This window comes from Burkholderia sp. 22088 (assembly GCF_052045915.1).
In the GTDB taxonomy this organism is placed as follows: Bacteria; Pseudomonadota; Gammaproteobacteria; order Burkholderiales; family Burkholderiaceae; genus Burkholderia; species Burkholderia cepacia.
This window is the reverse complement of record NZ_JBQEPY010000001.1, coordinates 57,170-278,842: the sequence shown is the minus strand read 5'-3', so window position 1 is coordinate 278,842 and position 221,673 is coordinate 57,170. Positions and strand designations below refer to the sequence as shown.

The window sequence follows — 221,673 nt, the reverse complement described above, 5'->3', positions numbered from 1 at the left end:
CGATCGCTTCCACGACAATCCACTCGTCACCGGCGCGCCCGGCATCCGCTTCTACGCCGGCCGGCCGCTCGCGGCGCCGAACGGCGCGCCCATCGGTACGCTGTGCCTGATCGACACGCGGCCGCGCTCGCTCGAACCCGACGAGCTCGCGCTGCTCGGCGATCTCGCCCACATGACCGAACGCGAGATCGCCGCGCTGCATTTCGCGACCACCGACGAGCTCACCCAGCTGACGAACCGCCGCGGCTTCGAGATCCTGGCCCGCCACGTGCTGAGCCTGTGCGATCGCCTGGGTCGTCACGCGGTGCTGCTGTTCTTCGACCTGAACGATTTCAAGGCGATCAACGACCGCTTCGGCCATGCCGAGGGCGACCGCGCGCTCAAGGCATTTGCCGACACGCTGACGGGCGCACTGCGCGACAGCGACGTGATCGCACGGCTTGGCGGCGACGAGTTCGTCGTGCTGCTGAGTGCCACCGATCCGGCCGACGTCGCCGAGCCGGTCGACCGCGTGACGCAGGCGCTTGCGCTGCGCAACACGGCCGACGCGCGCGGCTATGACATCCGGTTCAGCGTCGGGCACGTCGACTACGACCCCGCGCACCATCACGACGTGGCCGGCCTGCTCGCATCGGCCGACCAGCGGATGTACGAGCACAAGCAGCGCGGCAGGACGGCCGGCGCGTGAGCGCGGGCACATGCCGCCGCCCTGCCGTTCAACTGCGGTGGCGCGGCTGTGTCAGCTGCCGCACGGCGGCGCGCTGGCCATCGCCTCCGCGATCTGCTCGGGCGTCAGGTCGCGCTGGTGCGTTGCGAGCGACCAGCGATGTCCGAACGGATCCTCGACCTGTCCGTAGCGGTCGCCCCAGAACATGTCTGCGGCAGGAATCGTCACCGTCGCGCCGACCGCGACCGCCTTCGCGATCGCCGCGTCCGTATCAGGCACGTACAGGTGCAGGCAGACCGGCGTGCCTTTCAGGGCCTTCGGCCCGAGCGCGCCGTGTTCGGGCATTTCATCCACCAGCATCAGTGTCGAATCGCCAATCACGAGGCACGCGTGCGCGAGCCGGCCGTCAGGCATCGCCAGGCGAAACTGTTCGCTCGCATTGAACGCGCGCTTGTAGAAGTCGATGGCTGCGGCTGCGCCGGCGCAGATCAGGTGCGGCGTCAGCGTACGCATCCCTTCCGGGATCGGTTTGACGGACGTGGACATGGGTGTCGCTCCTTCGGTCGGTTGTCGTATCGGGATCGGGACGGACGCGCGATGCGCACGCCTCCGATGCTACGACGGACGACCCCGGCGGAAATCGACACGGCGCCCTGCATTTTTTTCTCGAGTATCAGGGCGCCCGGAGTCGCCGCATCGGGCGTCACCCGCCCGTTCGGTCGACCTCGTTGTCCGGCATGCCGAACTGCCGCCGACATGCCTCGAGCAGTCCTGCCACCGCATCGAGCGGAAGATCGGCAAACCGGGCAATCGGCAGCATCACGCCGCCCGGCACCCTGGTGCGCGACGAATGCGCCGAGAACTGGTAGGCGATGTAGCGATTGCCTGCGACGCTGATGATCCGGAATTCGGTGACATCACGCCATGGCGTGGCGGGTTGTTCGCGTACGCCTCCGATCAGCCTGAAACCCGTCTCGTCGACATGCAGCACCATCCTGCGTCGCGACGACACGAAGAAGGCGGCCCCCGCCAGCGCCAGCAATCCGGCCAGCGCCGCTACCGGCCAGAGTGCCGGAGCGGCCGCATAACCGCACAGGCTTGCCGCGGCCAGCACCATGCACGCGATCGCCCTTCTGTTCAGGCTCCGGCTGTCAACCGCCAGCGTCACCGGCAACTGGCCGATGATCGTTCCCGCGACCGGATCGACGTGCCAGCCGGAATCGATGGATTCAAGTGCGTCTTTCATTGTGCGATCGCTCACCTCGACGGCCGCCGGGTGAGCGAAGTTGGACACCCCGTCGATGCGCTGAAACGGTCGGCGTGCCGACGGGAAATGATCGTGATCGAAAAAGGTACGCATCGACGCACGGCAGCACGCACTCGTCCACGCGCAACGGGCAGTACCCGGCCGGCACCGGTCATATTCAGTTGCACACCTTGACGGTGCCGTTGGTCGTGCATTGACCGGTGGCCCAGTGACTCTGCCCTGCCAGATGAGGCGCCAGGCCGATGCCACGGATCGGCGCGGCTGGCGACGATGCCGGAACGGCTGCGGCCGCCGACGCGGTGTCGGGCGACGGCAGCGGAGGCGGCTCGGACGCCGTCTGGCAAGCCGACAGCGCCAGACAAAGCGCGGATGCCCACGGAGCGATGAGGGATCTGGACATGATCTCGTACGCGTTTGCGAAGTTCGCTTCCGGTAACGGCTCGCCGAAGATCGCGTGACCCGTCAAACCGTTCGGCACAACCGGCCATGCGGCACGACGATCGTCCAATACTACTCCTCGCGATCGACGTCGTGCGAGCTACCGTTCGGCCAGGTGCCGCCATTCATGCGACGGCGCATGCCGCTTCGGTCAGATTTGCGGCAGATCGCGCAACGTGCGCGATTCGTTCGTTGCATCGATGTCGAGCTCGATGCCTTCCGATGCATCGCGATACAGCACGCGTTTGAGCCGGGGCCCGATCGCGGTGGCGTCCGATGCCGAAAAGATTGCGCGGACATCGTTGCCGGACGCGAGCGCGCGCGCCACGTCCGCCACCGGCGCTTCGCTCGGCGTCGCCGCCCACGACCGGTCGGACGGATTCACGGCCGCCCAGCGCACGTGCGTCACGCGCGCGCTGAGCGGATCGATTCGCACACCATTCACCGCAAACATCGACATCGGCATCTCCTTCGAATATTTTTGCGGCCCGCCGCACCGATGCACGGTCACGGACGGCCCCAGATCTCGCAGACGTTTCCCGCCGGGTCCGCCACGGAAATCGCAACCGTGCCGTCGCCGTAGTCCCACTCGTTCAGGATGCCGACGCGGCACGACTCGAGCCGTGCGACGGCTTCCGACACATGCGCGACTTCGACGGCCAGCGCAATGCCGTGGCCGGTCGGTCGAAACTCCGGATACGGAAACCTGCCGCCGCTGCCGGTGTGAACGGTCAGCGTTGCTCCGCCCATCACGAAGCGGTGCCACGGATTCCCCGCGGCCGACACGCCTTCGGAGTGAACCGGCAGCGCAAGCGCCAGACGGTAGAAATCCACCACCGCCCGAAAGCGATCGTCTTCGACCGGCACCAGGATGCCCAGACTCGCGATCATGTGCGCCCCTCCGGTCAACGCGATTTTCGATGATACATTGGGACGCTTTACAACCGTCAACAGACAATCGTGCACGGGAGAAACACATGACCGACGCCTGGGGAACCTTCCCTGCCAGAATGGGCGACCATCAGGCTTTCATCAGCTTCAACCACGACTTTGCGGAAATCGCGGAAGGCGATCCGCGCACGTCGCTGCTCAGCGTGCGCGTCCCCTTTGCGCATCCGACGCCGGAAGGCCTGCCGACCGGCGACGAATTCGCCGACCTCGCGAAGATCGAGGACCTGCTGGACGCCACGATCACGGCGAAAGGTGGTGTGCAGGTCGGCCGCATCACCGTCGACGGCCATCGGGATTTCCTTTTCTACGTATCGCTCGACGAAGAGGCCGCGGCGGAGATCATCGACGCGCTGGCCGATCAGACGACCTACGCGTTGCAGTACGCGCACCAGGACGATCCGGACAAGGAAGCGTACTGGCAGACGCTCTACCCGACCGACGACGACCGGCAGATCATGCGCGACATGCGCGTGCTGGACGAATTGCGGAAGAAAGGCGACGCCGGCGATGTAAGCCGGCGCGTGATGCACTGGGCGTACTTCCCCGACCAGAGCGACGCGCATCAGTTCGCGGACTGGGCCGAAGCGAAAGGCTATCCGGTCGAATCGGTCGCCCCCACCGAGGACGGCAAGTCGGCCGTACGGTTCTCGCACGAGGGCACCATGGCACTGGCCGACATCACGCGCCATACGGTCGCGATCAATCGCGACGTACATTCGTTCGGAGGGGAATACGACGGATGGGAAACCAGCGTCGAACAGGCTGGCCGAGCGGGTTGACCTGCCCGCCGCAAGCGACGTGATGCAACGCATCCGGCGCAAAAAACATCCCGGCGGCATTGATGCGCGCCGCCGGGACCAAGGCATCACCGGCCGAAACCGGCGATGGGCCTGAGGGTTCGCTCAGGCACGAGGAAAGCGATACGTGCGGACCAGGCGATCGGATGCAGGAACACGCAACCGGTGCGATTGCGCTGCCCGCCGAACGCCTGTCCGGTTCCGCCGACGCGGCCTTGCGGCGTCGGACGGGCAAAAAGCCCCCGCTCCTGCGCGAGCGAGCGGGGAAATGGTTGACCGGGCCGGGGAAGAACGGTCAACCGGCCAGATTGTGAGCGCCGGCCGCGCAACGATCTGTGCGGCAACTCACCATTTGGTGACAATGCCGCGGCAACCGGCACGCTCGCGTGCCGCGCGGATCGCGTCACGGCCCGAGCGCGACGCCCGCGACCGGCGCGAGCAACACCACGATGACAGGCGACAGCACCACCGCCCCGATCATCATCACGCCGTCGGCCGCGAGCGTGACCGGGGTCGCGAGTACGCGCACGGCCTTGCCCGCCGTGGTGATGCGATCGGTGACGTCGATCTTGTACGAATGCGCAAACGACGACCACGTCTTGCCCTGTGCAAAATCATCGGCCAGATAACGCGAACCGGCCAGTTCCCCCTTCATCTCCAGATCCCTGCTCCCGCGCATCGTGAAGCCGTCCTCCAGCGCGCGGTCCCAGCCCTCGTCGGTCATATCGGCGCGACGGAGCCGGAGCCGGAACTTGCCCGAGATCTTGCTGCCCTGCGCGACGAATTCATAGAGCGACGCGTTGATCGACTTGCGGTAGGGCGATGCCAGCACGGCACCGAGGTGCTCGGGCATATCGAAGATGTAGTGATATTTCTCGCCGAGCACGACGAATTTCTTGCCGTCCTCGCTGACGAGAAATCGGTCGACCGTCTCTTCATATCGGCCATCTTCGAACAGCATTGCCGTGCAGCCTGTCAGGCCGGCGGCGACAACGATCGCGCCCGCCGTCAGCAGCGCTCTTCTTTTCATGTCTGGAATTTGATCTTGTTTTAATGCAAGCGGATATCTTCAGGCCCGGCGCAAGTCTCCGTTAAGTCGCGGCTGCTGTCAAAGCAGGTTTATTCTATTTTTCCGATCGACACGATTCAGGCTTCATTTTTTCTGCATCTTTTTTTAAACCATGTTTCGCGAACACAAGGGCCCGCGTCATGACAGCCGGGTTTCGTCCTCATACCGGTCAGCTGAAAAGCCATTCGGCAACCATCTCGATCCAGTCGAGATCGCTGGCGATGTCGATGACGGTTTCGCCGACGATTTCGGCAGTCGATGTGGTCGATGTGGTCGATGTCGTTGACGCGTTCGATGCAGTCGATGCGCCCGTCACCAACGCGCCGGCAACGACCACATTCGCCTTCGCCATTTCCGCGGAAGCACCCAATCCCGGAGCGGCCAGCCGCTCCAGCCAGTCGACGATATTGGCACGCGCATCCTCTTCATCCGCGAAATCATTCCGCTCGAGATAGCGGTCGAATACGGTCCACGCAAGTGTCTTGCTTCGCGAAGCGGATTCGAGATGCCAATCGACAACGCCCGTCCGACCGGACTCCCTGACTTCGAGCGTCGCGGTGAAACAGTAATCGAGATATTCGATCTCAAGTTTCGACGACATGGTTTTCTCCGGTCAATCCACCCTCTCTGTTCTTGTGATCATCCGCGCTTGCCGGGATTCGCGACACAGTGTGAATTCTGCATGAAATTCGCGCGACGGATCATTCCCGCTGGCGGGATCACGATATTCTCATAACCTGTCGATAACGATCGCCGACACATGACTGTACTTGATTTGCCCACCACTCCCCTCGGCGCTTTCCTGTACCGGGTATTGCCCTGCTTCGCCATCGCAATCGCACTGCTAAAATCCGGCCAAGACGGCCGCTTGCAATACCAGAGGAAAAAATGGCACTCGCCCGCGCACAACAAAATGGCGTAGAGGTCTGGATTGTCCAGCTTCCCGGGCACACTCCGTATGCCCATACGCACCTCAAGCGGGTATTCTCGTGCGACGATACACCGGGTCGTGACGATCGACCTGCCGAAACTGCTGGCATGTGCCGACCGGGACACGACGGACTACGTGTTGCCGCCTGTTCTTTACTGGGCCCCAGGAAAAGCCGCGGGCATTCGCGAATTCCTCGATCCTGAACAGGACAGGATTCCGGACATGCCGTACATCACGTTTCGCGAGACGAGAACGCGAACGCTGCTCGGCATCCCCGGGCTGTCGAAGGTCGGCGTCGCGTCGTTCCGGAACGGCCAGCATCGCGCGCGCTATCTTGCCTATGCAGGTGCAACGACCCTGCCCGTCGAAGTGCACGAGACGGAAGCCGATTTGCTCGTGCAGTACTGCGGCGTGTCACCGTGAAGTACGTTCGGCTTTCGCCCGGCGATGGCCGCGCATCATGCGGCCATTCGCTCGAATGTGGCCAGGTGGCTAGGCCTGTATCGCATAGATCCGGTCGGTGACTTCCGTCTGGCCGATGCGGCTCGTTTCGGTACCCGCCAGTTGCCATCCGTTGTGCTCGTAGAAACCGATCGCGCGCTCGTTGCCCGCCAATACCTTCAGATGGACCTGGTGCACGCCGAGCGTTCGCGCCCATGCACGGACGGCTTCGATCATGTGCTTGCCCGTGCCGCCTCCGTGATGCGAAGGATGGACGTGCAGGCAGTCGAGCAGCACGCCCAGCGCCGGATCGACGGGGCGCTCGGCACTGACGAACCCCACGGGCTCGCCGTCCGCCTCGGCGATCAGCACCAGGCCCCGCTCGTTTTCGTTGCGATCGAAATATTGCCGCCACCGAGTCGCATGTTCCGTCGGCACCTCGTCGGACAGGTAGGTCGCCGGCAAGATATGGCTGTATGCAGTTTGCCAGCTCAGCGTGTGCAGGCGGGCGATGTGCCGTGCGTCTTGCGCTGTCGCGGCACGCAGCGTGGCACGGGTTTCCGGCATCGGTGGTTACTCCTTCCACTTGTTCTCTTGATCGGGACGTCTCGCCGCGAAATATACCGCGTGGAGGCGCGCAAGGCTCAATGTCGCCACGCGCAGGTTATCGTCGCGTATCTTGCAAGTGCCGTCGCCGCACGTTGGCTCGTGATGTTTGCAGGCGCTCGCCTCCGTCACGCCTGACGCGATCGCGTCAGCAGTTGTCTGCCGGACGCCATGCAGGGTTCGTGCACCACTGCAGTTCGTTGCCAAAACAACGAGGCACAGGCAAAAAAAATCCCGACACTGTCATTGGCTGTCGGGATCGAACGGCCCTGCAAAGCATGAGGGCACGAGGAAGTCGATACGTTACACCAATGTAAGACTGTTGCGCGCTGTCGGCTCGCGCCAAGTCCCTGTCTCATTCCGCCATAAACGAAAAAAGCCTGCTCACGCGAAACGCGAGCAGGCAAGAAAGCGGATCAGCATTCGAGGCACGAGGGCTGTCCAGAAAAGATAACGGCACCGGGAGCGAGAACCTTAGTCGAAAAAGGAAATTGCGCAACATCACGTCGACTGAATACGGCCATACAATCTCGCGTCGACGATGGATTGCCGAATACCGGCGGCACTGTGGCGATATCCTGTCCAATCGGCCATGTATGGCAAACTTCGGCTCCGAATCGACGCAGCGCGCACTCTTTACCGCAGGGGAATCATGTACGTCTTGATCTATATCGCAGCGGTCGCCGTCGCCAACCTGATGGTCGCTCATTTCGGGCCGGCTGCTACACCGATCATCGCGTTCCTGCTGATCGGCCTCGATCTCGCGATTCGAGACCGGCTACACCTCGATTGGCGAGGCCGCGCGCTTTGGTCGCGAATGTTTGCGTTGATCGCGGCCGCCGGTGTCGTCAGTTATGCACTCAATCCCGCCGCCAAGGAAATCGCCGTCGCGTCCCTGGTGGCGTTCGGTTCGGCAGCCGTGGCGAGCGCAGTCGTGTTTCAACTCGCACGTCGCTTTCCGATACTGGCGCGCGCAAACGGCGCGAACGTCGCGGGTGCCGCTGTCGACTCCATCATCTTTCCGCTTATTGCGTTCGGGGCCGTGTTTCCGACGATCGCCGCGCTGCAGTTCGTCGCCAAGGTGGCTGGCGGCGCCTTGTGGTCGTGGGTGGTATTTCGAAACACTCGATCGGCTCAGGCGGGAATCGCGAGCAATGTGGTCGATCGTTGAGGACGGGTTTGCTTTTCGCGGCATTCGCTACGTTCGAATGCGCGTCTGACCGGACGCGCAAAAACAACAATCCCACTCGGTCGCACCATACCCCATCGCCATGCGCTTGCCGTCCGAATAGCGGCGACGACGTTTTGATAGATGAAGGCCGGAGCGCATCCAGCATCTTGCGCCAGCTTCAGCGCCTGACTCACCTGCTCAAGAAAGGGAAACAGCGCGGTGACGTTGCGAGGAGGACGCGGATCGGAACCTATCGGGCGGGAACCCTGGCCAAGCGTCTTACAAGCAGTGCTGCAAACACCTCCAGCTGATACACGATCGCCACGACGTTGCACGCGATGAGGGCAAAGTCACCAAAATCCACCGGATGCATGTGATAACCGATTCGGTGGTTATCGATGATTTTTTCGAACGAGGCAATGGCCGACGGCAAGCTGACGACGCTCCCGCAGATCAATAGAACGCTGACTCCCGCAACGTGTTTGATTCGCGCCTTTTGCGGCAAAACGCAAGTTGCGAGAAGCAAGCCGATGCCGCCTGCGGTGGAAAAAAGAAAAGACCATGCTATAGGCCAATCCACGGTCCAATCCAGCAAAAAATGGATAAACACAAGCCACGACAAGATCAGCAGGGGCATCGCCGGCGCGACTCCAGCGAGCAGATAAAACGACGCCCTCACCACCCCGAGAGTCGTCATGACCGTAATCTTTGGCCTTGAATCGGTTTGCCGTTCCGTTGTCTGGGCAACGGGTTTACTCTTTGACCGCATGGATTCCCCGAGAAGCCTCGAATTCCAAATCCTGTGGAGCCCATCAATTTACCGTAGAACGCCGCTCCGCCAATAGCGCGCGCAAAACGCAACCGGAAATTTGACCGCCCGCTCCTTTCGGCGCATTGGCGCGGCTGCGTTCATTCACTCGGATTCCCGGCACCGCAATTTTCGACTGCACGAAGTACGACACTCGGCATGTCTACGCGATCGCGATACCGTTGGCCGGAATGACCCGCTCGTGTGAGCGATACAGCTCAAGCACGACACCGAGTTGTTCCCGACTGGATGCGCAAAATGGATGGATGGCGAGCAGAACGCTCTGGAGGGAGACGACGAGGCTCGAATCGACGCTATTGCGCCTGATTGCCTCCCGCAAAGCAAAACAGGCGCCTAGGCGCCTGTTTTGTTAATGCATTCGGTGGGGTGGCTGATGGGACTCGAACCCACGACGACAGGAATCACAATCCTTATACAATTTCCTTATATTTCATGGCGTTAGGCAAGAACATTGGAATATATGGTGTCGCGAGAGCCTTGTTTGGCGCGGCGAAAATCCCTCATCTTCCAGAGAAATCCGCCTCATCCCGCTGCCGTCGACTCAGTCGCGGTGTTTTCCCCTGGGTTAAAGCCGAGGCACAGCATGCGCGGTCTCGACGTTTGACGGCGCCGCCCGCATCGCCCCCTATCTTCAAAGCAATGCTGGGACCCAGAAAAACAAAGAAGCCCGCTCAAAGCGGGCCTCAGTCCAGCAACCTATTTCGAACGTTCCCAAGCGCTGTACACGTCGCCATCGTTTCGCTTACCGACGACAAGAACCTCGACACTATTGTCATCGAACGAATAAATGACGCGATATTCCCCGACATCGAGTCGCCGTTCACCGCGGGGGGCACCCCGAAGCTTCTGACTGTCGTGTGGCTCGGGATTCGACAAAAGCGCGAGAATCGCCGAGACAACTTGACGATACTGCTTTGCGTCAAGTTTGCTGATGGCCTTGAGGGCCTGTTTTGTTGGTTTCAGGTTCATCTATGGTGTTCCTATGTACCGCAAGGAACGCCTTGACCTCTTCATCACTCGCGAAACCTTCCGCGCGAGCAGCGTCAGCTCGTAGCAGCCAGAGTTGATCCTCGAGCTCTTGGAGTCGCTCGCGCATTCCATCGAAATCCCTTTTCGACACAACATACGCAGTCAAGCGGTCGTGACGAGTGATGCCAACAGGATGCCCGAGTGCTTCATCCAAGACCTCGCCGAAGCGAGTCTTAGCGTCCCTCGCGCTGAAAGTCACGAGGGATTCATACGACATTGCCTTCTCCTTGTTTACCTATCGGTTCGGCTATTGACTGATAGGGTGGCCGCGAAGCGAGTTGTCGCTTCTTTAACAGCCCCGTTCGCCTGGTTCATTCCCCGCAATGAGCGACGGTGATCACATCATAGCACATTAACCATAAAAGTTCAAAGTGGTCATTTTGATCTAAATTAGTCCAGTCGGACCATCGGAGTAAGGCTCCGCCGCCATGTCCTCCGCCGGATACGGTTGCAGCATCGCGCGCGCGGCCTCGATGTTCGACGTCGTCAGCCATTCCTCCCAGTCGTCCGGGTGCAGGATCACGACAGCCCGCTTCTCGTCGTCTGGCTTGTGCATCCGAGAAAAAATCGGGTGCCCATCCCCGTTGACCGTGATCATCGACATCGTGTGATGCTCAGCCCCGTCCGGGCTCGTCAGCGTCCGCCAGATGCCGGCGACGCACATCGTTCGCCAGTCGGTCAACCCGATCCGGTGCCACACGTTCTTCCCCGTCTCGTAGCACGGCTCGTAGATCCAGTCGGCCGGGATCAGGCAGCGGCGCCCGGCGCGCCAGGCCGGCCCGTACAACGGTGACTTCCCAAGGTTGTCGTCGCGCACGTTCATGGTGCTGCGCATGATCGGCGGTTTCCGGCCCTGCTCCTTCGCCTTTTCGATGTTGGCCTTCTGCAGCGCTCGCGGCCAGAAGCCGAAGCCGGCCGCCAATGGTCTGAGCTTTCCGTCGACATTCGCGACGATCGGCGCGAGGTAGTCCTGGTAGATCTCCGGCTTCCACGGGAAGTCGCGGTACAGGTCGCTGAACGGCTCGATCCTCAGTTCGCGGATCTCGTAGTCCTCGTGCGGCGCTCGGTAGTTTGTACACATCGCCCGTCCCCATTTTTCCGGCCTTGACTAGGGTAGCTTATCGCGAAATATACTGTGTTTTTATACAGTGGTGATGACGTGATCAAGCCGGAGTGGGCTTACATCTGGGAGTACGGGTTCCAAGGCGACAAGACGCGCCGGAGGACGCCTATCGAGCTCACGAAGCAGGAATTTGAACTGTGGATCGATCAGGACGAGAGGTCGACGTTCTTGAGCTCGTGCACGCCGATCGAGGCCACCCGGATTGATCGCAACCGCGTGCCGCTCACGGATCCGCGCTTCAAGTTGAAGCCCAAGATGCCGGAATTTGATGCGCCGACCGATGCCGAGCTGCGAGCCCTATGGCGCGAGTACACGGACCTTCAGGTACGCTGGCTCATCCTCGAGATTCTTGCTCTTCGAAAATCGCTGGACAGGGTTCAGGAGTGGTTCGATTACGTCGACAAGAACGTCGCGGATCGCGGAGAGCTCGGCGGTGGGAATGGAAAATTTCAGGAGCTGCGCCACCTTCTCAGGAAGGAAAAGGGACGCGCCGGGATGATGTGACGCGCAGCAACCATGGCTGCGAGCGCGTCGACACCAATACGCGGAAAGAATCAGTGCGATGGCGCCGTCAAGACGTCGCGATCGCGCACACGGTAAGATGCGATCGTTACTTTGACCGTCCTTCTATCGATGCGCGAGTTCGCTTTCCAGTTGGGATCGTTTGTGCTCTACGCCGCAATTCTGGCCGGTGCCGCATACCTCGGTGTGAAGATAAGCAAAATGACCGGACGCGGCTGGCTTGGGATCCTCTCTGGCGTTCTGATCTTCGGCACAGTCGGTACCCTTCTGGCGCTGCATGGCTTGCCCGCACCAGGCGGTTACGGCGCCGACTGATTGTTCAACGCGTCGTAGTCGCGCTCGCACTGCTGGCCGGCGATACGGGCGCGGTCAGCGTACTCTGCCAAGTCGCCCGCGCGCTGGTCAGCGCGGCCGAGCACGTCGGCAAGCAGATCGAGGGCGTCGCCGGCTGCCGGGCTTCCGGTGGTAGCGGCGGGATGGCGGGCGGCTGCGACGAGCTGGTCGACGCGCTGCTGCAGGCTGCCAGCGGCAGCACGAGCAGCAAAAGCATCCGCCAGCGCGGCCGTGCGTTGTTGGTTCGCATCGTTTGCGATCTCCTGTTGTGCCGCGGTGCGGCGTTGTTCCTCGGCGCGCGCGGCCGCGACGGCGTCGAGCTGTGCCTTCTGCGCGGCCACGACCGTCGCGCGCGCACCGTCGGCGTGGCCCTTGAAGTAGCCGCCGGCGAGGCCGACGACAGCCACCACAATGACGGCCAGCCAAACACGTGGATCGAACCAGGTCATTTCGGCTCCTTCGCGTGCAGTTGCTTCAGCTCGTCCGGCGAGTAGACGAAGCCCGGCAGCAGGAACGCCTGCACGCTCCAGACGGGATCGCTTTCCTCGTGCCGGCCGTGATCCTTGCCCCGGTGATGGAGCGCGCACAGCAGCAGTTGGTTGTAGGTCGAGTCGACGAACGCCTCCGGCCGCGCCGGATCGAACGCCTCCCAGTCAAAGCCCTGCGTCAGCCGGGTCACGTCCCAGACCGGATGCTGGCGCGGGATGGGCACGATGCGCTGCAGCTTGTGGCTGAACATCGTGTCGACCTGGTTCAGTGCGACGCCGCGGATCCACTTCCAGTCGATCGCATGCGAGAACGCCCACTCGAAGAACCGGTGGTGCGACTCGACGGCCTGGTCGTCACCGCAGACTGCGCAAACGTAGCCGCCCGCCGCCTTCATCGCGCGCTTGCTCGCGCGGAACGTCGGCGACTCGGCGCGCGGCTCGTGATCGGGATAGAAGACGTCCTCGGCAAGCGTGCGCCGCGTCTCGTGAGTTTTCGTGGTCGTCATAGATCGCGCTCGCACAGTGCACGCTCTTCAGCGCGCCGTTTAACCAGACCCGGGAGTACGCGGCCGCCGGCCGTCACCCACTGCGGCCGCCCGTTGTCCGCCTCGTTCATCGCGCGGCACGCGCCCTTCCAGTCCCCGGCGTTGAATCGCTTCGCCGTCGTGCTGCCGCAGTACGCACCGGCGCCCACGTTGTAGGCAAAGCTCACGGCAGCCGCGAGCTGGTTCGTGTGCCCCTTCAGGCCCGGCGTGCACTTCAGCACCGGCTCGGCATGCTCGATGAGCCGCTGCTCCAGGCGCGCGTGGCACTCCGCCGGCGTGAATCGCTGCCCGGCGTGCACATCCTTCGTGTCGCCGTTGCACGCCGTGATGATCCCGATCGGATCGGGCCGCGCGACGAGCTCGAGCCCCTCGAATTTCGGGACCATGAAAAAAAGAAGGGCTGCCGCAGCAGCCCCTACAACGCTGGCAAGCGTCTTCTTCGGAACGTTAACCATCGAGCAATGCCCTCTTCCCTTTGTTCTTGACCAGGTAGTACGCCTGCAGCCCTATGTACGCGATGGTCGCGACGGCTACCCACCAGTTGATGTCGTGGCTCGTAAGCCATAACCAGAGATTGCCGCCAACCGCCGGCACAGCCTTTGCTGCGCTCGCAACGACCTCGCTCTTCATCAAGCCCCCGTAATGAAAAAGCCGCCCCGAAGGCGGCTGGTAATAACTCGTTACGCCCATTGTTGGCCTTTACATGCGCCAGTTCCAACGGAGAAAAACCATGTCAGGTATTATTTCGTCGTTAAAAAATAGCGACTTGAGGGAATTAATGGCACGCGGCTTTGTTGGCTCAATACTTTCTGCACTGCTCCTGTCTTGCGCAGCTTGCGGCGGCGGTGATGGATCGTCGGCCTATGCCGCAACCCCTGCTACGCAAGAGCAGAAGTCTGTACTGATCGAAGCATATGGCGACAGCACTACGCTCGGCGCCCAAACAGTCGACGGAGTTTTGACGACTACGCAAAACAGCGAGCCTGCGCAGCTGCAAGCCCTTCTTCAGCAGCGCTTCGGAACGTCTGTCACCGTAAAAAACGAAGGCGTCGGCGGAACGCAAGCATTTCAGCTCCTCTCGGGAACTGACGGGAAACATCCGGAATGGAAAATCCAGATGGAGCAATCGAAGGCCCAGGTAGTATTGTTGAACTTCGCGCTCAACGACTTCTACTACTGGAAAGCTCCACAGCCTGGGGCTTATGAGGCATCGCCGAGCGAGTACGCGAAGATTCTCGGATACCTCATCCAGACCGCCCGAGACGCAGGGAAGATCGTGGTACTACAGGAACCCAACCCCACCTGCAAGCAGCCCGATCCCGGCACGATTATTCAGTATGTTGAAGCACTTCGATCAGAAGCTGCACTTCAAAATGCCCCGCTCGTCGCTCAATTCGAGTTCGATCAGACAACCCCGGATTGGAAAAGCATGATGACCGATTGCGCGCATCCCGACGATCAGCTCTACGGAATCAAAGCCAAACAGACATTCTCCGTTGTCGAGCCGATCGTGGAATCGATCATTGGTCGCTAACCAATTCGATTACTCCCGATGGAAACTGAGCAGCATACGAGATCCATCGGGAGTCCGTTTCATCAACGAGCCCTTGATGAGGCCACACCTCAATATCCTGTGCGCATCCGAAAGAAGCGACGATCGTCGTTTCGGCTTCGTCAGAGAAAGCGACATTGATTTTCATATGTTCCTCAGAATGAGTATGCGCAGATATTGACCACGAAGTTCAATGTCCCGGCGGACACGCCCGCGCGATAGTAAAGCGTTTGAGGAGTCACAATCGGGATCTTCGGAAATGAGGTTGTCAAGGAGCCACTTGCTGTTGGACTCGTCGTGCCAATGGCCACACGACCGACTTCAATAGAGCTTCCACATACGACACCATTTGTTCCCGCACCTGCCGATGACGACGAGATCGTATAGTCCCCTCGGCAAAATCGTGCATTGGGGGGCAGCGCAGCTGCCGCCGAAAAAGACGTCAACGATGCCTGAGCCGTCGATGTTGAGAGGACAGTGTTATTCCCTATCCCGACTTCACGATCGAGCTGCAGGCCAGGGACGAACTGCCCGTTCCCGTTCGTCGGCCAAACGCTGACGAGCGCCGTTGCTGCGATACCAGCCGGTGCATTGGAGCCGCCATATACGCTTCCAAGAACGGTTGAGGTGGCATTGCTTGCGAACAATTTGCGAGCGCCAGTGGACGGGTTGTAACCTGCATATAGACCGACATATCCCGACACAGGGGCCGATCCGGTATCCATCCCCGTCGTCGCGAGGTTGATCGCCTCGTTGAAGTTCGCGAGCTTGTAGGCCACGCCACCGAGCGCTGTTTCGACGACAACCTCATCGGCGGTGAACGTCGCCGATGTGCTTGCCACAGGGACGCCCATTGCGGCGTTGCGCATCGAGCCGACAACGGCGCCACTTGCTCGCTGCACGAAAGCCGTAGTCGCAAGCCTCGTGCTGTTGTCTCCAGCAGCAGCAGTCGTTCCAAACTGGTTGAACAACTCCCCAGCTACGTCCCACTTCATGCTGCTTTCGTTAATCAGCTCGAAGAAGCCGTACACACCAACAGCGAATGTGTAAGTGTCGGCCCCGCTAGTAGGCACGTTCATTTGCCCGGTTTTGTTCGCCGCAAGAACGGAAGCAATCGGCCCTGCGTACTTGAACACACGGATTACGGATCCGCCAGGAAAGGCGGTGGCATCCGGCAAAGTCAACGTGCCGTTGCCGTCCCAAGTAATCATCGCCCCGATGTCAATGGCACTTAGGGTAGCGTTGCCGACATATCCTCTCGCAGACCGATAATTACCGAGGGCCTGCTGAACAAACGCGGTCGTCGCAAGCTTGTTCGAATTATCGAACTGCGGCGACGTCGTTCCGAGAACCGTCGTGTAGCTTGACAGGTACCACGCGCCAGTATTGCTGACGAACTGAGCTTGCTCGCCCGCGTTCAGAGCGAACGTGTTCGACAAGCCTCCGACCTGGCTGTTGATGTTCTCGGTTCCGTTCCCCTTAACGGTCATGCCGACCGGAGTGCCGATGGTGATTGTTGCCCCATTGGGAACGCCAGCGACAGGCGGCAACGTCAAAGTTATACCTGCGCCGTATGCCCAAATGAATGCTCCGACGTGGCCGCCGTTCAACGATGCCGTGGCATTGATACCTTGAATACCCGAAAACGCCGCGCCGGATTGCTTCACGAACGCTGTCGTAGCAATGCGCGAGCTGTTGTCGTACTGCGCCGGTGTTTGCGCAATGGGGCTGCGCGTATAGTGGCTGACGATGGTCCAGTTCGATCCATCGGAAACGAGTTCAACCGTCGCTCCGACGTCAATTAAAAACGTCGATGCTCCCATCGCTTGGTTGTAGATGTTCGCCGAGGGCGTCGCGATGGTGACCGACGTGCTGTTATTTGTGACGTTTGTGATCGTGTACGTGAGATTGATAGTCGTCGGCGCAGGCAACGTGATTGTGGATGGCCCGCTTCCACCAGCCTGTATCCACGATCCCGTGTCGGAAGCCGCAAGGGTGCCGGACCCTACGACGTACTTTCGAGTTTGAAAATTCCCGCCGGCCCGCTGAACAAATGCAGTAGTCGCAAGTTTCGCGGTGTTGTCGAACTGCGGAGCCGTGATCCCAGCCGCGTTGATCGCTGCTTGCAAGTTCGCCAGGAGCGTCGCGATCGTGCCATCGTCGACCGAGTTCTGGCCGGAAAAGTTAGCGGTGAACTGCGCCAGCACCGCCGCCATGATCGAGCTCTGGCGCCACACCTTGTTGAGCTGCGCCGACAGCGCGGTGCCGGACTGAAATCCCGACAGACGGGCCGCCAGCGCCGCGTACGTCGCCTGGTCGATAACGTTCGGGGAGCTGCCCCCACCGAACACTAGAAAGTCGTTCGTTGCCATCAATGCTCCGAGCATAAAAAAAGCCACCCGAAGGTGGCTTGCAGACAATGCGATAGGCGATTAAACGGGCCTGCTCCAGGCTCCGACATCGAACCCGGCCACAAGCTGATTGCTCATGTCGAATCCGAACAGGGGTGATCCATCGACGGTCGTGACGACCGTGTAGTTGACCCGAACACCTTCGGGCTTCAGGGGGATGTATCCGCCGGAAAGCAGCGCGAGGAACGTCGCCGGCGGGACCTTCCCAGCAATGCCGATCGTCATCGACATGTCCTGGTGATCCTCGATAAACACGTGCGTGTCCGCGTCAAAGATGCTGTTCAGGATCGCCGCGCTTTGCTCGAGCGTTCCGTCCCAGTGGTTCGCTCCGATCTTGGCGCGGATGACCAGTCTGTACGTGTCATCGTCGAGCACCGTGAGCCCCGTATCGGGATCGAATGGCCCTTTCCAAGTGCCTTGATCGAAGCCAAGGCCCGCGATGTCGAACGAGAAATAAACGCCTGTCAGCGGTGTACGGATCTTCCGCGACACTCCAACCCAGAGCCCGACGTCGTCCAGCTGGACGCCTACCGCGTTATCGAGGTCGAACCTGCCGGGCATGCTCTGCAGCACGCCCATCTGGTCTACGAGCGGCTGTACGAGCGCTTCGACGGTCGCCATGAACCGCGGCTTGTCGCTGTGCTCTGACGTGATCAGCGCGGTGTATTCGGTCAGGTCAGCCATCAGGTCACCACCAGCGTCACGTTCGCCGGCGTGCACGACGCCGCTTCGTTGAACAGCAGCGCGACATCCGGCGTGCCGCCGCCACGCGGACCAGAGAGCGTCAACCCGGACAGCTTGAACGTGACGCCGCCGCCGACGCTGTTCGCCGCGGTCAGCGCGTCTCCCCATTCGACGCTCCCGGACAGGCCGCCGCCGATCTGCACGCCGTTGATGTAGTCCGACACCGCCTGCTGTATCTGCTGACCCGCCTGCGTCGTATATCCGCCGAGCGCCTTGATCGTCACGGTCGCCCCGATCGGTGCGCCTGTCGGTCGGAAGAAGCTGATCGTGATCGGCCGGCCATAGATGTCCGCGACGACGATCGACGTCGTGCCGAACGTGCCAGCTCCTGGCGTCTTCTTCTCCGCGATCGCATTCGCAATCGCCGTCGCGTCGCCACCCTCGACGACGAGCGAAATCGAGTGCGACGGGATGCCGTTGGCGTCGGTCGAACTCGTGTCATTCTCGTAGGCGACGTACCGCGTGACGCCGGGCACGTTCGCCACCGCGCCGATGATGCCGTCGAGCACGGTGAGCGACGGGAGCGCCGTCGACACCGTCTGCCGCTGGCGCAGCGCTGCGTCGGATTCGACTGGCGCCCCCTCAGCCGCATCCGCTGGGTTCGTCACCGACTGCCAGCCGAGCGCCGGCGTCGCAATCTGGTTGATTGTGCCGGCACGCGCGGACACGTCGCCGATCGTCGCGCACGTGGCCGTCACCGTGATCGTGCCGCTCGGCGGGATCGTCACCGTCGCCGGCAGCATCCACTGCACGCCGTTGGTGTCCTTCGCCGCGCCGTTCGTGATCGTCTTGCCAGCCTGGCCAATCAGCACGAGGTCCGCGCTCGAGTACGACGCGATCTTCCGCGCTATGCCGTTGATCTTGACGTTGCTCGACAGCGCATCGCCCTGCGCGGTGGCGGGGCTGAACGACCGGTAGATCGCGATCGAGACCGAGTTGACGTCGCTGATCGCCTTCGCGAACACACCGAGTAGTTGACCGTCCTGGCTGTCCGGCTCCAGGTACGTGTCGGCGCCGTAGATCGATCTGTACTGGTCCTGCAGAAACGCGAGCACGTCCGCGTACGTCGGCGCGGTGATACCGTTCGCGTCGATGGTGGGTGCGAGGGTCGTGAGAGTCACAATGTCGCCTGTACCGTGGTGTTGCCGTAGATGGTGTTGATCGTCGCGGTAACCGTCAGCACGCGCGTCTCGGGATCAGCCGTACTCGAGTAGCTCGTGAGTTCGGTTACACCCTGTGTGCCGAGGATGCACATGCGGATCGCCGCGTCGTACTTGCCGCTGGTGTACTTCCCGAGTACGTCGGTGTCCCACGGCATGCCGGCCGTCGTGTCGAGGAACCATTCGCCGCGCAGCAAGCGCAGGCGCGTCAGCACGGCCTGCGCGACCGCCTCGGGTGTGTTCACGAGGAAGTCGGCCGGGCCTCCGCCGAAGACGTAGTCGCCGTCAGCGTCAAGTTTTCGGTATCGCATGGGAGTCTCAGTTGACCGGGCCGGTGTTGCCGCCCTGCGGATCGGAGTGCGTGTGCGTGTCGTCGACGCGCTTGCCGTTCGCCGTGATCTGGCCGATCACGTTGAGGATGCCGTTGAACACCGCAGCAGCGCCGCTCGCGGCGCTGCCGACCATGCCGCCGACGAACGTCAGCAGCCCGGTGATCGTCACGGCCGCCGAGAACGTCGACAGCGGCGCGACGACGTCGAAGCCACCCGGCGCGACGATCTTGACCTTCTGAAGCGTTGGGTTCAGGTCGATATACGTCGCGCCGTCGTCGCTGCGCAGCTGCGTCGAGGTGCCGCTGACACCGACGAGAGCGCGCGGCCGCGAACGAAAGCCGAGCAGCGCGAACCCGTCCGACAGGTCGTGCATGCGGAGCTCGGCTTGCTCCTGCACCCCGCCCGACTGCCACCACGCATCGATGCATCGCGAGGCAAACACGACAAGGCACTCATCGCCCTGCTTGACTGGGAACGTCAGCGTACAATTTCCGCCAGCTGGAAACTGGACCGGGCAGTCGACCAACAGCGGCAGCGCAACGCTCTGGATCGTGCCGTCGATGCCGCGCACCTGCGCTTTGATCGCCGGCTGCACGCTGCACGTCGGCGGCCGATCGGCGGCACTTTCGAACGACTGGATGATGCCGGGCAATGCTGTCCAGATGCCCGCGCGCACGCCGTCGAACGCTTCACGCAGTGCGACCTCCGGGTCGCCTACCCTTTCACGTCGATCCATGGGATGAAAATGAAAAAACTGCTGTTGACCGCCGCGCTGCTCGCGCCGCTCGCCGCTGTAGCTGACGACGCCTACGTCTACCCGTTCGCCGGCATGAAGGTGGGCGTGACCGTCGAGAACGAGTTCCCAACCATCCTCTACACGGCAAAGAAGTGCGACCTGCCGCTTTCCAACGCGAAGAATATGCGGCGCTACGAGTCCTACCGCGGTGTGTGGGACATCGGCTGCTGGGGTGAGACGATCGACGGCAATGCCGTGATCATCGTGCCGAAGATGCCGACCAAGTCGATGCCGCTCAACGTGCTCGCCCGCGCGGACGTGAAGCGCAACGGCGAGAACACGACGATGACCATCAAGGCGCTGCCGACGTATGGCCGCTAGCCGAACCTCTTGATCACGTCGGCGGATGGCACCGCCGCCTTGTCTTTGAACGAGTCAGGTAGCACCGTGACGTCGGCCGCGAGGCATACCACGCTCGTGTACCACTCTTCGCCGCGCGTATCGCCGCTCACCTCTGCGAGCATCACGTAGTAGAAGCCGTCGTCCTGCAGCTTCGCCTGCATCTCGATCCGCTCGTTCTCGGCCTGCTGGCCCACATTCAAGCTGTACTCGTACTGCTGGATGCTCGCGTTGTCGAGCCAGATCAGACGGCCGATCTTTACGCTCGGATTCAGCAGCATCTTCACCTCGATGCCGTTCGCCGTCTGCTGCGGCAGGCCAACCATGCCAGTCGCGGAAGTAATCACCGGGATCTCGCCAGGCATGTATGCCGTCTCGGGCACCATCACCACCTTGCCGTCTTGGATGCTCCAGACGGTCTGCGTGGTGCGCGCGGTCCATCGCATGAAGTCCCGCGCCATGCCAAACATCACCTTGCCTCTCGGCAGCGGGTTCGACGGCAATTCCGGTAGATAGCCCTGCTGCACGCCATACTGGCCCATCGCAGTGCATACGGCCGCCACATGGTCGGCCGGCGTCGACCCGGCCGCGAGCGTCGTGTTCACCACGGCGAAGTTGTACGCCGAGTCGCCGTCCGCCGCAGTGATATCGATGAATGTATCCGTCTGGCTCTCGCGCCCGCGCCGTACCTGCTTGATCTGTCCATCGAAGATGATCCCGTAGTTGCCCTCGTAGCCGGCCTGCAGCACGACGCGCGTGAATTCCTTACTTTGGGCTCGTCGTGCCGTATTCGCGGACACGTTGTAGACGCGGATCCGCGCCGAGTTCGGCGTCTGCAGGTCGCCGCGCTGTACGCGGAACACGATCCGCAGCTCGGACAGGTCGAGTGCTTCTCCGCTGTCGAAGCCGATGATCAGCGATACCTTCCGGCCGAACTGCTGAACGCTCATTGATCCGTCACCCAGAAAACATGCGATCCGATGCCGAGATCCTCGTACGTCGGAACGTCGTCAGGATCAGCGGCGCCCTGCACCCACAGCCGCCCTTGGAACCCAAGGTGCTTGTACTGGCCGAGCAGGTCCATGCCGGTCACCAGCGGAATGCCCGATACCAGGGGGTTATCCGATGCGTCAGCGATGTCGAGCACCCACCCCGCGCCGCCGGCCTTGCGGTACTGGACGGTCAGGCGATAGTCAGTCCCGCTCAGCGTCACTGTGAAGCGCTCCGGGCGCGGAGAAAACGGAATCTCGAAGAAGCTCGGCATCACATACTCCCCGGCGGCACCGCGCCGCCCGGAGCGGGCGTCGCGGGCATTGCTGCTTTCGTGCCGCCATTGCCTGTTTCAGCCGTCGAAGCCGGATCGGCCTGGTTCTCTTTCGGAGGCAGTTTCGTAACCTGCGTCGACACGATCCGAATCTGCTTGAGCGTCGCCGTCAGGATCAGCGCGCTCGACGTCTTGGCGTCAGTCGTGAGCCGCAGCCCCTGCAGAAGCATGTTCTGGTAGAAGCGGCGGCTCGTCGTTACATCGAACGGCGTGCGTGCCTGCTGTAACGCAAGCAGCTGCGAGTAGATCGCATTCACGTACTGCGCCGATGGCAGGCCACCGCCATCGAACGTCGCTTCTGCGGCGCCGAGCAGCGCCTCGTAGTCGGCATTGCTCCAGCCGCAACGTATCGCGACATCCGGCTGCCGCTTGAAGGCGTGATCGGTGATCTGCGCCCCTTGCTCGACCGGATGCTCCGTGATCGTGAGCTCGTCGTTGTAAACCTCCTCGATCGCGACCTGCACCGTAATGCTGCCGATCTTCTTCGGCGAGATCATGATCATGTCGAGGATCATGCGACTACCCCCTGAAGGTTTCGAACCAAGTCGGAATTCACCGCACGCTGCTCACGCTCAACTGCCCGGCCCGCTGCGGCGGGATCACCAGCGCCGTTCACGTGAATCTGCGTGGTTTGGTTCACCTCGACCTTCGTCGCAGCCGCCGACGTGGCCGCGGCTTGAGCCGTCGCGGCAACCGGCTGCTGATAAGTCGCGCGCGTATTGCGCAGCGCCGCCTCCATCTCGGCAGCCGAGATGCTCGCGCGGTTGTTCCCCTTGCCAGCGTAGTAGCTGCGACCGGTATCCGGATCTGCCACGCTCGCCCACTCGCGCGATGCTGCCCGCAATGCCGCACGCAGGTCACCGCTTCGCCCTTCCACGTAGTCGGCGATCGCGCGCCGCTTGTTGCGCACCAGGTACTGCTCGAAGATCCGATCCTGAAGCCGTCGATCGAACATCTCGTTGCCTTTCAGCTTCAACCCACGCGCAGCTTCGGCCAACGTGCTGCCGATGATCTGGTAGCGTCCGGCCGCGTTGAATTGCCCAGCACGCTGCGCGGCCATGACCTGCGCCAGCGTCATGCCCTCGAGGTTCTCAGTGCCGGCACGGTAACCGCCGCGCGCGCCGCGATTCACGCTGTTGTAATCGCCTTCACCGCGTGCGATCAGCTTGCCGAACGCCGTGTCCGCGAGCTGGCCTAGACGGCCGGCGAGACCGCTGTCGTCGGGAATGGAAATTCGCTCGACCTGCGGTGCCGGCAGCTGCGGCTGCCGAGTCAGATCTTTCGGACCGGACGTTACCGAAGTCGGTACAGATGCCTTTTCGCCAGGCTGCGCCGGTGCTGAAGCCGGAACAGACGCACCTGATTGAGCCGGCGCCGCCGCCGGTGCCGGTGCCGCTGCCGGCGCAGGAGCCGGTGTCCCCGACGACTCGCGAACGGGAGTCGGTTCCGGCGCACTGGACGGCGCCTGAGTTGTTGGCTGATCCGAGCGCGGCGGAGTCAGCTTCGCGCCGCCTCCATCCTTCACGCTGTCGATTTCCTCCTGCGTGTAGCCGCCGGTCGCGTCGAGGCCGCGGCGATCTTTCAGCGTGAGGATGTCCCACAACGAGCGGAAGCGGCCGCCCGACAGCTGAGCGATCAGCCCGTCGACTTTATCGCGCAGCGCATCGCCGATCTTCCAACCTGCGAACGCAGCACCGACGGCAGCCACTGCCGTCGCGAGACTGCCGAGCACCGAAAGCAGACCGCCACTCGCGGCAGTAGCACTTGTCGTCGCCGCACCCGCTGCGCGCAAGGCCCCTGCCATCTTCAGGATGCCGCCAGCGATCCGAAACACACCCAGCGCCTTCAATGCCACGCCGAGTAGCAGAATCTTCGTCGACCACCCGTCGGTGCCACGATCGAGCTCGACAAACTTGTCGGCCAGCCAGGCTAGCGGCGGCCCCATTGCTGCGGCCGCCTTCACGACAGCGTTCGCGACGTCGGTGATCCGATTCGCGATCTCATCGCCGTGCTCATCCATCCACCGTTGAAAACGATCGAGGCTGGGCCCGATCTTCTGCAGCATCGCGCCCTCGACACGGATGCCGAGATTCTCGAACGACGTGCCGAGGCCGCGCAGCTGCGTCATGAACCGGTGCGAGTCGTCCGCAGCCTTGTCCAGACCCGTCGTCTGCGACATCTCGCGATACTGCTTCAGGAGCTTCTCGAAGTCCCCGTTGCGCATCGCGAGCATCAGGTTCTCGTCAATGCCGAGAATGTTGCCGTATTGGCTGGCAAGCCAGGTCGGCTTGTTCGCCAGCGACTTCCCGAGGTCCGACATGATGTCGACCGTGTCGCGCAGCTCGCCGTTTGCGTTGCGCGTCTGCACGCCCAGCGTCGCGAGGTATCCCTCGCCCGCCGGGTTGTTGCGCAGGAAGCGCGCAAGGTTCTCGATCGTGCCGGTGGCCGCCTCGGCGGAGACGCCCATGTTGCGCGCGGCGAACTCGAAGCCGCGCAGGTTGGTTGCCGACGCGCCCGTGCGCTGCGACACGAAATACAGGCGCTCGAGCTTCGACGCGAATGCCGCGACGCCGGCGCTCACCGTGAGCGCGGCGCCGGATACGGTGGCGATCAGCTGCTTGACGCCCCTCGTCGTGCCTTCGACGCCTTCCTTGAAGTTCTTCAGGCCCTTCTCGTCGACCTTGAAGCCCAAAGCCACGAGAAATTCACGGATGACTACGCTATCGGCCATTTTTTAATCCGATGATGGGTATCATTTCAGGTCGATACCGTCTGACATCTAAACCGCGTATGTCACGAACAAAAGCACTCACGCAGGATCGTCTCAAACAGCTACTTCACTATGATCCTGGAACTGGCGAATTCACGTGGCGCGTATCTCGCGGAACCGTGAAAGCTGGATCGAAGGCCGGCAGCAACAACCAAGGGTACGTTGACATTAGCATCGACGGAGTAATGCACAAGGCGCATCGCCTCGCGTGGCTGTACATTCACGGGAAATGGCCGGACGACGAACTCGACCATCGAGTCGGTCGCCGATCTGACAATCGAATCACTCAGATCCGCGAAGCTACGCATGCCGAAAACATGCGCAACCGAGGTGCATACGCGTGCAACAAGTCTGGCTATGCCGGAGTCGACTGGCGACCCAGTAGAGGCGTATGGCGCGCTCGCATTGGTCTCGACGGGAAGCAAATCCATGTCGGGAACTTCGCCACAGCGGAGGAAGCGCACAAAGCGAGAATTGCACGGCTGAAGGAGATGCAGGACGAGTTTAGGCGCCTGCCTCTTGAATCCTACTCAGATGCTCCTGAATAAGCGCTTGATTCTCGCCCTGAACCGCTAGCATGTCATTCATCAGCGCAATGTCGGCGAGGTCCAACGTGCCATCCTTCAAGCTCTCGTAGCTACACATGCCGCGCATGACCGGATACAACAGCCAGTCCTCTCCTCCCGGAAGGCTCCGTAACTCTAACGAGCCGAGGTCTCGCTCGCCCCGGGGCTGGAAAGGAGACCTTGAATAAAATTGCCCAGGTTCGCCACCACGACGCGCACGACGAGCGGCAGCATCACGTCGATGCCGATGTCGTCGAACATCGACGTCTTGTGAGCGATGTTCCAGACCTTCGCCCAACCGGCGCCCTGCCAGCGCTCGACGACAGACAGGCACGTGCCGAAGACGTATTCGGCGTCCTCGTCCTTCAGGCCGGCCAGCGCATCAGCGAACGGCTGCAGCACCGGCGCGATTGCGTCGACGAGCGTCAGCAGCTCGCGCGGCTGGTCGACTACAGGCGCCGCCTCCTCGCCGCCGGTGAGCGCCGCAAGCGCGGCGTTCGCGCGGGCCTGCTCGCGCGCGACATCGGCCTGCTCGAGTTCGGCGTAGAACTTCATCAGCACCGGAATCATCGGCGGGATGATCGGCGCGATGCGCCGCGACACATGGAACTGCTGTATCGCGCTCAGCTTGCCGATCGCGTATCGCACGCTGTTCAGTTGGACTTCGGTCGTCATGCTCAGTACGTCCCGAGGATGTTGTCGATCTTGATCGAGTCGAAGACCCATTCGACGATGTCGCCGTCCTTCGCGTACTTCAGGTCCGGCGCCTTCTTGAACGCGCAGCTGCGCGCGGTCATCACGTCGCCGGCCGCCGTCTGCCGAACCTCGATCAGGTTCTTGCCCCACAGGCGACTGTCGAGCGACTGTGCGTCGTACAGCGCCATCAGCTTCGCGTTGATTTGCGCGGTCTTCAGATAGCGCAGCGTGATCTGACCAGACTTGTCGGCATGCAGACTGTGCATGCCCTCGCCATCCGAGCCGATCGTCATCGTGTTCTTGTCGCCCGCGCGCACGATCGTGATTCCTTCTTCCGCGGTCGCCTCACCGTAGCCGAGCGAAAACGCGCCGCCCGGGCCCACGATCGTCGCCGCGACGTCCTGAAAGCTGTAAGTCGTCATGTTGAGATGCCCCTGTTACCTATTGACCGTGACTAGCACGTCGACGCTATGAATCGCTCCGGCTTCCTTCGCGGCGATCTGAAACGGCATCGCCTTCCGTGCCTCGCGATCTGCTTGAGACTGCGTTGCGATCGGTGCCACGTAGATGTAGTAGCCCGTCGCGAGCGTGTCGCCCTTCGAGATGGCCCCGAAGCCATCGGAATTCCATACGCCAGGTGCCAGATATCCATTGGTCACTGCAGCCTCGCAACCGGTCGCGAGCACTGCCGCCAGGCGTGCGTTGCCGGGATCCGTTTGAGGGATCTTCGTCGGGCTCTGATAGAGGTCGTTGTACAGGTCCGTTTGCAGGCGATTGCGGAACCAGATCGCGTTGTAGACCGAATCGGCGAAAATTCCGCTCGGCGTAACGCCGTACTGGATGATCGAAGTGTCGTTGCTGTAGTTCACGAACACATTGCAGTTCTTTGCCTGCAGCGCGTTCGCTTGCGAGGTGCCCAGATCTTCGGCAGCGACGCTCGGCTCCTGCTTGAACATGAGCGTGATCGTCGTGTTGTTCCCGTCGAAATTGACCGTCAGAAGACGGCCCAGCAACGACGAAACAGCGTACGGAGTCGCGCTCGAGTACTGCAGGATCGTGTACTTCAGCTTCAGCGCCTTCAGCTTGCTCGCGATGTCCGTCGACACCGTCGAGTCCAGTACCTGGGGATTCTGCGTCGTGATCCCGTAGATGTGCCCCTGATCGGCTTCGATGAGGTTCGCGACCGCGATGTGCTGATCGTCGGTGATCGACGCGTCGGCAAAGTCGAGGCCGAGGAACTTGTTCGCAAAGCGATCGAGGAACAGCGTGGCCGCATCGACGGGCTGCTCGGGCGCGATGCCGTCCGCCGGCACGCCGGCGAGGCTGCTGGTCAGACCGAGCATCATCGAGATGTCGGTACCGCTGCCCGGGGCGGTCGCATAACCGACCTTCGAGCTCGAGCCGGTCGTGCTCGACGTCACGACGAACTGCGAGCCGGTCCACGCGATCGTCGCGCCGGTCAGCTTCGCGTTAATGACGGTGGCGACGCCGTTGAGGTTCGTCTGTGCCGAGAAATCGAGGGCAGTGACCGACTTCGCCACGCCATCGATCGTGATGCTGAACGCGCCCGTCGTGACGGCCTTCCACAGGGTGATGTCCTGCTGCGCGGCCGACAGCACACCACCGCGCATCGAGCCGGACGTCGCCGTCTTCGCCCAGCGACCGATCATCAGTTGCTGCGGCTGCGGCACCTGATTGAAGTACAACGCGGCCGCGAAGTACTCCGGCGTGTTTGTGCCGAAGTCGGCCGTCACTTCATCGATGCCGCCGTACGAGCGCGCACGCTCGTTGGTATCGATAATGGCCGACGGGCCAAGAATCAGCCCAGTGTTCAGATTCGCGCCCTGCGCCGCGAGTGCGGCGAGGTTGATCGTCACGTTGATCAGACGCGACACAGGGAGACCAGTTGCCATAAGTAGCCCCAAAAAGAAAAGCCGCATTTAAGCGGCCAAGTAAAAACAAATGCGGAAATCCCAGACTGATAATCGACGGCGAACGCGTAGGGGTTTCTTCACCCAACATCCCCAATTTTGGAGATGCCTACGATCACATTTCTCTGACAAGATCGCCTTCGCGCACACCAACAGGTATGCGTCGACCATAAGGAGACCGTGATGGGCAACTCTGCCGCAGCAAAGGAACATGTGTTCTGGGCAATCTGGCACGAAGGCGTAGAGATTTATTACACGCCTTCCGAGCATTGGCGTAAAAAGGACGCCGATCCGCTAATGCAGGTCGTTCGCCCTATTGCGCGTTTGCGTGAAGAAATCATGTACAAGCAAACGCACAATGAGACTGCACGAAATTTGATCGCCGGTCTGAATGACGACGAATTAACGTCGATCATTGAGAAAGCGGCTCAAGAAATTCCTACACTCCGACTTGGCGGAGATACATTGCCCGGCCACTTCCAATGGGTATGCTTCCACGAGGGCTGGCTGCCCGAATTCCGGCAATGGAACGCCGATCGGCTTTATCGATCGATTCGAAGCAAATACCGTGAAGTAGAAGATCACAATTCCGACGCCCGCAACCTCCTGGCCGCGGTCGACAACAGGTACATCAAAGCAATGATCGACAACCTATAAAGAGTTCCCGGAGAGATTGATACATCACGATTCGACTCTCTCACCGTCGTGTGAATTCAGCCGACACGATGTTCAGAACGGCATACGTCCGGGTGATCTTGCGGCGCAGCGTCACGGTCATGTCGTAGCGCCGCACCCACTGCTGGTTGACGAAGTCGGGCGCCGCCCGAATCGCGCCGACGCCGACGAACGCCATGTCCTGCAGCTGGAGCTGCTCGCGGTTCTGCGGGATCGCGAGCCCGTCGGCGAGCCGCTGCGCGTAACCCTTCGCGCGCGGCCCGTAGAACGTGCACATCACGTCGACGTCCTGGTGCCGGATGTACGTGTCGTGCCCGTCACCCGTGCCGTCGTGCTGAATCGCCGGGCCCGCGTCCGGCTCCTGCTCCTGCACGCCGAACGCGCACCAGTCGACGGACGGCTCAGGCTGCTTCGGCACGGTCGGCTGCCAGCGCGGCCGCACGAAGTCAGGCGGCAGCGCCGTGACGCCCGCAATCAGGTCGTGCACCAGATCGTCAAGGGCATCGTCCTCGGCCGGCGGCGCATCGACGGCTGGCGCCAGGTATCCGCCGGTCGAGCTGTCGTTCATGGGGTCATCCCGAAAGAGGCTTCAGGTCGCACGTCGCGCAGACGAAGCCGCGGCCGAAGTGCGAATAGTCGTTCACGTTCACGACAGTGTAGGTACGCCCCGCCCACACGACTTCGTCGGCGTCATGGCCGGCACTGCCGTCCATCAGCCGGAACATCGTGTGCAGGGTGATCGAGCCGACGATCCGGCTGCCGTCGGCGTTGCGGTGCAGGATGTCGCCCTTGTCGCTCGTCACGACGGCGGCGAACGGCGTCGATGCCGCGGTGTTCTGTGCGCGGCCATGGCCGTCGACCGTCTGCGTCATGCGATTGCAGATCAGGCCCGCATCCATGAAATCGGGATCGAGCAGGACCTCGGTTACGTCGAGGAAGGCCATACAGCGCTCCAAAAAGAAAGGCCCCGACGACAAGTCGTCAGGGCCTTAGATGGTGTCCGGCGCTGATCTCCGGAATGCGTTTTTCACGTCCACCGGACGCCTAAGCGCCCACGTTTCCGAGTTTCACGGCTCTGCAGGATCGCAGCTGTCGGCCAATGGCCTGCACGCTAACTTGCTCCCGCTTCGGTTGGACTGTTCTTTGCGCATCAGCCTGCGCGCTCACCACGCATACAGCCTACACCACCTTCCGACGAACCACGTACGTGATTGCGTTCCGATACTGGCCTGTGTCAACCAGCGTGTTTTCTCGCGTCACGCCGCGGCGCCGGCGCGCTGCCAGCGTCGATTCGGCCAGTTCGGGGGCGATGTTACTGTTGACCTTCGCGCGCACGGAATTCTGGCCCGCGAGGCCCGCCAACTTGAGCCGACGCTCAACCTGTTCGAGGTCGCCGTCGAGCGCCGCCTCGACGCCCTTCTGAAGCTGCGGCTCGAACTTCGGCCGCGCGTCCTGCACGCCGGGCACCAGGTGCGGGCGCGCCGGGATATTGTTCGCCGGCGAGCCGTTTTCCATGATGTAGCCGATTTCGGCGTTGCTGAGCGGCTCGCCCTCATCCTTCCGGCCGGCCGTGCTGTCCGGCACGCCGACCAGCACCTCCTTCTGCACGAGCCCGCTGATCGACTTCAGCACCTCGTCGAGGCGGTCGATTTTCATGCCGTCCATGGGATTCTCCCGATGGGCGGCGACAGCATTACAGCTGAATGCCGCCCGAGCCCATCATCAGCGCCATGCTGAGATAACGAACGCCGTACATCGTGGCGTTCCAGAAGCCGCCGTCCTTGATGGCGACGGCCTCGGTGTTGTAGCTGGCGCTGACCTTGTCGACGGCCTTCGACGACTGCGGCCCGGTCACCTGCCCGGGCACGCCGCCGACTGCCGCCGTCTTCTGATCCTTCAACGCCAGCGCGAGATGATGCGCAGTGACCAGCGCGACGCCCAGATCAGTCAGCTCGCCCCAGCGATCGGCATTGACGAGCGAGACCGCGACCGTCATCCAGAATTGAACGAGCGAGTCGGGGTACGTCGTCGTGTCGTTGAACTCGGGAAACGACTGTCGGAACTGGGCGATATCCACGTGTCACCTTGCCAATATGCGGATGCCCGGCGCGCGCCAGCATGGCGCAGCGCCGGGAGGCCATTATGCCTTCTTCCCGCTGCCGGACTTCTGCGCCGCGCCGTCGGCTGCGCCATCCTTCGCGGCCGCCGCGGCGTCCTTCTGGGCTGCGTCGAAGGCGGCAACCCGCGCGGCGAGATCCTGCTCGCTCGCCGCAACCGCAGCTTCGCGCGTGTCGAGCGCCGCCGCGCGGTCGTCCAGGCCCTTGCCGAACGTATCGAGTTCGGCACGCAGCTTGTCGAGACGATCGGACTCGGCTTGGAGGCTCGCCTTCGCCGCTGCGGCTGCCGCCGCCTGATCGGTCGCGTCGCTCTGCGATCCAGCCGAATCGCCGGAAGTCTCCGGCAGAGGGCCGGTGTGCGCCTTCGCGTACCAGTGCTCGGCGATGAAGTCCTCGACTTCCTGCACACCAGCCTCGACGCGGCGAATGACTTCCTCGCCCTCGCGGGCAAGCCGGATCGTGAACGCCGTCAGAACGTTGATCTTCGCCATGTCAGATACCGTCCCGGTAAGCGGCCGTCGTGCCGTAGCGCCATTCGACGCGGCCGATACGCGACCAGTAGGTCGTGATCTGGAACAGCGAGCGGTACTCGAGCGGCGTGCGCTGCAGGTCCGTCATCGGGAACTGGACGTACTTCTTGTCGCTGTTGTACGCGACCATCCGATCCACGGTGCCGAGCTGGCCCTGCGTGCCACCGGCGCCGGCGCCGATCAGCCACTTGAGCTCGAGGATTTCCAGCGGCGTGCCCTGCTGCGTGCAGATGTTGTTCTCGAGCAGGTACGTCAGGATCGACTTGTTGCCGGCGTCGCTCGCGATCTGCGATGCAACCCAACCGAGTTTCGCGGGCGGCAGCATGAGGCGGTTCGGCTTCACCTTCCAGCCGGACGCCTGCCATGCCGAGGTCAGGATCTCGTTGACGTCTTTGAGGATCTCTTTCGGCGTCTTCGTCTCCCACTGCGGGGTACCGGCCGCGCCGTTCGCGACGTTCGAAACGCTCCCGACAGCACCGATCGAGTTCACCAGGCCGGTGAAGCTCATCTGCGGATCGCCGTAGTACACGATCTGGTCGAGGTCCATGTTGCGCTTCATGTTCATCGCCTCGACCTTCTGCGAGTCGATGGGCATGCCAAGCGCTTGCGATTTGATCAGCTCGGGCACCGTGTACTTGACCTCGGCACCCCAGAGCAGCATCGGCTGCGCGGTCTTGCCGATGTCGACCGACGGGCCCGCCAGCGCGTTACCCTCGTTCGAGATCCAGTTCAGGCCGTTCGGGTTGATACCGCCGCTCATCCCGAACGCCGAGTTCGTGAACGACGCGACTTCGTCGGCCGCCGACACGTCACTGCGGATGTAGATGTCGCGCGACCACGTGTACTCGACGAGCGGCTCGTTGAGCGTCTGGTCGAGACGTTCGAGCTGACCGTTCAGGAATACGCCGGTCGAGTCGATCGTCGCACGATCGTAGGTGTACTGCTGGTCCTGCGTACGCGCGCGGATCAGCCGGCGCGTCGCGTCCGCGACGGCCGCCGACATCGGGATCGAGGCCCCGGCCCGGCGCAGGTGCTTCAGTTCGGACATGTCCATGTAATGGCTCCAGAAATGCAAAAGCCCCACGATTGCGGGGCTTCGGGTGAAGCGCTGTTCAGCGCCGGATCAGATGTTGACGGCGATTTCGGCGATGCCGTACGCGTCGGCCGGACCGTTGAAATACCAGTTCGAGGGCATCGCGACCGTGTTCGTGCCGTCAGCGGCCGCTTCGAAACCACCGAGCGGCTTGCCGGCAGCGGCCGCCGCGACGCGCACATAAACAGTGCCGTTCTTCGTGGCCGGCGCGGTTCCGCCCAGCGCGGCATTGAAATAGCCGCGCTTCAGGATGTCGGTCGGGCCGCTGGTCGGCGGCGTCGACGTGCCGAGTGGATCGTTGCCGTTGCCCTGGATCGGGTACGCGCGCAGGTTCACGCCGTAGACGAGCGCGGCGGTGTCGGCCGCGTTGTTGATCGGCTGGATCTTGCCGTTCACCATCTTCACCGGCACACCGAAAGCCGTCGGCGGCGCCGCCGGATCGATCAGTTGCGTCTCGATCGTGGCGACTTCGGCGCGCTGAAGGTCACCGGCAAAGCCTGCCGGCATGCGATATTGATAAGCTTGCAACGAAGGCATGTCGGCTCCTTTACTTGCGGACCTTCCAGAATTCCGCGTGAATTGCGTTGATGTCTTTCCGCTCGGCCTGAGTGGAATCGTTCGTCCGGCGCTGCGTCATGCCGGAGTTCTTGCCGCGCACGACCTCCGAAGCTGCATTGAAGAACGCCGTCACGGAATCGCAGGTCATGCTGGCCACGTTCGCGCCGCCGACCACCGGCTTGACCAGTTCGGCGTTCTCGTTTTCCAGCGCAGCGCGCAGCGCGCGGCGGCGCAGCACGCAGATGGCGTCGACCGTCTTCTTGCGTGCGACCTTCGCGTCGAAGGTCGGCAGCCGCACGCCCGGCGCAAGGATCTCGGCGCGCGAGAGCGCGTCCTGGAACTGGTCGCGCAGCGCGGTGCTGTCGCCAGTACGCGTGCCGGTCTTGTCGTCGTCGCCCTCGCCGGCACCGTCGTTGTCCATCGTGCCGGTACCGTCCAGATCGTCGTCATCGCCGTCACCGTCGCCGGTCTGGGTGCCCCCGTCTTCGAGCTTCGTCACGCGATCGGCGAGCGCGTCGATCTTGCCGTTGGTGGCTTGGATCGCGTCGAGCACCTGCTTGAGCGGATCGCCTTCGCCACCGCCCGCACCATCGTCGCCCGTCGCGGATACCGCCGCCTTCGGATCAGTGCCGGTACCGGGCATGTGGATGTGAATCTGGGGTTGGCCGTCGCCACCCTCGCCGCCTTCGTCGCCGGTCATCTCGCTCGCGACCTTCTCGAACGCTTCGGAATCGCGCGTCATGAACGCCTTGCGCAACGCGTCGACGAACTTGGAGCCTTTCTTGGTTGCCATGCTTGCATCTCCTGTCGGGAGTAGGTTGGAACTGCTATCCCCGATCGAACACACGGGGCCACAGCGGGCGCTTTTCACGAGGGCGACGTGGTTGCCCACGATCACCACCTGTCGCGCCCGCCCAGGCGCAATCTGTTCGTAGTCGGCGTCGTAGCCGTTGCTGACCTGTGTGAGCGCGTCCGCACCCTTGCTCTGGACGCGTCGGATCGCCTCGGCGTCGGTGATCAGCAGGTCGGCGAGCATCAGCTCGGCCTGGTCACCCTCACCTTGCCGGACGTTGCGGACCGTGCCGCGCGCCACCGACATGTAGTTCGCCGGCGTCACAAAATCCGACGGGTGGTCGATCGTGATCGGCTTCCCTTCGAAGCTGGCGAGCGTCTCGGGGCTGAACAGCACGTCGGCCGTGCGCTCGGCGACGATGACGCCGTCCTTCGCCTCGATCTCGGGCAGCTCGAAATAGGCGTAGTCCTGCGCGCCGACGCGCGCGATCGGCACGGCCTCGCAGAGCAGGAAACCTTCCGGCGTGATCGACTGCCGCTCGCCGAGTTGCTCGGTCGCATACACGCCCGACGCGGTGATGCCGTCGCGCGTATGCGCGCGTGCGCGCGCGCCGCCGGCGCCGCAACCACAAGCGTGGTCCGCCGTTGGAATTCGAATGGTCCGCATCTGGATCGAAATTGGAGGTACGTCGTTGATTCAGCAGGGAATCTGCAAGTCGCGAGGACTTGGCTATAATGCGAACTGGGACGGTCGCCGGAGGTGAGCCGACTGCCGAAAGGCAGGGGGTGCCTTATTTAAACGACGGCCGGCCCTATTCCCCTTCCCGCACCAGGCCCTGGTTGTAGTACCGATGGCCGTCGTAGAACACCTTCACCGTGATCACCGCCCGATAGTTCTTGCCGTCCAGCTTGAGCGGAGCTGAGTAAGTCTCGACCGCCTTGACGTTCGGGTCGCCGCGCTTGTCGGGCTGCGAGTCGATCAACCGAGCCTTCGTCAACAGGTCCGGCAACGCGGGGATGGAACGCAGCACCTCATCGTGACCGGTCGCCACGGTGTGTCGGATCCCACCGTTCGTCACCTCGATCTGGTTGCCCGTCGCCACGTTCTTGAACTTCTTCCCAGCGAACTGCTTGCCGTAGGCGATCGCCTTCTGGCGTAGTTCCTTCATGCTGGTGAAGTCGCCAAGCTCATTGCCCTTCAGCGTCGTCGGCGCGGCCGCCGCCGGCCCAGTGGCGCCGCCTGCTCCGAACTGGCCGTTCGCGGCTCGCGGATGCTTCGATTCCTCCCACGACGCGTCATACGTATGGAAGTAGATGTGCAGATGCTTGGGCATTGATCAGTCGGGTCTAACGGGCTTGGCCCGGCTGCTACGCAGTGCGCGCGATTGCTGAACGTTCAGTGTTCGATGCTGGTTCGGACGCCGCGCGCGATGACGCTGCGGACTCGCTCGTAGTTGGGTTCGGTCCGGGTGAGACGACACCAGGCGGCCAGTAGTCGGGCATACAGCGGCAGCCACCATGCAGTGCGCACGCATACGCGCAAAGTGATTCGATTCGCCATTTCAGTCCTTCGGAAGCACAACTTCCGCCCAGCACCGGCAGTTGTAGATGCAGCCCGGATGCGCCCGCGCGCCGGACCGCTTATCCGCGACCGGCGGCTTGTCCCACGTGAAAAACTTGCCTTCCAGCTCGCGATGGTCCTCGCGCACGTCCGAGTCTCCCGACGTCCGCCAGAAGTAACCGGGGCTGCCCACGTCGAGTGCGCGCGCCTCGGTGAGGGTCGCTGCCGTGCGGCTAACCTCGGTTCTCGCGATGGTGTCGGCCCGGCTTTTCGCGACCTGCCCGGACTCCTGAATCGCCTTCGAGATCTGCGCGGCGCGCGTGCCGTCGACGATTCCCTCCAGCGTCAGCCGGTGCACGCGCTCGGCTGCGTCGAGCGGAATGGACTTGATCAGCCGCACCTGCTCGGACAGGAGCGCACGCATCGTCTCGCCGGTGGCCGCGCCGCGCATCTCTTCGCGCAGCGCGCGCGACATGTCGGCGGCCTGCTTCATCCACATCTGCTCGTCGCGACGATTCAGGTCGGCGATCATGCGCGCCGCGGTCGCCTCGGCCCAAGGCGCGAGCGCCTCGGCGTACCGCCGCAACAGCTCCTCGATCGTCGGCGCATACGACGCGTCATCGGCTGGAAAGCCGTTCACGAGCACGCCGACCTGATGGGCGATCTTTCGCAGCTGGCTGCCGTACTGCCGCTCGGCACCGCTCAGCCGGACAGGGTTCTTGCGCCGGTCGCGCTTTCGATCGAGGGTGAGAATCATCGACGTCGGAAAAGCCTGCGAAGCAGAGAATCGTTCGTACGTGAGGCCGCGCCCGGCGCCGGGCCGACCGGAAGCGTTGGATCAATTCCCGGCGGATCCTCGCCCTGTTCGTCACGTTCGGCCTGCTCGATCGCATCGTCTGGGATGTCGCCGAACATGCCGGTATCGGGCGACGACGCCTTCAGCTCGCGCATGCCCTGGCTGCGCGGAATCAGGTCGGCGTCGACGGCCTTCGTCACCGAATCGACCGTCTTGTTGCCGATCTCTGCCTTCTCCGCGGCCGACATCTCCTGCAGCGGGTTGAACTCGTACGAGAAGTCCTCGGGCAACGGCTGCCCGATCTCCGACCGGCACATCACGTCGAGCAGCCCGTGTAGCGGGTTGCGCAGCCGCCGCTCCTGCCGCGTGTGCACTTTCTCGTGATACAGCAGGCGCGAACCTTCGCCGGTGTCGCTCAGGCCGGCCGGCTGCTGGCCGAACAGGCGATCGAGCGGAATGCCCGTCGCGCCGCTGAGCTGCATCGCGAACTGCAACATCACGTCGGACAGCCCGCTGAACGTGTACTGGTGCGTCTCGAACTTGTCGGTCGCGTCGATGAGGGTGATGCCCTCGTTCGACTGCCCGAGCCGGATCATTTCGACCTGCTTCAGCAGGCCGTTGAGCGCCGGGCCGCCGGCCGCGATGATCTCGCGCAGCTTCTCGACGCTCAGCGTACGCAGATGCGCCTTGTAGACGAGCTGACCGGCACCCACCGTCGCACTGTCGAACGCGATGAGCCGGTCCCACATCGGCTCGAGGATCGACAGACCCCAGCCGTTTTCGCTGATGCGCTGGTAGAACGGCAGTGCTTCGCCGTCCATCCGCAGCACGCGCGAATGGTGAATGCGCCCCTGCGGCAAGCCGATCGCCGTCGGCAGCACGTCGTAGTACTTCGGCATGCCGAGATCGGGGCCGAACTCGGTCACGACCTCGCCGACCGGCGGCGCAACCATCCAGCGGTCGAGCACGAGCAAGCCCTTGAACTGACCTTTCCCGATGGTCTCGCGCCGCAGCGGCTGCGACATGTCCTGGCCGTCGATCAGCATCACCGCGATCGCACCGCCGTACAGCTGCGCCCACTTGCCGGTGTCGCAAAGCTGATCCCAGATTGCCTTGCGCGTAAGCGCCGTCTCCATCTTCGACACGTCGGTCGGATCGAGGCCGGACATCTCGATGCCCTTGCGGGTCATGTCCTCCGGGATCGCGTCCACTGCGGCGCGCACGATCCACGAACCGCGATACGCCGCCTCCAACCAGACGCGGTTGCGGCTCTGGTACGTCAGCGTGTACTGCGCCGCCGACGCCTGGTTGTCGGCGCCCCATCCGAGCCGCGCTTCGAAGTTGGCGAACGAATCGACCGTGCGATGGCCGTGCGTTGCCGCCGGCGCGCGCGGCGGCCGCGTCTGTTGCTTCCGTTTCGACATTCCGGGAAATCCTGTCGTGCTCAACCGGCAAGCCGCTCCCAGACCGACAGGTCCTTCGCGCCTCCCAGCATGTCGTTGATTGCGTCGACCATCGGATCGATCTGGTCGTCGTGCATGTGCGTGTCGTCAGCAGTGAACGAGTCGCACTCGGTCAAGAAATCGCTGACCCATGGGGCATCCAGCGGGACGCCGACGTTGCCCGAGTCGATATGGCTCACGACATCCATCACGCGCGTCAGCTTGTCCTTCACGCGCTCGATGCCCTCGATCGGGATGCCGCCCTCGGCCTGAATGTCCTGGATCAGCCCGGTGCCGCTGGACTTGTCCTCGACCTTCATCTGGCGCAGCACCGGTGCGCCCGGATCGTCGGCGCCGATGGCCGCATGCTTGTTCCAGAAGTCGATCGCGCGACGCTTCAGCTCGGGTGCCTTCCACTTCCCGCGCACCAGGTCGATCAGGTACAGGCGGTTGTCGTACCCGAGGCCCCAGCACTCGAACACGCTGTAGTCGTTTCGCTCGGCGGTCTTCTGCGCCGTGTCCGCGAAGATCTTCCGGTACTGGAGCTGCGGCAGCGCGCCGTAGCGCAGGAACTTGCCGCTCTGGATGATGCCGCCGCCCAGCGGCGACGGCCGCTGCATGTACTGGCCGTTGAAGACGTACGCATCGGCCTTCTCGGACGCGAGCAGTTCCGGCAGCGGTTCCTTGTACGGCCAGTAGCTGTAACGGCCGTCCTCGTCGCGCTCGTCGCGCTCGACGCGATCGCGGATGTGCGCCGGCAGCTTCGCGACGTATTCGTCCGTGATCAGCGCCGGGATCTCGATGAACTCCCACTCGCCCGGCAGCTTGCGCGCCTTGATGAAGCCCGTCGGGTCTTCCTCGGCGAGCCGCTGCATGATCACGATGATCGGCGTGTCCGGATTCGCCTTCCGGCTCTTCACGGTCGACTGCAGCTTGCGGTTGGCTTTGTCCCGGTTCGTCTTGCTGTACGCGTCCTCGACCTTCAGCGGGTCGTCGATGATGATCGCGCCCTGCCAGCCCTCGGCCATGTGCCCGGCCCGGAAGCCGGTGATCTGACCGCCGAGCGAAACGGCGTACACGCCGCCGGCCTTCTTCCCGTCGACGAGCACGTTCCAGCGCTTCTTCGACTTCGCGTCGTCAGCTACCTTCAGTGGCCAGAGCGCCTGATACTCGTCGGATGCGACGATGTCGCGCGCCGTCTCGCTGTTCAACAGCGCGAGGTCGTCCGAGTAGCTGATGTGCAGGAACCGCGCGCGCGGGTTCAGCGCGAGGCCGCGCGCGATCAGGTTGATCGCGACCAGCTCAGTCTTCGACGAACCCGGGGGCACGTTGATGACGACGTTCTTCAGCGTGCCGTCGATCACACGCTGCACCGTGTCGGCGATCAGCACGTGGTGCCAGTTGACGCGGAACTTGATCGCCTGGCGGTGCTTGAAAAAGTACCGACTGAAGAACAGGTGGTCCCGCTCGCACTTCGCCTTCAGGACGGCCCGCTCGATGGCGGGGTCAATACTCGTCTTCGAGCTTGGCGACGGCGGCTGCGACCTGGCTTTCATCGACGACGACCGTCCTGTTCTCGATCGGGCCGCCGTTCTCCCCAGTGTGTTCGAGGCGGCGCCGGTTCGTGTAGGCGTCGCCGGATTCCTTCGCAGCCTGCTCGAGCAGCTGCGCCATCAGCGGCAGGTTGTTGCGTCGCTCCGCTTCCGCGACGGCACGGTCGAGCGCGCGCAGGCGCACGGCACGGTGCGACACGCCGATGCGCGATGTGTCGTTGAGGAACTCCTCGCGCGTGCGCTCGAAGATCTCGCGGTATTTCTTGCTGAGCGTCGCTCCCGCGCGCTTCGTCGGGTCGTAGCGCTCGCACTGCTGCGGCGACACCTCGACGCCGAACTCCTCCCGCACGGCTTTGGCCGTACGCGAGATCGTGTCGAAGCACGCCAGCGACTGCACGATGAACACCTTGATCGCGTCGGAAAGTGCTGCCATAGCGGGAAACGTTCGGATAGGCTACGCGGCGCCGCGCGTCAGATGTGCGTCCAAGTGCGACGCGCTCGGACATCGCGGATAGTACGGATGGAGACGTCGAATTTCTGCGCCAGCCCGATTTCGCTGCGATCGAGCTGGCGGATCTCACGCACCGCGCACTCGGTCAGCTTCGAGTACCCGTTCTGCTCGCCGACAGCCGAAAGACCGCCGGCTCGGTACGCGTGAAGCCGATTGCCGCTCGCGGTTACCCACTCCAGATTCGAGATGTGGTTGTTGGCACGGTCGGCATCGATGTGATTCACCTCCGACGCGCCGGCCGGCCGCTCGAGGAACGCTTCGGCGACGATCCGATGAATACGAACCGACTGGCGCTTTCCAGGACGAGATAGATTCACCGACGGGTAGCCGCAAACCAGGAAGGTCGCGAGCACTCTGCCGGCGATACCGCTGTTCCGGTTCGTGAGCCGCTTGATCCGCCCATGATCGCTGACCGCATAGTTCGGCCACTGGAGAATGACACGCCACTGTTCTTCGTTCATGCCGACCCCAACATACATGTCCCGCATGCGCGCGCGATTGATACCGACGAAACGGTCGGGCCTGCGTTCGCGGCTCTGACCATCTTGGCGATGGATCCGTCGCGATCACCAACGCCGTATCTCTCCACGATCCCGACGAACTCTTCAACGTCATGCGCCCGGATTCCCAGCTTGGGAAACCCATCCTTCGTGAAGGCTGGGGCGCCGAACTCATCCGTCTTCTGAGCGATGTGCATCAATTCGTGCTCGACGAGCGCGCACCACTGCAGGTCACTGCAATCGCGTGCGTAGTGCGCGTCGAGCGTGATCAGGAAGGCCGGCACGCGGCCGAACCATTCGAGGAACTGCTGCTCCTGCCTGGCGCGCTGCCAGCCGCCGGCGCGGATCGTCACCTCTTCGCACTGGCCGACGACGCGGCGCATCTGACGGACGTTCTCGACGGCAGCCCAGAGATAGGCGACGTCAGCGTCGACCAGGTGCGCGTGGTCGGGATTGTGCAGCGACGCGCCCGCTCGCAGGAGCGTCTCGTTCACCCACTCGGCGACGCCGTCGGCCGGCACGATTCTCCGTATCCAGTTCAAGTCGTCAAACAAGCCGTCAGGCGGCGATGGGCGAGATATTGGCAACATATTCGCTTTCGCAGCAGATCTGATCATCTTGTGATATCTGCAGTTTGATTCAAATAATTAAACAATCAAGCCAATTCCGCCAATTTTATTAAAAAAAGAAACTATTAAAATAATTCAACAACATTGACTGAAATCACTTAATTAACGCAATATCTCCATGGCCGCGAACGCAGCTGCGGACACCCGTCTAATAAGCGCTAACAGGAGAGCATTAATGACCACAGCACGAGCAACAGAGCAGGCCGTCGAACTCGTCAAAACAGCACTCGCATCCGGTTTAATCGCGCCCGCCACCGGCGACCGATGGTTTGTGGACCCAACCAAAAATGGCGAGGAGCTTGGAAAATTTGTAGGTGCATTTGTCGCCAAGATCGCCAAGGAAATAGACGCCCTGTAGCAAATCAGGTGTGACTTATTAAAAGCCGAGAAAGTGACAAAGCCCGCTGGCTTTCGCTCAGCGGGCTCGGAAATTCTGGTGCCAGCAGGGCGGCGGAAACCCGTCTGCACCTTTCGGCGCGCTGGCTGATCACCTCGCTGCGTCTTTCCCGCCGGCACCGCTAAGGCCGGGTTGAGTATAGCGCGGCGCGAAGGCAACAAAAAAGCCCGCTTTCGCGGGCTTGCTTGCTTCGGACGCACCTATGACGTGTATCGAATATGGCGGATTATTGTGTGCCAAACACACATTGTCAAGCAGTCGATCGTTCCTGCAGCAATCCGAGCTCGCTGAACCGTCGCTCGATAACGGACCAAGCGAGCCCCTCGACGCCCGCCTCGCCGGTTTTCTTGTCGCCCTCGATCCACTTCCGCACCGCGGAGTTCTGCTTGCTGACGGTGTTCACGTGAGCTTCGCAGTCTTGCGCGATGTCGACCAGGTCGCACTTCACCCCGAACAAGCGCTCGATGATCGCTCGACGCACGCGGTAGTGCGAGAACCCCGAGCAATACGCGGCGGACGCCCGAATCAGCCAGCCGATCGCAGCCTGCCATTCGATATTCGGTGTGCGGCCACTGCAGCACGCCGCACCGCACGAGCACGGCAGGTCGTGCGGTGCCGCCCGCGCGACGATCACAGACAGGTGCAGCTCCGGCAGCTCCCAGAGATGCCGGCGAATCTCCCCCGCCTGCCCGGCACCGTCGAGCCCAACCAGGCCCATGCCGGTGCCAATCGATTCGCCACGCAACCGCTTCGCCAGCATCGTCTCGCCGTACTGCTGCGACGAGTAGCAGAGCGCGAAGCGGACCGCGTCGAACGCGGACTTGAACTCGACGATGTCGCTCATCGTGCACCCCGCGTCATCATCGCTAGCGCCTGGCGCGTGTTGAGCTCGGCCATGTAGCCCGAGAGGTTGCTGGTGAAGTCAGGTCGGATGCGAGTGTCTACGTGCGTGCCCGGCGAGCGGCTCGTGCCCGCGAGCGAGTACATCCGGCCGCGACTCTCCGAATGGCAGTCCAGCCGCGCGAGCGCAACGTCGAGCGCGAGCAGCTGGCGCACCGACGAAACGGGATGCTTCATGCGGCGCGCGAGGTCATGCGCCGAATACCGAACACCGGGCTTCATGGCCGCGATGATGGCGTTGATCGTGAGTTTTCCGTTTGCTTTCAAGGCCCCGCTCCTTATGCTGACTTCAGATTCAATTCGATCGCCTCGATCCGCACGCCCGGCGTGCGCGCGTAGCGCTTCGACACCCAGAGGTCGACGACCTGGCCGTCGTCGACGTACACCACCCCGTTCATGCCGTCCTTCAACGCCTTGACAACGTTGTCCGCGTCCGGCTTCTTCGTCGCGCCGATGGCGCCGGCGGCCGCCTCGCCCTGCCGCTTGTTCGACCAGCTCGCCGGGATCGGCAGACCGATGTGCACGATCAACCGAATCGGGCCGGCGTACGGCGCGGTGCTGCGCATCGCCGCGCGGGCGGCCATCTTCACGAGGTTCTCGTACCGCTCGGTTTTCTCGGGCGTGTAGGTCGTGACGTGCGCGCCGCGGCGTGCGAACTTCGGGCGCCCCTTCGCCGCCGGGTTTCCCGGAACGACGAATTCGACGCGCTGTGCGACCGGCGATGCCGCGATGAGCGACTGCTGGGTCATGCCGTCACCTCACCGGCCACGTCGTCGGTCACCAGCACGCCGCTGATCGGGCGCAGCCACGCATCCGGAATCCATCCGGTCTTCAGCTCGCACGGGCGGAACGTGACAACGTCCGTCGCCGGGATAGGCGTGGGCGCCTCGACGAACCAGCAGAAGCCGAGGTGCAGGTAATCGCCGTAAGGCGCCTTCACCTCGACGATGCGGTCGCGGGCTTTGCCACGCGTGATCACGGCCATGTCGCCGACTTTGCAGTTCATCGCCCTTCCCCCATCAAAGCGCCGGCCGCGACGGGCCCGGCAGTGTTGCGAAACGCGCGGTTGTGGTCGTCCCACCACGGGCCGTCGCCGGCCGCTTCGAACACGCGCAGCTTGAAATCGAACGGAGGTTCGTCGCGGCCCTGCTCGATGCCGAGCGTGCTGCCGTGATCGACGATGCCGGTCCACGATCGCCACCAATCGCCGACGGTGCGCGTGCCTGTCGCCGGCGTCGCGGCGCGCGCGGCGAGGAGATCGCCGAGGATCGTGTCGAGGAATCCGACGTTGAGCGGCTGCTCGGAGCGCTCTCGCTCTCGGCGCTTGCGCCCCGTGGCGACGGCCGCACGCAGGTCGTCGACCGTCACGCCGCGCGCGGGCCAACCGGCCAACCGCGCGTCATCGGCGGCGAAGCCGACGCCCGACGAGCGAAGGATTTCGACGAAAGCGGCGGCGGCGATCGGCGGTTCTTCCCCACCTCCCTGTGCTGTGCCGCCGCCGCTTGCTGTGTTTACATCTCCCTCTCCTTCTCTCTTGCGATCGGGGGGCGAATCGGGGGGCGATTGCGTTGGTGATCGGGGGGCGATCGGGTTGGGATCGCGACTCGAATCGGCCACGATGTCTTTCACCTGCCTTTTCCGCAGCCATTCCGATTGGGGGGCGACGCCCTTCAGCAGGTGCGCTGCCTCGACAACCTGCTTGCGAACGGCAACCGTGTCGATTTCGATCCCCCACCGCTTGGCATTGCCGACTGAGCCCGACAGGCTGCTCGTGAGCTTCGACAACCACGCCTCCAGCACCTTCTCAGCGGCGACCGGGTGATAGAGCCGACCGTCGGCGCACTTCACCCATCCACGCAGTGCGTGATCCTTTACGCGCTTCCAGTTCTTCGCCTGGGACAGATGGCCGAGCATCCGGTCATCCGCCGGCAAACTGGCGGCCGGAATCTGATGCCAACTCTCGAGCCACAACGTGATCGCGGCCGCGCGCTCGTCGCCGGTGCCGAGGATCCACGTTTCGGACGTCAACAGACGCTTCACCTCGAGCGGCATGAACGGGAAATCGCGGAGGTTGCAGTCCGCTGGGGTGAGAGGATTCGGGAGCTGATTCATGCAGATTCCAGCATCAGGCTCGGCTGCCGCAGGCGATCGCGCTGCAGCGGCGTGTATTCAGGATTCAGTTCGCAGCCGAGAAAGCGCCGGCCGAGCCGTTGCGCGACCTGACCGACGGTACCGCTGCCGAAGAACGGATCAAATGCGACGTCGCCCGGGCGGCTGCCGGCGAGCACGCAGGGCTCGACGAGTGCCTCGGGGAACGTCGCGAAGTGCGCGCCGCTGTACGACTGCGTCGGGATCGTCCAGACGGAACGACGGTTGCGCTCGGGCGGCATGATCGCCATCGCCTCGTCGAAGCTGGCGTTGTTCTTCGTGCCTCCCCCATCGTCCGCCAGTTTTCGCTTCACGCGGCCGCGCGAACGCTCGTCGGCGTCGGTACCGTGCCCCCAGCCAACACCGCGGCCGACGGCCTTCATATTCCCGTTCGTCTTCGCACCGCCATTCGCACGCTCGCTGCCGATCTGCGCCTGCACGTTTTGCGACAGGCGCGCGTGCGTGTTCAGGCTGACCGGTTCGAGGATCGCGGCCTGGTCGAAGTGGTACCGCTCGTTCTTGCTGAGCAGGAACAGGTATTCGTGCGCCTTCGTGCAGCGGTCGCGCACACTCTCCGGCATCGGGTTCGGCTTGTGCCAGATGATGTCCTGGCGCAGATACCAGCCGGCATCCTGCAGCGCGAACGCGAGGCGCCACGGCTGGCCGACAAGGTCTTTCGGCTTCAGGCCGTCGACGCGCATATCGGAGCGAGGTATCGGTGCATCGTCACGCCGGCGGCTCGCCGTCATGGCGCGGTTCGCCTCAGTCTGGTTGCGGCGAGTGCCGTTCAGCGTCGATGCCGTTTCCGGCCCGCTGCGCGATCCCGCGTAGCTGTCGCCCATATTCAGCCAGAGCGTGCCGTCGTCGGCGAGCAGCTCGCGCGCGAGGTCGAACACACCGACGAGCGTGTCGATGAACTCGCGCAGCGTCGACTCCTGACCGATCTCGCGGTGCTTGTCCGGGTGGCCTTCGGGCAGGTACGAGCGCAAGCCCCAATACGGCGGCGAGGTGACTATCGTCTGCACGCGCACACCATCGGCGATCATCGCGCGCATCAGGTCGCGGCAGTCGCCGCGGTGTGATTGGTCGAGCCAGTTCACGCAACCTCCCGCGCGATATGCGGCAGCGGCTCGGCAGCCGATTCGATGGCTACCTGGATGCGCTCGAGCTGCTGACGGAGTCGCTTGACCTCCGGATCGACGCTGACCCGGCGCGCGGCCTGTTTGCAGGCGCTGGCGATCTCCCATGCTCCGGCGCTCGCTGGCAGCCCAAGCACACGCGCGAGCTCGATGCGTGCGCCGTCGACTTGCGCCGCGTCGCGCTGCGCATGCTCTTTCGCTCGATCGAGGATCAGTCGTCGTTCGTTTTCCGCCTCCTCGGCCAGGTTCTCGAGCCGCTCGGTGGCCGTCTTCAGTCGGCGCTCCGCATGCAGCTGGTCCCGTACGGCATCCGCGACAACGTCGCCGAGGCGCGCACGAAGCTTCTTTTCGAGCGTCCATTCGTTGCACAGACCCGCGCGCAACTGCTCGTGGTTTTGATCCGCGAGCCGCGCCATGCCGTCGATGATCAGCTTGATCCATGCGTCGCGCGGCAGGTTCTCCATGTTCTTCAGCGTCGGGCCCTTCAGCGACCGCCAACCGTCCGGGCCACGCACGATCAAGCCGCAGCCGGCGGGGATGTCTTCTTTCTTCAGCAGCCCGGCGGGCGCGGCGAAGATCACGCCGGCGGCGAAGCGCAGGTACGACGTCCACTTGCCGGCCGTCACGTCTCGCCGGAAGTCGGCGACGCTGATCTTGCATTCGTAGGCGACTGGCTGGAATCGCGCGAAGGAGCACGGCACCGTGTAGACGTCAGGCCGCGGAGAGCCCGCCGGCCCGAGCTGCATGTCGGTCCATACGAGGCGATCGGAGGTACCGCGAAGATGCGCGGCGAGATCCTTGGCGAGGTCATCGTGCGCCCAGGTCATGCCGCCTCCAACGCCAATTCAGCGGATGTCGGGCGAATCCCTGCCTCCCAATCGAAAACGCTGTACCAACGCGGGCAGCCGTTCGCCGCAGCCCAGCCGCGCCCCCACTGCCGCGCGAAGCTTGCGAGCGGGCCGCGCAGCGGGTTCTCATGGAACGCGACGCCGGCGCGCGCTGCGCGCCAGCCTGCGCGGAACGCCGCGCGCTCGAACAAGTCGGTCAGCACGAGCCGCCCTCCTTCTTGTTGCTGTCGATCGGCGCCGCCTCGGGACGCACGCGCTCGAGCATCCAGAGCTGGTCGGCCCGGAACGCGAGGTAGTCCTGCGGGGGATCGCGGAAGATGAAAAGGTGCTTTTCCTCGATGAGGCCGAGGTAGGTCATGGGGCGCCCGAGCTTGCGGGCGAAATGCTTGCCGACGTCGCGGTGGCTGAGCGTCAAGGTCATGCCGCCGCCTGCCGCTGGGCGAATGCCTGCTGAACGAACTCACCGATCGCCTGCTGGCTGAGCCGACGGTATTCCTCGATCGCCTTGCGCTCCTGGATGGCGAGCCACTGCCGCGGGTAGTCGCAGCCGCTGAACATGCAGAACAGGTGCAACTTCGTCGCTGGAAACGGCCGGCGCCCGGCGATCAGATCGCCGAGGTGCGGATAGTGGATCTTCGACTTCTTTGCGAGCGTCTTGCGATCGAAGCGCGTGACGCCGATTTCGAGCGCCTTCGCCAGGCACTCCTCGAACGTCATAGCTTCGATCTCGCTCTCGGGCAGCGTGGCGGCCGGCGTCCACAGCGCGAACATCCTGATTTCTGGCTGGTTCATACGAAAAATCAATCGTTACCCAGTTGATTACCCACTTGCTTACCCAGTTGGCGCCGGGGCGAAATAAAGGCCAGGACAACACCTGGCCAGCTTTCAACTAATGCGAACCACTTCGATCAGCCGATGCCCGCATGAAGCACGTCGTGCCGCTCCCCTTCTGACATACATGCGCCCGTGTGCCCCGGCGCGGCGGCTTCCGCGGGATGAGGCCAGATCAGGTGCCAATCGGTCGGACGGAAGTCCCTGTACGGGATGCCGACGGCATTTCCGACGAGGACACAGTTCTCGGGTCTCATTGGATTGGGGGAATGCAGCCACTTGTGGATGTGTGGCTGCTTTTTGCCGATCAGGCGGGCAAGTGCGGACTGCGACCCAGCTTTTTGGATCGCTGCCTCCAGAGCCGGCACGGAGCAATTGGTCGGTTTCATGCGGCAATACTATAACCAAAGTTATTCATCCGCAAGAACTTTGGTTATTTGCCGCCCTACAACCAAGGTTATACGATGCCCGCTATGGAAAATCCTGAATTCGGGCGTCGGGCAAAGGAGCGTCGCGAAGCACTGGGCCTGTCCCAGAAGCACGTCGCGGAACTTGTCGGCGTATCTCAGCCGGCGATAGCAAAGGTTGAACGAGGCGGCAGCACCACGACCACGAACGGGTTCGCGCTCGCGCGGGCCCTTCTGACGACGTTGGAGTGGCTCGAATTCGGCGACGAAGTGGGCCCGCAGATCCCAGCTGGATACGATCAGCTCGACGACCTCGGCCGCGCCAAGGTCGAGGCGTACATCAGTGGCTTGCTAGCTCAAACGCTTCCCACCCCTCGCTCGACTCCGGACGAAGATAGGCCGCGCGGCGACTAACAGACCGGGCGCTCTCCGGCAACGGTTCTAGCGACGCATCCCAGAACGAAAACTCCCGCGTCACGACCGGCCGCTTCATCAGCCCCGTGAAGCCGAACGCCGGCTTTTCGAGCAGCACATCCCACCGGCCGTCAGAACGCAGCCTCTGAATTGTCACGATCGTGCCGATCAGCGCTGGGTTCGTGCTCGCCACGACCCTTGCCAAGTCTCCCGGCCTGCAGCGCAGGCGCGTCTTCATTTCTTCTTCCACTGGCCGCCCTCGTCTTCCGTTCGCCACACTACTGTATGTATGTACAGTAGTGTGGCGCAAAAAACAGGGGCTTTCAACTGTGTTATGCGGATACTGAATTGGGGGCGCGACGCCAAGCTCCCGGATATAATCACGCGACCGTGGGTTGCACAGCTGCAGTCCCTGGGGAGAGCCGAGGACTTGACCGGCCAATTGAATGCCTTGGGCATCGCAGGCGCTGCTCGCCAGCTATAATGATGGCTTCGCAGGGAGGATCTCCATATGGATCAAGACTTTATCTCAAGCGTCCAGAAGGTCTTGGAAGCCGATTCGAGATTCAGCAAGAGCGTCACCGAGGGAATCCATATGGCCTTGGACTCCCTCCGTGAGCGGCAACGCACGTTCGAGGAAAAGAAAAAATCAATCCAAGAGGAAATCGACCGTGGATCAAGGCTCACCAAGCATCGAATATCTCTATGACTTCGCATACCTCGATAGAGGGCGGGTCGATTTCTATTTTGCGCAACTGTTCGAAGACGGAGTCCTGACGCAGACAAAGCGAACCGCGAAAGACTCGTCGTCGGACACGTCCAAGATGGGCGGGTCGATCAAGGTGCTGTCTGGCGAAATGGGGGGCACCGACGTGGTCGAACGAGGGCTCGAACGTTTGTTTGACCCCAGTTGGCTTGCTCCAATCGAGGTACTCGATCGCCTCGATGAATTTCAGTTTGTGCATCGCGAGATCGCCAACACGCCTATCGGTGGGCTTTTCTTGGCGAGCGGCACAATGAGCGTGATCGATATTCGAATGCTGAAGGAGATGTGGTCAGATTTCGCGGACGTTTTCCTGCATAACGAGCTGGAGGGGCTCACTCTCCCCCCAAAACAAAAGCAGAAAGTTATGGCGGAGGGAAAAAAATCCTATGATCGCCTCGCGAAAATTCTTCAGAAGCTGCCGCATTCGATCCAGGCTTCGTTCAGGATCGGCGAAGATACTCTTTGGTCGACCTTGCGGGCCGAAAGCATGCTGATCAATCCGGATGACTTGGCTCTGAAGCATGGCACGCAAGTGCCTGGCCAATGGTTTGTTTTGGGAATCGTCGATGCGCAGCCCGGAGTCGTTGAGCCCAGTCCGGATGTCAGTTCATCCGGTCTCGATTCTGCGATGTCGCAAATGCTGGGGGGATTGCGTGAAATGATGGGGCGCCCAACTGATGCGTACGGAGTCACTCCCATCGCTATTTTCCGCGCGGTCCGCCGAAAATCGGCATAGCCTTCCCTAGAAATACCGTAGTCTGCGCAAGCCCGCCCTGAGCGGGCTTTTTTGCGCGCAGCGTCCCGCGTGATCGCCTCCCGTTCCGCCTTCTGTTACAAATTTTCCATCTGCACGATAACTTTGGTTGTTGACATGTCGATAACCTTAGTTATAATTTTCCTCAACGCGGCACCGACGTCGCGCCACCGCCCAGGCGGATCGCTCATTAGACGGATCGGCAGCAGTAATGCCGGCATCGTGAAAACAATCTGGACAGCCGGGACCGCAGTATTGGGAGCAACCGGCCGGGGCGATCCGCCTCGTGAGTCAGGACAGGCGCAGCGCGCTAGGCCGATGTTTGGCTACCGCTTGCAGGCTTGAACGAACCTGATGCAAGACAGCCAGCACCACGTGACCGATGGCTTCGTAATCGGCACAAACCTCGCGCGGCCCGGAGCCGGCACGGCCGGGAGTAGTCGGGCGCGCGAGTGATGCAGTTCTGACCGGTGGCGGTTCTTCTTCTGAGGCGTCACCAGTGAGGGCTGCGCACGCAGCGTTTCAGTTCAAGACAGAAATTCAATTAGTAATCCTATTTTCATTTGGAGGATGCGATGCATAGTCCTCGAACCCATCAGCACAATCTCCGCGTTCTCCCGGCCCGCGCCGAGCAGCACGCCGACCAGCTGCAAGCCGCGGCAGACGATGCCGCGCTGGCGCGCGACGAGCGCAATGAGGCAATCGCCGATGCCGTCACGTTCGACGTGCTGCCGTTCTCGACTGAGCAGATCGCCGTGCTCGACGCTGCACTGCGTCGCGGCTACATCGAGGACGTGTACGAGGTCTGGAACACCTGCCAAGACGTTCTCAAGGCCGAAATCGCGAGTCGTATCGCGACCGCCGACCTCGCAGCCGTCTCTCCGCGGCACGCAATGACGTACTGCTCGTCGTGCGGCGCGGAACTCGGGCCCGGAAACGCAGGAGTGAGCAGTTGCAGCGATCACCGCATCGCCCCGCGGCGCTCGCTCCACAGCATTCATCCGAGGGAGTCATGAGCCAAATTGCCCGCGACCTGCTCGAACTTCTATCCATGCCGCGCAATGACGACGGCAAGCTCGGCGGCCTTGTGGAACTGCTGCTGCGCGAGTATGCGCTGAACATCATCGCGCCGGGCGTCGCTGACGCGCGGCGCGGCTGCTGAAAAACACACCACACCGAGGGACCACATGAACGAGATCAAGCACACGCCGGGGCCATGGATCTGGGCGCCCGACTACAAGGGCCTGTATGGCGCCGGACCGAGCAACGCAGTTCTTGATCACGAGTTCTGTGAAGGGATGTGGCTGGCCCACGTCGAGCAGCGAGAAGCGAATGCGAAGTTGATCGAGACCGCGCCCGACATGGCCGCCGCCCTCGAAATGATCGCCGCAGAGGACGACGCAGCGCGGCACAACGGCACGCCCCTGCTCACGTCCGGCGTTCGCATGACGCTCGACGCCGCCCTGATCAAAGCCGGCCGCAAGGCTGCGCCGGAGCCGGTGCGGATCGTGACGATCGCGGGACGGGGGCTGTGATGCGCTTCGACACCGAAGAAGCTTTCTTCCGCGCGACCTACAACATGGCGGGCATATCGCCGGCACAGATGGGTGAAAACGCGGAGATATCCGTGCGTACCGGTGAGGACGTCCGCTATGCGGTAACTAGCGACGCAGTGAAGCTCGTGCGCGCTGCGTTCGGCGTTCACCAGCGTTGCATCGCTCAGGTCGACGGAAACTCGACGCTTCTCGAATACCGCCTTGTCGGCGCTTCGCGCGATCTCCCGGAGGGTTGGAAGGTCGTGGTGATGGCTGAGCGCGGTGCACTGCGCATCGACCTCTACAGCCCCGACGATGAGCGTGTCGAGTTCCCGGGCATCCACCGCGACGAACTCGCCGGGCAAGTCTACGACGCAATTCAAGCCGCGCTCGCTGGCGCACGGGAGGCATGATGCGCGCCCCTCTCAACAGCCTATCGCCTGTATCGCGCGTGCGCTACGTGATCGAAGGCGCGGCATGGGCATTCGCGTACGGCGTCGCGATCGGCTTGCTGTGGTACGGCGCGCTTATCGCCGGCCCGTACCTGCGGAGCCTCGGATGAGGGCCCTACTTCGCAAGATCGCCGAGCTGTTCGCCCTCTGGATCGTCATTACGACAGGACTGTTCCTGTTCGTATGGCTCGTCGTGCCGCAGTTGATTGGCGCGCCGGATGACTCGATCCCCGCCTCTGCATCCGTTCCGACGAGGTCCACATGAGCAAGCGTCTCAACGCATTTTTCATTATCTGGTGCCCTACGGGCCCGTATCCGCCGAAGCATCGACATGAATCACGCGATGCCGCCGTGCAGGAGGCTGAACGTCTTGCGCGCGTCCATCCGGGCAACGAATTCTATGTGATGCAGGCCGATACGATGCGCGCGGTCGACGACATGAAGCGCGTCGACTTCGAGCCCCCGGATATCCCATTCTGATGGCCGCCATGAGCCGCTTCACCGATCACGCCGAACGCTTCGAAATTCATCACCCGCGCGCTGCCCGGGTGCTGGTGCTCGCGATATTCGTGGCCGTCGCACTCCTCGCCATAGCCATCGACAGCATCACGAAGCACTTCGGAATTTTCTAAGAGGCACCGCCTCGCGCTCCCCGGAGCGTATTCCCCTGCACTTCCCGAATCTCGCTCGCGCCTCACCCGAGCGCAGTCGGCGCGCGCGCCCACCATTCACTCGGAGCACCACCAGATGAAAACCATCGACACCCTGCCCGTCGAGTCGTCGCAGATCCACAGCATCGGCTACGACGCCGAAACCGAAACGCTTGCGGTCCGTTTCAAGGATCGCAAGACGAATGCGCCGACGTCGCTGTACCACTACACCGGCTTCACGCAGGCGAACTTCGACGCGCTCAAGGGCGCCGACTCGCTGGGCTCGCATTTCTACAAGCACATCAAGCCGTTCCCCGAGCGCTTCCCGTACGTGTGCATCGAAAAGATGCCGGCGCCGGCCGCGGAGGCCACCGCCGAAACTGCAGGTGCGGCATGACTCCCTCGGTCTACACCGTGCGCGCGTCGAGCTGGGCCGGCCTGTTCGATTGCGCGTATCGCTGGGAAGGCATCCACCTCCTGAAGATGCGCAACGTCGTCGGCCTGCGCGCGGCGCTCGGCACCGCGATCCACGCCGGCACGGCCGTCTTCGACCAGGCACGCCTCGACGGCTCCGGTCTGACGGTCGACGACGCGGCAGGTGCCTTCGTCGACAAGCTGCATGATCCGGAGAACGAATTCGACCCGGCGCGCGACGACTTGAGCTTGTCGGAAGCCGAACGCATCGGCCTCTCGCTCACCACGAAATACTGCCTCGAGGTCGCGCCGCGCTACGACTTCATCGCCGTCGAAATGGAGACGAAGCCGCTCGACATTGAATGCGGCGGCGGCATCACGATTCGCCTGACCGGCACGATGGACCGGGCACGCGTGCGCCGCACAGCGCTCGGCCCGGGCATCGCCGACCTGAAGAGCGGCTCAGCCGCGGTGCAGAAAGGTGTGGCGGTCACGAAGGGACACGGCCCGCAGATCGGCACCTACGAGATGCTCTACGAGCACACGACTGGCGAGCTGATCGCCGACACCGCCGAGATCATCGGCCTGAAGACCAAGGGCACGCCCGAGGTGGCCACCGCATCGGTGAAGGACGCCAAGCGCGTGATGATCGGCACCGAGGACGAGCCCGGCCTCATCGAATTCGCGGCCGACATGTTCCGCACCGGCCGTTTCTTCCCCAACCCGAAATCGCTGCTCTGCGACGCGAAGTACTGCCCGCGGCACGGCATCTGCAAATTCCACGAGTAACGAGGCACCCATGAATGCACCCGCACAACTGAGCGAAGTGAAGGCAGCCGGCGGCGTGCCGGCGCTGATGCCGGACCAAGCCGTCGACATGTTCACCGAGCGCGGCTTTGTCCTGGCCAACCGCATCGCCAAGGCTTACGCGAGCAGCGATGCTGTTCCGGCACAGTTCCGGTCACACAACCTGAAGAAGGCGAACGGCGAGGAAATCTGGGTCGAGAACCCGTCTGCGATCGGCAACTGTCTCGTCGCGATCGAGGTCGCGCGCGCCGTCCGCATGTCGATTACCGCAGTGATGCAGAACGCCGACATGATCGAAGGCAAGCTGCGGTGGTCGGGCAAGTTCGTGATCGCCGCCATCAACGCGTCGGGCCGCTTCACGCCGCTGCGCTTCCAGATGATCAGCCGCGGCAAGATCACGGCCAAGTACAAGGAAAAGACCGGCTGGAATCAGCAGGCTCGGAAGCCGATCTTCGAAGAGCGCGAGGTCGAGGTCGATGACATCGAGTGCATCGCCTGGGCACTTCCGCGGGGCACACCGGAACCGCGTCTCGCGCCCGAACAGGTTCGCCAATACGCGGGCCGCATGCTCGACCTTTACCGTGACATCGGCATGCCCGTGATCGAATCGGCGCCGGTCAGCATGCGAATGGTCGTCGAGGAAGGCTGGTACGGGAAGGCCGGATCGAAGTGGCAGACCGGCCTGCGCACGCTGATGTTCCAGTACCGCGCCGGCAGTTTCTTCGGCAACATCCACGCGCCCGACATCGTCATGGGCATGGGTCGCACTTCCGAGGAAGAAGCCGACATCGTGGACGTCTACCCCGACGGCTCCTTCACCGTGCAGACCACGACGCTCGACACCCTGCGAGCGGGCCCGGCACATCCGGCCGAAGAGGTACGCCGCACCACCGTAGCGGCCCCCTCCACGCCGACCGACGAGCAACCTCCTGAATACGAAGGCGACAACGCAGGCCAGAGGGAAGCCCGGGCGTCGGATGAGGTACCGGGCGACGCTGATCACGCACCGCAAGGCGGCTTCGACTTCGACGTGAGCGGCCTGGTGCTCGGCATCCGCGAGGACATCGAGTCGGCCAAAACCCCCGAGGATCTCGACCTCGCGCGCAGCGCAATCAGCGGCGTGCCTGACGAAACCGCCAAGGCCGAACTGAACGCCCTTGCCTCGGCGCGCATGCGCGCCATCACGGCGGCGGCTGATCAGGCGGCCACCGGCAAAGCGTCGTCTCAAACGACCGCACCGGCCGGCCGCCGGGCACGCAGCCCGATCAGCGCCGATTAACCCCCTCTATCGCCGCCAAGGATTTCGACATGACCGACAAGAACGTTCTCCAGATGACCGCCGACAGCATCGGCAAAGACCTGCTTTCCGCGTTGGTGACCGAAATGAAGCTGATGCCCGACATCTGGGTAAAGCTCTCCGAGAAAAAGCAGAACGACGTCATCGACAGGCTGAAGGCACGCGTCGACCATAACGTGAAGATGGCAACGCACCTCATCGCCAGCAACGGTCGCATCGTCGTGCAGGGTGACCTCGACCAGATCACGATCAAGGACGGCGTCAAGGCGGTCGTGAAATTCGGCGGCTCTCAGCCGAACCTGCATGAGCTCTACGAAGCGAGCGGCAAAGCCGTCCTGGTCGTTGTCGCGAACCCCGACGAGCACACCGGCGGCATGGACGAGATCCGCGGCGAATCGGATCAGCGCGGTTTGGACCTCGGCCGCGAGTACACCGACCAGGACGGCGACGGCATGGACGGCGACAAGCCCGATAGCGACGTCGTCGATGCCGATTTCCGCGAGGTGCCGAAGCCCGGCGACGGCCCGACCCAGGCGCAGCTCGACGAACAGCATCAGGCAGGCCGGCAGGCGGCCGCCGAAGGCAAGCCCGAGAGCGAATGCCCCGTGATGGCCGGCGAGCTGTGCATCGCCTGGGTGAAGGGCTGGAAGGAGTGGCACGAGGAACAAGCCGCGTCCGGCAACGAGGATCCGCTGTACGCCCAAGTCGAAGCGTTCGTGATCGAGCATCAGAAGGTGACGATTTCGAGCGTGCAGCGCCAGTTCAAGATCGGCTACAACCGCGCCGCGCGGCTGATCGAGCTGCTCGAAGCCAAGGGCGTCGTCAGTGCGATGGATTCGGACGGCGGCCGCACGGTGCTGCGGCCGCGCGAAACGCAGGGAGAGGAATCGTGAAAATCACCGACATCTACGTGGCGAACGTGCTCGGCATCCGCACAGCGGATATTCGGCTCGCGAAACCGGTCACCCTCTTCACCGGCCCGAACGGTGCTGGGAAGAGCAGCCTGCAGGAAGCGGTTCGCATGGCGCTCACTGGCGACACCGTGCGCGTCGCGCTGAAGAAGGAATACGGCTCGCTCGTCACCGAGGGTGCGGACGGTGGCCAGATCGTGGTCGCGTGCGGCGAGCAGGCGAACAGCGTCACGCTGCCGTCCGGGAAGCTCAAGCGCGAGCTCGCCGAGGATCCTCGCCTTCCTCTGGTGCTCGACGCGCAGCGGTTTGCTCACCTCGGCGCGGCCGAGCGCCGGGCGTTCCTGTACGACCTGATGGGCGTGAAGATCGGCGTCGACGAAATGCGCGCCCGGCTGCTCGACAAGCTCGGGTTTCGCACCGACGCGGTACCGGCACCGGCCGCCGCGCGGCTCGCGGCCATCACGCCGATGCTGCGCGCCGGATTCGAAGCGGCGCAGAAGGAAGCGGCCGACCGGGCGCGCGGCGCGAAGCAGTCGTGGCGCAACGCGACCGGCGAGACGTACGGCAGCCAGAAGGGAGCGACCTGGCGCCCGGCACCGGTCGAGTTCGACGAGGCAGCATTGCGGAAGCTCACGGGCGACCGGGCGACGCTCGACGATCGGATCGGTGAACTGCAGCAGCAGATCGGCGCTGCCGACGCGGCGGACACCGCAGCACGTGCGCGTGCATCGAAAATCGCCGATCTGCGCACGCGCGCCGCCGGTTACGCGAAGGCGGTCGAGCTCGCGCAGCTCGCCGACGAACAGGTCGCCGAATTCCTGCCCAAGGTCGAAGCGCTTCGTGTGCGCGCCGGCGCGGCACCGGCCGGCACCGAATGTTCGTGCCCCGAGTGCGGCGCGCTTCTGCGCTACCTCAACGGCGCGCTGTCGGCGGCGGCCGCAGCCGGCGCGCGCGACGCCGACGCGGCTGCGAAGCTACCCGAGTACGAGCAGGGCCTGAAGACGCTGCAAAACGCAGCCGCAAACCGCAAACGCGATCTCGAAGCCGCAGACGCGGCCGCGACGCAGTTGCGCGCGCTCGAAGACGATGCGGCGGACAGTGGCGCGGCCGCCGCACGCGAGAGCGGAGACGCCGCGCGCTCGGAGCTGGCCGACCTCCAGCGCCGCCGCAAGCAGCTCGACACCGACATCGCGACGCTTCGCGAGATCGAACGTCGCGCCGCCGGCGCCGCCGACCTGGCAAAGCAGGCTGCGGCGCTGCACGAAGATGTCGCAGCGTACGAAGCGATCGCCGACGCGCTCGCACCGAATGGGATCCCGGCCGATCTGCTCAAAGAGGCGCTCACGCCGATGAACGAGCGCCTGACGGACCTCGCCGAGATGTCCGAATGGGAATGGGCCGACGTGACGATCACGCCGGAGATGGAGATCTTCGCCGACGGGCGCGCTTACGCCATGCTGTCCGAATCGGAGCGCTGGCGCGTTGACGCGCACATCGCCGCGGCGATCAGCCACTTCTCGGGCCTGAAGCTGCTCGTGCTCGATCGCGCCGATGTCCTGGTCGGGCCGGAGCGCGACCGGCTGCTCTACTGGCTCGACGATCTCGCCTATGGAAACCAGATCGACACGGCGCTCGTGTTCATGAGCCTGAAAGCGCCGCCCGGCGGGCTGCCTGAAGCCATCGAGGCATTCTGGGTTGAAGGCGGTCAGGTCGCGCCGGCCGCGCAGCATGCAATACGGGAGGCAGCATGAGAGAGGACATCGAGAAGTATCTCGCCGCCACATCGGAAGCCACGGCGAAGGCCGTGGCGACCGGAACCGGGCTCCCCCATCTCGACGTGACGAAGGAGCTGAACCGGATGCTCGGCGAGGCGGTCGTCGAGCGCGAAAAGCGCGCGGGCGGCGGCAACGAATACGTCTACTGGCTCGCGCGCAGCGCCGCGCCGATACCGCCGGCCAACGCCGCGCCGCCGGTCGTCGCTCTGTCGCTGGCCGAGGCCGTTGCGGGCCTGCCGCCGTCGGCTGTAGCAGCCGACACCACCTCACGCGTCATCGCAGAGCTGCGAGCCGAAGTCGAACGCCTCACCGCCGAGCGCGACGCCGCGCAGCAAAGAGCCGACACCTGGCGCGCGAATACCGCGGCGCTTGAGGCGCGCATCGACGAGCTGACACTCGGCCCGGTCGGCGCACGCGCGCCGCTGTTCGTGACGGTCGGTAGGTATTGCAAGCCGAAACGTCACACGTCGCTCGAGAAAGCCCAGCGACGCGGCAGCGCGCTCGTGCGCAGCGAGAAGGAGTCCGAGGTGCTCGTGCTCGAACCGGTCGGCCGGATCGTGCGCGGCACGCAGTGGATGGCGCGATAACGCCATCCCTCTCCCCCAAAATTCACTATTGAAAACACCATGAGCCACTTTTCAGTACTCGTCATCGGCAATGATGTCGAGACGCAACTCTGGCCGTATCACGAGTTCGAATGTACCGGTGAGAACGATGAATTCGTGCAGGACGTCGACAAAACCGACGAGGCACGCGCCGAGTTCGGCGCGCAGACCGAGACCCGCCTGAAAGCTCCGGACGGCTCCCTGCATAGCTTCTTCGACGACAACAGCAACTGGCGCCCGGAGTTTTCGCAGCCCGACCCCGACGCGCCGTCCTTTGCTCCTGGTCGACGGATGCGATTCGTGCCGCCGGGATACGAGCTTGTCGAGGTGCCTGCAGCACAACTGAGAACATTCAGCGACTGGCTCACCGGCTGGTACGGCATGGCGCTCGTTCCGTTCGGAGAAGCGCCGGACACGGACGGCGTGCACAAGTTCGGATACGCCATGCTCGACGAGAGCGGGAACGTTACGAAAGTCGTCAAACGCACCAATCCGCGGAAACAGTGGGACTGGTGGGTCGTCGGCGGCCGATGGTCAGGGTTCCTGCAGCTGAAAGATGGCGCAACTGGCGCACGCGGTCGCCCTGGGCTCATGGGTGCATGCGCCGACGACGGCCCCGGCCGAGCAGACGTCGCTCGCAAAGGTGACATCGATTTCAACGGTATGCGCGACGCAGCCGGCAAGAATGCCGGCGAACGCTGGGACAAGGCGGCCGCTGCGCGCGGCGATGCAACGTGGCACGTCTGGGAGCACGTACGTGAGGTTCTGCATGCAGGCGACATCGACGCCGCACGCAAGGCATACCACGCGCAACCGGCCATGAAGGCAGTGGCTGCCGCGCTCGATAACCCATGGGATGGCGTCGACGAGTACCTGACGCCGCGCGACCGATACGTGCAGCAGGCCCGCGACAGCTCGACGGTGACCTACGCTCTCGTAAAGGACGGTCAGTGGGCCGGGCGCGGCACGATGGGATGGTTCGGCGTTTCGCATGACGAACGCGACTGCGACGACTGGAACCGGAAGGTCAATGATCTGCTCGACAGCCTGCCCGACGACACGATCATCACGGTCGTCGACTGCCATATCTGACCCACCATGAGCGCTGCCGACAAAAAGACGCCGTGGAACCCGTCGCGCCGCGCGACGGCCCGCGTCAAGAACCCGCTTCCGGCTCCGACAAGTTGCCCTTACGACGGCGGCCCCGTCGAGATCGTGAACAACTCGGCGATCTATGGGCGCGAGTACGGCGACTGGCCGTGGGCGTTCCTCTGCCGCACGTGCCGTGCATACGTCGGCCTGCACCCCTTCACCGCCATTCCACTCGGCACGCTGGCCGACGGGCCGACCCGCGAGGCGCGGAAACGCGCCAAAGCTGCCTTCAATCCGATCTGGCAGTCGGGCGCGATGACCCGCACTGATGCGTACGTCTGGTTGGCCAGACAGCTCGGCATCGCGAACCACGAGGAATGTCATATCGGCTGGTTCGACGTCGCGACGTGCGATCGCGTCGTGGCTGTCATTCAACAGGAGTACCCCCTATGACCGATACGCAAGACCCGCTCTGGCGTGCGCTCGCGCGCCTCGAGCACACCGAGCTGAGCGAAGACGATCGCAATCTGTTGCGGCCGGCGTTCGCTGCGATGCACGGCAGCCACGCCATGCGCATCCCCGAGGATATCGTCAAGCTGATCCGACGCCTCGACGCAACGCTGCCGAATGAAATGGGGACCTGACATGCTCCGCGCCCTCCTCTTCTGCGTCAGCGGCCGCCTGCCGTGCCGAATCATCAGCGACGCCGGCCGCCCCTACCTCGAGCGCTACTACCTGGTCACGCTCTTCGGCGTGCGCGTGTACCTGCACCGCTTCGTCGACAGCGATCCCGATCGCGGGTTGCATGATCACCCGTGGCCGTGGGCCTTCTCCCTGATCCTCACCGGCTGGTACTACGAGCAGACGCGCGCCGGCACGAAGATCGTGCGCTGGTTCAACGCACTGATCGGCGATTCGTTCCATCGCGTGATCCTGCCGCGCGACCACGGCGTGCACGAGTGCTGGACGATCTTCGCGCACCGCGCGCGTCGCACGAAAGAATGGGGCTTCCTGCGCGACAAGGGACAACTGGGCCGCGTGTACGCCGCACACAAGCCCGGTGCAGACGACCAATGGTGGAAGCGCGCCGCTCGCGGCCGCGCCGAACCGCAGCGAATGCCTCGCTGAACAGACAGAGCATCACCGCGTGGTTTACCTCGGTCCGCGCGGCATTCGAAGGGCGCCGAATTTATCGGCGCCCTTCTTTTTTCGACTTCCCGTGATTCCCATGAACATTCGTCGCGAATACAAGGTCTTCGGCTTCTGCTCCGGCCTCGGAGCAGGCATGAAAGGTTTCAAGAAAGCTGTCTCGCACGTAGGGACAATGACCGGCACGTGGCGCGTGCTTGGGGGTATCGACAACGATCCCGCCGCGTGCCGCGACTTCCGCACGATTGTCGGTGTCCCGTGCACGCTCCAGGACCTCTTCACGCGCACGCAGTACACCGCGTTCCACAGTGCTGAGCCGCCGGCAGGCTGGCGAGAAGCGACGCCGGAAGACGTGCGCCGCGCCGCCGGTTACGAGCACCCGCATTGCGTGTTCATCTCGTCGCCGTGCAAGGGCGCGTCCGGGTTGCTGTCGGAAACGCTCAGCCGCACGCCGAAGTACCAGGCACTCAACGAGTTGACGCTGCGCTGCGTCTGGCTGATGTGCGAGGCATGGAAAGACGATCCGGTCGAGCTGATCGTGTTCGAGAACGTGCCGCGGCTCGCGACGCGCGGCCGTCACCTGCTCGATCAGATCGGCAAGATCCTCCAGCACTACGGCTACGCCGTGAACGAGACGACGCATGACTGCGGCGAGATCGGCGGTCTCGCGCAGAGCCGCAAGCGATTCCTGCTCGTCGCGCGGCACATGGAGAAAGTGCCGGCGTGCTTGTACGAGCCGCCCGTCAAGCGCCTGCAGGGCGTCGGGACGTTGCTCGGCCGCATGCCGTTGCCGGGCGACATTGGCGCGGCCGGCCCGATGCATCGCGTGCCGTCACTGCAGTGGAAAACGTGGGTGCGCCTCGCGTTCGTCGAAGCAGGCAGCGATTGGCGCAGCCTGAACAAGCTCGCGATCGAGAACGGTCACCTGCGCGACTACCTGATCGTGCCGGACATGCACAACGGTGTGCTCGGCGTGAACCGCTGGGAGGAACCGTGCGGCGTGGTGGCCGGCGCGAGCCGCCCGGGCAACGGCACCTTTTCGGTCGCCGACCCGCGCGGGCCGGCCGACGCCGCGCAATACCAGCAGTACGGCGTACTCGACTGGAACGACCACGCCGGCACGATCACCGGCCAGAAGTCGCCCGGGCAAGGCACCTTCAGCGTCGCAGACCCGCGCACTGGAGTGAAGCACAACAACTGCTTCCGCATCGTGCCGTTCGACCACCCGGCGGGCGTCGTCACCGGCGGTACCGGGCCGAGCGCAGGCGGACAGGGCGTCGCCGACCCGCGGCCGCCGGCCGGCCCGCTGTTCAGCAAGTACAAGGTGACCGAATGGGACGGCCATGCCGGCACGGTCATCGGCGGCGACGACCAGGGCGCGTATGCAGTCGCTGATCCGCGCGCGAGCACCGGCTTCGAAGGCGCCGGCAAGTACCGCGTCACCGGCTTCGACGAACCTGCCGGCACCGTGATCGCTCGCAGCGACAGCGGTCAAGGCGCGTTTGCTGTTGCCGATCCTCGCCCGGGCATGCGCCGCGAGCGCGGCGACGCGTATCTGACTGGCGGCCACTACGGCGTCGTCGGCTGGGAACAGCACAGCGGCGCAGTGTCGGCCGCCGCCGGCCACGACAACGGACGCTGGTCCGTTGCCGATCCGCGCATGCCCGCGGCGAACGAGAAGACTGTCGCCGTCATACGCGCGCTCGACGGCACATGGCACCGACCGTTCACCACGCTCGAGCTGGCAGTCCTGCAATCGCTCGTGGAACCGGAGGAGCAGCTCGAGCTCGACGGCCTTTCCGACCAGGCGTGGCGCGAGCGGATTGGCAACGCGGTGCCGCCGGACGCCGCGCAGGCGATCGCCGAAGCGATGGGCACGACGTTGCTACTTGCGGAGTCCGGGGAAACGTTCCTGCTTTCGTCGACGCCGGTCTGGGTTCGGCCGATCGCGATCGCGCTGACCGTCGCCCCGCAGACCTTCTAAGTCAGAGGTCCCTTATGCCCTGCACCCCGTTTCGCCTTCCCGGCGGCATCTCCGGAATCATGTGCACACGCAGTCGTAAGCGCGCTCATCGCTGCTCGGTCGACGGCTGCAACGCGCCGAGCGGCTTCCAGTGCGATTTCCAGACGAAGCCGGGTAAGACATGCGACCGGCACCTGTGCGCGGTGCATGCGCATCAGGCCGGCCCGGACGTCCACTTCTGCCCTACGCATCTCTCGGAGTCGAGCGGCAAAAAGCAGCGCGACCTATTCGCATAAGTGACACTCAATCGGCCGGCCCAAGCAGGACGTCAATCGCAGCCTGCCCCGCGATCTCGGCGACGAGATATGCCCAGCGTCGGGTGAACGGGCCGTTTCGAATCAGTATGCGGTGTCCGCGCGCCCCAAGGATACCGAGATTGTCATGCCCCTTTATCTGGAACGTGACGTCGTACATGTCCTGTGCGGCTGAGGTCAGTTGAACATCAATTTCAAAACCACGGTACTCGATTGTTCGTTGCATGACTACCTCCGCTATTCGAGTTAGAGGCTAGCACGAATGCACAACAAGCGTTCCGGCGTCCAAAGGACTACACCATGACCACCCAAAACGAAAAAAGCCCGCTCATGCGGAACGCGAGCGGGCAAGAAAACGGAACAGCAATCGAGGCACGAGGACTGTCCTCAGCAGATAACGGCATGCCGGCCGAAAACCTTAGCCAACGAAAGATCCTCGCTCCCAAACAGGCGAGCGAGGCGGCAAATCAGCGGCCGAGTAAGGAGAACGCGACCGCCAAAAGCATTGTCGGCGTGCGAGCAGCCGGCGGCAATGAGACGAGTTCGAAAGTTGGCCGCGCGGAGGCGCTGACGTATCGCCTGACCGAGTTCGACGTCCTGTTGGACGGGTATCAGGAATCCCTGCAAGACGGCCCGCTGAAAGAACGCGTCGATGCTCGCAATGAATTGCGGCTCGCCTACAGAACGGCATTGCTCGCCTCATTCCCTGTCGAGCAGCCCGCAGCAGCGCCGAACGACTCGGGCACGGTATCAGTCGCGTGTTTTTCGGGACGCTACCCGCACGGTACGATCACCTACAGTCAGCTTGCACCCTCGCCAGCGGACGAGCGGGCGGCGTTCCCGCGCTATACCGAATGGCTGCACCTGCGCACGCACGGGGAATGGTCGAGCGGCGTGCCCGCGTGGGCGCGCGACCATACCGGCCGGATGAACGACTTCACTGCCGCAAGCGCAGTAATCGAAGAACTCGCCGCTGCCCGCGCCTCCTCTGCCAACGGGATAGGAGCGGATGGTGTACGCGCATGGGAAACCGACGACGGCCGCGTGATCAGCGACGAGCAGAAGCAACAGGCGCTTCGCGATGGGGGCGCATCGGCATCGTCTGTGCGTCCGTTCTCGATCGCGCTCGGCCGGATCGGCGCGGTGCCCGCTATGGCGGCGGAAGCGGTGGCGATCCCGGCCGGCTGGCTCAAGCTCGCGGAATCGGCGCGCTCGCTCCGTAGCCTTTACCACAACACGCATTGCAATCCGGAAGGCTTCCGTCTCTCTGTCGAAGCGCTGGCCGACGAGGCCGCGAAATTGCTGGCCGCCCCGCAGCCCGCGCAGGCAGACGCTCTGGTCGGGCTGACCGATGCAGTCGTGGACGCCGCGAAGGCGGTCGTGCGCGAAGCGCTCGACTCGGTTTCGGTGCATCCCTGCGACGAGCACGACGACGAAGTGCGGGCGCGCCAGCTCCCTGACTACATGCAAAAGCTGTACCGCGCCCTTCTCCAAGGAGCCAACCATGTCGAATGACAACGTGCTGACGGACGAGTGTGCCGCCGTTTTGCGCCTCTGCGTGAGCGAACTGCGCGCATGGATGAAAGACCACGGCAAGGACATCCGGAGTCAAGATCCCATCGCGCGGGCAAACGCCCTTCTCGCCGCCCATCCGGACCAGCCGGAGCCACGCGCCGAGGTGACGGAATGCTGCAATCACACATGGGAGTCATGCCACAAAGGCGACGGATGCGAATTTCGCATTTGGCTAGGCGCCCGCACCGGAGCCTCATCATGAGCAAATTCCAGAAACTCGACGCGCTGATCCTCGCGTCGATCGACGACACCCCGAAAAAATTCGCAGCCGTCAACACTGGCGCAGTGCGTGAAGAAAGCGAGCGGCTCGCGCGCGAAGAATGCCGGCCGACCACCTTCGGTGACGTCGTGAGCTGGCGCATCGTTGACCGGCGTCTCCAGTCCGTGCGCAAGACTGGGAAGATCCGATCAACGTCGAAAGGATGGGTGCGAGCATGAAGATCACCGACGACATGCTGACCGAGATGGAGCCGATCGTATCGCAGTGGATTCGCGAGCGCGGCACCTGCATGGATGGCGCAAGTTACGCGGCTGCGCTGGAGCTGGCGGCATACGTTGCCGCCCTTCGCACGACACTCATCAGAGAGACGTGGATCAGAATTGACGAGAAGCTACCGACCTGCAACCGGAAGGCCGGATCGCTGGGCGTCGAGGTGCTGATATACCCCGCTATGGAGACAGGCGAGCGCACTGCGTTCTTCGGTAGACGAATCAGCCAGAAGCCGACGTTCTATCGCTATGGTGCTCCGGTGCACGGCGTAACGCATTGGATGCCGCTGCCCGATGCCCCGGCGGACGCCGCCCGCGCCCAAGGAGGCGAATCGTGCTGATCGACTGCTACCAGTTCAATGGCACACCCGGCCGACTAGAAACCAAATGCGTGCCTCTGGTGCGGCGGCAACGGCCCGGGCCAGCGACGCGCCGCAACACGGACACTCATAGTGCTCCTCAAATGGACTGCCGTTCCGCATAACAATCCCGACCAGTTCGAGATGTTGCGGTTGCATGCCAGCAGGTTCTCCATGAACCGCGATGCAGGCGCCGCATGGGGTTTGCGTCGTCATGCGTACCGCGTCAACCACTCTTCGGAAAACTGCTTCGCATAGGCGACCGCTTCGGCTTCTGTGTCGAATTCGCCAAGTTTCCGAAAGGCCGCCTCGCGGCTGAATCCCACCTTCGTCACTTCGACCTGCGCGGCGAACTTGCCGTCGTCGGTCGGGCGTGGCGTGCAGTTCATCTCATACCCACGCATCAGGAAAACAGTCTTCATCTGGTGCTCGCTGAAAAATACCGGAGGAATCGTAGCATGTCGACGTCGACACGGAACCCGTGGACGACCGGCGAGATACGTCTGCTCGCCCGCCTCTATCCGTCCCACATCCCATCCAAAGCGCTCTACGCGGCATTTCCTCGACATCCACGGAAGTCGGTGCAGACCTATGCGCGGACGGTGCTGAAGATCTCGCGGCCGCCGCGCGACCACAAGTCGGTCGCGGCGCCGGCATGGAATCACATGCGCGCCATTCTCAAAACGGAACAGCTGTCGGTTCGCGAGCTGGTGAAGCGCTGCGGAGTCTCGCAGCAGCGCGTCAGCGAACTGCTGACGATCCACCGCACCGAGGTGCACATCGTCGATTGGATTCCGCCCGTCGGTCGAGCGCAGTGGCGCCCTGTTTGGGCTATCGGAAATGCGCCGGACGTGCCGTGCCCGGCAGCGATCAAATCGAAGGCAGCGCGCGCCGCCCGAAGCGCCATGCAGCGCAATCCGTTTCTCACTGCGGCCGGCCTCGTGACGATCCCCGTCGGCGAGCCCGGCCGAATCTTTCAACAATCCATGGACGACACCGACGAGGAGCTGGCGGCATGAGCACCCGAACCATCATCGAGATCAACCACGACTTCCTGCTTCGGCTGCTGGCCGCCCCCCTCGCCCTCGCCGACACACTTCGCTCGGTTTGCTGCGACCACCAGGCCGAGTTGAACGACGACAACGGCCGCGGTCGGCCGCTCGACCTCGGTGGCGGCATTCGTATCGTCTACCGCCGCCACCACTCCGAGGAAGCGCGGTTCGTCACCAAATACATGGACATCGAGCTATGAGCGCTCTTTTCTATGTTCAGGACAGCCGCTCGTTCGTAGGCAACGATGTTCTGTGGTGGGCTGAAGGCGGCAGCGGATACACGACCGATCTGCGCAAAGCGCACGTGTACACGCAAGAAGAGGCGCAGGCACGCCACAACGAGCGCGCGACTGACATCCCGTGGCCGAAGGATTACATCGACTCGAAGTGGCGGCCGGCCGTCGACTTCCAGCATATCAAGCGCGATCAGGCGCTCGCTGGCACCGGAATCAGGCTGACCAAGCCTCGGAAGCAGCGCGCCGATCTCGTGAACTGCGTCGGATGCGGCCGGTTCCTGCGAGACGCTGACCGATATTCACTCGACTGCCCACACTGCGGCGCGGACAACAGACCATGAGCGAGAACAGCAAAATCGAGTGGTGCGACCACACATTCAACCCCTGGGAAGGCTGCCAGAAGGTAGGCCCAGGCTGCGACCACTGCTACGCCGAGTCGCGCAACGCGCGCTTCGCTGGCGGCACTGCCATCAACTGGGGCCCCGGCGCGCCACGCCGCCGCACGTCGGCCGCGAACTGGCGCAAGCCGCTCGCTTGGAATGCTGCGCACGCCGACTTCTTCGCCGAGCACGGCCGTCGCCAGCGCGTGTTCTGCGCGTCGCTTGCGGACGTATTCGACAACGCCGTTCCGGAAGTCTGGCGCGCGGACCTGTTCGACCTGATCTTGAATACCCCGCACCTCGACTGGCTGCTGCTGACGAAGCGCATTGGGAACTGGATGAATCTCCTGCGGGAAGCATCCGACTATGCGTTCAACCATCGCCGCGACGACTTGTATGCATGGATCGACGGCTGGCTCGAGGGCAATGCCCCAGCAAACGTCTGGCTCGGCGCGACGATCGTCAACCAGGCCGAGGCCGACCGCGACATCGAAAAGCTGCTCATGACGCCGGCGCGCCGCCGATTTCTGTCGATGGAGCCGCTACTTGGTCCGGTCGATCTTCGAGCCTGGTTCGATCCGACTGGAGTTTGCCGCATGCGGGAAATGCAGTCGTGCGAAGACTGTCCTGCCGACGCCCCGTGGATTCATGGCCCCACCACCGAATATGCGGAGGACGGTTCGGGGTACAGCTCGCCCGAAATCGATTGGGTGATCGTCGGAGGCGAAAGCGGCCACGGCGCGCGGCCGATGCATCCCGGATGGGTCCGCTCGCTGCGGGATCAGTGCGCAGTCGCCGGCGTGCCGTTCCTGTTCAAGCAATGGGGGGAATGGCTACCTGTCGAGCCGAACGGGGTGGCGATCTGCGGATGCGGGGTAACGCCCGTTCGTGAAACTGCCTTTCGCTTCGCGGCGAACCACCACTTCACCAAGGTCGGCAAGCGCGCCGCCGGCCGCCACCTCGACGGCCGCACGCACGACGAATTTCCGCAGGCCAGTAACTTTCAACTCAATCCGCTGCCGATGTGCCGTTGAGTGCAGCCCGACCAATCGTCACACCCTCCAGGACGCCATCGTCTCTAGTTGCACATTGCTGACCAACTCCAACTCTCGCGAAGTCGCCGAGATTGCCCGAGGCGTCAGCGCGGGCAATCCAAACATGGAAGATCCACTCTTCCTTCGGAATGAAGCTCCGCGCAACGGAAACACGAATTCGATGTGGCCCGTGTTCGTCTTCGAACACTTCAGGATGGCCAAATTCAATTTGTTGGATCGCCACGGTCTCCTCCTCAAAATTGAGCAGAAATCCTAGCATGACTGAACGCCCTATCCTTTTCAGCGGCCCGATGGTGCGCGCCATCGTCGAAGGCCGCAAGACGCAGACGCGGCGCATCATCAAGCTGCCTCACGACAATCCGCTCGGCATGTGGGAGCCGACGACGGCCGGCGGCGGATCCGTGAAGTATGTCGGCGGGACGCCCGCACCCGAAATTGCCGCGATCTGGCACACGCGCACCGGTGACTGCTACGTATGCCCGCACGGAGACGTCGGCGATCGGCTGTGGGTGCGCGAAACGCACGAAGTACGCCGCATTGGTACCGAGACATTCGAAGGCAGCCGCCCGGCGCGCCGCTATGCAGGCATCGCATACCAGGCCGACGACGGTCGCGCCGAGGTCGACATCGACCACAACACGTTCCAGGCGCTCAATGCCAAGGAATCACGTGGCTGGTCGCCATCCATCCACATGCCGCGCTGGGCGTCGCGCATCAGGCTCGAGATCACCGGCGTGCGCGCCGAGCGCCTGCAGAGCATCAGCGAATCGGATGCTCGCGACGAAGGGGTGACGATCGAGGACCATCACATGCGGGGGTACTGCGCCGGCGCCTTCCGTCCGCCGAGCATCCGCGCTTTTCACGATCTCTGGGACAGCCTGAACGCCTCGCGCGGGTACGGCTGGGACACGAACCCATGGGTATGGGTCGTAGCATTTCGAAGGATTGCATCATGAGTCTCTACCTCACCACCCCGGAGCTGGCCGAGCTGGTCGGTTGCAAGCCACGCAGCCACGCGTGCATGAAGCGCTGGCTTGAGCGCAATCACTGGCCGTTCGCGGTCAACATCGCCGGCGTACCGCTCGTCGCGCGCGAGTACTATGACGCCCGCATGAACGGCACCACCCCCTCGACACCCGCGCGCCGGCACCGCACCTCCGCATCAGAAGAACCGAACTTCGCCGCACTGTAATCATGATCGGACGACGAAAACGGCCGGACGGGTTGCCCTTCCGGCTCTACGCCCATTACGGGAAACACAAGGTCAGCTTCGGCTACAAGCTGCCCAATGGCAGATGGGCATTCCGCCTGTCGGCCCCGGCCCACAACAAGGAAGCCCTCGCCGAGATCCGCAAGCAGGCGATCGAGCGCGCGGAGGCGCTCAACGGGAACGCGATCGAACCTGGCACGGTCGAGGCGCTCGTCGCCCGCTACTTCGAATGGCAGGATGGTTTGCCGCACACCGACGAGCGCCGCAAGGCCCAGTCCACGTTGGACGAGAACCGCGTCGAGGCGAAACGGCTGGTCAAGGTCTTCGGGAAGATGGCGCCGGCCGCGATCAAGCCGAAGCACGTGTACGGCTACCTCGACAAGCGCGCGCAGCTCGGCGCGCCGGCGAAGGCGAACAAGGAGATCGCCCTCCTGTCCGCGGTCCTCGAATACGGCCGGCGCCGCGGCGAGCTCGAAACGAACCCATGCCGCGGCATCGAGTACAACCCGACGCGGCCGCGCCAGAGGTATGTGCGTCAGGACGAGATTGATCTGGCAGTGGAAGTCGCGCGGTCGCGCAGAAGCGTTGGTGACCAGCACCCGAGTTCCGCGTACCTCATCCTCGCGCTATGCGTGAAGGCCGCATACTTGACCGTGAGTCGACCGACCGAGATGCGGGAGCTACACCGCCAGAGCATCAAGCCGGAAGGCGTCGAGGTGCCGATTGGCAAACGCAAGGCCGGCGAGCAACAACGCGTGAAGCTCGTGCTGTGGTCGCCCGAGCTGAAGGCTGTGATTGACGAAGCGCTCGAGCTGCAGCGCACGTCGAGCGTGCACGTGTTCGGAAATACCGCCGGCCAGGTGTACACGCGCAGCGGTTGGAACACGAACTGGTCGCGATTGATGGGCTACTGCGAGAAGGAAGCGCAGGGGCGCGGCGTGCCGTTCGAACGGTTCGCGCTACGCGATATGCGGCCGGCCGCCGTGACCGATCGTCAGGAGGAAGGCGACGACCGGATTATCGACGCGACGGGACATGCCGACGAACGCATGGTGCGAAAAACATATGACCGACGCAGGCAAAGAAAAGTACGCGCAACAAAATAGATTCTAAGCGGATTACACAGCTGCGTCGGCTGACCTACGTCTAATACGCTCCGCCTCCTGCAGTCGGATCATGACATTCGTCGATTTAGTCAAGACAGTGTAGCCGGTAATTATGCAGCTAGCGACACACAACCCGCATACGGCGTTAACAATGAATATTTCCCAAGGCCCAATCGAAGTCGCAGTCCCGTCGAACGACGGAAACTTGCCTCCCGCCAACGCCAGGACCATAGCCCAAGCCGCCATAAAGAAAGTGCCCATCACAAAGCTCATGATTGCCAGAAATGAGTAACGTATTTCTAGGCGATAGTATCGCGCTCTCATTTCACTATCGCTGGCCAACATCAGCGCCGTTCGCTCGAGCTTATCCTTGGCCACTTTGGATCGCTGGTTCCAAGTTCGGAAAACACTTGAAACCAGTTTCTCAAGGCCCTGACGGACATAATCGCTAGTAATTTTCAAGGCAATCGCCCCGATCACCGCAGTTACCCACCAAGAGGGAGAAGTCAGGTTATCGAGTGTCATTTTCCAGCCTCGCGCGTTGGACGCAAAAAAGCCCGCTCGATGGCGGGCCTTCTGCTCTATCTTCCAGGTTTTGGAATCTCATCTTCCAAAACCTGTAACACGTCAGCTTGAATCTGCTGCAAGTGCTTGAATTTGTTGGGGTGGCTGATGGGACTCGAACCCACGACGACAGGAATCACAATCCTGGACTCTACCAACTGAGCTACAGCCACCACTGTTACTGCTTTTTGTTCTTCGCTGTTTTTGTGTTTCAGCAGCGAAGAACAAGATTATACGAACACTTTTGAATCTTGCAAAGCTTTTTTTTCAAAAACTTCTTCGGCCTCGTTCAGATGCGCGCGCGCCTCGTCGAACACGGCCAGATCGCCGCGTGCGAGCTTCTTGTTGTCCGACAGCACACGACGCCAGCCACGTGCACCGGGCATGCCGCGATACAGTCCGAGCGCATGCCGCACGATCGCGCCGAGGTAGGTGCCGCGCTTCAGTTCGGCCGCGCAGTATTCGATCAGCTTCGCCTCGGCCTCTTCGCGCGTCGGCGTCGCTGCCGTCGATCCGTAGAAGCGTGCATCGACCTCCGCGAGCACGTACGGGTTGTGATACGCCTCGCGGCCGAGCATCACGCCGTCGACATGCTCGAGATGCTGCGCAACCTCGTCGAGCGTCGTGATGCCGCCGTTGATGACGATCTCGAGCGAAGGAAAATCGCGCTTCAACCGATACGCATAGTCGTACTTGAGCGGCGGGATCTCGCGGTTCTCTTTCGGCGACAACCCTTTCAGGATCGCATTGCGTGCATGCACGACGAACGTTTCGCAGCCAGCCTCGGCCACCGCGCCGACGAAGTCGCGCACGAATGCGTAGTCCTCGACCGCGTCGACACCGATCCGGTGCTTGACCGTAACCGGCACCGACACCGCATCGCGCATCGCCTTCACGCAGTCCGCGACGAGCTGCGGCTCGTTCATCAGGCACGCGCCGAACGCGCCGCGCTGCACACGCTCGGACGGACATCCGCAATTCAGGTTGATTTCGTCGTAGCCCCACTGCTCGCCGAGCTTCGCCGCGCGCGCCAGATCGTCGCGCTCGCTGCCGCCCAACTGCAGCGCGACCGGCGATTCGTTCGGCGTGAACGCAAGATGCCGCTGGGCATCGCCGAACAACAGCGCGCCCGTCGTGATCATCTCCGTATACAGCCACGTATCGCGCGTCAGCGTCCGGTGGAACGAACGGCAGTGACGGTCGGTCCAGTCGAGCATGGGCGCGACGGATACGCGGCGAGGAGGAAGCGAGGACGGTACGGACATGGATTTCGGGCAACAGGCCAGACGGCGCGGAAACAACCCGGCATTTTACCGCAACAGCGGGCAGGCCTGCCCGGCATGCACGCTACCCCTCGCCCAGCTCCGCATCGACCGCCCGCCGCGCCTCGTCCAGCACGCGCTCGATCACGCGTCGTTCGGTCAGCAGGATCCCGTCCACCTTGACGAGCCGCCAGTCGATCCGCACGGCATCGCCCTGCAGCACGCGGTAATGCGCATGCTCGCCGTCCCAGACCTGCTCAGTCTTCACCTCGATCTCGTAGCCGCGGTACGGCTCGCTGAAATCGCCGAGGTCGCTGCCTCTCGGTTCCATCGCACGCTCCGTGGCGACGCAGCGCCGGCCGCCCGCGCGGCCAGCGCCGTGCGCTCAATCGTATTCGTCGGACAAAAAGGATTTGCCATCGGCCGTCAGGTCGACCCGGTCGGCCGCCGCCTGATAGATCAGCCCCTCGTTCAGCAACGCGTAGACGACGTCGTCGAACGCAGCGGGAACCGGCCGGCTTTCACCGAACTGGTCGATCCACTTCAGCGCCTCGATGGCTTCGGGGGAAAGGATGGGGGTCATGCGTGGCCTCCGGCATCGGTGTCGCTCCATCCTAGCACTTCGTCCGGACGTCGAATACCAAGGCAAACGCGCTGCGCAAATGCCGGGCGGCGCCAACGGGCAGGTTGCCCGCGGCACCGCACCGGCGCGGGACACGCGCTCAGAGGCGTGCGATCGATACTTCGGTCGATTTCACGAGCGCGACGACTTCCGCGCCGACCTTCAGTTCGAGTTCGTCGACCGAACGGGTCGTGATCACCGACGTGACGATGCCGAACGGCGTCTCGACGTCGACCTCGGAGACCACGGATCCGCGAATGATCTCCTTCACCTTGCCCTTGAACTGGTTACGTACGTTGATTGCAGTGATGCTCATCAGGTTGATCGCTCCGAAGAAAAAGATCTCAGAACGGGCGGCCGCTGCCGCCCGGATTTAAACGGCCCAGCGGATCTGCCCGACCGGTCGAACGTTGTCTGCCTCGCGCACCTCGCCCTGTGCGTCCGTACCGGGCCCGCCGGCGAGCACGCGTTTCAGCACGCGGTCCTCCAGCGCCGCAAACGCGGCCGATGCGCGGGCGCGCGGCCGGTCGAGCGGCACCGGCTGATCCAGCGCCACGCGCCCCTGCTCGATGAGCAGGATGCGGTCGCCGAGCGCGACGGCTTCCTGCACGTCGTGCGTGACGAGCAGCGCGGTGAACCGATGCTCACGCCACAACCGCTCGATCAGTGCATGCATCTCGATGCGGGTCAGCGCGTCGAGCGCGCCGAGCGGCTCATCGAGCAACAGCAGTTGCGGCCGGTGAACAAGCGCGCGGGCCAGTGCCACACGCTGCCGCTGGCCGCCCGACAGTTGCGCGGGCCAGTCGTTCGCACGCTCCAGCAGGCCGACTTCGTCGAGCACCGCGCGCGCTTTGTCGCGCGCGCCGCGTCCGAGGCCCAGCATCACGTTCTGCAGCACGGTCTTCCATGGCAGCAGGCGCGCATCCTGGTACATGATCCGCGTGTCGAGCACGCCGCCGCCTTCGCCACGCGTCACGAGCGCGCCGCTGCTCGGCTGCTCGAGCCCGGCGACGAGACGCAGCAGGGTCGACTTGCCGCAGCCGCTGCGGCCGACAATCGCGACGAAGCTGCCGCGTGCGATGCCGAGCTCGACGTCGTCGAGCACCGTGCGTGCGCCGAAGCGCTTGCTGACACCCGACAGCGTCACCGCGTCGTCGGGTGCCGGGCTTCCTGCCCGCCGCCGCGCGAGCGGAACGATGGACGCACTGCCGTCACGGTCGAGGATCGCCGCATCCCGCGCGTCGCCGTCCGTGACACGCGCCTGCGCCAGTTCGACCTCGAGGTCTGCGCCGGCAAGCGGGCCGTAGGCGGCCGCCGAAGTCGTCGCATTCATGCCTTTGCTCCTGATTGATAAGCCGGGTGCCAGCGCAGCGTCACGCGCTCGAGCCATTTCGCCAGCACGTCGGCCAGCTTGCCGAGCACCGCGTACAGCAGGATGCCGACCACCACCACGTCGGTTTGCAGGAATTCACGCGCATTCATCGTCATGTAGCCGATGCCCGACTGCGCCGAGATCGTTTCCGCGACGATCAGCATCACCCACATCAGCCCGAGCGCGAAGCGCACGCCGACGAGAATCGACGGCAGCGCACCGGGCAGGATCACGTCGCGGTACAGCGCAAAGCCGCGCACGCCGTAGCTCTTCGCCATCTCGATCAGGTTGGCGTCGACCGAGCGGATCCCGTGGTACGTGTTGATGTAGACCGGAAAGAACACCCCGAGCGCGACGAGGAACAGCTTCGCCTTCTCGTCGATGCCGAACCACAGGATCACGAGCGGAATCATCGCGAGCGCCGGAATGTTGCGGATCATCTGGATCGTCGAATCGAGCGCGACCTCGGCCGCCTTCGACAAGCCGGTCGCGAGCCCCAGCGCGAGGCCGACACCGCCGCCGATCGCGAAACCGAACAGTGCGCGCCATGTGCTGACTTTCACGTTCGCCCACATTTCCCCCGACGTCACGAGCGACCAGGCCGCTCGCACGACCGCCACGGGTTCGGGCAGCACGCGGGTCGACAGCCAGCCGATGCGGGCGCCGACTTCCCATGCCACCAGCAGCGCGAGCGGCACGAGCCACGGCGCGACGCCGCGCCATGCGCGGGCGGCCAGGGCCGCGCCCGTCGCCGACGTTTTCGTTGTCATCGCAGGCCTCCTGTCACTCAGCTCTGGGCTGCCTTCGGCAGATAGCTGTTGCCGACGATCTCGCCGAACGGGCCGGACAGCGGGCCGGTCGCCTTCGCCGCGCCGTTGCCCTTGATCAGCGGGAACACGAGTTCCGCGAAACGGTACGACTCCTCCAGGTGCGGATAACCGGACAGGATGAAGGTTTCGATGCCGAGATCCGCGTATTCGCGCATGCGCTCCGCGACCTGCTCCGGATTGCCGACGAGCGCGGTACCCGCGCCGCCGCGCACGAGGCCGACGCCGGCCCACAGGTTCGGATACACCTCGAGTGCCTCGCGGCCGCCGCGCTTGCCGCCGTGCAGCGCGGCCATCCGGCGCTGACCTTCCGAATCCATGTTCGCGAACGCCTTCTGCGCGCGGGCGATGGTTTCGTCGTCGAGGCGGCTGATCAGGCGCTCCGCGTCGCGCCATGCTTCGTCCTCGGTCTCGCGCACGATCACGTGCAGACGAATCCCGAACTTGATCTTGCGGCCGCGGGCTTCCGCGCGGGCCCGAATATCGGCGATCTTCTTCGCAACGGCCTCGGGCGGCTCGCCCCAGGTCAGGTAGGTGTCGATGTGATCGGCCGCGATCTGATGCGCGGCCGGCGACGAACCGCCGAACCACAACGGCGGATGCGGACGCTGCACGGGCGGATACAGCGCCTTGCCGCCCTTCGACTGCAGGTGCTTGCCGATGTAGTCGAACCCGCCGTTGTCGTGCGACGCGGACAGCAGCCCGCGCCAGATGTTCAGGAAGTCGTCGGTGATTTCGTAGCGCGTGTCGTGATCGGCGAACAGGCCGTCACCCTCGAGTTCGGCGGCATCGCCGCCCGTCACGACGTTGATCAGCAGGCGGCCGCCCGACAGACGGTCGAACGTCGCGGCCATCCGCGCCGACAGCCCGGGCGACGCGATACCGGGACGGATCGCGACCAGGAACTTCAGGCGCTGCGTCGCCGGGATCAGGCTCGACGCAACGACCCACGCATCCTCGCAGGAACGGCCGGTCGGCAGCAGTACGCCCTCGTAGCCGAGCGTGTCGGCCGCAACCGCGACCTGCTTGAAGTAATCGTAATCCGCGGCGCGTGCACCTTCGGCCGTACCGAGATAGCGGCTGTCGCCGTGCGTGGGGATAAACCAGAACACATTCATCTGCTGCTCCTGCTTGACTGTCCTTGCCGGAATTTGAAAAAACACCGCCCTGCTCGCGTCGCGGATCAGCGGCGCATGCATGGTGTGCGTTCGAATCGGGATGGTTCGCCGGTCAGGCCGTGCAGCGGGCGAGGACGCGATTGCACGGCTGTTTCTGGGAAATCAGTCTAGGGATCGGTACAGGGCTTTGGAACGATTTTTTTGAGCTTAGGTTTTCCGCTTTCGTGATTAGCACGACGCTGGAGCGAATATCACCGCGGGCGGGCCCTATAATGGCGCACCTATCCGAATAACTCCGCGCGTACAGCCCCGGCCGTGCGCGCCTGCGGTGCACTCATCGATGCAGAAAGTCATCCTGCCATTCCTGTCCGGCTTCCTGGCCGCCCTGTTCTTCCGCGAAGCCACGCTCGCACTCCTTCACACGGCCGACCTGATCGCCGCAACCGGCTTCTCCACGCAGCCGTTCGCGCCGCTCGGCATTCCTGAATTTGTCGCGAATGCGCTGATCAGCGCGTGCTGCGCGATCCCGATGGCGTGGCTGCTGCGCGTCTCGCCGGAACGCGAGGCATCGTGGATCGGCGCGCTGGTGTTCGGCGGCATCGTGCTGACGGCCGCCCGCGTGTTCGCGATCGATCCGCTGCGCGGGATCTGGCCGTCGGGCAACATGATGCCCGTGCTCGCCGCCGGCTTCGCGGCAAACGCGGTATGGGGCTTCGGCGCGCTCGTGTTCATGCGCGCGTTCATGTCGGACGACGCCGGCGACGAGTAACGCGGGCGCAAGCGCTACGCCCTTCGGCCGCCGGGCGGTCGACATCCATGCAAAAGGCCGCCTGCACCTGCAGGCGGCCTTTTCGTTTCCGGCTCGCGCGTCGGTCGGCCCGACGTCAGTCCTGCAGATTCCGCAGCGGATGCGTGTCAGGTGTCCACGGGCTGTCGAACATCGCGAGCACGTCTGCACGATCGATATCGGCGGACGACTTGAAGCGCCAGACCGGCTGGTGGTCCTTGTCGACGATCAGCGCGCGCACGCCTTCGATCACGTCGCCGCGCGCGAACGTCGACCGTGTGAGGTCGAGATCGCGCCGCAGGCAATCGGCCATCGTCGCGCCGCGTGCACGTTCGACGACTTCCAGCGACACGGCCATCGACAGCGGCGACAACTGTTCGCGCATCGCATGGGTCGCCTTCTCGACCCATCCGTCGACGGCCGCGCAATCCTGCTCGGCGTCGAGCGACGCGAGAATCGCGCCGATGTCCGGCTGCGCGAAATGCCGGTCGATCCCCGCGCGCGCGTCGGCCAGCGCCGACGTGTCGGGCGTCGGCACGACCTTGTGTGCGGCGGCCGCCTCGGCTACGCACGCGACGGCCTGCTCGCCGCTGTCGATGCGCGCGTGACGCAGCGTGTCGAGCAGCGCCGGCAGCGCGGCATCGGGCAGATAAACGTCGGCGAGCTGCGCGTACAGCGCGCCGGCCGCATCGAGCGTCGCGCCGGTCACGGCGAGATAGCGGCCGATCGCCCCGGGTGTGCGCGCGAGGAACCAGCTCATCCCGACGTCCGGGAACAGGCCGATACGCGTTTCCGGCATCGCCATCTTCGTCGAGTCGGTCACGACACGCAGGCCGCCCGTATGCCGCGCCGCCTGCGAAATGCCCATGCCGCCGCCCATCACGACGCCGTGCATCAGCGCGATGTAAGGCTTCGGATAGGTGAAGATCGCGTGGTTCAACGTGTATTCGTCGATGAAGAACGTATCGACCGCATCGCGGTCCCCGCGCTGCCATGCGTCATGGAAGAAGCGCACGTCGCCGCCCGCGCAGAACGCGCGCGGATGCGGGCTGTGCACGACGATCGCGACGACCTCGGGATCGTCGCGCCACGCGTCGAGCGCCTGCTGCATCAGCCGGATCATGCCGACCGACAGCGCGTTCAGCGCCTTCGGGCGGTTCAGTTCGAGAAAGCCGATGCGGTTCGCGACATACGCGCGTACGTCGGGCTGGGCGGATTCGGCGGAAACGGCAGCGGAAGTGGGAGTGGAATCGGTCATGAGGGCCATCCGGCAAATGGCAGTCGCACGCTCAGTGCGCCTGCATCTTCGAAAACAGGTTCAGCACCACGACGCCCGCGATGATCAGGCCGAGGCCGATCACGGCCGGCAGGTCCGGCACCTGGCGATAGAGCAGCATCGCGACGAGCGTGATCAGCACGATGCCGGCACCCGACCAGACGGCATAGATGATGCCGACGGGCATCGTGCGTAACGTAAGCGACAGACAGTAGAACGCGATGCCGTAGCCGGCGACGACGAGCGCCGACGGCCAGAAGCGCGTGAAGCCGTCCGCCGCGCGCAGCGCGGACGTGCCGACCACTTCCGCGACGATCGCGATCGCGAGCCATGCGTAACCGGGAAGCTGCATCGCTCAGTTCCTTGCAAGGGCCAGCACGGCGTAGTCGTGGCCGAGCTCGGCACACAGCACCTCGACGACGAATTCGTGATCCGCGCGCTGCGGCAGCCCGGACGCGGTGATCGAGCCGATCACGCCGGCGCCGGCGACGGTCAGCGGAAACGATCCACCGTGCGCCGAATATTCGGCGATCGGCAGCCCGTGCTTGTCCGCCAGCGTCGCGCCCGCCTGCTGCATGCGCAGGCCGATGGCGTACGAACTGCGGCGGAAATGGGCGACGACGTTGCGCTTGCGGCGCACCCAGTCGGCGTTGTCGGGCGTGGCTCCGGCGAGCGCCGCGTAGAACAGCGGCTGGCCGAACGTGACGATGTCGAGCGCGACCGCATGGCCGCGAGACGCCGCGAGCGCATGCATCCGGTTGCCGAGCGCCCACGCGCGGACCGGGTCGAAATGGGGAAACACGAGCGCCTGTTCCTGCGCGCCGATCGATTGCAGATCGTGAGCGATGTCCATGAATCCGTCGATGCAGTAATGAGAGTTGCAACGGCGCCGATGCGATCGCGCACGGCGTCGCTGGCGAAGAGGCGAAACAAACCGTTCGATTCTAGCGCACGCGCCCGACGTACCGTCCCTACAAGACACGACACGCGATTGTCAGAAAGTGCTTGCACACGTTCGGGTAACTCCTTATAATTCATTTCTTCGACAGACGCGGGGTGGAGCAGTCTGGCAGCTCGTCGGGCTCATAACCCGAAGGTCGTAGGTTCAAATCCTACCCCCGCAACCAACGTCCCGATTCATGCAAAAAGCCCGGCTCAGTGCCGGGCTTTTTGTTTTTCCGTCGCATTTCTCGCCCCTCTTCGCGCATCGGCACCTTCCGCTTCGCGCGACACGCGGCCGGCATGCGCAGGCGTTCAAGAATGCCGCGACCCGGTGATACACTCGCATCACCTCGTCCCTTCCACTCGACATGAAATTCTGCTCCGTCTGCGGTCACGAAGTCATCGCGCGCATTCCTCCGGGCGACAACCGCGAGCGCTTCGTCTGCGATCACTGCGGCACGATCCATTACCAGAATCCGCGCAACGTCGTCGGAACGGTCCCGGTCTGGGGCGATCAGATCCTGCTGTGCCGCCGCGCGATCGAACCGCGCTACGGGTTCTGGACGCTGCCCGCGGGCTTCATGGAAATGGGCGAGACAACGGCCGAAGCCGCCGCGCGCGAAACGCTCGAGGAAGCCGGTGCGCGCGTCGAGGTGCAGAACCTGTTCACGCTGCTCAACGTGCCGCACGTGCACCAGGTCCACCTGTTCTACCTCGCGCGGCTCACCGATCCGGGATTCGAAGCCGGCGAGGAAAGCCTCGAAGTGAAGCTGTTCGACGAAGCCGATATCCCGTGGGACGAAATCGCGTTCCCGACCGTCAGCCAGACCCTGCGATTCTTCTTCGCCGATCGCGCCGCCGGCGACTACGGGGTGCACACCGGCGATATCTTCCGCTCGCTGCGCAACGGCTGAGCCCTCGCCCCATGGTCCCCTGGCTCGGCCCGGACGATCCGTTTCCGCCCATCGAACGCGCGCTCGGCCCCGCAACCGGCGCGCCGGGGCTGCTCGCCGCGAGCGCCGACCTGCTGCCGTCGCGCCTCATCGACGCATACCTGCGCGGCATCTTCCCGTGGTATTCGGACGGCCAGCCCGTGCTGTGGTGGAGCCCCGACCCGCGCATGATCCTCGTGCCGGCCGAGTTCAAGGTGTCGCCTTCGCTGCGCAAGACGCTGAAGCGCGTGCTGCGCGAGCCCGAATGGGAAGTGCGCGTCGACCACGACTTTCCGGGCGTGATGCGCGCCTGCGCGCAGGCGCCGCGCCGCGGCCAGCGCGGCACATGGATCACGGCCGAGATCATCGATGCATACACGTCGCTCTACCGTTCCGGCAACGCGCACAGCATCGAGACCTGGCACGACGGGCGACGCGTCGGCGGCCTGTACGGCGTGTCGTTCGGGCGGATGTTTTTCGGCGAGTCGATGTATGCGGACGCGACCGACGCATCGAAAATCGCGCTGGCCACGCTCGTCGCGCACCTTCGCGAGCAGGGGCTGGAAATGATAGACTGCCAGCAGAATACGTCGCATCTAGCGTCGCTCGGCGGCCGCGAGATCGCACGCAAGGCCTTTGTCGCTCACGTGCGCAGCGCGGTAGCCGAACCGCCGATTCCGTGGCAGTTCGACAAGCGCGTGCTCGCCGCGCTGACGGGCCGCGCCGAAACGGTGCCCCCCTCCGGGATCGAGCGCTAGCGCGGCACTCCCTCCCTGCAACGAGAGCTGCCCATGACTCATCCGACTGAGCTGCCGCTTTCACCGCTTTCGGCGCTGCAATTCTATGCAACGGCGCCCTATCCGTGCAGCTATCTGGACGGCCGCGTCGCGCGCTCGCAAGTCGCGACGCCGAGCCACCTGATCAATTCCGACATCTATACCGAGCTCGTGAAGGCCGGCTTCCGGCGCTCGGGCGTCTTCACATACCGCCCGTACTGCGACGGCTGCCGTGCCTGCGTGCCGGTGCGCGTGCCCGTCGACGCGTTCGCGCCGTCGCGTACGCAGCGCCGGATGTGGAAGCGGCACCGCACGCTCGTCGCGACAGTTTCGCCGCTGCACTACGACGAAGAGCACTACGCGCTCTACATGCGCTACCAGTCCGCGCGCCACGCGGGCGGCGGCATGGATCGCGACAGCCGCGACCAGTACGAGCAATTCCTGCTGCAGAGCCGGATCAATTCGCGCCTCGTCGAATTCCGCGACCTCGACACACCGGGCGGCGAGCCCGGCAGGCTGCGCATGGTCAGCATGATCGACATCCTCGGCGACGGGCTGTCGTCCGTTTACACGTTCTTCGAGCCCGACGACCAGCACACGAGTTACGGCACCTACAACATCCTGTGGCAGATCGAACAAGCCAAGAGCCTCGGCCTCCCCTACGTGTATCTCGGATACTGGATCCGCGAGAGCCCGAAGATGGCCTACAAGGCGAACTTCCACCCGCTCGAAGGGCTGATCGACGGCCGCTGGAAGATACTCGATCCGGATCGGATCGACCTGCCGCCCGTCGACGCGGCACTGGCCCGCGCGCCATTGCCGGGCGGACATTCCGGCTCGGGCTGACGCGCGCTGCGGGGGCGAGGTCGCGAAGCGCGCCCCTGCCGCTCAACTCCCGGTAAAATAGCGGGTTGTCATCCATTCCGGCTGTCCGCCCTATTCCCGTGTTCAGTTCCCTTTATCCGCTGGCCCGCGCATCCCTGTTCAAGATGGATGCGGAAGACGCTCACCACCTCACGCTGCGCGCGCTCGGCGCGGCCGGCCGCACGGGCCTTGCCTGCGCGCTGTCGGCCCGCGTGCCCGACGCGCCGCGCACCGTGATGGGGCTCACGTTCCGCAACCCGGTCGGCCTCGCGGCAGGCCTCGACAAGGACGGCGCGGCCATCGACGGCCTTGCAGCACTCGGCTTCGGCTTCATCGAGGTCGGTACGGTCACGCCGCGCCCGCAGCCCGGCAACCCGCGCCCGCGGATGTTCCGCCTGCCGCAGGCCGAGGCGCTGATCAACCGGATGGGCTTCAACAATCACGGTGTCGACCAGTTCGTGAAGAACGTCCAGGCCGCCCGCTATCGGGGCATCCTCGGCCTGAACATCGGCAAGAACGCCGATACGCCGATCGAGCGTGCCGCAGAGGATTACCTGTACTGCCTCGAGCGCGTGTACCCGTTCGCGAGCTACGTAACGATCAACATCTCGTCGCCGAACACGAAGAACCTGCGCCAGCTGCAGGGCGCGGGCGAGCTCGACGCGCTGCTCGCGGCGCTGAAGGACAAGCAGCAGCGCCTCGCCGACCTGCACGGCAAGCTCGTGCCGCTCGCGCTGAAGATCGCCCCCGATCTCGACGACGAACAGGTCAAGGAAATCGGCGACACGTTGCTGCGCCACAAGATCGAGGCGGTCATCGCCACCAACACGACGCTGTCGCGCGCGGCCGTCCAGGGCCTGCCGCATGCGGACGAAGCTGGCGGCCTGTCGGGCCGCCCCGTGTTCGACGCGTCGAACGAAGTGATCCGCAAGCTGCACGCCGAAGTCGGCAGCGAAGTGCCCATCATCGGCGTCGGCGGCATCTTCTCGGGCGAGGACGCCCGTGCGAAGCTCGCGGCCGGCGCAGCGCTCGTGCAGCTCTATACGGGCTTCATCTACCGCGGCCCCGCGCTCGTCGCGGAGTGCGTGAAGGCCGTCGCCAGCGAACGCGCCGCGTAATATAGGCATAAACAAACAGTATTTAGAGGTCGATTGCATTTTTGCTATCATCGGCCCTCATTACCAGAATCAATGACCCGGACAGGGCAAGGAAACACACGATGAAGATTGCGCTGCTGAAGAAGCTGCTGGTTGCCGGCCTGATCGGCACGTCGCTCGCTGCCGCCACCGCGCATGCGGCCGACCTCCTCGACCAGGTGAAACAACGCGGCACGCTGCGGGTCGGCCTCGAAGGCACGTTCCCGCCGTTCAACTCGAAAAACCCGCAAGGCGAACTCGTCGGCTTCGACGTCGACATCGCGAAAGCCGTGGCCGCGAAGCTCGGCGTGAAGGCGGAATTCGTGACGACCGAATGGAGCGGCATCATCGCGGGCCTGCAAGCCGGCAAGTTCGACGTGATCTCCAACCAGGTCGGCATCACCGACAAGCGCAAGGAAACGCTCGACTTCTCGCCGCCTTACACGTTTTCGTCCGCGCAGCTGATCCAGCGCAAGGACGACACGCGCGAGTTCAAGTCGCTGGATGACCTGAAGGGCAAGAGGCTCGGCGTCGCGCTCGGCACGAACTACATGGACATGGCGAAGTCGGTGCCCGGCATCGACGTGAAGACGTACCCGGGTGCGCCCGAGTACCTGCGCGATCTCGCGGCCGGCCGACTCGACGCCGCGCTCAACGACCGCCTGATGCTCGCGTACCTGACGAAGAATTCGCAACTGCCGCTGCGCCCGGGCGCGAACGTCGGCTCGGCGAACCCGTCGGGCATCCCGTTCAAGAAGGGCAACCCGAAGTTCCAGAAGGCGATCGACGACGCGATGGCGCAACTTCAGGCCGACGGCACGTTCACGAAGATCTCGGACAAATGGTTCGGCATCGACGTGACGAAACCGATCAAGTAAGCACGCCTGCATTTCCCGCCTGACGGCGGGCCGGAAAGGGCGGCATCCGCGACGATGCCGCCCTTTGTTTTATTCGTCCGGTTTATGATTGCGCTTTCGCGCACGCATTCGATTCGTATTCCATGTCGACAACGTCCCTGCTCGTCCAATCGCTGCCGGTGCTCGCCCAGGGTGCCGTGCTGACCGTCAAGTTCGCCGTGCTGTCGATGGTGTTCGGCCTGCTTGGCGCCGTCGTGCTCGCGATGATGGGCATCCGGCAAAGCGAAGCGCTCGACGGCTTCGAACGCATCTGGGTCAACGCGCTCGCGTGGCTGGCACGCGCGTACGTGAGCCTGATGCGCGGCACGCCGCTGCTCGTGCAGATCTTCGTCATCTATTACGGGCTGCCGAGCCTCGGTATCTCGCTCGACCCGACGCCCGCCGGCGTCATCGCGCTGTCCGCGAACGTCGCGGCTTACATGTCGGAAAGCATGCGCGGCGCGATCAACGGGATCGCGCGCGGTCAATGGCTGGCTGCGTACAGCCTCGGGCTGTCGTGGGGGCAAACGCTGCGCTACGTGATCGGTCCGCAGGCGCTGCGCATCGCGGTGCCGAGCCTGTCGAACAGCCTGATCAGCCTGATCAAGGATACGTCGCTCGTGTCCGTGATCACCGTGACCGAACTGCTGCGCAGCGCGCAGGAAGTGATCGCGGCGACCTATCAGCCGCTGCCGCTTTATCTCGCCGCAGCGGCCGTGTACTGGATCCTGTGCCAGATCCTCGAATGGGTGCAGCGCTGGTACGAAAAACGCCTGTCGCTGCCGTCGCGGCACTGAGCACCGGCCGTTCGCCGGGCCGCCCGCGTGCGCCCGGCGCCTTCCTTCCCGCTTACTCGCCCGAATAGCGCACGCCGAGCGCTGCTCGCGCGGCGTCGGTCATCGCGATCATCTGCCGCGAATGATCGTGCGTCATGATCGGGCTTTCGGTCTTGCCCGCGCGCAGCAGGTCGCAGAAGTGCGCGGTCTCGTAGTTCAATCCGCCGCCTTCAGCCGGCGCGTCGAGTTCGACGGTGCGCCCGTCCGCATAGCTGATCGTCGCGCGCACCGGGTTCCACCACTTCTCGTGAATCGTCACGTGGCCGCCGGCTGCGGCGATCAGCGCGTCGCCACGCCCCATCACGTCGAGCCCGCAAAAAAGCTGTGCGATCCCGCCGTGCGCATGCACGCTGTTCAGGCTCGCGAACAGGTCGACACCCGTCGAGCCGACGCGGCCGAGCGTCTGTACGTCGAACGCCGCACCGAGCCAGTCGACCGCGAGAAAGGCCTCGTAGATCCCGATATCGAGCAGCGCACCGCCCGCGCGATCGAGGCGATAGACGGAATGATCGCCGGGTACCGACGACGACGCGCACCCTGCCCGCACGAGCCGGATCTCGCCGATCGGATCGTCCTGCAGGTGCGCGCGCAACTGACGGTACAGCGGGAAGAACGGCGGCTTCATCGCCTCCATGAAAAGCTGCCCGGCGTCGCGTGCCGCCTGCAGCACGGTGTCGAGCTGCGCCGCGTTCAGCGTCGCGGGTTTTTCACACAGCACGGCCTTGCCAGCGGCGAGCGCGGCCAGCGTGTACTGCGCGTGACTGTCATGGAGCGTCGCGATGTAGACCGCGTCGATATCGCTCGCGAGGAGTGCTTCGAGGCTTGCGGCAGGCGAACCGCCGTGCGCGCCGCAAAAGGCTGCCGTGGCGTCTGCGCGGCGGGCCCAGGCACCGGCGAGCGTGGCGCCCGGCACATGTGCGAGGCTTTGCGCGAAGCGGCGCGCAATGCTGCCTGCGCCGATGATGCCGAAGCGCACCGGGCGATGGTCGTTGTCGTTCATCCTGATCTTCCGTGTCGGTCGTATGACGGTGGCCGGCACGCTGCCGGCCGGACGTCATGATAAACGGCCCGGCGGCACACGGATGAGCGAAACGCGCCGCGTCAGGCGCGCATGGGCACGTCGACGGAGAAGTCGCGCGAGATCTCGTCGGCGCTGAAATCGATCAGCGCGAGCGAAGCGGCTTCGGCTTCGCGCGGATCGCGCCGCTCGATTGCGTCGACCACACGCGCGTGCGCCTTCACCACGACGTCGTGCGCGCCCTCCTTCTGCACGACACGCGGATTCACGAGGCGCACCGCGCCGCGTACGATCGCCGCCATCTGCTGGAAGAACTGGTTGCCGCTCGCCTGAACGATCCGCGTGTGCAGCAACTCGTCCGCCGTGTCGTAGCCGGAATCGCCCGGTTGCAGCACCTTGAATGCATCGAACGCTTCACGGATGCCGGCGATGTCCGCTGCCGTTGCGCGCACCGCCGCCTGCGCGGTCGCGCGCGGTTCGATCAGCATCCGGAATTCGATGACGTCGCGCATGAACTGCGGATCGGGTTTCGCCCGGAAGCGCCAGCTCACCACGTCTTCATCGATCATGCGCCAGTCGCGCATCGGCCGCACGCGCGTGCCGACTTTCGGACGCACGTCGAGCATGTCGCGCGCAAGCAACATCGACAACGCTTCCCGCATCACGGTGCGACTCACATCGAACTCTTTCGACAGCACGTCCTGCGGCGGCAAGATGCCGCCGTACTTGTCTTCGACGATACCCGAGACAAGCCCATCCATCACTTTGGCGACCAGTGACCGGTCTTTGCCCTGCTCCATGACACCTCCCCGTGCGTCGATTTGCGAACACCTGCTCCGCAGTTCCGCCGGCCCTGGTTACGACTGTTCTTATGATCTATAAGTTGATGAGTTCGAGGACATTTCGCTATCTGGTAAACACCTGACAGGGTTATCCCTCTTTTTGACGGGGTGATTTATACGGCTAAAAATAAGGCCCGGGAAGCGCATTGCGCCTACCGGGCCCCGAATTCCACAAGATTTAAACATTCAGTTCATTACGGCACATGGCGCACCGTTACGGACTGCTTTCTATATCTTTCAATTAGCCGAATAAACGATCGTTTCAACGCCGTTTTCCGTGCCGAGCAAGCACAGATTCGCGCCGCGCTCGGCGAACAGGCCGACCGTCACGACGCCCGGCCATGCGTTCACCTGCGCTTCGAAGCCGCGCGGGTCGGCGATCTGCAGCCCCTTCACGTCGATGATCTCGTTACCGTTGTCGGTGATGTACGGCGCACCGTCCTTCGTCACGCGCAGCACGGGCACGCCGCCGAGTGCGGTCACACGCCGGCCGATCGCCGTGCGCGCCATCGGCACGACTTCGATCGGCAGCGGGAACGCGCCGAGCACCGGCACGCGCTTGCTGGCATCAGCGATGCAGACGAACGTGTCGGCCACCGATGCGACGATCTTCTCGCGCGTGAGCGCACCGCCGCCACCCTTGATCATCGCGCCGCCCGCGTCGATCTCGTCGGCGCCATCGACGTACACCTGCAGCGAGTCGACCTCGTTCAGGTCGAACACCTTGATGCCGTGCGATTTCAGGCGTTCGGTCGTGGCGACGGAGCTCGACACGGCGCCGCGATAGCGTGCCTTGACGACGGCGAGCGCGTCGATGAAGCAGTTGGCGGTCGAGCCGGTGCCGACGCCGATCACGGCGCCTTCCGGCACGTTCTGGATCACGTAATCGGCGGCTGCCTGGCCGACGAGGCGTTTGAGTTCGTCTTGAGTCATGGAGTGGTAAAGCTGCGGGATTGCGGAAAACCGCCAGTTTACCGGAGTCGGATGGCGGCCCGCGTTTTTCGGCGTGCGGTGCGGGTTCAGGGCTCACCTGCCGCGGGCGCATAGTCCGCGGGTTGCGTGCCGGCGAAGTACTTGTCGAGCAACGCCTGCGCGATCGCATCGGTTTCGGCGTCCGGATCACCTGCGTAGTCGGCCGGCCTGAAATGCATCTGAAACGCCGCGAACACGCGTCGCGTACGTGCGTCGAGCACGCCGTCGGTGGCCACGTCGTAGCCGTAGCGCGCGAGCTTGAGCTGCAGTTCGCGCACGTCGACCGGCGCATGCGGATCACGACCGGCGAGCCGCGCCGCCACGGTCGGGGCGTCCGGCCACGCACCGACGCCGGCCTGCGCCAACGCGTGCCACGGGAACAGCGGCCCCGGATCGATCTTGCGTTGTGGCGCGATGTCGCTGTGCCCGACCACACGCGTCGGCGGAATCGCGTAGCGCGTGACGATGTCCTTCGACAGCCGGGTCAGTGCGCCGACCTGCTCGGGCGGATACGGCTGCCAGGTGCGGTTCTGCGGATCGAGCGGGCCGCGGTTCACGTTCTCGATGCCGATCGACACCGCGTTCAGCTCGGTCGTGCCCTGCCACTCGCTGACGCCCGCGTGCCATGCGCGCTCCGATTCCGGAACGAGCTGGTAGACGACGGGCAGCCCGCGCTCGATGCGCGGCTGCGGCGGGATCACGTAATGCACGCTGACGGAATCGCCCGTCAGCGTGCGCAGCGATTTCGCCTCGTCGCTTTCGGTGTAATGCATCACGAGAAAGCGGATCCGCGAATCGGCACCGCGCGCGTGCAGGCTCGTGTCGGCATAGTAGGTGCCGCGTTCGACGAGCGTCGGCGACGTGCAGGCAGCCAGCAGGCACAGCACGGCGCAGGACGCGCCTATGCGGAACAGGGTCATCGGTCGCGTGCTCCGGAGGGCCGCGTGCCGCACCGGATCGCAGCACGCGTCGTTCGGGTCATTCGAGGCCCGCGCCAGCCGCGCGGGACGGGCTGCGTCAGCCCTTCACGCGCCGCTGGCGCACGGCTTCGTACAGGCACACGCCGCTTGCGACCGACACGTTCAGGCTTTCGACGCTGCCGGCCATCGGAATGCTCATCACTTCGTCGCAGGTGTCGCGCGTGAGCCGGCGCATGCCTTCGCCTTCCGCGCCCATCACGAGCGCGACGGGGCCGTCGAGCTTCGTTTCGTAGAGCGTTGCCGAGGCTTCGTCCGACGTGCCGATGACCCACACGCCGGCGTCCTTCAGCTCGCGCAGCGCACGGGCGAGGTTCGTCACCGTGATGTACGGCACCGTATCGGCCGCGCCGCTCGCCACCTTGGCGGCGGTCGCGTTCAGGCCGACCGCACGGTCGCGCGGCGCGATCACCGCGTGCGCACCGGCCGAATCGGCGACACGCAGGCATGCGCCGAGGTTGTGCGGATCGGTGACGCCGTCGAGCACCAGCAGCAGCGCGGGGCCCTGGATGCCGTCGAGCAGCTCGGACAGGTTCTGCGCGAGCGGGATGTCCTCGACACGCGCGACGACGCCCTGGTGGCGCTCGGTATGCGCGAGGCCCCACAGGCGCGTTTCGTCGGCCGCGATCAGCCGCACGCCCGCTTCCTTCGCGGCGTGCAGGAAGTCCTGCATGCGGCGGTCGCGGCGCGTCTGGTCGTACAGCACCTCCGCAACCGTCGATGCATCGTGCCGCAAACGTGCGGTCACCGCATGAAAACCGTAAAGAACCTTCAGACGTGACATGACTGGAACAACCTTCGATCAAACGTGCGGCCGCGCGACGCGCGCAGCCGCGATCCATGGAAAAGGAAAGCGCCGCGTTGCCGGCCGATGACCGGTGACGCGGCGTCTCTCGATACTGCAGGGCGTGCACATGGCGCCGCCCCGAACGCTCAATACTTCTTGCGGGCGCGGGTCTTCTTCGCGGTCGGCTTCGCCGCCGCACCGCCGCCGCCGTTGCCGGCACTACCGCCCTTCTTCTTCGCGGCGGCACGCGCGGCGCGCGCGTCGTTCACCGCGACGCTCGGCGCGCTCGCGGCCTTCTTGCGGCGCGGCGCGGGTTCTTCCGCCTGCGGCAGAGCACGGACACGCGGGCCGTTACGGTCGATACCGCCGCCAGCCGAAGCCGGCGCGGGCGACGGGCGCGGCGCCTTCACCGGCGTATCGCGCACGAGGCGGAAGTCGATCTTGCGCGCGTCGAGATCGACACGGCTCACCTGTACGCGCACGCGATCCGACAGGCGATAGCGGATACCCGTCCGTTCGCCGCGCAGCTCGTTCTTGATTTCGTCGTACTGGAAGTAGTCCGAGCCGAGTTCGGTGACGTGCACAAGCCCTTCGATGAAAAGCGTGTCGAGCTGCACGAAGATGCCGAACGACGTGACGCCGTTCACCATCCCGCCGTACTCCTCGCCGAGCTTGTCGCGCATGAAGTAGCACTTGAGCCAGGCCTCGACGTCGCGCGATGCTTCGTCCGCGCGGCGCTCGTTCGCCGAGCAGTGCAGGCCGAGTTCTTCCCAGATCGCCGTATTCGGGCGCGAGCGGCCGCGCGTTTCGTCGTCGGCCTGCTGCATCGCACGGGCGCGCGGCGACAGCGCGGTGTTCAGCTCGAAGCCGTCCGGCGCCTTCGGCACGTATTTCCTGCCGGACAGGATCGCGTAGATCGCGCGGTGCGTGAGCAGGTCCGGATAACGGCGGATCGGGCTCGTGAAGTGCGCGTACGCCTCATAGGCCAGGCCGAAGTGACCGATGTTGTCCGGGCTGTAGACGGCCTGCTGCATCGAGCGCAGCAGCATCGGCTGCAGCATCTGCGCATCGGGCCGGTCGCGGATCTGCGCCATCAGCGCCGCGTAGTCGCTCGCATGCGGCTTGTCGCCGCCGCCGAGCGACAGGCCCATGCCGCGCAGGAACGCACGCAGGTTCTCGAGCTTCTCCGGCGTCGGCCCCGCGTGCACGCGGTACAGGCCCGGATGCTTGTTGCGCTTCAGGAAATCGGCCGCGCAGACGTTTGCGGCCAGCATGCATTCCTCGATCAGCTTGTGCGCGTCGTTACGCTGGCGCGGCACGATCTGCTCGATCTTGCCCTGCGAGTTGCAGACGATGTAGGTCTCGGTCGTGTCGAAGTCGATCGCGCCGCGCTTCTGCCGTGCGGCGAACAGCGACTTGTAGACGCCGTACAGATCCTGCAGGTGCGGCAGCAGGTCCGCGCGGCGCGCGGCCTCCGGCCCCTTCGTGTTCGACAGCACGGCCGCGACTTCGGTGTACGTGAGGCGCGCAGCCGAATGGATGACGGCCGGGTAGAACTGGTACGCCTTGATCTCGCCGCGCCCGGTGATCACCATGTCGCACGCGAGCACGCAACGGTCGACCTGCGGATTCAACGAGCACAGGCCGTTCGACAGCTTCTCCGGCAGCATCGGAATCACGCGGCGCGGGAAATAGACCGACGTGCTGCGCTCGAGCGCGTCGGCATCGAGCGCGCTTCCAGGTTGAACGTAATGCGACACGTCGGCGATCGCGACGATCAGCCGGTAGCCGTCGCCGCGACCGACCTTCACCGGCTCGCAGTAGACGGCATCGTCGAAGTCGCGTGCGTCCTCGCCGTCGATCGTCACGAGCGGCACGTCGCGCAGGTCGACGCGGAAACGCAGGTCGGTCGGCCGCACCTTGTCGGGCAGCGCGGCGGCTTCGTCGAGCGCCGGCTGACTGAATTCGTGCGGCACGCCGTACTTGCGCACCGCGATTTCGATTTCCATGCCCGGATCGTCGATGTCGCCGAGCACCTCGACGACACGGCCGAGCGGCTGCGAATGGCGGCTCGGGAAATCGGTCAGCTCGACGACGACGACCTGCCCGACCTTCGCCTTCTTCACGTTCTGCGTGATCAGGATGTCGTGGCCGATGCGCTTGTCTTCCGGTGCGACGATCAGCGCGCCGTTCTCGTTGAGCAGGCGGCCGATCACGCGCTTGTTCGCGCGCTCGGTGACTTCGACGACGTGCCCTTCCGGGCGGCCGCGGCGATCGTAGCCGACGATCCGCGCGAGCACGCGATCGTTGTGCATCACCTTCTGCATTTCGCCGTTCGGCAGGAACAGGTCGTCCTGGCCGTCGTCGCGGATCACGAACCCGTAGCCGTCGCGATGCCCTTGCACGCGCCCGGCGACGAAGTTCGACGGATGGGTCAACTGGTAGTGACCGCGCTTGTCGAGGCGGATCTGGCCGTCGCGCTCCATCGCGGCGACACGCCGGAAGAACCCCTCGCGCTCCTGACGCTTGATCGACAGTGCTTCGGCGATGTCGTTGGCGGCCAGCGGCGCGTCGCTCGTACGCAGCACGCCGAGAATTTCTTCACGGCTCGGAATGGGGTACGGATATTTGCTCAAGGGTTTGTCGATGATTGTTCTCGTTGCGTTGACTGATGGTGCACGGCATCAACATAGAGGTGTCCTTCAGACAGTTCTATATTGACGGCGGCGGGTCATTCTATCACCCGCCTGTGTCGCCAAATGACGGGGAATGCCGCCGGCAGGCGCGGCGGAGCCCGGTTTGCGGTGCATCGCAAAAAAGTGTTGACACGATTAATTGGGGCGCTATAATTTCGCTTCTTTGCAGCAAGCAGCTACTGCAAAACGTGCCCAGGTGGCGGAATTGGTAGACGCACTAGGTTCAGGTCCTAGCGGTGGCAACATCGTGGAGGTTCGAGTCCTCTCCTGGGCACCATCTGTTTTTTTAAAAAGGTCGGCTTCTAGCCGGCCTTTTTTCATTTCAAGCCCAGGAAGCAAAGCGCCTGCGCGCTTTGCGCGAGGACTCGAAAGGCTGCGCTTGCAAGCGCAGCCGGGGTCGCGCATGTGTGACCGAGTCCTCTCCTGGGCACCATCTGTTTTTTGAAAAGGTCGGCTTCCAGCCGGCCTTTTTTCATTCTCAGCGCCAGGAAACAGGCGCCCGGCTTACTCGCCGATGAACTTGCGCAACAGCCGGGTCAGCTCGTCGAACTCGGACTTCGAAAATTTCCGCAAGCGGGCATTGAGCACCTTCGGCGCAATCTCCGGAATCTGCGCGGCAACCGCCTGCCCCGCTTCGGTCAGCGCGAGGTTCACCACCCGCCGATCGCTCACGCTGCGCGAACGCTCGACGAGCCCCTTGTCCTCCAGCTTGTCGAGCACGCGCGTCATCAACCCGGTATCGACGCCGAGCAGCTTCGACAATTCGAACGGCGTCGCCGCGCTGCCGGTCCGCAAGGACAGCAGGATGCCCATCTGCTGCGCCGTGATATCGAGATCCTTCAACGCCGCATCCATCTCGGACGTGATCAGGTTGCGCGCTTTCACGAGCACAAACCCCACGCTTTCGGTGTGCAGGAAATTCTTCGGCGTGTAGTGTTCCATCGTGCTCGCTGAGTCGCATATTGTTGACCCACACAATAATTGCGACATCACGATTTTTCAAGACACGCGGCATCCCGCATACGCGCCGCCCGCGCCGGCTCAGTGCCCGCCGGCCGCCGCGGCTCCGGCTGCCACCCCCTTGCCCGGCTTCGTCACCCAGACCAGCGGGATGATCAGCACGAAGATCACCGACGACAGCCAGAAAACGTCGTTCAGCCCCAGCATCGTCGCCTGCGCATTCAACGTCGTCTCGAGGAACGTCAGTGCCTTCGGCGCACCGGCATCGAGCGCGCTCTGCACGCCGGCAACCGCGCTCGCGAAGATCGGATTGTTCACACTGCCCTGCTCGGCGAGTTGCGCGTGATGCAGGATCGTGCGGTCGTTCCAGGCGGTGCTCGCGAGCGACGTGCCGACCGCACCCATGAAGACGCGCGCGAAATTGGACAGGCCGGCCGCCGCCGGGATGCGCTCGGGCGGCAGCCCCGACAGGATGATCGACGTGAGCGGCGTCATGAAGAACGCCGTCGGAATGCCCTGCAGCAGCGTGGGCACCACGAGCGTCCATGTATCGACGCCCGTCGTATAGCGCGAGCGCATGAAAAACACGCCGGCAAACCCGAGAAACGCCAACGTGACGAGCACACGCATGTCCGATTTCGGCATCACCTTGCCGACCATCGGCGCGAGGATCACCGCGAAGATACCGAGCGGCGCGGTGACGAGGCCCGCATTGACCACCGGATAACCGAGCGAGCCCTGTATCCATTGCGGCAGGATCACGAGGTTGGCGAAAAATACCGCGAACGCAATCGAAATCGCCACCGTTCCGCCGAGGAAATTTCGTTGTGCAAACAGCCTGAGATCGACGATCGGACGCGCCTCGGTCAACTCCCAGATCAGGAAGAACACGAAGCCGACCACCGCCACGATGGTCAGGATCCAGATCGTCGACGAATTGAACCAGTCGAGATCCTTGCCCTTGTCGAGCATGACCTGTAGCGCGGCGACCCACACGACCAGCGCGATCAGCCCGACCTTGTCGATCGGCAGCTTGCGGGCCGGCGTTTCCCGGTTGCGATAGAGCGCCCAGATCACGACGGCCGCGAACAACCCCACGGGCACGTTGATGTAGAAGATCCACGACCAGCTGTAGTTGTCCGTAATCCAGCCGCCGAGCGCGGGGCCGGCAATCGGCCCGACGGTCGCCGTCATCCCCCACAGGGACAGCGCGCTCGAACTCTTCTCCTTCGGGAACGACGCCAGCAGCAACGCCTGCGACAACGGCACGAGCGGCCCGGCCACAGCACCCTGAACGATCCGGGCGGCGAGGAGCACGGTCAGGTTGGGCGCGAGCCCGCACGCAGCCGACGACAGCACGAACAGCAGGATCGCGCAGACGAACAGCCTGACCTGCCCGACCCGCTGCGTCAGCCAGCCGGTCAGCGGGATCGACACCGCGTTGGCCGCCGAGAACAGCGTGATGACCCACGTGCCCTCGTCGATGGACACGCCCAGATTGCCGGAAATGGTTGGAATCGCGACATTGGCGATCGACGAATCGAGAACGTTCATGAACGTGGCGAGCGCCACTGCCAGCGTTCCCAGCATAAAGCGGGCGCCGGTCAGGGGCGCCGGCGTACCCGGACTTTCGGACGGCTTCATCGGATGCCCTTCTGATCGGGCGCCACGCGAACAGCCCCGGCGCCGAGCAAAATTAACTGACAAGTCAGATAAGTGATTGAAAAAAAGCGATCGACGTGCCGCGCGGGTGTTGCTCACGCTTACGTCAATCGCTGACTTTGATATTTCTGCGCTGACTATATTTGACTATGCAATCAAATGCAACCCGAAGGCATCGATCGACCGCGCATGCATGGACGCGCCGCGATCACGCGCGGCCCCGCCCTTATGCCCGCCAGCAGGATCGATAGCAGAATTTATCGGTTATCGTCCGCTCGCCCTGTTGGTACGTTAGCCGGCTCGCTTCAATGCAACGAACCAGACAAGGAGCACGATCCATGACGCCGATGAACCGCCGCGCATTCGCGCGCGCGATGCTGGCCGCAGGCCTCACTGCCGCCGGCGTCCGAGTGCGCGCCGAGAACGCACCCGATGTGCTGCGCATCGGCTACCAGAAGTCGTCGACACTCATCACGCTGCTCAAGACGCGCGGCGCGCTCGAGCAGGCGCTGGCGCCGCTCGGCTTGCGCGTGTCGTGGCATGAATTCGCGAGCGGATTGCCGCTGACCGAAGCGCTCAACATCGGCGCCGTCGATTTCAGCGCCGACGTGGCCGATACGGTCCCGGTCTTCGCACAAGCGGCCCATGCGCGCTTCGTGTACGTCGCACAGGAAGCGCCTTCGCCGAAAGCGCAGGCGATCATCGTCAAGCAGGACAGCACACTGCGTGCGCTCGCCGATCTCAAGGGCAGGCGCATTGCGGTCACGAAGGCGGCCGGCAGCCATTACCTGTTGCTTGCCGCACTCGCACGCGCGAAGCTCGGGCCGGCCGATGAGACGATCCACTACCTGACGCCCGCGGACGGCCGCGCGGCATTCGAGCGTGGCAGCGTGGATGCATGGATCACGTGGGATCCCTATGTCGCATCGGTCGACCGCAATCCCGACGTACGGATTCTCGCCGACGGCAACGGACTCGCGTCATACCAGCGCTACTACCTTGCGTCGACCAGCTTCGCCACTGCGCGGCCCGACGTCGTCCAGATCCTGTTCGACCAGTTGTCGCAGGCCGGCACGTGGCTGCGCGACCACCCGCAGGACGCAGCGAATACGCTTGCGCCGATCTGGGGGCTCGACGCGGCGACGATCGCGCGTGCAAACGCGCGGCGCAGTTATCTCGTTCGCGCCGTGGTCGCGCAAAACTTCGGCGAACAGCAGAAGATCGCCGACACGTTCCTCGCGGCCGGACTGCTGCCGGCGCGAGTCGACACGAGTCAGGCGCAGCGCTGGAACTTCGACGCGAAACGCGCGATTCCGGTCGGCGCGTGAGAATCCGTCGCACGAGGGGCAATATTTTTATCGCTTTGAATGAAATTGTGTTGACAGGCTGCGCCGACACGCTAGAATAGCGGTCTTCGCATCGCAGCAAGCGAAACGTGCCCAGGTGGCGGAATTGGTAGACGCACTAGGTTCAGGTCCTAGCGGTGGCAACATCGTGGAGGTTCGAGTCCTCTCCTGGGCACCATCTGTTTTCTAAAAAGGTCGGCTTCTAGCCGGCCTTTTTTCATTTCAAGCCCTGGAAGCAATGCGCTTGCTTGCTCCGAGCGGGGCGTCGAAGGGCTGCACTTGCAAGCGCGACTCGGGTTACACATGTGCGACCCAGCCCCTCCCGCCTGACCTTCCACTTCCCAAAAAAGCTCGTTCCAGTCGGCCCGCCTGCATTCCCGGCATCCGGAAGGGATCAGCCCGCGCGCATCCGCCCATCACAAGTTCGATGATGCACGTCGGTCGACCGCCGCGATGTTTGCGCACCTTGCTCGATGCCCAAACAAATCCGTCAAATTATTTTCGTTCGCGACCTCAAATCCTGTTGACAGCCGCCAAAGACGCGCTATAATTTCGCTTCTTTGCAGCAAGCAGCTACTGCAAAACGTGCCCAGGTGGCGGAATTGGTAGACGCACTAGGTTCAGGTCCTAGCGGTGGCAACATCGTGGAGGTTCGAGTCCTCTCCTGGGCACCATCTGTTTTCTAAAAAGGTCGGCTTTTAGCCGACCTTTTTTCATTTCCGGCTCCGGAAAAACCTCCCCCTCATCTTCGCGAGCAGACCCAGCCGCTTCGATTTGCGCCGCCAGCGCAAGCAAACCGCGACGGCATGCTGCGAATCCGGCGACAACCCACTACCCCGGGTTCATGCCACCACCCACGCCACCTTCCGCCTGAATGACCGGGCTTCCGCGATCCATCCTCGATTCCGGACGCCCCGCATTACCATCCCCACTCCCACCTCAAACCGGGATTTCCCTAGGCTGACATGTCGGCGTTCACGCGGTTAAATAAATCAACGTGATTTATTTAATGCGCCGCTGCACGGCGCGCCATGGAAGGAGACGCCATGAGAAGCCCGCACTTCGGCCAGGGCAGCAATTCGGCCAACGTGCGCCGTTACAACGAGCGCCTGCTGCTGAAGACGCTGCGCCGCGCAGGCAGCGCGTCAAAGGCCGACCTCGCCCGCCTCGCGAACATGACGGGCACGGCGGTCGGCAGCATCATCACATCGCTCGCCGACGCGAAGCTGATCGAATTCGCGGGCCGCACCGAAGGCCAGCGCGGTCAGCCGGCTTCGCTGATTCGCCTCGACCCGCGCGGCGCGTTCGGCATCGGCGTCCATCTCGACCGCATGCGCATCGAAACGGCGCTCGTCAACTTCGCGGGCGACGTGCTCGGCCGCCGCTCGCACGACACGCTGCTGCCCCCGCCCGCCGACGTGCTCGAGATCGTCCGCCACGACATCGAAGCGATGCAGGCCCTGCTCCCCGACCACGAGCGTGCCCGCCTGACCGGCATCGGTGTCGCGCAGCCCTACAACCTCGGCGCGTGGATGCGTGAACTCGGTCTCGCACCCGACACATTCCGCGCGTGGGAAGACGTCGATTTCGCCAGCGACCTCGGTCGCATGCTGTCGCTTCCGGTATTCGGCGAAAACGACGGCAATGCGGCCGCGATCGCCGAGCTCTTCTACGGATACGGCCGGCAGTGCGACGATTTCGTCTATCTGTTCATCGGGCCGGCGATCGGCGGCGGCATCGCGATCGACGGCGACTGCCTGCGCGGCGTGACCGGCAACGCGGGCGACATCGCCGTGATTCCCGTGCAGCCGAGCCGGCTCGCTTCCGCGCCGCCGCCGCGTGGCCCGTGGGACATCCTGCTCGCGCGCGCATCGCTGCATGCGCTCGTGCGCCATCTGCGCCATCACGGCGAGACGGTCGACAACCGGGCCGATCTCGAAGCCTGCATCGCTCGCGGCCTGCCCGCCGTCGACGAATGGATCGACGATTGCGTCGACGCGCTCGCACCTGCGTTGCGCGCGGTGCTGTGTGTGGTCGATGCGCCGGTGGTCGTGCTCGACGCCGATACCGACGCAGGCCTGCTCGACGCGGTGACAACGCGCCTGCGTGCCGCGCTCGTGGCCACCGCGCCCGAAGCGCGCGGCACGCCGGTGCTCGTACGCGGCACGTTCGGCGCCGACGCCGGCGCGATCGGCGCAGCCACGCTGCCGATGTATTTCAACTTCTCCCCGCGGGCCGGCATCCTCAAGGGCGCCCGCACCGACTCGCAGGAGGTCAACCATGTCGCGATCTGAGTCGCCCCGTCCGCTGCTCGAGATGCGCGGGATCAGCAAGACGTTCCCGGCCGTGCGCGCGCTCGACAACGTGAGCCTGACCGTCTATCCCGGCGAGATCCACTCGCTGATGGGCGAAAACGGCGCGGGCAAATCGACGCTGATGAAAATCCTGTCGGGCGCATACCGCGCCGACGCCGGCGGCGAGATCCTGATCGACGGCGAACGCATCGACATCGACGGCCCGCTTGCCGCGCGCGATGCGGGCGTCGCGGTGATCTACCAGGAGCTGTGCCTGTCCCCGAACCTGAGCGTCGCGGAAAACATCTACATCGGCCGCGAATTGCGGCGCGGCAACCGGCGCTGGGGCACGATCGACCGCGCGGCAATGGCACGCGGCTGCGAGGACGTGCTCGCGCGCCTGGGCGCATCGTTCGGGCCCGACACGCTCGTCGGCACGCTGTCGATCGCGGAACAGCAGCTCGTCGAGATCGCGCGCGCCGTGCACACCCGCGCACGCATCCTCGTGATGGACGAGCCGACCACGCCGCTGTCGTCGCGCGAGACCGAACACCTGTTCCGCCTGATCCGCCAGTTGCGCGAGGAAGGTCTCGCGATCATCTACATCAGCCACCGGATGGCGGAGATCTACGAATTGTCCGACCGTGTGTCGGTGCTGCGCGACGGCACGTATGTCGGCACGCTCGAGCGCGCATCGCTGTCGGCCGAGCGTCTTGTCGCGATGATGGTCGGCCGCGACATCTCCGGCTTTTACAAGAAGGAACACGCGCCGTACGACCCCGGCCACCTGCTGCTGTCGGTACGCGACATCGCCGACGGCGCGCGCGTGCGCGGCTGCAGCCTCGACCTGCACGCCGGCGAAGTGCTCGGCATCGCGGGGCTCGTCGGCGCAGGCCGCACCGAGCTCGCGCGGCTGATCTTCGGCGCCGAACCGCGCGTGCGCGGCAGCGTGAAGGTGGGCGAACGCACGTTCGGCGCGCACTCGCCGCGCGACGCGATCGACGCCGGCCTCGTCTACCTGACCGAAGACCGCAAGCGCCAGGGCCTGTTCCTCGACATGAGCGTACGCGACAACATCAACATCTCGGTCTGCAACCGCGATGCGCGGCTCGGTGCGCTCGACCTCGCGCGCGGCGCCGAACGTGCACGCGACGCAATTGCATCGCTGTCGATCCGCGTCCCCCACGCGAACGTCAACGTCGGCGCGCTGTCAGGCGGCAACCAGCAGAAAGTGCTGCTGTCGCGCCTGCTCGAAACGAAGCCGCGCGTGCTGATCCTCGACGAACCGACGCGCGGCGTCGATATCGGCGCGAAATCCGAGATCTACCGGATCATCAACGAACTGGCCCGCGCCGGCGTGGGTGTGATCGTGATCTCGAGCGAACTGCCGGAGATCATCGGCGTCGCCGACCGGGTGCTCGTGATGCGCGAAGGCGAGATCGCGGGCGAGCTCGGCGGCCACACGCATACGCCCATCACGCAGGAAGCCATCATCGCGCTCGCCACCGGCTCGCAGGCCGAACTCGCCGACGCGCACTGAGCCCGCCCTTTCAGTCCATTCTTACATTCAGGTTACCGACATGATCAACCCGACCAAGCAGCGGAACCTCGCTTCCGCGACGGCCCATCCGGTGGGCAACCGTACGCCGCTGTTGCGCGGCGCCGATCACCGCGCCCGCATGCAGTCGCTGATCCGCACCGCCGGCATGCTGCCGGTGCTGCTGGTTCTGTGCATCGGCTTCGGCTTCCTGACCGACGGCTTCTTCACGCTGCAGAACCTGTCGATCGTCACGCAGCAGGCGTCGATCAACATCGTGCTCGCCGCCGGCATGACCTTCGTGATCCTGACGGGCGGCATCGACCTGTCGGTCGGCTCGGTGCTCGCCGCTGCGGCCGTCGCGGCGCTGCTCGCGTCGACCATTCCGGGCTGGGGCTGGCTCGGCGTACCGGTCGCGCTCGTCGTCGGCCTCGTGTTCGGCGCGATCAACGGCGGCCTGATCTCGTTCCTGCGCCTGCCGCCGTTCATCGTCACGCTCGGCGCGATGACGGCCGTGCGCGGCGTCGCGCGCCTGATCGGCAACGACACCACCGTGTTCAATCCTCAGTTGCCGTTCGCGTTCATCGGCAACGGCACGATCCTCGGTGTGCCCTGGCTCGTCGTCATCGCGTGCGCGGTCATCGCGATCTCGTGGTTCATCCTGCGCCGCACGGTGCTCGGGATGCGCATCTATTCGGTGGGCGGCAATCCGGAAGCCGCGCGCCTGTCGGGCATCAACGTGCGGGCGATCCAGATGTTCGTCTATGCGGCGTCGGGCCTGCTCGCCGGGCTCGGCGCGGTGATGTCGGCCGCGCGGCTTTATGCGGCGAACGGCCTGCAGCTCGGCCAGTCGTACGAACTCGACGCGATCGCCGCGGTGATCCTCGGCGGCACGAGCTTCGTCGGCGGCGTCGGCTCGATCGTCGGCACGCTGATCGGTGCGCTGATCATCGCGGTACTGACGAACGGCCTCGTCCTGCTCGGCGTGTCCGACATCTGGCAGTACATCATCAAGGGCCTCGTGATCATCGGCGCCGTTGCGCTCGATCGCTATCGCCAGCGCGACTCGGCGCGCACCTGACCCTTCCCGTCGATTCAACCTTGCGGCGCTGGCCGGTTCGCCTGCGCCCGTTCACCAACAAACTTCTCGGAGACACAACGACATGCTCAAGCACAAAGCCGCCCTGACCGCCGTCGCCTGCGCACTCGCCTTCGGCGCTTCCGCCGCACACGCGGCCGACAAGCCGCTCAAATCGATCGGCGTCACGGTCGGGTCGCTCGGCAATCCGTACTTCGTCACGATCGTCAAGGGTGCCGAAGCACGCGCCAAGCAGCTCAATCCGAACGCGAAGGTCACGGCCGTCTCGGCCGACTACGACCTGAACAAGCAGTTCACGCAGATCGACAACTTCATCTCCGCGCACGTCGACATGATCCTGCTCAACGCGACGGATCCGAAGGCGATCGAGCCGGCGGTGAAGAAAGCGCAGGCGGCCGGCATCACGGTCGTCGCGGTCGACGTCGCCGCGGCGGGCGCAAACGCGACCGTGCAGACCAACAACGTGAAGGCCGGCGAACTCGCGTGCGACTACATCGTGAAGAAACTCAACGGCAAGGGCAACGTGATCATCGAGAACGGCCCGCAGGTATCGGCCGTGATCGATCGCGTCAACGGCTGCAAGGCCGTGCTCGCGAAAAACGCCGGCATCAAGGTGCTGTCGAGCGACCAGGACGGCAAGGGTTCGCGCGAAGGCGGGATGAATGCGATGCAAGGCTACCTGACGCGCTTTCCGAAGCTCGACGCGGTGTTCACGATCAACGACCCGCAGGCGATCGGTAGCGACCTCGCCGCGAAGCAGCTGAACCGTCCGGGCATCGTGATCACGTCGGTCGACGGCGCACCCGACATCGAGGTCGCGCTCAAGTCCAACACGCTCGTGCAGGCGTCGTCGAGCCAGGATCCCTGGGCCATGGCGCAGCAGGCGGTCAACGTCGGCTACGGGATCATGAACGGCCAGAAGCCGGCCAATCCGATGATCCTGATCGAGCCGACGCTCATCACGCGCGACAACGTGAAAACCTACAAGGGCTGGAGCTCGCCGCGCTGATCGCGCCGCCTGTCCGCCCACGCAACCGGGCGGTGCCGGGCCGTGTCGCCATGCGCGACGGCCCCGCACTGCCCGCCTTTTCGGATCAACCGCTGTACGGCCGTGCGCAACGCCACGGCACAAGGTTTCGACATGACGACGACGTTCCCCCGCCTGATCGTATTCGGCGAAGCGCTGACCGATTTCATCCGCGACGACGCGCAGCACTGGCACAGCATCGCCGGCGGCTCATGCTGGAACGTCGCGCGCGTCGGCGCGCGACTCGGCGTGCCGACGGCCTTCGCCGGCACGGTCAGCCGCGACATCTTCGGCGATGAACTGATGCGCAAGAGTGCCGACGCCGGGCTCGACCTGCGCTTCATCCGACAGGTCGATCGTGCGCCGCTGCTCGCGATGGTCGTGTCGAAGCAGCCGCCCCACTATTTCTTCATCGGCGAGAACAGCGCCGATCTCGCGTTCGATCCGGCGGACCTGCCCGCCGGTGCGCTCGATGCGGCCGAGATCGTGCACGTCGGCTCGCTCGGCGTCGTGCGCGAGCCGCTCGCGGCGCGCCTGATCGAAGTCGCGCAGGCCGCGCGAACGGCCGGCAAGCGAATCTCGTTCGACCCGAACTTCCGTGCGCCGATGGCCGCGCCGTCGTATCGCGACACGCTGCGCCGGCTGGCCGGGCTCGCCGACTGGATCAAGGTGTCCGACGAGGATCTGCGCGGGCTGTTTCCCGAACTCGATGAAGCCGCCGCGCTCGCGCAACTGCGCACGTGGGCGCCCGACGCAACGATGCTCGTCACGCGCGGCGCATCGGGCATGCAGCTCCTGCATCGCGACACCGTGCTGTTCCAGCCTGCGTTCCCGACCGAGGTGGCCGACACCGTCGGCTGCGGCGACGCGAGCATCGGCGGCTGGCTCGCAAGCCAGCTGGCGCGTCCCGACGCGTCAGCCGCCGAGCATCTGCGCTACGCGGCCGCGTGCGCGGCGGTCGCCTGTGCACATGCAGGCGCCTATGCGCCGACCGCGGCCGAGGTGAACGACATGATCGATCGCACTACCGACACTGCAGTTTCGCAATAGCACCTACCGGCGCACCGCACCGTCACGAGGCGGTCGTTCCGCCGCTGCCATCCGGCGCCGTCCCGGCCTGCAACAGCTGCAGGCTCTCGTCGACGCTCAGTTCGGACATCGCATCGTCGTGAAGCGTATCGTCGGCCGCGCGGCGCAATGCATGCAGCGTGTGCACCTTGAGCCGCACGAGCGCGAGCCGCAACCCGCGCGCCGCGCATTCGGCCGCAAAGGTGCGCAACGATTCGATCGTCGTGCCGTCGACATCCGGCGTTTCCTCGAGGCTCAGCATCACGGTATGCGTGTCCGGCGCTGCCTTCATCAACGCACGCACACGGTTCAACATCCGGTCCGCATTCGCGAAGAACAGCTGCGCCTCGGGCCGCACGATCAGCACGCCCGGCACCGGCTTCGCGTCGGCGTGGCTCGCGACGTCGACGAAATCATGGCTGTCGCGCAGCCTGCCGAGCACGCTGACGTTCGGCTCGGACAACTTGCGCAGCGTCAACAGCAGGCTCACGCCGATGGCCGCGAGCAGCGCGGCGATCACGACGAGCCGGTCGCGATGCCAGGCCCAGTACGGCCGGAACACCGACGGATGCAGCGAGTGGCTGACCGCGAAGATCACGATCGCCGCGAGCACGGGCTCCGGCGTGCGCGCGAGCTGCGGCAGCAGCAGCCACACGATCAGCGCGACCACGCACGCCGCCCACAGGCCCGCGAAGCGCGACTGCGCGCCGGCCGCTTCGTTCGCCGAGGTCGCCGAATAACCGGCACCGACCGGCATCCCGTGCAGCAAGCCGGACACGAGATTCGCGCAGCCGAGCGCGACGAGGTCGCGGTTCGGCGACACGCTGTCGCCATGCTTCAGTGCGAAGTTGCGGATCGATCCGTACGACTCCGCATACAGGATCAGCATCAGCGCGAACGCAAGCTCGACGGTCTGCATCCACGCGTTGCGGTCGAGGGTCGGCAGGCCGAACTCGATATGCCGGAAGTCGATGTGGCCGACGATCGCAATGCCGTATCGCTGCCAGTCGACCGCGTAACCGGCCGCGATCGACAGCACGATCACGACGAGCGTCGCGGGCACCCGCGTGCTCCGTCCGAGTGCGAACAGCAACGCCAGCGCGGTCGCACCGAGCACGACGCTCGCGAGATTCGCGTGCGGCGCACCGCTGATCAGGTCGAGCGCGACATGCGGCGCATCGCTGTGCTGCACGGAAATCGCGAGAATCTTCGGCAACTGCTTGATGACGATCGTCAGCGCGAGGCCGAACGTAAAGCCGCGCAGGACCGGCCGCGCGACGAAATCCGACATGCCGCCGAGCCGCGCGGCACCCGCCAGGATGAACAGCACGCCCGTCATCGCGACGAGCGCCGCCGCCAGCGCGAGCTGCGCGGCAAGCGCCATTCCCGACTCCGCGAGCACGGTCGCCGCGAGCACGGCAGCCGACGACGACGTCGACGACACGATCGCGAAACGGCTGCTGCCGGTGAGCGCATAGACGACGAGCCCCGACAGCAACGCGATGAGCCCGGCCTGCGGCGGCAAGTTGGCCAGCCCCGCGTACGCGACCGCCTCGGGGATCAGCAAGCCCGCGATCGACAGGCCGGCCAGCGCGTCGAGGCCGATGCGCCGCGTCGGCGGCGGCGAGGCCGCGTCGAGCGCGGAGAAATGCTCCGCATGCTGCGGGCCGGCATCGGGGCGGATCGGGGCAGTCGTCATGAGGTGCTCAGGGCCTGACGGCGATGACGCCCGACCAGCCGGGCAGATAGCGTGCATCCTGCTCGTGTGCGCGATGCAGCGCGATATCGAGCGCCTTCGCGAAGTTCTTGCGGATCTGGTCGAGCGACACGTGCTGGCGCAGGTAGTCGGCCCACAGGAATTCGCTGAACGGCGTCGCGTCCTTCGCGTAGCCGCCGGCGGTGCGCAGCTCGCCGGCAAGGCTGCGGTACGGATCGTCCACGAGCCCCGTCAGCACCTTCGGCAGATTCGCGTAGTCGCGGCGCGTGCCGTCCGCGCCGAACGGATGCACCCACTGGTTGTGTTCCATCATCCGCCAGAAGATCGTGTCGTCGAGCCACGACAGGTCCTTCAGCAGCATCGCGTTCACGCGCGCCTCGCCTTCCTCGATCAGTGCGAGGCCGAGATGATGATGATCGGTGATGTAGTGCAACCCGCCCGGGCCGAGCACGGCCGGGAACCAGTGCGATTCGATCGCGGTCTTGCGCGCGCGCTTGCTGAGCCCCTTCCAGTGCTTGCGCTTCGCCTTGACTTCGCGATAGCCGACCGTCATCTGCGTGGGACGCAGTTCTTCCAGCTTGACGGGAATCAGGTGAACATCGGTGCCGAGTGCCATGGTCGTACCCCATGTTGCGAAATTCCGGCAACGATACTCCTGAACGCACGAGCCGTTAATACGTCATGACCTCGATACGCATCCGGTTGACGATCCACGACAACTGCCCGTGTACGCGCGCGCCGCGCTACACGCGCAGGTCGTTGCGTTCGAGACGATGTCGAATGTAGGGAATGCCATCGTGCACGACGCTCACCCGGCGCATCCCGAGCTTGCGCGCGACGTTCAACGAGCCGCCGTTGGCCTCCGCGATATCGGCGATCACGCGCGGCAGGCGCACGGTGTCGAAGGCGTGGCGCACGACGGCCAACGCGGCCTCGCTCGCGATGCCGCGCCCCCATGTTGCACGCACCAGCCGCCAGCCGATCTCGACATCGCGCGCGCCATCCGCATAGTCCGGAATCAGCAGGATCCAGCCGACGAACGCATCGGGCGCGGCCTTCTCGAAGATCGACCAGTAGCCGAGGCCCGGCGGATAGTCGCGCGTGATCCGGTGCGTGACGAAGCGCCGATGCTCGACGGGATCGTGCCACGGGCCCGCGATGTGCCGCGTGACCTCGGGATCGCGATCCATCGCGATGCAGGCATCGAGATCGGCCAGTACGCGCGGACGCAGCCACAGCCGCGCAGTTTCGAGCACGGGCAGCGTGGCGGCGGAAGGTTCAGTCATCTGGACTCCTGATTCGGTGACGATGCTCACCGGACGCATTACAAAACAGATACAAACAGCCTTCCGGAATGATACAGAGGCCTGCCGCCGGTTTCGCGCAGCGCCGTTGCCGAATCCGAAACAGTTCATTTCCTAGGGATTATTCCCGATTCGGCGTTATCGCGCCCCACATCGCCAAGCGCCGCGGCCTACACTCGATCCATGCCCCCGCACCGCGCGCAAGCCGGGCCGGCATCCGCATGCACATCGTAAGCGCGCAAGCCAACGAGGAGACTTCGGACATGAGCTGGACCCGCGAACAACGCAACGTGACGATCGCCGCCTACCTGGGCTGGACACTCGATGCGTTCGATTTCTTCCTAATGGTCTTCGTGCTGAAGGACATCGCCGCCGAATTCGGATCGACGATTCCCGCCGTCGCGTTCGCGCTCACGCTGACACTCGCGATGCGTCCGCTAGGCGCGCTGATCTTCGGCCGGCTCGCCGACCGCTTCGGCCGCCGCCCGACGCTGATGGTCAACATCGCGTGCTACTCGCTGCTCGAACTCGCATCGGGTTTCGCGCCGAGCCTGACCGCGCTGCTCGTGCTGCGCGCGCTGTTCGGCGTCGCGATGGGCGGCGAATGGGGTGTCGGCTCCGCGCTGACGATGGAAACCGTGCCGACCCATGCACGCGGCTTCGTGTCGGGGCTGCTGCAGGCCGGCTATCCGAGCGGCTACCTGCTCGCGTCCGTCGTGTTCGGCCTGTTCTACCAGTACATCGGCTGGCGCGGGATGTTCATGGTCGGCGTGCTGCCCGCGCTGCTCGTGCTGTACGTGCGCGCCCACGTGCCCGAATCGCCGGCGTGGAAGCAGATGGAGAAACGCCCGCGCCCGAGCCTCGGGGCCACGCTGCAGCAGAACTGGAAGCTCACGATCTACGCGATCGTGCTGATGACCGCGTTCAACTTCTTCTCGCACGGCACGCAGGATCTCTATCCGACGTTCCTGCGCGAACAGCATCATTTCGATCCGCATACCGTGTCGTGGATCACGATCGTGCTGAACATCGGCGCCATCGTCGGCGGCCTGTCGTTCGGCTCGATCTCGGAGCGGATCGGCCGGCGTCGTGCCATCTTCATCGCTGCGTTGATCGCCCTGCCCGTGCTGCCGCTGTGGGCATTCTCGAGCGGCCCGGTTGCCCTCGCCGCGGGGGCGTTCCTGATGCAGATCTCGGTGCAGGGTGCGTGGGGCGTGATCCCGGTTCACCTGAACGAGATCTCGCCCGACGAGATCCGCGCGACCTTCCCCGGCGTCGTCTACCAGCTCGGCAACCTGCTCGCGTCGGGCAACGCGACGATGCAGGCCTCGCTCGCCGTTTCGCACAACAACAACTACAGCTTCGCGCTCGCGCTCGTGGCCGGCATCGTCGCCGTCGTGATCGCCGTGCTGATCCTGTTCAGCCGCGAGCGGCGCGGCATCGACATGACGCAATCGGTCAATACGCGTAGCACGGTCGCCTGATTCTGCGCATTGCCGCATTGCACCATCGCGCGTGCCCCGCCCTGTCGAAGGCGCGCGCGATACTTTCCGCATTCGCACATCGAACTAGAGGAATTTGTCCAGATTCCCCGCTTGCCCGCTCCGCTCGCCCTTTTTTATCTTAATAAAAACGACTGTTTGAATCAGATAATCAAATCACCAGTTCGCGGCCGGGCGACCGGCATGGGAGGCGGGACATGGCAGTAAGTCAGGAGGGGCGGCCATCCGCGGGACGGCCGTCCGGGGCACGGTCATCCGGCACTCGGCAGACCGGCGGGACGAAAGCGCGCATCCTCGATGCGGCCGAGGACCTGTTCATCGAGCATGGCTTCGAGGCGATGTCGATGCGCCAGATCACCTCGCGCGCGGCGGTCAACCTCGCCGCGGTCAACTACCACTTCGGCAGCAAGGAAGCGCTGATCCACGCGATGCTGTCGCGCCGCCTCGACCAGCTCAACCAGGAACGCCTCGGTATCCTCGACCGCTTCGATGCGCAACTCGGCACGCACATCACCTGCGAGCACGTGCTCGGCGCGATGTTCATTCCCGCGCTGAAGGCATCGCGCAATCCCGAACGCGGCGGGCCCGGGTTCCTGCGGCTGATCGGCCGCGCGTACACCGATCCGTCGCCGTTCGTGCGCAACTTCCTGACCGCGCACTACGCAAGCGTCGCGGGCCGCTTCTTCGACGCATTCCAGCGCGCGTTGCCGCACCTGCCGCGCACGGAGCTCGGCTGGCGGCTGCACTTCGCGATCGGTGCACTCTCCGGCGCGCTCGCCGGCGCCGAAACGGAAAGCCTGATCGACGAGTTCTCGCAAGGCCGCACGATGAACGACGTGCAGATGATCGCGCGGCTGTCGTCGCTGATCGTCGCCGCGCTGAAAGCGCCGATGCCCGACAGCGCGCAACTGTCGATCTTCGCGGCCGTGCTCGACGATGCAGGCGCAAGCGAGGCGTTCGGGCTGCCGTCGTCGGGCGCGGCCACCGCCGATACGGCGACGCTGCATTCCACGAACTGAGCGCGCGAGGCCGCGCGCGGCTTCCTGTTCACGATTTGATTGAAACGCGCGGTCATGCGGAGCGCCGAGGCGCCCCGTCGATCGACCGTGCGGCACGGGGCACGGGCCGGCGCTGAAGCGCCGGCCTTCGCCGAGAGCAAAGACCGGAGACATGTCATGTCATCTTCCGCAGCAACCGCAGCGGCCCAGGTTCCGCCGAACACCGACGGCATCTGGTACGCGTCATATCCGCCCGGCGTCCCGCACGACATCGACGTCACGCAATACGCATCGCTCGTGCAGTTCTTCGACGAATGCACGAGCCGCTTCGCCGAGCGCGTCGCCTATGTGAGCGCGGGCGCATCGATGACCTATCGCACGCTCGCGCAGAAAGTCGACGCGTTCGCGTCGTATCTGCAAAGCCTCGGCGTCAAACCCGGCGACCGCGTCGCGATCATGCTGCCGAACACGTTCCAGTACCCGGTCGCGCTGTTCGGCACGCTGAAAGCCGGTGCGATCGTCGTCAACGTCAATCCGCTCTATACCGCGCGCGAACTCGCGCACCAGCTGAAGGACAGCGGCGCGCAGACGATCGTCGTGTTCGAGAATTTCGCGCGCACGCTGCAGGATGCGCTGCCGGAAACGCAGGTGAAGAACATCGTCGTCACCGCGCTCGGCGACCTCCTCGCCGACGGCTTCAATGCGAAAGGACGCCTGATCAATTTCGTGCTGAAGCACGTGAAGAAGCTCGTGCCGGCCTACCACCTGCCGCAGGCCATCCGGTTGCGCTCCGCCCTCGCGCTCGGTGAGCGAAGCAAGCCGCAGCCCGTGCAGACGACGCGCGACGACCTCGCATTCCTGCAATACACGGGCGGCACGACGGGCGTCGCGAAAGGCGCGATGCTCACGCACGGCAACCTGATCGCGAACCTGCTGCAGGCGAAGGCCTGGATCGCCGACCAGGTATCGGGCGACGTCGAAACCGTGCTCACGCCGCTGCCGCTGTATCACATCTATTCGCTGACGGTGAACGCATTCATCTTCATGGGGCTCGGCGGGCGCAACATCCTGATCGCGAACCCGCGCGACATGACGATGGTGATGAAGATCATCCGCAACGAGACGTTCACCGGGATCACCGGCATCAACACGCTGTACAACGCATTCCTCGACAACGAGGAATTCCGCAAGCGCGATTTCTCGAAGCTGAAGCTCGCGATGGCGGGCGGGATGGCGATGCAGCGTGCGGTCGCGGAACGCTTCCAGCAGGTGACGGGCCGGCCGGTCGTCGAAGGCTACGGCCTGACCGAATGCTCGCCGATCGTCACGATGAACCCCGTCAACCTGAACGACATGGCCGCGTTCAGCGGTTCGATCGGCCTGCCCGCGCCGTCCACCGTCGTGCGCTTTCGCCGTGAGGACGGCACCTGGGCGCCCGTCGGCGAGCCGGGCGAGCTGTGCGTGCGCGGCCCGCAGGTGATGCGCGGCTACTGGCAGCGCCCCGACGAGACGGCCAAGGTGATCGACGCCGACGGCTGGCTCGGTACCGGCGACATCGGCGTGATGGACGAACGCGGCTTCATCCGCCTGATCGACCGCAAGAAGGACATGATCCTCGTGTCGGGCTTCAACGTGTACCCGAACGAGATCGAGGAAGTGCTGGTGATGCATCCGGGCATCAGCGAAGCCGCGGCGATCGGCATTCCGGACGAGGTACAGGGCGAACGGATCAAGGTGTTCGTCGTGCGCCGCGACCCGTCGCTGACGACCGACGATGTGCTCGCGCACTGCCGCAAGAACCTCACCGGCTACAAGATGCCGAAATTCGTCGAGTTCCGCGACGCGCTGCCGCAGACGAACGTCGGCAAGATCCTGCGCCGCGCGCTGCGCGACGAAGAACTCGCCAAAATCAAGGCCGCGAAGCAAGGTTGAACGATCCGTCGCCCAGGGAGACGCCGTCGATGAACGAAGGAAAGAAGCACCACGCGCGGCATGCCGCCGCCGTGGCAGTCGCCTGCCTGCTGTCGCTCGGACAGGCGGCCCTGCATGCACAGGAAACGGCCGACGCCGCAAGCGCGGCCGCGGGCGTCGCGCTGCCGGCGGACCTCGCGAAAGTCGCGCGCGAGCCGGTCGCGCAGCAGGCGCGCTGGCTGCGCACGGCCGCACAGCGCGGCACGCTCGCGCAACTCGACGACGCGACGCTCACGGCGCTCTTCAAGGCACTCGATCCGCTCGCCGTGCCGCTCTATATCCGTAACGGCCCCAACGGCTATCCGTCGTACCAGTTCACGATGGTGCGTCAGGAGCGCATCAGCGGAAAGTGGTCCGATACGCCCGACCGCATGCTCGTGAAGACCACCCGCGAGCCGCTGCGCGTCTATGCGAAATGGCTGCCGGGCGGTGCGCATGCCGGACAGGAGACCATTTACGACACGACGCAGCGCAAGGACGAGATGTACGGGCACCTCGGCGGCCTGCTCGGCAAGATTCCGCTGTGGACGGCACTCGACGGCGCACTCGCACGCGCGCAGTCGAATCACCAGGTGAAGGATCTCGGTACCGAGTTCATCACGAACCTGTACCTGACCGAAGGGAAGAAATACGTGGAAGCCGGCGTGCAGCGGCCGACCGATGTGGAAGCCAGGACGATCGGCGGCGTGCGCGTGGTCGCGCTCACCTACGAAACACCGACCGGCCGGCCGCAGTTCTACGCGAAGAAGGAAGTCCTCGGGCTCGATCTGCACGCGCCCTATTTCCGGACCGTCGAGTCCTATGACAACGACGGCAAGATCTTCGAGCGGATCGTCATCGAGAAAATCGCGCCGGCGACGCTCGACGACACCGCATTCGACCCGAAAAACCCCGACTACGCGTTCTGATGCGCGCCGGCGGGGCTGGCCTCGGGCTCAATCGTCATCGTCGCCGCCATGGTGCCGGTGCCAATGCTTGTAATAGTGCTTGCGCCACTTGCGATAGCGATCGTCGTCCTCGTCGCCGTAGTAGCCGTATCCATAGCCCGGATAGGCGACCACGGCCGGCTGCGGCGCCACATAGACCGGCGCCGGCTCGACATAGACCGGCGCGACCGGTACGCCGATGCCGACCGACAGGTCGACATGCCCCGCCATCGCACTGCCGGAAGCCAGCAACGCCATGACCCCGACCCACCCTGCCCATCGTCTCTTGTCCATGTTCTCAATCCCTGATATACCGGCCCGCCCGGCTCGCGCAGCCAATGTACGCGTCGGGCGGGAACCAAGGTGATACGGCGCTGCGAGAGTCGTAACGCGGCGTAACGAAATGGCATTGGCCGTTCGGCCGAATCGCGAAAATGCGCTGGAACGTCTATAGTGGGTTACGGTTCGACACAATCACGACTGCGCGTTTCCCGATTGAACAGGGTAGAATCCCGCCAAACACCTTGTGGACGAACACGCCACACACACGCACAACATATTCTCTGACGCAGGCTCCTGCCGCACCTCAATGGCCAATCCCGCAGAATCCCATCCGCAAAACGACTTCATCAATTCGGCGCGCAAGGAACGTAAGCGCGTTGAAATCTATCTCGTCAACGGCATTCGTCTGACGGGGTGTATCGAGTCGTTCGACCAGTACCTGGTGATGCTGCGCACCCCCGTGGGTCTGCAAGGCATCTACAAGCGCGCGATTTCCACGATCCAGCTCGACACGGGCGGCTCGCGCCCGGGCGGCAGCGGCGGCCCCCGCGGGCCGCGCACCGGCGGGCGCCCGGGCGGCCGTGAAGGCGGCGGTCACAGCCCGTACGGCTCGCACGGCGGCCCGCGTGAATCGCGCGGCGACGGCGGCTACGGCTCCCGCGAACCGCGTGAAGGCTATGGCTCGCGCGAACCGCGCGAGGGTTACGGCTCGCGTGAGCCGCGTGAGGGCTACGGCGCCCCGCGCGAACCCCGTGAGCCGCGCGAAAGCTACGGCGCACCGCGCGATGCCGGCGATGCGTCCGGCAACGCTTCGCCGTCGGATTCCCGCGGCGGCAACGGGCCGGTGATCGTGACGCGCCGCCGGCGAATCGTGCCGGACGGCCAGTAAAACAAAAGGGCAAGCCAACCGGCTTGCCCTTTTTACTTGTGCGGCCGGCGCGGCATGTCGCCGCACCGCTGCCGGGTTCAGCGTGCCGTCGTCGGCAAACCGGCGTCGGCCTCCCGCTGCAACGAACGCACCTGCTGCTGCAACGCCCGCAGTTGCGACTGAAGCTCGGCCTGCTGCGCCTGCAATGCGGCCGTCTCGTTACGTACGCTCTTCTGACGATCCGCGACTGCCGCCTGCTGCTGGCGTGCGATCGAGATATCCGCCTGCAGACGCCGCGCGCGATCCTGCGTGACTTCGATCTGCTTGTCCATCTGCGCCTTCTGCGATTCCAGCTTCGCTGCCCGCAGTTCGTTTACGGCCAGCCGCTCCGCCTGGTGCGAGAAATCGCGGTAGATCGCTTCCGCACGCGATTCGTCGTAAGTCTTGATCACGCGCCAGAACGCCTTCTGCTGGAACAGCGCGACGAAATACGCACCGTCCTTTACGTTGAACAGCAGGCTCGCACCGTAGCTGCCGTTGTAGCTCGTGCGCATTTCCGTCAGCGAGTGTGCCTGGATCTGGCGCTGCAGGTCGTCGACCGTGCTCGGCCCCGTCGACTCACCTGCCTGCGGCTGCACCGACGTCTGGACCTGCGGATCGACCACCGGAATCGCGGCCACCGGCGCCGACGCCTGCTGTACTGCCGGCGACCCGCTGTCCGCCAGGCTCTGCGCATAAGCGCCCTGCATGCCTCCCACCACGGCGAGCAACACGCACGCCTTTCCCAACCCCGTCATATGGCTCATGAAGTTCTATTCCCGCCCGTGTCGTTGTAATTCAGCGCGATTTTATCTCATTAATTACTCACTTTCGCGGGTCTCGGGCTCCTCGTCAAAGATCTGATATTTGCGCATTTTTTCCCACAATACCTTGCGGCTGATACCGAGCTGCTGCGCCGTATCCTGACGCCGCCAGCCGTTGGCGTCGAGCGCCGCAATCACGCGGTTGCGCTCGTTCATGTCCCACTTGCTGCGATCGACGAAGACCTCGGCCGCGCTTTCCGCCGGTACCGGCTGCGCCGAACTGCGCGCATGCGCGATCAACCGCTGCAACCGCGCGGCATCCCACCCGCCCGTCTGCCGCACCGTCACACCGACGCGCTCGGCGAGGTTGCGCAGTTCGCGCACGTTGCCGGGGAAATAGCTGTCCGCGACCGAATCCGTCAGCCAGTACGGCAGATCGGACAACTGGGCGAGCCGTGCCTCGCCGACGACCTGTGCGACGAACGACTTGAACAGCGCGATCTTGTCGACGGCGCCGCGCTCTTCCAGCGACGGAATGCTCAGCTCGATCACCGCGAGCCGGTAGTAGAGATCGGCGCGGAACAGGCCATCCTTCACGAGTTGCGGCAGCTTCTTGTTGCTCGCCGCGACCAGGCGGAAATCGACCTTGACCGGCGACGTTGCGCCGACGCGCAGCACCGCGCCGTCCTCGAGCACGCGCAGCAGCTTGACCTGCTGGTACAGCGGCAGATCGCCGACTTCGTCGAGGAACAGCGTGCCGCCGCCCGCCTGCTCGAAATAGCCTTTATGCGCAACAACCGCGCCCGTGAACGATCCTTTCGCATGCCCGAAGAACAGCGATTCGAACAGGCCGTCGGGAATCGCACCGCAGTTCACCGGCACGAATTCGCCGTGCCGGTAGCGCGAATGCTTCTCGTGCAGCAGTTGCGCGATGCGCTCCTTGCCGACGCCGGTTTCTCCGTGCAGCAGCACGTTGGTGTCACAGTCGGCGAATGTATCGACTTCGTGCAGGAGTGCCTGCATCGATTCCGAGTGCGCGACGAGCTCGGTCGGATGCGACGTTTCGGCCGTATGCGCCCGCAGCTGCGTGACGAGCTTGCCGATCATGCCGCGCAGCTCGGCGCACGTGAAATCGAGCGGCAGGATGTGCGAATACTCGGGCGGATACTGCGACGCGTCGTGATCGCGCGCGGCGCCGACCCAGACGACCGGCATGCCGATGTTGGCCTGCCAGTCGCGCAGGAACGCTGCGCCGATTTCGATCATCGTCACGCTGATGATCGCCAGTGACGGCCGCAATGCGGCGCGCTCGGGCGAGATCTCCGCGTTGTCGGCGCGGATCACTTCGACGTCGAAGCTCGCCATGCACCGGGCGACGCGGTCGACAATGTCCGCCTTGCCTTCCCAGACGTACAGGTCGAGCTCTTCGATTGCGGGCGTGGTTCTCATCGGATGGTCTTGCTTCTCTAATTGCTGACTGTTTGCGCGACGCCGCAGGTCAGCGACATCTGATGCACCGTGGCGGCGCCAAGCTGGACGCCGAGCAGGTCCAGCAGCGGATCGATGATACCGTCGAGCGCGGTCAACAGCGGGCTCAGAACGGTGGTCAGGACCGACAACAGCGACGAAATGAAATCCGGCGTGATCGTGACCGAGATGAGCCCGAACAGCAGACTCACGGTCGGCGTGATCTGTGCGTTTTTCAGGCCCGCCAGCGCATTGTTCACCGCCGAACCCAGCGCATTCGTGTTGGTCGTCCAGTAGTACGACGGATCGCTGCCGCCGCGTCCGTAGAACGTATTGGTTGCCGGATTACCGGCCAGATCCACCGACACGTTGGAAACGGTCGCGGACACCTCGACTGCACCAGCCAAAACCAGGACGTCAAGCACCTTGGCTGGCGACGTGCAGCTATAGTTTGCCGGCAGGTTCAGCAGATTGCCGGACGTGAGCGGCGGCTGGCCGATGCAGAGATTGGCAACGCTCGGTTGAGCGGAAATCGTCGCGGAATTCGGGGACGTCAGGCAGTTGGTCGACAACAACGTCGCGCTTCCGGCGCCCAGTTGCACATAGAGCGGCAGATAGACGTTCGCGGAAACCACGACCGGCAGCGGGTTCACGCCCAGGTTGACGACGAGATACAGGCCGACCTGCGCATTCGTCGCGACCGTCCGCCACGCGCCGTTTTTATCCTTCCCGCCTTCGCCGACCGCGATGGTCGGTGGGCTGATGACCTGCGCCTGCAGTTGGACGATCGATACCGAGCTGCCGTTCGGCAACGTCAGCGGCACATTGGCGCCGATCACCACGCCGGGCTTGCCGGCCTGCGAGATCTGGGCCATCGCCATCACGAGATCGAGCACGTTAACGGTCGCGTCTGCCGCCGCCTGCGTATTCGCGAGCCCCAGCGTCAACAGCGACGTGGCGCCCTGTCCGGTCAGGCTCGCGACCTTGATCGCCGTGTTGCTGAGCAGGTTCAGGCCGAGCAGGTTGGTCAGTGCACCGGTTGCGCTTGTCTGCAGCGTCGTACCCAGCGTGGTCGACTTGTTGACGGCAGCCACCATCGCGTTGAGCAAGGTGCCGACCGACGCGTTGGCATTGACGAGCCCTCCGATCGTCCCGTTGCCGACCGACAGCGACTGCAGCGCGACGGCGATGTCGCCGAGCTTGACGTTCGCACAGGCGAGCCCCTGGTACGACACGAGATTGAGGTTCAGCGGCGTGCCGCTCTGCCCCTGCAGCAACGAGCCCAGCAACGCGTTCACCAGGCCGGGGTTCCCGCTTGGCACGCCCGAGCAGCCGACGCCGCCCACCGCGGCCAGCGTCGCGCCGATAGAAAAGGTATCGATGTTGGTCGCCTTCGCGGTCGACGTTGCAGTCACCGTACGTGTCGGCCCGAAGAAGAAATACGGCAGCGTCTTGGAGACCGTCACGCGCACCGCGTTCAACTGCGTCGCGAGCGGCACCGTCGATTTCGACGAATAGAAGGAACTCGCCGTTCCGGTCGCCGACGGTGCCCAGTAACCGCATTCGGCCGACAGCGACGTGGTGCCGCTGCCGTCAATCGTGAAGCCGTTTGTCGACGCGTTGCTCGTGGCCGCGGAGGTCACGTTCGCACATGTATCGTCGAGCTTCTGAACCGCAGCGAGTGCAGCAAGATCGGCCACGCGCTGCATGTCACGGCGCGTGAAAAAGACGTTGCCGATGTCGATCGAACCGAGAATCACCATCGACAGCAGTATCCACACGGCCGCCGTGACGACGACCGAACCCCGCTGCCGCCGCGGCGACGCGCGACCTGGTCCGGCCATCCGACTCGATGCATGTCGAGCAGTGCTCATCGCTGCTCCGCTCAATACGATTGCGATGAACTCTGTCCGCCGGACGATCCGTTGCCGTTCGTATTGACCGGCGACCCCATCGATTCCGGAATCTTGTGCTTGAACGATTCGAGATAGCGTTGATAGGAAAGCGATGCGGCATCGCCCAGTACCGGCAAAGCCGGGCCGGCCGCGCGCCCGTCACGCTGGAATGCAAGCAGCGCGTTGGTTGCATGACCGATTTCCGACGCGTCGGGCGCCGGCTGATCGCTATACGCCGCGGTTGCGGCCCCCATGAGCACGAGAAGCGCGACACCTTGGCGCACGCGTGCCACGCGACCTGGATTCTTGTTGTTCGTCATGTCAGTTCCCCCTATGCCCTTTTCATTGTGCAAACCGCTGCAGCAAAGGCGCAGTCGGATCGAATCCCTGGATGTTCGCAACCGGCGACGGACGCTTCGCGACATTCGAGCCCGACACGTCGACCACGCTTCCCGAACCGGTCGGCGTCAAAACGGAAGCCGAAGCCGGTGACTGGGACGCACGACGCCAGGTACGTGCCGCCGTGGCAATCTTCGTCGCGTCGTTGCGGATATCGTTGCGAACGTCCATCGACAGCTTCTGCTGCGCCATCAGCTTCTGCGCATCGTGGGTTCGGCCCGAGGCGAGCAGGTACAGCACCAGGTTGCTGATGATCTTCGGATTGCTCTGGTCAAGCTCGGCCGCCTTCATCAGCGGAATGCGCGCCCCCTCGATATCGCCGCAACGCAGCTTCGCGTAAGCGAGATCCGAAAGCGTCGATGCATCGGTCGGCGCCAGCACGGTTGCCTGCGACAACGCCTGCGCGGCGCGCGGAAAATCGCCCGCGCCGCCGGCAATCAGCCCGAGCCCGCGATAGCCGCGCGCGGCGAGCGTTGTGTTGAGCAACTGCGTATAGACCGCAGTGCTCGCGGCAGGCTGGTCCGTCATGCGCAATGCATCGGCGCGCAGCAGGATCGTTTGCGGCGACGCACCGTACTGTTTCTCGTATGCGTCGATATGCGCCAGCGACGCGTAATACAGCCCTTGAGCCTGCATCCGCTCGATCAGGCCGAGATACATGCCCGGCGTATCCGGCGCCGCCTGCTTCTGCGCCGCCGCGTCCATCAGCGCCGCGCGTTCCGCCTGCGGGCCGACGCCGTACCCGCTTTCCTTGAATGCCGAGCACGCGCCGAGCAAGCCCACCATTGCCAACACGCCCACCACTTTCACAATTTCATCGATGCGTCTCATCTTGCTTCCTTTACATCCCGGCATCAGGGCTGCGCCTGACTCAGCGCGCGCAACACGGAGATCATTCCCGGTCCGGCCGTCACGATCAGCAGTGCCGGCAGCAACGTCAGGATCATCACGCCCGTCATCTTTACCGTCAGCTTGCCGATCCGTTCGCGCAGCATCGCACGGCGCGCCTCGCGCAACCGGTCGCCGAACTGCTTGAGCGGCTCCTGTACCGCGCCGCCGTGCTTGTCGACCTGGATCAGCAGCCGCACGATCGCACGCAGATCCTCGTTCTCGAAACCGGACGACAGCCGCTGCAGCGATTGCTCGCGCGTCCGGCCGGCAGCGAACTGCCGCTGGGCGATTTCCATTTCCAGCGACAGCACGGGCATCATCCCCTTGAAGTCGTTCGTCAGGACCTGGATGCTCTGGTCAAGCGACAATCCGACGCCTTGCAGCAAGCGAAGCATGTCGACCAGCAGCGGCAGTTCGTCGATCACCGCCTGCCGGCGCTGTGCAGCACGACGTCGCAGGTACAGCTTCGGCAACATGAAGCCGGTGACGAGCGCAATGCCCCCACCCGCCCGCCATTGCGCGCCGGTCAGTTGAGAGCCCATCAGCGTGAGGAAAAGCAACGGCACGACGATCGCACAGGCGAGTCGCGCGCTCAGGAACAGTCCGCGGGTGCGCGTGTCGGCGTAGCCGCACTGCTCCAGCAGCAGCCGATCTTCGTCGGCGACAAGATACCGGCCCAGGCGGGTATCGAGCAGGCGCGCCCCGACCATCGACAGACGGTCCAGCCATTGCACAAGATACGATCGCCTGTCACCCGCATTCCGTCCTAACGGATTCTGCCGGGATTCATCGGACTCCTGTGCAGCGCGCGTACCCGCTGCCTCCAACGTCGCTGAGCGCCGCTCGAGCGCGCTGGCCAGCGTGCGATCGCTGCGCGTCTGCGCACTTGCGCGGCGTACTGCAAGCAGCGCCAGCAGCACGACGCCGAGTGCGCCGAGTGCCAGTGCGAGCGAACCGAGTTGATTGGCTGTCATGCCGTCACCTGAGCTTGGCCATGTGGTACAACCAGATCCCGCCCGCGAACTGCAGCATGAAGGCGATGAACAACAGCTGACGTCCCGTGTAATCGTTCCACATCGACTGGAGATAGAGCGGATTCGTCGCGATCACAAAGCTGCCGATCGCGATCGGCAACATGACCAGCACCCATGCGGACAGTCGCGTTTCCGACGACATCGCAGCCAGTTCCCGTTCGGCCTGCTCGAGATCGCGCATGAACGTCGACATCCGATCGAGCATGACGTCGGCGCGGCCGCCGTACCGGACCGAGAGCCGCAGCACCGAACCGACCAGTTCGAATTCCTTGGTTTGATAGACGCTCGCGATGTGTCCCATCGCACGATCGATCTCGACACCCGTGCGCAACATCCGCGATACGTGGTCCAGACAACCGCGCAACGGCGCCTCCGTTGTCAGCAGTGCCGCCTGGAACGCCGCCGGCACGCTGTTGCCGAGCGTGACGAGACGCACGATGCCGTCGAGAAACGACGGCAACTGGCGAACGATCGTCAGGCGACGCCGCTGAATGCGGGACACGAGCCAGAACACGAGCAGCGACGCGCCGCACACGAGCGCGGCGACGCAAGCCAGCCAGCCGCCCCGATTACCGGCGACGAGCCCGAGCGCGACCAACCCCAGCAGCGCGAGAAGCGCCTTGCCGCGCGCATCCTCGATGCCTGCACGGCTCGCCACGTTGACGAGGTATTCCGTACCGATCTCACGCCACTGCGCCCAGCGCGAAGCCGGCGCAGCGGACTGCGCGCGGGCCGCACCGGGCACAGACGCGACATTCTGGACCGGTCTCGCGTCAGGCTGAAGCGCACCCGCCGCTCGCGCGGCCGGCTCGATGCGGCTGTCGATGAAGCGCTGCACGTCGGCGCGGCCGCGTTTCACCTCGCCATGCCGCCACAGCATCAACGCGGCGGCAACGCAAAGGAGTGCCATTGCAAGCGCGCCAGCCATCAGGCTATACATTGAAACCCCCGCCGCCGCGGCCGAATCCGCTACCGAATCCGCCGCCACCGCTACCGCCAAAGCCCGCGGCCTGCAACGACTGACGGAAACGCGCGAGCTTCGGCGAATGCGGATGAATGCCGAGCGACTCCCAGTTGTCGACCTCTTCGCCCTCGGGTGTCACGCGCGCTTCGTAGCGATAGAGTTCCTGCGTCGCGATGATGTTGTCCGACAGGCCGGTCACTTCGGTAATCGAAAGAATCCGGCGTCGACCGTTCGACAGACGGCCGATCTGCACGATGAAGTCGATGGCATTCGCAATCTGCCGACGCAGGCTCGATTCCGTTCCCTGGAAACCTGCGAAACCGGCCAGCATCTCAAGACGATACAGACACTCGCGCGGCGAACTCGCGTGGACGGTGCCCATCGATCCGTCGTGCCCCGTATTCATCGCCTGCAGCATCTCGAGCACCTCGCCGCCGCGTACTTCGCCGACGATGATGCGATCCGGCCGCATCCGCAGCGTATTGCGCAGCAGGTCGCGGATCGTCACGACGCCGTTACCGTCGAAACCGCCCGGGCGGCTTTCGAGACGCACGACATGAGGGTGATTCAGCGACAGTTCTGCCGTGTCCTCGATCGTCACGACCCGCTCGTGCTCGGGAATGTAGAACGCCAGCGCATTGAGCAGCGACGTCTTGCCGGAACTCGTGCCACCCGACACGAGGATGTTGCAGCGCGCCTCGACCGCCGCTTCCAGCAACGTACCGATCTCCGTATTGAACGTGCCGTTGGCGAGCAGGTCGGCAGGTTTCAGCGGGTCCTTGCGGAATTTCCGGATCGATACGACCGGCCCGTCGATCGACAGCGGCTCGATCACGACGTTGACGCGTCCGCCGTCCGGCAGCCGCGCGTCGACCATCGGGTTCGATTCGTCGAGACGTCGGCCGATCGGCGCGAGGATGCGGCGCACGATCCGCAGCAGGTGCGCGTTGTCGGTGAAACGGATCGGCAGCTTCGCCAGGATGCCGTGGCGCGACACGTAGATGTCGTTGTAGCCGTTGATCAGGATGTCCTCGACGTGCGGATCGGCGAGCAGATCCTCGATCGGACCGAACCCGGCGAGCTCTTTCGTCAGCGCCTCCGCGATCGCCCTGACCTCGGTCTCGTTCAGCGGAATGCGCCGTAGACGCACGAAGCTGTCGATTTCCAGATCGACGAACTGGTTGATCGCCTGGCGCGACCAGCGGCCGAATTCGGCGCCGAGTTCCTCGATGCGCGTCAACAGATGCTCGTGCGCGGCATTCTTGATGTCGTGAAACTGCTGCGACTGGGAGAACGGCGCTGCGCCGTCGGCAAATTGGATGTCGTGTGCCATCGCTTACGATCGCCTGGACGAAGGTTGAATGAAACGCTTGAGGGCGGACAGGCCCAATGCACCGCGCTGGCCGGCGGAGATCGGGCCGGCCAGTCGATCTGCGAGCGGCTCGAGGGCACGCACATACGGATCGCGTTCGGCCGTTTCGACGATCAGCCGCCCCTGATTGGCCGCCTGGCCGATGGCCACGCGACGCGCCGGCAGCGTCGCCAGCAGCGAAATGCCGAGCCGCTCTGCGATCTGGGCCGGTGTCAGGCTCAGCGTCGCGTCGTACTGGTTGACGACGAGACGAATCTTGCCGATGTCGACGCCAGCATCGCGCAGCCCTTCCAGCAGGTCCACCGCAGAGACGATCGATGCGACGCCCTGGTCGCACACGAGCCACGCTTCGTCGGCCACGGCAGTGATCTGCGCAACGAATTCATGATTCGTGAATCCGCCGAGATCGACGATCTGCTGGTCGAAGAACGCGCGCAACCGGTTCAACAGGCCGACGCAAGCCGCATACGACACGTCGCGCAGGTCGGCGAGATTGGGCGGCAAGGTGGTCAGCGCGACGCCGCTCGCGTGACGCGTCAGCGCCGTGTTGACGAAGGTCCGGTCGATGCGCCGCAGGTTGCGCACGGCTTCGACGAAATGGAATTCGCAGCGCGTGTTGAGGAACAGCGCACTGTCTCCCGCGGGAAGCCCGAGGTCGACCAGCGCCGTCTGCCGCGCGTGAGGCGCGGCGACTCCGAACGCAGGCGTGCCCGCTTCCGGGGTGCCCGAACCCGTACGCTTGTGCAGCCACACCGACAGATTCGCGGCGAGCGTGCTGACGCCCATCCCCGCGCGAGCGCCGAGCAACGCGACGAGTTTGCCGTGCCGGTTGGCCGGTTCGGTACCGGTATGCTCGAGCAACCCGCGGGTGATCCGCAAAGCGTCCTCGGCACTACCGGACACGTCGATGAAATCGCGTACGCCAGCCCGCAGTGCCGCAAGCGCGCTTTCCGGCTCCGAAAGCGTGCCGAGCGCGACGACCGGCAGGCCCGGATGGGCGAGCCGCACGGCCGCCGCAGCAGCGCTCGCCGCGCCCTGCGCACGGGAAAAATCGATGAATACGATCGCAGGATTGAGCCCCGTGATGCGCTGGCTCAGCGCACCCGGTTCAAGCGACAACGCTTCCACCGTGCCGGCCGACACCAGTGTCTCGCCCAGCCAGCGGGCATGCTCATCCTGCTGCGATGCGCACACGAAATAATCGGTCACGGCAGGCTCAGCCAACGATAGGGTTCTCGCGTTCATGTTGAACACCCCCGGTTACATATCGCGCGACATCTCGTCCCGCATTCATTTCGAAAATCCGGGCGCTGCATCGGGTGATGCGATACCGCCAAGATACGACCGCCACACCGGCCCATCGCGCTGTTCGGACAGTTCGCCCGGCGTAGTCGGCAACGGCGCGCCCTTCGCGATCGGCGCAACGAGATGCGGCGTCACGATGATCACCAGCTCCTTGTCGTTCTGCTGATAATTCAGCGACTTGAAGAAGGCGCCGATGATCGGCAGATCGCCCAGGACCGGCACCTTGTTGATGTTCGACATCGTTTCGCGGTCGATCAGGCCGCCAATCACGAAGCTTTCCCCGTCACCCAGCTCGACCGTCGTATCGGCGCGACGGGTCGTGATCGCCGGCACCGATACGCTGTTGATCGTGACGCCATGCTGGAAGTCGAGCTGGCTCGATTCCGGCGCCACCTTGAGCGCGATGCGGCGCTGGCTCAGCACGGTCGGTGTCAGGGTGAGGCCGACGCCGTACTGCTTCCAGTCGATTGCCGTGGAGCCAAGCGCCTGCGGCACCGGCACGGGAATCTCGCCGCCGGCGAGGAAGCTCGCGCTTTGCCCGGACAACGCCACCAGGGTCGGCTGCGCAAGTACGCGGGCAAGGTTGTTCGCCTCGAGAATCGAAATATTGCCGAAGATGCCGCGGCCCGCCGAATTCACCACCAGGTTGAACGCGGACGCGATCGGAATGCCGGCAGTCGCCTGGAACGCCGCCGTTCCGCCACCAGTCACCGACTGGAGACCGCCCGGCGCAAATGCGCCGAATGCGAATCCGTTGCTTTGCTTGAAGAAATTCAGCCCGGCTTCCTTCAGCACCGAGCGGCTGAATTCGACGACCCGCACGTCGACTTGCACAACGCTCCGGTTACCGACTGTCGACGTATCGATCACGGTCGCATCTTTGCCGCCCATCCGCTTGCCGACTGCAACTGCCCGCTCATGCGCGTCGAGCGAAGCCGCCGAGCCCGACACGACAGCGGCACCGCCGTACGCCTTCACGGACGGTCCCGCGCCGTCCAGCACGGCCTGCGCGGCCGCATCGACGACATTGACATTCCACACCGTCGGCTCGTCGCGCCCCCGCTCCCACAGCATCACGTTCGTCGAACCGGGAGCCTTCGCAACCAGCAGTACGTTGCCGGCGCGACTGCCCTTCATGACCAGCACGTCGACGACCGAAGGATCGCCCACCGCGATCCGCTGCAACGTACGGCCGGTAGCGACCTGCCGCTGCGAGCCGACCGCAAGATCAATCGACCCGTTTGCGCCGGCAGCCTCGGCCAACACGGCGAAGGTCATGGCCCAGATGGCAATCGCGTATGCAATCAGTTTTTTTGTCATTGTTTCGGAGACCGTCGTACGGCCTTCTCCCTTCCGTTACTGCTGTCGATGACCGTGCTTGGATTGTCAATAAGCGACCGTTTCGGTCCGCCCACCCCGGATCACTTCAATGCTGCTTCCGCCTTCGCGCGCGACGATCGGCGCACGCGGGGCACGCGGCGGCGCCTGCACGCGGGGTGCGGTGCGCGCACGCCCACCCGACAGTTCATCGAGCCATACGCCGGCGGCCGCCTGGCCGGAAGGCGTCAGATCGCCGGCCGTGCGGATCGCAACCGTCTGTGCCGCGACCTCGTCGTCGCGCGGATTGCGGAGCGCGAGCGTCAGGCGGCCGCTCGCTTCCGCGAGCGTCAGTGCATCGACCTGTGCCGTCGGCACCGCGAGCACGGCGGTCCGTACCGCACCACCCGGGCCACCGCTACCGTCGCGGTCGGGCGTCGCGTCGCCGAACGACAGGATCCGCAGCTTCGACATCAGCAGTCGCGCCTGTGAATTGGGAATTTCCGATCCGGCTTGCGCCATCCCCGAGTTGTCGCGTCGCAAATTCAGGAACACGTCGACAAAGTTGCCGGGGCGCAACCGGTTTCCGACCGCATTCGTCTCGTCGACCTTGATGGCCACGGCCCGCTCGCCGGGCGCCACCTGGTTCGCCAGCCCTGACGTCAAGCCGCCCTCGACGACCGGCGCGGCGGCAAGGATGTCGTTCGCCGGGATGCGACCGACCAGCAGCGACGGATCGCTGAATCCGCCAGTCGGCATCATCGGTGCCGACGCCAACTTCAGCGCATCGACCGGAATCGGTTGACCGGCCGGCAACAGACGCGTCGCCACGACCACCGGCACCGTCTGGACCATTGCCGCGGCAGGCACCGCGGCCGGCGGATGGGCCGGAGCGCGGCCGAGCATCCACGCATAGATCCCGAGCAGCACGGCGAGCGCAATCAGCAGCCCGGCGATGATCTTCGTCAAGTTGTTGCCCATGGTGAATGTTGAGTGCCGTAAATGTTGTTATGTCGACATGTGAACGCCGCTTGCGCCTGTTGCCGCGCACTGGCCGGCGTCCGTTTCATAAAATGGTCGCCGGATTGATCTGCACGGTTGCCGTGCCGGTCAACTGCGTCGGCGTAACGAGCCCGAGCAAGGGCAGCGACGGAACCAGCGGATTGGTCTTGTACGGATACGTCACCGTGACCGTCACGCAATACATGGTCGCGTCGTAACTGCATGCCCCCGACACGGGTGTCGGAATCTGAACGTTGGCCAGCCACGACGTCAGCCCGATCGCGGTCGACTGTGCCGCCTTCGCCCGGTCGGTCAGCGCCTGCGCCCCCGACCCGTTGGACTCGTAGACATAATTCAGCGCCGTGCGCGCACCTTCGGTCGCAGCAAGCGTCAAGCCTTGCTGAACCGCGAAGATCAGCCCGAACGTCACGATCGCATACATGATCAGGAAGAACAGCGGAAACACCAGCGCGAACTCGACCGCCGTCGCCCCCTTCTGACGCCGCCATGACCGTAGCTGGTACTGTCGCTTCATTGCAGCCCCCCGGTAACGACGAGATAGGCCAACCATATCGCTGCCGGAGCGACAAGACAGGCTGCGTAAGGTGTTGCCCGCCGTGCGCCGAGCGAGAGCGTCGGCGAACCGCGCGACCACAGCGCGCCCAGCGACGTATGGGTCAGCGTCATCAGCGCGAGGACATGTATACCGGCCGCAAGACTGGCGACAACCCACAGCCATGGCAGTATCGACAAACCGCACCACGCGCCGAGAACCGCAAACACCTTTACGTCCGCCGCGCCCATGACGCGAAATGCAAAAAGCGGGAAAAAGCTCACGAAACCGACGAGCATGCCGATCAATGCCTGCTCGACTGAAACACGAAACGGATTTGCATCAACCAATGCGCTGCCAAGCGCCGCCAAAAGCCCGACGACGACAAGCGGATTCCGAACAAGCCGAAATCGAATATCACCGACGGCAACGAGCGTCGCCCAGGCAAAAAAAATGCTGGTGCTGAGAAGATGTGCCATATCGCGATCGACCGACCAAGTCGACGTAAGGGCGAGCGGTCCGCAAAAACGGACCGCTCGCCGCCCACCGGACTACCGAGGATCAGCCGCCCGGCAACGAACTGGCAATCGTGGAGAACAGCGTCGAGATCTTGGTGCCGATAGTGGTGACACTACCGATGATCAAGGCCGCAATCAGACCCGCAATCAGACCATACTCGATCGCGGTAACCCCGTCTTCTTCCTTAAGGAAGCGCTTGATGAGTGCTTTCATTTTATTCCTCGTGCCTGTATTTACGTTCTTTGGCCTTTTATACGTATACATCCCCGCATATCCGGCCGGTTGCCCCGCGCTGTTCGCCACATCTGCTGTAACGACAACCAGGTGCACTTTCTTTATAGATTGCCCCGAGGGGCATGGCTCACCATTTGATGCAAGTTAACATTCGCGATAGCAACCCTCCTCGAACGTTGTGTACCGAACCGTACATTTCCTTACATCTGCTCCGGATTCTATATCCGATCCTATTTAAGTTCCAACCTCTTTTAACGACTTGGATCGAAAAAAATGACCGTGAGCACAGCGTATTTGTACGGCGTTTCGGTACGACTTACACATAGGATTTACGATAGGTTAGATGTGCACACCTAATCCACCTGTAAAACAGTTGCCTCGTCCACCAAGCCTGCGCGGCCTCCCACGTTACGTCGCACGCGTAACGCCAATGTTGTGACGTTACGTTACGAAACGATCGAAATCGTTCTCATTCGTCCGCACTTAAACAGATTCAACAATCTTTCAATTCCCGTAACTTCCTTTTCCGACAAGGAATTGCCCCGTTTAAAACCTGTTGCCGAACCGTCGGGCATCGAAATGGCACGACAGTTGCAGAGTAGTCCTCGCACCACTCAACACAACGCAGTTCACAACACATTTTAATGCGAGGACAAAATGGACATTAAGGTTATCCCTCATGGCGTGTTCCGGACGACTCTGATCGCGGCCACCGTTGCAGCCATGCTTTCCCTCTCCGCGTGCGGCGGCTCGGGTTCCATCAGCCAGGGTCTTGGCGGCGGCTCGAGCTCGGGCGGCGGCGATACGATCTCCACGTCCGGCACGAGCGGCACATCGGGCACGTCGGGCACGAGCGGAACTTCGGGTACGAGCGGCACCAGCGGCACCTCGGGTACGAGCGGTACGTCCGGCACAAGCGGGACCTCCGGTACCAGCGGTACGTCGGGCACGAGCGGCACGTCCGGTACTTCCGGCACGTCGGGCGTGTCGTCGAACCCAGTGGGAACTGTCCTCGCAAGCAGCAGCAACATCTTGACGGGTGTCGGCGGAACCGTCTCGGGCCTCGGTTCCGTCATCGGCAGCCAGACGCTGCCGGGCGTCAACCCGGCCACCACACAAGCCGCGGGCGGCATCGTGCAAAGCGTCGGCGGCGCAGTGACCGCACTCGGCAATGGCCTCGGCAACGGTCTCGGCCAGCTCGGCGCGACGAAGGATCCGGTCGGCACCACGCTCGCCAGCACGGGTGGCGTGGTCAACCAGCTCGGCAGCGCAGTCACGCAAACGGGGACCCTGGTCTCGAGCCTCGGCAGCGGCCCGCTCTCGCCGCTCGCACCGGTCACGGGCGCCGTCGGCGGCCTCGTGTCGACGCTCGGCGGTGCCGTCTCGAACGGCGGCAACACCCTGACCAACGCACTGTCGACCGGCCCGATCCAGCAGGTCACGCAGACGGTCAGCTCGGCCATCACGCCGATCACGACGATGGTCGGCCAGACGACCCAGACGATCGGCACGGCAACCGGCCTCGGCGCGCCCGTCAACACGCTGCTCGGCACGGTCGGCAACGGCCTGAACCAGGCCGGCGCCCTGCTCGCGTCGACGGGCGGCAACCCCGTCACGACCGGTCTTGGCAACACGGTCTCGTCGACGGGCAACACCGTGAAGGCCGTCGGCGGCCTGCTCACGGGTGGCACCGGCGGCGTAACCAACCCGCTCGCGCCGCTCACCGGCCTCGTCTCGACGGTCACCGGCGCACTCGGCGGCGCAACGGGTGGCGGCAGCGGCCCGCTCGCCCCGGTCACCGGCCTCGTTTCGACAGTGACCGGCGCACTCGGCGGCGCAACGGGCGGCGGCAGCGGTCCGCTCGCCCCGGTCACCGGCCTCGTCTCGACGGTCACGGGCGCACTCGGCGGCGCAACGGGCGGCGGCAGCGGCCCGCTCGCACCGGTCACCGGCCTCGTCTCGACGGTCACGGGCGCACTCGGCGGCGCAGCAGGCGGCAGCGGCGGCCCACTCGCACCGGTCACCGGTCTCGTCTCGACGGTCACGGGCGCACTCGGCGGCGCAGCAGGCGGCAGCGGCGGCCCGCTCGCACCGGTCACCGGTCTCGTCTCGACGGTCACGGGCGCACTCGGCGGCGCAACAGGTGGCAGCGGCGGCCCGCTCGCGCCGGTCACGGGTCTGCTCGGTACCGTGACGGGCGCCCTCGGCGGCGCAACAGGCGGCGCCGGCGGCAGCAGCCCGCTCGCCCCGGTGACGAACGTCGTGTCCACGGTAACGAGCGCGGTCGGTGCCCCGGCATTGACCGGCGGCACGGGCGCCGTCACGAACTCGGGCTCGGCGTCGAATCCGCTCGCACCGGTCACGTCGCTGATCGGCGGCCTGCTCGGTGGCACGCACGGCAAGTAAACCAACATCCATCAATCGACAAGACAGCGAGGAGTCAATCATGTCCCAGCAACGCTCTCTCACGACAGCCGCCCTGCACCAGTGGCGCGTGCCCCTCACGGCCTTCGCCGCAGCCTGCCTGCTGGCCGCCTGCGGCGGCGGCGGCGTGAGTTCGCCGCCGACCAGCAGCAACAACAACCCCAGCAGCACGAGCGGTACACCGAGCACGAGCGGCACCAGCGGCACGTCCACCGGCACCAAGGGCGTCGTCAGCACGGTTGGCCAGACGGCCACCGACCTCGGCAGCACGGTCGGCAACATCACCGTGCCCGGCCTCGGCGACGGTGTGACGAAGGGCGTCGGCAGCACGCTCTCCAGCACGGGCACGATCGTCGGCGCAGCTGCCGATGCCGTGAGCAACGGGCTGGGACAGATCGGTACCACTAAGGATCCGGTCGGCACGACCGTCGCAGGCCTCGGCAACGTGGTCGGCGCGACGAGCAACACGGTGTCCGGCCTGAGCTCGACGGTCAAGGCGCTCGGCACGGGGCAACTCGCGCCGCTCGCGCCCGTCACGACCCCGGTCGGTACCGTGCTCGACACGGTGGCCAATGGCCTGACGGCTGCCGGCACGACGATCGGCTCGACGCTGTCGTCGGGCGCCGTGCAGCAAGTGACGCAGCCGCTCAGCTCGGCGATCACGCCGCTCGTGATCACCGCGGGCCAGGTCACGCAACAGGTCGGCACGACGACCGGCCTAGGCCAACCTGTCTCGGGCCTGCTCGGCCAGGTCGGCGGCGCGATCAGTTCGGCCGGCAAGCAGGTTGGCGGCACGTCGAGCCAGCCGCTCGTCGGCGACGTCGGTCAGCTCGTGACGGCGGTCGGCAACACCGTGACCAACGCGGGCGGCCTCGTCAACCCGAACGGCCCGAACGGCGCGGCGCCGATCCCCGGCCTGATCACGAGCCTCGTCGGCGGCTCGACGGCGACCGTGCAGAACGGCACGTCGTCGGGTTCCGGCTCGACGAATCCGCTCGGCGGCCTGCTGTCGGGTCTCGGCTCGACGCCGCTCGGCTCGCTCACGGGTGCACTCGGCGGCGCGACCGGCGGTTCGGGCAGCAGCCCGCTCGCGCCCGTCACGGGCCTCGTCTCCACCGTTACCGGCGCACTGAGTGGTGCGGCGGGCGGTAGCGGCGGCCCGCTCGCCCCCGTCACGAATCTCGTGTCGACGGTCACGGGCACGCTCGGCGGCGCAGCGGGTGGCGCAGGCAGTGCAAACCCTCTCGCGCCTGTCACCGGTTTGCTGAATACTGTCACCGGAGCAGTTGGTGGCGCAGCGGGATCCGGGGGAGCGAGCCCGCTCGCGCCGGTCACGTCGCTGGTCGGCAGCGTCACGGGAACGGCAACGTCGGGCGGCGGCTCGACGGGCCTGCTGGCACCGGTAACGGGGTTGCTGGGTACGCTGGGTAGCGTTGGCAAGTAAGGAGGACGGTCGCACCTTCGCAGCCGGAGCGGATGGTACGACCGTACAAACACAACCGGCATTGCGGCACGCGGCGCGCGGCACCCTGGTGTCGCGCGCCGGCATTACAAAGAAGACGAAAAGCAAGGCCTACGAGGAAGAACAATGAAATCCAGACTCGACAGATGGATGATGCTGCTCGCCGCCATCGCGGCAGCCAGCACGGCACAGGCACAAACACGCGTCGGCGGTAACCCGCTCGACTCCCTGCCCCAGATCAACGCGCCGAAAACCGGCCCGAACGTAACCGTGCAGGTCGCGCCCCAGGCGCCGCAACTGCAGGAGTTGCTGTCGCGCCACCTGACACCGACGACATTCCAGGTCGAAGGCGTAAAGTCGGTACCGTTCGAGGAAATCTCGCGTCGCTTCACCCCCCTCGTCGGCAAGGACATAACAATCGGCGATCTGATCGAAACCGCCAACGGCGTGACGAAGCTTTACCAGGAACGCGGTTACGCGCTGTCGTTCGCGTTTGTTCCCGCGCAGACGTTCGAGAACGGTGTCGTGCGCATCACGGTTGTTGAAGGCTATGTGTCGGACGTCAAGGTCACCGGCAAGCCCGGGGCAATGGAATCGAAGATTCGCGCGATCGCAGCGCATATCACCGACGATCGCCCGCTGCGCCGCGCAACGTTCGAGCGCTACGTGAACACGTTCGGCCTCTTGCCCGGCCTCACGGTGAAGGCGAACGTACCACCACCGCAAACCACCGACGGCGCCACGACGCTCGAACTTGCCGTCGACCGCAAGGCATTCAACGTCAGCACCGGTATCGATTTCAACCACCCGGGCGTACAGGGCCTCATCACCGCGACCGAAAACGGCCTCACGAAGTTCGGCGAGCAGCTGAGCATCTCCGCACTGGCGCCGCCGGGGCGTGACAAGCAGACCTACTTCGCGTTCAGCGGCGCGGTGCCCGTCGGCAGCAGCGGCCTGATCACGCGCCTCGATGCAAGCACCTATCGCGGCAAGCCTACTGACAATCCGGGCCTGCCGTCGTCCGTCGAACGCACCGTCAAGAACGAGAAGCTTGGTCTTTCGGCATCCTATCCGATACTGCTGAACAACCAGCGCAGCCTGCTCGGCACTGTGTCGGGTTATGCCGCACACAACGAAGACCGCTACCAAAGCCAGACCAACGGCAATACCCTCGAAAACCGGTCACAGGTCCGCGTGATGCAATTGCAGCTCGACTACACGAGCGTCGAACCGAAGCAGGTGCGAAAACTGAGCGTCAACGTCGCCAAGGCATTCGACATCCTCGGTGCATCGAAATCGCAGACTGGCGTGGTTAACGGTGTGGGGATTACATACGCCGACCCGACGTCGCTGACCTTCGTCCGTACCGGCGCGACCTTCACGCAAACCAACGAATGGCCGTTCCGGATCGGCACGTCAGTCTCGCTGACCGGGCAATACAGCCCTGACTCACTGCCGACGTCCGAGCAGATCTCGTTCGGCTCGACGCGCTACGCGCTCGGCTATCAGCCGGGCGAAGCGTCGGGCGACTCGGGATGGGGGATGTCGCTGGAGGTCAACCGCGGCTTCACGCCGGGCTGGACGTATATGAAGTCCGTGACGCCGTACATCGCCTACGACATGGCGCGTGTGTACCTGCATTCAGGCACGCCGTCGCCCAACCGCATGTCGTCGGTCGGCATCGGTGTGCGTTTCACGGACAGCCGCTTCTACAGCCTCGACCTGAGCGTCGCGAAGCCGGTGGGTGACGCGCCAGTCGAAAGCGCATCACGCAGCCCGCGCATCAACGCCGCATTCTCGTATCAGCTCAACTGATCGGTCACCAAACAGCCCGCGCCATGCGGGCTGTTTCGATTAGAGCCCCCTCTATCAAACGTGGCGCGCGGTTTCACGTATTCTGGCAAAGCTCGCAACATGCCCGCCCCATGCAGACGGTCGTGCGGGCAAATCAAACACGACATGCAAAACAAGGAGGACGACAATGATTCAACTGACCCGCCCGTTGCGTGCAATCGCCATCGCCGGCGCACTGCTGGCTTGCGCCGCCCCCACGTTCGCACAGGCAGACAGCCCCATCGGTATGTGGCAGACGATCGACGACAACACCCATCAGCCGAAGGCACTCGTGCAGATCGCCGAGGACGGCGACGGTGCGCTGACCGGCAAGGTCGTCAAGGGCCTCGGCGCGAACGATACGCCTGATCGCCGCTGCACCGCCTGCACGGACGAGCGCAAGGATCAGCTCATCAAGGGCATGACGATCATCAAGGCGATGAAGAAGGAAGGCGACCACTGGGACGGCGGCAACATTCTCGACCCGGAGAACGGCAAGGTCTACAAGTGCAAGATGACGCTTGAAGACGGCGGCCAGAAACTCGTCGTGCGCGGTTATATCGGCGTATCGCTGCTCGGCCGGTCGCAGACCTGGGTTCGCCAACAATAACGCGGCGCGCGCTGAAACGCGCGGCTCAACGAAAAAACCGGCCTGACGATGAATTCGTCAGGCCGGTTTTCTTTTGGTGCGCGCGTCGGCACAAACAACGCAGTAAACAGCGGACATCAGGCTGCGTGCTTCATCGCATCCGGCGCATAACTGCCCGGTGTGCGACCCACGGGTACCACGCCGCTACGCGCTTCCGCCGCCTTCGATTGCGTATGCTTGCGCATCCGCACCGACAATTCGTTGCACAGGTTCACGCCCGAGTCGCCGTAGAGTTCACGCATCACGCTCATCAGCGTGCCCGTCTCATGCCAGACCTTGAAGCGCCGATGGCACGTCTGATACGAAGGGTAACGGCGCGGCATCGCCGACCACGTTGCGCCGCTGTAGATGACCCAGAGCACGCCGTTCATCACGGCACGGGTATTGGCCAGCGGCCGGCCGCGCAACTCGGTGCGCGGCTGCATTTCGGGCAGAAGCGGCGCGACGCGGCGCCACTCGTGGTCGGTCAGATCGCGATACGGTGTCATGGACATCTCCAGCCTTGGTAACCATGACACAACGATATCGGCTCACCTCAACCGTGAATATAAGACAAGTCCGAAAATACCCCGAGATCGCCTGAATTTGACCGGAATTGACGTTTGAATACCGTCAATTGCCGGAAATCGCACTCAGGTCAGCGACGTATCGACGATGCGGCGCGGTGTTTCGAGATACTCCTTCGACTGCATCTCGACGATGCGCGAGACCGTACGCGCAAACTCGTTGGCCATCGGACCTTCGACGTACAACTGCTCCGCCGGCACCGCCGCGGACATCAGCAGCTTGACCTTGTGGTCGTACAGCACGTCGATCAGCCACGTGAAGCGGCGCGCTTCGGACGCCATCCGCGGCGACATCTGCGGCACCTCGGACAGCACGATCGCGTGGAACCGGCTCGCGAGTTCGAGATAGTCGTTCTGCGAGCGCGGGCCGCCGCACAGCGTCGCGAAATCGAACCACACGACGCCGTCCGCCTTGCGCAGCGCCTTCAGCTCGCGCTTCTCGATATGCAGGAGCGGGCTTTCATCGGGTACCGCCGCGAGCTTGCCGAACGCATGGCGCAGTTCGCGATCGGCGTCCGCGCCGAGCGGCGTGTGATACATCTTCACCTGCGCGAGCGTGCGCTGGCGATAATCCACGCCCGCGTCGACGTTCAGTACGTCGAGCTTGTCCTTGATCAGCGCAATCGCCGGCAACATGCGGTCGCGATGCAGACCGTCCGGATACAGGTCGTCAGGATCGTAGTTGGACGTCATCACGAACTGCACGCCGTTGTTGAACAGGCGGTCGAGCAGACGGTACAGGATCATCGCATCGGCAATGTCCGACACGTGGAACTCGTCGAAGCAGATCAGACGGTAGCGCTTCGCGATACGCCGCGCGAGTTCGTCGAGCGGATCGGCCTGCCCTTTCAGTTCCTCGAGCTCGCGGTGTACTTCGCGCATGAATTCGTGGAAATGCAGGCGCGTCTTGCGCTGCACGGGCACGACCGCGTAGAAGCTGTCCATCAGGAAGCTCTTGCCGCGACCGACGCCGCCCCACATGTAGACGCCGCGCGGGAGGTCGGGATGATTGATGAGCTTCTTGAATGCGTTCGAGCGGCGCGCCTTGTACTCGACCCACTCGTCGAAACATTGCTGCAGGCGATCGACGGCCGCGCGCTGCGCGGGATCGGACTGATAGCCGCGCGTGGTCAGCTCGCGCGTGTAGTATTCGGTGACGTTCATCGGGCAAACCGGAAAAAACGAAGGCGGACGGGAAACCCCGCCCGCCCTCGTCATGAGACGGCTGCGCCGGCCGATGGCCGGCCGGCGCTATACCGCGCTCAGCTGTTCAGCGAGCGCTTGTCGACGGCGAGCGCCGCTTCGCGCATCACTTCCGACATCGACGGGTGCGGATGGCAGATACGGGCGATGTCTTCCGACGCCGCCTTGAATTCCATCGCCACCACGGCTTCCGCGATCAGGTCCGACGCGTTCGCGCCGATCACGTGCACGCCGAGCAGTTCGTCGGTCTTCGCATCCGCGATCATCTTCACGAAACCGTCCGGCGCGTTCATGCCGAGCGCGCGGCCGTTGATCGAGAACGGGAACTTGCCCGACTTGATCTCGCGGCCTTCCGCCTTCAGCTGCTGCTCCGTCTTGCCGACCCATGCGATTTCCGGGTACGTATAGATCACCCAAGGAATGCAGTTGTAGTCGATGTGCGGCTTCTGGCCGTCGATCACTTCCGCGACCAGCACGCCTTCGTCTTCCGCCTTGTGCGCGAGCATCGGGCCGCGCACCACGTCGCCGATCGCGTAGACGTTCGGCACCGCCGTGCGGCAGTGGTCGTCCACGTCGATGAAGCCGCGCTCGTTCGCCTTCAGGCCGATTGCCTCGAGGCCGAGGTTGTCGGTGTTCGGCACGCGGCCGACCGACACGATCAGGCGGTCGGCGTCGAGCGTCTGCGCGTTGCCGTCCTTGTCCGTGTAAGCGATCGACACGCCGTCGGCGGTCGTCTTCACTTCGCCGATCTTCACGCCGAGATGGATGTCGAGGCCCTGCTTCTTGAACAGCTTGGCCGCTTCCTTCGCGAGCGCTTCGTCGGCTGCGCCGAGGAATGCCGGCAGCGCTTCGAGCACCGTCACTTCGGCACCCAGGCGACGCCACACCGAGCCGAGCTCGAGGCCGATCACGCCTGCGCCGATCACGGCGAGCTTCTTCGGCACGGAGTCGAACGTCAGCGCACCTTCGTTGTCCGACACGATCTTGTTGTCGACCGGGATGCCCGGCAGGTGACGCGCCTTCGAGCCCGTCGCGATGATCACGTTCTTCGCGGTGACGACTTCGGTTTCACCCTCGCCGCTCACTTCGATCTGCACGCCGGCGTCGGTCTTGCCGGTGAACTTGCCATGGCCCTTCAGCCAGGTGATCTTGTTCTTCTTGAACAGGAACTCGATCCCGCTCGTCATCTTCTCGACGATCGCGTCCTTGCGGCCGAGCATCTTCGCGACGTCGATCTTCACGCCGTCGACCGTGATGCCGTGGTCGGTCAGGTGATGCGACGCGTTCTCGAACTCTTCCGACGACGCGAGCAGCGCCTTCGACGGGATGCAGCCGACGTTCAGGCAGGTGCCGCCGAGCTTCAGCGCGCCGGCCGGGTTTTTCCACTTCTCGATACAGGCAACGGTCTTGCCGAGCTGCGCGGCACGAATCGCGGCGATGTAGCCGCCGGGGCCGGCGCCGATCACGACGACGTCAAATTCCTTGGACATGACAATCCTTTCTACTTGTACGCCTGCACGTTCGCGCGCGGGCGCGAACGTGCAGAACGGGTCGATGCAGTGAGACTCGGCTTACAGGTCGAGCAGCAGGCGTGCCGGATCTTCCAGCGCATCCTTCATCGCGACGAGCGACAGCACGGCTTCGCGGCCGTCGATGATGCGGTGGTCGTACGACAGCGCGAGGTAGTTGATCGGACGGATCACGATCTGGCCGTTTTCAACGACCGGACGCTCCTTCGTCGCGTGCACGCCGAGGATTGCCGATTGCGGCGGGTTGATGATCGGGGTCGACAGCATCGAGCCGAACACGCCGCCGTTCGAGATCGAGAACGTACCGCCCGTCATTTCCTCGATCGACAGCTTGCCGTCCTTGGCCTTCTGGCCGAATTCGGCAATCTTCTTCTCGATCTCGGCGAGGCTCAGCTGATCCGCGTTGCGCAGGATCGGCACGACGAGGCCACGCGGCGAGCCGACGGCGATACCGATGTCGAAGTAGCCGTGGTAGACGATGTCGTTACCGTCGATCGACGCGTTCACGAGCGGGAACTTCTTCAGTGCGTGGACAGCGGCCTTCACGAAGAACGACATGAAGCCGAGCTTCACGCCGTGTTCCTTCTCGAACTTGTCCTTGTACTTGTTGCGCAGCTCCATGACCGGAGCCATGTTGACTTCGTTGAACGTCGTCAGGATCGCGTTGGTCTGCTGCGATTCGAGCAGACGCTCGGCGATACGCGCACGCAGACGCGACATCGGCACGCGCTGTTCCGGACGGTCGTTGAGCCACGTCGTCGCCGACGCCGGCACCTTCACTTCCGGCAGCGACGGCTTCGCCGCGGCCTTTGCCGGTGCGGCAGCCGGAGCGGCCTTCGGTGCGCTGCCTGCGGCCAGCGCGTCGCCCTTCGTGACGCGGCCGTCGCGGCCCGAACCTGCGACGTCGCCTGCCGACAGGCCCTTCTCGGCCAGCAGCTTCGATGCGGCCGGCGATGCCGTAGCCGAGCTCGATGCCGTTGCGGTAGCCGGCTGTGCTGCCGGTGCGGCTGCAGCAGGCGCTGCGGCCGGCTTGACTTCGGCCGCGCCCGCAGCAGCTTCGGCTGCACCTGCCTTCGCTTCCGTATCGATCGTAGCGATCAGTTGATCGGCAACGACGGTGTCACCGTCGTTCTGCAGCACTTGCGCGAGCACGCCCGCGGCCGGTGCCGGCACTTCGAGCACGACCTTGTCGGTCTCGAGTTCGATCAGGATTTCGTCCTGCGCGACTGCTTCGCCCGGCTTCTTCTTCCACTGCAGCATGGTGGCTTCCGAAACCGACTCCGAAAGCTGGGGGACTTTGACTTCTACGATAGCCATGTGATTTTCCTGGATGCTTAATCTGGGTAATGACGAGGTTCGTGCGATTCCTTCGGCCGGTGCGGCGCGCAGCGCGCCCGGCGGGCCAAAGGAGACGGGAAAGCGCGCTGCGCCTTCCCGTTTCGCTTCCGTCGGTTATTTCGCGATCGATGCGCTCTTCAGGCGGCCGAAAGCACCTTCGATGAGGGCCTTCTGCTGCTCGTAGTGCTTCGCGTAGTAGCCAACCGCCGGCGAGGCCGAAGCCGGACGGCCGCTGTATGCCAGCTTCTGCCCTTCCTTCATGCCTTCCTTCAGGTGGTGCTCGACGTAGAACCAGGGGCCCTGGTTCTGCGGCTCGTCCTGCACCCAGACCACTTCAGTCGCGTTCTCGTACTTCTTCATTTCGGCTTCGAACTGCTTGTGCGCGAACGGATACAGCTGCTCGATACGGATGATCGCGACGTCGTTCGCCTTCGCTTCGCGGCGATGTGCGACGAGGTCGTAATACACGCGGCCCGAGCATGCCAGCACGCGCTTGACCTTCTTCGCGTCGATACCGCCGTCGGTTTCGCCCAGCACCGGCTGGAACGAACCCTTCGCGAGCTCCGACAGGTCCGACACGGCTTCCTTGTGGCGCAGCAGCGACTTCGGCGTTGCGACGATCAGCGGCTTGCGGAACAGGCGGATCATCTGGCGACGCAGCAGGTGGAAAATCTGCGCCGGCGTCGTCGGTTGAACGACCTGCATGTTGTGATCGGCACACAGCTGCAGGAAACGCTCGATACGCGTCGACGAGTGTTCCGGACCCTGGCCTTCGTAGCCGTGCGGCAGCAGCATCGTCAGACCCGACACGCGACCCCACTTCACTTCACCCGACGAGATGAACTGGTCGATCACGACCTGCGCGCCGTTGACGAAGTCGCCGAACTGGGCTTCCCACAGCACGAGCGTGTTCGGCTCGGCGGTCGAGTAACCGTATTCGAAGCCCAGCACCGCTTCTTCCGACAGCACCGAGTCGATCACCGTGAACTTCGCCTGACCGTCGGCGATGTTCTGCAGCGGCACGTACGTGCCGTCGTTCCAGCGCTCGCGGTTCTGGTCGTGCAGCACCGCGTGACGGTGCGTGAACGTGCCGCGGCCCGAGTCCTGGCCCGTCAGGCGCACCGAGTAGCCCGATGCGACGAGCGACGCGAACGCGAGGTGTTCACCCATGCCCCAGTCGAGCGGCTGGTCGCCACGCGCCATGTTGCGGCGGTCGTTGATCACGCGCTCGACGAGCGGGTGAACCTTGAAGTTTTCCGGGACCGTCGTGATGCGTTCGCCCAGGCGCTTCAGTTCGGCGAGCGGCACGGCCGTGTCGGCTGCATCCGTCCACTTGCGGTTCAGGAACGGAACCCAGTCGACCGCGTACTTGCTCTTGTAGTTCGACAGGACCGGATCGACCGTGTGGTGACCGTCGTCCATCGCCTTGCGGTACGCCTTCACATAGTTGTCGGCGTCTTCCGCGGTGATCACGCCCTGCTGCACGAGCTTCTCGGCGTACAGCGCACGGGTGCCCGGGTGCTGTGCGATCTTCTTGTACATCAGCGGCTGCGTGACCGCCGGCGTGTCCTGCTCGTTGTGACCCAGCTTGCGGAAGCAGACGATGTCGATCACGACATCCTTGTGGAACTGCATCCGGTAGTCGATCGCGATCTGCGTCGCGAGGATCACGGCTTCCGGATCGTCGCCGTTCACGTGCAGCACCGGCGCCTCGATCATCTTGACGACGTCGGTACAGTACAGCGTCGAGCGCGCGTCGCGCGGGTCGGACGTCGTGAAGCCGATCTGGTTGTTGATGACGATGTGCAGCGTGCCGTGCGTGCCGTAACCGCGCGTCTGCGCGAGGTTCAGCGTTTCCATCACGACGCCCTGGCCAGCGAAGGCCGCGTCGCCGTGGATCTGCACCGGCAGCACCTGCAGGCCGTCTTCGTCGCCGCGACGGTCCATCCGCGCCTTCGCGGAACCTTCGACCACCGGGTTCACGATTTCGAGGTGCGACGGGTTGAACGCGAGCGACAGGTGGACCGGGCCGCCTTCCGTCGACACGTCCGACGAGAAGCCCTTGTGGTACTTCACGTCACCTGCCGGCAGGTCGTCGACGTGCTTGCCTTCGAATTCGGCGAACAGGTCGGCCGGCATCTTGCCCAGCGTGTTGACCAGCACGTTCAGACGGCCGCGGTGCGCCATGCCGATGATGATTTCCTGCACGCCGCGCTTGCCCGCGTGCTGGACGACTTCGTCCATCGCCGCGATGAAGCTTTCGCCGCCTTCGAGCGAGAAGCGCTTCTGGCCGACGTATTTGGTATGCAGGTAACGCTCGAGGCCTTCGGCGGCCGTCAGGCGATTCAGGATGTGCTTCTTCTCGTCTGCCGAGAAGTTCGGCGTCGCACGGGTCGATTCCAGACGCTCCTGCCACCAGCGCTTCTGTTCCGGGTCGCTGATGTACATGTACTCGGCGCCGATCGTGCCGCAGTACGTGTCACGCAGGCCCTTGACGATGTCGCGCAACGAAGCCTGGTCGAAACCGAAATACAGGTTGCTTGCGCTGTACGTCTGGTCGAGGTCGCCTTCGGAGAAGTCGTAGAACGCGGGTTCGAGTTCGGGAATGGCGGGACGTTCGCGACGCTTCAGGGGATCGAGATTGGCCCATTGCGAGCCAAGGAAGCGATAAGCGCTGATGAGGGACTGCACGTGCACTTGCTTGCGCGCTGCAGCAAGGTTGGTGCTGCTTTCGCGCGGGATGAAGGCATTGGCCTTCGCACGCTCGGCGAACGATTCGACGATCGGGAAATGAGCGACGTCATTGGCATTCGAGCCGTCCGTTGCAGGCACGTTCTGCAGCGCGTCGAAATACTCTCGCCAGTTCTCCGGCACCGATGCCGGATTGTTGAGGTATGCATCGTACAGTTCTTCAACGTACGAAGCATTGCCGCCGAACAGATAGGAGTTCAGCTGAAACTGCTTCATTACATCTGACATTTTACGCTCACCTTTCTTCGAGCTTCTCGAGAAATAGCGGGTTACTCAACCTTCCGCGACACGGCCTGACCGTTTAGCGGATTGCGAATCAAGTCTTGCTTGGAAGGACCTAAAACTTGCGTGCGCGCAGCATATCACAGAACCGATACCGGAGTTCACGGCGAAATGTGCCTGAAAGCACCGCGCGACGGGGTTTTGCCGGATTGCCACAACCCGCGGGAACAGTGTTTTGCAGCGCCCCCGATTGCACATCAGGCAGATGCAAAAAAGGCCACCCGAAGGCGGCCTTTCTCGTCCCGCACGGGAACGATCGATGCTTAGTCGACCGCGCCTTCGCGGCTCGCGCGGCGACGCTCGTGCTCCTTCAGGAAGCGCTTGCGCAGGCGGATCGACTGCGGCGTCACTTCGACGAGCTCGTCGTCGTCGATGAATTCGACCGCGTACTCGAGCGACATCTGGACCGGCGGCACCAGGCGCACGGCTTCGTCGGTGCCCGACGCGCGCACGTTGGTCAGCTGCTTGCCCTTGATCGGGTTCACGACGAGGTCGTTGTCACGGCTGTGGATGCCGATGATCATGCCCTCATAGAGCGCATCGCCCGGCTTCACGAACATGCGGCCGCGATCCTGCAGCTTCCACAGTGCGTAGGCCACGGCAGCACCGTCGTCCTGCGAGATCAACACGCCGTTGCGGCGCTCGAAGACCGAACCATCCTTGACCGGTGCGTACGAGTCGAAGATGTGGCTCATCAGGCCCGTGCCGCGCGTGAGCGTCAGGAATTCGCTCTGGAAGCCGATCAGGCCACGCGCCGAGATCTTGTACTCCAGACGCGTGCGGCCACGGCCGTCCGACGCCATGTCGAGCATCTCGCCCTTGCGGCGACCGAGCTCTTCCATCACGCCACCCTGGTGCTCGTCCTCGACGTCGACGGTCAGCAGTTCGTACGGCTCGTGACGCACGCCGTCGATTTCCTGCATCACGACGCGCGGACGCGACACGGCCAGCTCATAGCCTTCACGGCGCATGTTCTCGACGAGAATCGTCAGGTGCAGTTCGCCGCGGCCCGACACTTCGAACACCGTTTCGTCGCCGGTGTCCTTCACGCGCAGCGCGACGTTGTGGTTCAGTTCCTTCATCAGGCGGTCGCGGATCTGGCGGCTCGTGACGAACTTGCCTTCGCGGCCAGCGAGCGGCGACGAATTGACGAGGAAGTTCATCGTCAGCGTCGGCTCGTCGACGGTGATCATCGGCAGCGCTTCCGGCGTATCGACCGCACAGATCGTCGCGCCGATGCCGACGTCTTCAATACCGTTGATCAGCACGATGTCGCCCGCTTCGGCGGATTCGACCTGCACGCGCTCGAGGCCCGTGAACGACAGCACCTGGTTGATCTTGCGGTTCAGCACTTCGCCTTCCGGGCCGAAGCGCATCGCGACCGGCTGGCCCGGCTTGATGCGACCGCGCGTGATGCGGCCGACGCCGATCCGGCCGACGTACGTCGAATAGTCGAGCGACGTGATCTGCAGTTGCAGCGGCGCGTCCGGATCCGCCGGACGGACCGGCACGTGCTCGAGGACTGCCTCGAACAGCGGGCGCATGTCGCCTTCGCGCGCGGCCGGGTCGAGCGACGCATAGCCGTTCAGGCCCGATGCGTAGACGATCGGAAAATCGAGCTGCTCTTCGGTTGCGCCGAGCTTGTCGAACAGGTCGAAGGTCTGATTGATGACCCAGTCGATCCGCGCACCCGGACGGTCGATCTTGTTGACGATGACGATCGGCTTCAGGCCGAGCGCCAGCGCCTTCTTCGTGACGAAGCGCGTCTGCGGCATCGGGCCCTCGACCGCGTCGACGAGCAGCAGCACCGAGTCGACCATCGACAGCACACGCTCCACCTCGCCGCCGAAGTCCGCGTGCCCCGGCGTGTCGACGATGTTGATGTGCGTGCCTTCGTACTCGACCGCGCAGTTCTTCGCGAGAATCGTGATCCCGCGCTCTTTTTCGATGTCGTTCGAGTCCATCACCCGCTCCGCAACCTGCTGGTTCTCGCGGAAGGTGCCGGACTGGCGGAGCAGTTGGTCGACGAGCGTGGTCTTGCCGTGGTCGACGTGGGCGATGATGGCGATATTGCGAAGGGCGCGGGTCATAGAAACCTGGAAATCGTTTGAACGCGCAAAAGCGCCCGCTCGTTTTTCACGGGCGCGCGCATTGCAGCTTGGAAAGCCGCAAATTATAGCACGTGAGAATGTCGGTAACCGACGGGCACGTTGCAACGCAGCAGGCAGGCAGGCGCACCCTCCTCTCGAACGCGCCAATCCGTCGAAGCCCGTGTCGCCGTCGGGCACAAAAACCTTATTGATATGAGGGATTTTTGAGACGCAAAGCGCGCCCCTTGCCGTTCGATTAACATTTGCCGCGGCAAGCAACTGTGCCTATACTGCTGCCTAGTCAACTATTGCAGCTTCAGGGTTTTATGTCGGATTCTTCTACCCCATCCCCCGTTTCACCGCTGTCCTCGTACCAGATGAACGACAGCGTCGGTTATCTGATGTCGCGCGTGAAGTCGGTGATGACCAACCTCGTCACGCAACGCACGCAGGAAGAGCTCGGCATCACGGGCACGCAGGCGAGCATGCTGTTCATGATCGCGGTCGGCAAGTGCTCGACGGCCGCCGAGCTTGCCCGCGAGTACGGGATCGACGCGAGCGCAGTCACGCGCCTGCTCGACCGGGTCGAGAAGCGCGGCCTGCTGTCCCGTGTCCGCAGCATCGAGGATCGACGTGTCGTGCGCCTCGAGCTGACCGACGAAGGCCGTGCGCTCGCCGAACGGCTGCCGCCGATTTTCCGCAGCGTGCTCGACCAGGTGCTGGATGGGTTCACGCCGGAAGAAGTCGGGTTCCTGAAGAGCATGCTGCGCCGCATTCTCAGCAACTATTGCGAGACCGCCGGCGGCAGCATCACGTAATAGTTGCCATAACAATTACTTTTGACAGATTAATGTAAGGAAATCCTTGCAGTGTCCATCATTCATTCCGAGTCAGGGATCAGCGCGATGAAATCCTCCCCGTTGTCCGTGCGCGCCGGGTCGTGCCGCACCGCCGTCGCCGTCGCGGTCGCCGCACTGGCGCTGGCGGGCTGCGCGAACTACATCGGCATCAAGAGCGACAAGCAGATCGCCCCCGCGTCGCAATTCGAATCCGCCCAGAGCCTGCCGGCCCAGGGCGGCCAGTGGCCGGCGCTCGACTGGGCCAGCCAGTTCGGCGATCCGCAGTTGCCGAAGCTGATCGACGAAGCCCTGCAGGGCAATCCGTCGATCGCTCAGGCACAGGCGCGCATCGCAAAGGCGTCGTCGTACATCGAATCGTCGCGTTCGAACCTGATGCCCAAGGCGGAAGCCAGCTATTCGTGGACGCGTGAGCTGTATTCGTCGAACGCGCTGTTCCCGCCGCCGTACGGCGGCCAGTGGTACAGCGAGAACAACGCGCTCGCGAGCGCGTCGTGGGAACTCGACCTGTGGGGCAAGAACCGCGAGCGCCTGCACACCGCCGTGTCGCAGGAAAAGGCGGCCGAAGCCGACATGCAGCAGGCACGCATCACGCTCGCGTCGTCGGTCGCACGCACCTACAACTCGCTCGCGCAGCTCTATGCGCTGCGCGATATCGCCCAACGCGAGATCACCAACCGCGAGACGGTCGGCAAGATCACCGACGGTCGCGTGTCGGCCGGCCTCGACACCAACGTCGAACGCCAGACGGCCCGCGGCAATATCGCGACGACCCAGGCTTCGCTGTCCGATCTCGATGGGCAGATCACGACGGTGCGCTACCAGCTCGCGGCACTGCTCGGCAAGGGCCCGGATCGCGGGCTGCAGATCGCGGCGCCCGTGATGAACCCGAGCGGCGATGTCGCACTGCCCGGCAACCTGCCGGCCGATCTCGTCTCGCGCCGCCCCGACATCGTCGCCGCGCGCTGGCAGGTCGAAGCCGCGATGCACGACGTGAAGGAAGCGAAGGCCGAGTTCTACCCCGACGTGAACCTTGCTGCCGGTTTCGGCTTCGATGCGTTCGGCTGGGGCAAATTCCTGAACTTTGCGAGCCGCCAGGCGCAATTCGGCCCGGCGATCCACCTGCCGATTTTCGACGCCGGCGCGCTGCGCGCGCAGCTCAAGGGCCGCTACGCGGACTTCGACCTGTCGGTGGCGAACTACAACCAGACGCTGATCAGCGCGCTGAACGACGTCGCGACGCAGGTCGCGTCGATCCGCGCAGTCGATCGCCAGATGGGCGATGCGCAACGCGCCCTCGACGCATCGACGCGCGCATACGACCTCGCGGTCATCCGCTACAAGGCCGGCCTGTCGCCGCAGCTGCAGGTGCTGACCGCGGACAGCAACCGCCTCGCATCGGAGCAGACGGTGACCAACCTGAAGATGCGCCGGCGCGACATGCAGCTTGCACTGATCAAGGCGCTCGGCGGCGGATTCGACGCGACCGGCACGCCGCTTGCCGCGCCCGATGCCGACAAGCCGACAAAACAGGCCGCCAACTGATCCGGCGCCACCACTACGCAGACACTCGAAATAACGGACGGAGAAAATCGCCATGAGCGACCAACAAAACGCCGCCAGCGCGCAGCCGCAGAACAACGGCAAGCGCAAACGGATGATGACGCTGCTCGTCGCGGTCATCGTGATCGCGGCCATCGCGTATGGCCTGTACTACTTCCTCGTCGCCCGCTTCCATGAAGGGACCGACGACGCGTACGTGAACGGCAACGTCGTGCAGATCACGCCTCAGGTCACCGGCACCGTGATCGCGGTGAAGGCCGACGACACGCAGACGGTGAAGGCCGGCGATCCCCTCGTCGTGCTCGACCCGGCCGACTCGCAGGTCGCGCTGCAGCAGGCCGAAGCCAATCTCGCGCAGACGGTGCGCCAGGTGCGCGGCCTGTTCGTCAACGACGACCAGTATCGCGCGCAAGTCGCACTGCGCCAGTCCGACCTGTCGAAGGCCGAGGACGACCTCCGTCGCCGCGTGGCCGTCGCGCAGACGGGCGCCGTGTCGCAGGAAGAAATCTCGCACGCACGCGACGCCGTGCGCGCCGCCCAGGCATCGCTCGACGCCTCGCAGCAACAACTCGCGTCGAACCGCGCGCTGACCGCAAACACGACGATCGCATCGCATCCGAACGTGATGGCCGCAGCCGCGAAGGTTCGCGACGCGTACCTGGCGAACGCGCGTAACGTGCTGCCCGCACCGGTCACCGGCTATGTCGCGAAGCGCTCGGTGCAGGTCGGCCAGCGCGTGTCGCCGGGCACGCCGCTGATGTCGGTGGTGCCGCTGAACGCAGTGTGGGTCGATGCGAACTTCAAGGAAGTCCAGCTCAAGCACATGCGCATCGGCCAGCCGGTCGAACTGACGGCCGACATCTACGGCTCGTCGGCGGTCTATCACGGCAAGGTGGTCGGCTTCTCGGCAGGTACGGGCTCGGCGTTCTCGCTGCTGCCGGCGCAGAACGCGACGGGTAACTGGATCAAGGTCGTGCAGCGCCTGCCGGTGCGGATCGAACTCGATCCGAAGGATCTCGCCAAGCACCCGCTGCGCATCGGCCTGTCGATGCAGGTCGACGTGGACATCAAGGACGAACGCGGCGACCAGCTCGTGAACGCACCGAACACCGTCTACGAGACCAATGTGTTCGCGAAGTACGGCGACGAAGCCGACGCCGAAATCGCCCGCATCATCGCCGAGAATGCCGGCGGCAACGCACCGGCGCCGGCTGCGGCGAAGTCGAATGCCGTCGCGAAGATGATGTAACCGCTCCGACTCCGGAAAGACAACCGACATGGCACAGGCACCTGTCTCTCACCCGCCCTTGCAGGGCGGGCAGCTCGTGATCGGGACGATCGCGGTATCGCTCGCGGTGTTCATGAACGTGCTCGACACGTCCATCGCGAACGTCGCGATCCCGACCATCTCGGGCGACCTCGGCGTGTCGTCCGACCAGGGCACGTGGGTCATCACGTCGTTCGCAGTCGCGAACGCGATCTCCGTGCCGCTGACCGGCTGGCTGACCGACCGCTTCGGGCAGGTTCGCCTGTTCCTCGCGTCGATCATCCTGTTCGTGATTTCGTCGTGGATGTGCGGGCTCTCGCCCAACCTGCCGTTCCTGCTTGCGTCGCGCGTGCTGCAAGGCGCGGTGGCAGGCCCGATGATTCCGCTGTCGCAAGCGCTCCTGCTGTCGAGTTATCCGCGCGCCAAGGCGCCGATGGCGCTCGCGCTATGGGCGATGACGACGCTGATCGCGCCCGTTGCCGGCCCGATCCTCGGCGGCTGGATCTCGGACAACTACTCGTGGCCGTGGATCTTCTACGTCAACATCCCGGTCGGCATCGCCGCCGCCGCCGCGACGTGGGCGATCTACCGCAATCGGGAATCGGCCGTGCGCCGCGCCCCGATCGACGGCGTGGGCCTCGCGCTGCTGGTCGTCTGGGTCGGCTCGCTGCAGATCATGCTCGACAAGGGCAAGGATCTCGACTGGTTCGCGTCGACGACCATCATCGTGCTCGCGCTGACCGCAGTCATCGCGTTCGCGTTCTTCGTCATCTGGGAACTGACTGCCGAGCACCCGGTCGTCGACCTGTCGCTGTTCCGCATGCGGAACTTCACCGGCGGCACCGTCGCGCTGTCGATCGGGTACGGCCTGTACTTCGGTAACCTCGTGCTGTTGCCGCTGTGGCTGCAGACGCAGATCGGCTACACGGCGACCGACGCCGGTCTCGTGATGGCGCCGGTCGGGCTGTTCGCGATCCTGCTGTCGCCACTCACCGGGAAGTACCTGCCGCGCACCGATCCGCGCTTTATCTCGACGGCGTCGTTCCTGACGTTTGCGCTGTGCTTCTGGATGCGGTCGCGCTACACGACGGGGGTCGACGAATGGTCGCTGACGCTGCCGACGCTCGTACAGGGCATCGCGATGGCCGGCTTCTTCATCCCGCTGGTATCGATCACGCTATCGGGCCTGCCCGGCCACCGCATTCCCGCGGCATCGGGCCTGTCCAACTTCGTGCGGATCATGTGCGGCGGCATCGGCACGTCGATCTTCCAGACGGCCTGGGACCATCGCAACAACTTCCATCACGCGCAACTGGTCGAGCAGGCGAACGTCTACAACCCGACGTTCAACCAGGCCGTCACGCAGATGGGCAACCTCGGGCTGACGCGGGACCAGGCACACGGGCTGATCAACAACCTGGCCACGCAGCAGGCCGCGCAGCTCGGCGTGAACGACCTGTTCTACATCTCGGCGGCGATCTTCGTGCTGCTGATCGGGCTGATCTGGATCACGAAACCCGAGCGCTCGGGCGGTGGCGATGCAGGTGCCGCGGCATCGGCTGCACACTGAATACGCTGCCTGGACGCAAACAAAAAGCCCCGCTTCGTGAAGCGGGGCTTTTTCATTCCGACGGATGCGCGTTCGCGCGGCTGCGTCAGGCTGCCGTGACGACGAGCCGCTCCGGCGCCAATACGCCGTTTGCCTTGCGGGCCACGCCGAGCAGGCGAGTCGCGTCGTAGACGCGCACACGCCCGCCTTCGGTCGCGTCGATCGGGTCGAGCGACGACAGCGGCAAACGCTGCCCGTGCAGGAACCGCTTCGCGCTGGTTTCATCGAGACGAACCAGCGGAAACGTCGACAGCAACGCATCGACCGGCTGGAGCCACGCATCACGTGCCGCTTCGTCGGCATCGGACAGCGCATCGAGCGTTACCGCATGCTCGAGCGTCAGCGCGCCGACGCCCGTGCGCCGCAGCATCGTCAGATGCGCACCGCAACCGAGCGCCTCGCCGATATCCTCTGCCAGCGTGCGCACATAAGTGCCCTTGCTGCAGGTCACGCGAAACGTCACGTCAGGCAGGTCGCACGCGAGCAGGTCGAGGGCGAGGATCGTCACGTTGCGGCCCTCGCGCTCGACGGTTTGCCCCGCGCGCGCATATTCATACAGCGGTTTGCCATCGCGCTTGAGCGCCGAATACATCGGCGGCACCTGCACGATCTCGCCGGTGAAGCGCACCAGCGCGGCTTCCACCGCCGCACGGTCGCATTCGACGGGGCGCGTGTCGATCACCTCGCCTTCCGCGTCGCCGGTAGCCGTACGCTGGCCGAGACGCATCGTCGCTTCGTAGGTCTTGTCCGCTTCGAGCAGATCCTGCGAGAACTTCGTCGCCTCGCCGAAACACAGCGGCAGCAAACCCGAAGCCAGGGGATCGAGCGTACCGGTGTGACCGGCTTTTTTCGCGAGCAGCAGGCGCTTCGCGCGAATCAGTGCATCGTTGCTCGAAAGGCCGACCGGCTTGTCGAGCAGGAGGACGCCGTCCAGCACGCGCCGGGGCACGCGCGGACGTTGGGATGCTGCAGTCGTCATAGGCCGGTCGAGCTCAGTCGTCCTTGGTAGCCGCGTCGGCCTCGTCGTCGTCCTTCGCGCGCGTCGAGTTCGCTTCCTTGATCAGGCGCGACATTTCCACGGCCTTCTCGATCGTCTGGTCGTAGTGGAAATGCAGCGTCGGCACCGTATGGATGTGCAGGCGCTTGAACAACAGGTTGTGCAAGTGACCCGACGCGTGGTTCAGCGCTTCCTGCGTCTTGGCCGGATCGCCGGTCAACGCGGTGAAGTAGACCTTCGCGTGCGCATAATCCGGCGTGAGTTCGACGCTCTGGATGGTCACGATGCCGATGCGCGGGTCTTTGACCTCGCGCATGATGAGTTCGGACAGATCGCGCTGAATCTGGTCAGCGATCTGCACGTTGCGATTGGGGGAAGTACGTTTCCTGGACATGATCGATCCGTGATCCGTTTATCAGGATGAAGCGGCGGCCAGTGTTGGCGCGCCACCATGAAAATGGGCGGGACAGGCCCAAGCCTGCCCCGCCCATGAGCCGATGCGCGAGGATTACAGCGTACGCGCGACTTCGGTCACTTCGAAGACTTCGAACTGGTCGCCTTCGATGACGTCGTTGAAGTTCTTCACCGACATACCGCACTCGAAGCCTTGCTTCACTTCCTTCACGTCGTCCTTGAAGCGCTTCAGCGATTCGAGTTCACCCGTGAAGATCACGACGTTGTTGCGCAGCACGCGAACCGACGACGAGCGCTTGACGATACCGTCCGTGACCATACAGCCGGCGACCGTGCCGACCTTCGGCACCTTGAACACCTGGCGCACCTCGACCATGCCGGTGACGACTTCGCGCTTCTCCGGCGCCAGCATGCCCGACATTGCCGCCTTCACCTCATCCACTGCGTCATAGATGATGTTGTAGTAGCGGATGTCGATGCCGTTCGCTTCGGCCAGCTTGCGCGCCTGTGCATCCGCACGCGTGTTGAAGCCGATGATGACAGCCTTCGATGCCGTTGCGAGGTTGACGTCGTTTTCGCTGATGCCACCCACCGCGCTGTGCACGATCTGCACGCGCACTTCGTCGGTCGACAGCTTGAGCAGCGACTGCACGAGCGCTTCCTGCGAGCCCTGCACGTCCGCCTTGATGATGAGCGGCAGGTTCTGCACTTCGCCTTCGCCCATCTGCTCGAGCATGCTTTCCAGCTTCGCGGCCTGCTGCTTCGCCAGCTTCACGTCGCGGAACTTGCCCTGACGGAACAATGCGATTTCACGCGCCTTGCGCTCGTCCGGCAGCACGATCACTTCCTCGCCCGCGCCCGGCACTTCCGACAGACCCTGGATTTCGACCGGGATCGACGGGCCGGCTTCCTTGGTCGGCTTGCCGTTCTCGTCGAGCATCGCGCGCACGCGGCCGTAGGCCGTACCCGCCAGCACGATGTCGCCGCGATTCAGCGTACCGGACTGCACGAGGATCGTCGCGACCGGGCCCTTGCCCTTGTCGAGCTTCGCTTCGATCACGATACCCTTGGCCGGCGCTTCGACCGGTGCCTTCAACTCCAGCACTTCGGCTTGCAGCAGCACGTTCTCGAGCAGATCGTCGATGCCCGCGCCCGTCTTTGCCGACACCGGCACGAACGGCGAATCGCCACCGTATTCTTCCGGCACGACGCCTTCCGCGACCAGTTCCTGCTTGACGCGATCGGGGTTCGCTTCCGGCTTGTCGATCTTGTTGATCGCGACGACGATCGGCACACCACCCGCCTTCGCGTGGGCAATGGCTTCCTTCGTCTGCGGCATCACGCCGTCGTCGGCTGCCACCACCAGCACCACGATGTCGGTCGCCTTCGCGCCGCGTGCACGCATTGCCGTGAACGCTTCGTGACCCGGCGTATCGAGGAACGTGATGACGCCACGCGGCGTATCGACGTGATACGCGCCGATGTGCTGCGTAATGCCGCCCGCTTCGCCTGCGGCAACCTTCGCGCGGCGGATGTGGTCGAGCAGCGAGGTCTTGCCGTGGTCGACGTGACCCATCACCGTGACGACCGGCGGACGCGGCAGTTGCTCGGCGTCGGTACCGGTTTCGCCTTCGACGAGCAACGCTTCCGGATCGTCCAGCTTCGCGGCAACCGCGCGGTGGCCCAGTTCCTCGACGACGATCATCGCCGTTTCCTGGTCCAGCACCTGGTTGATCGTGACCATCTGGCCCATCTTCATCATCACCTTGATGACTTCGGAGGCCTTGATCGACATCTTGTGCGCGAGATCGGCAACCGACACGGTTTCCGGCACGTGTACTTCACGGACGATCGGCTCGGTCGGCGCCTGGAAGGACGATGCACTGTCCTGGTGACGGCCACGCCCCTTCGGGCCGCCGCGCCAGCCGCGGTCGACGCCGCCGCTCGAATCGCCGCGCGTCTTGATGCCGCGACGCTTCGACGCGTCGTCCTGCCAGCCGCCCTTGCCTGCGCCCGGCTTCTTGTTGCGGTCGCCCGCGCCTGCCGGCGCCTGCGTCGTTGCTGGTGCCGCACCGGCCGGCTTCTTCACGGCCGGACGCGCCTGCGCACCTTCCGGCTTTGCCGGCTTGTGCAGCGTGCCCTTCGCTTCGGCCGGCTTCGGCGGCTCGACCGGCTTCGGCGGCTCGACTGCCTTGACGACGGCCTTGCGCGGCGTGTTCATCATCTCGCGAATCGCACGCGCTTCGGCTTCTGCCGCCGCACGGCGCTTGCTGATCTCTTCCTGCTCGGCACGCGCCTTGTCCGCTGCCTCGCGGGCAGCGTCTTCAGCCTTCTTCGCCGCTTCGCGCTGCGCCGCACGTTCGGCGGCTGCGCGCGCCTCGTCCTGCGCGGACTGCGCCGATTGCGGAGTCTCCGCTTCCTGTTCGGCAGCAGCAGCCTGCTGTGCCGCTGCCTGCTGCTGTGCCGCCGCAGCTTCGGCCGCGGCACGCTTCGCCGCCGCTTCTTCCTCGGCGCGACGGCGCTCGGCTTCGGCCGCTTCCTCGCGGGCCCGACGCTCCGCTTCCTCGCGCTCGAGGCGCTCCTGACGCTCGCGCAGTTCCTGCGCCTGCTTCTCGAGCAGCTCGGCCTCGCGGCGCGCTTCTTCCTCGCGACGCTTCAGTTCTGCATCGTCGTCCGCTTCGGCGACCTGCGCCTGACCCTGTTCCGCACCTTCGGCCACGTCGTCGCGCTTGACGAACGTACGCTTCTTGCGGACCTCGACCTGAATGGTGCGAGCCTTGCCCGTCGCGTCAGATTGCTTGATCTCCGACGTATGCTTGCGGGTCAGCGTGATCTTGCGCTTGTCGCCGTCGGTTGCGCCGTGCGACTTGCGCAAATGATCGAGCAGACGCGCCTTGTCCGTTTCGGACAGCGCATCGTCTTCACTCGCTTTCTGGACGCCCGCTGCCTGCAGCTGTTCGAGCAGCACACCAGCAGGCATTTTCAGTTCCGCGGCAAATTGGGCTACGTTGTTACTCGCCATTCATTCCTCTTAGTGCAAGGACCGATTCCTTGCGGTTAGCATCGGGTCAGGCCATACGGCCGCCATCAAATCAGTGCGCCATGGTCATTTCTCACTGGAACCAGTGTTCACGTGCTTTCATGATCAACGCCTTAGCGGCATCCTCTTCCATCCCGGTCATGTCGACCAGTTCATCCACAGCCAGCTCGGCGAGATCGTCGCGCGTCTGCACGCCGTGTTCGGCCAGCTTCGCGAGCAGCTCCGGCGTAATGCCGTCGAGGCTCTTGAGATCCAGCGCTGCGTTCTCGACCTTTTCTTCGTTCGCGATCGCCATCGTCAACAGCGCGTCGCGTGCGCGGTTGCGCAGTTCGTGCACGGTGTCCTCGTCGAACGCCTCGATTTCGAGCATTTCGTTGAGCGGCACGTACGCGATCTCTTCCAGACTCGTGAAGCCTTCGTCGATCAGGATGTCGGCAACTTCTTCGTCGACGTCGAGACGCGCCATGAACAGCGCACGCAGCCGGTCGCGTTCTTCACCCTGCTTCAGGGCGGATTCGTCCGGCGTCATGATGTTGATCTGCCAGCCGGTCAGTTCGCCAGCAAGACGAACGTTCTGACCGCTGCGGCCGATCGCGACAGCCAGCTCGTTCTCGTCGACGACGACGTCCATCGAGTGCTTTTCTTCATCGACGACAATCGACTGGACAGCTGCCGGCGCGAGCGCGCCGATCACGAACTGGGCGGGATCCTCCGACCATAGCACGATGTCGATGTTTTCGCCACCGAGCTCGTTGCGCACGGCCTGCACTCGGGAACCGCGGATACCGACGCAGGTGCCGATCGGGTCGATCCGCTTGTCGTACGCGATGACGCCGATCTTCGCACGCACGCCCGGGTCGCGGGCAGCCGCCTTGATCTCGAGCAGGCCCTGCTCGATTTCCGGCACTTCCATCTCGAACAGCTTCATCAGGAACTCGGGCGCCGTACGCGACAGTTCGATCTGCGGGCCGCGCGCGGTGCGGTCGACCTTCGCGATGTACGCACGCACGCGGTCGCCCACGCGCAGGTTTTCCTTCGGGATCAGCTGATCGCGGCGCAGCAGCGCCTCGACACGGCCCGATTCGACGATGAAGTTGCCCTTGTCGAGGCGCTTCACCGTACCCGTCATGATCTTTTCGCCACGTTCGAGGTAATCGTTCAGGATCTGCTCGCGCTCGGCGTCGCGCACCTTCTGCAGGATCACCTGCTTCGCGGCCTGCGCGCCGATGCGACCGAACTCGATCGACGGAACGGGTTCCTCGACATACTCGCCGACTTCGACGTCGGGCTTCTGCTCACGCGCTTCGAACAGCAGGATCTCGCGATCCGGCTCCTGCAAGCCTGCCTCGTCGGGCACGACGAGCCAGCGACGGAAGGTTTCGTGCTCGCCGCTTTCGCGATCGATATGGACGCGGATTTCGGCGCCTTCGTCGAACAGCTTCTTGGAAGCAGATGCGAGCGCGGCCTCGAGGGCGCCCAGCACCACATCCTTGTCGACGTTTTTCTCGCGCGCCAGCGCATCCACCAGCATCAACACTTCGCGACTCATTATTTGCGGCTCCTAAAGTCAACTTGCGGAATCAGGCGGGCTTTGTCGATATCGGCCAGCGTGAAATCCAGCATGGCCGCCTCGCCCTTCTTCCTCTCAAATTCCAAACCGATCGTTTCGCCATTCGGCGCGTGCAGAATGCCCCGGTACGTCTTGCGCCCGTCCAGCGGCTTTTTCAAGGTCACGGAAACTTCGCTGCCGGCGAAGCGCTCGAAGTCGGCCAGCTTCTTCAACGGGCGGTCGAGCCCCGGGGACGAGACTTCGAGCCGTTCGTAATCGATGTTTTCGACCGTCAAGACGTGCTGGAGCTGACGCGTGACCTTTTCGCAATCTTCGAGCGAGATGCCGGCAGGCTGATCGATATAGATGCAAAGCATGCCGCGCCCAGTGCGCTCGAGATCCACCAGCTCGTAACCGAGCCCGGTGACCGTGGTTTCTATCAGTTCCGTCAGTTGCACAGTGTCCTCTCAGGTGTTCGCGCCCGCCGCTCGCGAATTCACCCGCGGGCGCGCGCCTTAGCCGGCGCAGGAAGCGCTACCCGAGATGCCTAACCGTTTCAGCAAAAAAAAATGGGCGGAACGCCCATCTTCTTACTGGTGGTCGCACCTGAGCCGCACATTGAATCCGTACGCCCAGCGACTCCGCGATTATAGCGATTTTTGGCGCAAACGCCAAGCCAGCCGGTAAAAGCAGCGTGTCGCCCGCCTTTACCGACCCAAAAATGCGAAATCGGGTTATCCGATCAGCCAGCACCATCCTGCCAGGCCGGAGATCGGTCATGCCGGCTGCGACGCAGCGGCACGCAATATATATACAGTCGAAAGCGATCGGCGCAATACGCCGTGCCGGCAAAATCGGCGGGATGCCGATCGGGCCGGCACGCCGGCGGCTTTGCGCCGCCGTGCGCCAACATGTGTTTAGCGGCTGCGCGTACGACTGCGCTGCTGACGCTGGCCGCCGCCGCGCGGACCGCCGCCGTTGCCGGCGCCGTCAGCCCGATTGCCGTTCGGATTGCGATTGCCGCCACCCTTGCCGCCGCCGCGCTTGGCGCCCGCGCCTTCGCGCTTGGGGCCTGCGCCGTACGACGCACGGTTGCCGTCGACATCACGGCCGCCACCCGCTCGATTGCCGTCGCGACCACCGCCCGCACGGTTGCCATCGCGGCCGCCGCCGGCACGATTGCCGTAACCCGACGGCGCAACCGGCAGGCTGCCGTAGCCGCTCAGGCCCGGCAACCCCGGCCCGCCGCGCCGACCGCCGCCGCCGCGACGCGGCTGATCCAGCTGCCCGTGAGCCGTCAGCACCGGCTCGCGGCTGATGAAGCCCATCGATGTCTGCATCGGATCGGGCTGGCGACGCTCGGCCTGGCCGGCACCGCCGCGCTTGCCCTTCTCCTCGGACGGTGCTTTCAGACCGACGGTCGCCATCAGCTTGCGCACCTGCGTGTCGTCGAGCTCCTCCCAGCGGCCGCGCTTCAGACCGCGCGGCAGCGGAATCGGACCGTGACGCGTACGGATCAGGCGGCTCACCATCAGGCCGACCGCCTCGAACATCCGGCGCACTTCGCGGTTGCGGCCTTCGGCCAGCGCGACGTGATACCAGTGGTTCGTACCCTCGCCGCCGCCGTCGCGGATGCGCAGGAAGTTTGCCGGGCCGTCATCGAGCTCGACACCATGCAGCAGCTTCTGACGCATGCCTTCGGCCAGTTCGCCGACGACGCGCACCGCGTATTCGCGCTCGACGCTGTAGCGCGGATGCATGAAGCGGTTTGCGAGGTCGCCCGAAGTCGTCAGCATCAGCAGACCTTCGGTATTGAAGTCGAGGCGGCCGACCGCGAGCCACTTCGCCGTCTTCATCGGCGGCAGTCGGTCGAACACCGACGGACGGCCTTCCGGATCCGCGTGACTGACGATCTCGCCCGTCGGCTTGTGGTACAGCAGCACCCGCGGCGGTTTGTTCGGCAGCTTGCGCTTGACCGGCTTGCCGTTGATCCGCACCTGGTCGGTCGGCATGATGCGCTGGCCGATGTGTGCGGGCTCGCCGTTCACCGACACGCGGCCGGCGACGATCAGCTCTTCCATCTCACGGCGCGAGCCCATGCCCGCCTCCGCCAGCACCTTGTGCAGCTTCGGCGCGTCGTCGTCCGGCGACAGCACGCGCTTGTTCGCCGGCTGGTTGCGGCCGCGACGCAGCATCGGCGCACGCACGCCGCTACCGCCCGCGGAATTGTCGGCGTCGAATGCCGGCGACGTCACGTAGGCGAACAGTTCGTCCTGGGACGCATCGCCTTCCGTCTTCGCCGCACCACCTTCAGCCTTCGATGCGCCGCCGCGACGGCCCTGGCCGCCCTGACCGCCCTGGGCCTTGGCCGCGCTTTCGCGCTTGCCGGCCGGCTTGCGACCGCCCTTGGCCGCGCCTTCCTTGCGCGGCGCACGCGCCGGCTGCTGCGCTTCGGCGACTTCGGCCGGCTGCGCGTCAGCGTCTTCGCCACCCTGCGGCTCGCCTTCGGCGCCCTTCGACTTGGCCGCCGCGCGACGTCGCGCGATCAGGCTGCGCGGGCCTCGCCGCAGACCGCGGCGGGGACGCTCGTCGCCACCCTCGGCCGGAGCGCCCTGCTCCGGTGCATCGTCGGCACGCGCTGCCTGCACGGCAGGCGCGGACGATTCAATATCGTGGATATCTGTCAAAACAACCTCAAAATGTCAGGTCTCGCGCCCGGCGCGGGCGCGGCAAGAAGTTGGCCGCGTTCAGGCGCGACGCTGTTCGGGTTCTGCTTCGTCGTCCGGCAGCGCGTCGACACCGATGGGTGCACTGGCGCTTCGTACGGCATCGGCGAGACTGTCGGACGTGTCGTCCAGCATCTCGCCGTCCGCGGGACGGGAACGGGAGGCGTCGGCCTGACCAGCCTCGCCGGGCATGTCGCCGGCCGCTTCCGTTCCGTCTCCGGCAACCGCTTCGGCGGCCGGCTTGCGATCTTCCTCGCTCCAATCCGCGCGCAGCGGCTCGGGCTGCACACCGGCCGGCACTACTTCGGCGCCAGCCTGTTCCAGTTGTTCCGCTTGCCCGCGATCAGCTTCGAGCGTATCGCGGCTCGCGATTTCCTGCGTCGGCACGACGTCCACCGCGGAATCGCCCGGCAATCCCGCCGGCTGGCCGGCGGATGCCTCGTCCGCCTGCGGGGCGTCGCCCGCAGCGTCGTCGGCAATCGACACGTCTCCGTCGAAATCCATCGCCTGCTGCGCCAGCAGCGCAGCCTCGATGTTCGCGGCCGGCTCTTCGAGCGCCGGCAGATCATCGAGCGCCTTCAGGCCGAGGTCGTCGAGAAACTGCTTGGTCGTCGCATACAGCGCCGGGCGCCCCGGCACGTCACGATGACCGATCACTTCGATCCAGCCGCGATCCTCGAGTTGCTTGACCACCTGCGTATTGACCGTGACACCGCGAATCTCTTCGATGTCGCCGCGCGTGACGGGTTGCCGGTACGCGATGATCGCGAGCGTCTCGAGCACCGCGCGCGAATATTTCGGCGGCTTCTCGGGATGCAGGCGATCCAGATAGTGACGCATCGCCGGCTTGCTCTGGAAGCGCCATCCGGTCGCCAGCGCCACCAGTTCGACGCCGCGGCCGGACCAATCCTGTTTCAGATCTTCGAGCAACGTGCGGACCGTGTCAGCCGACACGCCGTCGGCAAAGAGCTTGCGCAAATCGCCGAGCTTCAGCGGTTCCTGCGCGCAGATCAAAGCAGTCTCGAGGACGATCTTCGCCTCTTGGGTATTCATGCAGCTAGGCCAGACCCTGTGGTCAAACGAACCGGATCAACAAACAGACGAAAGGAACGGAAGACGCGCTCGCCCGATTCTGATCGGTCATATTGATGGGAGCACGAACCGGGGGCGGCGAACCAACTTCAGGCCAGGCCCAAACCGGACGGAACAGCACGGCTCAACGACGGAACCGCGTGACTGAGCGCCATATTACGCAAAATTGCCCGGTGCGTAAAGATGAGCCGAACCGGCTGCCGCCAGCGCGCCGAATCCGCTCCGGCCCCGCTTCAGCGGGTGGCCGCTCCGCGCGCGAGGAAGCTGCGCAGCCGCTCGACGCCCGCGTCGAGTCGTGCCGGATCGCATGCGTAGCACCAGCGCACGAACCCTTCGCCTTCCGGACCGAATGCACGCCCGGGCGCAAGGCCGAGCCCTGCTTCACGCACCAGCGTCTTGCAGAACGCCAGACTGTCGGCCGCGCCCGGCAGGCGCAGGAACAAGTACATCGCGCCCGGTGGCGGCGGCACCTCGACGCCCGGCAGCGTGCGCAGCGCGGCAACCAGGTGATCGCGCGCGTCACGCAGCGCCGCGACGAACGACCGCACGAACGGCTCGCCATCGCGCAGTGCGACCTCACCCGCGGCCTGCACGAAACCCGGCGCGCACGACGTGTTGTATTCGACGAGCTTCGACAGGTCGCCCATCACCGCTGCCGGCGCAATGAGCCATCCCAGGCGCCAGCCCGTCATCGCCCACGCTTTCGAAAACGAATTCACGACAACGACCCGCTCTTCGCGCGACGCGATGTCGAGGAACGACGGCGCGCAGTCCGCGCCGAACGCGAGCCGCTCGTACACCTCGTCGGCAACCAGCCAGATGCCGTGGCGGCGGCAATGGGCGAGTACGGCCCGCTGGTCGTCACGCGACATCGTCCAGCCGGTCGGATTGTTCGGCGAGTTGATCAGCAGCATCCGCGTATCGGGTGTCAGCGCCGCAAGCAGCCGCCCGATCTCGAGCTGCCAGCCTGCCTCGCCGTAGCCGAGCGGTACGCATTCGACCCGCGCCCCAAGAATCTTCGGAATCTCGACGAGATTCGGCCACAGTGGCGTGACCGCGACGACGCGCTCGCCCGGACCGACCAGCAGTTGCGCGGCCAGCATCAGCGCACTCACGCCCGAACTCGTCACGGCCACGGTGTCGGCCGCCGTCGCACCGTGACGAGAGCTGACGTAGGCCGCGATCGCGTCGCGCAACGGCGCGGTACCGAGGTTGTGCGTGTAGAAGGTTTCGCCGTCGCGCAGCGCCGCCGCCGCGGCGTCGCGGATGAAGTCCGGCGTCACGCGATCGGATTCGCCGAACCAGAACGGCAGCATGTCCGGCACGCCGAATCCGGCGTTTGCCACTTCCCGGATCAGCGACGGACGCAACGCGTGCACCACATCGCGCGCCGCCAGCGCGCCAGACACCGAAAGAGAACCTGCAGAATGCGCCATCGAGCACCACCATCGAGGAACACGATCCGCGTAGTGTACCGACCCCAAGCCGCACCGACGCACGTCGGTGCGCGTCAGTCGAGGTCCTCCGCCCTCGCCGGCATCTGCCGCACAAGCTCCCAGATCGCCTGAGCGGCAGGCGACAACGACCTGTCGCGGCGGCGTACCAGCTCGACAGTACGTTCGGTGCGCGGCGTGAGCGGCCGCGCGACGAGCGTCGAGCCGGCCGGCAGCGGCAGCGACAGCCACGGCTGCACACTCACACCGACGCCGGCCTCGACGAGGCCGAACACGGTCGCCGAATGCCCGAGCTCCTGCATGACCGTCGCGTTGACACGATGGGTGGCCAGCGCGGCATCGATCAGCGGCCGGCTTCCCGACGCATGATCGAGGAGCACGAGGCGCTCGCCGTCCAGCGCCGTCCAGGGCACCTCGGTGCGCGCCGCGAGCGGATGGTCGGCGCGCGCGACAAGGCAGAACGAATCGGTCATCAGCGGTTCGCAGACGAGATCGCCAACCGTAAGCGGCCCGATCACCACGCCGAAATCGACCTCGCTCGACTTCACCTTGCGCAACACATCGCTCTGCACGTCGTCGCGCAAGCCCAGCGTCACGAACGGGAACTGGCGCTCGCACGACGCAACCACGCGCGGCATCAGCCGGCATGCGATCGTCGGGCTGGCCGCGACGATCACGCGACCCCGGCGCTGCTCGCCGATTTCGCGAATCTCGCGCAGCGTGTCGTCGAGATCGTCGAGCAGTCGAGACACACTCGCGATCAGGTTCGCGCCGACATCGGTCAGCTGCACGTCGCGCGTCGTGCGGTCGATCAGCTTCAACCCGAGCTCGGCCTCGAGCTCGCGCACGCAGCGGCTGACCGCGGACTGCGTGAGCCCGATTTCGTCGCCCGCGCGACTGAAGCTACTGAGCCGCGCTACCTCGATGAAGACGCGGAGCTGGCGCAGCGTGACGTTCATTTCCTGACCTCATCAATCGTCGATATCGATGCGCGATTTTAATGCGCGATTCCGGCGTCGATGTACGAATCAGGCACTTGCCCCCATGTTTCGCTGCGGTGCAATACCTACGCGAACGCACGCGGTGCGGGCGAACTGCACAAGATTGGTGATTGTCCCGATTTGCTGGCGGGTTATTTTGGCGTCTTATACGCCCCTAGCTGACTTAGCCGTTAGCTCGCTGCCAAGCGGCTCTCGAGGGAATTACCTCCGACATGGCACGCTTCGTGCGTCACCTGGCGCACAGGGCGCAGGTTTCGTCGGACGGAAGAGCAGAAACGCCGCTGCCGGCCAACCGGACGCCCCCACCCGGCACTCGACGATCGAGTGCTTGAAGAGTGCGCGGCGCAGGGCAGCGCACCGGAGTTAGCTTCGCTGAGGTGAGGACATGATGCTGTTCGACGATTTGAGAGATAACGAGTGGGCGCTGGTCGAAGGTCTGTTTTGCTCGGAACCCGCACGGAGTGAGCGGCGCGGCCGCCCCCGCGTGGAAGCCCGCTCGGTGGTGAACGCCGTGCTGTGGGTGCTGTCGACGGGCGAAGGCTGGTCGAAGCTGCCGGGCCGCTATCCGTCGCCGCCGACTTGCCGCCGCCGCTTCGACGAATGGCAGGCAGACGGCACGCTCGCCGAAATCGTGAAGCGACTCGGCACGAGCGGCCGGCAGATCTCCCTGCGCGGGCGCATCGGCGCCAGTGCTGCGAAGCCGCCCGCCCCGCCGAGCCGCGACCGGCTGCGCGGCGCCTTCTGGACCAATCCGGAATCCTGGCGCGCGCCCGTCAAGATGGCGTAACGAATGCTCGATCGGGCGGCTTCGGCCGCCCGGTTTCTTTCCGCAACTCGATCTGTTCGCGACGCCTGCGGTGCCGTCGATTACCGTTGTCGTGGCGCGATACATCTATTTACCAATATTTACAGCAAGCCTGCACTCCCGCGCTTACCTTAGCGACATATCAACAAGCCGCGTGGCTTGAGGGGAGCCCCGCCATGAAACCAATGTCACTGCTCGTTGCATGCGGCATTGTCATTTCCCTGGCGTTGTCCGCTCCAGCCCGCGCCGACGATCGCGCGAAGCCGCCCCATCGCCAGCAGGATCACCGGAACACGCTCCGCCAGCCACCATCCGCCAACGCGTCCGGCCGGCAGACCGTGCCGCGCGGCGACCTGCGCGGCGACATCGCCAGTAATGCGCGAGCGCGCATCGGCTCGCAGCCGTCGGACGTACCGCGTCATCCGTAGTCCTGCCAATTTCAGGATTTCACCAAAGAAAATGCCCGCTGCCGGGAACTGCGCCGCATGCGGCGAGTCACAACGTTGCCATGAGCACAGCGTGGCAACAGCAAAAGTATCCGGTACGCCCGTATCCTCGCGATACGGGCTTTTTTTGCATCGCCTGCCGCTCGGCGATGCGTGCGGAGAAATGATCGGCCGCTACAGGCGGCTTTCGAGAATCGCCACGGCACTCGCTTCGCTCAATGCGTAGTCGGCCATGCGGCGATCGGTCCAGGAAAGTAATTTCTCGTCGCGCTCGAGGCGCGAGAACTCGGCTCGGCCGCTTTCGGTCAGCACGGCAATGTCGACCGGTGCGTGAAAGCCCGGCGCGGGGGCAACGGTTTTCTGCCTGACCGTGTCCATCAGCCCAAGCGAACGGAGATACTCGAACACGCCCGGGCGGCGCGCCCACGGTACCTGGCGGTACTGCACTCGTCTCAATGCGTCGAGCACCGCTTCGTTGGAATACGTGGCCATCTCGATTCTTTCTTAAAGTGCAGCGACAATGCGAAGCGGCGCGCCGGGCGGGGTCTCCACCCACCGATACCGCCACCGATTCTGGAGGCCGACGTTCGGCGTCGCGTCAGGGCTGGATCGTCAGCCGTCCATAAAAAGACACCATACCCCAATCAAATTGATTCTGTTCGATTCATTTGTACTTCTCTTCATCTGTTTCATGCTCTGCCGCAAGCGGCGGCAAATCATCTCGATGGCCGCCGCTGCGCTGTTCTGGCTGCTCGCGACAGGCTGGCTCACCGCGCCGCTGATCGCGTGGACCGAGGCGGGAGTCGTACCTGTCGAGCACCCGGACATGCATGGGCGGACCACACTGATTCTCATCGGCGCCGGAACACGGCGCACCGACGCCGGGCTGCAGCCCCCGCCTGACGGAGCCGCCCGCATCCACAAGGTCGCGGCGCTCTACCACGCGTGCCGGCAGCAGGCCGCACATTGCACCGTGGTGATGTCGGGCGGCGACCCGCAGCATCACGGAGAAACCGAAGCGGCCGTCTACGGACGCCAGCTCGTCGCGGAAGGCATTGCTCCCGCGGACCTCGTCCTGGAACCAGATAGCCGCACAACCTACGAAAACGCGAAATTCACTGCGCCTATACTACGCTCACAGCATGACGACGCACGCATTCTCGTCACTTCGTCATATCAGATGCGCCGCGCATTGCTCGATTTCCGCCACTTCGGGATCGACCCGCAGCCCGTTTATGCGAATCGCCGGCGCGCGCAAACCGGCTGGCTGCCGCGCTGGCGCAACCTGGCCAACGCCGAACAGGCGCTGCATGAACTGGTCGGCATCGCGCAGTTCCACGTCTATCGATGGCTCGGGTGGTTCTGACTGACGGCTGCGGGAAACCCGAGCGGGAATGAATGCGGCGGCGACGATGGCAGGCGCGTGACGAAGTGTGCGAAGTGTTGCGCGACTTCAACGGGGCCTTGCGTCCCGCCTCGATCCGATGCACATTGATCCGTCACTTTTGTTACACTCGACACGCACTCGATTGCAGTCGCCAGACAAAACGGCAACACTCGGGTTCATCACCACTTAGCGGAGGTAAAGCAATGAAGAAGACGTCCCTGGCTATCCTGGTAGCGATGTCGGCGCTGACTGGCGCAGCGTATGCGCAAGAGAGCACGGAAATCAAGACGATTACCGATCCGGCCAAGATCTCCGAGATCGAGCAGCGCGCACAGGCGCTGCAGCAGCAGCAAGCGGCCGAAGCCGCACAGCCGGCGATGCAGGAAGAGCATCACCACGGCAAGAAGGCTGCTCACCACAAGGCTGCCGCGAAGAAGGCCGGCAAGAAGGCTGCCAAGGCCGCAGACGCTGCCAGCCAGTAAGTTCGGCGGTACCGCACAAGAAAAAGCCGAATCCGGGCAACCGGGTTCGGCTTTTTTGATTGCGGCGCGCGTGCGCTGTGCTAAAGTCGCGCACCGAATTTTTCCACCCGTGCGCACCCCGGTGCGGAGGACAGCATGAGCAACATTCAACTCGACATCGAGTGGACCGAAGCCGCCACTCGCCAGATCAAGCAACTGATGCCCCGCGGCTCGGCCGACGCATTCCTCGCGCTGCCGCCGATCGAGTGCCTGCCGATGGAGGGCGACGTGCTCTTCCTCGGCCCGCAAGGCAAACAGCAACCGTTCATCGTCGCCGAGCGCCAGTATCATCACGACGGCGACGCCGACTGGACGATCATCCTGATCCTCGACGTCCCCAACACGTCGCACTGACGTACCCCGCGACCGGACACGTCCGGTCGCCCCACCCGGCTCAGACGAGCTTCGACAGCACGCGGATTTCGGAACGCTCGATCCAGTCCGCGGCCGCTTCGCGATAAGCAAGAATGTGCGCGGAACGCGCATGGGCAGCAAGCGCCTCCTCGCTTTCCCAACGCTCGACGAATACGAACCGCGCGGGCTCCTTCAGATCCCGATGCAGGTCGTACTGCAGCGCGCCCGCTTCGTTGCGGGTCGGCTCGACGATCCCTTCGAGCTGGACGCGCAACTTCTCCTCGGCGCCCGGCTTCGCCACGATCAGCGCCACGACTGCAATTTCCGCCATTCCTTCCCCCTCATCTCGAAAAGTCCGAGAATACGCGAATCGTGTATCGGCTGCGCCGGCACGGCCCCGCACGACGGCCAAAAAAATAGCCCGCGCTTCAGAGAAGCGCGGGCGAAACCGTCGCCCTACGAGGATAGGCGACGGGGCCATCGGGATCCGCACGCTGGCGCGGATCATCATCAGTTGTGCCGACACTTGTCGCATCGGCATTCGAAGACGTCGATACCGTTGATCGGGCGCTCGCGGCGCACCCCCGGTATCTGACGCCATCCTCCCTGTTTCAACGATTCCAACATATAAAGCAGGTTGCGTGCCAGCCATCACATGCGAACCACCTCATTGATTTATAAGGACAAAATTCTTGCAGACGACAATACGGCACGTGTTCTGCCGCCGTAACGCGCGGATGTTACGTAACGTCACGAGAAGGGACCGAACACCTCTCTCATGTGTGCGCCGGCGAGCGGCCATGAAAAAGCCCGCCAAGTGGCGGGCTTTTCATCGGTGCGGAGAAACCGCGGAAATCAGCGGAGCTGATTCACGAGCAACCCCATGATCTGGCGAGCCGGCGACGATGTGTCGATCGCACCCGAATCGTCAACGACCGCCACGCGCGTCTGGTCGGCCGTGAGCGCCTTCACGTTGACACGGTACTGCTTCGCCTGCTTTTCCTTCTTGCCGTGGAACAACTGGCTCCAGAAGCCCTGCTCGGCCGAAGTCAGATCCTTCGGATCGACATAACGCACGAAATACAGGCCCTTCGTGCGATCGCGATCGTCGACCGTGAAGTTCGCACGATCGAGCGCGAGACCGACGTGCAACCACGACCGGTCGTACGGCTCCCCAAGCGTGACTTCCGACGGCACGGCCGCGTCGGCCGCATCGTTGCCTTGCGCCGACGTGCGGGAAACGTTTTGCGCGGCAATCGCGGCAGCCGCCTTCGACGACGCGTCGGTGTCCGCCTTCTTGTCCTTCGGGATCGTGTTGTCCTTGATGTTCGCGATCGGCGGCTCGCCGTTCTTCGCGCGCTGCTCGTTCTGTGCGAGCACGACCATCAACCGCTTCAGGTATTCGGTCTCGAGCGCCGGATCGTTCGGCTTCGGTTCCCACTTGCTCGAATCGTTGTTCGCGCCCGTGATCGCTTCGCGCATCCCCTTCTGGCTGATGAACACGTAGGTGCCGCCATTCGGCGCCGCATCGAGACGCGTACGGTACTTGTTGCGCTCGGCCGTCACGTACGAGTTGCCCATCGCCTTCGAGATCACGCTGCGGATCAGGCCGTCGTTGATCTGCGGATGGGTTTCGTTCCAGTCGGTTTCCATCACGCCCTTGTCGCGCTGGTCGACGACGAGCAGGAAACCCTGCTCCTGCCAGAAGCGGCGGACCTGCGTCCAGACGTCGGCCGGCTGCTTGCCGTCGATCACGAGCCAGCTCTCGGTGCCGTCGCGCTGGATATGCATGCCGGCCACGGCCGGAGCAACGGTGTCCAGCGCAGGCGCCGCCTGCTGGACCTGCTGAAGCGCGGACAGGGAAGTCGCGCCGCCCTGGGGCGGCAGCGAACGCTGATCGGCCGTCTCGTCGAGCATGTTGGGCGGCACTGCGAGCGACGCTTCCTTCGATTTCGAATCGCTCTTGTAGTCCACTTTCGTGGGCGACGACGTACCGCAACCGGCGACGAGCGCGCCGGTTGCGAGCACTGCAGCGAACCGCATGGTAAGACGAAGATCAGTCATGTTCGGGGAATCCTCTTCCGCTAAATCACGGCGCTTTCCGTGGATCAACCTTGCATTTTACCGGGGCCGCGCCGCGATGTGCAAAAAAGCGACCGGCAAGAAAAAACCCGCGTCAGCCCAAGCTGACGCGGGTTCTTGTCTGGTCGGGGCGAGAGGATTTGAACCTCTTCGAGCCCACGGTGGAATAAGGCCTTCCGGGGTAGCGTGTAGGTCAAAACCGCCGTGCCGATTGACACAATTCGAGGCAGTGTGGCACGAGCAAGCACATAAACCCGTGACGGCCACCTTGCGCGTTTCAGAGTGTTCGCCATCTCAAGGGCGCGGCGTCCCGCTCCTGCCCCCCCTAAGAGTCCCCAAGCGCAAACAATGTCGAGAAAAACAGGGCCACTACGTGTGCGAACCAAACTGAAGACCGTCAATCGTTCGGCGCTGGCTGCGCGATCAGGACCGCACCGCAAGTTGTTTTATGACCCTCCAGCGCCATCGGCTGCCCAAAATCCTGACACCCGTCCATCCCTTCAGCAATTTCAAACAGATGCGGCGCACAAAGTGGGCAAGTCACTTGATCCCCCTTGCGGGCAATTGGAACCTTCGCCGTGCCCCAGGTTGAAGACGGACTACCCGAAATCACTTTGCCGCCGTGGCTCGTCGCATCACCAACCACAATTTGCGCCCGCCCGTGCAAGTTTGCTCGTTGCATCGATTGCCCCCCAGATCAATGAGCAGCAGCCTTAGCCGAGAAGTCCGGAGCCTCGAACGGCGGAGCCTGATACGTCGTGTCGATCGTGTAGCCCTGGGCCTTCAGTTCAGCCTCGCGCTTCGATCGCTCTTCCACCGCCGACTTCAGTTCATCGGACAGATATTTTTCCCAGTGCCTTCTGCGTTCAATACTGTCTGAAAAATATGGGCTGTAATTGTCGGATGCGGTACTAACCTGAAGATCAGACAAATAATACCCCATACCATCAGCCCCGGATGACTGATATGACACCGACAAGGTTAAAAATATACCATCCGCATAAAAATACCACCTCGGCTCAACAGCCATCAACTCCTTCCATTCCTCTACGCTTGGCGTATAGGTTGAATCCATCGAGTAAAGAGCACCAGATTTTGTTAATGCGTAAGACATAGCCTCTTTTCCGCTCAGACGAGGATCTGAAGTTTCTATGTATCGCACCCACCCCGCGGATCGCAATCTACCAAGCAGGGCAGCGACCTTATCTCGAGCCTCTTCATATGAGATTATTCGCGACGAAGATGGATTAAAACTAACATCCCAATTGTCAACCCCACCCTCAGGACTATCCTTATCCCCTAGACCTGTCACGATCAAGGCATTGTCCAGGTCGAAAGAATATTTTCCTTGCACATATTTTACCAATCCAAGCTTATGCGGATCATCCCAATGAGCCTTATATGCATACACACCAGATGGATGATTCATCAAGGAAAACCCCTGAGCCGTGGCATCTGACTTACCTTCAGCTCCAAACTTGATCGTTACGACTTGCCCCGACATTTTCTCATCCCTCTCGTATTGATTGGCCCGTAACGCGAGAAACGCAGCGCACAGAGCTATCACCGCAAAAAACAACCAGAGTAATTTACTCGATTTTATTGCGACCCACATTGACTTAATCATCCTTCAACCGACCACCCATCGCGGCAATCCCCTTCAACTCACCAAGCATATATTCGCGTTTTTTTTGCATCAAGAAGTGAAATAATTTTCCAGTGTCCTTAATCCACGCCATCCGCTGAGGATAATCCTCAAGAATAAGATCCTTTGGTGCATTCGAGCGATACTGCATATCAGAAGTTTCGTTCTTCGAGACAAAACTCAGTTGCAATGGCGGAATCATGGCATTGAACGGATGCAGTGGGTAGTTCCACCATTGATCGGGATCAGTGACCGCACCAGAGAGACGTTGAACCTGAAGTCGACGAATAAAAGCCTTGTCGTTATAGATCAAATCTTGCAGCACCTCGCCCTGTTCATGTTGCGCCATCACCCACAGATGATTGAATGCAAGCGATGCCTTCTTCTTTTCATTTGTTGTCTCTTCCCACTGCTTCACGAGATCGAATCCGCTGGCTACCCGGGGCGTCCATTGAAAGTAGCCATAGCTTGGAGAGCCTGGGGCGATGGGTTTACCGGAGCCGGCATCGTCCATATTGGCACTGGCTTCGATATACACGGGACACTTCGGGACGACTTCAGCGGCCCACTGCTGCCGCATCAAATTGTTCTGCACGGCGGGGGCAAACTGACGGCTATCGCGCTGTTTCGCACACTCCTGAAACATCACAGGGTCGGCGGCATAACCATAACACCAAGGCAACAGATCATTGTAGATCCAGAGGTTGCCTTTACCTAAGCCTTCATGGACAGCGTCCATGCCAGGCATCTTTTTGACCTGCCAACTCTCTATATTGGCGGATACCTGTTTGGCAGCGAAGGCGCCAAGTCCAGTCCAGTAGAAGCGGCCGAGTTTGTCCTTCTCGCCGAGATGGAACTCTTCGAGGAACATACGCGCATAACTTGAGGCCACTCGTCGGGCTCTCGCACCGTATTGCTTGGAGACGAAGTTGGCATCCCCAGGCTCGATCGTAGTTTCGGAAATGGTATGCGAACTGAATCGATAGTCAGGCGTCCCATCTTTCAGGATGGGAGTGCGGGTATCTAACTGGGCCATCGCGTATTGCTGAGCGAGCGACCATATGAACTTGCAGTCACAGTGCGCATCGATGCATGTATTGCTTTTCGGATCGGTGGTGCTTTCTGCCAGAGTAGCCATATGTGCAACCTTTTAATTATCCGCATCAGTAAAGAGTTCGTCCCAATGAGCCGCAAATTTCACACCCTCTTCTTGTGGCGTATTCAGGGTGGCCGAGCGACCAAGCGAGTTCGTCTGAAACACGTGCGAACCGGAATCGGACGTCATACGATAGGCAACACCTGGTAACGGCCTCCCCGATGGCGTCAGCATCTTGAACGTCTGGTCGTTCGCCTCGACGGCCGGTGTGCCATTTGGGGCAACGCCCATCGGCTTCGAGGGTAAGTTGCTCACCTGAGCATTGACCTCATACACCCCGCCACCTACGGTAATCTTGCCGCTCTTCAAGCTGATATAACTATCGCCACCGTGCAACATCACTTCGTCAGTCGCCTTTATTGTGATTCGGTTAGCGGTCTGCGTAATTTCGAGCTTCGCCAGCAGGTTGAGGTTCTTCTGAAGCGCCCTGATATCGATGTCTCCCGCGTACGACACCATTCGGATACCCAGTTTGTACGCAAACAAGCGAATGGCGTTTCGAGCAGTAGCTAGCAGGTTGCTGCCGCTGCTGACGCTAACATGAGCGCCGCTCGTGAGCGCCATATGTTCACCGCTCGCAAGGTGGGTACTGCCTGCCGTCGTCGCCTCAATTCCGGCCGGTGATGCGAGAACCAGATGGGGTTTTGACAGTTCCGGAAACGCGTCGCTCCCTTGCCCCCCACCCGCCCCTCTGATCTCATCGCTCTGTTTCCGAAGTGCCTTGGCAACCTCGGGCTGATCCTGCGCATCCTGCGCGTGCGCCTGGACGGCCGCATTGGCAAGCGTATCGTGCAAGTCCCTCGCTTGTACCAAACGCTGCACCGTCTCGCCCATGTCCTTCACTGCGGCCGCCGCACCCGAGCGAGCCTCGGTTGTCACCAACATCCCTTGGTTCGCCCGCAGCACGCCCCACGAGTCGGTTGCCAGCTCCCAACCGATTCCGCGTGCTTCCCCACGCCCTTCATTGCCTTCAATGCGCGTGTTGTACCCGACCACTAGGCGAGACCGCTCATGGTCGCTCGCGACTTGCACTTGAAGTTTGCCCGGCGTGTCGTCGGCAACGATATGGTTCGCCATCGTACTGGCCAAATCTCGCGAACGTAGACCAGACAAGGCTTGGTTATCCGGGAGCTTCCACTGGACAAAATTGACGCCGTTCGGCACGCGGCCCGTGATAAGGGGACGATCGGGACACCCCTCCAAGAATGACACGACGACTTCATCGCCGATACGCGGGACATGGATCATTCCGAATCCCTGTCCCGCCCACGGATGACTCACACGCACCCAGCACGAACTCCGCGTATCGCGTTGCCCGATTCGATCCCAATGGAATTGAATCTTGGATCGGCCTAACTCATCGGTATAAATACTCTGCTCTCGCGAACCAACCACGGTCGCGGTTTGCATCTGCATAATGGGCTTCTGGTGCTCAAACGGGCTGCGGAAAGGCACGGATTTACGTTGCGCCTCCAGCTCGATCAGAAAGAACCCTTCGGAGCCATCGTAATGGGGCACGCGGGACGGACGTGCTCCGTCCTGATTCGCCAACGCCTCTGCCAATTGGCGTTGCAAACTCCCAGGGAGATTTGCATGATGGATTGAAACCGGAAGATTATTCTCGACCAGCCAAAGCACTTCGATAATGGCGAACTCGTTACGCTCTGAGGAGTCAAGATCGTGTTGTGGATGCCCGACAAGTGTAAATGACCGCCCCGCATCAGCGCTACGCAGTCCGCCAGTGCCGTAAAACCTCTTGGCACGAGACTCCCACTCTTCCATGCGAATTTTAGAGAGGTGATCCCCACGCTCCTGCTCAAGATACGTATACGGGCCGGTGTACTCGTACATCTCCAACTGTTCCGGTAGCTCATGGGACATCGTCGGGATGTTGGTACCCTTCGGATTCGCGAGCGGTGAGGGACTCTTGTAGTCGAACGTGCGAGTGGTCAGCGCGGCGCTATGGAGGGTGCGCAGGCCGGACCAGTGGATCAATCCATCGACCTCGCTATTCACACCGTCGCGCGAGAACTGCACTGAACGCACGACAAGCGGCTCACACGAATCCAAACGATCCGTGATGGTCAGGGTATGAGATTTTCCGTCACTGGCCTGCGTCCAAATGCTGAACAGCCCCTCCTCCTCCATCAACCGATGAACGAAATTCCAATCGTCCTCATACTGCGTGCAATATGATTTCGGCGGAAGTGGCTTCGAGAGTGCAAAATGGAATCGGCCTCTCGCTTGCGAATGCGTGTTGAATACGTCCCGGAGGATTTCATCCACCGGTTTGTCCTGCCAGATCCGTTGATCGCGGCGAAATTTCAGAAAATGCATCCACGAAGCGAAGCTGATTTGGAAGCTGGTTAGCCCGCCTTCCGACCCCAACCGCCGCACCGCATAAACGTAACCGTGTCGTGGAAGGTAGGAGTGGTCGGCCTGCTGGAGCCATAAAGTTATGGGCTGGCCTATCAGCCTCGTCAGCTTAAGATCGCTGCGCGTCGACGCCACATCGAGCGTGAAATCGTAATGTCGTCCAATTCTGGACCGGCCTACAGTGCGCGTAGGCAGTAACACATTGTCCCCCAGCGGGGTGTCGAGTTTCAGCAAACGATCCTGTTGGATCGGCCCGCCTTGAATCGCCCTCATGATGTCTTGCACACTCATCCCGATCCTTTATATTACTTTTAGCTTACTTGTCACCAAGGTAGCCCAGGCTCTCTCGCCGGGTATTCTACAGCCTAATAGCTAGTGCTTTCCCTTACTTGCGCCTCGCTGTCGGTCAACCAACGCAAAACCCATGAAAGGTTTTCGATAGCATCAGCACTGCCATCACCGATGCGTGTCCCCCTGTCACTCCCAGCAGTTCCGTCTGCCCCTTAGAACCTCTGTCGGACTATTGGAAGGGAAGACACGCCCATCCCGCAACGGAATGGCGGAAGGTGCCGAGGGCGCGGGGTCAAAGGCGATAGTCCCGCTGGCGCGGCGAAATGCCAGCCATCGGCATTCCGAGGCCAACGCAAACCGCGTGTGGTCCCCGGTGACGAGGCTGTGCTGCACACCGGCCCGGATGAAGTTGTTCGAGAACTGCATCGCCATTGTCTGGAACTGGAGAAACATCTTCCCGGACCACTTGTCCACGAGGAGCGGCTGGTTCCGTAGCCCGACGCGTACGGGGCTCGCTTCTGCGCCTTGATGAGCGCCGACTCCGGCACGTACTTCATGTGGTCGCCGTCGCGCTCATTGAGCCACTTCGAGATCCCCGGGGAGAACAGGCCGCGACGTTCATCCGCGCCGTACTTCGCGAACAACTCATGAAGCCGCTTGGCCTCGGGTTCTCCGATGCCGAGAGCGCCCAGTTGGACGGCCTTGCTCTTGTCGAGCTTGTCGTACTCGGCGGCCCACTTGCGAACATTGGCGAGTTGGACGAGGCCAGCGGTACGCCGGATGTTGTCCGGCCAGCCCTTGAGCCCAGACAGTTTGTTCGCGTAGTTGCCGGTCGTATTCATAGCGGTCTCGATGGCACGCATGATTTGGCGGGTCGTTCCGGTGCCGAAGCCCAGGAGCCCCTCCGCCTCACCGCGCTCAAGGGCACGGTCCGAGGAGTTCAAATGCACTCCAGTCTCCAACGAGCCCAGGATCATCCCCAGCTCCTGCATGTCCTTGTCGCCCCTTGGCTGCCCGCTTCAGGATGTACTGATTGTCCCGCGCACCCTTGAACGCCAGTATCTTCATCACCGCCCCTTTCGCCGTCAGCGCTGCCGACGCGAGGCCCCCGATTACCGAGAAGATGAACCCGCCCATGTAACGAACGACACCCATCTGGCGCAGGCGGTCTGCGGCCCACATGACGCCGTTGCGGTCCTTCACGTCGTACTTGCCGAGAATGCGGTCGTGAGCCGCTTGCACGTCAGTCTCAGTCGACTTCTTCTCGGCCTGGAGGGCTGCACGTTTCTGCGGGTCCGCGATGCTACCGATCAAGCCGTCGTAGTAGTCCTGGACTTCGCGGAGGATGTCCCCGATGTCCCGCCCACCTAGGGAGCGATGCGCTCCCAGTTGGCCGCCCAGATCCTTGTAGTAGCCCTGGAACGCATCGTCCGCGTTGCCGGCCAGGAACCCGTTCTCCATGAGATGGTTGTACTCTTCCATGCTGAACTGGAACTTCCGCTCCTTCAGACGACCCGAGGTAGGCGACTTGTCGAGCAAGATGCCACGCGGCGCACGGTCGGTGCCCCGCAGTGAGCTCACGAGGTCGTCCACATACTTCGTGAACGGCGACGCGGTGGCAATTCCCTTCCGCACCTCGAATGCGCCCTTCCGAAGCTGAGGTGCGGCCCGATCTGCGGCTTTCGCGGCTGCCCGTGCTTCCATGCCCGTTGCTTCATCGTGTCATAGGCGAACTTCCGCGCATCACGCGCGTCATCCAGCGCCCGCTTGCGAGTCAACAGCGGCTAGATGGTCGGCCACATCCTTTCGCAAACCAGTAGCCAGAAGGGCTTAGCCTTCGTTCTTGATGAGGGGGGTTGACATCCTTCGCTGCTGCGTCATGCCAGCGGCGCATGTCGGCCTGCTGCCGCGCTAGTTTGTCGAAGGTCGCAGTGGCTTCCCAGGGATCAGCCTGAGCGGCGCTGAGCTCGACTAGGGCTTCGCGGATTTCCTCGCGCCCCCCCCTGAATCTCCGCGCGGCTAAGCGTCACGAATGGGGCGGGCTTGTTCTTGGCCCCGAGAGCCTCAAACCGCCGCTGCCAATCCGCAATGATCTCGTGCGCCCTCGTGCCGGCCTCAGCTCGATTGCTTGTCCTGAGGCTTCCCCCGGAATGCGTCGGTCTTAGGCGTACCGGTCTTGGGATTGCGGACGTGTTGTTGCAGGTCTTTGGGCACGCCGATCCGGAGGTGGAACACGGACGAGCCGGGGCGCAAATAGACGCCAGTGGGAAGGGTTGCCAAGTCAGTCATCTCCGCATAGTTGCACGGCGGGATCGACACACCAAATTGACACACCCGGAAAAAGGAAAGGCCTGGAAAGCTACGCCAGATAAGGAAACCCTTTACTGACAAGCCTTCCAGGCCTTGATTCCTGGTCGGGGCGAGAGGATTTGAACCTCCGACCACCTGCACCCCATGCAGGTACGCTACCAGGCTGCGCTACGCCCCGAAAGAAAAAAATTATAACAGACAGTTTCCCGATTTAGAACGGGTCACATGCATTTTGTGAATGTTCTTGCGAAATTTTTTGGCGTGACAGCTCCGGTGCAGCCAACGACGCGCATGACATGGCGACCTTCGCACCGGCCGCACGGCCCCCGCGCATCGCATTCAAAGCTTGCGCGCGATACAGATGACCGTCAGGCCGGCGACGCGGTTGAAGCGAAACATCGGCAACTCGATCCGGCAGATCGTCTTGAGCAAGCCGTTGACGAACGGATGGTGACGGCGCAATTGCGACGCCGGCTCGCGCGGATGCCGACGCGCCCGCTCCCCCAGCCGCAGCGCTGCCGCAAGCGGAAACGTGAGACCGAAATAATAGGCGCCGTGCTCGACGTCGAGCCCCGCGCGGCGCACCACGTCCTCGAGACTGCCGAGCGTATATCGGCGCTTGTGCTCGAGAAAATCGTCATGGCCGCTCCAGAGGAACTGGAACGCGGGAACCGTAATCAGGAACCGGCTTCCGGAAGGCGCGCCCGCCACATAACGTGCGAGTAACCCGACGTCGTCGTCGACATGCTCGAGCACGTCCATCAGCAACACAAGATCGGCATCGAATCGTTCGACGGAGCGCCGAAAGTGGATGGGCTTGCCGGCCGCCTCCGCGTCGGTATCGTCGGCGTAGCTCGTATCGACACACCATGCCTCCGACGCCTGCGTACGCTCGAGCAAGTGCTTCGAGAAGAAGCCGGAGCCTGCACCGACATCGAGTATCCGGTTCGCGCCCGATGCACCCAGGAACCGGCGGATCGCACTCGCCTTCGACGCGTAGTACCAGTGATCGCCCACGCCCGCACCCAGTACGTCGACTTCCTTGAGATCCATGACGCTTCCCCGTGATGGCTACTTGTGCTTTGGTCGATACAGCCACTGTCACCGATCTTACCTCGCCGCTGCCACCGATCCTACCCGTCGACGACGCACATCCGCTATCGGTATCCCGCATTCCGCCCTAATCGAAAAGGACGATGGCCGGTTCGCCGCAAATCGATACCGTGCGCTTACCCGGCGCGAGACCGATGCGCGCGGGCGATCCGTCCGACTGCATGCCGATCGATCCGGCCCGCCCCGGCTTTGCCGCGTCGCGTGCGAGACACGAGGCGGCGTCGGTCACCACCGCGGTCGCGACCGCCTGCAACCTTCTCCGACAAAGGACATTGAATGCATCAGAAAAACGAAATTTCACGTCGACATTTTCTCCGGCTGGGCGCCGGCACGATAGGTGCGGCGCTCGGGAGCGCGTCATTTTTGTCGGCATGCGGAGGCGACTCGATTTCGGTCGCGACGCCGCGGCTGGGTTCCGCATCGAATTTTCGCGACACAGCCGGGCCGGACGGAACCGGCTATGTAACGACGAGCGGCGCGAAGATGAAGAAAGGCGTGATCTATCGGTCATCCGCGCTCGCGTTGTCCGCCGCCGACATCGCCACCGTCGGCACGCTCGACATCAGGCAGGTCTGCGACCTGCGCACGCCCGCCGAGATCAAGACACAACCGGATGCGCCGCTGGCCGGTGCCACATGGCAAAACCTCAACGTGCTCGGAGCCGCCAGCATCACCCCGATCCCGACGACCGGCGCCACCGCGACAGCGTTCATGTCGAGCATGTATCGTGCGTTCGTCACGTCCGACTCCGCGCATGCCAGCTATCGTGCACTCTTCACCGGCTTCGCTGCCTCCGGCGAAAACCTGGTGTTCCACTGCACGGCCGGCAAGGATCGCACCGGCTGGGCCACCGCCATTCTGCACACGATCCTCGGCATCTCCGGGCAGACGATACTCGCCGACTACCTGTTGACCAACGCCTACAGCGCGTCGGAAATCTCCGCGTCGATCGCCCAGGCACAAAAAGCCGGCGGGCAAAATGCGGCAGACATGATGACCGCGCTGCAGGGCGCGCACGCTGACTATCTGCAGGCGGCATTCGATCAGGTCACCGCGTCGTACGGCTCGATGGCGTCGTATATCGCGAACGGCCTGCAACTCGACCAGGCAACGCTGAGCGCCATCCGGCAGCACATGCTGATCTGATCCACCCGCGGGCCGCTTCGACGGGGCCGGATCGCATCTGCGCTTCGATCGCAGCGGCCGCTGCGTCTCGCATCCGGCGGAACCCTTACCGGCCAAGGCCTGGGCGGGTTTTCCCGGTTGCAACGAGAGCCGCCTGAGGCGGGCCGTGCGAACCAAACGACCGTTTGATCCGCGCGCCCGACCACCCCGAATCCGTTGTCCCGCAGCACGCTGGCCCACTCTGCCCGGGCGCCCGTTGTTTGGTAACGCCGCTCTAGCGTGCTATGCCACACTGCACGGCATCGACGCTCGCGCCGTGTAGTGGCGCGCACCGCCGTCGATCACGACAAGACATGGAGACAGACGATGCGGAATGCGGTCCGGCGCGGCCATCGCTCGCCTTTGGCAATTTTCGACTGGATTTCCGGCCCGCAACGCGCGGCCCGGCCTATCTCGCCCGGAACATCCCGCGTGTTCGGCTGCGGCATGCTGGCGCTCGCGCTGCTTTGTGCCGGTTGCGCGGAATCGTCGGCGCAGCGTGACGGCAACACGTCAATCGCGTCAACGAAGATCGAACGCACCAAAACCGAGCGGCTCGCCCGCGAGCAGCAGCTCGCACGTACCGTGCCGTCGCTCGCATCGATCAGCCTGACGCAACCGCGCCAGTTCACGCTGCGCGACTCGGGCCAGAACGGCGCGATGACGTTCCTGCGCGACGTCGATTTCCGTATCGTCAACAACCTCGGCTTCTTCATCCATCAGTTGTCCGCCACGCTGGTGCCGACGCAGGTCGGCGCGCCGATCGTGTTCGACGATCCGACGAGTTTCGAGATCGACGTGCATGAAGGCACGGTCACGCTCGACAACGCGAAGCTGACCGCGCTCTTCAACACCTACATCTTCGGCTACCGCAACGCGCCGCTGCGCAAGCTCGCCGTGTCGGCCGGCGACGGCGTGATTCACCTCCAAGGCGAGATGCAGCGCGACGGCTGGGTGCCGTTCTCGCTGACCGGCACGCTCGCGATCCGCGACGGCAGCCAGCTCGTGTTCCATCCGACGGGGGTGCGCGTTTCGGGCATCAACGCGCAGCCGGTGATGCGCGCGGCCAACGTGAAAATGGCCGACTTGCTGAAAGTCCAGACGCCGATCGCGCAACTCGCCGGCGACGATCTCGTGATGTCGGTCGACAAGCTGATGCCGCCGCCGCGCCTGAAACTCACGATCACCGCGGTGCGCGTGACACCGGCCGGCCTCGACCTGAAGCTCGACGACGGCACGCACGCCGGCTTCGCGATGCCTGCGAATGCGCCCCAGCAAGCCATGTACATTCGAGGCGGCGACGTGAAGTTCATGCGCTCGATGCCGATGAACGCGGACATCCTGATCGGCCCGGTCGACCCCGCGAAGCGCGACCAGACTTTCGTGTTCGACCTGTACCACTATCGCGACCAGGTGTCGGCCGGCTACTTCAATTTCGACGAAAGCGGTGCGATGGCGATCCGGATGCCTTCGTACACGGGCCCGGCCAGCGGCGCGCTGCTCGGCAACGCGGCCGCGCGCCTGAACGACAGCTTCCTCGCCGCGCAGCAGACTGCGCTGCGTGACATACGCCAGCACTGGGAAGCCTACGCACTCGCGGCGAACGCCACGCCCCCCGGCATGCAGAAGGTCGCCATGCGGCGCACGTCGACCACGCCGTTCAACGAGCGGCACGTGTCGAACCGCAACCCGACGATCCATCTGCGCAACGTCGATTTCAACCTGTCCGGGGATATCGGCTTTCACGTCGAGGATCTCGACGTGGAACTCGTATCGAAGCGGCCCGGCGAACCCGTCGATCTCGACGACCCGAACCAGTACGACATCCGGATTCTCGGCGGCACGGTCGTCGAGTCGTGGAAGGCGATGTCCGCGCTCTTCAACGACTATCTGCTCGATTACTCGCCGCGCTCGCTCAACGACCTGCAGCTGAGCGCGGACGGCACGAACCTGCGTGTCCAGGGCGGCATCAAGCTGTGGAACCATGTGCCCGGCGTCTGGCTGCCGACCGACATGAAGGGCTCGCTGTCCGTGCTCGACGACCGGCATCTCGCGTTCAAGCCATCCCAGGTGTCGGTGCTCGGGATTCCGCAGGCGAAGCTGCTGCGTTCGCTCGGCATCGAGCTCGCTTCGCTGACGCCGTTGCAGCGTCGCGGCGCGGAACTGCGCGGCGACACGCTCGTGCTCGACCAGTACACCGTGTTCCCGCCCCCCGTGCTGAACGGTAAGCTCGGCCAGGCAACGGTCGAGCGCGACGGGCTGCGCCTCACGTTCAGGCGTCTGGCGGGCTCGCCTGCGCCGCAACGGCCGCAGATCGATGCGCCGAGCTATATGTGGATGGAAGGCGGCGACATGAAGATGTTCAACGTGCTCGAACTGAACGTGCGCGCGCTGATCAGGAATTCGGCCGAGGCCGGCCCGATGCGTTTCGACCTGTACGGCTACCGCAGCCAGGTCGCGCAAGGTTCCGTGCGGATGCTGCCGGACGGCACGCTGGTCGTCGACATGGGCCAAAAGAATCCGCTCGCATCGCGTTGATGTGCATGCGCGACGCGCAGCAAAAAGCCCGGTGGCACGTCGCCAACCGGGCTTTTCATTTCATCCTTCGTACTTCGCGCTCAGTCGTGCTTCAGTCCGTCGATCACGTCGAGCAGCGCCTGCCGCAATGCAATTACGTCGACGGTTGCGCCCGGCTTGCCCGGTGTGCGCGCATCGGCGGCCTGGGCCTCCGGCTCGACGGGTGCCGGCGCGGCCCGCTCGCCGCCCGGTGAATCGAGCCGGTTGCGCGCGCCGTTGATCGTGAATCCCTGCTCGTACAACAACTCGCGAATCCGCCGGATCAGCAGCACTTCATGGTGCTGGTAATACCGACGATTGCCACGCCGCTTCACCGGCCGCAGTTGAGTAAATTCCTGTTCCCAATAACGCAGCACATGCGGCTTGACCCCGCACAGCTCGCTGACTTCACCGATCGTGAAGTAGCGCTTCGCGGGAATCGGAGGCAAGACGACTTTCTCAACCGTAGTGGTCATCGTCGGTTAACCGTCGGTAAAGGGTGCGCGGCGGCCGCGCGGAGACGTCAGCGCGCGGGGGCTTACTCCGCGCCGTTTTCGACCAGCGCCTTCAGCTTCTGGCTCGCGTGGAAGGTTACCACCCGGCGGGCGGCGATCGGAATCGCCTCGCCCGTCTTCGGATTGCGGCCCGGACGCTGCGGCTTGTCGCGCAGCTGGAAATTACCGAACCCCGACAGCTTGACGCTTTCGCCGTTTTCGAGCGCGTCGCGAATCACCTCGAAAAACGCCTCGACCATGTCCTTCGCTTCACGCTTGTTCAGCCCGACGCTGTCGAACAGCAACTCCGCCAGTTCCGCTTTCGTCAGCGTGGGCGTCTCGGTGGACGCCGGCGCCGAAGCATCGCGGTTCATGGCGCTGCGTTGCGCCGTCAGGAGGGCTTCGAATTCACTCGAGGTCATGTCGTTCATATCTGCCATACAGCGCGTTAAATCAAAACTTACGATCGGAAAAGGCCGCCCGCGAGCGGGCGGACCTCCTCCTTAGCCGCGCAGGCGCGCACCGGCGCGAGCCATCCGCTCGACCAGCGCCTGGATCGCCTGATCGACGACCTCGTCCTGTAGCGTGCCAGCCGCGTCCTGCAGCGTCACGCGGAAGGCAAGGCTCTTCTCGTGCGCGGCAAGGCCACCGGAAGTATTTGATTTTGCACGAAATTCGTCGAAGAGTACAACCTTCTGAACGAATCGGCAGGCCTCTTCGGCAAGCGCCTTCTTCATTTCGTCGAAAAGTGCCTGAACCTCGACCGCCTGATCGACGACAACGGCGATATCGCGACGAACCGGCGGGAATTTCGACACCTCGGTCGGCGTGGGCAACGCACGCGCAATCAGCGCGTCCGCGTCGATTTCGAACATCACCGGAGCGTGCGGCAGCTCGTACTTCTGCATCAGGCGCGGGTGCAACTCGCCGATCCAGCCAACCGCACGGCCGTCGACTTCGATTCGCGCGCTGCGCCCCGGATGGAGGGCCGGATGCTCCGCCTTCACGAAGCGTGCGGCTGCCGGCGCGAGCAGCGCCTCGAGATCGCCCTTCACGTCGAAGAAGTCGACCGCACGGGTCGCCACGCCCCACTGCTCGTCGAGCACCGGGCCATAGGCAAGCGCACCGACGCGCTTCGGCTGCACGTAGCCCTCGACCGTCAGCTCACCGGCCTTCGCCGACGCATCGGCGAGGAACACACGGCCAGCCTCGAACACGCGCACGCGATCTGCACGGCGGTTCAGGTTGTGGCGCAGCACGGAAATCAGGCTGCCGAACAGCGTCGTGCGCATCACCGAGAGCTGGCTCGCGATCGGGTTCAGCAGGCGGATCGGCTGGTCGTTGCCCGCGAAATCCTGCTCCCACTCCGCATCGACGAAGCTGAAGTTGACGGTTTCCGCGTAGTCGCGCGCGGCGAGCGCGTGACGGACATCGTGGATCGAACGCCGCGTCTCGTTGGTCGCGCGCATTTCGCTCGTCGCGACCGGCGGACGCGCCGGGATCTTCTCGAAGCCGTAGATCCGCGCGACCTCCTCGATCAGGTCTTCCTCGATCTCGATGTCGAAGCGATGCGACGGCGGCGTGACGAGGAACGCGTCGTCTTCACGCTCGAACGGCAGGCCGAGGCGCGTGAAGATGCTGGCGATCTCGTCGGCGCCGATCTGCACGCCGATGATGCGGTTCGCGCGCGACACGCGCATCTTCACCGGCGCGCGCTGCGGCAGGTTCACGGACTGATCGTCGACCGGGCCGGCCTTGCCGCCGCAGATCTCGAGGATCAGCTGCGTGATGCGCTCGACATGCTCGACGGTCGTCGCGTAATCGACGCCGCGCTCGAAGCGATGGGCCGCATCGGTCGAGAAGTTGTACTTGCGCGCGCGGCCGCGGATGCTGTCCGGCCACCAGAACGCGGCTTCCAGGTAGATGTTGGTCGTGTCGAGCGTGACGGCCGTGCTGTCGCCGCCCATGATGCCGGCCAGGCTTTCGACCTGGCGGTCATCCGAAATGACGCCGACCGTTTCGTCGAGTTCGACCGTGTTGCCGTTGAGCAGCTTCAGCGATTCGCCGCGCTTGCCCCAGCGCACCTCGATGCCACCGTGGATCTTGTCGAGATCGAACACGTGCGACGGGCGGCCGAGCTCGAACATCACGTAGTTCGAGATGTCGACGAGCGCCGACACGCTGCGCTGGCCGGAGCGCTCGAGGCGCTCGATCATCCACTGCGGGGTCTTCGCACGCGCGTTCACGCCGCGGATCACACGACCCGAGAAGCGACCGCACAGATCGGGGGCGGCAATGCGCACCGGCAGCGTTTCGTCGAGTTCGACGCGCACCGGGCGGATATCGACCGGCGTCAGCGGCGCACCGGTGATCGCGGCCGTCTCGCGCGCAATGCCGAACACGGACAGGCAATCGGCCTTGTTCGGCGTCAGCTTGATTTCGAAGATCGTGTCGTCGAGATTGAGCGTCTCGCGGATGTCCTGGCCGACCGGCGTATCTTCCGGCAGCACCAGCAGGCCGCTGTGATCCTCGGACAGCTTCAGTTCACGTGCCGAGCACAGCATCCCCTGGCTCTCCACGCCGCGCAGCTTCGACAGCTTGATCGCGAACGGCTTGCCACCCTCTTCCGCCGGCGGCAGTTCCGCGCCGACCAGCGCGACCGGCACCTTGATGCCGGGCGCGACGTTCGGTGCGCCGCAGACGATATTCAGCGTCGCGCCGGTGCCGGCATCGACCTGGCAGACATTGAGCTTGTCCGCATCCGGATGCTTGACGACTTCGAGCACGCGGCCGACGACGATCTTCGACGTCGGCGGCGCAGCCTTGCTCAGCGATTCGACTTCGAGCCCCGCCATCGTCAGCGCGTGCGACAGTTCGTCGGTCGTCAGCTGCGGGTCGACAAAGGTTCTCAACCAGGATTCAGGGAATTGCATGGATGTCTACGTTCGAAACAGGTTAGATCGACGCCCGGGCCCCGTCGGATCGTCCGTCGGGGCGTGCACGGGCACAGGTCGGCGCGGCGCGCGGCGTTACGCGAACTGGCGCAGGAAACGCAGGTCGTTCTCGAAGAACAGCCGGAGATCCTGGACGCCGTAGCGCAGCATCGTCAGGCGCTCGAGGCCGCTGCCGAACGCGAAGCCGATGTAGCGCTCGGGATCGAGGCCCATGTTGCGAATCACGGTCGGATGCACCTGCCCCGAACCGGAAATCTCGAGCCACTTGCCGGCGTTCTTGCCTTGCTCGAACATCATGTCGATCTCGGCCGACGGTTCCGTGAACGGGAAATACGACGGACGGAAGCGCACGAGGATGTCGTCGCGCTCGAAGAATTTTTTCAGGAAGTCGGTATAGACGCCCTTGAGATCGGCGAAGCTGATGTTTTCGTCGATCCACAGCCCCTCGACCTGATTGAACATCGGCGAGTGGGTCGCATCGCTGTCGACGCGATACGTGCGGCCCGGCGCGATCACCTTGATCGGCGGACGGTTCATGCGCGCGTAACGCACCTGCATCGGGCTCGTGTGCGTGCGCAGCAGCAGCTGGCGGCCGTCGGCATCCTTGCCTTCGACGTAGAAGGTGTCCTGCATCGAACGCGCCGGATGGTTCTCCGGGCTGTTCAGCGATGTGAAGTTGTACCAGTCGGTCTCGATTTCGGGGCCGTCTGCCACATCGAAGCCGATCGAGCCGAAAATCTGTTCGACACGCTCCCACGTGCGCATCACGGGGTGCAGGCTGCCTGCACCGGCGCCGCGGCCCGGCAACGTCACGTCGATCGACTCGGCGGCGAGGCGCTGGTTCAGCAGCGCGTCGGCCAGTGCCTGACGGCGTGCGGTCAGCGCGGCTTCAACCTGCTGCTTCGCGACGTTGATGCGTGCGCCTTCGGTCTTGCGTGCTTCGGGATCGAGCTTGCCGAGGCCCTTCAACAACTCGGTCAGCGCACCCGACTTGCCGAGAAATCGTGCTTTCTCGTTTTCGAGCGTGGTGATGTCGGCAGCCTGTTCGAAGGACTGCTGCGCGTCGGCGACAATCTGGTCCAGATCCATAGATCCCATCATTTCCAACGTCATTCGGTCTTGGCGAGCGAAATCGCACACCAAACAAAAAAGGGGCTCGGAAGAGCCCCGTTTTCGCTGCAGCGGCCGAAACTACCGGAGCATCGCTGCAACTAACCACGCAGTGCTAATTTCGCAATTAGGCTGCAACGGCGGCTTTCACCTGCTTGACGATCGCAGCAAAAGCAGCCTTGTCGAACACCGCCATGTCAGCCAGCACCTTACGGTCGAGTTCGATCGACGCCTTCTTCAGGCCGTTGATGAACACGCTGTAGGTCATGTCGTGCTGACGAACCGCCGCGTTGATACGCGTAATCCACAGTGCGCGGAACACACGCTTCTTGTTGCGACGATCGCGATATGCGTACTGACCAGCGCGCATCACCGCCTGCTTGGCGATGCGGTAGACGTTATTGCGGCGACCGCGATAACCCTTGGCCAGGTTGATGATCTTCTTGTGGCGGGCCCGTGCGGTTACCCCACGTTTGACTCGAGGCATGTTTCTCTCCTTAGAGTATCGATTGAGGGGTTACGCGAACGGCAGCATCGCGCGGACGGAGTTCAGATCGGAATCATGAACTGCCGTTGCGCCGCGCAGGTGGCGCTTGTTCTTCGTGGTTTTCTTGGTCAGGATGTGACGCTTGAAGGCTTGACCGCGCTTGACGGTACCGCCCGGACGCACCACGAAGCGCTTTGCAGCGCTCTTCTTGGTCTTCATCTTAGGCATGACGAACAACTCCAGTTTATTAGATGGCGATGGGTGTGCGGTTGGCTTGCGCCCTTGACCCGCCCTTCGAAACCCAGTCCACTTGTGTACGGCGAACCGCTTGCGCAGCCGCCGTCATTGCTGGCGCGCCGCCCTGATCGGGCAACGCGCCGAACCACTGCGAACCTGCGCGCGAAGCGCGCGGGCCCGTTACTTCTTTTTCTTCGGCGAGAGCACCATGATCATCTGGCGCCCTTCCATCTTCGGCATCTGCTCGACCTGGCCGACTTCCTCGAGATCCGTGCGCAGACGCTCAAGCATCCGCATACCGATTTCCTGGTGAGCCATTTCGCGACCGCGGAAACGCAACGTGATCTTCGTCTTGTCGCCTTCTTCGAGGAAGCGCACGAGATTGCGGAGCTTGACGTTGTAATCCCCGTCATCGGTACCCGGGCGGAACTTGACTTCCTTGACCTGGATGACCTTCTGCTTCAGCTTCGCTTCGTGCTGCTTCTTCGATTCCTGGTACTTGAACTTGCCGTAATCCATCAGACGGCAAACCGGGGGAACCGCTTGCGGCGCGATTTCCACCAGGTCAACATCCAGTTCTTCCGATTTACGGAAAGCATCAGCGAGTTTTACGATACCGAGCGGTTCGTTCTCGATCCCGACCAGACGCACTTCCGGCGCAGTGATTTCACCGTTGATGCGATGCGACGACTTATCAGTAGCGATGTTACGTTTCCTCTAAAAATTAAAAAAACGAGCCGCGCTGCCAGGGCGGTTACTTGAACGAGCGCAGGTCTTCCTGCAGACGCTCAACGAAGGCTTCGACCGGCATCACGCCAAGATCGACGCCGCCACGGGCACGCACGGCTACCGTTTGCGCATCACGCTCCTTATCACCCACGACGAGGAGATAAGGCACCTTTTCCAGCGTGTGCTCGCGTATTTTATAGCTAATCTTCTCATTGCGCAAATCGGCCGTCACTCTAACCCCTTGTTTTTGCAACGATTGGGCCAGAGATTGCGCATATTCGGCCTGACTTTCGGCAATATTGAGCACAACTGCCTGGAACGGCGCGAGCCAGGCAGGCATTGCACCAGCGTGGTGCTCGATCAAAATGCCGAGGAAACGCTCCATCGAACCGACGATCGCACGGTGCAACATCACCGGCCGGCGACGGCTGCTGTCGTCGGCAACATACTCGGCGCCGAGGCGTTCCGGCAGCACCATGTCGAGCTGCAGCGTACCGCACTGCCACGAACGGCCGAGCGCATCCTTGATGTGGTACTCGATCTTCGGACCGTAGAACGCGCCCTCACCCGGCAATTCTTCCCACGTCAGACCGCAGGCGGTCAGTGCGTCGCGCAGGCCCTGCTCGGCACGATCCCACGTCTCGTCCGTGCCCGCACGCTGATCCGGGCGCAGCGACAGCTTGATGTCGATGTGATCGAAACCGAAGTCCTTGTACACGCTCATCGCCAGCGTATTGAACGCGATCGACTCCGAGATGAACTGGTCTTCCGTACAGAAGATGTGCGCATCGTCCTGCACGAAGCCGCGCACGCGCATCAGGCCGTGCAGCGCGCCCGATGCCTCGTTGCGGTGGCACGAACCGAATTCCGCGTAGCGCAGCGGCAGGTCGCGATACGAGCGCAAACCGTGCTTGAACACCTGGACGTGACCCGGGCAGTTCATCGGCTTGATCGCGTAGTCGCGCTTCTCCGACTCCGTCGTGAACATGTTCTCGCGGTAGTTCTGCCAATGGCCCGACGCCTCCCACAGCGAGCGGTCCATGATCATCGGCGTCTTGATCTCGAGGTAGCCGGCTTCGTTCACCCGGCGGCGCATGTATTGCTCGACCTGCTGCCACAGCGCCCAGCCCTTCGGATGCCAGAACACCATGCCCGGCGACTCTTCCTGCATGTGGAACAGGTCGAGCTGCTTGCCGAGCTTGCGGTGGTCGCGCTTTTCCGCTTCCTCGAGCATGTGCAGGTACTGGTCCTGGTCTTCCTTCTTCGTCCAGGCCGTGCCGTAGATGCGCTGCAGCTGCTCGTTCTTCGAATCGCCGCGCCAGTACGCGCCCGCGACCTTCATCAGCTTGAAGACCTTCAGCTTGCCCGTCGACGGTACGTGCGGGCCGCGGCACAGATCGGTAAAGCCGCCGTGCGAATACAGCTTGATTTCGTCGCTCTGCGGAATCGATTCGATGATCTCGGCCTTGTACTTCTCGCCGATGCTGCGGAAGTAGCCCGCCGCTTCGTCGCGCGACACGACACGGCGCGTCACGGGCTCGTCCTTCTTCGCGAGCTCCTGCATGCGCTTTTCGATCTTCTCCAGATCTTCAGGCGTAAACGGACGGTTGTACGAGAAGTCGTAATAGAAGCCGTTGTCGATCACCGGGCCGATCGTCACCTGCGCGTCCGGATACAGTTCCTTCACCGCGTATGCGAGCAAGTGCGCCGTCGAGTGGCGAATGATGTCGAGGCCGTCGGCATCCTTGTCGGTCACGATCGCGAGCGACGCGTCGCGGTCGATCACGGCCGACGTATCGACGAGCTCACCATCGAGCTTGCCACCAAGCGCAGCCTTCGCAAGGCCGGGACCGATCGAGGCTGCAACCTCGGCAACTGTCACCGGATGCTCGTATTGTCGAACTGAGCCGTCAGGCAAGCGTATCGAAACCATAGCAATCTCCGTGATGCCGACAGTGGGCGGCAGACCAGGTACGCGACATGAAAATCGCGCGGGAAAATTTCGCGACAAAAAAAATGCGGCCCCGCTTTCGAGGGGCCGCATTCGATACTTCACTCAGACTGAAAGGGCGAAAGGGTTCCTCGACTAGCGTCGCTCCGAAAAGGTTTCGGTCAACGTTCGCGGTGTCATAACCGTATTCGCCTTGTTCGCGTTGAGTTATTTACTGCATCGAACACCCGGAGACCGGGCATTCTCAATTCGTTGGTAGGCTCGATTGGACTCGAACCAACGACCCCCACCATGTCAAGGTGGTGCTCTAACCAGCTGAGCTACGAGCCTAGAGAAGCTAAGATTATATGGAGCCGTTACCGGCTTGGCAAGTGTTTTTATGCGGTCGCAGCAAAATAACGGGGCTCCAACCCCATATCATGCCTTCCGCCCCGCCCGCACGACGCCTTGCACCTCGCCGAGCAGCGCGCACGCGCGCTGCACCTGCGCCGAGTTCGACACCTCGACCGTGAACTGCATGAATGCCGCATTGCGGCGGCTCTGCGTCTTCACGCCCACCACGTTCATCTTCTCGCGCGCGAACACTTCGGAGATATCGCGCAGCAACCCTTGCCGGTCGCTTGCCTCGATCATCAGGTCGACCGGATAGACGGACGCACCGCGCCCGCCGAGTACGTCGGCCGACCAGGTCGTCTGCAGCACGCGCTCCGGCGCGCGCTCGACCATCCGGCGGAACGTCGGGCAATCGGTGCGGTGGATCGACATCCCCTTGCCGCGCGTGACGAAACCGCTGATCGGATCAGGCGGCGCCGGACGGCAGCAGCGCGCGAGCTGGGTCAGCAGCGCGTCGACGCCCACGACCAGCACGCCGGTCGACGCGCCGTGCGCCACGCTCGCGCCGCTGCTGCGCTTCTCGAAATCGGCGGGCGCTTCGGGCGCCGGCTCCGGCGGCGGCGCATCGGACAGCGCGTGCTCGACATTGCGCAGGCTGAACTCTTCCTTGCCGACGACCGAGAACAGCTCCTCGGGCGACTTGAAGCCGAGCTTCGCGGCGAGATTGTCCAGGTTGACCGATGTCTTGCCCTCGCGCTGCAGCGTCTTTTCGACGAGCGCGCGGCCATGCGAGATGTTTTCTTCCTGCTCGATCGAGTTGAACCATGCACGCACCTTCTGACGCGCACGCGGGCTCTTCATGTAACCGAGCTGCAGGTTCAGCCAGTCGCGCGACGGCCCGCCCTCCTTCACCGCGACGATCTCGACCGTCTGGCCGTTTGCGAGCGGCGTGTTGAGCGGCACCATCGCGCCGTCGACGCGCGCGCCACGGCAGCGATGGCCAAGCTCACTGTGCAGGTGGTACGCGAAATCGACCGGCGTCGCGCCCTGCGGCAACGCGATCACACGCGCCTGCGGCGTCAGCACGTAGATGTGGTCGTCGTCGAGCGACGTCTCGCGCAATTGGGCCCACGCCTTGTCGCCCGACTTTTCCGCGCCGTCCTCGACGTCATCCTTCCACGCGAGCAACTGCCGCAGCCATGCGATCTTCTCGTCGTATTTGTCGCTCGCCGAGAACTGGCCGCCGTAGCCGCGCGCGCCGGCCTCCTTGTAGCGCCAGTGCGCGGCGACGCCGTACTCGGCGAAACGGTGCATCTCCTGCGTGCGGATCTGCACCTCGAACGCGCGGCCGTCATCGCCGATCACGACCGTATGCAGCGACTTGTAGCCGTTCGGCTTCGGCCGCGAGATGTAATCGTCGAACTCCTTCGGCACCGGCTGCCACAGGTGATGCACGATGCCGAGCACCGCGTAGCAATCCTTGATGTCCGGCACGATCACGCGAAACGCGCGCACGTCGTACAGCTCGGAGAAATCGAGCTCCTTGCCGCGCATCTTGCGCCAGATGCTGTAGATATGCTTCGGCCGGCCGCTCACATCGGCCTGGATGTGCGCGTCCGCCAGCTCCTGCTGCAACCGGTCGATCGCCTGCGTGACGTACGCTTCGCGCTCGATGCGCTTCTCGTCGAGCAGCTTCGCGATCCGCTTGTAGGTGACAGGATCCTCGAAGCGGAACGCGAGATCCTCGAGCTCCCACTTCAGTTGCCAGATACCGAGACGGTTCGCGAGCGGCGCATAGATCTCGAGCGTCTCGCGCGCGACGTCGGGCGGCGGGTCGATCTTCGCGGCCGCGTAGTAGCGCAGCGACTGCAGGCGCGACGCGAGCCGGATCAACACCACGCGGATGTCTTGCGCGAACGCGAGCAGCATCTTGCGCAGCGCCTCGATCTGCGTACGCCGCTCTTCCGCCGTGTCGCGCCCCGCATCGGGCACCGCGTTCTGCGCGGCACGCAGGCTGACGGTACCGAGCCGCAACAGCTTGCGCACGTCGGACACGAGCCGCGCCACTTCGTCGCCGAAACGCTCGGTGAGTTCGCGCTCGGGGTCGCTCAGGTGCGGCGTCAGCACGAACAGTGCGGCCGCCTGCATCGCGGGCGGATCGACGTTCAGCGTGCGCATGATCGACGCCGTGCCCGCCGAGTGATCGGCGAGCAGTTCGCCCGACGACAGGCGCGCGTCGCCGGCCCGTTCGCGCACGAACGCGAGCACGTCGTCGAACGACGGTGCCGCGACGGGGGAAGCGGAAACGGACTCGGTCATTGCTTGGCCTGGCGGAATGCGATCATCGTCGGGTTACGTCCGGTTCAGCTCCGCTGTGCGGCGACCACCACGATCTCGACGAGCAACGCCGGATCCGCGAGCTTCGCCTCGACGGTGGCGCGCGGCGGCGTGTTGCCCTGCGCGACCCATGCGTCCCACTCCGCATTCATGCCGTCGAAATTCGCCAGATCGGAAATGTAGATCTGCACCGACAGCAGATGCGCCTTGTCGCTGTTCGCTTCGGCGAGCAGGCGGTCGATGTGGCCGAGCACTTCGCGCGTCTGGCCCTTGATGTCCTGCGTGGTGTCTTCGGCGATCTGGCCGGCCAGATACACGGTACCGTTGTGGATCGCGGTTTCGGAGAGTCGGGCCCCGACGTGGTGACGAATGACTGCCATGGAATGTTCCGGTCGTGAGTGGATGGAGATTCGGGTGACGGCACGGCCCGCGTGCCGTCGAACCGCATATTATGACGCGTTTATGCGCCGCCTTCGACGAAAAACCGCCGCGCGAGCGCAATCTGGCCTGCGTCGACGAACGCCGGCGCATGGCCCGCCCCTGGAATCTCGGCGTGCGTGACATGTCGGCCACGACGCACCATCTCGGCCACCGTCTCGCGCGACAGCAGGTCGGACGTCTCGCCCCGCACGACGAGCAGCGATGCATCCGTCGTCTCGATGGCATGCCACAGCGCGGCCTCGCCGAGTGCGGCCAACTCGGGCGTGGTTGCCTTGAACGGCTCGGCGATGCGCGGATCGTAGCGGACCGTCCAGCCACCTTCGGGCAGTTCGCGCAACAGCGGCCCGTTGATCTCGCGCCACTCGTCGGCGCTCAGCGCACCGAACGGCAGCGACAGCGACGTCAGATAGTCGATGCCCTCCTGCTCGGTCGCAAAGCGCGGCTGCACGCCGAGATATTCGCCGATGCGCGTCAGCGAATCGGGTTCGATGCGCGGGCCGACGTCGTTGACGATCATCCGGCGTAGCGGCGATCCGGGCAGCCCCGCGAACGCCATGCCGATCAGGCCGCCCATCGACGTGCCGAACCAGTCGACCGATTCGACGTCGAGTCGCGCGATCAGCGTCACCATGTCGGCCACGTATTGCGGAATCGCGTAGAGCCGCGGATCGGCCAGCCAGTCCGATTGGCCGCGCCCGACGATGTCGGGGCAGACGACGCGATACGTATCGGACAGTGCCGTGGCAAGCCGGTCGAAATCGCGCCCGGAACGGGTCAGGCCGTGCACGCAAACCAGCACGCGCGGGTTCGCGGGATCGCCCCACTCGGTATAGGCGACGTGGTGAAGGCCGGCCGCGCTCGCACACTGCACGCGCCGCTGACGGGGAATCGGGGAGTTCACTGGGGAAGTGGGCATCGGAGGCGTCCTGCCGAACGGTGCGGCGCGATGGCATGTGGGCCCGGCCCGCCAGGGCAGCCGGGGGATGCGATCGATTGTAAACCCGTTCCGGATCACGAGTCGCCTGACCACCCTTGCGGGCTTGCGGCTCGTGCGAGCGCCAATGAAATGTCACGCGGCCGTGCGGAATCGGGCGCGGTGTTCCGTGTTCAGCAGGCTGCCGATCCAGCCTCCCCTGCGGCCGCGGCGACGGCGCCGCAAACGCACCATCGCGCACCGGCCCGTCATGACCGGGAAAGCGCGGCTATTTCTGCATGACCGCGCCGATGCTCGCACCGACCACGCACAGCGTGCCGGCGACCTGCAGCGTGCTCATCGGCTGCGCCAGCACGACATAACCGATCCCCGCAGCGATCGCGGGCTCGGCGCTCATCAGGATGCCGAATGCCGATGCGCTCATCCGTCGCAACGCAATCAGTTCGAGCACGTAAGGAAACAGCGGGACGAGCACCGCCAGATACGCGGCATCGATCAGTTGGCCGGCCGGCAAGTGGCCGCCGCTTTGCGCCAGCCCGAACGGCGTCGTGACGAGCGCGGCCACGAACAGCGACGCGGACAGCCCTTGCAGCCCTTCGAACAGCGTGCCGACACGCTTCATCAACACGATATAGGCGGCCCAGCCAAGCGCAGAGCCGACCGGGAAGACCAGCGCGGCCGGCGCCGTCACCCACATGCCGTCCTGCCGCGCCAGCAGCAGCACGCCAGCCAGCGCAAGTGCCGGCCATGCCAGCATCGCCGGCTTGCGCACGCCGATCGTGGCGACCGCCAGCGGCCCGAGAAAGTTGATCGCGACCGCCAGCCCGAGCGGCACGCGACGCACGGCTTCGAAGAAGCACAGCGTCATCGCGGCCATCGCCGTGCCGAGCGCGATGGCCGCGATCCAGCGCTGCCGCGAATAGGTGTGGAGCGGCGGCCGGACGACAACGGCCAGCGCGAGCGCGGCGAAACAGAGCCGCAGCCAGGTCGTGCTGACGGTGCCGTACTCGATCGTCGCCGGCCTCGACAGCGCCGCGCCGAGCTGCACGCTGCACATCGACGCGACGGCCAGCAGCGGCGCCACCGCATTCGTGAAAGGTGACGCCACGCGCTGCGCGACATCCGGTCGTACCGTACTCGATTCCTCGCTCATGCAACCGCTCCGGTTCAGTGACACGCCGATGCTAACCGCGGCCGCATGCTTGATATAAGCTGATAATTCTTATGCCCGCATCAGGAATATTGATGACCCGCGATCTCGACAGCACCCTGCTGCGCACGTTCGTCACCGTGGTCGAAACCGGCAGCGTCAGCACGGCGGCAACAGCGCTACATCGCACGCAGGCCGCCGTCAGCATGGCGCTGCGACGGCTCGAGGATGAAGTCGGCCAGCGCCTGCTCGAACGCTCGCCGCGCGGCGTCACGCCGACGGCCGCGGGCAACATGCTGCTGCCCTATGCACACCAGCTGCTCGGCGTCGGGCTCGCCGCACGCGCTGCGCTCGCCGCAGGCGACATCTCGGGCACCGTCCGGCTCGGTGTCCTCGAGGACATCGCCGTCGGCCGTCTGCCGCACGCGTTGCGACAGTTCGCAGCGTCATTTCCGAACGTCGCGCTCGAGATCGTCGTCGACACGAGCCCCGTCCTGTCGCAGCGACTCTCGAGCCACGCACTGGATTTCGTGATCGGCGACCCCGCGCTGATCCGGGCAGAGCCGCTCGCGACATGGCAGCATCCGCTGCACTGGGCCGCCGCAGCCACCACCAACCGGCTCCCTCGCAACGAACCGGTGCCGATCGTTGCGTTCGGCGGCACCTGCCCGTGGCAGGAAAAGCTGTTCGCGATGTTGCGCGACGCCGGCCGTGCGTGGCGCGTCATCTGCACCAGCACGAGCCTGTCCGCGATCCAGTCGGCGGTCGAGGCAGGCCTCGGCGTCGCGGTACTGCTCGACTGGAACGTGCGTCGCGACACGATGCGCGCACTCGATCCGCTGGCAGCCGGGTTGCCCGCGCCACCCGCCGCGGATTTCGGGCTGTTCAGCCGCGCGGACCTCGGCGATCACACGTCGGCGGCAGTCACGCTGCAACGCTTCCTGTTTCATGCGCTGCAGCTGGATTCACCCGACGACGGCACACCCACCGGCGAACAACGCTTGGAATCGTTGCAGACCGCCGTCTGACGCGGCCGGGCGCGCATGCCACAAACATAAACGCCCCGCATGCCTGACGGCATGCGGGGCGAATCGACATGAAGAAAACTCAGGCGACCGCGCTGACGTCGAGCGGCGCGCCCGTCTTTGCCTGGATCTCGTCGGCGCTCACGCCATCGGCAAGCTCGAGGACCTTCAGGCCGGACGGCGTCACTTCGATCACGCCGAGATCGGTGATGATCAGGTCGACCACACCGACACCCGTCAACGGCAGGTTGCATTCCTCGAGGATCTTGTGCTGATCGCCCTTCGCGACATGCTCCATCAGCACGACGACACGCTTCACGCCGGCGACGAGATCCATCGCGCCGCCCATCCCCTTGATCATCTTGCCGGGGATCATCCAGTTCGCGAGGTCACCCTGCTTGCTGACCTGCATCGCGCCGAGGATCGCGAGGTTGATGTGGCCGCCGCGGATCATCGCGAACGAATCGGCCGACGAGAAGATCGACGAGCCCGGCAGCGTCGTGACGGTTTGCTTGCCGGCGTTGATGAGATCGGCGTCGACTTCGTCTTCGGTCGGCGACGGGCCGATGCCGAGCAGGCCGTTCTCCGACTGCAGCCACACCTCGACGCCTTCCGGCACGTGGTTCGCGACGAGCGTCGGCAGGCCGATGCCGAGGTTCACGTAGAAGCCGTCCTGCAGTTCCTTCGCCGCGCGCGCGGCCATCTGGTCACGATTCCAGGCCATGTCAGTCTCCTTTCGCGCGTACGACGCGTTGTTCGATGCGTTTTTCGGGCGTCGCGTTCAGCACGATGCGCTGCACGAAAATCCCCGGCGTGTGGATGTGATCCGGATCGAGCTCGCCGTTCTCGACGATTTCCTCGACCTCCGCGACGGTGATCTTGCCGGCCATCGCGCACATCGGGTTGAAGTTGCGCGCGGTGCGGCGATAGATCAGGTTGCCCGACTTGTCGGCCTTCCAGGCCTTCACGAGCGCGACATCGGCCGTCAGCGACGGCTCGAGCACGTAGTGGCGATCGCCGAACTGGCGCGTTTCCTTGCCTTCCGCGATCACGGTGCCGTAGCCCGTGTTCGTGAAGAACGCCGGGATGCCCGCGCCGCCCGCACGCAGCTTTTCGGCGAGCGTGCCTTGCGGCGTGAATTCGAGTTCGAGTTCGCCGGCCAGGTACTGGCGCTCGAACTCCTTGTTCTCCCCGACGTACGACGAGATCATCTTCTTGATCTGGCGCGTTTCCAGCAACAGGCCGAGGCCGAAACCGTCGACGCCCGCGTTGTTGCTGATGCAGGTGATGCCCTTGACGGCCGAATCGCGCAACGCCGCGATCAGCGCCTCCGGAATCCCGCACAGGCCGAAGCCGCCCACCGCGAAGGTCTGTCCGTCACGGACGATCCCTTCCAGCGCGGCAGCCGCGCTTGGATAGACTTTGTTCATCTGTTGTCCCTTCCTCTATGGAAACCAGCGAAACCGGTTCACGCGCCACGTGGCCCGCAAGCCCGCCGCATCATTCTATGCATGCACGGCGATGCCTGCGTCGAGGCGCGCTGTTTTTATACCGCGGCAAACCGCCACGAGATGCCTGAAAGGGTACGATGCGGCGCGGATGCGGCACAATACGCAAAAATACATAAGCGTTTGCCTCCGCTTGCCTGCGCCATGCCCGCTCTCGATTACCAGACCGCCTTCCATCTCGCGCCGCTCGGCCTCGTCCTGTCGCGCGACCGCGTGATCGAGGATTGCAACGACGCGCTCGCGTCGATCTTCCGCTGCGTGCGGGCCGACCTGATCGGGAAATCGTACGAGGTGCTCTACCCGTCGACGGACGAATTCCAGCGAATCGGCGAACGTATCGCGCGCATGATGGCCGCAAACGGCATCTACTCGGACGACAGAATCATGAAACGCGCGGACGGCGAGCTGTTCTGGTGCCACGTCACCGGCCGCGCGCTCGACCGCACCGCACCGCTCGCGGCAGGCGTCTGGACCTTCGAGGATTTGAGCGCGACGCGCCGGGTCGCCGTCGAACTGACCCCGCGCGAGCGCGAGATCGCGGCCCAGCTCGCGACCGGCAAGACCAGCAAGCAGATCGGGCGCGTGCTCGACATCAGCTCGCGCACGGTCGACATCTACCGCGCGCGGCTGATGCGCAAGTACGGCACAAACAATACGCCGGAGCTGCTGCAGCGCCTGCTCGGGCAGTGAATGGCGGCTCCCGTATGACAATCGGCCGCGCATGGCGGCCGATTCGTGAAACAGGCAGGCATGGCGTGCCGCCGGCGCCCGGGCGCCGGCCTCGCCGTGCCGGCACTCAGCCGACCTTCGTCGCGAGCGCGCGCTCGATCGTGTCGCGCAGCAACTGGGGCAGCGGTACCGACTTGCCGAGCGCGTAGTCGACCCACACGCAGCGCGCCTTGCCGCGCGCATAGACGTGCTGCGGATCGTCCGCGCGCGTAAGCTCGAAACCGGTGTCGAAGCTGCTCCGGCCGGGTTTCGCGGCCGACATCTTCGCGATCACGTCGCCCGGATAGTGCAGTTGCTTGAGGAATTCCATCGACGCCGTGACGATGACGGGCCCCTGCCCCTCGCCATTGCCGCCGGCGATGCCGAGCTCCTCGAACCACGAGATCCGTGCCTGCTCCATGTAGCGGAAATAGACCGTGTTGTTCACATGGCCGAACGCGTCCATGTCGCCCCAGCGGATCGGCATCGACATCTCAAATACGGGGGAGTAATCGCTTGTTGCGCTCATTGCAGTCTTCTGTGTTGCTGAATGTCATCCGCTCAGGCGAGGCCGAAGCCGTCGTCGGCGGAGATAATCGAGCCATTGATGAACTGCGACTCGTCGGCCGCGAGCAGCAACAACAGCCCGTCGAGATCCTGCGGCTTGCCGACGCGCCGGCGCGGCAGCATCGACTGCAGCTTCTGGCCCTGCTCGGTTTCCCACAGGTAATGATTGATTTCGGTATCGATATAACCCGGACAGATCGCGTTGACGTTGATCCCGTGGCGCCCCCACTCGAGCGCCATCGCGCGCGTCATCTGCACGACCGCGGCCTTGCTCATCGCGTACAGCCCGATCTGCGGGAACACGCGCAGGCCGGCCACCGACGCGATATTGATGATCCGGCACGGCGGCTTGCCGTTGCCGCTGCCGTTCGCGCGCATGATCATCCGCTTCGCGACTTCCTGCGCGACGAAAAACGCGCCGCGCGTGTTGGTATCGAACACGAACTCGAAATCGGCCGGCGTCACGTCGACGAGCTTCTGCATCGTCGAGACACCCGAATTGTTCACGAGGATGTCGATCGTGCCGGCCTCCGTTTCCGCATGCGCGACCGCCGCCTTGATGCTCTGGACGTCGGTGACGTCGAGCGACACGACGTGCGCGGCGCCGCCCGCCGCCTCGATCTCGGCACGCAACTCCTTCAGGCGCTCGACGCGACGACTCGCGAGCACGACCTTTGCACCGGCCTGCGACAGCACCTGCGCAAAACGCTGCCCCAGGCCGCTCGACGCCCCCGTGACCAGCGCAACCTTGCCTTCCAGATTGATCGAACGACCCATTTGCACATCCCCTTTCGATGTCGTTTCGCCGCTACGGGCAGCACGGCCCGAGCGGCATTACCCTAGCACAAAAATAGAACGATCGTGCTAATCTAGCCGCATGCTGTTGCGGCAAGCGTTTCGTTTCGCAGACAATACGCTCCCGAATAAAAGCATTCTAACGGTTAGAGGAACGCCAATGACCCCCGCAAGCCTCATCGAGCAATATGGCCCGCGCGAATCGATGGAATACGACGTCGTGATCGTCGGCGGCGGCCCCGCCGGGCTGTCGGCGGCGATCCGGCTCAAGCAGCTGGCCGCCGAGAAAGGCACCGAGATCGGCGTGTGCGTGCTCGAGAAAGGTTCCGAGATCGGCGCGCACATCCTGTCGGGTGCGGTGATGGACCCGCGCGCGATCACCGAACTGTTCCCCGACTGGAAGGAACGCGGCGCGCCGCTCGACGTCGAGGTGACGGAAGACCGCTTCCTGTTCCTGTCCGAGAAAAGCGCGATCACCACGCCGAACTGGGCGCTGCCCGCCAACTTCCAGAACCACGGCAACTACGTGATTTCGCTCGGTAATGTCACGCGCTGGCTCGGCCAGCAGGCCGAAGCGCTGGGCGTCGAGATCTTCCCGGGCTTCCCGGCCGCCGAGATCCTGTACAACGACGACGGCTCCGTGAAAGGCGTCGCGACCGGCAACATGGGCGTGGGCAAGGACGGCGAGCCGACCGAGAACTTCCAGCTCGGCATGGAACTGCACGCGAAGTACACGCTGTTCGCCGAAGGCTGCCGCGGCCACCTCGGCCGCCAGTTGATCTCGAAGTTCAAGCTCGACGCGAACGCCGATCCGCAGGCGTACGGGATCGGCATCAAGGAGCTGTGGGAAATCGATCCCGCCAAGCACAAGCCGGGCCTCGTGATCCACACGGCCGGCTGGCCGCTGAAGTCGGACACCTACGGCGGCTCGTTCCTGTATCACATGGACAACAACCAGGTCGTGGTCGGCTTCGTGGTGGGCCTCGGCTACACGAACCCGTACCTGTCGCCGTTCGAGGAATTCCAGCGCTACAAGACGCACCCGTCGATCCGCGCATTCCTCGAAGGTGGCAAGCGCGTGTCGTACGGCGCGCGCGCGATCACGGCGGGCGGGCTGCTGTCGCTGCCGAAGACGGTGTTCCCGGGCGGCGCGCTGATCGGCGACGACGCGGGCTTCCTGAACGCATCGCGGATCAAGGGCAGCCACGCGGCGATCAAGACCGGCATGCTGGCCGCCGACGCCGCGTTCGACGCGGTGCAGGCGGGCCGCCAGTCGGACGAGCTCAACGCCTACCCGGATGCCTTCAAGCAATCGTGGCTGTACACGGAGCTGTACCGCGCGCGCAACTTCAAGCAGTGGATGGCGAAGGGGCTGTACCTCGGTACGCTGATGGTCGGCCTCGAGCAGAAGGTGATGGGCGGCAACGTGCCGTGGACGCTGCACCACAAGCATGCGGACCACGAGATGCTGAAGCCGGCGTCGCAGTGCGAGCCGATCGAGTACCCGAAGCCGGACGGCAAGCTGACGTTCGACCGGCTGTCGTCGGTGTTCATCTCGAACACGAACCATGAAGAGAACCAGCCGGCGCACCTGACCCTGAAGGATGCAAACGTGCCGGTGAACGTGAACCTGCGCACGTATGCGGGGCCGGAAGGACGTTTCTGCCCGGCAGCGGTGTACGAGTTCGTGAAGAACGACGACGGCAGCGATCGCCTCGTGATCAACGCGCAGAACTGCGTGCACTGCAAGACCTGCGACATCAAGGACCCGACGCAGAACATCGTGTGGGTCACGCCGGAAGGCGGTGGCGGGCCGAATTACCCGAACATGTAATCCGCCAAGACGCGCCGCCGCGAGCGGCGCGTTTTTGCCGGTCGCCACAAACGAAACGGGGCGCTGCCTGAAGCAGCGCCCCGTTTTGCATTCCCTGCGCGTTCGCGAGGCGCGCCGCGCCCCGCCCGCTTGTGTCAGGTCGCGCTACCGGCGATTTTCGGCGTCGACGTCTCGACGTCCCCGCACTGCGCGCGATGGCGCAGCGCATGGTCGATCAGCACCAGTGCGAGCATCGACTCGGCGATCGGCGTCGCGCGGATGCCGACGCACGGATCGTGGCGGCCGAACGTTTCCACCGTCGCTTCGTCGCCCGCCTTCGTGATCGAACGGCGCGGCGTACGGATGCTCGACGTCGGCTTGATCGCGATCGACACGGTGATGTCCTGCCCCGTCGAAATCCCGCCGAGCACGCCGCCCGCATGGTTGCCGACGAAACCGCCCGGCGTCAGCTCGTCGCCGTGCATCGAGCCGCGCTGCGCGACACTGTCGAAACCCGCACCGATCTCGACGCCCTTCACCGCGTTGATGCTCATCATCGCCTTCGCGATGTCCGCATCGAGACGGTCGAACACCGGCTCGCCCCAGCCGACCGGCACGCCCGACGCGACGACGTCGATGCGCGCGCCGATCGAATCGCCATCCTTGCGCAGCGCATCCATGTACGCCTCGAGCTCCGGAACGACCGCCGCGTTCGGCGCGAAGAACGGATTCTCGTGCACGTGCGACCAGTCGACGAACGGCACGTCGATTTCGCCAAGGCCGCTCATGTAGCCGCGCACCTCGACGCCGAAGCGCTCGCGCAGCCACTTCTTCGCGACCGCACCCGCGCCGACGATCGGTGCGGTCAGGCGCGCGGACGAACGGCCACCGCCGCGGTAGTCGCGGATGCCGTATTTCTGCCAGTAGGTGTAGTCGGCGTGGCCGGGACGGAACGTCTCGACGATGTTGCCGTAGTCCTTGCTGCGCTGGTCGGTGTTACGGATCAGCAGTGCGATCGGCGTACCGGTCGTCACGCCTTCGAACACACCCGACAGGATCTCGACCTGGTCAGCCTCCTGCCGCTGCGTCACGTGACGCGACGTGCCCGGCTTGCGGCGATCGAGTTCGACCTGGATGTCGGCTTCGGTCAGCCCCATTCCCGGCGGGCAGCCGTCAATCACGCAACCGATCGCGGGACCGTGCGATTCGCCGAAGGTCGTGACAGTGAAAAGCGTGCCGAGGGTATTGCCGGACATGATGGAACCGCCCAAAGAGAAATGGGCAAACCGATGCGCTGCCCGGGCCGCAGGCAGATCGATCGTTTGCCGGTCGAGAAAAGAGGTAAGCCGCTATTATGCCAGCCGTCCCGCGCCCGCGGGCCGCAGGCCGCATGAAAGGCGGCCCGGACACGCGGAACGCGCGCGGCCCGGCTTGTGCGGCGCAAGCCCATCCGGCGCGGTTGCAGCCGAACGCATCCGGACAAGCGCTCGCCTACTTCCGCGCGCCGCGCAGTTCCGTTACCGCGGCCTGCAGCGACTCGGGCGTCGCGACCGACGCCGGGACCGGCTCGCCGACCGCCAGCGTCAGCCGGCTCATCACGCCGCGCTTGATGGGTCGCGGCATCCGCGCATCGGAATGCCGCGAAAAATAGCTGCCCCACAGCCCGCGCAGCGCCATCGGAATGACCGGAGCCGGCGTACGTCCCAGGATCTCGGTGATGCCGTGGTGGAACGTGTTGATGTCGCCCGTCTTGGTCAGCTTGCCCTCGGGGAAGATGCACACGAGTTCGCCGTCCTTCAGCGCGGCCTCACATGCGTCGTACGCACGCGCGAGCATCGCGGGATCCTCGTGGCGCGGCGCGATCGGGATCGCCTTCGCATGCCGGAATACCCAGCTCGCGAAGCGCGTCTTGAAGATCCGGTGATCCATCACGAAACGGATCGGGCGCGGGCTCGCGGCGGCCAGCACGAGCGCATCGACGTAGCTGACGTGGTTGCACACGAGCACGGCCGCGCCTTCCGCCGGAATCCGCTCCGCGTGCACGAGACGAATCCGGTAGAACGTGTGGACGAGCACCCACGCGACGAAGCGGAGCAGGAACTCCGGCACGAGCAGATAGATATAGGCCGCGACGATCACGTTCAACAGCGCGGTGACGAGGAACAGCCCCGGGATGTCGACGCCGGCCTTGGTCAGCCCCATCGCCATCACGGCCGACAGGATCATGAACAGCGCGTTCAGGATGTTGTTCGCGGCGATGATCCGCGCGCGGTGCGTCGGCGCGCTGCGGCTCTGGATCAGCGCGTACAGCGGCACGCTGTAGAAGCCGCCGAACATCGCGAGCAGGAACAGGTCCGCCAGGATGCGCCAGTGGCGCGCACCGGCCAGGAATTCGCCGACCGACAGCAGATGGCCGGGCGACGGCAGCGCGCGGCTCGCGAAATACAGCTCGATCGCAAACACGCTGATGCCGATCGAGCCGAGCGGCACAAGGCCGATTTCGACGCGCCGCTGCGACAGCCGTTCGCACAGCAGCGAACCGAGGCCGATACCGACCGAGAACGTCGCGAGCAGGATCGTGACGACGTCGGGGCTCGCCGACAGCACGTCCTTCGCGAAATTGAAGAACGACGTGAGGAACGTCGCGCCGACGAACCACAGCCACGAGATGCCGAGCAGGCTCAGGAACACGGTGCGGTTCTGGCGTGCGAGCCCGAGGTTGCGCCAGGTCTCGCTGACCGGATTCCAGTTGATCACGAGATCGGGCTGCGGCGCCGGCGTGGAAGGCACGCGCTGCGCGACGAGGCGCCCCGCGATCGCGATGACGAGCACGCTCACCGCGAGCACGCGCTCGCCGGCACCTTCGATGCCCGCGGCCGCGCCGCCGATGATCGTGCCGATCAGGATCGCGATGAACGTGCCCATCTCGACGAGGCCGTTGCCGCCGACCAGCTCATGCTCGCCGAGATGCTGCGGCAGGTACGAATACTTGACGGGCCCGAACAGCGTCGAGTGCATCCCCATCATGAACGTGCACAGATACAGCAGCGGCGCGCTGTGCATGACGAAGCCGGCCGCGCCGACCAGCATCAGCACGATCTCGAAGGTCTTCACGAAACGCGTGAGGGTCGCCTTGTCGTACTTGTCGGCGATCTGGCCGGACGTCGCCGAGAACAGCACGAACGGCAGGATGAAGATCGCGGAAATCAGGAAGGCCGCCGTCTTCGCATCGACACCGGCGAACCGCGCGGTGTGATAGGTGACGAGCGACGTGAAGCCGATCTTGAAGACGTTGTCGTTCAGCGCACCGAGGAACTGGGTCGTGAAGAACGGCGCGAAACGGCGCTCGCGCAGCAGGTCGAACTGCGACGCGTGCGCGTGCCGTTCGTCGCGCCGCCTGGAAGTGGCTTGCGTTTGATCGCTCATGCGGAATACGCGCGCGCCGTCTGGGCGACGCTGCGCGGGCCTTGTGTGGTCATTGAAAAAACGGCGGCGCAGGACAAGCCTGCGCCGCCGCGTGCCGGGTGGCGGCGCCCGCGCATGACGGCGACGGGCGCGGCGTGTTTCACGACTTGTGCGCTTCGGCTTCCGATTCCGGCCAGTCGCGGATGTACGCCTTCAGCATCCGGTTCTCGAAGCTCTGCGCCTCGACGACCGTCTTTGCGACGTCGTAGAACGAAATGACGCCCATCAGCACCTTCTTGTCGAGCACCGGCATATAGCGCGCATGGCGCTCGAGCATCATCCGGCGCACTTCGTTGACGTCCGTTTCCGGCGTGCACGTGAGCGGCTCGTCCATCACCTTGCGCACCTGCACGTCGCCAATCGCGCCGCCGTTCACGTGCAGGCGCAGGATGATCTCGCGGAACGTCAGCATCCCGACGAGATCGCCGTACTCCATCACGACGAGCGAACCGATGTCGTGCTCGGCCATCGTGTCGACCGCTTCGCGCAGCGGCTTGTCGGGCGTCACCGTAAACAGCGTGTTGCCCTTAACTTTCAGAATATCGCTGACGCGCATCGTAGTCCCCTCATGCTTGAATGCAAAACCTCTTTCGATCCTATCGGAAAGCCTGTCAAAAGGAAAGCGCGGGCCCGTGCGGCGGGCCGCCGCCCCGCTTGCGGAAGCAGGCCGCCGGCAGCACAATGGCCCCATGAACAGCGGCCCGAGGAGACGGCCATGGCGCATACGCATACGGAGCAATTCGCCAGCTTCGCTGATTTCTACCCGTATTACCTGAACGAACACCAGAACCTGACGTCGCGGCGGCTGCACTTCGTCGGCTCGCTCGGCGTGATCGGCTGCGTCGCGATGGCGATCGCGACCGGCGACTGGCTGTGGCTGCCGGCGGCGATCGTCTGCGGCTACGGGTTCGCGTGGATCGGACACTTCTTCTTCGAGAAGAACCGCCCGGCCACGTTCCGGCACCCGATCTACAGCCTGATGGGCGACTGGGTGATGTTCAAGGACATCTGCACCGGCAAGATCCCGCTGTAACGGCCAGGCACCCCGCTCACGCGGGCCGCGGCGGCCGCGCGTGCGGGTCGGACACGCCGCCCGGCGCCTGCCCCGGGACACCTGCAGCTTGTGCGCCGGCCGGCCGGTGCGCGGCGATCAGCGACGCGAGCGACACGTCGAAGCGATCGCTCGACAGCACCGCGAGCAGCGCCGCGCCATCGACATGGCTGCGGCGTCGCTGCAACTGGTAGGTCAGCTCCGTGCGGTCGATCACCAGCACGTCGAACAACTGCGCAAGCGTCAGCTGCTCCGGGTTCGCGAGCAGGATGTAGCGCGGCGTGGTCTCGCCGCCGCCGTCCAGCCGCGCGATCCATTCCCGCTCCTCCATCGTCGTCAGCAGGCGCTGCGCGGTTTCCATGTCGCAGCGCAGCATGGTCGCGAGCCGCATCGCCGTGTAGCCGCGCTTGCCGGCCGTGCGCGCTTCGGCAAGCCGCGCGAGCATTTCCAGTGCGTCGAGCAGGTCGCTGCCCGGATAGTGGATGCGGTGGAACTGACCGACGCGGATCGCCGGCAGCGCGGAGGCCACCATCGCGCCGAGCAGCGCGATGAACCAGCTCAGGTACACCCATAACAGGAACACGGGCAACGCCGCGAACGCACCGTATACGGCCGTATAGGTCGGAATGCGCCGCACGTAGTAGCCGAAACCGCGTTTCGCCAGCTCGAACGCAATTGCCGCGAACAGCCCGCCGATCACCGCATCGCGCCACGCGACCGTGCAGTTCGGCAGGTACACGTACAGCAGCGTGAACGCGAGCACCGCCAGCGGCAGCGACACGAGCGCCAGCAGCCACTCGACGATCGACGTGGACGGCCCCGCGCCGGTAAACGCAAGCGACTGCGTGAACAGGTACGACGAGATCGACAGGCTCACACCGAACAACAGTGGGCCCAGCGTGATCAGCGCCCAGTACGCGAGCACGCGCTGCGCGAACGGTCGCGGCTTGCGTACCCGCCAGATCAGGTTGAACGCCGACTCGATCGTCATCATCGTCATCACCGACGTGACGACGAGCACGATCAGGCCGGCCGTCGTCAGCCCCTTGGCCTTCGACGCGAACTGGTTCAGGTACTTGAATATCTGGACGTTGAACTGCGCGGGCATCAGGTGATCCGCGAGGAATCCCTGCAGCGAGATCTGGAACGACGCGAACATCGGGAACGCGGTGAACAGCGCGAACGCGACCGTCACGAGCGGCACGAGGGCCAGCATCGTCGTGAACGTCAGGCTGCCCGCCACTTGCGGGATGCGATCCTCGGCGCTGCGCCGGGCCGCAAACTGCGCCAGGCGCTTGAGGGTGTCGAGATCGACGCTCAACTTCGGCAAACGGCTTCTCCTTCTTGATACCGCGCGCCCGACGGCGCGCCGCCGCCGCGCTGCGCGATGGCTTCAGCCCCTATAATAGCCGCTCGATTCCAGCAGGGGCCGACTGCACCGGGCACGCGCGCGGCCGCACGCGGTTCCGTCGCCCATGAAAGACATCCTCGTTCTCTATTACAGCCGTCACGGCGCCACGCGCGATCTCGCACTCGCGATCGCGAACGGCATCGACAGCGTGCCGGGCATGCAGGCCCGCATCCGCACCGTGCCGCCCGTGTCGACCATCTGCGAAGCCACCGCCCCCGACATCCCCGCCGACGGCCCGCCGTACGCGGAACTGCGCGATCTCGAGGAATGCGCGGGCCTCGCGCTCGGCTCGCCGACCCGCTTCGGCAACATGGCCGCGTCGCTCAAGTATTTCCTCGACGGCACCACGCCGCAATGGTTGTCGGGTGCGCTGACCGGCAAGCCGGCAAGCGTGTTCACGTCGACGGGCAGCCTGCACGGCGGCCAGGAATCGACGTTGCTGTCGATGATGCTGCCGCTGCTTCATCACGGCATGATGATCGTCGGGATCCCGTACACGGAATCCGCACTCAGCACGACGCGTACCGGCGGCACGCCGTACGGCGCCTCTCACGTCGCGCAGCACGATCGCTCGGCCGCCGGCGGGCTGTCGGCGGACGAAAAGACGCTCGCGGCCGCGCTCGGCGTGCGACTCGCGCGCGCGGCGGCCGCCCTCTCCAGCGCCCAGGCCGCCGACGCAGCATGAACGCCCCCGCCCGTCCCGCCGTCACTGCCCGGCCGCGCTACGCGCTGATTGCCGCCGCATGCCTCGTCGCGCTGATCGCGCTGTCGCTCGCGTGGGAGCTGCGGCTCGCGCCGCTGCGCCCGGGCGGCTCCGCGCTGATGCTCAAGGCCATACCGCTCGCGCTCGCGCTGCCCGGCGTCTGGCGGCGTAACATCTATACGATGCAGTGGGCGAGCATGCTGATCCTCGTCTATTTCGCCGAGGGCGTCGTGCGCGGCATGTCCGATCGCGGGCTGTCCGCGACGCTCGGCTGGTGCGAAACCGCGCTCGCCGTCGGTTTCTTCGTGACGGCGCTGGCATACGTCGCGCCGTTCAAGCGCGCGGCGAAAAAGTCGCGCGCCGCGTCCTGACCCTTACGCGACAAGGTGATGATGTCCTCCGAAGCTTTCGTTTCCGCGTGCCGCGATGCGATCGGCGCCGATCATGTGCTGACCGACCCGCACGATACCGAACCGTTCCTGACCGACTGGCGCCGCCGCTACAAGGGTGCCGCGTGCGCGGTGCTGAAACCCGCGAACACGGCCGAGGTCGCCGCCCTCGTCAAGCTGGCCAACGCACACGGCATCGCGCTCGTGCCGCAAGGCGGCAACACCGGCCTTGCCGGCGGCGCCACGCCCGACGCGAGCGGCAGCCAGGCCGTGCTGAGCGTCGCGCGCCTGAACCGCGTGCGCGCGCTCGATCCGCACAACAACACGATCACCGTCGAAGCCGGCGTGATTCTCGCCGACGTGCAGGCACGTGCCCGCGAAGGCGGCCGGCTGTTCGCGCTGAGCCTCGCGGCGGAAGGCAGCTGCACGATCGGCGGCAACCTGTCGACCAACGCGGGCGGCACCGCGGTGCTGCGCTACGGGAACGCGCGCGAATTGTGCCTCGGGCTCGAGGTGGTGACGCCGCAGGGCGAGATCTGGGACGGCCTGCGCGGACTGCGCAAGGACAACACGGGCTACGACCTGCGCGACCTGTTCATCGGCGCTGAAGGCACGCTCGGGATCATCACGGCGGCCGTGATGAAGCTGCATCCGCTGCCGGCCGCGCAGGTCACCGCACTCGCCGCGCTCGAATCGCCGCACGCGGCGCTCGATTTCCTCGCGCTCGCGCAGCGCGCGGCCGGGCCGCTCCTGACCGGCTTCGAGCTGATGTCGGATTTCTGCATGCAGCTGGTCGGCAAGCACTACCCGCAACTGCGCTACCCGTTCGCGCAGACGCACGCGCAAACGGTGCTGCTCGAACTGTCCGACAACGAAAGCGAAGCGCATGCGCGCGCGCTGTTCGAGAAACTGATGGAGGAAGCGTTCGAGGCCGGGCTCGTGGTCGACGCGGTGGTCGCGGAGAATCTCGCGCAATCGCGCGCATTCTGGGATCTGCGCGAGCACATCCCGCTCGCACAGGCCGACGAGGGGCTCAACATCAAGCACGACATCGCGGTGCCGATTTCGTCGATCGCGCGCTTCATCGACGAAACCGACGCGGCGATCCAGCAGGCCGCGCCGGGCGCGCGGATGGTCACGTTCGGCCACCTCGGCGACGGCAACCTCCACTACAACGTGCAGATGCCCGAAGGCGGCGATCCGAAGGCGTTCCTCGCCGCGTTCCAGGCGCCGATCAACCGGATCGTCTACGACAACGTGCACCGCCACCACGGCACGATCAGCGCGGAGCACGGGATCGGCCAGCTGAAGATCGACGACGCGCAGCGCTACAAGTCCCCGGTCGAAACGACGCTGATGCGCACGCTGAAGACCGCGCTCGACCCGCGCGGCCTGATGAATCCCGGCAAGGTCCTGCGCTGAAGCCGTCCACTCCGGAGCCCCGCCCGTGAAAATCCGCGTCCTGTCCGACCTGCACCTCGAAAGCAACCAGCCCGACGCGATCGCGCATGCCGACGCGGATCTCGTCGTGCTGGCCGGCGACATCCACAATCATGCGGAAGGCCTGCGCTGGGCGGCCGAAACGTTCGATCCCGCGGTACCGGTGATCTACGTGCCAGGTAACCACGAGTACTACGACGGGGAATTCGGCGCGCTGGAGACGGCGATGCGCGATGCGGCGCAGGCGCTCGACAACGTGCATTACCTGAACAACGACGTCTACGTCGATCCGGGGCAGCGGTTCCGCGTGCTCGGCACGACGCTCTGGGCCGACTTTTCGCTGTTCGGTACCGACGAAGCCAGCCTCGCGGGCGCAATCGACGCCGGGCTGCGCGTGATGCTCGATTTCAAGGGCTTGATCCAGGTGACCTGGCCGCATGACGCGGCGCTGCATGCGGCGCCGGGCACGCCGGAACGGGATTTCTCGCCGGCCGACGCGATCGCGCTGCATCGACGCAGCCGCGCATGGCTGGAGACACAGCTCGCGACGCCGTTCGCGGGCCGGACGATCGTCGTTACCCACCATGCGCCGCACCGGCGCTCGCTGGCGCAGCGCTATGCGGACGATCTTGCGTCGGCGGGATTCGTCACGGACATGGCGGAACTCGTGCAGCCGCCGGTGGATCTGTGGCTCCACGGCCACACGCATACGTCATTCGACTACGTGGCGGACGGTGGCACACGCGTGGTATGCAATCCGCGCGGCTACATCCACCGGCGCACCGGCGAACGGGAAAACACCGCGTTCACGTGGGACAAGGTCGTCGAGCTCGGCTGAACGCCGGCCCGCCCGGCCGCATTGCGCGGCCTTTTTGCGCGACCTTTTCGACCCGGAGCGTGACCGCGGATCAGCGCCCCGGGCGGCGCGGCTCGCGCACCCGTACCGGCACCGGCTTCATCTGCGCCTTCGCCTTCATCGCGCGCAGCAGGTCGCGGGTCGCCGCGGCGGCCGCGGCCGCGCCCAGCAGGACTCCAAGGCCGATCATCAGGTGCGTATCCATCGCTACTCCGGGGTTGCGTATCTCGTTAATTTCCACAGTATCAAACTGTCCGGCACGCGTTCGTAAAAAAATGTTGCGTGAAGGACAAATCTCGTCAGATCGCGGCCAACCGCGCGGTCATGTCGCACGCGTGTACTGTTCGAGCGCGGCTTCGTCGGCTGCCAGCGTGGCCGGCAGCTCGTCGCGCAGGAAATCGACCCAGGTACGGATTTTCGCGTCGAGGTACTGACGCGACGGATACAGCGCGTAGATGTTCATCACGTGCGACCGGTATTCGGGCATCACGCGCACGATGTGCCCGCTGCGCAACCAGCCGATCGCCGAATAGAGCGGCAGGCCGCCGATCCCCATCCCTTCGCGTACGGCCACGGCGAGCGCCTCGGCGACGTTCACGCGAAACGGCGGCGCCGTGATCGGGACGACTTCGTCGCCGTTCGGCCCCGCGAGCGCCCATTCGTCGAACTGAAAGCCCGGCGCGACCATCCCGAGGCATACGTGCTGCGCGAGATCCGCGGGCCGCTGCGGCACGCCGTTCGCCTCGACGTAGCCGCGCGACGCGCACACCACGCTGTAGCTCTCGCCGAGCCGCTGCGACACGAGCCCCGAATCCGGCAGGTCGCGGCCGACGACGATCGCGACGTCGTAGCCCTCGTCGAGCAGGTCGGGCATCCGCTGCGCGAGCGTCAGCTCGACGTGCACGTCCGGGTAGCGCTCGCGATAGCGCGCGATGGCCGGCACCAGGTAGTGCTGGCCGAGGCTCGTGAAGCAATGCACCTTCAGCTTGCCCGACGGGCGCGCATGCGCGTCGCCCGCCTCGGCTTCGGCCTGGTCGACATACGCGAGGATCTGCTCGCAGCGCTGCAGGTAGCGCTCGCCGGCTTCGGTCAGTGCGATCCGGCGCGTCGTGCGGTTCAGAAGGCGCGTGCGCAGGTGCGCCTCGAGATCCGAGACCGCGCGCGACGCGTAGGCAGTGGTCGAATTCATCTGCTGGGCGGCCGCGGTAAAGCTTCCCGCGTCGACCACGCGGACGAATACCCGCATGTTTTGTAACGTATCCATCCCATTACCCGTTTGAATCCGGACGGATTGTTGCACAGAGGCAAACAAGTATTGTCTCAGGATTCGTAAAAATGACTTGCACCCTTGTCCATATATTCAGGAATCGCTGAAAAATATAATCGCATCCGACTCATCTATATCCGAAAGGGAGAAAATCGTGCAGTCTCCGGCGACAAAAGGGACGCTCGCACTGGCGGTTCTTGCAGTCTCATTAATAATGGCCGGGTGCGCGAGCATGGGCGACAACAAGCCGCAGTCGGCCCGCATCGAAGCGAACGCGCTCGATGCCGGCGCGGCCATCCGCGCGGCCGACCGCGACGCGGGCTGGCCCGCGGCCGACTGGTGGCGCGCCTACCGCGATCCGCAGCTCGACACATGGATTGCCGCCGCGCAGGCCGGCAACCCGACGCTCGCGGCCGCCGAGGCCCGCGTGCGCGAAGCGCAGGCGATGGCGCGCGTGGCCCGCTCGGCCGAATTGCCGCAGATCAACGGCAACCTCTCGCTGATGCGCCAGCACTGGCCGGACAACGTCTATTACGGCCCCGGCCCGCTCGCGAACACCGACACCTGGAACAACACCGGCACGCTCGGCCTGTCCTACCACCTCGACCTGTGGGGCAAGGACAAGAACGCGACCGAGCGCGCGCTCGATACCGCGCACGCGACCGCCGCCGACGCACGCGCGGCGAAGCTCGAACTCGAAGTCAACGTCGTGCGCGCGTACGTCGGCATGTCGATGAACTACGCGCTGCTCGACCTCGCGCACGAAACGTTCGAACGCCAGCGCTCGCTCGCCGATCTCGCGCGCAAGCGGCTGCAGGCTGGCCTCGGCACGCAGCTCGAGGTGAGCCAGGCGGAATCGACGCTGCCCGACTATGAGCGCCAGATCGACAGCTACGAGGAAGCGATCCAGCTCGCGCGGCACCAGCTCGCCGCACTGGCCGGCAAGGGCCCGGGCGCCGGCGATGCGATCAAGCGGCCTCGGCTGTCGCTCGACGCACCGGCCGGCTTGCCGTCGGCGATGCCGGCCGACCTGCTCGGCCGCCGCCCCGACGTCGTCGCGGCACGCTGGACGGTCGACGCGCAGGCGCGCGGCATCGACGTCGCGAAGGCTTCGTTCTATCCGAACATCGACCTGCTCGCGACGGTCGGCGGCTTCGGCGTGACCGCGCCGTTCACCGACTTCCTGCGCGCGATGAACGGCGGCTGGACGGCCGGCCCCGCGCTGTCGCTGCCGATCTTCGAAGGCGGCCGGCTGCGCGCGCAGCTCGGCGCGGCGAATGCCGGCTACGACCAGGCGGTCGAGCAATACAACCAGACGATCGTCGGCGCGCTCAAGGACATCGCCGACCAGGTCGTGCGGATCCGTTCGCTCGATACGCAGAAGAAGGACGCCGCGCGCTCGGTGGCCGCCAACGACCGCAGCTACCAGCTGTCGCGCGAAGGCTTCCGCCGCGGGCTGACCGACTACGTCAACGTGCTGGTCGCGCAGCAGCAATTGTTGCGCGCGCAGGAAACGGCCGCCCGCATCGATGCGGAACGCCTCGCCGCGCACGCTCAGTTGATGGCCGCGCTTGGTGGCGGCGTCGAGACGGGCACGGACGTGCCGGGCGGCCATCCGCCGGGCAGCCAATCGTCGCATGGCGAATCCGCCGCGGGCGCAGCCGCGCCGGCCGCCGCGTCGGGTGCGAAACCCGTGGCAGCCGCCGCCCGGCCCGCGCAGGTCGCGGCCGCCGGTGCCGCCGGCGTGCCGGCCGCACGGTAACCCGGAGCGACGCCATGTCAGCCTCCTCCCCCCTCTCCCCGACCGCCGGCGGTCCGTTCGCGGCCTGGTATGCCGCGTTCGGCGACTGGGCCCGCACCGACGGCGCCGCGTGGCTCTACCTGTTCAAGGCACTGCTCGCGGCCTTCATCGCGCTCGGCGTGTCGATGCGGCTCGACCTGCCGGCGCCGAAAACGGCAATGACGACCGTCTTCATCGTGATGCAGCCGCAAAGCGGCGCCGTGCTCGCGAAAAGCTTCTACCGGGTCGCCGGCACGATCTTCGGGCTCATCGCGACGCTCACGTTCGTCGGGCTGTTCCCGCAGCAGCCGCAGCTGTTCCTGCTGGCGATCGCCCTGTGGATCGCGCTGTGCACCGCCGGCGCCGCGCGCAACCGCAACTTCCGCAGTTACGGCTTCCTGCTCGCCGGCTATACGACCGCGCTGATCGGCCTGCCCGCGTCGCAGCACCCGGATGGCGCATTCATGAGCGCGATGACGCGGGTCTCCGAAGTCATCATCGGGATCGTGTCGGCCGGCGTCGTCAGCGCGCTCGTGTTTCCTCGGTACACGGGCGAGCAGATGCGCACGACGGTGCGCAAGCGCTTCGGCAGCTTCGTCGACTACGTCGCGTCGGCGCTGTCGGGCCAGCTCGACCGCGCGCACATCGAGACCATCCATACGCGCTTCGTCGCCGACGTGGTCGGCTTCGAGGCCGCGCGCAGCATGGCCGTGTTCGAGGATCCGGACACGCGCATGCGCAGCGGCCGCCTCGCGCGGCTGAACAGCGAATTCATGAGCGCGTCGAGCCGCTTTCACGCGCTGCACCAGCTGATGAACCGGCTGCACGCGGCCGGCGCGCAGGCCGCGATCGATGCGATCGAGCCGTATTTCCGCGAGATCGCGCCGCTGCTCACGCGCGATGGCGAACCCGTGCGCACGTCGATCGACGCCGCGCACTCGGCCGAGCAACTGCTCGCGTGGCGCGACGCGCTGCCGCGCCGTATCCGCGCGACACGCGCGGAACTCGAAACGCAGCCCGACTTCCCGCTGCTCGACTTCGATACCGCCGCCGAACTGCTGTACCGCTTCATCACCGACCTGCAGGAATACGCGGCGACCTATGCGTCGCTCGCGACCGCGACGCACGAGCGCGAACGCTGGATCGAACGCTACGAGCCGCGCACCAACAAAACGGCCGCCACGATCGCGGGGATCCGCACCGCGACGGTGATTCTCGCGCTCGGCTGGTTCTGGATCGAGACTGCGTGGCCGAGCGGCGTGATGCTGGTGCTGAACGCCGCGGCGACCTGCGCGCTCGCCTCGTCGGCGCCGCGCCCGACCGCGATGGCCGCGCAGATGGGGATGGGCACGGCGCTGGCCGTCTGCACCGGCTTCCTGCTGACGTTCGGCATCTACCCGCGGATCGACGGCTTCGTCCTGCTGTGCGCGGCGCTCGCGCCGTTGCTCGCGATCGGCATCTACATGTCGCTGAAGCCGAAGCTCGCCGGCTACGGCGCGGGCTATCTGATCTTCTTCTGCTTCCTCGCCGGCCCCGACAGCATCACGCACTACGATCCCACGAGCTTCATGAACGACGCGCTCGCGCTCCTGTTGTCGATGCTCGTCTCGGCGATCGCGTTTGCCGTGCTGTTCCCGCCGACCGCGCCGTGGCTCAAGAAACGCCTGTTCGCCGACCTGCGTCACCAGGCCGTCGCGGCCTGCCACGCGCGGCTCGCCGGACTGCGCACGCGCTTCGAGAGCGGCGCGCGCGACCTGATGTACCAGGCGCACACGCTGTCGGCCGACCAGCCTGACGTGCAGCGCGACGCGCTGCGCTGGATGTTCGCGGTACTCGAAACCGGGAATGCGGCCATCGACCTGCGCCACGAGCTGGCAACGCTGCCGTCCGACCCGCGCTACGCGCCGACGACGCCGTGGCGCCGCGCGATCGAAACGATGCGCACCGCGCTGTCGTCGCTGTTCGCGCGGCCGGACGCCGAACGTTTCGATGCAACGCTCGCCGCGGTGAACGATGCGATCGACGCGACCCGGCAGACGCTCGACGCGTTCACGCCGACGCGCGAGGAACGCCACCGGCTGCAGCGCATCCTGAGCCATCTGCATTTCGTGCGCACGGCACTGCTCGATCCCGAATCGCCGCTCGCCGCGCTCAACCGCAACCGCCCCGTGCGTCCCCAACCAGGAGCCTCGTCATGATGCCGCGTGAAATCGCCATTCTCGATGCCTACATGCCCACGGTGGTGCTGATGTTCGTCCTCGGCGCGCTCGCGACCTGGGCCGTCGACCGCCTGCTCGCCTATACGGGCCTCTACCGTCTCGTCTGGCACCCGTCGCTGTTCCGGGCCTGCCTCCTCGTCTGCATTTGCGGCGGACTGAGTCTTGCCGTTTACCGTTGATTCCGAACCATCATGATTCTCAGAAAACTCTTCGGCTTCGTCGCGACCGCCGTCATTCTTCTCGTCGCGATCCTGATCGGGCGCTCGCTGTGGGTGCACTACATGGACGATCCGTGGACGCGCGACGGGCGCGTGCGCGCCGAGATCGTCAACGTCGCGCCGGACGTGTCGGGCGCGATCGTCGAACTGCCCGTGCATGACAACCAGCTCGTGAAAAAGGGCGACCTGATCATGCAGATCGACCCGTCGCACTACCAGATCGCGGTCGAGCAGGCGCAGGCGGCCGTCGCCGCCCGCCGCGCGGAACTGCAGATGCGCCGCGACGACGCGGCGCGCCGCGCGGATCTCGATGCGCTCGTCGTGTCGAAGGAAAACCGCGAGAACGCCGCGCACAGTGCGTCGAGCGCCGATGCGCAGTACCAGCAGGCGATCGCTGCGCTCGATGCCGCGAAGCTCAACCTCGAGCGCACGCGCGTCGTCGCGCCGGTCGACGGCTACATCACGAACCTGCAGACGTTCAAGGGCAACTATGCGGTGGCCGGCCAGGCGAAGCTCGCGATCGTCGACAGCCACTCGTTCTGGGTCTACGGCTACTTCGAGGAAACCAAGCTGCCGCGCGTGAAGATCGGTGCGCCGGCCGAAATGCGGCTGATGAGCGGCGGCGTGATGAAGGGCCATGTCGAAAGCATCTCGCGCGGCATCTACGATCGCGACAACCCGCAAAGCCGCGACCTCGTCGCGGACGTGAACCCGACCTTCAACTGGGTGCGCCTCGCGCAACGCGTGCCGGTGCGCATCAGGATCGACGAAGTGCCGGCCGACGTGGTGCTGTCGGCGGGTACGACCTGCACGGTCATCATCGATCCGGACAAGCAGAAGAAGTCGTAAGCGCAACGCGCGCCGGGCGGCATCCCGCCCGGCGGCGTCACTCCCAGAAGAACCGGTAAGGCAGGAACGGCGACGGGCCGAGCCCCGCTTCGCCGATCATGTTGCGCAACCGCATCGCAAAGCCGATGGCGCCGATCGCGACGAGTGCGGCGATCACATACGGGCGCCGCACGTACGGCACGCGCTGCAGCGGCACGAACTGGCAGCCCATCGCGAACAGCACGAGCCACTGGAAGCGCAGCCCCGCATAGCTGACCCGCGCGAGCGCGAAACTCGCGATCTCGCAGGCGAACAGGAACACGAGCGTGCGCGGCATGCGGGCAAGCAGCGCCCAGCCGGCCGCGAGGGTCAGCAGCGCGAGCACGAGCGGTGCGCTGCCCGACATCTGTGCAGGCGGCGTGAATGCCGCATAGAGTCCGAACTTCGCCAGCAACGCGTCGTGGTGCATCGCGAACAGCACGCCGCCGATCGCGACCGCCAGCCCCGCATAACGCAGCAGGCGCAGCCGCCGCACCTGGAGCAGCACGACGAGCAGCACCGCCGACACGTGCATGCCGGCCGCCGCGGCCGCCAGCGCGATCGACGCGCCATGCCGCCTGCGCGCCCATTCGTCCGACGCGATCTTGGCCGCGCAGAACGCGAGGCCATAACGCAGCCCGCTCATCGCCATGTCGTAGAAGAACAGCGGAAAGATCAGCGTGGCGAACACGCACGCATCCTCGGCCGTCCGCCCGAACGCGACGACACATGCGATGACGATCAGCAGCGACAGGATTGCCGTCACGATGCGCGGGTCGTGCCCGACCCATTCGAGCGCGCGCACGAGCCATACGAAGCCCGGCTCGAGCGTGCGCGGTACGACCTTCAGGTTGCCGCTCCAGATGCCGGCGATGATGTCCTGGTAAATCGTCGTGTCGGTGCCCGTCCGGCCACGCAGCACGGCGAACGTGGCGGCCGGTGCGATACCCGCCGCGAGCCACCGCCACGGCGGCATGCGCGTGCGCATGCCGAGCGCGGCGGAGACGAGGATGCACAGGTATCCGCTCAGATAAATCGTCGTTGTCATTGTTATGAATGACCCGCTCGGCGCAGTGCCGCACCGGTGTCGATGCGCGCGCCGCGGGTTCTGGTCCCCAGCTGTGTGGAAGCGCATTGTAGGGGATCGCGCGGCGCGTGACTGCCGGTTTTGTCACCCACCGGCGGATGAGCGGGCGGATTGCGCGTGTCGCGGGTGGCCGGCCCGCGACCGCGCGGCGCTCGGGCCGCGTCAGGCCGCGATACGAAAGCGCCCGACCAGCGACTTCAAGGCCTGCGCCTGCTCGTCGAGCGCGTTCGCCGCGGCGGCCGCCTGCTCGACGAGTGCCGCGTTCTGCTGGGTGCCGGCGTCCATCTGCGTGACCGCGCGGCCGATCTCGTCGATCCCCGCGCTCTGCTCGTCCGATGCGGCGGAAATTTCGCCGATGATGTCGGTCACGCGCTTGACCGCGCGCACGACGTCGCCCATCGTGCGGCCCGCATCGTGCGCGAGCGCCGCACCGTTCGCGACTCGCTCGACCGACGCGCCGATCAGCGCTCGGATCTCCTTCGCCGCGGTCGCCGCGCGTTGCGCGAGCAGGCGGACTTCACCCGCGACCACCGAGAAGCCGCGCCCCTGCTCGCCCGCGCGTGCGGCCTCGACGGCCGCGTTCAACGCGAGAATGTTGGTCTGGAACGCGATCCCCTCGATCGTGCCGATGATGTCGCGGATGTTCTTCGCGCTGTCGTCGATCTCGCTCATCGTCGCGACGACGCGCCCGACGACTTCCCCGCCCGTCTCCGCAACGGCCGAAGCATTGGCCGCGAGCGCGCTCGCCTGCCGCGCGTTCTCGGCGTTCTGCCGTACGGTCGACGTAAGCTGCTCCATGCTGGCCGCGGTGCGCTCGAGCGCGACGGCCTGCTGCTCGGTGCGCCTGGACAGATCGAGATTGCCGGTGGAAATCTCGCCCGACGCGGCCGCGATCGCCTCGGCGCTGACGGCAATCTCGCCGACGGTCGCCGCAAGCCCCGTCTGCATCTCGGCCAGCGCACGCACCATGCTGTCGCGGTCGTGCCGGCCCAGCGTGATCGGTCGCGTCAGGTCGCCCCGCGCGATGTCCGCGGCAATCGCCTTCGCATGCGCGGGCTCGCCGCCGAGCTGCGACGCGAGACGGCGCACGACACGCTCCGCGATGACGATCGCGAGCACGATCAGCGCAACCGTCATCGCCGCGATCATCGCGAACGACGACGAGAAAATGGTGGCGGACGCATCGAGCGTCGCCTTCGACTTCGCACCGCGTGTCTTCACGAGCTCGGCGACCAGTTTTTCGAGCTTGCCGGTTTCGACCAGCAGCGACACGTCCTGCGTGCCGACCTGCCAGCTCATCTGCGACAGGTCGAGCGGCTGTGCCTGCACGAGCGCGACGAAATCGCGCAGATGCGCGCTCCACGCGCCGACCGCCGTCGAGAATGCGCGCAGCCGCGCCGAATCGTCGACGTCGGCCGGATCCGCATAGCGCTGCAGCGTGCCGAGCGCCTGGCCGATCGACGCGAGCCCGGCGCCCACGTCTGCGCCCAGCTCGTTGCGTTCCTTCGCGGTGGTCGCGGTCAGCAGCATCTTCTGGGCACGGCTCGCACGCAGCACTTCGGCCCGAACCTCCTCGGCCGCGCGGCTCGCGACGTGACCCTGCTCGTAGACGGAGGCGATCGACGCATTCAGCCGGCTGATCTGCCAGAGCGAAAACATGCCGATCGCCAGCGTGCCGGCGAGCAGGATCGCGAATGCGGCGCGCAACGTCGCCTTGACGGTCCACGGCCGGCGCTCGCGACGCGCCGCCCGCGGGCGCCGGGCGGCGCGACCGGCGGCGACGTCGGGTGCGGCGGCGGCCGCACCGGGCTGTGGACGCAAAGATGCTGCTTTCATCGATATATCCCCGTATTGATCACGCGGCCGGAAAGGTCGGTCCCGGCGTACCCGCGATGGCTGGCCATGCCGCGCGTCCTGCGCCCGCACGGCGGATAGCCGGTGCCGGGCGCGGCGCGCCTGTTGTCATTGGGTCGTTCTACGGCCGCCACCGCCGTTTCTTGAGTCCGGTAAACCACGCACCGGCCCCGGGCGCCCGCCCCGCTTGCGGGCGGGCGTGCCGCCAGCGTTATACCCGGCCAAAAAAGCGGGCACCGGCCGATCCGTCGGATGAATGTCCGATTCACGATAAAACTTGTCCGGACATTCCCGATACGCCACATTACACTTCTTTGACGCAGCAACGATTCAAGACGCGCCGATCCCCAGCAGAGCGCGCCCGCCACCTCAACTCGTTCAGCTCTCACATGGAAACCAGCCTCGACACCGGCTCCGCCGGCGCAGCCGCCACCCAGCCTTCCGCGCCACCCGTCGCCCGCACCGTCTACCCGGTGCTCGGCGCAATCAGCTTCTCGCACATGCTCAACGACATGATCCAGTCGTTGATCCTCGCGATCTACCCGATGCTCAAGAGCCAGTTCGCGCTGTCGTTCGCGCAGATCGGCCTGATCACGCTCACCTACCAGATCACCGCGTCGCTGCTGCAGCCGCTCGTCGGCCTCTATACCGACAAGCGTCCGAAACCGTATTCGCTGCCGGTCGGCATGGGTTTCACGCTCGCCGGGCTGCTGCTGATGTCGGTCGCGACGAATTTCCCGATGCTGCTGGTGGCCGCGGCGCTCGTCGGCTGCGGCTCGTCGGTGTTCCATCCCGAATCGTCGCGCGTCGCGCGGATGGCGTCGGGCGGCCAGCACGGGCTTGCGCAGTCGGTGTTCCAGGTCGGCGGCAACGCGGGCTCCGCGCTCGGGCCGCTGCTCGCCGCGCTCGTGATCATTCCGCACGGCCAGCACAGCATCGCGTGGTTCTCGGCAGCCGCGCTCGTCGCGATGATCGTGCTCACGCAGATCGGCCACTGGTACAAGAAACATCCGTCGATGAAGAAGAAGGCCGCGGCGGCCGGCCACCCGACGCTGTCGCGCGGCCGCGTGATGGGCGCGATCGGCGTGCTGGTGCTGCTCGTGTTCTCGAAGTATTTCTACCTCGCGAGCATCAACAGCTATTTCACGTTCTACCTGATCGACAAGTTCCACCTGTCGGTGCAGGCCGCGCAGATCCACCTGTTCGTGTTCCTCGCGGCCGTGGCGGCGGGCACGCTGATCGGCGGGCCGGTGGGCGACCGGATCGGCCGCAAGTACGTGATCTGGGTATCGATCCTCGGCGTCGCGCCGTTCACGCTGCTGCTGCCGTACGCGAACCTGTTCTGGACCAGCGTGCTGACCGTGATCATCGGCATCGTGCTCGCGTCGGCGTTCGCCGCGATCCTGGTCTACGCGACGGAACTGATGCCCGGCAAGGTCGGGATGGTCGCGGGCCTGTTCTTCGGCTTCGCGTTCGGCCTCGGCGGTGTCGGCGCGGCCGTGCTCGGCCAGCTCGCCGACGCGACGAGCATCACGTTCGTCTACAAGGTGTGCTCGTTCCTGCCGCTGATCGGCGTGCTGACGGTGTTCCTGCCGAACCTCGAAAGCAGCCGGCGCAAGAAGGCGTGAAAAAACGGCCGCGGCGCGCCTGTCGGCGCCGCGGCCGTGATGCTCCGATCGACGGGATCGACGGCGGCTTCAGGCCGCCGTCGTCGCATGCAGCGTCAGGAAACGCTTGAGGATGCCGGACGAATAGCTGCTCGCGATCGCCGACAGGAAGTGCGAGAACGACTGCGTCGCGTGGTCGTCGGCCGTATCGGAGATCGTGCGCACGAGCGCGAACGGCACATCGTGCTCCGCGCACACCTGCGCGATCGCCGCCCCTTCCATTTCGACCGCGAGTGCATCCGGCAGCGCATCGCGCAGCGCGACGACCTCGCGCTCGCTCGACACGAAGCGGTCGCCGCTGATGACGAGCCCCGCGTGCAGCGTCGCGCCGGCCAGGCTGAAGCGTGCGGCGAACTGCGCCCCCTCTTCCGCGACGAATTGCGTGCACGCGGCCCGCAGGCGCGCGGTCAGTGCGGCGTCGGTCGCGAAACGCGTGATGCCGAGCAAAGGCACCTCATAGCGCGGAAACAGCGGCGACGCGTCGAGATCGTGCTGCAGCAGCGTATCGGCCACGACGACATCGCCGACGCGCACCGTGCGCGACACACCGCCCGCGACGCCGGTGAACACGATGCCCGACACGCCGAACACGTGGATCAGCGCGCTGACCGTCGCGGCGGCCGCGACCTTGCCGACCCGCGCGAGCGTCACCACACAGGCCGCGCCGTGCACGGTACCGACGTGATAATCGCGGCGGCCGAGCGTGACCGTCTTCATCGCGCCGTCGGCGCGCATCGCGGCGATCAGGTCGCCGAGTTCCTCGGGCAGCGCGGCCAGGATGCCGAGCGGTCGAATCGAAGCCGTGCCCACCATGTCGATGCCCGTCATTCCACCGCCTGCAGTTTCGCGACCGCGAGCGCGAGCCACTTCTCGCCGTGCCGCTTGAATTTCACCTGTGCCTTCGCATCGGTGCCGTTGCCTTCGAGCGCGGTGACCGTGCCTTCGCCGAACTTGGTATGGAACACCTGCTGGCCGACGCGGAAACCGGTATCGGCGGCCCGCTGCTTGTTCGCGAACGCCGGCAGCGGCGCGGACACGGCCGCATCGACGATCTGCTCGCGACTGCCGCCGCCCGGCCGCGCGAACCAGTCGCGCCCGTACCCGGCGTTGTCCGACCGGCCACCCCAGCGCGAACCGGCCTCGACCTTCGGCGTCAGCCACTTGAGCACGTGTTCGGGCAGCTCGTCGAAGAAGCGCGAGCGCACGTTGTAGCGCGTCTGGCCATGCAGCATCCGGCTCTGCGCGAACGACAGGTAGAGCCGCTCCTTCGCGCGCGTGATCGCGACGTACATCAGCCGGCGCTCTTCCTCGAGGCCGTCCGATTCGAGCACGCTGTTCTCGTGCGGGAACAGCCCTTCCTCGAGGCCCGTGATGAACACGGCCGAGAATTCGAGCCCCTTCGCCGCGTGCACCGTCATCAGCTGCACGGCGTCCTGGCCGGCCTGCGCCTGGTTGTCGCCGGCCTCCAGCGACGCATGCGACAGGAAACCGGCGAGCGGCGTCATCGTGTCGGGGTTCTGTGCCGGGTCGGCAGGCGATACCGGGTCGAGCACGTCGACCGCCTGATCGTCCGCCGCGGAGCCGAGCTCCGGGGCCGCGATCGCGCCTGCGCGCAGCGGAATCGAACGGGCCGGCGTATCGAGCCCGTAGCCCTCCTCGGCGATGAACGCGGTGGCCGCGTTCACGAGTTCCTGCAAGTTCTCGAGACGATCCTGGCCTTCGCGCTCGCCCTGGTAGAAATCGGCGAGACCGCTGGCGCGTACGATGTGCTCGACGGTGTCGGGCAGGTTCATCTGCTGCGTGTCGGCGCGCATCTTCGCGACCAGGTTCGCGAACCCGCCGAGGCTCGTGCCAGCCTTGCCCGTCACGTACGGAATCGCGGCGGCCATCGAGCAGCCGTACAGGCGCGCGGCGTCGGCGAGCTGCTCGATCGAGCGCGCGCCGATTCCTCGGGTCGGGAAGTTCACGACGCGCACGAACGCGGTGTCGTCGTTCGGGTTGTCGATCAGGCGCAGGTACGCGAGCGCGTGCTTCACTTCCTGGCGTTCGAAGAAGCGCAGGCCGCCGTACACGCGGTACGGGATGCCCGACGACATCAGCGTGTGCTCGATCGAGCGCGACTGCGCGTTGCTGCGGTACAGGACGGCCACTTCGCTGCGCGCCATCCCGGTGTTGATCAGCGAGCGGATCTCCTCGACGATCCAGCCGGCTTCCTGCGAATCGGTGCTCGCCTCGTACACGCGCACGGGTTCGCCGTGGCCGGCGTCGGTGCGCAGGTTCTTGCCGAGGCGGTGCGCGTTGTTCGAGATCAGCTGGTTCGCCGCGTCGAGGATGTTGCCGTGCGACCGGTAGTTCTGCTCGAGCTTGATCAGGCTGCGCACCCGGAATTCGTCTTCGAAGTCGCGCATGTTGCCGACGTTCGCGCCGCGGAACGCGTAGATCGACTGATCGTCGTCGCCGACAGCGAAGATCGCGTTCTGGCCGCCCGCGAGCATCTTGAGCCACGCGTACTGCAGCTTGTTGGTGTCCTGGAACTCGTCGACGAGGATGTGCCGGAAGCGCGCCTGGTAGTGCGCGCGCAGCGGCGCGTTGTACGCGAGCAATTCATAGCAGCGCAGCAGCAGCTCGGGGAAATCGACGACGCCCTCGCGCTGGCACTGCTGGTCGTATGCCTGGTACAGCTCGACGAACTTGCGGTTGAAGTTGTCGGTCGCGTCGACCTTGTCGGGACGCAGCCCCTGCTCCTTCGCATTGTTGATGAAGTACTGGACGTTCTTCGGCGGGTACTTCTCGTCGTCGACGTTCGCCGCCTTCATCAGCCGCTTGATCGCGGACAGCTGGTCGGCCGTGTCGAGGATCTGGAAAGTCTGCGGCAGGCCGGCGTCGCGCCAGTGCGTGCGCAGCATCCGGTTGCACAGGCCGTGGAACGTGCCGATCCACATCCCGCGCGTGTCGATCGGCATCATCGCCGACAGGCGCGCCATCATCTCGCGGGCGGCCTTGTTCGTGAAGGTCACGGCGAGCACGGTGGGCGGCGATGCGTAGCCCTGCTGGATCAGCCACGCGATGCGCGTGATCAGCACGCGGGTCTTGCCGCTGCCCGCCCCTGCGAGGATCAGCGCCGGTTCGTTCGGCAACGTGACGGCGGCGAGTTGTTCGGGGTTCAGATTGGCGAGCAGGTCGGGCATGGAGCGGCAGCGAACGGGCGAGGAAAATGCGGACCCGACATTATAAGGCGGCCGGACGATGCCGTTCCCGATCCGTTCGACCGCCCGTCGCGCGTACGTTGCCGGCACGTGGCGGCCGCGTCGCGACGGGCCCGCGCCGGCAAGGCGATGGCTGGTCGATGTGCATCCATTTATAATTGTCGGATTCGGCATCCAATTCACGCATTTTTCGGCAGATTTCCAACATGAGCGACAACACGCTTGCGAAGAGTTTCGAGCCCCACACCATCGAGTCCCATTGGGGGCCGGAGTGGGAAAAGCGCGGTTACGCGGCCCCGGCATTCGATCCGGCCCGCCCCGATTTCTCGATCCAGTTGCCGCCGCCGAACGTGACGGGCACGCTGCACATGGGCCACGCGTTCAACCAGACGATCATGGACGGCCTCGCCCGCTACCACCGGATGCTCGGCGAGAACACGCTGTGGGTGCCCGGCACCGACCACGCGGGGATCGCGACCCAGATCGTCGTCGAGCGCCAGCTCGACGCGCAGGGCGTGTCGCGCCACGACCTCGGCCGCGAGAAGTTCGTGGAGCGCGTGTGGGAATGGAAGGAAAAATCCGGTTCGACGATCACCGGCCAGGTGCGTCGCATCGGCGCGTCCACCGACTGGTCGCGCGAATACTTCACGATGGACGACAAGATGTCGGCCGCCGTGCGCGACGTGTTCGTCACGCTTTATGAACAGGGCCTGATCTACCGCGGCAAGCGCCTCGTCAACTGGGATCCGGTGCTGTTGACCGCCGTGTCGGATCTCGAAGTCGTGAGCGAAGAGGAAAACGGCCACCTATGGCACATCCGCTACCCGCTCGTCGACGGCTCGGGCTCGCTGACCGTTGCCACGACGCGCCCGGAAACGATGCTCGGCGACGTCGCGCTGATGGTCCATCCGGAAGACGAGCGCTACGCGCACCTGATCGGCAAGCTCGTCACGCTGCCGCTGACGGGCCGCGAGATCCCGGTGATCGCCGACGACTACGTCGACCGCGAGTTCGGCACGGGCGTCGTGAAGGTCACGCCCGCGCACGACTTCAACGACTACCAGGTCGGCCTGCGCCACAACCTCGCGCCGATCGAGATCCTGACGCTCGACGCGAAGATCAACGACAACGGCCCCGAGCAGTATCGCGGCCTCGACCGCTTCGACGCGCGCAAGGCGATCGTCGCCGATCTCGACGCGCAGGGCTTCCTCGATTCCGTGAAGCCGCACAAGCTGATGGTGCCGCGCGGCGACCGCACGGGCGTCGTCATCGAGCCGATGCTGAC

Annotated in this window: 236 protein-coding genes, 7 tRNA genes and 2 pseudogenes (2 of these 245 only partly in view); 94 read left to right on the top strand and 151 right to left on the bottom strand. The window is 64.5% G+C overall.

Annotated elements, in window-relative coordinates:
• A protein-coding gene (locus ACTJLD_RS01465) for a diguanylate cyclase domain-containing protein (protein WP_440657781.1) crosses the window boundary here: on the top strand, positions 1-688 show its 3' portion. It extends 284 nt beyond the left edge of the window; only the last 688 of its 972 coding nucleotides appear in the window; the start codon falls outside the window, past its left edge; its stop codon occupies positions 686-688.
• Between the two features lie 51 nt (positions 689-739).
• On the opposite strand, the gene ACTJLD_RS01460 is transcribed toward ACTJLD_RS01465, so the two are convergent.
• From ACTJLD_RS01460 to ACTJLD_RS01440, 5 genes are all read right to left on the bottom strand, one after another.
• Positions 740-1,213 (bottom strand): VOC family protein, encoded by a 474-nt coding sequence (locus ACTJLD_RS01460; protein WP_440657779.1) that lies wholly within the window; start codon positions 1,211-1,213, stop codon positions 740-742.
• Between the two features lie 157 nt (positions 1,214-1,370).
• A complete protein-coding gene (locus ACTJLD_RS01455; RefSeq protein ID WP_440657950.1) occupies positions 1,371-1,913 on the bottom strand; it encodes an aspartyl-tRNA synthetase in 543 nt (180 codons plus the stop codon).
• A 178-nt stretch (positions 1,914-2,091) separates the two neighbouring features.
• Positions 2,092-2,334 carry a hypothetical protein gene (locus tag ACTJLD_RS01450; RefSeq protein ID WP_081052453.1) on the bottom strand — a complete coding sequence of 81 codons (243 nt, stop codon included), beginning with the start codon at positions 2,332-2,334 and terminating at the stop codon, positions 2,092-2,094.
• Between the two features lie 189 nt (positions 2,335-2,523).
• A complete protein-coding gene (locus ACTJLD_RS01445; RefSeq protein WP_048020799.1) occupies positions 2,524-2,832 on the bottom strand; it encodes a phosphatidylserine/phosphatidylglycerophosphate/cardiolipin synthase in 309 nt (102 codons plus the stop codon).
• Positions 2,833-2,879: 47 nt separating this feature from the next.
• Complete coding sequence (locus tag ACTJLD_RS01440) at positions 2,880-3,263, bottom strand: VOC family protein (RefSeq protein WP_048020670.1); 384 nt, start codon at positions 3,261-3,263, stop codon at positions 2,880-2,882.
• Between the two features lie 86 nt (positions 3,264-3,349).
• On the opposite strand from ACTJLD_RS01440, the gene ACTJLD_RS01435 reads away from it, so the two are divergent.
• Positions 3,350-4,102 carry a DUF695 domain-containing protein gene (locus ACTJLD_RS01435; RefSeq protein WP_440657776.1) on the top strand — a complete coding sequence of 251 codons (753 nt, stop codon included), beginning with the start codon at positions 3,350-3,352 and terminating at the stop codon, positions 4,100-4,102.
• Positions 4,103-4,188: 86 nt separating this feature from the next.
• On the opposite strand, the gene ACTJLD_RS01430 is transcribed toward ACTJLD_RS01435, so the two are convergent.
• From ACTJLD_RS01430 to ACTJLD_RS01420, 3 genes are all read right to left on the bottom strand, one after another.
• Entirely contained in the window at positions 4,189-4,419 is a 231-nt protein-coding gene (locus ACTJLD_RS01430; protein ID WP_440657774.1) for a hypothetical protein, read from the bottom strand.
• Positions 4,420-4,523: 104 nt separating this feature from the next.
• Positions 4,524-5,150: a hypothetical protein gene (locus ACTJLD_RS01425; RefSeq protein ID WP_440657772.1), complete on the bottom strand. Its 627-nt coding sequence runs from the start codon at positions 5,148-5,150 to the stop codon at positions 4,524-4,526.
• 208 nt (positions 5,151-5,358) lie between these two features.
• Positions 5,359-5,790, bottom strand: a complete 432-nt coding sequence (locus tag ACTJLD_RS01420; RefSeq protein ID WP_124532727.1) for a hypothetical protein — start codon at positions 5,788-5,790, stop codon at positions 5,359-5,361.
• A gap of 287 nt (positions 5,791-6,077) precedes the next feature.
• On the opposite strand from ACTJLD_RS01420, the pseudogene ACTJLD_RS01415 reads away from it, so the two are divergent.
• A pseudogene (locus ACTJLD_RS01415) lies at positions 6,078-6,543 on the top strand (plasmid fertility inhibition factor family protein).
• Positions 6,544-6,612: 69 nt separating this feature from the next.
• On the opposite strand, the gene ACTJLD_RS01410 reads toward ACTJLD_RS01415, so the two are convergent.
• Positions 6,613-7,128, bottom strand: a complete 516-nt coding sequence (locus ACTJLD_RS01410; RefSeq protein ID WP_440657770.1) for an N-acetyltransferase family protein — start codon at positions 7,126-7,128, stop codon at positions 6,613-6,615.
• A gap of 691 nt (positions 7,129-7,819) precedes the next feature.
• Here ACTJLD_RS01410 and ACTJLD_RS01405 point away from each other — a divergent pair.
• Positions 7,820-8,338 (top strand): VUT family protein, encoded by a 519-nt coding sequence (locus ACTJLD_RS01405; protein WP_027787503.1) that lies wholly within the window; start codon positions 7,820-7,822, stop codon positions 8,336-8,338.
• Between the two features lie 250 nt (positions 8,339-8,588).
• Here the strand turns inward: ACTJLD_RS01405 and ACTJLD_RS01400 are convergent, their stop codons facing one another.
• The 4 genes from ACTJLD_RS01400 to ACTJLD_RS01385 form a co-directional block, all read right to left on the bottom strand.
• Positions 8,589-9,035 (bottom strand): hypothetical protein, encoded by a 447-nt coding sequence (locus ACTJLD_RS01400; RefSeq protein WP_124918361.1) that lies wholly within the window; start codon positions 9,033-9,035, stop codon positions 8,589-8,591.
• 828 nt (positions 9,036-9,863) lie between these two features.
• On the bottom strand, positions 9,864-10,136 hold the full coding sequence (locus ACTJLD_RS01395; protein WP_136470499.1) for a type II toxin-antitoxin system RelE family toxin: 273 nt from the start codon (positions 10,134-10,136) through the stop codon (positions 9,864-9,866).
• Entirely contained in the window at positions 10,087-10,413 is a 327-nt protein-coding gene (locus ACTJLD_RS01390; protein WP_136470498.1) for a type II toxin-antitoxin system Phd/YefM family antitoxin, read from the bottom strand. Before ACTJLD_RS01390 ends, ACTJLD_RS01395 begins: the two co-directional genes overlap by 50 nt.
• 168 nt (positions 10,414-10,581) lie before the next feature.
• Positions 10,582-11,277, bottom strand: a complete 696-nt coding sequence (locus ACTJLD_RS01385; protein ID WP_136470497.1) for an SOS response-associated peptidase family protein — start codon at positions 11,275-11,277, stop codon at positions 10,582-10,584.
• Between the two features lie 81 nt (positions 11,278-11,358).
• Between ACTJLD_RS01385 and ACTJLD_RS01380 the strand changes: the two genes are divergently transcribed.
• Together ACTJLD_RS01380 and ACTJLD_RS01375 are read left to right on the top strand one after the other, a co-directional pair.
• Entirely contained in the window at positions 11,359-11,823 is a 465-nt protein-coding gene (locus tag ACTJLD_RS01380) for a hypothetical protein (protein ID WP_272545852.1), read from the top strand.
• Between the two features lie 111 nt (positions 11,824-11,934).
• Complete coding sequence (locus ACTJLD_RS01375) at positions 11,935-12,156, top strand: hypothetical protein (protein ID WP_272545647.1); 222 nt, start codon at positions 11,935-11,937, stop codon at positions 12,154-12,156.
• On the opposite strand, the gene ACTJLD_RS01370 is transcribed toward ACTJLD_RS01375, so the two are convergent.
• The 4 genes from ACTJLD_RS01370 to ACTJLD_RS01355 are packed head-to-tail and all read right to left on the bottom strand — an operon-like array spanning position 12,141 to position 13,837.
• Positions 12,141-12,623 carry a DUF2514 family protein gene (locus ACTJLD_RS01370; protein WP_440657766.1) on the bottom strand — a complete coding sequence of 161 codons (483 nt, stop codon included), beginning with the start codon at positions 12,621-12,623 and terminating at the stop codon, positions 12,141-12,143. The genes ACTJLD_RS01375 and ACTJLD_RS01370 overlap by 16 nt on opposite strands.
• Positions 12,620-13,168, bottom strand: a complete 549-nt coding sequence (locus ACTJLD_RS01365) for a hypothetical protein (protein ID WP_440657764.1) — start codon at positions 13,166-13,168, stop codon at positions 12,620-12,622. The genes ACTJLD_RS01370 and ACTJLD_RS01365 overlap by 4 nt, the downstream gene beginning before the upstream one ends.
• Positions 13,165-13,662: a lysozyme gene (locus tag ACTJLD_RS01360; protein ID WP_440657762.1), complete on the bottom strand. Its 498-nt coding sequence runs from the start codon at positions 13,660-13,662 to the stop codon at positions 13,165-13,167. Before ACTJLD_RS01360 ends, ACTJLD_RS01365 begins: the two co-directional genes overlap by 4 nt.
• Positions 13,655-13,837, bottom strand: coding sequence for a hypothetical protein (locus tag ACTJLD_RS01355; protein ID WP_027791743.1), 183 nt, complete (start codon positions 13,835-13,837; stop codon positions 13,655-13,657). The genes ACTJLD_RS01360 and ACTJLD_RS01355 overlap by 8 nt, the downstream gene beginning before the upstream one ends.
• 100 nt (positions 13,838-13,937) lie before the next feature.
• On the opposite strand from ACTJLD_RS01355, the gene ACTJLD_RS01350 reads away from it, so the two are divergent.
• Complete coding sequence (locus ACTJLD_RS01350; protein WP_158605826.1) at positions 13,938-14,741, top strand: SGNH/GDSL hydrolase family protein; 804 nt, start codon at positions 13,938-13,940, stop codon at positions 14,739-14,741.
• A gap of 173 nt (positions 14,742-14,914) precedes the next feature.
• Here ACTJLD_RS01350 and ACTJLD_RS01345 read toward each other — a convergent pair whose 3' ends face one another.
• Genes ACTJLD_RS01345 through ACTJLD_RS01325 form a run of 5 tightly spaced genes read right to left on the bottom strand, consistent with a single transcriptional unit; the run spans position 14,915 to position 20,142 of the window.
• Positions 14,915-17,131 carry a hypothetical protein gene (locus ACTJLD_RS01345; RefSeq protein WP_440657759.1) on the bottom strand — a complete coding sequence of 739 codons (2,217 nt, stop codon included), beginning with the start codon at positions 17,129-17,131 and terminating at the stop codon, positions 14,915-14,917.
• Positions 17,132-17,191: 60 nt separating this feature from the next.
• Complete coding sequence (locus tag ACTJLD_RS01340) at positions 17,192-17,854, bottom strand: DUF2612 domain-containing protein (protein WP_440657757.1); 663 nt, start codon at positions 17,852-17,854, stop codon at positions 17,192-17,194.
• Positions 17,854-19,035, bottom strand: coding sequence for a baseplate J/gp47 family protein (locus tag ACTJLD_RS01335; protein WP_440657755.1), 1,182 nt, complete (start codon positions 19,033-19,035; stop codon positions 17,854-17,856). The genes ACTJLD_RS01340 and ACTJLD_RS01335 overlap by 1 nt, the downstream gene beginning before the upstream one ends.
• Positions 19,032-19,385: a hypothetical protein gene (locus ACTJLD_RS01330; protein ID WP_431206727.1), complete on the bottom strand. Its 354-nt coding sequence runs from the start codon at positions 19,383-19,385 to the stop codon at positions 19,032-19,034. Before ACTJLD_RS01330 ends, ACTJLD_RS01335 begins: the two co-directional genes overlap by 4 nt.
• 7 nt (positions 19,386-19,392) lie before the next feature.
• Positions 19,393-20,142 carry a Gp138 family membrane-puncturing spike protein gene (locus tag ACTJLD_RS01325; RefSeq protein WP_060276480.1) on the bottom strand — a complete coding sequence of 250 codons (750 nt, stop codon included), beginning with the start codon at positions 20,140-20,142 and terminating at the stop codon, positions 19,393-19,395.
• Between the two features lie 3 nt (positions 20,143-20,145).
• Between ACTJLD_RS01325 and ACTJLD_RS01320 the strand changes: the two genes are divergently transcribed.
• Complete coding sequence (locus ACTJLD_RS01320; protein ID WP_124838938.1) at positions 20,146-20,523, top strand: hypothetical protein; 378 nt, start codon at positions 20,146-20,148, stop codon at positions 20,521-20,523.
• Here ACTJLD_RS01320 and ACTJLD_RS01315 read toward each other — a convergent pair.
• From ACTJLD_RS01315 to ACTJLD_RS01300, 4 genes are read right to left on the bottom strand one after another with little or no spacing between them, the layout of a single operon-like run.
• Positions 20,520-21,491, bottom strand: coding sequence for a phage protein (locus ACTJLD_RS01315; protein WP_175899914.1), 972 nt, complete (start codon positions 21,489-21,491; stop codon positions 20,520-20,522). The two genes, ACTJLD_RS01320 and ACTJLD_RS01315, sit on opposite strands and share 4 nt — an antisense overlap.
• Positions 21,488-21,805, bottom strand: coding sequence for a phage baseplate plug family protein (locus tag ACTJLD_RS01310; protein ID WP_175899916.1), 318 nt, complete (start codon positions 21,803-21,805; stop codon positions 21,488-21,490). Before ACTJLD_RS01310 ends, ACTJLD_RS01315 begins: the two co-directional genes overlap by 4 nt.
• Positions 21,805-22,380 carry a phage baseplate protein gene (locus ACTJLD_RS01305; RefSeq protein ID WP_060276468.1) on the bottom strand — a complete coding sequence of 192 codons (576 nt, stop codon included), beginning with the start codon at positions 22,378-22,380 and terminating at the stop codon, positions 21,805-21,807. Before ACTJLD_RS01305 ends, ACTJLD_RS01310 begins: the two co-directional genes overlap by 1 nt.
• Positions 22,377-24,596 (bottom strand): mannosyl-glycoprotein endo-beta-N-acetylglucosamidase, encoded by a 2,220-nt coding sequence (locus ACTJLD_RS01300; protein WP_440657751.1) that lies wholly within the window; start codon positions 24,594-24,596, stop codon positions 22,377-22,379. The genes ACTJLD_RS01305 and ACTJLD_RS01300 overlap by 4 nt, the downstream gene beginning before the upstream one ends.
• Before the next feature lie 11 nt (positions 24,597-24,607).
• Between ACTJLD_RS01300 and ACTJLD_RS01295 the strand changes: the two genes are divergently transcribed.
• A complete protein-coding gene (locus ACTJLD_RS01295) occupies positions 24,608-25,183 on the top strand; it encodes an HNH endonuclease signature motif containing protein (protein WP_440657749.1) in 576 nt (191 codons plus the stop codon).
• Here ACTJLD_RS01295 and ACTJLD_RS01290 read toward each other — a convergent pair.
• Genes ACTJLD_RS01290 through ACTJLD_RS01275 form a run of 4 tightly spaced genes read right to left on the bottom strand, consistent with a single transcriptional unit; the run spans position 25,140 to position 27,810 of the window.
• Positions 25,140-25,280, bottom strand: a complete 141-nt coding sequence (locus ACTJLD_RS01290; protein ID WP_407711895.1) for a DUF6889 family protein — start codon at positions 25,278-25,280, stop codon at positions 25,140-25,142. The two genes, ACTJLD_RS01295 and ACTJLD_RS01290, sit on opposite strands and share 44 nt — an antisense overlap.
• Before the next feature lie 56 nt (positions 25,281-25,336).
• Positions 25,337-25,876 (bottom strand): phage tail assembly chaperone, encoded by a 540-nt coding sequence (locus ACTJLD_RS01285; RefSeq protein WP_440657747.1) that lies wholly within the window; start codon positions 25,874-25,876, stop codon positions 25,337-25,339.
• A 2-nt stretch (positions 25,877-25,878) separates the two neighbouring features.
• Entirely contained in the window at positions 25,879-26,319 is a 441-nt protein-coding gene (locus ACTJLD_RS01280; RefSeq protein ID WP_440657745.1) for a phage protein, read from the bottom strand.
• A gap of 15 nt (positions 26,320-26,334) precedes the next feature.
• The gene (locus ACTJLD_RS01275; RefSeq protein WP_440657743.1) at positions 26,335-27,810 is read right to left on the bottom strand and encodes a DUF3383 domain-containing protein; all 1,476 of its coding nucleotides are present in this window, start codon (positions 27,808-27,810) and stop codon (positions 26,335-26,337) included.
• 201 nt (positions 27,811-28,011) lie between these two features.
• Here ACTJLD_RS01275 and ACTJLD_RS01270 point away from each other — a divergent pair, with 201 nt between their 5' ends.
• Positions 28,012-28,485 carry a hypothetical protein gene (locus tag ACTJLD_RS01270; RefSeq protein WP_059866497.1) on the top strand — a complete coding sequence of 158 codons (474 nt, stop codon included), beginning with the start codon at positions 28,012-28,014 and terminating at the stop codon, positions 28,483-28,485.
• Between the two features lie 40 nt (positions 28,486-28,525).
• On the opposite strand, the gene ACTJLD_RS01265 is transcribed toward ACTJLD_RS01270, so the two are convergent.
• The 15 genes from ACTJLD_RS01265 to ACTJLD_RS01195 all read right to left on the bottom strand — a co-directional run bounded on the left by ACTJLD_RS01265 (position 28,526) and on the right by ACTJLD_RS01195 (position 40,546).
• On the bottom strand, positions 28,526-29,071 hold the full coding sequence (locus tag ACTJLD_RS01265) for a phage neck terminator protein (RefSeq protein WP_440657741.1): 546 nt from the start codon (positions 29,069-29,071) through the stop codon (positions 28,526-28,528).
• Between the two features lie 4 nt (positions 29,072-29,075).
• The gene (locus tag ACTJLD_RS01260; RefSeq protein ID WP_060051534.1) at positions 29,076-29,447 is read right to left on the bottom strand and encodes a hypothetical protein; all 372 of its coding nucleotides are present in this window, start codon (positions 29,445-29,447) and stop codon (positions 29,076-29,078) included.
• A 235-nt stretch (positions 29,448-29,682) separates the two neighbouring features.
• Positions 29,683-30,168 carry a hypothetical protein gene (locus tag ACTJLD_RS01255; protein ID WP_060051536.1) on the bottom strand — a complete coding sequence of 162 codons (486 nt, stop codon included), beginning with the start codon at positions 30,166-30,168 and terminating at the stop codon, positions 29,683-29,685.
• Positions 30,169-30,196: 28 nt separating this feature from the next.
• Positions 30,197-30,580: a DUF4054 domain-containing protein gene (locus tag ACTJLD_RS01250; RefSeq protein WP_136470472.1), complete on the bottom strand. Its 384-nt coding sequence runs from the start codon at positions 30,578-30,580 to the stop codon at positions 30,197-30,199.
• A gap of 63 nt (positions 30,581-30,643) precedes the next feature.
• A complete protein-coding gene (locus ACTJLD_RS01245; RefSeq protein ID WP_059863049.1) occupies positions 30,644-31,111 on the bottom strand; it encodes an STY1053 family phage-associated protein in 468 nt (155 codons plus the stop codon).
• A 1-nt stretch (position 31,112) separates the two neighbouring features.
• On the bottom strand, positions 31,113-32,204 hold the full coding sequence (locus ACTJLD_RS01240) for a DUF2184 domain-containing protein (protein WP_440657737.1): 1,092 nt from the start codon (positions 32,202-32,204) through the stop codon (positions 31,113-31,115).
• Positions 32,205-32,273: 69 nt separating this feature from the next.
• Positions 32,274-32,780 carry a structural cement protein Gp24 gene (locus tag ACTJLD_RS01235; protein WP_136470470.1) on the bottom strand — a complete coding sequence of 169 codons (507 nt, stop codon included), beginning with the start codon at positions 32,778-32,780 and terminating at the stop codon, positions 32,274-32,276.
• Between the two features lie 10 nt (positions 32,781-32,790).
• Positions 32,791-34,158 carry a DUF2213 domain-containing protein gene (locus ACTJLD_RS01230; RefSeq protein WP_440657735.1) on the bottom strand — a complete coding sequence of 456 codons (1,368 nt, stop codon included), beginning with the start codon at positions 34,156-34,158 and terminating at the stop codon, positions 32,791-32,793.
• Positions 34,159-34,405: 247 nt separating this feature from the next.
• Entirely contained in the window at positions 34,406-34,927 is a 522-nt protein-coding gene (locus ACTJLD_RS01225) for a hypothetical protein (protein ID WP_038792850.1), read from the bottom strand.
• A gap of 228 nt (positions 34,928-35,155) precedes the next feature.
• Complete coding sequence (locus tag ACTJLD_RS01220) at positions 35,156-35,911, bottom strand: phage head morphogenesis protein (RefSeq protein ID WP_334067271.1); 756 nt, start codon at positions 35,909-35,911, stop codon at positions 35,156-35,158.
• Positions 35,908-37,374 carry a DUF1073 domain-containing protein gene (locus ACTJLD_RS01215; protein ID WP_334067272.1) on the bottom strand — a complete coding sequence of 489 codons (1,467 nt, stop codon included), beginning with the start codon at positions 37,372-37,374 and terminating at the stop codon, positions 35,908-35,910. The genes ACTJLD_RS01220 and ACTJLD_RS01215 overlap by 4 nt, the downstream gene beginning before the upstream one ends.
• Positions 37,375-37,394: 20 nt before the next feature.
• The gene (terL, locus tag ACTJLD_RS01210; RefSeq protein ID WP_440657732.1) at positions 37,395-38,948 is read right to left on the bottom strand and encodes a phage terminase large subunit; all 1,554 of its coding nucleotides are present in this window, start codon (positions 38,946-38,948) and stop codon (positions 37,395-37,397) included.
• Positions 38,899-39,378 carry a DUF2280 domain-containing protein gene (locus ACTJLD_RS01205; RefSeq protein WP_440657730.1) on the bottom strand — a complete coding sequence of 160 codons (480 nt, stop codon included), beginning with the start codon at positions 39,376-39,378 and terminating at the stop codon, positions 38,899-38,901. The genes terL and ACTJLD_RS01205 overlap by 50 nt, the downstream gene beginning before the upstream one ends.
• Before the next feature lie 38 nt (positions 39,379-39,416).
• On the bottom strand, positions 39,417-39,917 hold the full coding sequence (locus tag ACTJLD_RS01200; RefSeq protein ID WP_354006439.1) for an HNH endonuclease: 501 nt from the start codon (positions 39,915-39,917) through the stop codon (positions 39,417-39,419).
• On the bottom strand, positions 39,914-40,546 hold the full coding sequence (locus ACTJLD_RS01195; protein ID WP_440657949.1) for a putative metallopeptidase: 633 nt from the start codon (positions 40,544-40,546) through the stop codon (positions 39,914-39,916). The genes ACTJLD_RS01200 and ACTJLD_RS01195 overlap by 4 nt, the downstream gene beginning before the upstream one ends.
• A 214-nt stretch (positions 40,547-40,760) precedes the next feature.
• On the opposite strand from ACTJLD_RS01195, the gene ACTJLD_RS01190 reads away from it, so the two are divergent.
• A complete protein-coding gene (locus tag ACTJLD_RS01190) occupies positions 40,761-40,943 on the top strand; it encodes a hypothetical protein (RefSeq protein ID WP_440657728.1) in 183 nt (60 codons plus the stop codon).
• A gap of 289 nt (positions 40,944-41,232) precedes the next feature.
• On the opposite strand, the gene ACTJLD_RS01185 is transcribed toward ACTJLD_RS01190, so the two are convergent.
• The 11 genes from ACTJLD_RS01185 to ACTJLD_RS01135 form a co-directional block, all read right to left on the bottom strand.
• Entirely contained in the window at positions 41,233-41,826 is a 594-nt protein-coding gene (locus ACTJLD_RS01185; RefSeq protein WP_440657726.1) for a DNA-binding protein, read from the bottom strand.
• Positions 41,823-42,149, bottom strand: a complete 327-nt coding sequence (locus ACTJLD_RS01180; protein WP_060051558.1) for a hypothetical protein — start codon at positions 42,147-42,149, stop codon at positions 41,823-41,825. Before ACTJLD_RS01180 ends, ACTJLD_RS01185 begins: the two co-directional genes overlap by 4 nt.
• 11 nt (positions 42,150-42,160) lie before the next feature.
• Positions 42,161-42,631: a RusA family crossover junction endodeoxyribonuclease gene (locus ACTJLD_RS01175; RefSeq protein WP_060276413.1), complete on the bottom strand. Its 471-nt coding sequence runs from the start codon at positions 42,629-42,631 to the stop codon at positions 42,161-42,163.
• On the bottom strand, positions 42,628-42,888 hold the full coding sequence (locus tag ACTJLD_RS01170; RefSeq protein WP_440657723.1) for a hypothetical protein: 261 nt from the start codon (positions 42,886-42,888) through the stop codon (positions 42,628-42,630). Before ACTJLD_RS01170 ends, ACTJLD_RS01175 begins: the two co-directional genes overlap by 4 nt.
• Positions 42,885-43,994, bottom strand: a complete 1,110-nt coding sequence (locus ACTJLD_RS01165) for a DUF1376 domain-containing protein (protein ID WP_440657721.1) — start codon at positions 43,992-43,994, stop codon at positions 42,885-42,887. The genes ACTJLD_RS01170 and ACTJLD_RS01165 overlap by 4 nt, the downstream gene beginning before the upstream one ends.
• Positions 43,991-45,130 carry a DNA-methyltransferase gene (locus ACTJLD_RS01160; protein ID WP_440657719.1) on the bottom strand — a complete coding sequence of 380 codons (1,140 nt, stop codon included), beginning with the start codon at positions 45,128-45,130 and terminating at the stop codon, positions 43,991-43,993. The genes ACTJLD_RS01165 and ACTJLD_RS01160 overlap by 4 nt, the downstream gene beginning before the upstream one ends.
• Positions 45,127-45,996, bottom strand: a complete 870-nt coding sequence (locus ACTJLD_RS01155) for a hypothetical protein (RefSeq protein ID WP_440657718.1) — start codon at positions 45,994-45,996, stop codon at positions 45,127-45,129. The genes ACTJLD_RS01160 and ACTJLD_RS01155 overlap by 4 nt, the downstream gene beginning before the upstream one ends.
• Positions 45,993-46,220: a hypothetical protein gene (locus ACTJLD_RS01150; protein ID WP_440657716.1), complete on the bottom strand. Its 228-nt coding sequence runs from the start codon at positions 46,218-46,220 to the stop codon at positions 45,993-45,995. Before ACTJLD_RS01150 ends, ACTJLD_RS01155 begins: the two co-directional genes overlap by 4 nt.
• Entirely contained in the window at positions 46,214-46,438 is a 225-nt protein-coding gene (locus tag ACTJLD_RS01145) for a hypothetical protein (RefSeq protein WP_081065104.1), read from the bottom strand. Before ACTJLD_RS01145 ends, ACTJLD_RS01150 begins: the two co-directional genes overlap by 7 nt.
• On the bottom strand, positions 46,435-46,809 hold the full coding sequence (locus ACTJLD_RS01140; RefSeq protein WP_440657714.1) for a hypothetical protein: 375 nt from the start codon (positions 46,807-46,809) through the stop codon (positions 46,435-46,437). The genes ACTJLD_RS01145 and ACTJLD_RS01140 overlap by 4 nt, the downstream gene beginning before the upstream one ends.
• Positions 46,810-46,925: 116 nt before the next feature.
• Positions 46,926-47,237, bottom strand: coding sequence for a transcriptional regulator (locus ACTJLD_RS01135; protein WP_081333229.1), 312 nt, complete (start codon positions 47,235-47,237; stop codon positions 46,926-46,928).
• An 84-nt stretch (positions 47,238-47,321) separates the two neighbouring features.
• Between ACTJLD_RS01135 and ACTJLD_RS01130 the strand changes: the two genes are divergently transcribed.
• The 21 genes from ACTJLD_RS01130 (at position 47,322) to ACTJLD_RS01030 (ending at position 61,860) form a co-directional block, all read left to right on the top strand.
• Positions 47,322-47,669 (top strand): helix-turn-helix transcriptional regulator, encoded by a 348-nt coding sequence (locus tag ACTJLD_RS01130; RefSeq protein ID WP_172820435.1) that lies wholly within the window; start codon positions 47,322-47,324, stop codon positions 47,667-47,669.
• A 614-nt stretch (positions 47,670-48,283) separates the two neighbouring features.
• Positions 48,284-49,171 carry a hypothetical protein gene (locus ACTJLD_RS01125; RefSeq protein ID WP_233432744.1) on the top strand — a complete coding sequence of 296 codons (888 nt, stop codon included), beginning with the start codon at positions 48,284-48,286 and terminating at the stop codon, positions 49,169-49,171.
• Between the two features lie 593 nt (positions 49,172-49,764).
• A complete protein-coding gene (locus ACTJLD_RS01120; protein WP_440657711.1) occupies positions 49,765-50,205 on the top strand; it encodes a hypothetical protein in 441 nt (146 codons plus the stop codon).
• The gene (locus tag ACTJLD_RS01115) at positions 50,202-50,351 is read left to right on the top strand and encodes a hypothetical protein (protein WP_168799548.1); all 150 of its coding nucleotides are present in this window, start codon (positions 50,202-50,204) and stop codon (positions 50,349-50,351) included. The genes ACTJLD_RS01120 and ACTJLD_RS01115 overlap by 4 nt, the downstream gene beginning before the upstream one ends.
• A 25-nt stretch (positions 50,352-50,376) precedes the next feature.
• Positions 50,377-50,724, top strand: a complete 348-nt coding sequence (locus ACTJLD_RS01110; RefSeq protein WP_226112883.1) for a hypothetical protein — start codon at positions 50,377-50,379, stop codon at positions 50,722-50,724.
• Complete coding sequence (locus ACTJLD_RS01105) at positions 50,724-51,137, top strand: hypothetical protein (RefSeq protein ID WP_226112884.1); 414 nt, start codon at positions 50,724-50,726, stop codon at positions 51,135-51,137. The genes ACTJLD_RS01110 and ACTJLD_RS01105 overlap by 1 nt, the downstream gene beginning before the upstream one ends.
• On the top strand, positions 51,137-51,286 hold the full coding sequence (locus ACTJLD_RS01100) for a hypothetical protein (protein WP_440657708.1): 150 nt from the start codon (positions 51,137-51,139) through the stop codon (positions 51,284-51,286). The genes ACTJLD_RS01105 and ACTJLD_RS01100 overlap by 1 nt, the downstream gene beginning before the upstream one ends.
• Entirely contained in the window at positions 51,283-51,441 is a 159-nt protein-coding gene (locus ACTJLD_RS01095; protein WP_185735721.1) for a hypothetical protein, read from the top strand. The genes ACTJLD_RS01100 and ACTJLD_RS01095 overlap by 4 nt, the downstream gene beginning before the upstream one ends.
• Positions 51,438-51,656, top strand: a complete 219-nt coding sequence (locus ACTJLD_RS01090) for a hypothetical protein (RefSeq protein ID WP_334004275.1) — start codon at positions 51,438-51,440, stop codon at positions 51,654-51,656. Before ACTJLD_RS01095 ends, ACTJLD_RS01090 begins: the two co-directional genes overlap by 4 nt.
• Positions 51,657-51,664: 8 nt before the next feature.
• On the top strand, positions 51,665-51,808 hold the full coding sequence (locus ACTJLD_RS01085; protein WP_196489687.1) for a hypothetical protein: 144 nt from the start codon (positions 51,665-51,667) through the stop codon (positions 51,806-51,808).
• A 115-nt stretch (positions 51,809-51,923) separates the two neighbouring features.
• Positions 51,924-52,223, top strand: a complete 300-nt coding sequence (locus tag ACTJLD_RS01080) for a KTSC domain-containing protein (RefSeq protein WP_060276386.1) — start codon at positions 51,924-51,926, stop codon at positions 52,221-52,223.
• Entirely contained in the window at positions 52,220-53,029 is an 810-nt protein-coding gene (locus ACTJLD_RS01075; protein WP_440657705.1) for a RecB family exonuclease, read from the top strand. Before ACTJLD_RS01080 ends, ACTJLD_RS01075 begins: the two co-directional genes overlap by 4 nt.
• A 10-nt stretch (positions 53,030-53,039) precedes the next feature.
• A complete protein-coding gene (locus ACTJLD_RS01070) occupies positions 53,040-54,326 on the top strand; it encodes a hypothetical protein (RefSeq protein WP_440657703.1) in 1,287 nt (428 codons plus the stop codon).
• Between the two features lie 29 nt (positions 54,327-54,355).
• Positions 54,356-55,237, top strand: a complete 882-nt coding sequence (locus tag ACTJLD_RS01065) for a DNA translocase FtsK (protein ID WP_440657701.1) — start codon at positions 54,356-54,358, stop codon at positions 55,235-55,237.
• Positions 55,234-57,006, top strand: coding sequence for an AAA family ATPase (locus tag ACTJLD_RS01060; protein ID WP_440657699.1), 1,773 nt, complete (start codon positions 55,234-55,236; stop codon positions 57,004-57,006). The genes ACTJLD_RS01065 and ACTJLD_RS01060 overlap by 4 nt, the downstream gene beginning before the upstream one ends.
• Entirely contained in the window at positions 57,003-57,617 is a 615-nt protein-coding gene (locus tag ACTJLD_RS01055; RefSeq protein WP_440657697.1) for a 1-pyrroline-5-carboxylate dehydrogenase, read from the top strand. Before ACTJLD_RS01060 ends, ACTJLD_RS01055 begins: the two co-directional genes overlap by 4 nt.
• Before the next feature lie 39 nt (positions 57,618-57,656).
• Positions 57,657-58,727 carry a hypothetical protein gene (locus tag ACTJLD_RS01050; protein ID WP_440657695.1) on the top strand — a complete coding sequence of 357 codons (1,071 nt, stop codon included), beginning with the start codon at positions 57,657-57,659 and terminating at the stop codon, positions 58,725-58,727.
• Between the two features lie 6 nt (positions 58,728-58,733).
• Positions 58,734-59,180 (top strand): zinc-finger-containing protein, encoded by a 447-nt coding sequence (locus tag ACTJLD_RS01045; RefSeq protein WP_440657693.1) that lies wholly within the window; start codon positions 58,734-58,736, stop codon positions 59,178-59,180.
• A complete protein-coding gene (locus tag ACTJLD_RS01040) occupies positions 59,177-59,371 on the top strand; it encodes a hypothetical protein (RefSeq protein ID WP_060318144.1) in 195 nt (64 codons plus the stop codon). Before ACTJLD_RS01045 ends, ACTJLD_RS01040 begins: the two co-directional genes overlap by 4 nt.
• Position 59,372: 1 nt before the next feature.
• Positions 59,373-59,855, top strand: a complete 483-nt coding sequence (locus ACTJLD_RS01035; protein ID WP_440657691.1) for a hypothetical protein — start codon at positions 59,373-59,375, stop codon at positions 59,853-59,855.
• 100 nt (positions 59,856-59,955) lie between these two features.
• Complete coding sequence (locus tag ACTJLD_RS01030; RefSeq protein ID WP_440657689.1) at positions 59,956-61,860, top strand: DNA cytosine methyltransferase; 1,905 nt, start codon at positions 59,956-59,958, stop codon at positions 61,858-61,860.
• A 282-nt stretch (positions 61,861-62,142) separates the two neighbouring features.
• On the opposite strand, the gene ACTJLD_RS01025 is transcribed toward ACTJLD_RS01030, so the two are convergent.
• Positions 62,143-62,379, bottom strand: coding sequence for a hypothetical protein (locus ACTJLD_RS01025; RefSeq protein ID WP_440657687.1), 237 nt, complete (start codon positions 62,377-62,379; stop codon positions 62,143-62,145).
• A gap of 74 nt (positions 62,380-62,453) precedes the next feature.
• Between ACTJLD_RS01025 and ACTJLD_RS01020 the strand changes: the two genes are divergently transcribed.
• Genes ACTJLD_RS01020 through ACTJLD_RS01005 form a run of 4 tightly spaced genes read left to right on the top strand, consistent with a single transcriptional unit; the run spans position 62,454 to position 64,558 of the window.
• Positions 62,454-63,668, top strand: coding sequence for a hypothetical protein (locus ACTJLD_RS01020; protein ID WP_440657685.1), 1,215 nt, complete (start codon positions 62,454-62,456; stop codon positions 63,666-63,668).
• Positions 63,658-63,930: a hypothetical protein gene (locus tag ACTJLD_RS01015; RefSeq protein ID WP_440657683.1), complete on the top strand. Its 273-nt coding sequence runs from the start codon at positions 63,658-63,660 to the stop codon at positions 63,928-63,930. Before ACTJLD_RS01020 ends, ACTJLD_RS01015 begins: the two co-directional genes overlap by 11 nt.
• Complete coding sequence (locus tag ACTJLD_RS01010) at positions 63,927-64,166, top strand: hypothetical protein (protein WP_272545684.1); 240 nt, start codon at positions 63,927-63,929, stop codon at positions 64,164-64,166. Before ACTJLD_RS01015 ends, ACTJLD_RS01010 begins: the two co-directional genes overlap by 4 nt.
• Positions 64,163-64,558, top strand: coding sequence for a DUF551 domain-containing protein (locus ACTJLD_RS01005; protein ID WP_440657680.1), 396 nt, complete (start codon positions 64,163-64,165; stop codon positions 64,556-64,558). Before ACTJLD_RS01010 ends, ACTJLD_RS01005 begins: the two co-directional genes overlap by 4 nt.
• 230 nt (positions 64,559-64,788) lie before the next feature.
• Here ACTJLD_RS01005 and ACTJLD_RS01000 read toward each other — a convergent pair whose 3' ends face one another.
• Positions 64,789-64,998 (bottom strand): hypothetical protein, encoded by a 210-nt coding sequence (locus tag ACTJLD_RS01000; protein ID WP_023474754.1) that lies wholly within the window; start codon positions 64,996-64,998, stop codon positions 64,789-64,791.
• A 36-nt stretch (positions 64,999-65,034) separates the two neighbouring features.
• Here ACTJLD_RS01000 and ACTJLD_RS00995 point away from each other — a divergent pair, with 36 nt between their 5' ends.
• The 4 genes from ACTJLD_RS00995 to ACTJLD_RS00980 are packed head-to-tail and all read left to right on the top strand — an operon-like array spanning position 65,035 to position 67,278.
• A complete protein-coding gene (locus ACTJLD_RS00995) occupies positions 65,035-65,595 on the top strand; it encodes a hypothetical protein (protein ID WP_440657678.1) in 561 nt (186 codons plus the stop codon).
• Positions 65,592-65,828 (top strand): hypothetical protein, encoded by a 237-nt coding sequence (locus ACTJLD_RS00990; RefSeq protein ID WP_175900031.1) that lies wholly within the window; start codon positions 65,592-65,594, stop codon positions 65,826-65,828. Before ACTJLD_RS00995 ends, ACTJLD_RS00990 begins: the two co-directional genes overlap by 4 nt.
• Positions 65,825-66,205 (top strand): hypothetical protein, encoded by a 381-nt coding sequence (locus ACTJLD_RS00985; RefSeq protein WP_440657675.1) that lies wholly within the window; start codon positions 65,825-65,827, stop codon positions 66,203-66,205. Before ACTJLD_RS00990 ends, ACTJLD_RS00985 begins: the two co-directional genes overlap by 4 nt.
• Positions 66,202-67,278: a phage Gp37/Gp68 family protein gene (locus ACTJLD_RS00980; protein ID WP_440657673.1), complete on the top strand. Its 1,077-nt coding sequence runs from the start codon at positions 66,202-66,204 to the stop codon at positions 67,276-67,278. Before ACTJLD_RS00985 ends, ACTJLD_RS00980 begins: the two co-directional genes overlap by 4 nt.
• Here the strand turns inward: ACTJLD_RS00980 and ACTJLD_RS00975 are convergent.
• Positions 67,253-67,558 carry a hypothetical protein gene (locus ACTJLD_RS00975; RefSeq protein WP_440657671.1) on the bottom strand — a complete coding sequence of 102 codons (306 nt, stop codon included), beginning with the start codon at positions 67,556-67,558 and terminating at the stop codon, positions 67,253-67,255. The genes ACTJLD_RS00980 and ACTJLD_RS00975 overlap by 26 nt on opposite strands.
• Here ACTJLD_RS00975 and ACTJLD_RS00970 point away from each other — a divergent pair.
• From ACTJLD_RS00970 to ACTJLD_RS00960, 3 genes are read left to right on the top strand one after another with little or no spacing between them, the layout of a single operon-like run.
• On the top strand, positions 67,557-68,255 hold the full coding sequence (locus ACTJLD_RS00970; protein WP_440657669.1) for a hypothetical protein: 699 nt from the start codon (positions 67,557-67,559) through the stop codon (positions 68,253-68,255). The genes ACTJLD_RS00975 and ACTJLD_RS00970 overlap by 2 nt on opposite strands.
• Positions 68,252-68,491 (top strand): DUF4224 domain-containing protein, encoded by a 240-nt coding sequence (locus tag ACTJLD_RS00965; protein WP_440657667.1) that lies wholly within the window; start codon positions 68,252-68,254, stop codon positions 68,489-68,491. The genes ACTJLD_RS00970 and ACTJLD_RS00965 overlap by 4 nt, the downstream gene beginning before the upstream one ends.
• 2 nt (positions 68,492-68,493) lie before the next feature.
• Complete coding sequence (locus ACTJLD_RS00960; protein ID WP_440657665.1) at positions 68,494-69,615, top strand: hypothetical protein; 1,122 nt, start codon at positions 68,494-68,496, stop codon at positions 69,613-69,615.
• A 12-nt stretch (positions 69,616-69,627) separates the two neighbouring features.
• Here ACTJLD_RS00960 and ACTJLD_RS00955 read toward each other — a convergent pair whose 3' ends face one another.
• The 9 genes from ACTJLD_RS00955 to ssuD form a co-directional block, all read right to left on the bottom strand.
• Positions 69,628-70,140: a hypothetical protein gene (locus tag ACTJLD_RS00955; RefSeq protein WP_155643547.1), complete on the bottom strand. Its 513-nt coding sequence runs from the start codon at positions 70,138-70,140 to the stop codon at positions 69,628-69,630.
• 136 nt (positions 70,141-70,276) lie between these two features.
• A tRNA-His gene (locus ACTJLD_RS00950) sits at positions 70,277-70,352 on the bottom strand.
• Positions 70,353-70,409: 57 nt separating this feature from the next.
• Positions 70,410-71,396, bottom strand: a complete 987-nt coding sequence (dusA, locus tag ACTJLD_RS00945; RefSeq protein WP_334004527.1) for a tRNA dihydrouridine(20/20a) synthase DusA — start codon at positions 71,394-71,396, stop codon at positions 70,410-70,412.
• A 130-nt stretch (positions 71,397-71,526) separates the two neighbouring features.
• A complete protein-coding gene (locus ACTJLD_RS00940) occupies positions 71,527-71,772 on the bottom strand; it encodes a hypothetical protein (protein WP_027787627.1) in 246 nt (81 codons plus the stop codon).
• Between the two features lie 54 nt (positions 71,773-71,826).
• Positions 71,827-72,024, bottom strand: coding sequence for a hypothetical protein (locus tag ACTJLD_RS00935; protein ID WP_027787628.1), 198 nt, complete (start codon positions 72,022-72,024; stop codon positions 71,827-71,829).
• A gap of 139 nt (positions 72,025-72,163) precedes the next feature.
• Positions 72,164-72,379 (bottom strand): TOBE domain-containing protein, encoded by a 216-nt coding sequence (locus ACTJLD_RS00930; protein ID WP_006476104.1) that lies wholly within the window; start codon positions 72,377-72,379, stop codon positions 72,164-72,166.
• A gap of 57 nt (positions 72,380-72,436) precedes the next feature.
• Positions 72,437-73,396, bottom strand: coding sequence for an ATP-binding cassette domain-containing protein (locus ACTJLD_RS00925; protein ID WP_124545018.1), 960 nt, complete (start codon positions 73,394-73,396; stop codon positions 72,437-72,439).
• Positions 73,393-74,205, bottom strand: a complete 813-nt coding sequence (ssuC, locus tag ACTJLD_RS00920) for an aliphatic sulfonate ABC transporter permease SsuC (RefSeq protein ID WP_059526339.1) — start codon at positions 74,203-74,205, stop codon at positions 73,393-73,395. Before ssuC ends, ACTJLD_RS00925 begins: the two co-directional genes overlap by 4 nt.
• Before the next feature lie 17 nt (positions 74,206-74,222).
• Positions 74,223-75,380: an FMNH2-dependent alkanesulfonate monooxygenase gene (ssuD, locus tag ACTJLD_RS00915; RefSeq protein WP_059496210.1), complete on the bottom strand. Its 1,158-nt coding sequence runs from the start codon at positions 75,378-75,380 to the stop codon at positions 74,223-74,225.
• A 340-nt stretch (positions 75,381-75,720) separates the two neighbouring features.
• Here ssuD and ACTJLD_RS00910 point away from each other — a divergent pair, with 340 nt between their 5' ends.
• Positions 75,721-76,149, top strand: a complete 429-nt coding sequence (locus tag ACTJLD_RS00910) for a hypothetical protein (RefSeq protein WP_006484223.1) — start codon at positions 75,721-75,723, stop codon at positions 76,147-76,149.
• Between the two features lie 115 nt (positions 76,150-76,264).
• Here ACTJLD_RS00910 and ACTJLD_RS00905 read toward each other — a convergent pair whose 3' ends face one another.
• The 3 genes from ACTJLD_RS00905 to ACTJLD_RS00895 are packed head-to-tail and all read right to left on the bottom strand — an operon-like array spanning position 76,265 to position 78,296.
• On the bottom strand, positions 76,265-77,425 hold the full coding sequence (locus ACTJLD_RS00905) for an enoyl-CoA hydratase/isomerase family protein (protein ID WP_060084817.1): 1,161 nt from the start codon (positions 77,423-77,425) through the stop codon (positions 76,265-76,267).
• Positions 77,426-77,456: 31 nt separating this feature from the next.
• A complete protein-coding gene (locus tag ACTJLD_RS00900; RefSeq protein ID WP_021161565.1) occupies positions 77,457-77,795 on the bottom strand; it encodes a DMT family transporter in 339 nt (112 codons plus the stop codon).
• A 3-nt stretch (positions 77,796-77,798) separates the two neighbouring features.
• Positions 77,799-78,296, bottom strand: a complete 498-nt coding sequence (locus tag ACTJLD_RS00895) for a heme-degrading domain-containing protein (RefSeq protein ID WP_440657661.1) — start codon at positions 78,294-78,296, stop codon at positions 77,799-77,801.
• A gap of 197 nt (positions 78,297-78,493) precedes the next feature.
• On the opposite strand from ACTJLD_RS00895, the gene ACTJLD_RS00890 reads away from it, so the two are divergent.
• The 7 genes from ACTJLD_RS00890 (at position 78,494) to ACTJLD_RS00860 (ending at position 83,786) form a co-directional block, all read left to right on the top strand.
• Positions 78,494-78,570, top strand: a tRNA-Met gene (locus tag ACTJLD_RS00890).
• Between the two features lie 183 nt (positions 78,571-78,753).
• Complete coding sequence (locus ACTJLD_RS00885; protein WP_021161562.1) at positions 78,754-79,299, top strand: NUDIX hydrolase; 546 nt, start codon at positions 78,754-78,756, stop codon at positions 79,297-79,299.
• 11 nt (positions 79,300-79,310) lie between these two features.
• The gene (aat, locus tag ACTJLD_RS00880) at positions 79,311-80,075 is read left to right on the top strand and encodes a leucyl/phenylalanyl-tRNA--protein transferase (protein ID WP_059682745.1); all 765 of its coding nucleotides are present in this window, start codon (positions 79,311-79,313) and stop codon (positions 80,073-80,075) included.
• A 33-nt stretch (positions 80,076-80,108) separates the two neighbouring features.
• Entirely contained in the window at positions 80,109-80,939 is an 831-nt protein-coding gene (locus ACTJLD_RS00875) for an arginyltransferase (RefSeq protein WP_021161560.1), read from the top strand.
• A 98-nt stretch (positions 80,940-81,037) separates the two neighbouring features.
• Positions 81,038-82,075, top strand: a complete 1,038-nt coding sequence (locus tag ACTJLD_RS00870) for a quinone-dependent dihydroorotate dehydrogenase (protein WP_027787636.1) — start codon at positions 81,038-81,040, stop codon at positions 82,073-82,075.
• 101 nt (positions 82,076-82,176) lie between these two features.
• Entirely contained in the window at positions 82,177-82,971 is a 795-nt protein-coding gene (locus ACTJLD_RS00865; protein ID WP_440657659.1) for a cystine ABC transporter substrate-binding protein, read from the top strand.
• Between the two features lie 122 nt (positions 82,972-83,093).
• Positions 83,094-83,786 carry an amino acid ABC transporter permease gene (locus tag ACTJLD_RS00860; RefSeq protein ID WP_006484207.1) on the top strand — a complete coding sequence of 231 codons (693 nt, stop codon included), beginning with the start codon at positions 83,094-83,096 and terminating at the stop codon, positions 83,784-83,786.
• 52 nt (positions 83,787-83,838) lie between these two features.
• On the opposite strand, the gene ACTJLD_RS00855 is transcribed toward ACTJLD_RS00860, so the two are convergent.
• The 6 genes from ACTJLD_RS00855 to rnr form a co-directional block, all read right to left on the bottom strand.
• Positions 83,839-84,825 (bottom strand): Gfo/Idh/MocA family protein, encoded by a 987-nt coding sequence (locus tag ACTJLD_RS00855; RefSeq protein ID WP_440657658.1) that lies wholly within the window; start codon positions 84,823-84,825, stop codon positions 83,839-83,841.
• A 101-nt stretch (positions 84,826-84,926) separates the two neighbouring features.
• Complete coding sequence (locus tag ACTJLD_RS00850; protein WP_027787640.1) at positions 84,927-85,643, bottom strand: FadR/GntR family transcriptional regulator; 717 nt, start codon at positions 85,641-85,643, stop codon at positions 84,927-84,929.
• A 279-nt stretch (positions 85,644-85,922) separates the two neighbouring features.
• Positions 85,923-86,618: a ribose-5-phosphate isomerase RpiA gene (gene rpiA, locus ACTJLD_RS00845; protein WP_027787641.1), complete on the bottom strand. Its 696-nt coding sequence runs from the start codon at positions 86,616-86,618 to the stop codon at positions 85,923-85,925.
• An 86-nt stretch (positions 86,619-86,704) separates the two neighbouring features.
• Positions 86,705-87,577 carry an N-acetylmuramoyl-L-alanine amidase gene (locus tag ACTJLD_RS00840; protein WP_440657656.1) on the bottom strand — a complete coding sequence of 291 codons (873 nt, stop codon included), beginning with the start codon at positions 87,575-87,577 and terminating at the stop codon, positions 86,705-86,707.
• 97 nt (positions 87,578-87,674) lie between these two features.
• The gene (rlmB, locus tag ACTJLD_RS00835) at positions 87,675-88,418 is read right to left on the bottom strand and encodes a 23S rRNA (guanosine(2251)-2'-O)-methyltransferase RlmB (RefSeq protein ID WP_021161555.1); all 744 of its coding nucleotides are present in this window, start codon (positions 88,416-88,418) and stop codon (positions 87,675-87,677) included.
• A 149-nt stretch (positions 88,419-88,567) separates the two neighbouring features.
• On the bottom strand, positions 88,568-91,057 hold the full coding sequence (rnr, locus tag ACTJLD_RS00830) for a ribonuclease R (protein ID WP_027787643.1): 2,490 nt from the start codon (positions 91,055-91,057) through the stop codon (positions 88,568-88,570).
• Between the two features lie 250 nt (positions 91,058-91,307).
• Between rnr and ACTJLD_RS00825 the strand changes: the two genes are divergently transcribed.
• Positions 91,308-91,394, top strand: a tRNA-Leu gene (locus ACTJLD_RS00825).
• A 227-nt stretch (positions 91,395-91,621) separates the two neighbouring features.
• Here the strand turns inward: ACTJLD_RS00825 and ACTJLD_RS00820 are convergent.
• Positions 91,622-92,059: a MarR family winged helix-turn-helix transcriptional regulator gene (locus ACTJLD_RS00820; protein ID WP_027787644.1), complete on the bottom strand. Its 438-nt coding sequence runs from the start codon at positions 92,057-92,059 to the stop codon at positions 91,622-91,624.
• A 99-nt stretch (positions 92,060-92,158) separates the two neighbouring features.
• On the bottom strand, positions 92,159-93,721 hold the full coding sequence (locus ACTJLD_RS00815; RefSeq protein ID WP_440657654.1) for a DHA2 family efflux MFS transporter permease subunit: 1,563 nt from the start codon (positions 93,719-93,721) through the stop codon (positions 92,159-92,161).
• Positions 93,722-94,077: 356 nt separating this feature from the next.
• Here ACTJLD_RS00815 and ACTJLD_RS00810 point away from each other — a divergent pair, with 356 nt between their 5' ends.
• The 8 genes from ACTJLD_RS00810 (at position 94,078) to ACTJLD_RS00775 (ending at position 102,092) form a co-directional block, all read left to right on the top strand.
• Positions 94,078-95,067 (top strand): aliphatic sulfonate ABC transporter substrate-binding protein, encoded by a 990-nt coding sequence (locus tag ACTJLD_RS00810; protein ID WP_440657653.1) that lies wholly within the window; start codon positions 94,078-94,080, stop codon positions 95,065-95,067.
• 109 nt (positions 95,068-95,176) lie between these two features.
• Positions 95,177-95,263: transfer RNA gene (locus ACTJLD_RS00805), tRNA-Leu, on the top strand.
• A 409-nt stretch (positions 95,264-95,672) separates the two neighbouring features.
• Positions 95,673-95,759 (top strand) — tRNA-Leu (locus ACTJLD_RS00800).
• A gap of 372 nt (positions 95,760-96,131) precedes the next feature.
• Positions 96,132-97,379, top strand: a complete 1,248-nt coding sequence (locus ACTJLD_RS00795; RefSeq protein ID WP_060196606.1) for an ROK family protein — start codon at positions 96,132-96,134, stop codon at positions 97,377-97,379.
• Positions 97,366-98,919: a sugar ABC transporter ATP-binding protein gene (locus ACTJLD_RS00790; RefSeq protein WP_060172092.1), complete on the top strand. Its 1,554-nt coding sequence runs from the start codon at positions 97,366-97,368 to the stop codon at positions 98,917-98,919. The genes ACTJLD_RS00795 and ACTJLD_RS00790 overlap by 14 nt, the downstream gene beginning before the upstream one ends.
• A 40-nt stretch (positions 98,920-98,959) precedes the next feature.
• Positions 98,960-99,997 (top strand): ABC transporter permease subunit, encoded by a 1,038-nt coding sequence (locus ACTJLD_RS00785; protein ID WP_440657651.1) that lies wholly within the window; start codon positions 98,960-98,962, stop codon positions 99,995-99,997.
• A gap of 82 nt (positions 99,998-100,079) precedes the next feature.
• Entirely contained in the window at positions 100,080-101,024 is a 945-nt protein-coding gene (locus tag ACTJLD_RS00780) for an ABC transporter substrate-binding protein (RefSeq protein WP_060358178.1), read from the top strand.
• Positions 101,025-101,156: 132 nt separating this feature from the next.
• Complete coding sequence (locus tag ACTJLD_RS00775) at positions 101,157-102,092, top strand: carbohydrate kinase family protein (RefSeq protein WP_136470432.1); 936 nt, start codon at positions 101,157-101,159, stop codon at positions 102,090-102,092.
• Between the two features lie 22 nt (positions 102,093-102,114).
• On the opposite strand, the gene ACTJLD_RS00770 is transcribed toward ACTJLD_RS00775, so the two are convergent.
• The 3 genes from ACTJLD_RS00770 to ACTJLD_RS00760 form a co-directional block, all read right to left on the bottom strand.
• Positions 102,115-103,809 carry a SulP family inorganic anion transporter gene (locus ACTJLD_RS00770; RefSeq protein WP_440657650.1) on the bottom strand — a complete coding sequence of 565 codons (1,695 nt, stop codon included), beginning with the start codon at positions 103,807-103,809 and terminating at the stop codon, positions 102,115-102,117.
• A gap of 7 nt (positions 103,810-103,816) precedes the next feature.
• Entirely contained in the window at positions 103,817-104,443 is a 627-nt protein-coding gene (locus ACTJLD_RS00765; protein WP_027787652.1) for a ParB-like protein, read from the bottom strand.
• A 127-nt stretch (positions 104,444-104,570) separates the two neighbouring features.
• On the bottom strand, positions 104,571-105,113 hold the full coding sequence (locus tag ACTJLD_RS00760) for a GNAT family N-acetyltransferase (RefSeq protein WP_440657648.1): 543 nt from the start codon (positions 105,111-105,113) through the stop codon (positions 104,571-104,573).
• Positions 105,114-105,394: 281 nt separating this feature from the next.
• Between ACTJLD_RS00760 and ACTJLD_RS00755 the strand changes: the two genes are divergently transcribed.
• The 4 genes from ACTJLD_RS00755 to ACTJLD_RS00740 all read left to right on the top strand — a co-directional run bounded on the left by ACTJLD_RS00755 (position 105,395) and on the right by ACTJLD_RS00740 (position 110,510).
• Complete coding sequence (locus ACTJLD_RS00755) at positions 105,395-106,615, top strand: MFS transporter (RefSeq protein WP_027787654.1); 1,221 nt, start codon at positions 105,395-105,397, stop codon at positions 106,613-106,615.
• A 215-nt stretch (positions 106,616-106,830) separates the two neighbouring features.
• Complete coding sequence (locus ACTJLD_RS00750; RefSeq protein ID WP_027787655.1) at positions 106,831-107,652, top strand: TetR/AcrR family transcriptional regulator; 822 nt, start codon at positions 106,831-106,833, stop codon at positions 107,650-107,652.
• 156 nt (positions 107,653-107,808) lie between these two features.
• Positions 107,809-109,563 (top strand): AMP-binding protein, encoded by a 1,755-nt coding sequence (locus ACTJLD_RS00745; RefSeq protein WP_027787656.1) that lies wholly within the window; start codon positions 107,809-107,811, stop codon positions 109,561-109,563.
• Positions 109,564-109,592: 29 nt separating this feature from the next.
• Complete coding sequence (locus tag ACTJLD_RS00740) at positions 109,593-110,510, top strand: DUF1571 domain-containing protein (RefSeq protein WP_059623575.1); 918 nt, start codon at positions 109,593-109,595, stop codon at positions 110,508-110,510.
• Positions 110,511-110,537: 27 nt separating this feature from the next.
• Here ACTJLD_RS00740 and ACTJLD_RS00735 read toward each other — a convergent pair whose 3' ends face one another.
• A complete protein-coding gene (locus ACTJLD_RS00735; RefSeq protein WP_060084806.1) occupies positions 110,538-110,822 on the bottom strand; it encodes a PXPV repeat protein in 285 nt (94 codons plus the stop codon).
• Between the two features lie 295 nt (positions 110,823-111,117).
• On the opposite strand from ACTJLD_RS00735, the gene hfq reads away from it, so the two are divergent.
• Positions 111,118-111,699, top strand: coding sequence for an RNA chaperone Hfq (hfq, locus tag ACTJLD_RS00730; RefSeq protein ID WP_048020710.1), 582 nt, complete (start codon positions 111,118-111,120; stop codon positions 111,697-111,699).
• Positions 111,700-111,776: 77 nt separating this feature from the next.
• Here the strand turns inward: hfq and ACTJLD_RS00725 are convergent, their stop codons facing one another.
• The 14 genes from ACTJLD_RS00725 to ACTJLD_RS00660 all read right to left on the bottom strand — a co-directional run bounded on the left by ACTJLD_RS00725 (position 111,777) and on the right by ACTJLD_RS00660 (position 125,412).
• The gene (locus ACTJLD_RS00725; RefSeq protein ID WP_027787660.1) at positions 111,777-112,484 is read right to left on the bottom strand and encodes a DUF2968 domain-containing protein; all 708 of its coding nucleotides are present in this window, start codon (positions 112,482-112,484) and stop codon (positions 111,777-111,779) included.
• 54 nt (positions 112,485-112,538) lie between these two features.
• Complete coding sequence (locus tag ACTJLD_RS00720) at positions 112,539-113,930, bottom strand: sigma 54-interacting transcriptional regulator (RefSeq protein WP_048020714.1); 1,392 nt, start codon at positions 113,928-113,930, stop codon at positions 112,539-112,541.
• Between the two features lie 17 nt (positions 113,931-113,947).
• A complete protein-coding gene (locus ACTJLD_RS00715) occupies positions 113,948-115,822 on the bottom strand; it encodes a TadG family pilus assembly protein (RefSeq protein ID WP_060358183.1) in 1,875 nt (624 codons plus the stop codon).
• A gap of 11 nt (positions 115,823-115,833) precedes the next feature.
• Positions 115,834-116,196 carry a DUF3613 domain-containing protein gene (locus ACTJLD_RS00710; RefSeq protein WP_440657645.1) on the bottom strand — a complete coding sequence of 121 codons (363 nt, stop codon included), beginning with the start codon at positions 116,194-116,196 and terminating at the stop codon, positions 115,834-115,836.
• Entirely contained in the window at positions 116,186-117,073 is an 888-nt protein-coding gene (locus tag ACTJLD_RS00705) for a tetratricopeptide repeat protein (RefSeq protein WP_027787664.1), read from the bottom strand. The genes ACTJLD_RS00710 and ACTJLD_RS00705 overlap by 11 nt, the downstream gene beginning before the upstream one ends.
• A gap of 23 nt (positions 117,074-117,096) precedes the next feature.
• The gene (locus tag ACTJLD_RS00700; RefSeq protein ID WP_124816530.1) at positions 117,097-118,107 is read right to left on the bottom strand and encodes a type II secretion system F family protein; all 1,011 of its coding nucleotides are present in this window, start codon (positions 118,105-118,107) and stop codon (positions 117,097-117,099) included.
• Positions 118,108-118,111: 4 nt separating this feature from the next.
• Entirely contained in the window at positions 118,112-119,107 is a 996-nt protein-coding gene (locus ACTJLD_RS00695) for a type II secretion system F family protein (RefSeq protein WP_027787666.1), read from the bottom strand.
• Positions 119,100-120,464 carry a CpaF family protein gene (locus ACTJLD_RS00690; RefSeq protein ID WP_060358187.1) on the bottom strand — a complete coding sequence of 455 codons (1,365 nt, stop codon included), beginning with the start codon at positions 120,462-120,464 and terminating at the stop codon, positions 119,100-119,102. The genes ACTJLD_RS00695 and ACTJLD_RS00690 overlap by 8 nt, the downstream gene beginning before the upstream one ends.
• A 3-nt stretch (positions 120,465-120,467) precedes the next feature.
• Positions 120,468-121,748: a fimbrial protein gene (locus ACTJLD_RS00685; protein ID WP_060372658.1), complete on the bottom strand. Its 1,281-nt coding sequence runs from the start codon at positions 121,746-121,748 to the stop codon at positions 120,468-120,470.
• A 45-nt stretch (positions 121,749-121,793) separates the two neighbouring features.
• Complete coding sequence (locus ACTJLD_RS00680; protein WP_027787669.1) at positions 121,794-123,128, bottom strand: type II and III secretion system protein family protein; 1,335 nt, start codon at positions 123,126-123,128, stop codon at positions 121,794-121,796.
• Between the two features lie 66 nt (positions 123,129-123,194).
• Positions 123,195-124,106 (bottom strand): Flp pilus assembly protein CpaB, encoded by a 912-nt coding sequence (gene cpaB / locus ACTJLD_RS00675; RefSeq protein WP_060358188.1) that lies wholly within the window; start codon positions 124,104-124,106, stop codon positions 123,195-123,197.
• Positions 124,107-124,191: 85 nt separating this feature from the next.
• Positions 124,192-124,662, bottom strand: a complete 471-nt coding sequence (locus ACTJLD_RS00670) for a TadE/TadG family type IV pilus assembly protein (protein ID WP_027787671.1) — start codon at positions 124,660-124,662, stop codon at positions 124,192-124,194.
• Positions 124,659-125,159, bottom strand: coding sequence for an A24 family peptidase (locus tag ACTJLD_RS00665; protein ID WP_027787672.1), 501 nt, complete (start codon positions 125,157-125,159; stop codon positions 124,659-124,661). Before ACTJLD_RS00665 ends, ACTJLD_RS00670 begins: the two co-directional genes overlap by 4 nt.
• Before the next feature lie 82 nt (positions 125,160-125,241).
• On the bottom strand, positions 125,242-125,412 hold the full coding sequence (locus ACTJLD_RS00660) for a Flp family type IVb pilin (protein WP_027787673.1): 171 nt from the start codon (positions 125,410-125,412) through the stop codon (positions 125,242-125,244).
• 678 nt (positions 125,413-126,090) lie between these two features.
• Between ACTJLD_RS00660 and ACTJLD_RS00655 the strand changes: the two genes are divergently transcribed.
• The 4 genes from ACTJLD_RS00655 to ACTJLD_RS00640 all read left to right on the top strand — a co-directional run bounded on the left by ACTJLD_RS00655 (position 126,091) and on the right by ACTJLD_RS00640 (position 131,762).
• Positions 126,091-127,839 (top strand): collagen-like triple helix repeat-containing protein, encoded by a 1,749-nt coding sequence (locus ACTJLD_RS00655; RefSeq protein ID WP_440657643.1) that lies wholly within the window; start codon positions 126,091-126,093, stop codon positions 127,837-127,839.
• Positions 127,840-127,879: 40 nt separating this feature from the next.
• Positions 127,880-129,301 (top strand): collagen-like triple helix repeat-containing protein, encoded by a 1,422-nt coding sequence (locus ACTJLD_RS00650; RefSeq protein ID WP_124546722.1) that lies wholly within the window; start codon positions 127,880-127,882, stop codon positions 129,299-129,301.
• A gap of 144 nt (positions 129,302-129,445) precedes the next feature.
• Positions 129,446-131,134: a ShlB/FhaC/HecB family hemolysin secretion/activation protein gene (locus ACTJLD_RS00645; RefSeq protein ID WP_440657640.1), complete on the top strand. Its 1,689-nt coding sequence runs from the start codon at positions 129,446-129,448 to the stop codon at positions 131,132-131,134.
• Between the two features lie 166 nt (positions 131,135-131,300).
• Entirely contained in the window at positions 131,301-131,762 is a 462-nt protein-coding gene (locus tag ACTJLD_RS00640) for a DUF2147 domain-containing protein (protein WP_039358973.1), read from the top strand.
• Between the two features lie 116 nt (positions 131,763-131,878).
• On the opposite strand, the gene ACTJLD_RS00635 is transcribed toward ACTJLD_RS00640, so the two are convergent.
• The 6 genes from ACTJLD_RS00635 to typA all read right to left on the bottom strand — a co-directional run bounded on the left by ACTJLD_RS00635 (position 131,879) and on the right by typA (position 141,560).
• The gene (locus ACTJLD_RS00635; RefSeq protein WP_060062458.1) at positions 131,879-132,289 is read right to left on the bottom strand and encodes a transposase; all 411 of its coding nucleotides are present in this window, start codon (positions 132,287-132,289) and stop codon (positions 131,879-131,881) included.
• A gap of 144 nt (positions 132,290-132,433) precedes the next feature.
• Positions 132,434-133,531 carry a cell division protein ZapE gene (gene zapE, locus ACTJLD_RS00630; RefSeq protein ID WP_027787679.1) on the bottom strand — a complete coding sequence of 366 codons (1,098 nt, stop codon included), beginning with the start codon at positions 133,529-133,531 and terminating at the stop codon, positions 132,434-132,436.
• Positions 133,532-133,629: 98 nt separating this feature from the next.
• Positions 133,630-135,060 carry a dihydrolipoyl dehydrogenase gene (lpdA, locus tag ACTJLD_RS00625; RefSeq protein WP_048020748.1) on the bottom strand — a complete coding sequence of 477 codons (1,431 nt, stop codon included), beginning with the start codon at positions 135,058-135,060 and terminating at the stop codon, positions 133,630-133,632.
• Positions 135,061-135,141: 81 nt separating this feature from the next.
• Complete coding sequence (gene odhB / locus ACTJLD_RS00620; RefSeq protein WP_042977010.1) at positions 135,142-136,416, bottom strand: 2-oxoglutarate dehydrogenase complex dihydrolipoyllysine-residue succinyltransferase; 1,275 nt, start codon at positions 136,414-136,416, stop codon at positions 135,142-135,144.
• A 135-nt stretch (positions 136,417-136,551) separates the two neighbouring features.
• Positions 136,552-139,416 (bottom strand): 2-oxoglutarate dehydrogenase E1 component, encoded by a 2,865-nt coding sequence (locus ACTJLD_RS00615; protein ID WP_027787682.1) that lies wholly within the window; start codon positions 139,414-139,416, stop codon positions 136,552-136,554.
• A gap of 317 nt (positions 139,417-139,733) precedes the next feature.
• A complete protein-coding gene (gene typA / locus ACTJLD_RS00610) occupies positions 139,734-141,560 on the bottom strand; it encodes a translational GTPase TypA (protein ID WP_027787683.1) in 1,827 nt (608 codons plus the stop codon).
• 326 nt (positions 141,561-141,886) lie between these two features.
• Here typA and ACTJLD_RS00605 point away from each other — a divergent pair, with 326 nt between their 5' ends.
• The 4 genes from ACTJLD_RS00605 to ACTJLD_RS00590 all read left to right on the top strand — a co-directional run bounded on the left by ACTJLD_RS00605 (position 141,887) and on the right by ACTJLD_RS00590 (position 146,817).
• Entirely contained in the window at positions 141,887-142,378 is a 492-nt protein-coding gene (locus ACTJLD_RS00605; RefSeq protein ID WP_027787684.1) for a MarR family winged helix-turn-helix transcriptional regulator, read from the top strand.
• Between the two features lie 87 nt (positions 142,379-142,465).
• The gene (locus ACTJLD_RS00600) at positions 142,466-143,962 is read left to right on the top strand and encodes an efflux transporter outer membrane subunit (protein ID WP_060196546.1); all 1,497 of its coding nucleotides are present in this window, start codon (positions 142,466-142,468) and stop codon (positions 143,960-143,962) included.
• 52 nt (positions 143,963-144,014) lie between these two features.
• Positions 144,015-145,229, top strand: a complete 1,215-nt coding sequence (locus ACTJLD_RS00595) for an HlyD family secretion protein (protein WP_060205595.1) — start codon at positions 144,015-144,017, stop codon at positions 145,227-145,229.
• Positions 145,230-145,257: 28 nt separating this feature from the next.
• On the top strand, positions 145,258-146,817 hold the full coding sequence (locus tag ACTJLD_RS00590; RefSeq protein WP_021162400.1) for a DHA2 family efflux MFS transporter permease subunit: 1,560 nt from the start codon (positions 145,258-145,260) through the stop codon (positions 146,815-146,817).
• An 85-nt stretch (positions 146,818-146,902) separates the two neighbouring features.
• Here the strand turns inward: ACTJLD_RS00590 and truB are convergent, their stop codons facing one another.
• From truB to ACTJLD_RS00545, 9 genes are all read right to left on the bottom strand, one after another.
• Positions 146,903-147,835, bottom strand: a complete 933-nt coding sequence (truB, locus tag ACTJLD_RS00585) for a tRNA pseudouridine(55) synthase TruB (RefSeq protein ID WP_059700075.1) — start codon at positions 147,833-147,835, stop codon at positions 146,903-146,905.
• A 13-nt stretch (positions 147,836-147,848) separates the two neighbouring features.
• Positions 147,849-148,247, bottom strand: a complete 399-nt coding sequence (rbfA, locus tag ACTJLD_RS00580; protein WP_021162402.1) for a 30S ribosome-binding factor RbfA — start codon at positions 148,245-148,247, stop codon at positions 147,849-147,851.
• Positions 148,248-148,361: 114 nt separating this feature from the next.
• A complete protein-coding gene (gene infB, locus ACTJLD_RS00575; RefSeq protein WP_027787688.1) occupies positions 148,362-151,289 on the bottom strand; it encodes a translation initiation factor IF-2 in 2,928 nt (975 codons plus the stop codon).
• A gap of 91 nt (positions 151,290-151,380) precedes the next feature.
• Positions 151,381-152,856, bottom strand: a complete 1,476-nt coding sequence (gene nusA / locus ACTJLD_RS00570) for a transcription termination factor NusA (RefSeq protein WP_006476166.1) — start codon at positions 152,854-152,856, stop codon at positions 151,381-151,383.
• On the bottom strand, positions 152,856-153,314 hold the full coding sequence (gene rimP / locus ACTJLD_RS00565; protein WP_014897219.1) for a ribosome maturation factor RimP: 459 nt from the start codon (positions 153,312-153,314) through the stop codon (positions 152,856-152,858). Before rimP ends, nusA begins: the two co-directional genes overlap by 1 nt.
• A gap of 459 nt (positions 153,315-153,773) precedes the next feature.
• Positions 153,774-155,543: a 23S rRNA pseudouridine(2605) synthase RluB gene (gene rluB / locus ACTJLD_RS00560; RefSeq protein ID WP_440657635.1), complete on the bottom strand. Its 1,770-nt coding sequence runs from the start codon at positions 155,541-155,543 to the stop codon at positions 153,774-153,776.
• A gap of 60 nt (positions 155,544-155,603) precedes the next feature.
• Complete coding sequence (gene scpB / locus ACTJLD_RS00555; RefSeq protein ID WP_060196552.1) at positions 155,604-156,635, bottom strand: SMC-Scp complex subunit ScpB; 1,032 nt, start codon at positions 156,633-156,635, stop codon at positions 155,604-155,606.
• 272 nt (positions 156,636-156,907) lie between these two features.
• Complete coding sequence (locus tag ACTJLD_RS00550) at positions 156,908-158,110, bottom strand: pyridoxal phosphate-dependent aminotransferase (RefSeq protein ID WP_440657634.1); 1,203 nt, start codon at positions 158,108-158,110, stop codon at positions 156,908-156,910.
• Between the two features lie 74 nt (positions 158,111-158,184).
• Positions 158,185-159,087 (bottom strand): LysR family transcriptional regulator, encoded by a 903-nt coding sequence (locus ACTJLD_RS00545; RefSeq protein WP_060172044.1) that lies wholly within the window; start codon positions 159,085-159,087, stop codon positions 158,185-158,187.
• Between the two features lie 430 nt (positions 159,088-159,517).
• Here ACTJLD_RS00545 and ACTJLD_RS00540 point away from each other — a divergent pair.
• Together ACTJLD_RS00540 and ACTJLD_RS00535 are read left to right on the top strand one after the other, a co-directional pair.
• Positions 159,518-159,913 (top strand): annotated as a pseudogene (locus tag ACTJLD_RS00540) (transposase); the annotation flags it as partial.
• A gap of 197 nt (positions 159,914-160,110) precedes the next feature.
• Positions 160,111-160,362: a hypothetical protein gene (locus ACTJLD_RS00535; protein ID WP_027787693.1), complete on the top strand. Its 252-nt coding sequence runs from the start codon at positions 160,111-160,113 to the stop codon at positions 160,360-160,362.
• A gap of 192 nt (positions 160,363-160,554) precedes the next feature.
• Here ACTJLD_RS00535 and ACTJLD_RS00530 read toward each other — a convergent pair whose 3' ends face one another.
• Complete coding sequence (locus ACTJLD_RS00530) at positions 160,555-160,872, bottom strand: hypothetical protein (RefSeq protein ID WP_011351791.1); 318 nt, start codon at positions 160,870-160,872, stop codon at positions 160,555-160,557.
• Between the two features lie 157 nt (positions 160,873-161,029).
• Between ACTJLD_RS00530 and ACTJLD_RS00525 the strand changes: the two genes are divergently transcribed.
• The 3 genes from ACTJLD_RS00525 (at position 161,030) to ACTJLD_RS00515 (ending at position 162,642) form a co-directional block, all read left to right on the top strand.
• Positions 161,030-161,746: a YdcF family protein gene (locus tag ACTJLD_RS00525; RefSeq protein ID WP_060172040.1), complete on the top strand. Its 717-nt coding sequence runs from the start codon at positions 161,030-161,032 to the stop codon at positions 161,744-161,746.
• Between the two features lie 224 nt (positions 161,747-161,970).
• Positions 161,971-162,249, top strand: a complete 279-nt coding sequence (locus ACTJLD_RS00520; RefSeq protein ID WP_011351789.1) for a hypothetical protein — start codon at positions 161,971-161,973, stop codon at positions 162,247-162,249.
• Positions 162,250-162,384: 135 nt separating this feature from the next.
• Positions 162,385-162,642 (top strand): hypothetical protein, encoded by a 258-nt coding sequence (locus ACTJLD_RS00515; RefSeq protein ID WP_021162409.1) that lies wholly within the window; start codon positions 162,385-162,387, stop codon positions 162,640-162,642.
• 40 nt (positions 162,643-162,682) lie between these two features.
• Here the strand turns inward: ACTJLD_RS00515 and ACTJLD_RS00510 are convergent, their stop codons facing one another.
• The 11 genes from ACTJLD_RS00510 to ACTJLD_RS00460 form a co-directional block, all read right to left on the bottom strand.
• A complete protein-coding gene (locus ACTJLD_RS00510) occupies positions 162,683-162,973 on the bottom strand; it encodes a putative quinol monooxygenase (protein ID WP_027787696.1) in 291 nt (96 codons plus the stop codon).
• Positions 162,974-163,497: 524 nt separating this feature from the next.
• On the bottom strand, positions 163,498-164,706 hold the full coding sequence (gene bamC, locus ACTJLD_RS00505; protein WP_440657632.1) for an outer membrane protein assembly factor BamC: 1,209 nt from the start codon (positions 164,704-164,706) through the stop codon (positions 163,498-163,500).
• Between the two features lie 415 nt (positions 164,707-165,121).
• On the bottom strand, positions 165,122-165,406 hold the full coding sequence (locus tag ACTJLD_RS00500; RefSeq protein WP_081078989.1) for a PAAR domain-containing protein: 285 nt from the start codon (positions 165,404-165,406) through the stop codon (positions 165,122-165,124).
• Between the two features lie 15 nt (positions 165,407-165,421).
• Positions 165,422-166,339, bottom strand: coding sequence for a hypothetical protein (locus tag ACTJLD_RS00495; RefSeq protein WP_176113668.1), 918 nt, complete (start codon positions 166,337-166,339; stop codon positions 165,422-165,424).
• Between the two features lie 4 nt (positions 166,340-166,343).
• Entirely contained in the window at positions 166,344-167,507 is a 1,164-nt protein-coding gene (locus ACTJLD_RS00490; RefSeq protein WP_091921441.1) for a DUF2515 family protein, read from the bottom strand.
• Positions 167,508-167,519: 12 nt separating this feature from the next.
• Entirely contained in the window at positions 167,520-170,192 is a 2,673-nt protein-coding gene (locus tag ACTJLD_RS00485) for a type VI secretion system Vgr family protein (protein ID WP_200060284.1), read from the bottom strand.
• Positions 170,193-170,404: 212 nt separating this feature from the next.
• Entirely contained in the window at positions 170,405-171,136 is a 732-nt protein-coding gene (locus ACTJLD_RS00480) for a hypothetical protein (RefSeq protein WP_440657631.1), read from the bottom strand.
• Positions 171,111-171,896: a hypothetical protein gene (locus ACTJLD_RS00475; RefSeq protein ID WP_233634399.1), complete on the bottom strand. Its 786-nt coding sequence runs from the start codon at positions 171,894-171,896 to the stop codon at positions 171,111-171,113. Before ACTJLD_RS00475 ends, ACTJLD_RS00480 begins: the two co-directional genes overlap by 26 nt.
• 707 nt (positions 171,897-172,603) lie before the next feature.
• Positions 172,604-172,680 (bottom strand) — tRNA-Pro (locus ACTJLD_RS00470).
• 161 nt (positions 172,681-172,841) lie between these two features.
• Positions 172,842-173,555, bottom strand: a complete 714-nt coding sequence (locus ACTJLD_RS00465; protein WP_027787698.1) for a class I SAM-dependent methyltransferase — start codon at positions 173,553-173,555, stop codon at positions 172,842-172,844.
• 127 nt (positions 173,556-173,682) lie between these two features.
• Positions 173,683-173,916 carry a hypothetical protein gene (locus tag ACTJLD_RS00460; RefSeq protein WP_440657629.1) on the bottom strand — a complete coding sequence of 78 codons (234 nt, stop codon included), beginning with the start codon at positions 173,914-173,916 and terminating at the stop codon, positions 173,683-173,685.
• Between ACTJLD_RS00460 and ACTJLD_RS00455 the strand changes: the two genes are divergently transcribed.
• Positions 173,892-174,761: a tyrosine-protein phosphatase gene (locus ACTJLD_RS00455; protein WP_440657628.1), complete on the top strand. Its 870-nt coding sequence runs from the start codon at positions 173,892-173,894 to the stop codon at positions 174,759-174,761. The two genes, ACTJLD_RS00460 and ACTJLD_RS00455, sit on opposite strands and share 25 nt — an antisense overlap.
• A 345-nt stretch (positions 174,762-175,106) precedes the next feature.
• Positions 175,107-177,317, top strand: coding sequence for a hypothetical protein (locus tag ACTJLD_RS00450; RefSeq protein ID WP_440657627.1), 2,211 nt, complete (start codon positions 175,107-175,109; stop codon positions 177,315-177,317).
• Between the two features lie 80 nt (positions 177,318-177,397).
• Here ACTJLD_RS00450 and ACTJLD_RS00445 read toward each other — a convergent pair whose 3' ends face one another.
• From ACTJLD_RS00445 to ACTJLD_RS00385, 13 genes are all read right to left on the bottom strand, one after another.
• Positions 177,398-177,811: a MerR family transcriptional regulator gene (locus ACTJLD_RS00445; protein ID WP_027787702.1), complete on the bottom strand. Its 414-nt coding sequence runs from the start codon at positions 177,809-177,811 to the stop codon at positions 177,398-177,400.
• 62 nt (positions 177,812-177,873) lie between these two features.
• Complete coding sequence (locus tag ACTJLD_RS00440) at positions 177,874-178,260, bottom strand: integration host factor subunit alpha (RefSeq protein ID WP_006486093.1); 387 nt, start codon at positions 178,258-178,260, stop codon at positions 177,874-177,876.
• 72 nt (positions 178,261-178,332) lie between these two features.
• Positions 178,333-180,762: a phenylalanine--tRNA ligase subunit beta gene (pheT, locus tag ACTJLD_RS00435; RefSeq protein WP_060196563.1), complete on the bottom strand. Its 2,430-nt coding sequence runs from the start codon at positions 180,760-180,762 to the stop codon at positions 178,333-178,335.
• Positions 180,763-180,858: 96 nt separating this feature from the next.
• The gene (pheS, locus tag ACTJLD_RS00430; RefSeq protein WP_021162419.1) at positions 180,859-181,872 is read right to left on the bottom strand and encodes a phenylalanine--tRNA ligase subunit alpha; all 1,014 of its coding nucleotides are present in this window, start codon (positions 181,870-181,872) and stop codon (positions 180,859-180,861) included.
• A 148-nt stretch (positions 181,873-182,020) separates the two neighbouring features.
• Entirely contained in the window at positions 182,021-182,380 is a 360-nt protein-coding gene (rplT, locus tag ACTJLD_RS00425; RefSeq protein WP_004192938.1) for a 50S ribosomal protein L20, read from the bottom strand.
• A gap of 30 nt (positions 182,381-182,410) precedes the next feature.
• Complete coding sequence (gene rpmI / locus ACTJLD_RS00420; RefSeq protein ID WP_004191477.1) at positions 182,411-182,608, bottom strand: 50S ribosomal protein L35; 198 nt, start codon at positions 182,606-182,608, stop codon at positions 182,411-182,413.
• Positions 182,609-182,797: 189 nt separating this feature from the next.
• A complete protein-coding gene (infC, locus tag ACTJLD_RS00415; RefSeq protein ID WP_071734130.1) occupies positions 182,798-183,322 on the bottom strand; it encodes a translation initiation factor IF-3 in 525 nt (174 codons plus the stop codon).
• Between the two features lie 49 nt (positions 183,323-183,371).
• On the bottom strand, positions 183,372-185,279 hold the full coding sequence (gene thrS, locus ACTJLD_RS00410) for a threonine--tRNA ligase (RefSeq protein ID WP_027787704.1): 1,908 nt from the start codon (positions 185,277-185,279) through the stop codon (positions 183,372-183,374).
• A 271-nt stretch (positions 185,280-185,550) separates the two neighbouring features.
• Positions 185,551-185,627: transfer RNA gene (locus ACTJLD_RS00405), tRNA-Val, on the bottom strand.
• An 87-nt stretch (positions 185,628-185,714) separates the two neighbouring features.
• Entirely contained in the window at positions 185,715-187,949 is a 2,235-nt protein-coding gene (locus ACTJLD_RS00400; protein ID WP_060358202.1) for a RelA/SpoT family protein, read from the bottom strand.
• A gap of 44 nt (positions 187,950-187,993) precedes the next feature.
• Positions 187,994-188,347 carry a RidA family protein gene (locus ACTJLD_RS00395; protein ID WP_021162422.1) on the bottom strand — a complete coding sequence of 118 codons (354 nt, stop codon included), beginning with the start codon at positions 188,345-188,347 and terminating at the stop codon, positions 187,994-187,996.
• An 80-nt stretch (positions 188,348-188,427) separates the two neighbouring features.
• Positions 188,428-189,324, bottom strand: coding sequence for an alpha/beta fold hydrolase (locus ACTJLD_RS00390; protein ID WP_175755977.1), 897 nt, complete (start codon positions 189,322-189,324; stop codon positions 188,428-188,430).
• A 286-nt stretch (positions 189,325-189,610) separates the two neighbouring features.
• Entirely contained in the window at positions 189,611-190,495 is an 885-nt protein-coding gene (locus ACTJLD_RS00385; protein ID WP_440657625.1) for an EamA family transporter, read from the bottom strand.
• A gap of 92 nt (positions 190,496-190,587) precedes the next feature.
• Between ACTJLD_RS00385 and ACTJLD_RS00380 the strand changes: the two genes are divergently transcribed.
• On the top strand, positions 190,588-191,520 hold the full coding sequence (locus ACTJLD_RS00380) for a LysR family transcriptional regulator (RefSeq protein WP_440657624.1): 933 nt from the start codon (positions 190,588-190,590) through the stop codon (positions 191,518-191,520).
• Positions 191,521-191,599: 79 nt separating this feature from the next.
• Here ACTJLD_RS00380 and ACTJLD_RS00375 read toward each other — a convergent pair whose 3' ends face one another.
• The gene (locus tag ACTJLD_RS00375; protein ID WP_021162427.1) at positions 191,600-192,241 is read right to left on the bottom strand and encodes a CoA transferase subunit B; all 642 of its coding nucleotides are present in this window, start codon (positions 192,239-192,241) and stop codon (positions 191,600-191,602) included.
• Position 192,242: 1 nt separating this feature from the next.
• Positions 192,243-192,947, bottom strand: coding sequence for a CoA transferase subunit A (locus tag ACTJLD_RS00370; RefSeq protein WP_021162428.1), 705 nt, complete (start codon positions 192,945-192,947; stop codon positions 192,243-192,245).
• Positions 192,948-193,169: 222 nt separating this feature from the next.
• Here ACTJLD_RS00370 and ACTJLD_RS00365 point away from each other — a divergent pair, with 222 nt between their 5' ends.
• Complete coding sequence (locus ACTJLD_RS00365; RefSeq protein ID WP_027787711.1) at positions 193,170-193,715, top strand: LuxR C-terminal-related transcriptional regulator; 546 nt, start codon at positions 193,170-193,172, stop codon at positions 193,713-193,715.
• 106 nt (positions 193,716-193,821) lie between these two features.
• Here the strand turns inward: ACTJLD_RS00365 and ACTJLD_RS00360 are convergent, their stop codons facing one another.
• Both ACTJLD_RS00360 and ACTJLD_RS00355 read right to left on the bottom strand, forming a co-directional pair.
• The gene (locus ACTJLD_RS00360; RefSeq protein ID WP_027787712.1) at positions 193,822-194,262 is read right to left on the bottom strand and encodes an acyl-CoA thioesterase; all 441 of its coding nucleotides are present in this window, start codon (positions 194,260-194,262) and stop codon (positions 193,822-193,824) included.
• 32 nt (positions 194,263-194,294) lie between these two features.
• Positions 194,295-195,077 (bottom strand): SDR family oxidoreductase, encoded by a 783-nt coding sequence (locus ACTJLD_RS00355; protein ID WP_011351770.1) that lies wholly within the window; start codon positions 195,075-195,077, stop codon positions 194,295-194,297.
• Between the two features lie 178 nt (positions 195,078-195,255).
• Between ACTJLD_RS00355 and ACTJLD_RS00350 the strand changes: the two genes are divergently transcribed.
• Positions 195,256-196,929, top strand: coding sequence for an electron transfer flavoprotein-ubiquinone oxidoreductase (locus ACTJLD_RS00350; protein WP_175755979.1), 1,674 nt, complete (start codon positions 195,256-195,258; stop codon positions 196,927-196,929).
• A gap of 134 nt (positions 196,930-197,063) precedes the next feature.
• Here ACTJLD_RS00350 and aroC read toward each other — a convergent pair whose 3' ends face one another.
• From aroC to ACTJLD_RS00335, 3 genes are all read right to left on the bottom strand, one after another.
• A complete protein-coding gene (gene aroC / locus ACTJLD_RS00345; RefSeq protein ID WP_059699057.1) occupies positions 197,064-198,164 on the bottom strand; it encodes a chorismate synthase in 1,101 nt (366 codons plus the stop codon).
• Between the two features lie 235 nt (positions 198,165-198,399).
• Positions 198,400-200,334, bottom strand: coding sequence for an MFS transporter (locus ACTJLD_RS00340; protein ID WP_059699055.1), 1,935 nt, complete (start codon positions 200,332-200,334; stop codon positions 198,400-198,402).
• 139 nt (positions 200,335-200,473) lie between these two features.
• Positions 200,474-200,929 (bottom strand): CBS domain-containing protein, encoded by a 456-nt coding sequence (locus ACTJLD_RS00335; RefSeq protein WP_006755543.1) that lies wholly within the window; start codon positions 200,927-200,929, stop codon positions 200,474-200,476.
• A 159-nt stretch (positions 200,930-201,088) separates the two neighbouring features.
• Here ACTJLD_RS00335 and ACTJLD_RS00330 point away from each other — a divergent pair, with 159 nt between their 5' ends.
• On the top strand, positions 201,089-201,406 hold the full coding sequence (locus ACTJLD_RS00330; RefSeq protein ID WP_060278149.1) for an Mpo1-like protein: 318 nt from the start codon (positions 201,089-201,091) through the stop codon (positions 201,404-201,406).
• Between the two features lie 16 nt (positions 201,407-201,422).
• Here the strand turns inward: ACTJLD_RS00330 and ACTJLD_RS00325 are convergent, their stop codons facing one another.
• Positions 201,423-202,754 carry a YihY family inner membrane protein gene (locus tag ACTJLD_RS00325; protein ID WP_027787716.1) on the bottom strand — a complete coding sequence of 444 codons (1,332 nt, stop codon included), beginning with the start codon at positions 202,752-202,754 and terminating at the stop codon, positions 201,423-201,425.
• Between the two features lie 145 nt (positions 202,755-202,899).
• Here ACTJLD_RS00325 and wrbA point away from each other — a divergent pair, with 145 nt between their 5' ends.
• Genes wrbA through ACTJLD_RS00305 form a run of 4 tightly spaced genes read left to right on the top strand, consistent with a single transcriptional unit; the run spans position 202,900 to position 206,205 of the window.
• A complete protein-coding gene (gene wrbA / locus ACTJLD_RS00320; protein ID WP_440657622.1) occupies positions 202,900-203,520 on the top strand; it encodes an NAD(P)H:quinone oxidoreductase in 621 nt (206 codons plus the stop codon).
• Complete coding sequence (locus ACTJLD_RS00315) at positions 203,517-203,909, top strand: DUF2069 domain-containing protein (protein ID WP_021160810.1); 393 nt, start codon at positions 203,517-203,519, stop codon at positions 203,907-203,909. The genes wrbA and ACTJLD_RS00315 overlap by 4 nt, the downstream gene beginning before the upstream one ends.
• An 18-nt stretch (positions 203,910-203,927) precedes the next feature.
• Complete coding sequence (locus tag ACTJLD_RS00310; RefSeq protein ID WP_027787719.1) at positions 203,928-205,349, top strand: FAD-binding oxidoreductase; 1,422 nt, start codon at positions 203,928-203,930, stop codon at positions 205,347-205,349.
• A gap of 25 nt (positions 205,350-205,374) precedes the next feature.
• Positions 205,375-206,205, top strand: coding sequence for a metallophosphoesterase (locus ACTJLD_RS00305; protein WP_027787720.1), 831 nt, complete (start codon positions 205,375-205,377; stop codon positions 206,203-206,205).
• A 70-nt stretch (positions 206,206-206,275) separates the two neighbouring features.
• Here ACTJLD_RS00305 and ACTJLD_RS00300 read toward each other — a convergent pair whose 3' ends face one another.
• Together ACTJLD_RS00300 and ACTJLD_RS00295 are read right to left on the bottom strand one after the other, a co-directional pair.
• Positions 206,276-206,428 (bottom strand): hypothetical protein, encoded by a 153-nt coding sequence (locus ACTJLD_RS00300; protein ID WP_006476208.1) that lies wholly within the window; start codon positions 206,426-206,428, stop codon positions 206,276-206,278.
• 117 nt (positions 206,429-206,545) lie between these two features.
• Positions 206,546-207,487, bottom strand: coding sequence for a LysR family transcriptional regulator (locus ACTJLD_RS00295; RefSeq protein WP_027787721.1), 942 nt, complete (start codon positions 207,485-207,487; stop codon positions 206,546-206,548).
• A gap of 157 nt (positions 207,488-207,644) precedes the next feature.
• Here ACTJLD_RS00295 and ACTJLD_RS00290 point away from each other — a divergent pair, with 157 nt between their 5' ends.
• Genes ACTJLD_RS00290 through ACTJLD_RS00275 form a run of 4 tightly spaced genes read left to right on the top strand, consistent with a single transcriptional unit; the run spans position 207,645 to position 212,556 of the window.
• Complete coding sequence (locus tag ACTJLD_RS00290) at positions 207,645-209,252, top strand: efflux transporter outer membrane subunit (RefSeq protein WP_081072623.1); 1,608 nt, start codon at positions 207,645-207,647, stop codon at positions 209,250-209,252.
• A gap of 14 nt (positions 209,253-209,266) precedes the next feature.
• The gene (locus ACTJLD_RS00285) at positions 209,267-211,468 is read left to right on the top strand and encodes an FUSC family protein (RefSeq protein WP_333978142.1); all 2,202 of its coding nucleotides are present in this window, start codon (positions 209,267-209,269) and stop codon (positions 211,466-211,468) included.
• Positions 211,465-211,668 carry a DUF1656 domain-containing protein gene (locus tag ACTJLD_RS00280; protein ID WP_011351756.1) on the top strand — a complete coding sequence of 68 codons (204 nt, stop codon included), beginning with the start codon at positions 211,465-211,467 and terminating at the stop codon, positions 211,666-211,668. Before ACTJLD_RS00285 ends, ACTJLD_RS00280 begins: the two co-directional genes overlap by 4 nt.
• A gap of 12 nt (positions 211,669-211,680) precedes the next feature.
• The gene (locus ACTJLD_RS00275; protein ID WP_014897260.1) at positions 211,681-212,556 is read left to right on the top strand and encodes an efflux RND transporter periplasmic adaptor subunit; all 876 of its coding nucleotides are present in this window, start codon (positions 211,681-211,683) and stop codon (positions 212,554-212,556) included.
• 37 nt (positions 212,557-212,593) lie between these two features.
• Here ACTJLD_RS00275 and ACTJLD_RS00270 read toward each other — a convergent pair whose 3' ends face one another.
• The gene (locus ACTJLD_RS00270; RefSeq protein WP_162923257.1) at positions 212,594-213,622 is read right to left on the bottom strand and encodes an EpsG family protein; all 1,029 of its coding nucleotides are present in this window, start codon (positions 213,620-213,622) and stop codon (positions 212,594-212,596) included.
• 201 nt (positions 213,623-213,823) lie between these two features.
• Positions 213,824-215,497, bottom strand: a complete 1,674-nt coding sequence (locus tag ACTJLD_RS00265; RefSeq protein WP_027787725.1) for a methyl-accepting chemotaxis protein — start codon at positions 215,495-215,497, stop codon at positions 213,824-213,826.
• 407 nt (positions 215,498-215,904) lie between these two features.
• Between ACTJLD_RS00265 and ACTJLD_RS00260 the strand changes: the two genes are divergently transcribed.
• Positions 215,905-217,143, top strand: a complete 1,239-nt coding sequence (locus tag ACTJLD_RS00260) for an MFS transporter (protein ID WP_222214394.1) — start codon at positions 215,905-215,907, stop codon at positions 217,141-217,143.
• Between the two features lie 69 nt (positions 217,144-217,212).
• On the opposite strand, the gene ACTJLD_RS00255 is transcribed toward ACTJLD_RS00260, so the two are convergent.
• Together ACTJLD_RS00255 and ACTJLD_RS00250 are read right to left on the bottom strand one after the other, a co-directional pair.
• Complete coding sequence (locus tag ACTJLD_RS00255) at positions 217,213-218,010, bottom strand: 5'-methylthioadenosine/adenosylhomocysteine nucleosidase (protein WP_027787726.1); 798 nt, start codon at positions 218,008-218,010, stop codon at positions 217,213-217,215.
• On the bottom strand, positions 218,007-220,370 hold the full coding sequence (locus ACTJLD_RS00250) for a UvrD-helicase domain-containing protein (RefSeq protein ID WP_440657621.1): 2,364 nt from the start codon (positions 220,368-220,370) through the stop codon (positions 218,007-218,009). Before ACTJLD_RS00250 ends, ACTJLD_RS00255 begins: the two co-directional genes overlap by 4 nt.
• Positions 220,371-220,594: 224 nt before the next feature.
• Between ACTJLD_RS00250 and ACTJLD_RS00245 the strand changes: the two genes are divergently transcribed.
• Positions 220,595-221,673: the 5' end (the start) of a valine--tRNA ligase gene (locus tag ACTJLD_RS00245; protein WP_322077801.1), read on the top strand. Its footprint extends 1,789 nt past the window's final position; only the first 1,079 of its 2,868 coding nucleotides appear in the window; its start codon is at positions 220,595-220,597; the stop codon falls past the right edge of the window.

Coding starts and splice junctions, on each gene's coding strand:
- ACTJLD_RS00300 (WP_006476208.1), bottom strand. CDS start 206,428: ATGGATACGCACCTGATGATCGGCCTTGGAGTCCTGCTGGGCGCGGCC.
- ACTJLD_RS01235 (WP_136470470.1), bottom strand. CDS start 32,780: ATGCCTTCGTTGCAAGCTTATCAATATCGCATGCCGGCAGGCTTTGCC.
- ACTJLD_RS00595 (WP_060205595.1), top strand. CDS start 144,015: ATGAGCGACCAACAAAACGCCGCCAGCGCGCAGCCGCAGAACAACGGC.
- ACTJLD_RS01130 (WP_172820435.1), top strand. CDS start 47,322: ATGGAAAATCCTGAATTCGGGCGTCGGGCAAAGGAGCGTCGCGAAGCA.
- ACTJLD_RS00375 (WP_021162427.1), bottom strand. CDS start 192,241: ATGGCCTGGAATCGTGACCAGATGGCCGCGCGCGCGGCGAAGGAACTG.
- odhB (WP_042977010.1), bottom strand. CDS start 136,416: ATGGCTATCGTAGAAGTCAAAGTCCCCCAGCTTTCGGAGTCGGTTTCG.
- ACTJLD_RS01390 (WP_136470498.1), bottom strand. CDS start 10,413: ATGTCGTATGAATCCCTCGTGACTTTCAGCGCGAGGGACGCTAAGACT.
- ACTJLD_RS01385 (WP_136470497.1), bottom strand. CDS start 11,277: ATGTGTACAAACTACCGAGCGCCGCACGAGGACTACGAGATCCGCGAA.
- ACTJLD_RS00590 (WP_021162400.1), top strand. CDS start 145,258: ATGGCACAGGCACCTGTCTCTCACCCGCCCTTGCAGGGCGGGCAGCTC.
- ACTJLD_RS00520 (WP_011351789.1), top strand. CDS start 161,971: ATGAAGAAGACGTCCCTGGCTATCCTGGTAGCGATGTCGGCGCTGACT.
- ACTJLD_RS00750 (WP_027787655.1), top strand. CDS start 106,831: ATGGCAGTAAGTCAGGAGGGGCGGCCATCCGCGGGACGGCCGTCCGGG.
- ACTJLD_RS01170 (WP_440657723.1), bottom strand. CDS start 42,888: ATGAACTGCAAAGTCGGCGACATGGCCGTGATCACGCGTGGCAAAGCC.
- ACTJLD_RS00720 (WP_048020714.1), bottom strand. CDS start 113,930: ATGAGAACCACGCCCGCAATCGAAGAGCTCGACCTGTACGTCTGGGAA.
- ACTJLD_RS00400 (WP_060358202.1), bottom strand. CDS start 187,949: ATGACCGAGTCCGTTTCCGCTTCCCCCGTCGCGGCACCGTCGTTCGAC.
- scpB (WP_060196552.1), bottom strand. CDS start 156,635: ATGAATACCCAAGAGGCGAAGATCGTCCTCGAGACTGCTTTGATCTGC.
- ACTJLD_RS01110 (WP_226112883.1), top strand. CDS start 50,377: ATGAACGAGATCAAGCACACGCCGGGGCCATGGATCTGGGCGCCCGAC.
- ACTJLD_RS01315 (WP_175899914.1), bottom strand. CDS start 21,491: ATGAGCGTTCAGCAGTTCGGCCGGAAGGTATCGCTGATCATCGGCTTC.
- ACTJLD_RS01095 (WP_185735721.1), top strand. CDS start 51,283: ATGAGGGCCCTACTTCGCAAGATCGCCGAGCTGTTCGCCCTCTGGATC.
- ACTJLD_RS00650 (WP_124546722.1), top strand. CDS start 127,880: ATGTCCCAGCAACGCTCTCTCACGACAGCCGCCCTGCACCAGTGGCGC.
- ACTJLD_RS00865 (WP_440657659.1), top strand. CDS start 82,177: ATGAAGATTGCGCTGCTGAAGAAGCTGCTGGTTGCCGGCCTGATCGGC.
- ACTJLD_RS00775 (WP_136470432.1), top strand. CDS start 101,157: ATGACGACGACGTTCCCCCGCCTGATCGTATTCGGCGAAGCGCTGACC.
- ACTJLD_RS00995 (WP_440657678.1), top strand. CDS start 65,035: ATGTCGACGTCGACACGGAACCCGTGGACGACCGGCGAGATACGTCTG.
- ACTJLD_RS00670 (WP_027787671.1), bottom strand. CDS start 124,662: ATGAAGCGACAGTACCAGCTACGGTCATGGCGGCGTCAGAAGGGGGCG.
- ACTJLD_RS01260 (WP_060051534.1), bottom strand. CDS start 29,447: ATGGCCTTCCTCGACGTAACCGAGGTCCTGCTCGATCCCGATTTCATG.
- ACTJLD_RS01410 (WP_440657770.1), bottom strand. CDS start 7,128: ATGCCGGAAACCCGTGCCACGCTGCGTGCCGCGACAGCGCAAGACGCA.
- ACTJLD_RS01035 (WP_440657691.1), top strand. CDS start 59,373: ATGCTCCGCGCCCTCCTCTTCTGCGTCAGCGGCCGCCTGCCGTGCCGA.
- ACTJLD_RS00790 (WP_060172092.1), top strand. CDS start 97,366: ATGTCGCGATCTGAGTCGCCCCGTCCGCTGCTCGAGATGCGCGGGATC.
- ACTJLD_RS01280 (WP_440657745.1), bottom strand. CDS start 26,319: ATGACGACTTACAGCTTTCAGGACGTCGCGGCGACGATCGTGGGCCCG.
- ACTJLD_RS01300 (WP_440657751.1), bottom strand. CDS start 24,596: ATGGCCGATAGCGTAGTCATCCGTGAATTTCTCGTGGCTTTGGGCTTC.
- ACTJLD_RS00785 (WP_440657651.1), top strand. CDS start 98,960: ATGATCAACCCGACCAAGCAGCGGAACCTCGCTTCCGCGACGGCCCAT.
- ACTJLD_RS01265 (WP_440657741.1), bottom strand. CDS start 29,071: ATGAACGACAGCTCGACCGGCGGATACCTGGCGCCAGCCGTCGATGCG.
- ACTJLD_RS00380 (WP_440657624.1), top strand. CDS start 190,588: ATGACCCGCGATCTCGACAGCACCCTGCTGCGCACGTTCGTCACCGTG.
- ACTJLD_RS01370 (WP_440657766.1), bottom strand. CDS start 12,623: ATGACCTGGTTCGATCCACGTGTTTGGCTGGCCGTCATTGTGGTGGCT.
- ACTJLD_RS01080 (WP_060276386.1), top strand. CDS start 51,924: ATGAAAACCATCGACACCCTGCCCGTCGAGTCGTCGCAGATCCACAGC.
- ACTJLD_RS00765 (WP_027787652.1), bottom strand. CDS start 104,443: ATGGCACTCGGCACCGATGTTCACCTGATTCCCGTCAAGCTGGAAGAA.
- ACTJLD_RS01190 (WP_440657728.1), top strand. CDS start 40,761: ATGACCACAGCACGAGCAACAGAGCAGGCCGTCGAACTCGTCAAAACA.
- thrS (WP_027787704.1), bottom strand. CDS start 185,279: ATGGTTTCGATACGCTTGCCTGACGGCTCAGTTCGACAATACGAGCAT.
- ACTJLD_RS01155 (WP_440657718.1), bottom strand. CDS start 45,996: ATGACCTGGGCGCACGATGACCTCGCCAAGGATCTCGCCGCGCATCTT.
- ACTJLD_RS00385 (WP_440657625.1), bottom strand. CDS start 190,495: ATGAGCGAGGAATCGAGTACGGTACGACCGGATGTCGCGCAGCGCGTG.
- ACTJLD_RS00280 (WP_011351756.1), top strand. CDS start 211,465: ATGATGCCGCGTGAAATCGCCATTCTCGATGCCTACATGCCCACGGTG.
- ACTJLD_RS00975 (WP_440657671.1), bottom strand. CDS start 67,558: ATGCTAGGATTTCTGCTCAATTTTGAGGAGGAGACCGTGGCGATCCAA.
- ACTJLD_RS00390 (WP_175755977.1), bottom strand. CDS start 189,324: ATGCCCACTTCCCCAGTGAACTCCCCGATTCCCCGTCAGCGGCGCGTG.
- ACTJLD_RS00815 (WP_440657654.1), bottom strand. CDS start 93,721: ATGAAGCCGTCCGAAAGTCCGGGTACGCCGGCGCCCCTGACCGGCGCC.
- ACTJLD_RS01285 (WP_440657747.1), bottom strand. CDS start 25,876: ATGACGACCGAAGTCCAACTGAACAGCGTGCGATACGCGATCGGCAAG.
- ACTJLD_RS00645 (WP_440657640.1), top strand. CDS start 129,446: ATGAAATCCAGACTCGACAGATGGATGATGCTGCTCGCCGCCATCGCG.
- ACTJLD_RS00985 (WP_440657675.1), top strand. CDS start 65,825: ATGAGCGCTCTTTTCTATGTTCAGGACAGCCGCTCGTTCGTAGGCAAC.
- ACTJLD_RS00910 (WP_006484223.1), top strand. CDS start 75,721: ATGCAGAAAGTCATCCTGCCATTCCTGTCCGGCTTCCTGGCCGCCCTG.
- ACTJLD_RS01345 (WP_440657759.1), bottom strand. CDS start 17,131: ATGGCAACGAACGACTTTCTAGTGTTCGGTGGGGGCAGCTCCCCGAAC.
- ACTJLD_RS00450 (WP_440657627.1), top strand. CDS start 175,107: ATGCGGAATGCGGTCCGGCGCGGCCATCGCTCGCCTTTGGCAATTTTC.
- rlmB (WP_021161555.1), bottom strand. CDS start 88,418: ATGTCACGTCTGAAGGTTCTTTACGGTTTTCATGCGGTGACCGCACGT.
- zapE (WP_027787679.1), bottom strand. CDS start 133,531: ATGAACGTCACCGAATACTACACGCGCGAGCTGACCACGCGCGGCTAT.
- ACTJLD_RS00515 (WP_021162409.1), top strand. CDS start 162,385: ATGAGCAACATTCAACTCGACATCGAGTGGACCGAAGCCGCCACTCGC.
- ACTJLD_RS01445 (WP_048020799.1), bottom strand. CDS start 2,832: ATGTCGATGTTTGCGGTGAATGGTGTGCGAATCGATCCGCTCAGCGCG.
- ACTJLD_RS00905 (WP_060084817.1), bottom strand. CDS start 77,425: ATGACCGATTCCACTCCCACTTCCGCTGCCGTTTCCGCCGAATCCGCC.
- ACTJLD_RS00355 (WP_011351770.1), bottom strand. CDS start 195,077: ATGGGTCGTTCGATCAATCTGGAAGGCAAGGTTGCGCTGGTCACGGGG.
- ACTJLD_RS00485 (WP_200060284.1), bottom strand. CDS start 170,192: ATGAGTGTGCAAGACATCATGAGGGCGATTCAAGGCGGGCCGATCCAA.
- ACTJLD_RS01225 (WP_038792850.1), bottom strand. CDS start 34,927: ATGCCCAAGCATCTGCACATCTACTTCCATACGTATGACGCGTCGTGG.
- ACTJLD_RS00365 (WP_027787711.1), top strand. CDS start 193,170: ATGCCCGCTCTCGATTACCAGACCGCCTTCCATCTCGCGCCGCTCGGC.
- ACTJLD_RS01290 (WP_407711895.1), bottom strand. CDS start 25,280: ATGTGTAGCTACGAGAGCTTGAAGGATGGCACGTTGGACCTCGCCGAC.
- ssuD (WP_059496210.1), bottom strand. CDS start 75,380: ATGAATGTGTTCTGGTTTATCCCCACGCACGGCGACAGCCGCTATCTC.
- aat (WP_059682745.1), top strand. CDS start 79,311: ATGGTCCCCTGGCTCGGCCCGGACGATCCGTTTCCGCCCATCGAACGC.
- ACTJLD_RS01050 (WP_440657695.1), top strand. CDS start 57,657: ATGAGCCACTTTTCAGTACTCGTCATCGGCAATGATGTCGAGACGCAA.
- ACTJLD_RS01005 (WP_440657680.1), top strand. CDS start 64,163: ATGAAGATCACCGACGACATGCTGACCGAGATGGAGCCGATCGTATCG.
- typA (WP_027787683.1), bottom strand. CDS start 141,560: ATGACCCGCGCCCTTCGCAATATCGCCATCATCGCCCACGTCGACCAC.
- ACTJLD_RS01105 (WP_226112884.1), top strand. CDS start 50,724: ATGCGCTTCGACACCGAAGAAGCTTTCTTCCGCGCGACCTACAACATG.
- ACTJLD_RS01215 (WP_334067272.1), bottom strand. CDS start 37,374: ATGTCGAAACGGAAGCAACAGACGCGGCCGCCGCGCGCGCCGGCGGCA.
- ACTJLD_RS01200 (WP_354006439.1), bottom strand. CDS start 39,917: ATGAACGAAGAACAGTGGCGTGTCATTCTCCAGTGGCCGAACTATGCG.
- ACTJLD_RS00265 (WP_027787725.1), bottom strand. CDS start 215,497: ATGAAAGCAGCATCTTTGCGTCCACAGCCCGGTGCGGCCGCCGCCGCA.
- ACTJLD_RS00455 (WP_440657628.1), top strand. CDS start 173,892: ATGCATCAGAAAAACGAAATTTCACGTCGACATTTTCTCCGGCTGGGC.
- ACTJLD_RS00820 (WP_027787644.1), bottom strand. CDS start 92,059: ATGGAACACTACACGCCGAAGAATTTCCTGCACACCGAAAGCGTGGGG.
- ACTJLD_RS00895 (WP_440657661.1), bottom strand. CDS start 78,296: ATGGACATCGCTCACGATCTGCAATCGATCGGCGCGCAGGAACAGGCG.
- ACTJLD_RS01220 (WP_334067271.1), bottom strand. CDS start 35,911: ATGATTCTCACCCTCGATCGAAAGCGCGACCGGCGCAAGAACCCTGTC.
- ACTJLD_RS01355 (WP_027791743.1), bottom strand. CDS start 13,837: ATGAAGAGCGAGGTCGTTGCGAGCGCAGCAAAGGCTGTGCCGGCGGTT.
- ACTJLD_RS01025 (WP_440657687.1), bottom strand. CDS start 62,379: ATGCAACGAACAATCGAGTACCGTGGTTTTGAAATTGATGTTCAACTG.
- ACTJLD_RS00810 (WP_440657653.1), top strand. CDS start 94,078: ATGACGCCGATGAACCGCCGCGCATTCGCGCGCGCGATGCTGGCCGCA.
- terL (WP_440657732.1), bottom strand. CDS start 38,948: ATGAAAGCCAGGTCGCAGCCGCCGTCGCCAAGCTCGAAGACGAGTATT.
- ACTJLD_RS00340 (WP_059699055.1), bottom strand. CDS start 200,334: ATGAGCGATCAAACGCAAGCCACTTCCAGGCGGCGCGACGAACGGCAC.
- ACTJLD_RS01320 (WP_124838938.1), top strand. CDS start 20,146: ATGAAAATGAAAAAACTGCTGTTGACCGCCGCGCTGCTCGCGCCGCTC.
- ACTJLD_RS00755 (WP_027787654.1), top strand. CDS start 105,395: ATGAGCTGGACCCGCGAACAACGCAACGTGACGATCGCCGCCTACCTG.
- bamC (WP_440657632.1), bottom strand. CDS start 164,706: ATGACTGATCTTCGTCTTACCATGCGGTTCGCTGCAGTGCTCGCAACC.
- ACTJLD_RS01030 (WP_440657689.1), top strand. CDS start 59,956: ATGAACATTCGTCGCGAATACAAGGTCTTCGGCTTCTGCTCCGGCCTC.
- ACTJLD_RS00965 (WP_440657667.1), top strand. CDS start 68,252: ATGAGTCTCTACCTCACCACCCCGGAGCTGGCCGAGCTGGTCGGTTGC.
- ACTJLD_RS00990 (WP_175900031.1), top strand. CDS start 65,592: ATGAGCACCCGAACCATCATCGAGATCAACCACGACTTCCTGCTTCGG.
- ACTJLD_RS00850 (WP_027787640.1), bottom strand. CDS start 85,643: ATGGAGCAGGGCAAAGACCGGTCACTGGTCGCCAAAGTGATGGATGGG.
- ACTJLD_RS00635 (WP_060062458.1), bottom strand. CDS start 132,289: ATGACACCGTATCGCGATCTGACCGACCACGAGTGGCGCCGCGTCGCG.
- dusA (WP_334004527.1), bottom strand. CDS start 71,396: ATGCTCGACTGGACCGACCGTCACTGCCGTTCGTTCCACCGGACGCTG.
- pheT (WP_060196563.1), bottom strand. CDS start 180,762: ATGCAATTCCCTGAATCCTGGTTGAGAACCTTTGTCGACCCGCAGCTG.
- ACTJLD_RS00740 (WP_059623575.1), top strand. CDS start 109,593: ATGAACGAAGGAAAGAAGCACCACGCGCGGCATGCCGCCGCCGTGGCA.
- rplT (WP_004192938.1), bottom strand. CDS start 182,380: ATGCCTCGAGTCAAACGTGGGGTAACCGCACGGGCCCGCCACAAGAAG.
- ACTJLD_RS01440 (WP_048020670.1), bottom strand. CDS start 3,263: ATGATCGCGAGTCTGGGCATCCTGGTGCCGGTCGAAGACGATCGCTTT.
- ACTJLD_RS01245 (WP_059863049.1), bottom strand. CDS start 31,111: ATGGCGAAGATCAACGTTCTGACGGCGTTCACGATCCGGCTTGCCCGC.
- ACTJLD_RS01310 (WP_175899916.1), bottom strand. CDS start 21,805: ATGCCGAGCTTCTTCGAGATTCCGTTTTCTCCGCGCCCGGAGCGCTTC.
- ACTJLD_RS00285 (WP_333978142.1), top strand. CDS start 209,267: ATGTCAGCCTCCTCCCCCCTCTCCCCGACCGCCGGCGGTCCGTTCGCG.
- ACTJLD_RS01000 (WP_023474754.1), bottom strand. CDS start 64,998: ATGAAGACTGTTTTCCTGATGCGTGGGTATGAGATGAACTGCACGCCA.
- ACTJLD_RS00530 (WP_011351791.1), bottom strand. CDS start 160,872: ATGGCCACGTATTCCAACGAAGCGGTGCTCGACGCATTGAGACGAGTG.
- ACTJLD_RS00275 (WP_014897260.1), top strand. CDS start 211,681: ATGATTCTCAGAAAACTCTTCGGCTTCGTCGCGACCGCCGTCATTCTT.
- ACTJLD_RS00295 (WP_027787721.1), bottom strand. CDS start 207,487: ATGGATACGTTACAAAACATGCGGGTATTCGTCCGCGTGGTCGACGCG.
- wrbA (WP_440657622.1), top strand. CDS start 202,900: ATGAAAGACATCCTCGTTCTCTATTACAGCCGTCACGGCGCCACGCGC.
- ACTJLD_RS01120 (WP_440657711.1), top strand. CDS start 49,765: ATGCATAGTCCTCGAACCCATCAGCACAATCTCCGCGTTCTCCCGGCC.
- ACTJLD_RS00665 (WP_027787672.1), bottom strand. CDS start 125,159: ATGGCACATCTTCTCAGCACCAGCATTTTTTTTGCCTGGGCGACGCTC.
- ACTJLD_RS00970 (WP_440657669.1), top strand. CDS start 67,557: ATGACTGAACGCCCTATCCTTTTCAGCGGCCCGATGGTGCGCGCCATC.
- ACTJLD_RS01100 (WP_440657708.1), top strand. CDS start 51,137: ATGCGCGCCCCTCTCAACAGCCTATCGCCTGTATCGCGCGTGCGCTAC.
- ACTJLD_RS00955 (WP_155643547.1), bottom strand. CDS start 70,140: ATGACACTCGATAACCTGACTTCTCCCTCTTGGTGGGTAACTGCGGTG.
- ACTJLD_RS01010 (WP_272545684.1), top strand. CDS start 63,927: ATGAGCAAATTCCAGAAACTCGACGCGCTGATCCTCGCGTCGATCGAC.
- ACTJLD_RS01020 (WP_440657685.1), top strand. CDS start 62,454: ATGACCACCCAAAACGAAAAAAGCCCGCTCATGCGGAACGCGAGCGGG.
- ACTJLD_RS01045 (WP_440657693.1), top strand. CDS start 58,734: ATGAGCGCTGCCGACAAAAAGACGCCGTGGAACCCGTCGCGCCGCGCG.
- ACTJLD_RS01360 (WP_440657762.1), bottom strand. CDS start 13,662: ATGGTTAACGTTCCGAAGAAGACGCTTGCCAGCGTTGTAGGGGCTGCT.
- ACTJLD_RS01405 (WP_027787503.1), top strand. CDS start 7,820: ATGTACGTCTTGATCTATATCGCAGCGGTCGCCGTCGCCAACCTGATG.
- ACTJLD_RS00925 (WP_124545018.1), bottom strand. CDS start 73,396: ATGAATGCGACGACTTCGGCGGCCGCCTACGGCCCGCTTGCCGGCGCA.
- ACTJLD_RS00500 (WP_081078989.1), bottom strand. CDS start 165,406: ATGCAACGAGCAAACTTGCACGGGCGGGCGCAAATTGTGGTTGGTGAT.
- ACTJLD_RS00705 (WP_027787664.1), bottom strand. CDS start 117,073: ATGAGACGCATCGATGAAATTGTGAAAGTGGTGGGCGTGTTGGCAATG.
- ACTJLD_RS00335 (WP_006755543.1), bottom strand. CDS start 200,929: ATGCGCGTCAGCGATATTCTGAAAGTTAAGGGCAACACGCTGTTTACG.
- rpmI (WP_004191477.1), bottom strand. CDS start 182,608: ATGCCTAAGATGAAGACCAAGAAGAGCGCTGCAAAGCGCTTCGTGGTG.
- ACTJLD_RS01365 (WP_440657764.1), bottom strand. CDS start 13,168: ATGACGACCACGAAAACTCACGAGACGCGGCGCACGCTTGCCGAGGAC.
- ACTJLD_RS00370 (WP_021162428.1), bottom strand. CDS start 192,947: ATGAACAAAGTCTATCCAAGCGCGGCTGCCGCGCTGGAAGGGATCGTC.
- ACTJLD_RS00640 (WP_039358973.1), top strand. CDS start 131,301: ATGATTCAACTGACCCGCCCGTTGCGTGCAATCGCCATCGCCGGCGCA.
- ACTJLD_RS01350 (WP_158605826.1), top strand. CDS start 13,938: ATGTCAGGTATTATTTCGTCGTTAAAAAATAGCGACTTGAGGGAATTA.
- ACTJLD_RS00760 (WP_440657648.1), bottom strand. CDS start 105,113: ATGACTGAACCTTCCGCCGCCACGCTGCCCGTGCTCGAAACTGCGCGG.
- ACTJLD_RS00700 (WP_124816530.1), bottom strand. CDS start 118,107: ATGACAGCCAATCAACTCGGTTCGCTCGCACTGGCACTCGGCGCACTC.
- ACTJLD_RS00395 (WP_021162422.1), bottom strand. CDS start 188,347: ATGGCAGTCATTCGTCACCACGTCGGGGCCCGACTCTCCGAAACCGCG.
- ACTJLD_RS01070 (WP_440657703.1), top strand. CDS start 53,040: ATGAATGCACCCGCACAACTGAGCGAAGTGAAGGCAGCCGGCGGCGTG.
- ACTJLD_RS00980 (WP_440657673.1), top strand. CDS start 66,202: ATGAGCGAGAACAGCAAAATCGAGTGGTGCGACCACACATTCAACCCC.
- ACTJLD_RS00685 (WP_060372658.1), bottom strand. CDS start 121,748: ATGAACGCGAGAACCCTATCGTTGGCTGAGCCTGCCGTGACCGATTAT.
- ACTJLD_RS00690 (WP_060358187.1), bottom strand. CDS start 120,464: ATGGCACACGACATCCAATTTGCCGACGGCGCAGCGCCGTTCTCCCAG.
- ACTJLD_RS00725 (WP_027787660.1), bottom strand. CDS start 112,484: ATGAGCCATATGACGGGGTTGGGAAAGGCGTGCGTGTTGCTCGCCGTG.
- ACTJLD_RS00490 (WP_091921441.1), bottom strand. CDS start 167,507: ATGGCTACTCTGGCAGAAAGCACCACCGATCCGAAAAGCAATACATGC.
- ACTJLD_RS00545 (WP_060172044.1), bottom strand. CDS start 159,087: ATGAACGTCACGCTGCGCCAGCTCCGCGTCTTCATCGAGGTAGCGCGG.
- ACTJLD_RS01075 (WP_440657705.1), top strand. CDS start 52,220: ATGACTCCCTCGGTCTACACCGTGCGCGCGTCGAGCTGGGCCGGCCTG.
- ACTJLD_RS01395 (WP_136470499.1), bottom strand. CDS start 10,136: ATGAACCTGAAACCAACAAAACAGGCCCTCAAGGCCATCAGCAAACTT.
- ssuC (WP_059526339.1), bottom strand. CDS start 74,205: ATGACAACGAAAACGTCGGCGACGGGCGCGGCCCTGGCCGCCCGCGCA.
- ACTJLD_RS00250 (WP_440657621.1), bottom strand. CDS start 220,370: ATGCCCGACCTGCTCGCCAATCTGAACCCCGAACAACTCGCCGCCGTC.
- ACTJLD_RS00795 (WP_060196606.1), top strand. CDS start 96,132: ATGAGAAGCCCGCACTTCGGCCAGGGCAGCAATTCGGCCAACGTGCGC.
- ACTJLD_RS00900 (WP_021161565.1), bottom strand. CDS start 77,795: ATGCAGCTTCCCGGTTACGCATGGCTCGCGATCGCGATCGTCGCGGAA.
- ACTJLD_RS00445 (WP_027787702.1), bottom strand. CDS start 177,811: ATGACCACTACGGTTGAGAAAGTCGTCTTGCCTCCGATTCCCGCGAAG.
- ACTJLD_RS00715 (WP_060358183.1), bottom strand. CDS start 115,822: ATGAGCACTGCTCGACATGCATCGAGTCGGATGGCCGGACCAGGTCGC.
- ACTJLD_RS00510 (WP_027787696.1), bottom strand. CDS start 162,973: ATGGCGGAAATTGCAGTCGTGGCGCTGATCGTGGCGAAGCCGGGCGCC.
- ACTJLD_RS00940 (WP_027787627.1), bottom strand. CDS start 71,772: ATGGAACCGAGAGGCAGCGACCTCGGCGATTTCAGCGAGCCGTACCGC.
- ACTJLD_RS00270 (WP_162923257.1), bottom strand. CDS start 213,622: ATGACAACGACGATTTATCTGAGCGGATACCTGTGCATCCTCGTCTCC.
- ACTJLD_RS00840 (WP_440657656.1), bottom strand. CDS start 87,577: ATGACCCTGTTCCGCATAGGCGCGTCCTGCGCCGTGCTGTGCCTGCTG.
- ACTJLD_RS01420 (WP_124532727.1), bottom strand. CDS start 5,790: ATGTCGTCGAAACTTGAGATCGAATATCTCGATTACTGTTTCACCGCG.
- rpiA (WP_027787641.1), bottom strand. CDS start 86,618: ATGACTCAAGACGAACTCAAACGCCTCGTCGGCCAGGCAGCCGCCGAT.
- ACTJLD_RS01175 (WP_060276413.1), bottom strand. CDS start 42,631: ATGACCCAGCAGTCGCTCATCGCGGCATCGCCGGTCGCACAGCGCGTC.
- ACTJLD_RS01425 (WP_440657772.1), bottom strand. CDS start 5,150: ATGAAAAGAAGAGCGCTGCTGACGGCGGGCGCGATCGTTGTCGCCGCC.
- ACTJLD_RS01340 (WP_440657757.1), bottom strand. CDS start 17,854: ATGGCTGACCTGACCGAATACACCGCGCTGATCACGTCAGAGCACAGC.
- lpdA (WP_048020748.1), bottom strand. CDS start 135,060: ATGTCCAAGGAATTTGACGTCGTCGTGATCGGCGCCGGCCCCGGCGGC.
- nusA (WP_006476166.1), bottom strand. CDS start 152,856: ATGAGTCGCGAAGTGTTGATGCTGGTGGATGCGCTGGCGCGCGAGAAA.
- ACTJLD_RS01295 (WP_440657749.1), top strand. CDS start 24,608: ATGATGGGTATCATTTCAGGTCGATACCGTCTGACATCTAAACCGCGT.
- pheS (WP_021162419.1), bottom strand. CDS start 181,872: ATGGATCTGGACCAGATTGTCGCCGACGCGCAGCAGTCCTTCGAACAG.
- ACTJLD_RS01240 (WP_440657737.1), bottom strand. CDS start 32,204: ATGGACATGTCCGAACTGAAGCACCTGCGCCGGGCCGGGGCCTCGATC.
- hfq (WP_048020710.1), top strand. CDS start 111,118: ATGGCCAATCCCGCAGAATCCCATCCGCAAAACGACTTCATCAATTCG.
- ACTJLD_RS00255 (WP_027787726.1), bottom strand. CDS start 218,010: ATGACGGGCATCGACATGGTGGGCACGGCTTCGATTCGACCGCTCGGC.
- ACTJLD_RS00615 (WP_027787682.1), bottom strand. CDS start 139,416: ATGTCAGATGTAATGAAGCAGTTTCAGCTGAACTCCTATCTGTTCGGC.
- ACTJLD_RS01450 (WP_081052453.1), bottom strand. CDS start 2,334: ATGTCCAGATCCCTCATCGCTCCGTGGGCATCCGCGCTTTGTCTGGCG.
- ACTJLD_RS00695 (WP_027787666.1), bottom strand. CDS start 119,107: ATGTATAGCCTGATGGCTGGCGCGCTTGCAATGGCACTCCTTTGCGTT.
- ACTJLD_RS00605 (WP_027787684.1), top strand. CDS start 141,887: ATGTCGGATTCTTCTACCCCATCCCCCGTTTCACCGCTGTCCTCGTAC.
- ACTJLD_RS01090 (WP_334004275.1), top strand. CDS start 51,438: ATGAGCAAGCGTCTCAACGCATTTTTCATTATCTGGTGCCCTACGGGC.
- aroC (WP_059699057.1), bottom strand. CDS start 198,164: ATGTCCGGCAATACCCTCGGCACGCTTTTCACTGTCACGACCTTCGGC.
- ACTJLD_RS00655 (WP_440657643.1), top strand. CDS start 126,091: ATGGACATTAAGGTTATCCCTCATGGCGTGTTCCGGACGACTCTGATC.
- ACTJLD_RS01270 (WP_059866497.1), top strand. CDS start 28,012: ATGGGCAACTCTGCCGCAGCAAAGGAACATGTGTTCTGGGCAATCTGG.
- ACTJLD_RS00875 (WP_021161560.1), top strand. CDS start 80,109: ATGACTCATCCGACTGAGCTGCCGCTTTCACCGCTTTCGGCGCTGCAA.
- ACTJLD_RS01015 (WP_440657683.1), top strand. CDS start 63,658: ATGTCGAATGACAACGTGCTGACGGACGAGTGTGCCGCCGTTTTGCGC.
- ACTJLD_RS00930 (WP_006476104.1), bottom strand. CDS start 72,379: ATGAGCATCACTGCAATCAACGTACGTAACCAGTTCAAGGGCAAGGTG.
- ACTJLD_RS01165 (WP_440657721.1), bottom strand. CDS start 43,994: ATGAATCAGCTCCCGAATCCTCTCACCCCAGCGGACTGCAACCTCCGC.
- ACTJLD_RS00735 (WP_060084806.1), bottom strand. CDS start 110,822: ATGGACAAGAGACGATGGGCAGGGTGGGTCGGGGTCATGGCGTTGCTG.
- ACTJLD_RS00330 (WP_060278149.1), top strand. CDS start 201,089: ATGGCGCATACGCATACGGAGCAATTCGCCAGCTTCGCTGATTTCTAC.
- ACTJLD_RS00885 (WP_021161562.1), top strand. CDS start 78,754: ATGAAATTCTGCTCCGTCTGCGGTCACGAAGTCATCGCGCGCATTCCT.
- ACTJLD_RS00495 (WP_176113668.1), bottom strand. CDS start 166,339: ATGTGGGTCGCAATAAAATCGAGTAAATTACTCTGGTTGTTTTTTGCG.
- ACTJLD_RS01085 (WP_196489687.1), top strand. CDS start 51,665: ATGAGCCGCTTCACCGATCACGCCGAACGCTTCGAAATTCATCACCCG.
- ACTJLD_RS01145 (WP_081065104.1), bottom strand. CDS start 46,438: ATGACCTTGACGCTCAGCCACCGCGACGTCGGCAAGCATTTCGCCCGC.
- ACTJLD_RS00780 (WP_060358178.1), top strand. CDS start 100,080: ATGCTCAAGCACAAAGCCGCCCTGACCGCCGTCGCCTGCGCACTCGCC.
- ACTJLD_RS01135 (WP_081333229.1), bottom strand. CDS start 47,237: ATGAAACCGACCAATTGCTCCGTGCCGGCTCTGGAGGCAGCGATCCAA.
- ACTJLD_RS00680 (WP_027787669.1), bottom strand. CDS start 123,128: ATGACAAAAAAACTGATTGCATACGCGATTGCCATCTGGGCCATGACC.
- ACTJLD_RS00440 (WP_006486093.1), bottom strand. CDS start 178,260: ATGAACGACATGACCTCGAGTGAATTCGAAGCCCTCCTGACGGCGCAA.
- rbfA (WP_021162402.1), bottom strand. CDS start 148,247: ATGTCCAGGAAACGTACTTCCCCCAATCGCAACGTGCAGATCGCTGAC.
- ACTJLD_RS00475 (WP_233634399.1), bottom strand. CDS start 171,896: ATGGAAGCACGGGCAGCCGCGAAAGCCGCAGATCGGGCCGCACCTCAG.
- ACTJLD_RS00550 (WP_440657634.1), bottom strand. CDS start 158,110: ATGGCGCATTCTGCAGGTTCTCTTTCGGTGTCTGGCGCGCTGGCGGCG.
- ACTJLD_RS00535 (WP_027787693.1), top strand. CDS start 160,111: ATGAAACCAATGTCACTGCTCGTTGCATGCGGCATTGTCATTTCCCTG.
- ACTJLD_RS00350 (WP_175755979.1), top strand. CDS start 195,256: ATGACCCCCGCAAGCCTCATCGAGCAATATGGCCCGCGCGAATCGATG.
- ACTJLD_RS01330 (WP_431206727.1), bottom strand. CDS start 19,385: ATGCGATACCGAAAACTTGACGCTGACGGCGACTACGTCTTCGGCGGA.
- ACTJLD_RS01305 (WP_060276468.1), bottom strand. CDS start 22,380: ATGATCCTCGACATGATCATGATCTCGCCGAAGAAGATCGGCAGCATT.
- ACTJLD_RS00855 (WP_440657658.1), bottom strand. CDS start 84,825: ATGAACGACAACGACCATCGCCCGGTGCGCTTCGGCATCATCGGCGCA.
- ACTJLD_RS00860 (WP_006484207.1), top strand. CDS start 83,094: ATGTCGACAACGTCCCTGCTCGTCCAATCGCTGCCGGTGCTCGCCCAG.
- ACTJLD_RS00935 (WP_027787628.1), bottom strand. CDS start 72,024: ATGACCCCCATCCTTTCCCCCGAAGCCATCGAGGCGCTGAAGTGGATC.
- ACTJLD_RS01205 (WP_440657730.1), bottom strand. CDS start 39,378: ATGGCAGCACTTTCCGACGCGATCAAGGTGTTCATCGTGCAGTCGCTG.
- ACTJLD_RS00600 (WP_060196546.1), top strand. CDS start 142,466: ATGAAATCCTCCCCGTTGTCCGTGCGCGCCGGGTCGTGCCGCACCGCC.
- ACTJLD_RS01065 (WP_440657701.1), top strand. CDS start 54,356: ATGACCGACAAGAACGTTCTCCAGATGACCGCCGACAGCATCGGCAAA.
- infB (WP_027787688.1), bottom strand. CDS start 151,289: ATGGCGAGTAACAACGTAGCCCAATTTGCCGCGGAACTGAAAATGCCT.
- ACTJLD_RS01185 (WP_440657726.1), bottom strand. CDS start 41,826: ATGAGCGACATCGTCGAGTTCAAGTCCGCGTTCGACGCGGTCCGCTTC.
- ACTJLD_RS01055 (WP_440657697.1), top strand. CDS start 57,003: ATGAGAGAGGACATCGAGAAGTATCTCGCCGCCACATCGGAAGCCACG.
- ACTJLD_RS00360 (WP_027787712.1), bottom strand. CDS start 194,262: ATGAGCGCAACAAGCGATTACTCCCCCGTATTTGAGATGTCGATGCCG.
- truB (WP_059700075.1), bottom strand. CDS start 147,835: ATGACGACTGCAGCATCCCAACGTCCGCGCGTGCCCCGGCGCGTGCTG.
- ACTJLD_RS00745 (WP_027787656.1), top strand. CDS start 107,809: ATGTCATCTTCCGCAGCAACCGCAGCGGCCCAGGTTCCGCCGAACACC.
- ACTJLD_RS00770 (WP_440657650.1), bottom strand. CDS start 103,809: ATGACGACTGCCCCGATCCGCCCCGATGCCGGCCCGCAGCATGCGGAG.
- ACTJLD_RS01275 (WP_440657743.1), bottom strand. CDS start 27,810: ATGGCAACTGGTCTCCCTGTGTCGCGTCTGATCAACGTGACGATCAAC.
- ACTJLD_RS01195 (WP_440657949.1), bottom strand. CDS start 40,546: ATGTTGCCAATATCTCGCCCATCGCCGCCTGACGGCTTGTTTGACGAC.
- ACTJLD_RS01435 (WP_440657776.1), top strand. CDS start 3,350: ATGACCGACGCCTGGGGAACCTTCCCTGCCAGAATGGGCGACCATCAG.
- ACTJLD_RS00960 (WP_440657665.1), top strand. CDS start 68,494: ATGATCGGACGACGAAAACGGCCGGACGGGTTGCCCTTCCGGCTCTAC.
- ACTJLD_RS01325 (WP_060276480.1), bottom strand. CDS start 20,142: ATGGATCGACGTGAAAGGGTAGGCGACCCGGAGGTCGCACTGCGTGAA.
- ACTJLD_RS01400 (WP_124918361.1), bottom strand. CDS start 9,035: ATGACGACTCTCGGGGTGGTGAGGGCGTCGTTTTATCTGCTCGCTGGA.
- ACTJLD_RS01115 (WP_168799548.1), top strand. CDS start 50,202: ATGAGCCAAATTGCCCGCGACCTGCTCGAACTTCTATCCATGCCGCGC.
- ACTJLD_RS00660 (WP_027787673.1), bottom strand. CDS start 125,412: ATGAAAGCACTCATCAAGCGCTTCCTTAAGGAAGAAGACGGGGTTACC.
- cpaB (WP_060358188.1), bottom strand. CDS start 124,106: ATGGGCAACAACTTGACGAAGATCATCGCCGGGCTGCTGATTGCGCTC.
- ACTJLD_RS01255 (WP_060051536.1), bottom strand. CDS start 30,168: ATGGACGGCATGAAAATCGACCGCCTCGACGAGGTGCTGAAGTCGATC.
- ACTJLD_RS00260 (WP_222214394.1), top strand. CDS start 215,905: ATGGAAACCAGCCTCGACACCGGCTCCGCCGGCGCAGCCGCCACCCAG.
- ACTJLD_RS00315 (WP_021160810.1), top strand. CDS start 203,517: ATGAACGCCCCCGCCCGTCCCGCCGTCACTGCCCGGCCGCGCTACGCG.
- ACTJLD_RS00310 (WP_027787719.1), top strand. CDS start 203,928: ATGATGTCCTCCGAAGCTTTCGTTTCCGCGTGCCGCGATGCGATCGGC.
- ACTJLD_RS01140 (WP_440657714.1), bottom strand. CDS start 46,809: ATGAACCAGCCAGAAATCAGGATGTTCGCGCTGTGGACGCCGGCCGCC.
- ACTJLD_RS01040 (WP_060318144.1), top strand. CDS start 59,177: ATGACCGATACGCAAGACCCGCTCTGGCGTGCGCTCGCGCGCCTCGAG.
- ACTJLD_RS01460 (WP_440657779.1), bottom strand. CDS start 1,213: ATGTCCACGTCCGTCAAACCGATCCCGGAAGGGATGCGTACGCTGACG.
- ACTJLD_RS00465 (WP_027787698.1), bottom strand. CDS start 173,555: ATGGATCTCAAGGAAGTCGACGTACTGGGTGCGGGCGTGGGCGATCAC.
- ACTJLD_RS01455 (WP_440657950.1), bottom strand. CDS start 1,913: ATGAAAGACGCACTTGAATCCATCGATTCCGGCTGGCACGTCGATCCG.